This window comes from Novosphingobium kalidii (assembly GCF_040534015.1).
Classification (GTDB): Bacteria; Pseudomonadota; Alphaproteobacteria; order Sphingomonadales; family Sphingomonadaceae; genus Novosphingobium; species Novosphingobium kalidii.
In genome coordinates this window covers 57,080-285,095 of record NZ_JBEWLY010000019.1, presented here as the reverse complement: position 1 = coordinate 285,095, position 228,016 = coordinate 57,080, and the positions used below count along the sequence as shown (strand labels likewise).

The 228,016-nt window shown below is 62.4% G+C and carries 200 protein-coding genes and 4 tRNA genes (1 of these 204 only partly in view); 120 read left to right on the top strand and 84 right to left on the bottom strand.

All coding sequences use genetic code 11. The annotated features are described in order from the left end of the window. The 3 genes in view from ABVV53_RS12995 to ABVV53_RS12985 are tightly spaced (at most 13 nt apart) and all read right to left on the bottom strand, a layout consistent with a single transcriptional unit that may run on beyond the window. On the bottom strand, nucleotides 1-310 hold the 5' portion of the coding sequence (locus ABVV53_RS12995; protein ID WP_353984854.1) for a YfiR family protein. It extends 200 nt beyond the left edge of the window; 310 of the gene's 510 nt are visible here — the first part of the coding sequence; it begins with the start codon at nucleotides 308-310; the stop codon falls past the left edge of the window. 13 nt (nucleotides 311-323) lie between these two features. Then, a complete protein-coding gene (locus ABVV53_RS12990) occupies nucleotides 324-2,450 on the bottom strand; it encodes a TonB-dependent receptor plug domain-containing protein (RefSeq protein WP_353984853.1) in 2,127 nt (708 codons plus the stop codon). 9 nt (nucleotides 2,451-2,459) lie between these two features. Beyond that, nucleotides 2,460-3,860 carry a putative bifunctional diguanylate cyclase/phosphodiesterase gene (locus ABVV53_RS12985; protein WP_353984852.1) on the bottom strand — a complete coding sequence of 467 codons (1,401 nt, stop codon included), beginning with the start codon at nucleotides 3,858-3,860 and terminating at the stop codon, nucleotides 2,460-2,462. 566 nt (nucleotides 3,861-4,426) lie between these two features. On the opposite strand from ABVV53_RS12985, the gene kdpF reads away from it, so the two are divergent. Genes kdpF through ABVV53_RS12950 form a run of 7 tightly spaced genes read left to right on the top strand, consistent with a single transcriptional unit; the run spans nucleotide 4,427 to nucleotide 13,004 of the window. Further along, the gene (gene kdpF / locus ABVV53_RS12980) at nucleotides 4,427-4,516 is read left to right on the top strand and encodes a K(+)-transporting ATPase subunit F (RefSeq protein ID WP_353984851.1); all 90 of its coding nucleotides are present in this window, start codon (nucleotides 4,427-4,429) and stop codon (nucleotides 4,514-4,516) included. After that, nucleotides 4,516-6,525 (top strand): potassium-transporting ATPase subunit KdpB, encoded by a 2,010-nt coding sequence (kdpB, locus tag ABVV53_RS12975; RefSeq protein ID WP_353984850.1) that lies wholly within the window; start codon nucleotides 4,516-4,518, stop codon nucleotides 6,523-6,525. The genes kdpF and kdpB overlap by 1 nt, the downstream gene beginning before the upstream one ends. A 26-nt stretch (nucleotides 6,526-6,551) precedes the next feature. Beyond that, nucleotides 6,552-7,364 (top strand): transporter, encoded by an 813-nt coding sequence (locus tag ABVV53_RS12970; protein WP_353984849.1) that lies wholly within the window; start codon nucleotides 6,552-6,554, stop codon nucleotides 7,362-7,364. 11 nt (nucleotides 7,365-7,375) lie between these two features. Then, entirely contained in the window at nucleotides 7,376-9,034 is a 1,659-nt protein-coding gene (gene kdpA / locus ABVV53_RS12965; RefSeq protein ID WP_353984848.1) for a potassium-transporting ATPase subunit KdpA, read from the top strand. Between the two features lie 27 nt (nucleotides 9,035-9,061). Continuing rightward, nucleotides 9,062-9,616: a potassium-transporting ATPase subunit KdpC gene (gene kdpC / locus ABVV53_RS12960; protein ID WP_353984847.1), complete on the top strand. Its 555-nt coding sequence runs from the start codon at nucleotides 9,062-9,064 to the stop codon at nucleotides 9,614-9,616. 12 nt (nucleotides 9,617-9,628) lie between these two features. After that, nucleotides 9,629-12,277 carry a sensor histidine kinase KdpD gene (locus tag ABVV53_RS12955; RefSeq protein WP_353984846.1) on the top strand — a complete coding sequence of 883 codons (2,649 nt, stop codon included), beginning with the start codon at nucleotides 9,629-9,631 and terminating at the stop codon, nucleotides 12,275-12,277. After that, on the top strand, nucleotides 12,270-13,004 hold the full coding sequence (locus ABVV53_RS12950) for a response regulator transcription factor (RefSeq protein ID WP_353984845.1): 735 nt from the start codon (nucleotides 12,270-12,272) through the stop codon (nucleotides 13,002-13,004). The genes ABVV53_RS12955 and ABVV53_RS12950 overlap by 8 nt, the downstream gene beginning before the upstream one ends. Here the strand turns inward: ABVV53_RS12950 and ABVV53_RS12945 are convergent. Then, nucleotides 12,982-14,742, bottom strand: a complete 1,761-nt coding sequence (locus ABVV53_RS12945; RefSeq protein WP_353984844.1) for an SLC13 family permease — start codon at nucleotides 14,740-14,742, stop codon at nucleotides 12,982-12,984. The two genes, ABVV53_RS12950 and ABVV53_RS12945, sit on opposite strands and share 23 nt — an antisense overlap. A 26-nt stretch (nucleotides 14,743-14,768) precedes the next feature. Between ABVV53_RS12945 and ABVV53_RS12940 the strand changes: the two genes are divergently transcribed. Genes ABVV53_RS12940 through ABVV53_RS12930 form a run of 3 tightly spaced genes read left to right on the top strand, consistent with a single transcriptional unit; the run spans nucleotide 14,769 to nucleotide 17,815 of the window. Continuing rightward, nucleotides 14,769-16,868, top strand: coding sequence for an ATP-binding response regulator (locus ABVV53_RS12940; RefSeq protein ID WP_353984843.1), 2,100 nt, complete (start codon nucleotides 14,769-14,771; stop codon nucleotides 16,866-16,868). Further along, nucleotides 16,846-17,226, top strand: coding sequence for a response regulator (locus ABVV53_RS12935; RefSeq protein ID WP_353984842.1), 381 nt, complete (start codon nucleotides 16,846-16,848; stop codon nucleotides 17,224-17,226). The genes ABVV53_RS12940 and ABVV53_RS12935 overlap by 23 nt, the downstream gene beginning before the upstream one ends. After that, a complete protein-coding gene (locus ABVV53_RS12930) occupies nucleotides 17,219-17,815 on the top strand; it encodes a DUF533 domain-containing protein (RefSeq protein ID WP_353984841.1) in 597 nt (198 codons plus the stop codon). Before ABVV53_RS12935 ends, ABVV53_RS12930 begins: the two co-directional genes overlap by 8 nt. On the opposite strand, the gene ABVV53_RS12925 is transcribed toward ABVV53_RS12930, so the two are convergent. Continuing rightward, nucleotides 17,812-18,237 carry a CBS domain-containing protein gene (locus ABVV53_RS12925; RefSeq protein WP_353984840.1) on the bottom strand — a complete coding sequence of 142 codons (426 nt, stop codon included), beginning with the start codon at nucleotides 18,235-18,237 and terminating at the stop codon, nucleotides 17,812-17,814. The genes ABVV53_RS12930 and ABVV53_RS12925 overlap by 4 nt on opposite strands. A gap of 118 nt (nucleotides 18,238-18,355) precedes the next feature. On the opposite strand from ABVV53_RS12925, the gene ABVV53_RS12920 reads away from it, so the two are divergent. Continuing rightward, nucleotides 18,356-19,123: an SDR family NAD(P)-dependent oxidoreductase gene (locus ABVV53_RS12920; protein WP_353984839.1), complete on the top strand. Its 768-nt coding sequence runs from the start codon at nucleotides 18,356-18,358 to the stop codon at nucleotides 19,121-19,123. 242 nt (nucleotides 19,124-19,365) lie between these two features. After that, nucleotides 19,366-21,204, top strand: a complete 1,839-nt coding sequence (locus ABVV53_RS12915; RefSeq protein WP_353984838.1) for a DUF885 domain-containing protein — start codon at nucleotides 19,366-19,368, stop codon at nucleotides 21,202-21,204. Nucleotides 21,205-21,282: 78 nt separating this feature from the next. On the opposite strand, the gene ABVV53_RS12910 is transcribed toward ABVV53_RS12915, so the two are convergent. The 3 genes from ABVV53_RS12910 to ABVV53_RS12900 form a co-directional block, all read right to left on the bottom strand. Next, complete coding sequence (locus ABVV53_RS12910; protein ID WP_353984837.1) at nucleotides 21,283-21,960, bottom strand: twin-arginine translocation pathway signal protein; 678 nt, start codon at nucleotides 21,958-21,960, stop codon at nucleotides 21,283-21,285. A 179-nt stretch (nucleotides 21,961-22,139) separates the two neighbouring features. Continuing rightward, nucleotides 22,140-22,895, bottom strand: coding sequence for a hypothetical protein (locus tag ABVV53_RS12905; protein ID WP_353984836.1), 756 nt, complete (start codon nucleotides 22,893-22,895; stop codon nucleotides 22,140-22,142). 74 nt (nucleotides 22,896-22,969) lie between these two features. Then, a complete protein-coding gene (locus ABVV53_RS12900) occupies nucleotides 22,970-23,962 on the bottom strand; it encodes a sterol desaturase family protein (protein WP_353984835.1) in 993 nt (330 codons plus the stop codon). A gap of 435 nt (nucleotides 23,963-24,397) precedes the next feature. Between ABVV53_RS12900 and ABVV53_RS12895 the strand changes: the two genes are divergently transcribed. The 6 genes from ABVV53_RS12895 (at nucleotide 24,398) to ABVV53_RS12870 (ending at nucleotide 32,231) form a co-directional block, all read left to right on the top strand. Further along, nucleotides 24,398-24,604: a cold-shock protein gene (locus ABVV53_RS12895; RefSeq protein ID WP_353984834.1), complete on the top strand. Its 207-nt coding sequence runs from the start codon at nucleotides 24,398-24,400 to the stop codon at nucleotides 24,602-24,604. An 86-nt stretch (nucleotides 24,605-24,690) separates the two neighbouring features. After that, on the top strand, nucleotides 24,691-24,900 hold the full coding sequence (locus tag ABVV53_RS12890) for a hypothetical protein (RefSeq protein ID WP_353984833.1): 210 nt from the start codon (nucleotides 24,691-24,693) through the stop codon (nucleotides 24,898-24,900). 859 nt (nucleotides 24,901-25,759) lie between these two features. After that, nucleotides 25,760-28,522: a TonB-dependent receptor gene (locus ABVV53_RS12885; protein WP_353984832.1), complete on the top strand. Its 2,763-nt coding sequence runs from the start codon at nucleotides 25,760-25,762 to the stop codon at nucleotides 28,520-28,522. Nucleotides 28,523-28,642: 120 nt separating this feature from the next. Further along, the gene (gene phoA / locus ABVV53_RS12880) at nucleotides 28,643-30,049 is read left to right on the top strand and encodes an alkaline phosphatase (RefSeq protein WP_353984831.1); all 1,407 of its coding nucleotides are present in this window, start codon (nucleotides 28,643-28,645) and stop codon (nucleotides 30,047-30,049) included. A gap of 251 nt (nucleotides 30,050-30,300) precedes the next feature. Next, nucleotides 30,301-31,119 carry a sterol desaturase family protein gene (locus ABVV53_RS12875; RefSeq protein WP_353984830.1) on the top strand — a complete coding sequence of 273 codons (819 nt, stop codon included), beginning with the start codon at nucleotides 30,301-30,303 and terminating at the stop codon, nucleotides 31,117-31,119. 275 nt (nucleotides 31,120-31,394) lie between these two features. Then, on the top strand, nucleotides 31,395-32,231 hold the full coding sequence (locus ABVV53_RS12870) for a MipA/OmpV family protein (protein WP_353984829.1): 837 nt from the start codon (nucleotides 31,395-31,397) through the stop codon (nucleotides 32,229-32,231). Here ABVV53_RS12870 and ABVV53_RS12865 read toward each other — a convergent pair. After that, a complete protein-coding gene (locus tag ABVV53_RS12865; RefSeq protein ID WP_353984828.1) occupies nucleotides 32,221-33,012 on the bottom strand; it encodes a hypothetical protein in 792 nt (263 codons plus the stop codon). The two genes, ABVV53_RS12870 and ABVV53_RS12865, sit on opposite strands and share 11 nt — an antisense overlap. 238 nt (nucleotides 33,013-33,250) lie before the next feature. On the opposite strand from ABVV53_RS12865, the gene ABVV53_RS12860 reads away from it, so the two are divergent. Continuing rightward, nucleotides 33,251-34,093 carry an arylamine N-acetyltransferase family protein gene (locus tag ABVV53_RS12860; RefSeq protein ID WP_353984827.1) on the top strand — a complete coding sequence of 281 codons (843 nt, stop codon included), beginning with the start codon at nucleotides 33,251-33,253 and terminating at the stop codon, nucleotides 34,091-34,093. 234 nt (nucleotides 34,094-34,327) lie between these two features. Here the strand turns inward: ABVV53_RS12860 and ABVV53_RS12855 are convergent, their stop codons facing one another. Further along, nucleotides 34,328-35,386: a phytase gene (locus ABVV53_RS12855; protein ID WP_353984826.1), complete on the bottom strand. Its 1,059-nt coding sequence runs from the start codon at nucleotides 35,384-35,386 to the stop codon at nucleotides 34,328-34,330. A 133-nt stretch (nucleotides 35,387-35,519) separates the two neighbouring features. Between ABVV53_RS12855 and ABVV53_RS12850 the strand changes: the two genes are divergently transcribed. Further along, nucleotides 35,520-37,844 (top strand): TonB-dependent receptor plug domain-containing protein, encoded by a 2,325-nt coding sequence (locus tag ABVV53_RS12850; RefSeq protein ID WP_353984825.1) that lies wholly within the window; start codon nucleotides 35,520-35,522, stop codon nucleotides 37,842-37,844. A 398-nt stretch (nucleotides 37,845-38,242) separates the two neighbouring features. Continuing rightward, on the top strand, nucleotides 38,243-38,791 hold the full coding sequence (locus ABVV53_RS12845; RefSeq protein ID WP_353984824.1) for a MarR family transcriptional regulator: 549 nt from the start codon (nucleotides 38,243-38,245) through the stop codon (nucleotides 38,789-38,791). On the opposite strand, the gene ABVV53_RS12840 is transcribed toward ABVV53_RS12845, so the two are convergent. After that, complete coding sequence (locus ABVV53_RS12840) at nucleotides 38,784-39,383, bottom strand: response regulator transcription factor (protein ID WP_353984823.1); 600 nt, start codon at nucleotides 39,381-39,383, stop codon at nucleotides 38,784-38,786. The two genes, ABVV53_RS12845 and ABVV53_RS12840, sit on opposite strands and share 8 nt — an antisense overlap. A 196-nt stretch (nucleotides 39,384-39,579) precedes the next feature. Between ABVV53_RS12840 and ABVV53_RS12835 the strand changes: the two genes are divergently transcribed. Then, a complete protein-coding gene (locus ABVV53_RS12835) occupies nucleotides 39,580-39,915 on the top strand; it encodes a hypothetical protein (protein WP_353984822.1) in 336 nt (111 codons plus the stop codon). A 63-nt stretch (nucleotides 39,916-39,978) separates the two neighbouring features. Next, on the top strand, nucleotides 39,979-40,155 hold the full coding sequence (locus ABVV53_RS12830) for a hypothetical protein (RefSeq protein WP_353984821.1): 177 nt from the start codon (nucleotides 39,979-39,981) through the stop codon (nucleotides 40,153-40,155). A 54-nt stretch (nucleotides 40,156-40,209) separates the two neighbouring features. On the opposite strand, the gene ABVV53_RS12825 is transcribed toward ABVV53_RS12830, so the two are convergent. Beyond that, entirely contained in the window at nucleotides 40,210-41,019 is an 810-nt protein-coding gene (locus tag ABVV53_RS12825) for an enoyl-CoA hydratase/isomerase family protein (protein WP_353984820.1), read from the bottom strand. Between the two features lie 170 nt (nucleotides 41,020-41,189). On the opposite strand from ABVV53_RS12825, the gene ABVV53_RS12820 reads away from it, so the two are divergent. Continuing rightward, nucleotides 41,190-42,878 (top strand): FAD-binding protein, encoded by a 1,689-nt coding sequence (locus tag ABVV53_RS12820; protein ID WP_353984819.1) that lies wholly within the window; start codon nucleotides 41,190-41,192, stop codon nucleotides 42,876-42,878. Between the two features lie 458 nt (nucleotides 42,879-43,336). Here ABVV53_RS12820 and ABVV53_RS12815 read toward each other — a convergent pair. Both ABVV53_RS12815 and ABVV53_RS12810 read right to left on the bottom strand, forming a co-directional pair. Next, nucleotides 43,337-43,411: transfer RNA gene (locus ABVV53_RS12815), tRNA-Asn, on the bottom strand. Nucleotides 43,412-43,528: 117 nt separating this feature from the next. Continuing rightward, the gene (locus tag ABVV53_RS12810) at nucleotides 43,529-44,311 is read right to left on the bottom strand and encodes an NAD kinase (RefSeq protein ID WP_353984818.1); all 783 of its coding nucleotides are present in this window, start codon (nucleotides 44,309-44,311) and stop codon (nucleotides 43,529-43,531) included. 110 nt (nucleotides 44,312-44,421) lie between these two features. Here ABVV53_RS12810 and ABVV53_RS12805 point away from each other — a divergent pair, with 110 nt between their 5' ends. Then, nucleotides 44,422-45,768, top strand: coding sequence for a GGDEF domain-containing phosphodiesterase (locus tag ABVV53_RS12805; protein WP_353984817.1), 1,347 nt, complete (start codon nucleotides 44,422-44,424; stop codon nucleotides 45,766-45,768). On the opposite strand, the gene ABVV53_RS12800 is transcribed toward ABVV53_RS12805, so the two are convergent. From ABVV53_RS12800 to ABVV53_RS12785, 4 genes are all read right to left on the bottom strand, one after another. Further along, nucleotides 45,765-47,303, bottom strand: coding sequence for a glycosyltransferase family 39 protein (locus tag ABVV53_RS12800; protein ID WP_353984816.1), 1,539 nt, complete (start codon nucleotides 47,301-47,303; stop codon nucleotides 45,765-45,767). The two genes, ABVV53_RS12805 and ABVV53_RS12800, sit on opposite strands and share 4 nt — an antisense overlap. Before the next feature lie 81 nt (nucleotides 47,304-47,384). After that, nucleotides 47,385-50,882 carry a transcription-repair coupling factor gene (mfd, locus tag ABVV53_RS12795; protein WP_353984815.1) on the bottom strand — a complete coding sequence of 1,166 codons (3,498 nt, stop codon included), beginning with the start codon at nucleotides 50,880-50,882 and terminating at the stop codon, nucleotides 47,385-47,387. Nucleotides 50,883-51,009: 127 nt separating this feature from the next. Then, nucleotides 51,010-51,312 (bottom strand): FAD assembly factor SdhE, encoded by a 303-nt coding sequence (locus tag ABVV53_RS12790; RefSeq protein ID WP_353984814.1) that lies wholly within the window; start codon nucleotides 51,310-51,312, stop codon nucleotides 51,010-51,012. Between the two features lie 39 nt (nucleotides 51,313-51,351). Then, nucleotides 51,352-51,774 carry a baeRF12 domain-containing protein gene (locus tag ABVV53_RS12785; protein WP_353984813.1) on the bottom strand — a complete coding sequence of 141 codons (423 nt, stop codon included), beginning with the start codon at nucleotides 51,772-51,774 and terminating at the stop codon, nucleotides 51,352-51,354. A 108-nt stretch (nucleotides 51,775-51,882) separates the two neighbouring features. Here ABVV53_RS12785 and recG point away from each other — a divergent pair, with 108 nt between their 5' ends. Continuing rightward, the gene (gene recG / locus ABVV53_RS12780) at nucleotides 51,883-53,940 is read left to right on the top strand and encodes an ATP-dependent DNA helicase RecG (protein ID WP_353984812.1); all 2,058 of its coding nucleotides are present in this window, start codon (nucleotides 51,883-51,885) and stop codon (nucleotides 53,938-53,940) included. A gap of 6 nt (nucleotides 53,941-53,946) precedes the next feature. Here the strand turns inward: recG and ABVV53_RS12775 are convergent, their stop codons facing one another. Further along, nucleotides 53,947-54,183 carry a hypothetical protein gene (locus tag ABVV53_RS12775; RefSeq protein WP_353984811.1) on the bottom strand — a complete coding sequence of 79 codons (237 nt, stop codon included), beginning with the start codon at nucleotides 54,181-54,183 and terminating at the stop codon, nucleotides 53,947-53,949. A gap of 289 nt (nucleotides 54,184-54,472) precedes the next feature. On the opposite strand from ABVV53_RS12775, the gene ABVV53_RS12770 reads away from it, so the two are divergent. Further along, nucleotides 54,473-54,862 carry a hypothetical protein gene (locus tag ABVV53_RS12770; protein ID WP_353984810.1) on the top strand — a complete coding sequence of 130 codons (390 nt, stop codon included), beginning with the start codon at nucleotides 54,473-54,475 and terminating at the stop codon, nucleotides 54,860-54,862. A gap of 40 nt (nucleotides 54,863-54,902) precedes the next feature. Here the strand turns inward: ABVV53_RS12770 and ABVV53_RS12765 are convergent, their stop codons facing one another. From ABVV53_RS12765 to ABVV53_RS12755, 3 genes are all read right to left on the bottom strand, one after another. Beyond that, complete coding sequence (locus ABVV53_RS12765) at nucleotides 54,903-56,723, bottom strand: DUF885 domain-containing protein (protein WP_353984809.1); 1,821 nt, start codon at nucleotides 56,721-56,723, stop codon at nucleotides 54,903-54,905. Nucleotides 56,724-56,769: 46 nt separating this feature from the next. Further along, entirely contained in the window at nucleotides 56,770-60,132 is a 3,363-nt protein-coding gene (locus ABVV53_RS12760) for an amidohydrolase family protein (protein ID WP_353984808.1), read from the bottom strand. A 180-nt stretch (nucleotides 60,133-60,312) separates the two neighbouring features. Further along, nucleotides 60,313-61,566 carry an HD-GYP domain-containing protein gene (locus ABVV53_RS12755; protein ID WP_353984807.1) on the bottom strand — a complete coding sequence of 418 codons (1,254 nt, stop codon included), beginning with the start codon at nucleotides 61,564-61,566 and terminating at the stop codon, nucleotides 60,313-60,315. A 257-nt stretch (nucleotides 61,567-61,823) separates the two neighbouring features. Here ABVV53_RS12755 and ABVV53_RS12750 point away from each other — a divergent pair, with 257 nt between their 5' ends. From ABVV53_RS12750 to ABVV53_RS12720, 7 genes are all read left to right on the top strand, one after another. After that, the gene (locus ABVV53_RS12750) at nucleotides 61,824-63,512 is read left to right on the top strand and encodes an ATP-binding cassette domain-containing protein (protein WP_353984806.1); all 1,689 of its coding nucleotides are present in this window, start codon (nucleotides 61,824-61,826) and stop codon (nucleotides 63,510-63,512) included. Beyond that, the gene (locus ABVV53_RS12745; RefSeq protein WP_353984805.1) at nucleotides 63,496-64,581 is read left to right on the top strand and encodes an efflux RND transporter periplasmic adaptor subunit; all 1,086 of its coding nucleotides are present in this window, start codon (nucleotides 63,496-63,498) and stop codon (nucleotides 64,579-64,581) included. The genes ABVV53_RS12750 and ABVV53_RS12745 overlap by 17 nt, the downstream gene beginning before the upstream one ends. Then, complete coding sequence (locus tag ABVV53_RS12740; RefSeq protein ID WP_353984888.1) at nucleotides 64,581-66,008, top strand: TolC family protein; 1,428 nt, start codon at nucleotides 64,581-64,583, stop codon at nucleotides 66,006-66,008. Before ABVV53_RS12745 ends, ABVV53_RS12740 begins: the two co-directional genes overlap by 1 nt. 226 nt (nucleotides 66,009-66,234) lie before the next feature. Next, complete coding sequence (locus ABVV53_RS12735) at nucleotides 66,235-68,448, top strand: TonB-dependent siderophore receptor (protein WP_353984804.1); 2,214 nt, start codon at nucleotides 66,235-66,237, stop codon at nucleotides 68,446-68,448. Between the two features lie 14 nt (nucleotides 68,449-68,462). After that, nucleotides 68,463-68,792, top strand: coding sequence for a hypothetical protein (locus tag ABVV53_RS12730; RefSeq protein WP_353984803.1), 330 nt, complete (start codon nucleotides 68,463-68,465; stop codon nucleotides 68,790-68,792). Further along, nucleotides 68,789-70,381, top strand: coding sequence for a PepSY-associated TM helix domain-containing protein (locus ABVV53_RS12725; protein WP_353984802.1), 1,593 nt, complete (start codon nucleotides 68,789-68,791; stop codon nucleotides 70,379-70,381). The genes ABVV53_RS12730 and ABVV53_RS12725 overlap by 4 nt, the downstream gene beginning before the upstream one ends. Beyond that, nucleotides 70,378-70,695, top strand: coding sequence for a DUF3325 domain-containing protein (locus ABVV53_RS12720; protein ID WP_353984801.1), 318 nt, complete (start codon nucleotides 70,378-70,380; stop codon nucleotides 70,693-70,695). The genes ABVV53_RS12725 and ABVV53_RS12720 overlap by 4 nt, the downstream gene beginning before the upstream one ends. Before the next feature lie 68 nt (nucleotides 70,696-70,763). On the opposite strand, the gene ABVV53_RS12715 is transcribed toward ABVV53_RS12720, so the two are convergent. The 8 genes from ABVV53_RS12715 to ABVV53_RS12680 form a co-directional block, all read right to left on the bottom strand. Continuing rightward, nucleotides 70,764-71,879 carry a DUF2332 domain-containing protein gene (locus ABVV53_RS12715; RefSeq protein WP_353984800.1) on the bottom strand — a complete coding sequence of 372 codons (1,116 nt, stop codon included), beginning with the start codon at nucleotides 71,877-71,879 and terminating at the stop codon, nucleotides 70,764-70,766. Between the two features lie 13 nt (nucleotides 71,880-71,892). Beyond that, a complete protein-coding gene (locus ABVV53_RS12710; protein WP_353984799.1) occupies nucleotides 71,893-73,716 on the bottom strand; it encodes a methyl-accepting chemotaxis protein in 1,824 nt (607 codons plus the stop codon). Between the two features lie 96 nt (nucleotides 73,717-73,812). Further along, nucleotides 73,813-76,287, bottom strand: a complete 2,475-nt coding sequence (locus ABVV53_RS12705) for a TonB-dependent receptor domain-containing protein (protein WP_353984798.1) — start codon at nucleotides 76,285-76,287, stop codon at nucleotides 73,813-73,815. Between the two features lie 236 nt (nucleotides 76,288-76,523). Beyond that, on the bottom strand, nucleotides 76,524-77,771 hold the full coding sequence (locus tag ABVV53_RS12700; protein ID WP_353984797.1) for an N-succinylarginine dihydrolase: 1,248 nt from the start codon (nucleotides 77,769-77,771) through the stop codon (nucleotides 76,524-76,526). 84 nt (nucleotides 77,772-77,855) lie between these two features. Beyond that, nucleotides 77,856-78,872, bottom strand: a complete 1,017-nt coding sequence (locus ABVV53_RS12695) for an arginine N-succinyltransferase (RefSeq protein WP_353984796.1) — start codon at nucleotides 78,870-78,872, stop codon at nucleotides 77,856-77,858. Beyond that, complete coding sequence (locus ABVV53_RS12690) at nucleotides 78,869-80,068, bottom strand: hydrolase (RefSeq protein ID WP_353984795.1); 1,200 nt, start codon at nucleotides 80,066-80,068, stop codon at nucleotides 78,869-78,871. Before ABVV53_RS12690 ends, ABVV53_RS12695 begins: the two co-directional genes overlap by 4 nt. Further along, nucleotides 80,065-81,483: a succinylglutamate-semialdehyde dehydrogenase gene (astD, locus tag ABVV53_RS12685; protein WP_353984794.1), complete on the bottom strand. Its 1,419-nt coding sequence runs from the start codon at nucleotides 81,481-81,483 to the stop codon at nucleotides 80,065-80,067. Before astD ends, ABVV53_RS12690 begins: the two co-directional genes overlap by 4 nt. Further along, nucleotides 81,480-82,508, bottom strand: coding sequence for a 2-oxoadipate dioxygenase/decarboxylase family protein (locus ABVV53_RS12680; protein WP_353984793.1), 1,029 nt, complete (start codon nucleotides 82,506-82,508; stop codon nucleotides 81,480-81,482). The genes astD and ABVV53_RS12680 overlap by 4 nt, the downstream gene beginning before the upstream one ends. Before the next feature lie 169 nt (nucleotides 82,509-82,677). On the opposite strand from ABVV53_RS12680, the gene yaaA reads away from it, so the two are divergent. Together yaaA and ABVV53_RS12670 are read left to right on the top strand one after the other, a co-directional pair. Beyond that, nucleotides 82,678-83,430 (top strand): peroxide stress protein YaaA, encoded by a 753-nt coding sequence (gene yaaA / locus ABVV53_RS12675; protein WP_353984792.1) that lies wholly within the window; start codon nucleotides 82,678-82,680, stop codon nucleotides 83,428-83,430. Further along, entirely contained in the window at nucleotides 83,427-84,137 is a 711-nt protein-coding gene (locus ABVV53_RS12670) for an SDR family NAD(P)-dependent oxidoreductase (protein ID WP_353984791.1), read from the top strand. Before yaaA ends, ABVV53_RS12670 begins: the two co-directional genes overlap by 4 nt. A gap of 153 nt (nucleotides 84,138-84,290) precedes the next feature. Here ABVV53_RS12670 and ABVV53_RS12665 read toward each other — a convergent pair whose 3' ends face one another. From ABVV53_RS12665 to ABVV53_RS12635, 7 genes are all read right to left on the bottom strand, one after another. Beyond that, nucleotides 84,291-87,125 (bottom strand): TonB-dependent receptor, encoded by a 2,835-nt coding sequence (locus tag ABVV53_RS12665; protein ID WP_353984790.1) that lies wholly within the window; start codon nucleotides 87,123-87,125, stop codon nucleotides 84,291-84,293. A 134-nt stretch (nucleotides 87,126-87,259) separates the two neighbouring features. Continuing rightward, on the bottom strand, nucleotides 87,260-88,684 hold the full coding sequence (locus tag ABVV53_RS12660; protein WP_353984789.1) for a glycoside hydrolase family 43 protein: 1,425 nt from the start codon (nucleotides 88,682-88,684) through the stop codon (nucleotides 87,260-87,262). 65 nt (nucleotides 88,685-88,749) lie between these two features. Next, nucleotides 88,750-89,787 carry an arabinan endo-1,5-alpha-L-arabinosidase gene (locus tag ABVV53_RS12655; protein ID WP_353984788.1) on the bottom strand — a complete coding sequence of 346 codons (1,038 nt, stop codon included), beginning with the start codon at nucleotides 89,785-89,787 and terminating at the stop codon, nucleotides 88,750-88,752. Beyond that, nucleotides 89,784-91,361 carry an alpha-N-arabinofuranosidase gene (locus tag ABVV53_RS12650; RefSeq protein WP_353984787.1) on the bottom strand — a complete coding sequence of 526 codons (1,578 nt, stop codon included), beginning with the start codon at nucleotides 91,359-91,361 and terminating at the stop codon, nucleotides 89,784-89,786. The genes ABVV53_RS12655 and ABVV53_RS12650 overlap by 4 nt, the downstream gene beginning before the upstream one ends. Nucleotides 91,362-91,377: 16 nt before the next feature. Continuing rightward, complete coding sequence (locus tag ABVV53_RS12645) at nucleotides 91,378-92,304, bottom strand: Gfo/Idh/MocA family protein (protein WP_353984786.1); 927 nt, start codon at nucleotides 92,302-92,304, stop codon at nucleotides 91,378-91,380. A 3-nt stretch (nucleotides 92,305-92,307) separates the two neighbouring features. Further along, on the bottom strand, nucleotides 92,308-93,303 hold the full coding sequence (gene araD1, locus ABVV53_RS12640) for an AraD1 family protein (RefSeq protein WP_353984785.1): 996 nt from the start codon (nucleotides 93,301-93,303) through the stop codon (nucleotides 92,308-92,310). 62 nt (nucleotides 93,304-93,365) lie between these two features. Next, entirely contained in the window at nucleotides 93,366-94,895 is a 1,530-nt protein-coding gene (locus ABVV53_RS12635) for an aldehyde dehydrogenase (NADP(+)) (RefSeq protein ID WP_353984784.1), read from the bottom strand. Nucleotides 94,896-95,008: 113 nt separating this feature from the next. Between ABVV53_RS12635 and ABVV53_RS12630 the strand changes: the two genes are divergently transcribed. Beyond that, a complete protein-coding gene (locus ABVV53_RS12630) occupies nucleotides 95,009-95,761 on the top strand; it encodes a FadR/GntR family transcriptional regulator (RefSeq protein ID WP_353984783.1) in 753 nt (250 codons plus the stop codon). Between the two features lie 74 nt (nucleotides 95,762-95,835). Here the strand turns inward: ABVV53_RS12630 and ABVV53_RS12625 are convergent, their stop codons facing one another. Further along, nucleotides 95,836-97,176, bottom strand: coding sequence for a sugar MFS transporter (locus ABVV53_RS12625; protein WP_353984782.1), 1,341 nt, complete (start codon nucleotides 97,174-97,176; stop codon nucleotides 95,836-95,838). A 138-nt stretch (nucleotides 97,177-97,314) separates the two neighbouring features. Here ABVV53_RS12625 and ABVV53_RS12620 point away from each other — a divergent pair, with 138 nt between their 5' ends. Genes ABVV53_RS12620 through ABVV53_RS12605 form a run of 4 tightly spaced genes read left to right on the top strand, consistent with a single transcriptional unit; the run spans nucleotide 97,315 to nucleotide 101,402 of the window. After that, on the top strand, nucleotides 97,315-98,460 hold the full coding sequence (locus ABVV53_RS12620; RefSeq protein WP_353984781.1) for an aldose epimerase family protein: 1,146 nt from the start codon (nucleotides 97,315-97,317) through the stop codon (nucleotides 98,458-98,460). A 15-nt stretch (nucleotides 98,461-98,475) separates the two neighbouring features. Continuing rightward, nucleotides 98,476-100,272, top strand: a complete 1,797-nt coding sequence (locus ABVV53_RS12615; RefSeq protein ID WP_353984780.1) for an IlvD/Edd family dehydratase — start codon at nucleotides 98,476-98,478, stop codon at nucleotides 100,270-100,272. A 19-nt stretch (nucleotides 100,273-100,291) separates the two neighbouring features. Beyond that, nucleotides 100,292-101,182, top strand: a complete 891-nt coding sequence (locus ABVV53_RS12610; RefSeq protein ID WP_353984779.1) for an SMP-30/gluconolactonase/LRE family protein — start codon at nucleotides 100,292-100,294, stop codon at nucleotides 101,180-101,182. A gap of 40 nt (nucleotides 101,183-101,222) precedes the next feature. Beyond that, complete coding sequence (locus ABVV53_RS12605) at nucleotides 101,223-101,402, top strand: hypothetical protein (RefSeq protein ID WP_353984778.1); 180 nt, start codon at nucleotides 101,223-101,225, stop codon at nucleotides 101,400-101,402. 93 nt (nucleotides 101,403-101,495) lie between these two features. On the opposite strand, the gene ABVV53_RS12600 is transcribed toward ABVV53_RS12605, so the two are convergent. After that, the gene (locus tag ABVV53_RS12600) at nucleotides 101,496-101,822 is read right to left on the bottom strand and encodes a DUF6481 family protein (protein WP_353984777.1); all 327 of its coding nucleotides are present in this window, start codon (nucleotides 101,820-101,822) and stop codon (nucleotides 101,496-101,498) included. 520 nt (nucleotides 101,823-102,342) lie between these two features. On the opposite strand from ABVV53_RS12600, the gene ABVV53_RS12595 reads away from it, so the two are divergent. From ABVV53_RS12595 to ABVV53_RS12585, 3 genes are all read left to right on the top strand, one after another. Then, entirely contained in the window at nucleotides 102,343-102,747 is a 405-nt protein-coding gene (locus ABVV53_RS12595; RefSeq protein WP_353984776.1) for a hypothetical protein, read from the top strand. Between the two features lie 151 nt (nucleotides 102,748-102,898). Beyond that, nucleotides 102,899-103,141, top strand: coding sequence for a hypothetical protein (locus ABVV53_RS12590; RefSeq protein WP_353984775.1), 243 nt, complete (start codon nucleotides 102,899-102,901; stop codon nucleotides 103,139-103,141). Between the two features lie 191 nt (nucleotides 103,142-103,332). Continuing rightward, nucleotides 103,333-104,604 (top strand): cation:proton antiporter, encoded by a 1,272-nt coding sequence (locus ABVV53_RS12585; protein WP_353984774.1) that lies wholly within the window; start codon nucleotides 103,333-103,335, stop codon nucleotides 104,602-104,604. An 81-nt stretch (nucleotides 104,605-104,685) separates the two neighbouring features. On the opposite strand, the gene ABVV53_RS12580 is transcribed toward ABVV53_RS12585, so the two are convergent. The 3 genes from ABVV53_RS12580 to recJ all read right to left on the bottom strand — a co-directional run bounded on the left by ABVV53_RS12580 (nucleotide 104,686) and on the right by recJ (nucleotide 106,753). Further along, nucleotides 104,686-104,760: transfer RNA gene (locus tag ABVV53_RS12580), tRNA-Glu, on the bottom strand. Between the two features lie 34 nt (nucleotides 104,761-104,794). Then, a tRNA-Glu gene (locus tag ABVV53_RS12575) sits at nucleotides 104,795-104,869 on the bottom strand. Between the two features lie 93 nt (nucleotides 104,870-104,962). Further along, entirely contained in the window at nucleotides 104,963-106,753 is a 1,791-nt protein-coding gene (gene recJ / locus ABVV53_RS12570) for a single-stranded-DNA-specific exonuclease RecJ (protein ID WP_353984773.1), read from the bottom strand. A gap of 128 nt (nucleotides 106,754-106,881) precedes the next feature. Here recJ and ABVV53_RS12565 point away from each other — a divergent pair, with 128 nt between their 5' ends. Together ABVV53_RS12565 and ABVV53_RS12560 are read left to right on the top strand one after the other, a co-directional pair. Beyond that, nucleotides 106,882-107,355 (top strand): flavodoxin family protein, encoded by a 474-nt coding sequence (locus ABVV53_RS12565; protein ID WP_353984772.1) that lies wholly within the window; start codon nucleotides 106,882-106,884, stop codon nucleotides 107,353-107,355. Between the two features lie 47 nt (nucleotides 107,356-107,402). After that, nucleotides 107,403-108,161: a hypothetical protein gene (locus ABVV53_RS12560; protein ID WP_353984771.1), complete on the top strand. Its 759-nt coding sequence runs from the start codon at nucleotides 107,403-107,405 to the stop codon at nucleotides 108,159-108,161. A gap of 16 nt (nucleotides 108,162-108,177) precedes the next feature. On the opposite strand, the gene ABVV53_RS12555 is transcribed toward ABVV53_RS12560, so the two are convergent. Then, nucleotides 108,178-109,131 (bottom strand): NAD(P)H-dependent flavin oxidoreductase, encoded by a 954-nt coding sequence (locus ABVV53_RS12555; RefSeq protein ID WP_353984770.1) that lies wholly within the window; start codon nucleotides 109,129-109,131, stop codon nucleotides 108,178-108,180. 178 nt (nucleotides 109,132-109,309) lie between these two features. On the opposite strand from ABVV53_RS12555, the gene ABVV53_RS12550 reads away from it, so the two are divergent. Beyond that, complete coding sequence (locus ABVV53_RS12550) at nucleotides 109,310-110,482, top strand: FAS1-like dehydratase domain-containing protein (RefSeq protein WP_353984769.1); 1,173 nt, start codon at nucleotides 109,310-109,312, stop codon at nucleotides 110,480-110,482. A gap of 147 nt (nucleotides 110,483-110,629) precedes the next feature. Here ABVV53_RS12550 and leuA read toward each other — a convergent pair whose 3' ends face one another. The 7 genes from leuA to miaA form a co-directional block, all read right to left on the bottom strand. Continuing rightward, entirely contained in the window at nucleotides 110,630-112,297 is a 1,668-nt protein-coding gene (gene leuA, locus ABVV53_RS12545; RefSeq protein WP_353984768.1) for a 2-isopropylmalate synthase, read from the bottom strand. 207 nt (nucleotides 112,298-112,504) lie between these two features. Next, nucleotides 112,505-112,834, bottom strand: a complete 330-nt coding sequence (locus ABVV53_RS12540; protein WP_353984767.1) for an I78 family peptidase inhibitor — start codon at nucleotides 112,832-112,834, stop codon at nucleotides 112,505-112,507. A gap of 2 nt (nucleotides 112,835-112,836) precedes the next feature. Continuing rightward, nucleotides 112,837-113,487 (bottom strand): YceI family protein, encoded by a 651-nt coding sequence (locus tag ABVV53_RS12535; RefSeq protein WP_353984766.1) that lies wholly within the window; start codon nucleotides 113,485-113,487, stop codon nucleotides 112,837-112,839. A gap of 64 nt (nucleotides 113,488-113,551) precedes the next feature. Then, on the bottom strand, nucleotides 113,552-114,571 hold the full coding sequence (gene ilvC, locus ABVV53_RS12530; protein ID WP_353984765.1) for a ketol-acid reductoisomerase: 1,020 nt from the start codon (nucleotides 114,569-114,571) through the stop codon (nucleotides 113,552-113,554). A 120-nt stretch (nucleotides 114,572-114,691) separates the two neighbouring features. After that, a complete protein-coding gene (gene ilvN, locus ABVV53_RS12525) occupies nucleotides 114,692-115,207 on the bottom strand; it encodes an acetolactate synthase small subunit (RefSeq protein WP_353984764.1) in 516 nt (171 codons plus the stop codon). A gap of 13 nt (nucleotides 115,208-115,220) precedes the next feature. Beyond that, nucleotides 115,221-116,963, bottom strand: coding sequence for a biosynthetic-type acetolactate synthase large subunit (gene ilvB, locus ABVV53_RS12520; RefSeq protein ID WP_353984763.1), 1,743 nt, complete (start codon nucleotides 116,961-116,963; stop codon nucleotides 115,221-115,223). 159 nt (nucleotides 116,964-117,122) lie between these two features. Then, the gene (miaA, locus tag ABVV53_RS12515) at nucleotides 117,123-118,118 is read right to left on the bottom strand and encodes a tRNA (adenosine(37)-N6)-dimethylallyltransferase MiaA (protein ID WP_353984762.1); all 996 of its coding nucleotides are present in this window, start codon (nucleotides 118,116-118,118) and stop codon (nucleotides 117,123-117,125) included. Between miaA and serB the strand changes: the two genes are divergently transcribed. Beyond that, nucleotides 118,111-118,992: a phosphoserine phosphatase SerB gene (gene serB / locus ABVV53_RS12510; RefSeq protein ID WP_353984761.1), complete on the top strand. Its 882-nt coding sequence runs from the start codon at nucleotides 118,111-118,113 to the stop codon at nucleotides 118,990-118,992. The genes miaA and serB overlap by 8 nt on opposite strands. 65 nt (nucleotides 118,993-119,057) lie before the next feature. On the opposite strand, the gene purL is transcribed toward serB, so the two are convergent. Next, nucleotides 119,058-121,277 (bottom strand): phosphoribosylformylglycinamidine synthase subunit PurL, encoded by a 2,220-nt coding sequence (gene purL, locus ABVV53_RS12505; RefSeq protein ID WP_353984760.1) that lies wholly within the window; start codon nucleotides 121,275-121,277, stop codon nucleotides 119,058-119,060. Nucleotides 121,278-121,382: 105 nt separating this feature from the next. Here purL and ABVV53_RS12500 point away from each other — a divergent pair, with 105 nt between their 5' ends. The 11 genes from ABVV53_RS12500 to ABVV53_RS12450 all read left to right on the top strand — a co-directional run bounded on the left by ABVV53_RS12500 (nucleotide 121,383) and on the right by ABVV53_RS12450 (nucleotide 131,884). Next, nucleotides 121,383-121,637 (top strand): exodeoxyribonuclease VII small subunit, encoded by a 255-nt coding sequence (locus tag ABVV53_RS12500; RefSeq protein ID WP_353984887.1) that lies wholly within the window; start codon nucleotides 121,383-121,385, stop codon nucleotides 121,635-121,637. 30 nt (nucleotides 121,638-121,667) lie between these two features. Then, on the top strand, nucleotides 121,668-122,564 hold the full coding sequence (locus tag ABVV53_RS12495) for a polyprenyl synthetase family protein (protein WP_419956779.1): 897 nt from the start codon (nucleotides 121,668-121,670) through the stop codon (nucleotides 122,562-122,564). Continuing rightward, entirely contained in the window at nucleotides 122,564-123,082 is a 519-nt protein-coding gene (gene coaD / locus ABVV53_RS12490) for a pantetheine-phosphate adenylyltransferase (RefSeq protein WP_353984758.1), read from the top strand. Before ABVV53_RS12495 ends, coaD begins: the two co-directional genes overlap by 1 nt. A gap of 106 nt (nucleotides 123,083-123,188) precedes the next feature. Beyond that, a complete protein-coding gene (locus tag ABVV53_RS12485) occupies nucleotides 123,189-123,860 on the top strand; it encodes a peptidylprolyl isomerase (RefSeq protein WP_353984757.1) in 672 nt (223 codons plus the stop codon). Between the two features lie 32 nt (nucleotides 123,861-123,892). Then, complete coding sequence (queA, locus tag ABVV53_RS12480) at nucleotides 123,893-124,924, top strand: tRNA preQ1(34) S-adenosylmethionine ribosyltransferase-isomerase QueA (protein WP_353984756.1); 1,032 nt, start codon at nucleotides 123,893-123,895, stop codon at nucleotides 124,922-124,924. 131 nt (nucleotides 124,925-125,055) lie between these two features. Further along, on the top strand, nucleotides 125,056-125,802 hold the full coding sequence (locus tag ABVV53_RS12475) for an EAL domain-containing protein (RefSeq protein WP_353984755.1): 747 nt from the start codon (nucleotides 125,056-125,058) through the stop codon (nucleotides 125,800-125,802). 220 nt (nucleotides 125,803-126,022) lie between these two features. Beyond that, nucleotides 126,023-126,973, top strand: a complete 951-nt coding sequence (locus tag ABVV53_RS12470) for an ABC transporter ATP-binding protein (protein ID WP_353984754.1) — start codon at nucleotides 126,023-126,025, stop codon at nucleotides 126,971-126,973. Next, nucleotides 126,970-127,743 carry an ABC transporter permease gene (locus ABVV53_RS12465; protein ID WP_353984753.1) on the top strand — a complete coding sequence of 258 codons (774 nt, stop codon included), beginning with the start codon at nucleotides 126,970-126,972 and terminating at the stop codon, nucleotides 127,741-127,743. Before ABVV53_RS12470 ends, ABVV53_RS12465 begins: the two co-directional genes overlap by 4 nt. 19 nt (nucleotides 127,744-127,762) lie before the next feature. Beyond that, nucleotides 127,763-128,680, top strand: a complete 918-nt coding sequence (locus tag ABVV53_RS12460) for a DUF481 domain-containing protein (protein WP_353984752.1) — start codon at nucleotides 127,763-127,765, stop codon at nucleotides 128,678-128,680. Between the two features lie 4 nt (nucleotides 128,681-128,684). Continuing rightward, nucleotides 128,685-129,806 carry a tRNA guanosine(34) transglycosylase Tgt gene (tgt, locus tag ABVV53_RS12455; protein ID WP_353984751.1) on the top strand — a complete coding sequence of 374 codons (1,122 nt, stop codon included), beginning with the start codon at nucleotides 128,685-128,687 and terminating at the stop codon, nucleotides 129,804-129,806. Between the two features lie 98 nt (nucleotides 129,807-129,904). Then, nucleotides 129,905-131,884 carry an alpha/beta hydrolase family protein gene (locus tag ABVV53_RS12450; RefSeq protein WP_353984750.1) on the top strand — a complete coding sequence of 660 codons (1,980 nt, stop codon included), beginning with the start codon at nucleotides 129,905-129,907 and terminating at the stop codon, nucleotides 131,882-131,884. 38 nt (nucleotides 131,885-131,922) lie between these two features. On the opposite strand, the gene ABVV53_RS12445 is transcribed toward ABVV53_RS12450, so the two are convergent. Together ABVV53_RS12445 and rpsD are read right to left on the bottom strand one after the other, a co-directional pair. Then, nucleotides 131,923-132,093: a hypothetical protein gene (locus tag ABVV53_RS12445; protein WP_353984749.1), complete on the bottom strand. Its 171-nt coding sequence runs from the start codon at nucleotides 132,091-132,093 to the stop codon at nucleotides 131,923-131,925. A gap of 139 nt (nucleotides 132,094-132,232) precedes the next feature. Beyond that, the gene (rpsD, locus tag ABVV53_RS12440) at nucleotides 132,233-132,847 is read right to left on the bottom strand and encodes a 30S ribosomal protein S4 (protein ID WP_353984748.1); all 615 of its coding nucleotides are present in this window, start codon (nucleotides 132,845-132,847) and stop codon (nucleotides 132,233-132,235) included. Nucleotides 132,848-133,093: 246 nt separating this feature from the next. On the opposite strand from rpsD, the gene ABVV53_RS12435 reads away from it, so the two are divergent. Both ABVV53_RS12435 and ABVV53_RS12430 read left to right on the top strand, forming a co-directional pair. Continuing rightward, complete coding sequence (locus tag ABVV53_RS12435; protein ID WP_353984747.1) at nucleotides 133,094-133,408, top strand: chorismate mutase; 315 nt, start codon at nucleotides 133,094-133,096, stop codon at nucleotides 133,406-133,408. Between the two features lie 16 nt (nucleotides 133,409-133,424). Then, on the top strand, nucleotides 133,425-134,378 hold the full coding sequence (locus tag ABVV53_RS12430; protein WP_353984746.1) for an alpha/beta hydrolase: 954 nt from the start codon (nucleotides 133,425-133,427) through the stop codon (nucleotides 134,376-134,378). On the opposite strand, the gene ABVV53_RS12425 is transcribed toward ABVV53_RS12430, so the two are convergent. The 5 genes from ABVV53_RS12425 to rpiB are packed head-to-tail and all read right to left on the bottom strand — an operon-like array spanning nucleotide 134,344 to nucleotide 137,543. Beyond that, complete coding sequence (locus tag ABVV53_RS12425; protein ID WP_353984745.1) at nucleotides 134,344-135,066, bottom strand: RNA methyltransferase; 723 nt, start codon at nucleotides 135,064-135,066, stop codon at nucleotides 134,344-134,346. The genes ABVV53_RS12430 and ABVV53_RS12425 overlap by 35 nt on opposite strands. After that, complete coding sequence (gene nrdR / locus ABVV53_RS12420) at nucleotides 135,066-135,527, bottom strand: transcriptional regulator NrdR (RefSeq protein ID WP_353984744.1); 462 nt, start codon at nucleotides 135,525-135,527, stop codon at nucleotides 135,066-135,068. The genes ABVV53_RS12425 and nrdR overlap by 1 nt, the downstream gene beginning before the upstream one ends. Before the next feature lie 14 nt (nucleotides 135,528-135,541). Continuing rightward, nucleotides 135,542-135,769, bottom strand: coding sequence for a hypothetical protein (locus ABVV53_RS12415; protein WP_353984743.1), 228 nt, complete (start codon nucleotides 135,767-135,769; stop codon nucleotides 135,542-135,544). A 2-nt stretch (nucleotides 135,770-135,771) separates the two neighbouring features. Beyond that, entirely contained in the window at nucleotides 135,772-137,079 is a 1,308-nt protein-coding gene (gene glyA / locus ABVV53_RS12410; protein ID WP_353984742.1) for a serine hydroxymethyltransferase, read from the bottom strand. After that, the gene (gene rpiB, locus ABVV53_RS12405) at nucleotides 137,076-137,543 is read right to left on the bottom strand and encodes a ribose 5-phosphate isomerase B (protein ID WP_353984741.1); all 468 of its coding nucleotides are present in this window, start codon (nucleotides 137,541-137,543) and stop codon (nucleotides 137,076-137,078) included. The genes glyA and rpiB overlap by 4 nt, the downstream gene beginning before the upstream one ends. Nucleotides 137,544-137,765: 222 nt before the next feature. Between rpiB and ABVV53_RS12400 the strand changes: the two genes are divergently transcribed. Continuing rightward, nucleotides 137,766-138,149, top strand: a complete 384-nt coding sequence (locus ABVV53_RS12400) for a hypothetical protein (RefSeq protein ID WP_353984740.1) — start codon at nucleotides 137,766-137,768, stop codon at nucleotides 138,147-138,149. Nucleotides 138,150-138,377: 228 nt separating this feature from the next. Here ABVV53_RS12400 and rpoD read toward each other — a convergent pair whose 3' ends face one another. Genes rpoD through ABVV53_RS12385 form a run of 3 tightly spaced genes read right to left on the bottom strand, consistent with a single transcriptional unit; the run spans nucleotide 138,378 to nucleotide 142,814 of the window. Beyond that, complete coding sequence (gene rpoD / locus ABVV53_RS12395; RefSeq protein WP_353984739.1) at nucleotides 138,378-140,411, bottom strand: RNA polymerase sigma factor RpoD; 2,034 nt, start codon at nucleotides 140,409-140,411, stop codon at nucleotides 138,378-138,380. Between the two features lie 56 nt (nucleotides 140,412-140,467). Continuing rightward, nucleotides 140,468-142,321, bottom strand: a complete 1,854-nt coding sequence (dnaG, locus tag ABVV53_RS12390) for a DNA primase (protein ID WP_353984738.1) — start codon at nucleotides 142,319-142,321, stop codon at nucleotides 140,468-140,470. A gap of 40 nt (nucleotides 142,322-142,361) precedes the next feature. Then, nucleotides 142,362-142,814, bottom strand: a complete 453-nt coding sequence (locus ABVV53_RS12385) for a GatB/YqeY domain-containing protein (RefSeq protein ID WP_353984737.1) — start codon at nucleotides 142,812-142,814, stop codon at nucleotides 142,362-142,364. A gap of 159 nt (nucleotides 142,815-142,973) precedes the next feature. Between ABVV53_RS12385 and carA the strand changes: the two genes are divergently transcribed. The 4 genes from carA (at nucleotide 142,974) to greA (ending at nucleotide 148,473) form a co-directional block, all read left to right on the top strand. Next, on the top strand, nucleotides 142,974-144,152 hold the full coding sequence (carA, locus tag ABVV53_RS12380) for a glutamine-hydrolyzing carbamoyl-phosphate synthase small subunit (RefSeq protein ID WP_353984736.1): 1,179 nt from the start codon (nucleotides 142,974-142,976) through the stop codon (nucleotides 144,150-144,152). Continuing rightward, nucleotides 144,149-144,532, top strand: coding sequence for a hypothetical protein (locus ABVV53_RS12375; protein WP_353984735.1), 384 nt, complete (start codon nucleotides 144,149-144,151; stop codon nucleotides 144,530-144,532). Before carA ends, ABVV53_RS12375 begins: the two co-directional genes overlap by 4 nt. Before the next feature lie 37 nt (nucleotides 144,533-144,569). Then, nucleotides 144,570-147,893 carry a carbamoyl-phosphate synthase large subunit gene (gene carB / locus ABVV53_RS12370; RefSeq protein ID WP_353984734.1) on the top strand — a complete coding sequence of 1,108 codons (3,324 nt, stop codon included), beginning with the start codon at nucleotides 144,570-144,572 and terminating at the stop codon, nucleotides 147,891-147,893. Nucleotides 147,894-147,996: 103 nt separating this feature from the next. Further along, nucleotides 147,997-148,473 (top strand): transcription elongation factor GreA, encoded by a 477-nt coding sequence (gene greA, locus ABVV53_RS12365; RefSeq protein WP_353984733.1) that lies wholly within the window; start codon nucleotides 147,997-147,999, stop codon nucleotides 148,471-148,473. Here the strand turns inward: greA and ABVV53_RS12360 are convergent. The 6 genes from ABVV53_RS12360 to ABVV53_RS12335 form a co-directional block, all read right to left on the bottom strand. Beyond that, nucleotides 148,466-148,969, bottom strand: a complete 504-nt coding sequence (locus ABVV53_RS12360; RefSeq protein WP_353984732.1) for a GNAT family N-acetyltransferase — start codon at nucleotides 148,967-148,969, stop codon at nucleotides 148,466-148,468. The genes greA and ABVV53_RS12360 overlap by 8 nt on opposite strands. Then, nucleotides 148,966-149,187: a DUF4170 domain-containing protein gene (locus ABVV53_RS12355; protein ID WP_353984731.1), complete on the bottom strand. Its 222-nt coding sequence runs from the start codon at nucleotides 149,185-149,187 to the stop codon at nucleotides 148,966-148,968. Before ABVV53_RS12355 ends, ABVV53_RS12360 begins: the two co-directional genes overlap by 4 nt. A gap of 65 nt (nucleotides 149,188-149,252) precedes the next feature. Continuing rightward, nucleotides 149,253-149,885 (bottom strand): hypothetical protein, encoded by a 633-nt coding sequence (locus ABVV53_RS12350; RefSeq protein WP_353984730.1) that lies wholly within the window; start codon nucleotides 149,883-149,885, stop codon nucleotides 149,253-149,255. Nucleotides 149,886-149,900: 15 nt separating this feature from the next. Beyond that, nucleotides 149,901-150,197 (bottom strand): hypothetical protein, encoded by a 297-nt coding sequence (locus ABVV53_RS12345; RefSeq protein ID WP_353984729.1) that lies wholly within the window; start codon nucleotides 150,195-150,197, stop codon nucleotides 149,901-149,903. After that, nucleotides 150,194-150,577 carry a phage holin family protein gene (locus tag ABVV53_RS12340; protein ID WP_353984728.1) on the bottom strand — a complete coding sequence of 128 codons (384 nt, stop codon included), beginning with the start codon at nucleotides 150,575-150,577 and terminating at the stop codon, nucleotides 150,194-150,196. Before ABVV53_RS12340 ends, ABVV53_RS12345 begins: the two co-directional genes overlap by 4 nt. 25 nt (nucleotides 150,578-150,602) lie before the next feature. Then, nucleotides 150,603-151,106: a hypothetical protein gene (locus ABVV53_RS12335; protein WP_353984727.1), complete on the bottom strand. Its 504-nt coding sequence runs from the start codon at nucleotides 151,104-151,106 to the stop codon at nucleotides 150,603-150,605. A gap of 190 nt (nucleotides 151,107-151,296) precedes the next feature. Here ABVV53_RS12335 and eno point away from each other — a divergent pair, with 190 nt between their 5' ends. Beyond that, entirely contained in the window at nucleotides 151,297-152,583 is a 1,287-nt protein-coding gene (gene eno, locus ABVV53_RS12330; RefSeq protein ID WP_353984726.1) for a phosphopyruvate hydratase, read from the top strand. A gap of 97 nt (nucleotides 152,584-152,680) precedes the next feature. Here eno and ABVV53_RS12325 read toward each other — a convergent pair whose 3' ends face one another. Then, nucleotides 152,681-153,550, bottom strand: coding sequence for an HpcH/HpaI aldolase/citrate lyase family protein (locus ABVV53_RS12325; protein WP_353984725.1), 870 nt, complete (start codon nucleotides 153,548-153,550; stop codon nucleotides 152,681-152,683). Nucleotides 153,551-153,593: 43 nt separating this feature from the next. Continuing rightward, nucleotides 153,594-154,466 carry an SDR family NAD(P)-dependent oxidoreductase gene (locus ABVV53_RS12320; protein WP_353984724.1) on the bottom strand — a complete coding sequence of 291 codons (873 nt, stop codon included), beginning with the start codon at nucleotides 154,464-154,466 and terminating at the stop codon, nucleotides 153,594-153,596. Between the two features lie 217 nt (nucleotides 154,467-154,683). On the opposite strand from ABVV53_RS12320, the gene ABVV53_RS12315 reads away from it, so the two are divergent. The 8 genes from ABVV53_RS12315 (at nucleotide 154,684) to ABVV53_RS12280 (ending at nucleotide 162,531) form a co-directional block, all read left to right on the top strand. Then, entirely contained in the window at nucleotides 154,684-156,033 is a 1,350-nt protein-coding gene (locus ABVV53_RS12315) for a long-chain-fatty-acid--protein ligase (protein ID WP_353984723.1), read from the top strand. Beyond that, nucleotides 156,030-157,463 (top strand): acyl-CoA reductase, encoded by a 1,434-nt coding sequence (locus tag ABVV53_RS12310; RefSeq protein ID WP_353984722.1) that lies wholly within the window; start codon nucleotides 156,030-156,032, stop codon nucleotides 157,461-157,463. Before ABVV53_RS12315 ends, ABVV53_RS12310 begins: the two co-directional genes overlap by 4 nt. A 147-nt stretch (nucleotides 157,464-157,610) precedes the next feature. After that, nucleotides 157,611-157,841 carry a lipoyl domain-containing protein gene (locus ABVV53_RS12305; protein ID WP_353984721.1) on the top strand — a complete coding sequence of 77 codons (231 nt, stop codon included), beginning with the start codon at nucleotides 157,611-157,613 and terminating at the stop codon, nucleotides 157,839-157,841. A gap of 48 nt (nucleotides 157,842-157,889) precedes the next feature. Beyond that, nucleotides 157,890-158,438, top strand: a complete 549-nt coding sequence (locus tag ABVV53_RS12300; protein WP_353984720.1) for a peroxiredoxin — start codon at nucleotides 157,890-157,892, stop codon at nucleotides 158,436-158,438. Between the two features lie 95 nt (nucleotides 158,439-158,533). Next, nucleotides 158,534-159,661, top strand: a complete 1,128-nt coding sequence (gene prfB, locus ABVV53_RS12295; protein ID WP_353984886.1) for a peptide chain release factor 2 — start codon at nucleotides 158,534-158,536, stop codon at nucleotides 159,659-159,661. Nucleotides 159,662-159,738: 77 nt separating this feature from the next. Then, entirely contained in the window at nucleotides 159,739-160,488 is a 750-nt protein-coding gene (locus ABVV53_RS12290; protein WP_353984719.1) for a class I SAM-dependent methyltransferase, read from the top strand. A 33-nt stretch (nucleotides 160,489-160,521) separates the two neighbouring features. Then, nucleotides 160,522-161,928 carry an NAD(P)H-dependent flavin oxidoreductase gene (locus tag ABVV53_RS12285; RefSeq protein WP_353984718.1) on the top strand — a complete coding sequence of 469 codons (1,407 nt, stop codon included), beginning with the start codon at nucleotides 160,522-160,524 and terminating at the stop codon, nucleotides 161,926-161,928. Nucleotides 161,929-162,057: 129 nt separating this feature from the next. Continuing rightward, nucleotides 162,058-162,531: an SH3 domain-containing protein gene (locus ABVV53_RS12280; RefSeq protein WP_353984717.1), complete on the top strand. Its 474-nt coding sequence runs from the start codon at nucleotides 162,058-162,060 to the stop codon at nucleotides 162,529-162,531. A 68-nt stretch (nucleotides 162,532-162,599) separates the two neighbouring features. Here the strand turns inward: ABVV53_RS12280 and ABVV53_RS12275 are convergent, their stop codons facing one another. Continuing rightward, the gene (locus tag ABVV53_RS12275; RefSeq protein ID WP_353984716.1) at nucleotides 162,600-163,796 is read right to left on the bottom strand and encodes an acetyl-CoA C-acyltransferase; all 1,197 of its coding nucleotides are present in this window, start codon (nucleotides 163,794-163,796) and stop codon (nucleotides 162,600-162,602) included. A gap of 246 nt (nucleotides 163,797-164,042) precedes the next feature. On the opposite strand from ABVV53_RS12275, the gene ndhC reads away from it, so the two are divergent. The 19 genes from ndhC to ABVV53_RS12180 all read left to right on the top strand — a co-directional run bounded on the left by ndhC (nucleotide 164,043) and on the right by ABVV53_RS12180 (nucleotide 182,604). Continuing rightward, complete coding sequence (ndhC, locus tag ABVV53_RS12270) at nucleotides 164,043-164,417, top strand: NADH-quinone oxidoreductase subunit A (protein WP_353984715.1); 375 nt, start codon at nucleotides 164,043-164,045, stop codon at nucleotides 164,415-164,417. Further along, nucleotides 164,414-164,971: a NuoB/complex I 20 kDa subunit family protein gene (locus ABVV53_RS12265; protein ID WP_353984714.1), complete on the top strand. Its 558-nt coding sequence runs from the start codon at nucleotides 164,414-164,416 to the stop codon at nucleotides 164,969-164,971. Before ndhC ends, ABVV53_RS12265 begins: the two co-directional genes overlap by 4 nt. Before the next feature lie 7 nt (nucleotides 164,972-164,978). Then, complete coding sequence (locus ABVV53_RS12260) at nucleotides 164,979-165,869, top strand: NADH-quinone oxidoreductase subunit C (RefSeq protein ID WP_353984713.1); 891 nt, start codon at nucleotides 164,979-164,981, stop codon at nucleotides 165,867-165,869. Nucleotides 165,870-165,871: 2 nt separating this feature from the next. Then, complete coding sequence (locus ABVV53_RS12255; RefSeq protein ID WP_353984712.1) at nucleotides 165,872-167,086, top strand: NADH-quinone oxidoreductase subunit D; 1,215 nt, start codon at nucleotides 165,872-165,874, stop codon at nucleotides 167,084-167,086. A gap of 81 nt (nucleotides 167,087-167,167) precedes the next feature. Next, complete coding sequence (locus ABVV53_RS12250; RefSeq protein ID WP_353984711.1) at nucleotides 167,168-167,362, top strand: hypothetical protein; 195 nt, start codon at nucleotides 167,168-167,170, stop codon at nucleotides 167,360-167,362. A 158-nt stretch (nucleotides 167,363-167,520) separates the two neighbouring features. After that, nucleotides 167,521-168,192, top strand: coding sequence for a complex I 24 kDa subunit family protein (locus ABVV53_RS12245; protein WP_353984710.1), 672 nt, complete (start codon nucleotides 167,521-167,523; stop codon nucleotides 168,190-168,192). After that, entirely contained in the window at nucleotides 168,189-169,499 is a 1,311-nt protein-coding gene (nuoF, locus tag ABVV53_RS12240; protein WP_353984709.1) for an NADH-quinone oxidoreductase subunit NuoF, read from the top strand. Before ABVV53_RS12245 ends, nuoF begins: the two co-directional genes overlap by 4 nt. After that, entirely contained in the window at nucleotides 169,499-171,517 is a 2,019-nt protein-coding gene (nuoG, locus tag ABVV53_RS12235; protein ID WP_353984708.1) for an NADH-quinone oxidoreductase subunit NuoG, read from the top strand. The genes nuoF and nuoG overlap by 1 nt, the downstream gene beginning before the upstream one ends. After that, on the top strand, nucleotides 171,514-172,560 hold the full coding sequence (gene nuoH / locus ABVV53_RS12230; RefSeq protein ID WP_353984707.1) for an NADH-quinone oxidoreductase subunit NuoH: 1,047 nt from the start codon (nucleotides 171,514-171,516) through the stop codon (nucleotides 172,558-172,560). The genes nuoG and nuoH overlap by 4 nt, the downstream gene beginning before the upstream one ends. Further along, complete coding sequence (gene nuoI, locus ABVV53_RS12225) at nucleotides 172,557-173,042, top strand: NADH-quinone oxidoreductase subunit NuoI (protein WP_353984706.1); 486 nt, start codon at nucleotides 172,557-172,559, stop codon at nucleotides 173,040-173,042. The genes nuoH and nuoI overlap by 4 nt, the downstream gene beginning before the upstream one ends. 14 nt (nucleotides 173,043-173,056) lie before the next feature. Beyond that, nucleotides 173,057-173,674: an NADH-quinone oxidoreductase subunit J gene (locus ABVV53_RS12220; protein ID WP_353984705.1), complete on the top strand. Its 618-nt coding sequence runs from the start codon at nucleotides 173,057-173,059 to the stop codon at nucleotides 173,672-173,674. Beyond that, a complete protein-coding gene (nuoK, locus tag ABVV53_RS12215; RefSeq protein ID WP_353984704.1) occupies nucleotides 173,674-173,979 on the top strand; it encodes an NADH-quinone oxidoreductase subunit NuoK in 306 nt (101 codons plus the stop codon). The genes ABVV53_RS12220 and nuoK overlap by 1 nt, the downstream gene beginning before the upstream one ends. 4 nt (nucleotides 173,980-173,983) lie before the next feature. Further along, on the top strand, nucleotides 173,984-176,092 hold the full coding sequence (nuoL, locus tag ABVV53_RS12210) for an NADH-quinone oxidoreductase subunit L (protein ID WP_353984703.1): 2,109 nt from the start codon (nucleotides 173,984-173,986) through the stop codon (nucleotides 176,090-176,092). 49 nt (nucleotides 176,093-176,141) lie between these two features. Beyond that, a complete protein-coding gene (locus ABVV53_RS12205; protein WP_353984702.1) occupies nucleotides 176,142-177,680 on the top strand; it encodes an NADH-quinone oxidoreductase subunit M in 1,539 nt (512 codons plus the stop codon). After that, on the top strand, nucleotides 177,680-179,143 hold the full coding sequence (gene nuoN / locus ABVV53_RS12200) for an NADH-quinone oxidoreductase subunit NuoN (RefSeq protein WP_353984701.1): 1,464 nt from the start codon (nucleotides 177,680-177,682) through the stop codon (nucleotides 179,141-179,143). Before ABVV53_RS12205 ends, nuoN begins: the two co-directional genes overlap by 1 nt. Before the next feature lie 10 nt (nucleotides 179,144-179,153). After that, the gene (locus tag ABVV53_RS12195) at nucleotides 179,154-179,870 is read left to right on the top strand and encodes a biotin--[acetyl-CoA-carboxylase] ligase (RefSeq protein WP_353984700.1); all 717 of its coding nucleotides are present in this window, start codon (nucleotides 179,154-179,156) and stop codon (nucleotides 179,868-179,870) included. A 16-nt stretch (nucleotides 179,871-179,886) separates the two neighbouring features. Continuing rightward, nucleotides 179,887-180,663 (top strand): type III pantothenate kinase, encoded by a 777-nt coding sequence (locus ABVV53_RS12190; RefSeq protein WP_353984699.1) that lies wholly within the window; start codon nucleotides 179,887-179,889, stop codon nucleotides 180,661-180,663. Between the two features lie 65 nt (nucleotides 180,664-180,728). After that, entirely contained in the window at nucleotides 180,729-182,306 is a 1,578-nt protein-coding gene (locus ABVV53_RS12185) for a ribonuclease J (protein WP_353984698.1), read from the top strand. Between the two features lie 10 nt (nucleotides 182,307-182,316). Beyond that, nucleotides 182,317-182,604, top strand: coding sequence for a DUF1467 family protein (locus ABVV53_RS12180; RefSeq protein WP_353984697.1), 288 nt, complete (start codon nucleotides 182,317-182,319; stop codon nucleotides 182,602-182,604). A 37-nt stretch (nucleotides 182,605-182,641) separates the two neighbouring features. Here the strand turns inward: ABVV53_RS12180 and ABVV53_RS12175 are convergent, their stop codons facing one another. Further along, nucleotides 182,642-185,311 carry an ATPase gene (locus tag ABVV53_RS12175; protein ID WP_353984696.1) on the bottom strand — a complete coding sequence of 890 codons (2,670 nt, stop codon included), beginning with the start codon at nucleotides 185,309-185,311 and terminating at the stop codon, nucleotides 182,642-182,644. Between the two features lie 69 nt (nucleotides 185,312-185,380). On the opposite strand from ABVV53_RS12175, the gene ABVV53_RS12170 reads away from it, so the two are divergent. The 4 genes from ABVV53_RS12170 to ABVV53_RS12155 all read left to right on the top strand — a co-directional run bounded on the left by ABVV53_RS12170 (nucleotide 185,381) and on the right by ABVV53_RS12155 (nucleotide 189,329). After that, nucleotides 185,381-185,683, top strand: coding sequence for an Hpt domain-containing protein (locus ABVV53_RS12170; RefSeq protein WP_353984695.1), 303 nt, complete (start codon nucleotides 185,381-185,383; stop codon nucleotides 185,681-185,683). Between the two features lie 87 nt (nucleotides 185,684-185,770). Continuing rightward, entirely contained in the window at nucleotides 185,771-186,961 is a 1,191-nt protein-coding gene (locus ABVV53_RS12165; protein ID WP_353984694.1) for a hypothetical protein, read from the top strand. Nucleotides 186,962-186,997: 36 nt separating this feature from the next. Beyond that, entirely contained in the window at nucleotides 186,998-187,951 is a 954-nt protein-coding gene (locus ABVV53_RS12160; protein ID WP_353984693.1) for a hypothetical protein, read from the top strand. A 1-nt stretch (nucleotide 187,952) separates the two neighbouring features. After that, nucleotides 187,953-189,329 (top strand): sensor histidine kinase, encoded by a 1,377-nt coding sequence (locus ABVV53_RS12155; protein WP_353984692.1) that lies wholly within the window; start codon nucleotides 187,953-187,955, stop codon nucleotides 189,327-189,329. An 8-nt stretch (nucleotides 189,330-189,337) separates the two neighbouring features. Here ABVV53_RS12155 and ABVV53_RS12150 read toward each other — a convergent pair whose 3' ends face one another. Beyond that, the gene (locus ABVV53_RS12150; protein WP_353984691.1) at nucleotides 189,338-189,538 is read right to left on the bottom strand and encodes a hypothetical protein; all 201 of its coding nucleotides are present in this window, start codon (nucleotides 189,536-189,538) and stop codon (nucleotides 189,338-189,340) included. Between the two features lie 159 nt (nucleotides 189,539-189,697). Here ABVV53_RS12150 and ABVV53_RS12145 point away from each other — a divergent pair, with 159 nt between their 5' ends. Continuing rightward, nucleotides 189,698-191,218: a hypothetical protein gene (locus ABVV53_RS12145; protein WP_353984690.1), complete on the top strand. Its 1,521-nt coding sequence runs from the start codon at nucleotides 189,698-189,700 to the stop codon at nucleotides 191,216-191,218. 12 nt (nucleotides 191,219-191,230) lie between these two features. On the opposite strand, the gene hemA is transcribed toward ABVV53_RS12145, so the two are convergent. After that, on the bottom strand, nucleotides 191,231-192,445 hold the full coding sequence (gene hemA / locus ABVV53_RS12140) for a 5-aminolevulinate synthase (protein WP_353984689.1): 1,215 nt from the start codon (nucleotides 192,443-192,445) through the stop codon (nucleotides 191,231-191,233). 135 nt (nucleotides 192,446-192,580) lie between these two features. After that, on the bottom strand, nucleotides 192,581-193,387 hold the full coding sequence (murI, locus tag ABVV53_RS12135; protein WP_353984688.1) for a glutamate racemase: 807 nt from the start codon (nucleotides 193,385-193,387) through the stop codon (nucleotides 192,581-192,583). A 120-nt stretch (nucleotides 193,388-193,507) separates the two neighbouring features. Here murI and plsY point away from each other — a divergent pair, with 120 nt between their 5' ends. The 4 genes from plsY to ABVV53_RS12115 all read left to right on the top strand — a co-directional run bounded on the left by plsY (nucleotide 193,508) and on the right by ABVV53_RS12115 (nucleotide 198,050). Further along, complete coding sequence (plsY, locus tag ABVV53_RS12130; RefSeq protein ID WP_353984687.1) at nucleotides 193,508-194,092, top strand: glycerol-3-phosphate 1-O-acyltransferase PlsY; 585 nt, start codon at nucleotides 193,508-193,510, stop codon at nucleotides 194,090-194,092. Then, the gene (gene dprA / locus ABVV53_RS12125; RefSeq protein ID WP_353984686.1) at nucleotides 194,089-195,201 is read left to right on the top strand and encodes a DNA-processing protein DprA; all 1,113 of its coding nucleotides are present in this window, start codon (nucleotides 194,089-194,091) and stop codon (nucleotides 195,199-195,201) included. Before plsY ends, dprA begins: the two co-directional genes overlap by 4 nt. A gap of 75 nt (nucleotides 195,202-195,276) precedes the next feature. Further along, entirely contained in the window at nucleotides 195,277-197,874 is a 2,598-nt protein-coding gene (topA, locus tag ABVV53_RS12120) for a type I DNA topoisomerase (protein ID WP_353984685.1), read from the top strand. Next, complete coding sequence (locus ABVV53_RS12115) at nucleotides 197,871-198,050, top strand: hypothetical protein (RefSeq protein WP_353984684.1); 180 nt, start codon at nucleotides 197,871-197,873, stop codon at nucleotides 198,048-198,050. Before topA ends, ABVV53_RS12115 begins: the two co-directional genes overlap by 4 nt. A 43-nt stretch (nucleotides 198,051-198,093) precedes the next feature. Here the strand turns inward: ABVV53_RS12115 and era are convergent, their stop codons facing one another. The 3 genes from era to lepB are packed head-to-tail and all read right to left on the bottom strand — an operon-like array spanning nucleotide 198,094 to nucleotide 200,500. Further along, nucleotides 198,094-198,987, bottom strand: a complete 894-nt coding sequence (gene era / locus ABVV53_RS12110) for a GTPase Era (protein ID WP_353984683.1) — start codon at nucleotides 198,985-198,987, stop codon at nucleotides 198,094-198,096. Continuing rightward, on the bottom strand, nucleotides 198,984-199,652 hold the full coding sequence (gene rnc, locus ABVV53_RS12105) for a ribonuclease III (protein WP_353984682.1): 669 nt from the start codon (nucleotides 199,650-199,652) through the stop codon (nucleotides 198,984-198,986). The genes era and rnc overlap by 4 nt, the downstream gene beginning before the upstream one ends. Beyond that, nucleotides 199,652-200,500 (bottom strand): signal peptidase I, encoded by an 849-nt coding sequence (lepB, locus tag ABVV53_RS12100; RefSeq protein WP_353984681.1) that lies wholly within the window; start codon nucleotides 200,498-200,500, stop codon nucleotides 199,652-199,654. The genes rnc and lepB overlap by 1 nt, the downstream gene beginning before the upstream one ends. A 162-nt stretch (nucleotides 200,501-200,662) precedes the next feature. Here lepB and pgi point away from each other — a divergent pair, with 162 nt between their 5' ends. From pgi to ABVV53_RS12045, 11 genes are all read left to right on the top strand, one after another. After that, complete coding sequence (pgi, locus tag ABVV53_RS12095) at nucleotides 200,663-202,180, top strand: glucose-6-phosphate isomerase (RefSeq protein ID WP_353984680.1); 1,518 nt, start codon at nucleotides 200,663-200,665, stop codon at nucleotides 202,178-202,180. A 687-nt stretch (nucleotides 202,181-202,867) separates the two neighbouring features. Beyond that, on the top strand, nucleotides 202,868-204,919 hold the full coding sequence (locus ABVV53_RS12090) for a S8 family peptidase (RefSeq protein ID WP_353984679.1): 2,052 nt from the start codon (nucleotides 202,868-202,870) through the stop codon (nucleotides 204,917-204,919). 112 nt (nucleotides 204,920-205,031) lie between these two features. Then, nucleotides 205,032-206,378: a glutathione-disulfide reductase gene (gor, locus tag ABVV53_RS12085; RefSeq protein WP_353984678.1), complete on the top strand. Its 1,347-nt coding sequence runs from the start codon at nucleotides 205,032-205,034 to the stop codon at nucleotides 206,376-206,378. Nucleotides 206,379-206,537: 159 nt separating this feature from the next. Then, nucleotides 206,538-208,064, top strand: a complete 1,527-nt coding sequence (locus tag ABVV53_RS12080; protein WP_353984677.1) for an acyl-CoA carboxylase subunit beta — start codon at nucleotides 206,538-206,540, stop codon at nucleotides 208,062-208,064. A gap of 333 nt (nucleotides 208,065-208,397) precedes the next feature. Further along, nucleotides 208,398-209,603: a beta-ketothiolase BktB gene (gene bktB, locus ABVV53_RS12075; RefSeq protein WP_353984676.1), complete on the top strand. Its 1,206-nt coding sequence runs from the start codon at nucleotides 208,398-208,400 to the stop codon at nucleotides 209,601-209,603. Then, nucleotides 209,600-210,037, top strand: a complete 438-nt coding sequence (mce, locus tag ABVV53_RS12070) for a methylmalonyl-CoA epimerase (protein WP_353984675.1) — start codon at nucleotides 209,600-209,602, stop codon at nucleotides 210,035-210,037. The genes bktB and mce overlap by 4 nt, the downstream gene beginning before the upstream one ends. 46 nt (nucleotides 210,038-210,083) lie before the next feature. After that, nucleotides 210,084-212,318, top strand: a complete 2,235-nt coding sequence (scpA, locus tag ABVV53_RS12065) for a methylmalonyl-CoA mutase (RefSeq protein ID WP_353984674.1) — start codon at nucleotides 210,084-210,086, stop codon at nucleotides 212,316-212,318. Between the two features lie 2 nt (nucleotides 212,319-212,320). Next, the gene (gene bioB / locus ABVV53_RS12060; protein ID WP_353984673.1) at nucleotides 212,321-213,358 is read left to right on the top strand and encodes a biotin synthase BioB; all 1,038 of its coding nucleotides are present in this window, start codon (nucleotides 212,321-212,323) and stop codon (nucleotides 213,356-213,358) included. 90 nt (nucleotides 213,359-213,448) lie between these two features. After that, a complete protein-coding gene (locus ABVV53_RS12055) occupies nucleotides 213,449-215,470 on the top strand; it encodes an acetyl/propionyl/methylcrotonyl-CoA carboxylase subunit alpha (RefSeq protein ID WP_353984672.1) in 2,022 nt (673 codons plus the stop codon). A 1-nt stretch (nucleotide 215,471) separates the two neighbouring features. After that, nucleotides 215,472-215,843 (top strand): tRNA-binding protein, encoded by a 372-nt coding sequence (locus tag ABVV53_RS12050; RefSeq protein WP_353984671.1) that lies wholly within the window; start codon nucleotides 215,472-215,474, stop codon nucleotides 215,841-215,843. 14 nt (nucleotides 215,844-215,857) lie between these two features. Then, on the top strand, nucleotides 215,858-216,637 hold the full coding sequence (locus ABVV53_RS12045; protein WP_353984670.1) for an acyl-CoA thioesterase: 780 nt from the start codon (nucleotides 215,858-215,860) through the stop codon (nucleotides 216,635-216,637). Between the two features lie 45 nt (nucleotides 216,638-216,682). On the opposite strand, the gene ABVV53_RS12040 is transcribed toward ABVV53_RS12045, so the two are convergent. The 4 genes from ABVV53_RS12040 to ABVV53_RS12025 form a co-directional block, all read right to left on the bottom strand. Next, nucleotides 216,683-218,077 carry a peptide MFS transporter gene (locus tag ABVV53_RS12040; RefSeq protein WP_353984669.1) on the bottom strand — a complete coding sequence of 465 codons (1,395 nt, stop codon included), beginning with the start codon at nucleotides 218,075-218,077 and terminating at the stop codon, nucleotides 216,683-216,685. A 230-nt stretch (nucleotides 218,078-218,307) separates the two neighbouring features. Continuing rightward, nucleotides 218,308-218,676 (bottom strand): PRC-barrel domain-containing protein, encoded by a 369-nt coding sequence (locus tag ABVV53_RS12035; protein WP_353984668.1) that lies wholly within the window; start codon nucleotides 218,674-218,676, stop codon nucleotides 218,308-218,310. A gap of 103 nt (nucleotides 218,677-218,779) precedes the next feature. Next, entirely contained in the window at nucleotides 218,780-219,892 is a 1,113-nt protein-coding gene (gene aroB, locus ABVV53_RS12030; protein ID WP_353984667.1) for a 3-dehydroquinate synthase, read from the bottom strand. Continuing rightward, complete coding sequence (locus ABVV53_RS12025; protein WP_353984666.1) at nucleotides 219,883-220,455, bottom strand: shikimate kinase; 573 nt, start codon at nucleotides 220,453-220,455, stop codon at nucleotides 219,883-219,885. The genes aroB and ABVV53_RS12025 overlap by 10 nt, the downstream gene beginning before the upstream one ends. Nucleotides 220,456-220,512: 57 nt before the next feature. Between ABVV53_RS12025 and ABVV53_RS12020 the strand changes: the two genes are divergently transcribed. The 4 genes from ABVV53_RS12020 to ABVV53_RS12005 all read left to right on the top strand — a co-directional run bounded on the left by ABVV53_RS12020 (nucleotide 220,513) and on the right by ABVV53_RS12005 (nucleotide 225,077). Then, nucleotides 220,513-220,659 (top strand): hypothetical protein, encoded by a 147-nt coding sequence (locus ABVV53_RS12020; RefSeq protein WP_353984665.1) that lies wholly within the window; start codon nucleotides 220,513-220,515, stop codon nucleotides 220,657-220,659. Next, complete coding sequence (locus tag ABVV53_RS12015; RefSeq protein ID WP_353984664.1) at nucleotides 220,656-222,563, top strand: hypothetical protein; 1,908 nt, start codon at nucleotides 220,656-220,658, stop codon at nucleotides 222,561-222,563. Before ABVV53_RS12020 ends, ABVV53_RS12015 begins: the two co-directional genes overlap by 4 nt. Before the next feature lie 3 nt (nucleotides 222,564-222,566). Beyond that, on the top strand, nucleotides 222,567-223,499 hold the full coding sequence (locus ABVV53_RS12010) for a tyrosine recombinase (protein WP_353984663.1): 933 nt from the start codon (nucleotides 222,567-222,569) through the stop codon (nucleotides 223,497-223,499). A gap of 69 nt (nucleotides 223,500-223,568) precedes the next feature. After that, nucleotides 223,569-225,077, top strand: coding sequence for a M48 family metalloprotease (locus tag ABVV53_RS12005; protein WP_353984662.1), 1,509 nt, complete (start codon nucleotides 223,569-223,571; stop codon nucleotides 225,075-225,077). A gap of 86 nt (nucleotides 225,078-225,163) precedes the next feature. Here ABVV53_RS12005 and ABVV53_RS12000 read toward each other — a convergent pair whose 3' ends face one another. Beyond that, nucleotides 225,164-225,361 carry a Flp family type IVb pilin gene (locus ABVV53_RS12000; RefSeq protein WP_353984661.1) on the bottom strand — a complete coding sequence of 66 codons (198 nt, stop codon included), beginning with the start codon at nucleotides 225,359-225,361 and terminating at the stop codon, nucleotides 225,164-225,166. A 102-nt stretch (nucleotides 225,362-225,463) separates the two neighbouring features. After that, on the bottom strand, nucleotides 225,464-225,655 hold the full coding sequence (locus ABVV53_RS11995; protein ID WP_353984660.1) for a Flp family type IVb pilin: 192 nt from the start codon (nucleotides 225,653-225,655) through the stop codon (nucleotides 225,464-225,466). Between the two features lie 67 nt (nucleotides 225,656-225,722). Between ABVV53_RS11995 and ABVV53_RS11990 the strand changes: the two genes are divergently transcribed. Together ABVV53_RS11990 and ABVV53_RS11985 are read left to right on the top strand one after the other, a co-directional pair. Continuing rightward, nucleotides 225,723-226,163 (top strand): (deoxy)nucleoside triphosphate pyrophosphohydrolase, encoded by a 441-nt coding sequence (locus ABVV53_RS11990; protein WP_353984659.1) that lies wholly within the window; start codon nucleotides 225,723-225,725, stop codon nucleotides 226,161-226,163. A gap of 44 nt (nucleotides 226,164-226,207) precedes the next feature. Then, a tRNA-Arg gene (locus ABVV53_RS11985) sits at nucleotides 226,208-226,284 on the top strand. Between the two features lie 319 nt (nucleotides 226,285-226,603). Here the strand turns inward: ABVV53_RS11985 and ABVV53_RS11980 are convergent. Then, the gene (locus ABVV53_RS11980; RefSeq protein ID WP_353984658.1) at nucleotides 226,604-227,893 is read right to left on the bottom strand and encodes a FecR family protein; all 1,290 of its coding nucleotides are present in this window, start codon (nucleotides 227,891-227,893) and stop codon (nucleotides 226,604-226,606) included. Between the last annotated feature and the right edge of the window lie 123 nt (nucleotides 227,894-228,016).

The window sequence follows — 228,016 nt, the reverse complement described above, 5'->3', positions numbered from 1 at the left end:
CAGATGCATGGCCGAGGTAGAACACGTCGCATCCCCCGACTGACGCGGAGTCAACCATACGTACAGAGATGCTCCGGTTTCCGACCCGCTGGCCGCGCAAAGCGAGCATCTGTGAAGCACCGTCGGCATTCCGGGCGACGCACATCTCCAAACGATTGCCCGAGCCGGGGAAATCGACGAAGCGCACGATGTTGTAAACAATCGCAGCGCGAAGATCATTCGGGCTATTGTTGTTTGTGGCCGCTCTCGCAGCGGTAAACGAGGCACTTGCAGCCAAGAGCAAGGCTAAGAGGGTGGAACGGAGATGCATGGTGCCGCGCCCCCTAGAACTGAAGCCGTACTTCGGCCGCGACAGTGCGCGGCACGTAAGACGGAGGCGTGGGATAGAGGTTCTGAATGAATTCTAGCCGCTGATCGTCAAGCAGCCCTTCACCGATGAGCGACATCTCCAAGCCGACACGCGGGCGATAGGTCAAGCGAGCGTCTAGCGCCGTGTATGCAGGAACTTGCCCGTGATATAGTTCCGAGACATGCCGCAGTTGCGTGTCGAGCAAGACATTGTCGCTGAGGTCGGCATAACTGCGAAGCCCCAGTTGGTGGCGCGGCGAGCCCTGCAACGGAAACACCAGTTCATATGGCGCACCAGACAGCGGGTCTGGCCCAACCTCGTAGTTCAGATGCGAATAGCTCGCCTCCATGCGCCATCCGGACGCAATTTGCCCTTTCAGCAGTGCTTCAAAGCCCCATGTGCGTGCATCCGCAGCACCGCCCAGGTCAAAATCGGCATAAAGCCCAACCGGCTGAGCTATCGACGGCGACAGTATCGGCTGGAAGCCGGTTGGTGCAAGCGCCAGCAGCCGGCTGTAATCATTGTAATAGCCAGCGACATCGAGCGACCAGCCTTCAGCCAGATCTGCCCTAAATCCCGCCTCATAGGACAGCAAGATCTCGGATTTCTTGTCCGGAACGCCATTCAGCCTTGGATAGACTGGGAGCGGCAGCGGGTTCTCCGGTGCTCCCGGCAACAGCGCTGTGAGAGAAATCTGGGTCACACGTTCCAACAAGGAGGGGGTGCGCACAGCCCGGGATACCGCTCCCCAGAGGGCCAGGCCCTTGCCGACCTTGAGAAACACTCGAGCGCTGGGCTGAAATTCAAATCCGGTGAAGTCATTCTTCTCGAGTTTCGCGCCGATCGTAAGGCGCAATTTGTCCTCGATCAGGGAAATATCGTCTTGAACATATCCACTAAGCCACCGGTCCGTATTAGCGAGACGCGTCAGAGTTACGGAAGGGGTTGAAGTGGACTCATCGTCGAGCTGACGCGCGCCCAAGCCAACAGCTATGTCATGCGTGGCGTTTGGAACCCAATGAACGCCCAAGTCCGCATCTAGAACTTTGCTCCTGACCCCCGCGAAGCCAACTTCCCGTCGATTTAGATAGCTGTGATAAACCTGAAGAGACCAGTCTAGCTTTTCGTTTTGCTGGTGCGTCCATCGGCCGAGGACATTGTAGCTCTTGAATCCGCCTTCGGCGGCAATCGGGTCGTAACCTGGATTGAGAGGACTTCTGCGGAGTTCGAGAAACGGAGTGTCGAAGTCGCCTTTGCCATAATCGGCGGACAGGGTCACGGCATCGTCGATCGTTGGCTGCCAGTCCATCCTCGTGCCGACCGACAACCCTTGCCAACGACGCGAAAGTTCTCCGCCGTTCGCATCCAGCAATCCGTTGTCATGCCGATAGACGCCGTAAGTGCGAAAACTGAGCGTGTCGGAGAGACGGCTGCCGTAGGTGAAGCTTGCTTCCTGCGAACGTGATCCGGCACGGCCGGTAGCAGTCGCATCCAATGTGTCGCTGCTGTGCTTGGTGATGATATTGATGACACCATTCACTGCGTTGGCGCCCCATAGCGATGCTCCGGGGCCGCGCACCACTTCGATACGCTCGATGTCCGCAAACGGCAGGAGCAACTGGTCCCAGAATACACCTGAGGCAGCAGAGTTGTAGATCGAGCGGCCATCCACCATGACCAGAAGCGAATTGGCAATCTTGCTGTTGAACCCTCGGATGGTCACTGCGCTCGAGCCATTCGTGAGCTGCGCGACTTCGACCCCGGGCACCAGACGTAGGAGGTCCGGGATCGTCGACGCGGAAGAGCGGCTGATCGTCTCCTGAGTCACCACGTAGACCGCAGCGGCGGATTCTGCGACCTTCTGCCGCTTCTTGGCCACAGACGTGGATTCGAGTGTCAGGAGGTCTTCCAGAGGAACATCGAGCAGAGCTAAGGCACCTGCCTCGGCACCTTCCAGTTGGTCCGCTTCCTGCGCGGGTGAGTCAGAGGCCTCTGATTTGACTGACGTACCTGCGTCCCTTGCGAAGACTGGCGCTTCTGCAAAAACGAATGCTAGAGCCGCAGTCGCAGCGAAGTATCTGGTGGACCTCGGCTTTTCCATGAGCCGGCCCTAGCTAGCCTTTCTAAAACCCTTATTAACGCTGCGGTCAGATTGTTCATTGAGGGCTATGCGGAGTTGTGCCCAAGACAAAGGGCGAGACAGATAGAAGCCTTGGAGGAAGTCGCATCCCATCGCAGAGAGAAGCTGCAACTGCTCCTCTCGCTCCACGCCCTCTGCCACCGAATGGAAGCCCAGGCAGTTGGCCATGCTGATGATCGTCTGCACCAGAATTTGCGCCTCGCCGTTGCTTTCAAGCACGTCGAGGAGCGATCGATCAATCTTGAGCTTGCTGAAGGGCAATTTGATAAGGCTGGCGAGATTCGAATAGCCGGTCCCGAAATCGTCGATCGAAATCGATACGCCCATTGTACTGAGCTGGCTGAGGCGATCGGCAACCAATTCGGGATCGCGCATGGCCACATCTTCGGTCACCTCAATCTCAAGCAAGTGCGACGATGCGCCCGTTTGCTGCAGGGTCGATCGAACCAGCGACACGAACGACAGCTCTTCAAGGTGCGAGGGAGAGATATTCACGGCGATCTGTAGTGGCGTTCCGCGCCGTTCTAACTCGGCAATCTTTCGCGCGGCTTCGCCCAGAACCCACTCACCGACATCGGTGGTCATGCTGGCCCGCTCAGCAACGGGCATGAAAGTTCCAGGCAGCAACAGCCCTCGTTCTGGATGATTCCACCGGATCAGCGCTTCGACCGACCTCAGGCCCAGCGTTTCGACGTCATATTGCGGCTGAAAGTAGAGTTCTAACTCTCCACGCTGGAGAGCCTGGCGCAGCTCCTGCTCCTCCGCAGCCATGCGCCTCTCTGCGTCTTCGATCGATGGATTATAGAATTCACAACGCTGCCGACCCTCGCGCTTCGCGTGATACATCGCAGCGTCGGCTGCGCGCAGTAGACTGGAGTAGCTAGCTCCATCACGAGGGAAGAAGGCGACGCCCAAACTTGCACTGACACGGGCAGACTGCCCCAGCACTTCGACGGGCTCCGATAACACGCGAAGGATCCGGGACGCCATTTTCTGAGCAATGGATCCCGATGCTCCGTTGGCCAGAAAAACGACGAATTCGTCACCGCCGAAGCGCGCGGTATAAAGCTGTGGTTCCAGGCCTTTGCCCTGAGTTGCCAACGGCAGGTCTTCGGTCCTGGTTGCGATGCGCAGTCGCTCGGCGATCGTTTGCAAAAGGCGATCGCCGACATGATGACCCAAAGTGTCGTTTATAGTCTTAAAGCCATCAAGATCGATAAAGAACAAGCAGTGCGGATGCTCTGCATCTGGCGTTATCAAGTGATGCTCCACCAGCTGCTGGAAATGCATACGATTCAGAAGACCGGTGAGAGCATCCTGCTGAGCAAGGCCTTTTAGATCGTTCACCTTCTGCAGCATCTTGGCCGACATGGAGCGAATCGCCTGCCCCATTCGAGCATCAACAGAGCTGATGGTCTCCGCCGCAGCGTCGAACTCGCCAAGGCAAAGGCGCTCGAGCGTGCAAGAAAGCACTGCAGCCGCCGCTTGCTCGCGTCGAGAGCGGAGTATCGAGATTGCCGCCACGGCAACGGCAGCGCAGGCAGCGATAAGGATCAGGATATGCAGGCGTTCGGCAAGCAACAGCGCCAGGAATCCCCCACACAAAACGCCCAAGCCGATGCCAGCGAGCCGCTGCCTTCCCTCGTAACTCTGCATCATCCGAGTTCGCCCGTCTTCCCCCATATCCTGACCAGACTATGCAAAAGGTATTAACATACGCATCAATAAGATAGTCGACGTCAGTTCAGCACGATCCGCGAGGCCCATGACCGCGCCATTGGTGGCAGTCTGCGCGAGTGGCGCAGCGAGCCGCCGTCTCCATGATGAGTGATGGAGCGGAGCAGTTTCACGGAGATTTAACGCGAACGGCAGCCGGTCCGCATAGAGTTTTCACGCGAGCATCGCTCATCAAGAGCTCCGATCCGAAGGAGCCTTGCATGACGTTCGATCTCGTCCTCGCCGGCCTGGTAGCGCTTGGCCTGCTGGCCTACTTAACCGCCGTCCTTATCAAACCGGAGCGCTTCTGATGGAGGGCGCTTCCCTGTTCGAGCGCAAGCTGGTCATTCCCGCGATCGGCGACGCTTTCGTGAAGGTCGGTCCGCGACAGCTGGTCCGCAATCCCGTGATGTTCACCACCGCAGTCGTCGCTGCGGCGGCGTCGGCTATTCTGCTGCGCAATATCGCGGTTGGCGGCGAAGACCTCGCGTTTCAGGCGCAACTCGTATTCTGGCTATGGCTGACGGTGCTGTTCGGCAATTTCGCCGAAGCGCTGGCCGAAGGGCGCGGCAAGGCGCAGGCGCAAAGTTTGCGCGCGACGAAGGACCAACTCGTCGCCTTGCGGATCGGGAAGAACGGCGCGACAGAAGACATTGCTGCTAACGAATTGCGCTGCGGCGACATCGTCTTGGTCACGCAGGGCAGGCAGATTCCTGCCGACGGCGAGGTGGTGTCTGGCGTCGCCTCGGTAAATGAAGCCGCGATCACCGGCGAAAGCGCGCCCGTGATACGCGAGGCGGGTGGCGATCGGTCGGCGGTCACGGCAGGCACCACGGTCTTGTCCGACGAGATCCGCGTGAAGGTCACGGCAGAGCCGGGCAGCGGCTTCCTCGACCGCATGATTGCGCTGGTCGAAGGCGCGAGCCGGCAGAAGACGCCGAACGAAATCGCGCTGACCATCCTCTTGACGGGTCTGACGCTGATCTTCCTTGTCGCTGTTGGAACGCTCCCTGCCTTCGCGGCCTTCGCGGGCGGCACGATCGCGGTCCCTGTGTTGATCGCGCTGTTCGTGGCGCTGATCCCCACGACCATCTCCGGCCTGCTTTCGGCGATCGGCATCGCCGGCATGGACCGGTTGATCCGCTTTAACGTTCTCGCCAAATCCGGCCGCGCGGTGGAAGCAGCCGGCGACATCGGCACGTTGCTGCTCGACAAGACGGGCACGATCACCATCGGGGACCGGCAGGCGAGCGAGTTCGTAGCGCTTCCTGGGGTGGCCGAGCCCGATCTGGTGGCAGCTGCGCGGCTCTCCAGCCTGGCGGACCCGACGCCGGAAGGGCGCTCGATCGTGGTACTAGCGGGAGAAGGCGAGGCGCTTTCCGCCGAGGCGCAGACCGTTGCCTTCTCGGCGCAGACCCGCGTCAGCGGCGTTGACTTACCCGGACGAAGCATCCGCAAAGGCGCCGTCGACGCGGTGCTCAAGCTAGGCGAGTTCCCGCAGGATTCGATCAACTCGCTCAAGAGGATTACCGACCGCATCGCCCAGGCAGGCGGCACTCCCCTGGCGGTCGTGGAGAATGACCGCTTGCTCGGAGCGATCCACCTGAAGGATGTGATCAAGGCGGGCATTCGCGAACGCTTCGCCGAATTGCGCCGCATGGGCATCCGCACGGTGATGATCACCGGCGACAACCCGCTGACAGCTGCTGCAATCGCCGCAGAGGCCGGTGTCGACGATTTCCTGGCCGAAGCCACACCTGAGGACAAGCTCGCCTACATCCGCAAGGAACAGGGCGAGGGCAAGCTGGTCGCCATGTGCGGCGACGGAACGAACGATGCGCCCGCGCTCGCCCAGTCCGATGTCGGCGTTGCCATGAACACAGGCACGCAGGCCGCGCGCGAAGCCGGCAACATGGTGGATCTCGACAGCGACCCCACCAAGCTGATCGAGATCGTCGGCATCGGCAAGCAACTGCTGATGACCCGCGGCGCGCTGACCACGTTCTCCATCGCCAACGACATCGCCAAGTACTTCGCCATCCTGCCGGCTATTTTCGTTGTGCTCTATCCCTCGCTGGGCGTGCTCAACGTGATGGGTTTGTCGAGCCCATCCAGCGCCATTCTGTCGGCGATCATCTTCAATGCGGTGATTATTCCGCTGCTGGTGCCGTTGGCGCTCAAGGGCGTGGCGTATCGACCGATGCCCGCCGCCAGCCAGTTGCTACGCAACCTTGGCATCTATGGCGTTGGCGGCGTGATCGCCCCCTTCATCGGCATCAAGCTGATTGACCTTGCCGTCGCCGGTCTTGGCCTCGCTTGAATACTTAATCTTTGAAAGGTGCAGTCATGCTGCGTTCGTTACTCGCATTGGCCCTGGTGAGTGTCGCTACACCCGCCATTGCCCAGACCTCAACCCTGTCAACCGGTGAAGAAGAAAGCGCCATCTGCACCGATCGGCCTACCAATGGCAATTACGCCTGCACCGTCCCGAAAGGCAGGTTTCAGCTAGAGGTGGACACGTTCAATTGGCTTCGAGACGATGTCGGTGGTGAGCGTGTCGATGTGGTCGCCTTCACCAATCCAGTTATCAAGTATGGCCTGACCGACAGCAGCGACGTTCAGATAAACTGGTCGCCTTACATCCGGGCTCGCACCCGAGATGCCAACGGCGTACTCACCATCGATGATGGGAGCGGGGACGTGACGGCCCGCTACAAAAAGCGGCTGACAAGCGCGACTGCTGATCTTCAGATCGCACTGCTGCCTTTCGTTAAGCTGCCGACGGCTTCCGATGCAATCGGTATCGGTAAGGTGGAAGGGGGCATCGCCGTTCCCATCAACTATTCCGTGCCGGGGGGATGGACCATCACGCTTGGCCCGCAAGTGAACGTCCTGGCCGACGATGACGGGTCGGGCAGGCACCTGGGCCTGACCGGGCTGGTCAACATCGCCAAGTCTTTCGGCAAGTTCAGCGTTCTCAATGAGATATGGACGGATCAGGACATCGATCCATCCGGCACCGTTAGCCAGTACAGCTACAACGCTGCGCTGGTGTGGCTGGCCAGCCCCAAGCTGCAGTTCGATCTAGGCGCAAACTTCGGCCTCAACCGAAACACTCCCGATGTGGTCAGCTACGTCGGCGTATCGACCCGCTTTTGAAGGATACCACCATGGTCGAAGCCCTTCTCGCAATCGTATTGGTAGTTGGCACGGCGGCGTTGCTGTCGTGGCCGCTTGGTAACTACATGACCTCGCTCTTCTCCGGCCGCTACGCCGGCCTTGACGGCGTGTTCGTGCGCGCTGCGGGGCGTGCTCCCGATCAGGACTGGAAGCAGTATTCGCTTGCGCTGCTCGCGTTCAACGCGCTGATGTTCGTTTTCGTCTTCCTGCTGCTGATGCTGCAGCACCTGTTGCCGCTCAACCCGGACGGCCAGTCCGCCGCGTCGCTCGACCTGGTGTTCAACACGGCGGCCTCGTTCACCACGAACACCAACCTGCAGCACTATTCGGGCGAAAGCACCTGGAGCTACCTGGCGCAGCTGGGCGGGCTGATGTGGCTGCAGTTCGTCTCTGCCGCCACCGGGCTTGCGGCGCTCGTTGCACTGGCGCGTGGCATCGGCGGCCAGTCCAGCATGGGCAATTTCTTCCTCGACCTGCAGCGGGCCGCGTTTGGCGTACTCCTGCCGCTGGCCTTGGTCGTCGCCTGCTTCATTGCTTTTCGCGGCGTGCCGATGACGTTCGAGGGAGCGGCGACCGTCACCACCCTGGAGGGCGTTACTCAGACCATCGCGCGTGGGCCTGCCGCAGCTTTCGTGGCGATCAAGCAACTCGGCACCAACGGCGGCGGCTTCTTCGGGCCCAATTCGGCGCATCCGCTCGAAAATCCTGACTTTTGGGCGAACTGCATGCAGATGATCGCGATCATCGCCATTCCGATGGCTTGCGTGTGGATGTTCGGCCGGATCATCGGGCGCAGGAAGCATGCCGGCGTGATCTTCGGCGTCATGCTCGTGTTCCTGCTGCTGAAGATCAGTGGCTCGGTTGCTTTCGAGACTGCGCCTACGCCCGCCTTCGCCGGTCTTCCGGTTCTGGCCGACGTTGGCAACCTGGAGGGCAAGGAGCTGCGCCTGGGTGCAACGACGGGTCCTCTCTGGGCGGTGCTCACCACGTCCACCAGCAACGGCTCTGTCGCTGCCATGCATGACAGCCTCAACCCGCTGACCGGTCTGATGCCAATGGCCGGGCTGTGGCTCAACGCCACGTTCGGCGGAGTGGGCGTGGGCATGATCAACATGTTCCTCTACATCGTTGTCGCCGTGTTCATTGCCGGGATGATGGTCGGCCGGACTCCCGAGTACCTGGGCCACAAGGTGGAAGGGCGCGAGATGCGTCTGGCCATGCTCGCACTGCTAAGCCATGCGGTGCTGATCCTGGGTGGCACCGCTATCTTCGCCGCAACGACCTGGGGACAGGGCACCATCCACAACGCAGGCGCACACGGCTTTTCCGAGATCCTCTACGAGTTCAGCTCGGCCGGCGCCAACAATGGCTCGGGTTTCGAGGGGTTGGGCGACAACACCGTGCCGTGGAACATCGCCACCGGGCTCGTCATGCTGATCGGTCGCTACTTGCCCATCATCGTGCCGCTGGCGATTGTTGGCTCGCTGATGACGAAGAAGCGCAGCGCGGAGAGCGCCGGGACGCTGAGCGTCGAAGGCGGCACGTTCGGCACGATGCTGGCGATCACCATCCTGATCTTTGGCGCGCTGACCTTCTTCCCTGCAGCGGCTCTCGGCCCAATTGCAGAGCATGTGACGCTGATGCGCTGAGCTGCAACCAAGACAAGGAACGGACCCATGACCTACCTTCTTCCCTCTCTGCGGCTCTGGGCGTTGACCCTTCTGGTTTGCGTGGTGGCCTATACCGCACTGGTATTCGGCTTCGCGCAGGCGCTTGCTCCCTATCGCGCCAATGGTTCGATCGTCGAAGTCGACGGGCGCGCCGTCGGAAGCGAGCTTGTGGCTCAGGGTTTTACCGCGCCGCGCTACTTCTGGCCGCGTCCGTCCGCCGTGGACTATGACGGCATGGGGGCGGGCGGCAGCAACTTGTCCCCCACCAGCCCACACCTCACGGCGCGTGCTGTCGAGACCGTCTCCCGCTATAGGGCGACGGCTGACACTCCGGTGCCGGCAGACCTCGTCGCGGCAAGCGGTGGCGGCCTCGATCCGCACATCTCGCTTGCCGGCGCGCTCTACCAGGCTGACAGAGTCGCGGCGGCTCGAGGGTTGGACGTGCGCGTCGTACGCGGGATTGCACGGGATACTGCGGCTGCCCCTGGCGCTGTCTTCGCGCCCGAACCCGTCGTTAACGTCCTGCAACTCAATCTGGCTCTCGATCAGATCAAGCCATAGATTATGGTGAGCATGACCGACCCCCTGCCAGACCGTGACGCCGAACGCTTCCTGCGCATTGCCAGAATGGAAGCGCGCGGGCGGCTGACCGTCTACCTCGGCGCGGCGCCCGGCGTCGGCAAGACGTACCGCATGCTGCAAGACGCTGCGCGGCGGCAGGCGGAGGGCATCGACGTTGTGGTGGGGCTGGCGGAAACCCACGGCCGCAGCGAGACCGCGGCGCTCCTTGAGCCGCTCGAAGTTCTACCTCGGGGGGCGGTGGAACACGCCGGGCGACAGCTCGAAGAGTTCGATATCGACGGGGCCTTGGCTCGGCGGCCCAGCCTTATCCTGGTTGATGAACTTGCTCACACCAACGCGCCGGGTAGCCGCCACCCCAAGCGCTGGCAGGATGTGGCCGAACTCATCGTGGCCGGCATAGATGTCGCGACCACGATCAACATTCAGCACATCGAGAGTCTCAACGATGTCGTTGCCGGGTTCACGCATGTCCGTGTTCGCGAGACGGTGCCGGACAATATCTTCGAGCATGCCGAACTCATTCTCGTCGACCTCCCGCCCGATGCACTGATCGAGCGCCTACAGGCCGGCAAAGTCTATCTGCCTGACACCGCCGGGCGTGCTCTGGCCAACTTCTTTACGCCGCTCAAGCTTGCTGCCTTGCGGGAGATGGCGCTGCGCTTCGCCGCGCACAGCGTCGACCGCCGCCTTTCCGACGAGCTCGCCACCAACGTCGACAAGGCCGACTTCGTGGCTGGGGAGCGGCTGCTCGTGGCGGTCAGCGCCGGAAAGGGTGGTGCGCGCGTGGTACGTCAGGCCAAGCGGCTGGCGGACTTGCTGCATGCGCCATGGACTGCTGTCGTCATAGAGAGCGCCAGCGCCCGCGCCGTTCGCGGCAGTCAGCGCGAGCAACTCGCCGACACACTCGCGCTGGCGGCCTCGCTCGGCGCATCGCTGATGACGGTTGCTGCCGACGATATCGGCGCGGCGCTGGTCGACCAGGCCCGGCAATTGCGTGCCAGCCAAATCGTCATCGGCAAGAGCCGCCGCAGCCGCTGGTTCGAGTGGCGGCACGGGTCTGTGGCACAATCCGTGATCCGCAGGGCGAAAGGCGTGGCGGTCCACGTTGTCCCCCTCGATGAGCCCGACGAGAAGCCGGACAGCGGCGATGGGCCCTACATGGCGCGTGACAACCTTCTCGCGTTCCTGCTCGTGGCAGCCACCGTCGGGATGCTGCACCTGGGCCTGCCATGGATCGCGCTGAGTGCGATCGACCTCATCCTCTTGCTGCCGGTGATCGTCGCGGCGACCCGGCTTCGGCTGAGGGCTGGGCTATGGGCGGCTGTGGCTGCGGCCTTGTCGTATAACTTCTTCTTCACGCAGCCCTACCACACGTTCTTCATTCACAGCCCGGCGGAAATCATCACGTTCGGGGTGCTGGCGCTGGTTGCCGTTGTCATCGGCGGCTTGGCGGGAAAGGTACGGCGCCAGGCGCAAACCAGCGCGGGCGTTGCCCGGCACAATGCCTCGCTGGCACGATTTGCCGGCCTCATGGGCGGGCTTTCCGGAAAAGATGAGACCGCCAGGGTTGCTTGCCGCGAGATTGGGGGGCTACTCGACGTGGAAGCCATCATCGTCTCTCTGGAGGACAACGAGATCGTCGTGCGCGGCAACGATGCCTACAGTCGGATAGACGTGGTGGATGAGGCCGCCGTCCGCTGGGCAATCGAGAACGGTGTTGCGACCGGCCGTGACACGGGCACATTGAATGCGTCCGACTGGCAGTTCCATCCGCTGAAGACATCGCTCGGTACGATGGGGGCTTTGGGGCTGGCCCGCCCTTCGCAAGAGCGTGTGATCCGGCCTGACGACGCCGTCATGCTGGCATCTCTGGTCGATCAGACCGCGCTGGCGCATGAGCGGATCGTGCTTGAAGGGCAGGCGCGTCAGGTGGACGCCCTGCGCGAAAGGGACCGTTTGCGCGGCGCGCTGCTCGGCAGCATCGCCCATGATCTGCGCACGCCTCTCACGGCTGTCATCGCGGCGACCGAGGCGATCCCGGCTGAGGGGGACTATGCCGAAGAGGTGCGCATCGCACGCTCGGAATCCCGCCGCCTGCAGCGGTTCCTTCACGACTTGCTCGAAGCGTCGCGGATCGAGCATGGAACGATCGAACCCAAGTGGGAGAGCGTCGACATGACGGACGTCATCGCCTCCGTTACGCGGGATCTGCGGCAAGAGGGCCCGGAGGCACGGGTCGTCACGCACATCGAAAGCGACTGCCCATTCGTGTCGAGTGACCCGCTGCTGCTGCGACATGTGCTGATCAATCTTGTCGACAACGCACTGAAGTTCTCTCCCACCGCCTCACCGGTCGATGTTGAGCTCGGCTGTTCCGCAAACCGTGTCCTTTGCTGCGTGCTCGATCGCGGGCCTGGGTTGCCGCAAGAGACTGGCGCGCTGTTCGAGCGCTTTCAACGGCTCGAAGGCGGGGACCGTGTGGGAGGCTCGGGGCTTGGGCTGTGGATCGCCAAGAACTTTGTCGAGGCGGTTGGCGGGACCATTACCGCCAGCAATCGCGAGGGCGGCGGGGCAGCATTCACCATCTCCCTACCGGTGCCGGCGCCGCGTGGCGGCCAGGATGGCTCTGCCGATGCGTAAGGACGTCCTGATCGTCGACGATGAACCTGCGATCCGCCGACTTCTGGTTGGTGCCTTGGATCGGGTCGGCCTCGGTCACATCGAAGCGACGACCGCCGGAGAGGCATTGCGCCTGGCTGGCGGTTCGCAGCAACCAGCTGTGGCCCTGCTCGATCTGGGTCTACCCGATCGCGACGGGCTGGAGATAGTGCCCCAGCTGGCTGCGATGGGGCTCGCGATCATTGTGCTGACAGCGCGCGACGCCACCGAAGAGAAGGTCGCCGCTCTCGATCTGGGCGCGGATGACTTCGTGACCAAGCCCTTCGACAGCGCCGAGCTCCTCGCACGCGTTCGGTCTGCGCTGCGGCGCAAGGGCGGCACTTCAAGCGACCCCCAGAAGCGGAGTTTCGAAGGCGGAAGCATCGATCGGGGCACGCATACGGTGCTGATCGCGGGAGCACTGGCTCCGCTGACACCACGCGAATTCGACCTGCTCTGGGCGCTTGCGGAGCGGCCGGGGCGCGTGATGACGCATACGGCCTTGCTGGAGACAGTCTGGGGCCCGGCCCATCGCGATGATCTCGACTACTTGCGAGTGGCCATCCGCTCGCTGCGCAAGAAGATCGAGGCCGACCCATCGCGCCCGACGCTGGTGATGAACGAACCCGGGATAGGCTATCGTCTCGCCAGCCCGGGCGATGTGCAAGGCACGCGATCACACACCGTCAGAGCGGCCAAAAATACATGATGAGGGCCGTTCCCAATACCAGGATCATGAGCGACAGTGGAATGCCCAGCCGTGGGTAGTCGGCAAAGCGGTATCCGCCAGGTCCCATCACGAGAGTGTTACATTGGTGGCCGATCGGCGTCAGGAAGTCGCTGCCTGCCCCAACGGCGACGGCCATTAGAAAGGCATCGGGGCGCAAGCCCAGCTTAGTGGCCAAGGTGGCTCCGATCGGCGCCATCACGAGAACGGTTGCCGCGTTGTTCAAAAAGGGCGTCACCGCCATTGCCGCGGCCATCACCACCGCGACGACGGCAAAGGGCGGCAACCCGTCAACCGCGGCAGAAAGACCAGCGGCGATGATTTCTGTGCCTCCCGTGCTCTCAAGCGTTTCGCTCACCGGGATCAAGGCGCCGATCAGCACCAGGATAGGCCACTCGATCGCCTGGTACGCTTCGTCCGGCTTGAGTACTCCCGAGACGATCATTGCGGCCGCTGCCGCCAGGAAGGTGAGACCTACCGGAGCGAGTTGGAAAGCGAGGGAAGCAATCGCGGCCGCGAGAATGGCCACGGGCACCCACAACGGCCGTCTCTGCCCGATTTGCAGTCGCCGCTCGGCCAGCGGGAAAAGGCCGGCCGCGGAAAGCCGATCGCCGAGGTTTGTCGCCGGGCTTCGCAGGAGCAGCAGATCGCCCTCCTGCATCGCAACGCGGGAAAGCCTTCGGTTGAGTCGGTGCCCGCGCCGGCTCAGAGCGACCATCTCCAGTCCAGACGTTTCACCCAGGCGGTATCCCGCAGGAGTCTGGCCGATCAGAGGTGAGGCCTTTTGCACAACCGCCTCGGCAATTACCACTTCGCTGCCCTCAACCGCGCCTGCGGAAGCTGGCATGAGGCCTGCTGCAACTATAACTCTTTGAAGCGCTGGAGCATCGCCTTCGATGAGTAGGATATCGCCGCCGTGAACTTCCCAGTCAGGGTCAGGGATCAGCCGCCGGTACTCCTCGCGAACAATGCCGACGACGCGCACTTCACCTGAGGCGAGCTTCTCAACGTCTGCTATGCGGCGACCGACGAATTCCGAGGTCTCGGGAAGAACCAGTTCCGAGACATAGTCCTCGACGGCAAAGGCGTCTTCCGCCGAACGTGCCCCCTGTCGATCGGCGGGAAGCAGCCGCCATCCCACGGTGAGGAACAGCATGCCAGCCAAGGTGACCCCAAGGCCGACCGGTAGATAGTCAAACATCGAGAAAGGCTCGCCGACCATTCCCTCCCGGACGCGGCTCACCATCAGGTTTGGCGAAGTCCCCACCAATGTCATGAGACCGCCCATCAGCGACGCGAAGGCGAGCGGCATCAAGACGAAGTGCGTCTGTGTGCGGTGCCGTCGCGCGAGCTGCTGCGCAACTGGGAGAAAAATAGCCAGCGCGCCGATGTTCTTCATGAAGGCGGACAGGACCGCCACGGTTCCACCCAGTGCCGCCACCTGTTTTCCGGGTGTGTTGAGCTTTGGGGCTACCGGGCGGATCAGCATGTCCACCAAACCGGATCGAGCAATGCCGGCGCTGACCACCAGGGCAGAAGCGATAATCAGGACGATGTCGTCCGAAAAGCCTGAGAACGCCTCGTCTGGGTCCACCAGACCGGCGGCGACTGCCGCCAGCAGCCCAAGAACGGAAACGACATCGTAGCGGAGTTTATCCCAGATCAATAGCACCACGACTGCGCCGATGATGCCGAATGATAGTGCTTGATCCAGCGTCACAGAGTTCCCCTTTGCACTGAAACGAGATGGCTGCGATCGCGTTCCTTAACATACTAGCTGAACATGCCACCGAAGCGCACTACGCGCGTTTAGCGCTCATGATCCTCACCAAACGCAACATCAGGATCGGTGCGGGTCTTCTCAGCACCGCAGTCACGGCCGGGGTGGCTTGGCGCGGACGGATCTATGCCCGCGCTCGCGCCGAGATCCGCGCTGCCGAGCTACAAGCTCGTGCGAGCCAGGCGCGCTTTCGATCGCTGATGGAGGCCACCGCAGCGATTGTGTGGTGGACCAACACGGAAGGTGAGTTTGCGGAAGACCAGCCCAGCTGGGAGGCCTTCACCGGTCAGCCTCTCTCGACCATGTCGGGGCGAGGTTGGCTGGACATGATCCATGAGGAGGATCGGGAAGCGACGGCTCTTGCGTGGGAGGCCGCCAAGTCTTCGCTGCTGCCTTACGAAATTGAGCATCGCGTTCTGCGCCAGGACGGCGTCTACATAGACATGTTGGCCCGCTCGGTTCCGGTTCGCGACGAACGCGGCGATGTTGTCGAGTGGGTCGGCGTTCACACCGACATCAGCGCGCGCAAAGCCGGCGAACGAGCCCTTATTGCTGCCAAGGATGAAGCCGAGCAGGCGACGCTGGCGAAAAGCCAATTCATCGCCAACATGAGCCATGAGCTTCGCACGCCGCTTTCCGCCGTCATCGGCTATGCCGAGATGCTTCAGGAGGAGAGTGCCGAGATGGACCCACAGGAGGTCCAGGACGATCTCACCAAGATTACGGCCAACGCTCGCCATCTTCTCGACCTCATCAACGCGGTGCTTGATCTGTCGAAGCTGGAGGCCGGCCGAGACGAGCTGTATATTGAGCGAGTTGATGCCGATGCCCTGGTGCAGACCGTGGCCGACACGGCGACCGCACTCGTCCAGCGCAACGAAAACCGCCTCGTTGTCGACGTGCCGGAGCCACTGGGCGAGATCGGCTCGGATCTCATCAAGCTTCGCCAGTGCTTGTTCAATCTTGTGAGCAATGCGGCCAAATTCACCGAGAACGGCGTCATAACGCTGGCCGCGCGAAGAACGGCGGATGCGTTGGTCTTCTCGGTTGCGGACACCGGCATCGGCATGACGGAGGAGCAACTCGGCAAGCTGTTTGAACGGTTCGTGCAGGCTGACAGCTCCGTCACGCGGCGATATGGCGGCAGTGGTCTGGGGCTGGCACTTACGCGCTCGTTCGCGGAACTCCTGGGCGGGAGGATCTCGGTGGAAAGCACAAGTGGCGAGGGCTCCGTGTTCACGCTCGAGATTCCGCTCGAGAGCTATCCCAACACCGAGTGGTCTCCATCCGACGACGGGCCCAAGCAGGGGCAGTCAACCGTCCTCGTCATCGACGACGAAGCACCAATGCGCGAGCTGCTCGGCCGCTTTCTGCGCCGGGAGGGTTTTCACGTGGTCACAGCGGCTGACGGCAGCCAGGGTCTTGTGGCAGCACGGAGCCAGCGGCCTGCTGCGATCATCTTGGACGTACTGATGCCCTACGTTGATGGGTGGTCGGTGCTTGGCGCTCTCAAGGCTGACGCCGATTTAGCCAGCATTCCGGTCGTGATGGTCACATCCAGCCGGGAGAAGCGACTTTCTTTGTCGATGGGCGCCATGGATCACCTGCCAAAGCCGGTAGATTGGCAGCGCCTGAAATCGATACTCTCACAAGTGCGCGCCTCCGGTCACTACCGTGCGGTCCTTGCAGGAGCTGACGAGGCGCTGGCCACCATGCTCGTGGAGACGTTCAGGAGCGAAGGCTGGACTCTGGAATTCGTACCAACTGATGGCATCATGACGCTCAGCGATCATGCGGAGCCGGAGCTCGTGCTCATCGAGAACGGTCGTGGCATAGACATCGCAAGCACCTTGCCGCGAGTACGAAGCCACCTTGGCTCCGATGTACCGATCGTGGTGCTCGCCGATGCCCTCGCACCGGAAGACCAGGCTGCTGTCGATGCCGCGCATGCGGAAGCGATGGTCGCAGCCGATGTGCAGGCTCTGGTCGCTGGACTGAAAGATATGCTGGCGGCGCTGCCCTCGCCGGCAGAAGGAGACAAGAATGGCCCGGTTGCTGCTGGTTGAGGATCATGAGGAGATCTGGGATTTTCTTTCCCGACGGCTGAAACGCAAAGGACACGATGTTTCGCTCGCCTTTGATGGGAGATCCGGCCTCGACAAAGCTCGAGCCGAAAGCCCGGATCTGATCCTTATGGACGTCAATCTGCCGATCCTCGATGGCTATTCGGCAGTCCGCGAACTGCGTAGCGATCCCCAGAGAGCTGACGTGCCGGTGATTGCCCTGACGGCTCATGCCATGGCTGGCGATCGCGAAAAGGCGATGGCTGCCGGTTGCACGGACTATCACCCCAAGCCGATCGACTTCTCACGGTTGATCGAGCAAATCGACGCAGCTCTTGCGGATCGGGCGCCGAATGCCTGACGTTGAGGATCTGCGTCAGGCGCCTGACGGATGGGCGAACCCTGAGTGGGTGGCCGCAACAGCATCTCGAAACCTTCCCGGTCCCAATCTCCTGCCGCGCGGGCCTGCCGAGGCGAACGTCTTGCGCAGATGTGTGGTGGACATAGCCTTGGCAACGAAGCTGTTGAACGCGCATCTGCAGAACCGTCTGCAGCTGATGCAGTCCAATCCTACGGAGTTGCAGGACCTGCCGTTCGAGGAGGCGGCAATCCTGTTGAAGGCGATGATCGCTGCCGGGCACGCGGACGGGGGCCTCGATGAAGGCGAACGGGAGCGCCTGATCGCGATCGCCAGACGCGGCATCCCGGATGAAGCCCGGCGCCATTCACTGCTGCTTGCGATCGACGCGCCTCCTGCACTGGAGGATGTTCTGCGGGCCGTCGACACTCCCGAACTGGCGGAACGAGTCTACGCCGTATCCGCGGCGACGCTTGGACACGGCGCGGACGTGAACCGCGCTTACCTCGCCTATCTGGCCGCGCGGCTGCAACTTCCGAAGGATATAATTCTGCGCGTCAACGCGATGACGAGCGGCGGAGAGGTGCGTTAAGCTGCGATCCGGCTGAGATCGTCCAAGCCGCGTTGCACCAGTTCGCTGTCCACCAGGAGGCGGCGTGCAAGATCGCTGAGGGTAATCCATCCCACCACAGTGCCGCTGCCATCTTTCACGAATAGCCGACGCACGTGATAAGCCGCCATGAGATCCAGGGCAGCACCGACTTCATCGTCTTCATCGCAGGCGAGAATGGAGTGGCTCATCACCTCGCTCACCAGCGTTCGAGAAGAGTCCAGGCCCCTGGCGCAAACACGAAAGACCATGTCCTTGGTCGTGATCACTCCAAGCGGCCGCTCCGGGCTGCCAACGGGAAGGGCGCCCACGTCGATCTCACCCATCAGGGCTGCAGCGGCCTGAGCTGTTTCGCCGACATCGACATATTCGACATCCCGGCTCATCACTTCGCTAACTCGCATGCTCGCTCCTTGACCGTCAAAGGCTTGAAGGCACATTAGGTTCCATATGCCGGATTGACTTTCGCGGCTACATCGCTGTTCAGGTGTTCAGCATTCTTTGAACTAAGGAGACTACAGGATGACTAGATCGCTGAACGGCCGTGTGGCTGTCATCACCGGCGCGGGATCGGGCATGGGCCGCTCGATGGCGCTTCGCTTGGCCGAGGACGACGCGAAGATCGCCGTGTGGGACATTAACGGCGAAGGTGCAGAAGAGACTGCCGAGATGGTGCGCGAGGCAGGCGGAACGGCTATCGCCATCGCTGCGGATTGCTCGCAAAAGGCCGCGATCAAGGCGGCTGCCGATCAGACGCGCCGCGAACTCGGCAAGATCGCAATCTTGATCAACAACGCAGGCATCGCGCCGTTTACGCCGTTCCTCGAGATTGATGAAGCAATGCTCGAGCGGGTTCTGCGCGTCAACACGATCGGGCCGTTCCTGGTTACGCAGGAGTGCGTTCCCGACATGATCGAGGCCAAGTGGGGCAGGATCATCAACGTTACTTCCTCATCGGTGCAGAGCGGCTCCGCTCTCCAAACCCATTACACCAGTTCCAAGGGGGCACTGCTCGGCCTCACCAAGTGTCTGGCGATGGCTTTGGGCGAGCACGGGATCACCGCGAACATGATTCCTCCCGGTTCGATCGACACCCCCATGCTTCGCGCAGCCGACGTCATGCAGCGTGAGGGGGCAATCGAAGCGTACGGCAAGTCTCTTCCTGTCGGGCGGATCGGCACGGGCGAGGATATTGCTGCGGCGGCTGCTTTCCTCGTCTCGGAAGAAGCTGGCTACATGACAGGCCAGACGATCAGCGTGAACGGCGGGCGTTATATGGGCTCTGCCTAGTCGGCGGTGGCGTTCTCCCAAGAGGGGGAACGCCACGCAGGTACAGTCCGGCGGAATGCGTTCATCCCACAGGGTTGTGCGATGTTCCATGGCATCATCGAAGCCAATGCCGCCGCGGCTAACGGCGCGGACGGCATCGCGCCGTTCGGAAGCAGCTGAATCGTTGTTGAAACTCTGCTCCGTGCCGCGCATGAATGTGGCCGCTCCTGAGCCCCAGAAGCTCCGACCCAAAAGGATTGCCGATGTCTCTTCGTTTGTTGCCCCTGCTGCTTCTGGGTGGCTGCGCAGCAACGGCAGCGCCCGTTGCAGAAGCGCCGCACCTGCCTGTCGATCCCGCCAGTGGCACCGCTGCGGAAGACGGGCGGTTGCTTGGCTTCCTGGATGCGAAATTTGATGAAGAGGTTGCCCTCGATCCAGAGGAACTGACCAGCCTTGGCTCCAAGCAGGATTACGACCGGCTTAGCGACTATACGTTGGCGGCAAGCGAAAAGCGCATGGAGCTGGCTGAACGCCAGTTGACGGAGTTGAAGGCGCAATTCGATCCCGCGCGCCTCGGCCCTGCCGCGCAACTGAGCTACCGGCTCTTCCAGCGCGATGTGGAGCGGCAGCGCGAAAACTATCGTTTCCGCGCCTACGGCTTTCCCGTGTCGACCAACGGCACGCCGGCTGGCGACATACCTGTCTTCCTGATCAACCAGCACCGGGTCGACGACGTCGCCGATGCGGAGGCTTATATCTCGCGCTTGAAGGACAGCGAGCGCGTGATGAGTGAGGTTGCACAACAGATGCAACAACAGGCGGCCATGGGGATCTTGCCGCCGAAGATGGTGTTCGCTCCTGCTCGAGCCGATGCGCAAAGTATCTTGAAGGGCGCGCCGTTTGACGCCGGAGCCGACAATCCGGTTTGGGCCGATTTCCAGGAGAAGGTCCGCGCACTTTCCGTCCCGGCCGAGACCAAGGCTCGCCTGCTGGGCGAAGGGCGCGCCGCGCTGACAGGGCCATTCCGCCGCGGCGTCCAAACGCTAATCGGCCAGATCGATCGGTTGGAGCCTCGTGCCACCGGCAACAACGGCGCGTGGAGCCTACCCGATGGCGACGCTTACTACGCGAATCGGCTGCGCTCTTACACCACTACCGACCTGACCGCCGATCAGATTCATCAGATCGGGCTTCAACAGGTCGCGCGCATCCGCACCGAAATGGAGGCGGTGAAGCGCGAGATGGGCTTCTCTGGCACGCTTGAGCAGTTGTTCGAGGAACTGCGTACAAGCGCTGCCTACAAGTACCCGAACACGGACGCGGGCCGAGAGCAGTATCTCGCCGACGCGCGAACTCTGATCGACACCGTGCTGGCCCGCTCGCCGGACTATTTCCGACGTCTTCCGAAAGCGAAGTTGGAAGTGCGGGCGGTCGAACCGTTCAGGCAGGACACGGCGTCGGTGGCCTTCTACAACCGGCCAGCGCCTGACGGCTCACGACCGGGAATCTTCTACGTGAATCTGGCCGATATGACCCAGGTGAACAAGGTGCAGACCGAGGGTATCGCGGCGCATGAAGGCGCGCCTGGTCACCATTTCCAGATTGCGCGTGCTCAGGAACTTCCCAATCTTCCGAAGTTTCGCCGGTTCGGCAGCTATGGCGCCTACGTGGAAGGCTGGGGTCTCTATGCGGAGCGACTGGCCGACGAGATGGGGGTCTATGCCAGCCCCGAACAGCGCTTTGGCATGCTGTCCCTACAGATGTGGCGCGCAATCAGGTTGGTCCTTGATACCGGCCTGCATTCCAAGCGCTGGTCCCGCGATCAGGCGATTTCCTATTTCCGCGCCAACTCGCCCAATTCAGAGCGCGATATTGCCAAAGAGGTGGACCGCTACATCAACAATCCGGGCCAGGCAACGAGCTACATGGTGGGGCAACTCAAGATTGCCGAATTGCGTGTCCGTGCCGAGCAACAGCTAGGCGCGCGCTTCGACATCCGCGATTTCCATGAGGCCGTGCTGGGGCAGGGGCCCTTGCCCCTCGATGTCCTAGAAGAGGTGGTCGACCGTTATATTGAGAAGGCCAAGCGCGCTTCCTCGTAAGCGGGTGCGGCCTAACTCAGTGCATTCGGGCGTGATCCAGATCGACTGGAAAACGGTGTAACGGACAAGGCGAGGCGCTTAGTTAGCGCCGGCTCCTGCCGCAGCTTTGGCCTTGTCCGCTGCAACGAGGGAATCCCAAGCGCTCCATTCGATAGCGCGTCCGGGGTACGCAACTCTGGCGAACGGCCAGTCCTTCTGCATCCAGTCGGCCACCCACTCGAAAAGCTTGGCGTCGAAGCCGGCGTCGTATTCGTCCTGTGTTACCCACATCCTGACCACGGCATCATAGCCTGCAACGGTGCTCGGGGAGACATACACGGAACCGCGCTCGCGGCGGCCGTCCGGGGTGAGAACGGCGTAGGCAAAGGATTGACGGTTCCTGAAGCGGGCCTGCTCGGTTTCCATGTCTCGCATGGCATCGGAAGCGGAAATGTCTTTGGGGGGCCAAATGCTGCTGCGCGTGAACGTCTTCTGCAAGTGCTCAATCGACGACATGTAGGCGTCGAAGTCCACCGTCACCAACTCGGGACCTAGCGGCACAAGTCTGAAGCCTTTGGCTTCCACCAGGGGCGGCACGTGGAATTCAGGCGGGACGAATAACGCCGCTGGTTTGGAAGCGTGCTTTGCTGCGGGAGCAAGTGCCTCGGCCTGTGGCACTTTCCCCGGCGCTGCCCATGCTTCGGCAGACGTCGCACAGCCAACCCCTATCAGCATCGCCAAAGGCAGGGATGCGCGTTTCACATCGCCAATCATCATGTTTGCTCCTCAGGGGTGAGCGTGCAGTTGGATCGAACGATCTCGACAACGTCGGTCTGCAAGGTCTCACCTCGATATTAAGACTCTCTGGGATCAGCTAGACTGCCGAGTACACCGCGCTGGTTCAGCCCAAAGGCAAAGAAGCGACTTGCGGAATGGGCGCACCCGGCGACGCCTTCTCAAACAGACAGACGGTGCATTTCCGTCTCCGGAGTGAAGTTTCCAACCAGCTCTGGGCGCGGGTCGTGGTGAGAGGCTTCGGCGGAAAGGGGGTAGTCACTTCCCAGTTTCTTACGGAGACGAGAGTGGAAAAGCTTGTGTTCGAGTATCCGCCCAACGACCCACAAGGCGAAGAAGATGCTCATGAAGACATAGGCCGTAGTCATCGATGGCTTTCGATCTGACTTGTCTTCCTTATCCTTCTTCTTCTCCGGCTCGGGGGCGCCAAGAATCTTGTCGATCGAACTCATCGGCACGTCTTCGGGACTGACTTTCGACCGCTTCTTGGCGGCTTCAGCTTTGGCTTTGGCTAAATCGGGTGGGTTCCGCCATGTTTCCAAAGCGATACCGATGTGGCCAACAGCAAAAAAGAGCAGGGGGGCCAGAAAACAGGCCAGCAACGCACGGCTCATGAGATCGTAGCGCAGCACACCGTCGGTAATGTGCAGAGTGCCACTGTCGAAGACAGACATCTTGTCCTGGGGAAGCTGGTCCTTCTTGGTGAAGGTCAGGGTGTCACCAGTGATCCTATAGGTGGTGTTCTTCTCCTGAAACAAGCTATCCAGCTTGTCGAAGGCTTCCGCGGCGGACCGGTGCGGTTGGATCGGCAGGGTTCCCCTGACCCGCCAAATCCAGTCAATAGAACGCAGATTCACACGATTCTCCGAGTAGATTTCGCCAAGGCCGGCGAGCAGGGCAGACACTGTCACGATCACGGCTGACCCGCCCCGGCCACACGGGCTGGAAGATCAAGGTCAATCAAAGCTCAACTTGAGTGCGGCTGCCTCCTTCACTCGGCCGGCACGGCGGTGATCTGCCCGCGACGGGTGAACTTCTCCTTGAGCAGCTTGTAAGGCTCGGAGAAGGTGTAGTGCATGGTTTCCCAGATCGACATGCGGCGCCCGCCTTCCTGGCCCAGCAGCTCCGCCTCGCCGTCTCGGCAGGTGCCGTGGATGCGGTCGATAAAGATCCACGTGCCCGAATAATTGCTGCGGGTGCTCTCAAAGTCCTGTGCGTGATGCAGGCTGTGGTGCTCGGTGGTGTTGAAGATCTTGAACCACCACTTTGGCGTGTTGAAGCGGATGTTGCAGTGCTGATAGCTGCCGACCGCCAAACCGAATGCACCAGCGAGCAACACCGCACGCGGCAGGAAATCGAAAAGACCGGCAACGCCAAGGCCGATCAGGAAAATCTCGATTGGATTGCCAATGCTTCCCTTTTGAACATTCAGCTGAGTTACGAAGTGATGCGGGGCATGCGTGACCCACAGGGGATACCAGTTATGCATGCCGCGGTGCATCCAATACTGGAAGTAGTCACGAACGAACGAGAGAAAGAACGCCTGGAGCAGCAGTGGCAAGCCCATGAACCACGCGAACTTGGCGAGGTCGAAGGAGTCCTGGAACCAGCTAATGATGGCCTCGCTGTTGATCGAGCCGAATAAGACCCTAACCACCATCATGCCCATAGCGACGTAGAAGGTGTCACAGGCCAGTTCCTTCCACGTATGCTGCCAGCTTTTATAGCGCGGACTGATCCACTCCATCCCCAGCATCATGAACTTGACGCTAAGGCCGATCCACAATGTGACGGAGGGCTTCACCCACGCATCCGGCGCATAGTAATAGAAGGCGATGATCGCGATCAGAAAGGCCGGCTGGAAGTGTGTGAAGAAGGCCTGCTTGAATGGGCCGCCTTGCACCCTGCCCAGATTGTCGAGCCCTAGTGTCACGGGGGCGCTGACCATGTAGGATGGTTTAGGCGCGCTGACCGTTTCAGCCATTCGTGGTCCTCCATGAAGGCGTTTCAGCCGATGACATCGACTCTCATCCTTTGGATACTTGAGGCGGCTGGTTGTTGAGATACGTCCTTCGACGTAGACCGCACGTCACGGACTGAGACGCTCGGAACTCTCGATCATGCTAGGCATCATCCAGGCGCCTTGAAGGCTCTTGCCAGAACCGACACTTGGGCACCGGTGCGCGAAGGAGAGTTTTTCCAGCGCTGCGATCAGAGCAGGTATTCGACAAAGTCGAAGGGATCTCCTCCAGGCGTTGCGTCAGGTGCAACTTTGCCCTATAGCATCACGTGCTGACGTCGCCTGCGACGGACTTTTGGGCAGCTAAGCTCCCCCTCTTTGTCCCTTACTAGCCTCACCGAAGCCGGGATGCGCTGCTGTTGGCGCATGCCCGTCATGCATGGGACAAAGGATACCCATATGACCATCGGAACCGTTAAATTCTTCAATGCCGATAAGGGCTATGGTTTTATCGCGCCTGAGAGCGGCGGCGAGGATGCTTTCGTGCACATCTCGGCCGTTGAGCGTGCCGGCATGGCTACCCTCGACAAGGATCAGCGCGTTTCCTACGAACTGGAAACCGACCGCCGCGGTAAGATCTCGGCTGTGAATCTTCAGCCCGCCTGAAGTTTGACGATCGTGCGGGTGGCTTCGGCCGTCCGCACCATTGTTCTGCGCCTAACGAGGCGACTTTCTGGACGAGGATCCACACCATGACCGATGCGAGCAGCCGCCCTTTCCTTATTAACAAGGACGCGGACGGGAACTTCCGCCTTACGGTGCGAACTACGCGATATAACTCGCGGGGGTATCCTCTGGTCACTGCCGCTCTCCAGGAGGAGACTTTCAAGACGGCCAACGCCGCTCGCGCGTTTGCTCGTGAAAACTTCAGTGCTCAACCGGGCGAGTACACCACCAAGTAAGAAGGTGTGCATTGCGGTGCACAACTTGCATCAGGCGGTGAGAGAAAGTGCTCGCCTGTAGCTGCGCTTGGGCCGCTGTTCCACTTAGCCTGCTACTTTGCCCACCACTTCAAAGCTCTGTGACGCCTGTTATGGCGGTATGTGACTGATTTCAGAAGAGATCGTTGCCGGGCAGGTGGGCGACTTGCTTCCCCCCCTTCAAAGTCTTTGGAACAGCCGGTCAAAGTCCCTTGTTGAGATCAACTTCGTTTTCGGCAGTTGCCACTAGCCAGTTCATGCAGCCGAAGTGCCTCAAAGGTTGCCGTTCAGAGCATTCCTCGCCATTCTGAACCCTGCCGTTCGTTCGTGTGCGGAAACCAACCAGCCGAGCTAGGGCGCGCTGAGACTCTTCAGCTGTTTTCTCCGCCCGCCACCCCCGAGCCTCTCAGTTTCATTGCTCGCCGACGGTGGAGTCCCCCTCGGATCACTTTGCAGCCGATTTCAAACCACTGTCATGAAACTGAAGGCGATTCGTAACCGTAGCGCAACAAGGCTGCTCCAATGGGGCGTCGAGCCGGATCGTGCATCGGGATAAGCAATGGGTTGATGACAAGAGCTGGTCGCCTTCCATAGCGACGGCTGGATGTAGAGCGCAAAATCGATAGCCTGCACGCGGCATAGGGCGTCTGAACGACTGGCGCGCAGAAACCATCGAGCAGCCCCCGAGTGCGTTTCAGCGCGCAGCGGCACATTGTCGCACGGCACAAACCAAGACTGATCGGCGTTCATCTCGGCCCCCAGCAGGCTGGAGATCGCATCCGTTCGACCAAATTCGGGCCACTCCGGAGGCCTGCTCAACTGCTTCGAGGGGGAAACAATCGTGTATCGTAAGTCACGCCAGACTAGCCATTCCGCGCACCTGCTACTCGGCGTAGCCACGGCAGCGCTGTTTGCTGCGCCCGCCGCCGCGCAGACCGCAACTACAACCGCCGCATCCGAAGAAGAAGCATCGAGCGACGAGATCGTCGTCAGCGGATATGCCCGCGCGCTGGAAGAAGCGATCGACATCAAGCGCGCGACCATCGGCTTTTCCGACTCCATCGTGGCTACCGACATCGCCGATTTCCCCGAACAGAACCTGTCGGAAGCATTGCAGCGTATCCCCGGCGTGACGATTGAGCGTGACAAGGGTCTGGGCACGCGCGTGAACGTTCGTGGCTTGCCGTCGGAGTTCACTTTCGTTTCGATCAACAAGCTGGCGACGGCGTCAGGTTCGGGCGGTCGTGACGTCGAGTTCGACATCTTCGCGTCCGAACTCATCCAATCCGTAACAGTCCAGAAGTCCCCGACCGCGGCGGACGAAGAGGGCGGGATCGCCGGCTCGGTGTACATCCGCACCGCGCGGCCGTTCGACACTCCTGGTCTGCGCGTCGTCGGCTCGGTGGAGGGGGCGTACAACTCGATTTCTCAGAAGATCGACCCGCAGATCTCCGTGCTGGCGAGCGACACATTTGGCGATTTCGGCGTCCTGATCTCTGCCTCAAAACAGAAGCGCACCAACCGCACTGACTCCAACTCAGGCATCAACTTCCGCCCGATTTCTCGCTGGACCGACCGGAACAACGGCAATCGTACGCAGGCCATCGCGGTCCTTGCTCGCGATGCAGACATTGCGTTCACTAATGACGACAAGAACCGGATCGTCTTTATCGATAAGGTCGGTGATCGCGTCTACCTCAATGACCAGGACCGGCTGGGCCTGTCGGGATCGATCCAGTACAAGCCGAGCAACACGTTCAGCCTCAGCTTCGATGCCTTCCTGGGATCGTATGACCGCGTCGAGGACGAATACGACGCTGCCGGCTACTCCGCTTCCAGCAATTCGACGCTCGAACGCATTCACGAGTTCGACGCGACCACGCTGGCGGACGACGGGATCATCGTCCTGCGCGATGTGTCCTACACCAACACCCAGCACGAGTTCCTGAGCAAGGAGCGCATCAACAAGACCGACTACCGCCAGTTCGGCGGAGAGATGAACTGGGAGACCGGCAACTGGCGAATCAGTGCGTTGGGCGGCTACTCGGGCGCCAAGAAAACGCTCGATTACGCCAACCTGAAGCACGTCGCCTATGCGCCCTCACGCTCGCGCTACACCGAGACGGGCGGCGAGACGATCAGGAGCGACAATCCGCGCTCGATCGACATGTACAATGCCCCGGCATCCTACTTGTTCGAGGCCTACGAGACCACGCGCGAGAAGATCAAGGACGACAAGTACGCCGCCCAGCTCGACGTCAGCTATCTGTTCGATATGCCGGGTTTCGCCGCGCTCAAGCGCTTCAACTTCGGTGCGCGCTACACCAACAAGACCAACGAGCGTGAGTACGGCGAAGAGAAGATCCAAGGGCCGACGCGCGGCAGTGTGGCCTACGTGAATAAGCGCACGCTTGCTGACAGCCCGCTCCAACTGGTGACAGACATTGCGGGAGGTCAGTCGTATCAGGCCCGCGATCTCGATTGGCAGCAGATCTCGAATGACTATGCGCGCGATTTCTTCCGTCCCGCCGGCTTCGTCACGCCCTTCGACGATGGCCAGTACTACCGCGTCAAAGAGGACACGATCGCAGCCTGGGCCATGGTCGACTTTGAATTCGACGTTGCGTCGGCGCCGGTGTTCCTCAATCTCGGCGGGCGGTATCTGCGCACGACGGTGAATTCGGAGGGCTTCTTCCAAATCCAGAATCCCGATGGCTCCACAGGCCTCACCGATGCGCCGGTGTCGAGCGAGGGCCGGTACGAAAAGTTCTTGCCGGCGCTTAACGCACGCGCAGAGCTCACCGATACGCTGCTGCTACGCGCTGCCGCATCGCAGACGCTGATACGCCCGGCGCTTACCGATCTCGCCTACAAGCGGACAGCCAGCTTCAACAACTTCCGCTACAGCGACGGCAACCCGAACCTCAAGCCGACTTATGCCGATCAGTGGGAAGTGGGCGTCGAGAAATATCTGGGCCGCGGGGGAATCCTGTCAGCCTCCTATTTTTGGAAGAAGATCAAGGGCGTCGTCCAGAACGAGCTCACCGGGGTGGTGCGCGACGTCACCAAGTACAACGCCAACGGCACCATCGACGGTGTGTACGACTTCGATGTGTATCAGCCGGTGAACGCCGAAGGATCGTTCAAGGTCAGCGGTGTCGAGTTGAACGCCGTGCTGCCGTTCGGCATGTTCGTGCCCACACTAGACGGCTTCGGCATCAACGCAAACTACACGTTCCTGGACAGCTCGCTGACCGGGCAGTCGGACCTGGGCATCGACACCTCGCCCATCGGGCTGGCCGACAACACCTACAACGCGACCGTCTTCTACGACAAAGGCCGCTTTGCCGCTCGCTTGTCATACAATCATAAGGGCGCGTACGTGGAGCGGATCGAGCGCAACATGTATCCCGTTTATCGTGATGCTTACGGCCAGTTCGATTTCGCCGTGAGCTATCAGGTCCTGCCGAACGTGCGCGTCGAGTTGCAGGGCATCAACATCACCGACGAGGCGACGACCGGATACACCATGGACCCGTCTTTCCCGACCACTTACGAGTTCTCGGGAAGCCGGATCAGCCTGGGCGTTCGCGCGCAGCTTTGACTTGAAGACAATCCCCGGCGCGGCATCAGGCCGCGTCGGGGCTACACCTGCATTCCCCCTAGTTCGGTCATAGGGCCGGAAACCTGCCTCTTCTTGAATGCTTGCCCGGAGCACTGCCCAATGATCTCGCGCCTCGCTTTCGCCACTCTGCTCGCTCTGTCCGGCCCGTCTGCCTTCGCGCAGGACGCCGCGCCCGATCTGTCGCGCGCGGCTCGCGGTGATCTGAGCGAACCGGGTGGTGCGCGGCGGCTTAGGGGCGACATGGCCGACACTTATGCGCGCCTGACGGCGCCCGCGGAGGTTCGCAACGTGATCCTGCTGATCGGCGACGGCATGGGAGATTCCGAAATTACAGTCGCGCGCAACTATGCCGAAGGCGCGGGCGGCTTTTTCAAGGGCATCGATGCGCTGCCCTTCACCGGACAATACACCCACTATGCCCTCGATCGTGAGACCGGCAAGCCCGCGTACGTCACGGACTCCGCCGCGTCGGCAACTGCCTGGGCCTCAGGGGTGAAGACTTACAACGGGGCGATCGGGGTCGACATCCACGGCAAGCCACACAAGACGCTGATCGAGCTTGCCAAGGCGGCGGGGATCGCGACCGGTGACGTGTCCACATCGGAAATCCAGGATGCGACACCCGCAGCGCTCATCGCCCACGTCGCGCAACGCAAGTGCTACGGTCCGGTCGCAACCAGTGCCAAATGCCCGCAGAATGCGCTGGAGAACGGCGGCGCGGGGTCGATCACCGAACAGATGCTCGATACGCGCGCGGACCTCGTCCTCGGCGGTGGGGCGGCAACATTTGCGGAAACGGCCAAAGCCGGGCGCTGGAAGAACCGCACTCTTGCACAGCAGGCGAGCGATCGGGGATTCCACATCGTGCGCGACGCCGCCGAGCTCGACGCGGTGACGCAAGCCGATGATCGCCGTCCGTTGATCGGTGTGTTCTCGCCAGGCAACATGCCGGTGCGCTGGACGGGGCCGCGCGCCAGCCATCACGGCAACATCGATCAACCGGCGGTCACCTGTCAGCCTAATCCAGAGCGCAACGCCTCGCTTCCGACTTTGGCGGGAATGACGCGCAAGGCGATTGCCTTGCTGAAGGACAAGCCCAAGGGTTTCTTCCTCCAGGTCGAAGGTGCATCGATCGACAAGCAGGACCACGCCGCCAACCCTTGCGGTCAGATCGGTGAGACAGTCGACCTGGACGAAGCGGTTCAGGTCGCGCTCGAGTACGCCAAGGCGGATGGTCACACGCTCGTGATCGTCACCGCCGATCATGCGCATACCAGCCAGATCGTCGGGAACGGCACGCGCGCCCCGGGGCTCACCGCCGCGCTGAACACCCGCGAAGGCGGGCTGATGACGGTGAGCTACGGCACAGCCGAGGAAGGATCGCAGGGGCACACCGGCACGCAATTGCGCATCGCGGCCTACGGTCCTCACGCCGTGAACGTCAGCGGCCTGCTGGACCAGACCGACCTGCATTATATCATCCGGGACGCCCTGAAGCTCAACTGAGCGCTCTCTTCAATCGAGGTTGGCAGCAGGACTCGGGCGTCGCTTATAACGCTGCTGCATCACGCTTCTGCTGGTTCGCAACGCCCGATTGCTCAATCATGCTCGGAAGAGCGGGACACCGAGATTCAGCGTCCCTGCGCTACGCTCGTAATAAATTGTATTGGTAGCGCGGAGTTCGCAGGACCCAACTTGACCCATTGCCGTAACCCGATCACCAGACGGTCGGTGCAAGCAAGTCACTGGGAATCGTGATGTTCGATAAGCTTCTGGACGGGGAAAACCTGCTCAACCTCTGGCTGGTCCTTTTTGTCGCGGCAGGAATTGGTCTTGGCGTGGTCACCGGCTTTCTCAAGGCTCGGCGCATTCAGCCCGGCCGCTTCAAGTGGGCGACGTTTCGGAACGAGGCGATCTTTGCTGCAGTCAATGTAGGAATAGCCGGGTTTACGCTCGGGCCGCTCAATCACTATCTGAGAGAACAGGGGTTTATCGCCTTCCAGCAAGGCCCGACGGCTTGGTGGGTGATCGCAATCGAGTTCGCGGCGTATTTCTTCCTGTTCGACACATGGTTCTATTGGTTGCACCGCTGGATGCACAAGGAGCCAGTCTATAGCTGGGTGCACAAATTGCACCACAAGTCGACCGCGCCTAACCTGCTCACCACTTTCTCAGTCAATCCGCTCGAGTCTTTCATCAACGGTGGTTTTGTACCGCTGTTTCTGACTGTAGCCACGCTGGTGGTGGGTGGAGTGCACCTCGAGGCGCTGGCCTTGATCGTCCCAACCAACGTCATCATGGGCCTTTATGTCCACGCCGGGCACGAGTTTCTGCCACGATGGTGGCACAAGAGCTGGGCGACCAAGTGGTTCATCACCACCACGTTTCATGACCAGCACCACAAGTACTTCAACTATAACTTTGGCGGCTACACGCAGATTTGGGATCGACTGTGCGGAACAATGCGCAAGAAGTACGAGAGCGACTTCGAAAATCCTAAGGGTCGGCAGGTGAAGGCCACTAAGACACAGACGCTCGAACCCGCCTCCAGCCAGTCGTCGGAGCTCGCTGCTTGATGACGTCTTTCCAATCTTTCATCCAATCGGGCGAAGGGCTTTTCCAGCCCTGTAGAGCATCAGGCAAGAACCGGGAGGGGTGAGGCATTTGAAGAGCGCTCTGACCAGGCGATGTGACAGCAACACATCGACCAGTCCCCGCAGCGGTCGCGTTCTGACTTGAGGATGTCCGTGCGCTTTCTGTGCGAATGATGGTACTACATCGCCCAACATCACGGTACGTGATAGGCTTCTTAAGCGGGGCTCGATCGGTGGCAGCACTGAAAATGATAAAGATGCGCTTTCTTGTTACCATCGTCGCACTAGGGGCAGCGCAGCCCTGCCTCGCCCAGGTGGAAAACGTACAGTCAGTGCCGCCTGCTGGTCGCCTTTCGGACCGGGGCCAGGAGGGATGGAGCGTTACCATAGGCGTCGCTCCTGTGCTGAACCCGGCGTGGCAGGGCTCCAAGGACATGACTTTGTCCGTTTTTCCGGACCTGCGGGTCAACTACAAGGACGTGATCTTCGCCTCCATCCCTGAAGGCCTGGGCTGGAACGTCGTGAACGAGAACGGGTGGAAAGCTGGCCCTCTCGCAAAGGTCCGCTTCGGGCGGGATGAGGAGCGCGGTGGATCGCCGTTTCTGATCACTGGCGGAAGCGACGCGTTGCTCGGGCTCGGCGATGTGGATGCCGCTGCGGAACTAGGCGGCTTCGTCGAAAAACGCGTGGGTCCTTGGCGGGGGCGACTGGAAGTGCGCCGCGGCTTTGGCGGGCACGAAGGCGTGATAGCTGACGGCGCCGTCTCTTATCAGGCGCGTAGTGGACGCACGATCATCAACGCCGGCCCTCGTGCAACCGTGGCAACCAAGGCGTACATTGATACTTATTTCGGCATCGATGCAGTTCAAGCGCAGCGATCGGGGCTGCCGGCCTATTCTCCCTCTGGCGGGCTGCTGTCCTATGGCGTCGGCGGTTCCGTCATTCGTCCGCTTAACCGGCGAAGCGCTGTCACCTTGTTCACCGGCCTCGACCAGCTGGCCGGCGATGCCGGAGATTCCCCCCTCGTGCGGGAACGCGGACGGCTGTTACAGTTCACCCTCGGGCTTGGCTACGGCGTGCGCTTCAACCTTTAGCAGTACCGGATGAGTGGGGACGCCGCAGACCGGTTAAAAGCCCGCAAGCTACGAGAATTCCAGCGGCCGCTGTAGCTGCGGCAATAAGCTCTGCCACTTGGCCGCCGGCGGAAAAGATCGCAACGAACGCCCAGAGGAAGACGGCAGCAAAGGGCAAATTGCCGCGCCCCCGCGCGAGCGCGACTGCCGCAATGATACCGGAGAGCACCACGATTGCTGCGCCAATCGCAGGCGCCGCTGCACCGCCTTCCACTCCATGATGCCTGAGGCTGGCCGCGATGTTAACGGTTGTAGCGACCGTCAGCCACGCAGTCAGTGCACTGAGTGGAACAAACGCGAACCAACGCTCGCCAGTCGTGAACGTCGCAGTTGAAAACGTGCGGTAGATCACCAGTAGGCAAGCTAGTGTCCAGACGATGATTGCGACCGATACGACGCTCAGTCCGAAAGTCTGGGTGTAGGCAGCCCACACTGCGTTGCCCAAAAATGCACCGGCGGCGGGCCACCGAATCCGGTCTAGGAAGACGTTGTCGTGCTGGGCCGGCAAGGCTTGGTAGATCGCGAACAACACGGATCCGGCATAAAGAGCGCCCCAAATCGAGAACGCCCAGCCCGATGGGGTGATAAGTGTTCGAACCGCATCGGACCGGGATCCGATGGGCTCGCCAATCCCGAGTTGCGGCAGCAGCGGAGTCAGAACCTGAAGTGCCGCGGCAAGCAGCACCGCAATCTGCGGCCACTTCAGTGTGCTGGTCGAGTGGGTTTCAGTGCCGGTCACCATGCTTTCGCAACGTCTGATAAGAGCGCTCGTTGCAGCGATGCCGAGAAAGCCCTTGTGCTCAGTGAGACGTTTGCGTCAGCGCTGGCGGATCAATGAAAGGCAGTTTTCAGCTCGGTTCGGTCAAGCTCTAGGTCGTTCGGAGTCGCTCAGTAGCGTCCATGCGCACCGATCCAAGGAAGCGACGCCCGTCGCGATGCGAGAGCTGGCGATGTGATATCGCCGATAGTAGACTGGCAGCATGGATATGCTCAGTTACCTGGCCCGTATCGGCCTTGACGCACTGCCACCTGCCACTCGCGAAGGTCTGACGATCGCACAGGCCGCGCATCGCGCTGCTATTGGCTTCGAGAATCTCGACATCCAGCTCGGTCGCGGCATCGCAGTCGATGCGCGTAGCGTGTTCGACAAGCTCGTGACCCGAAAGCGAGGAGGGTACTGTTTCGAGCAAAACCGTCTGTTCTCAGATGCGCTCGCTCAGATCGGAATCGCAAATCGCCCGCTGCTCGCCCGGGTTCGTCTGGCGGTTCCGCCAGGCGTTGTGCCGCCGCGGACCCATGTTTGCCTTCTTGCTACGATCAACGGTGAGCACTGGTTGGCCGACGCGGGGTTCGGCGGCAGTAACATACCTCCGCTGCCACTCATTGACGGTGCGGAGGCCACCACCCCGGATGGCGCTCGTCATCGCCTGCTTTGTGTTGGCCCGCCCGGAGCCCTCGCAGGGGAATGGCGACTTGAACGTGCTGGGCCCGCGCTGGCAACTGACGGCCGCGCCGCATCGAGCTTAGACTGGCAGCCGCAGTATACCTTCGATTTGTGCGAGGTCGCGCCCGACGATCTCGACCAAGCCAATCACTGGACCGCAACCCGGCCCGGCACGCGTTTCACCACACTCCATGTCGTGAGTATCCCGATCACCGACGGCTTTGCGGCGATGAGTGACCGGCAGCTGACGATCTACCGAGCAGCTAACGTCGAAAAGCGGACGATCGACAACGCAAGGGATTATGCGAATACGGTTCGTGAGCTGTTTCGCATTTCGTTAAGCGATGATGAGGCTGCACAGTTATCCCTATTCTTATGATCCAGAGTTTATCTCTGCATCTCCTCGAACTGTTAACAGCAGTGACCTAAAACGAGTGAGTGTGCGCGAAATCGGCTTCAGGGATGACGCACTGACCTCCCGAGGATTTGTACTCGTCCGGCGAGCCGGAGGACTGGAGGGCCTTTTCGTCTGCGGAAAAGGAAGGGGCACGTCGGGTATCGCCTTGAAGCAGGCGCTGCCTCGCCCTCTTGTCACTGCTGTTCGAGCAACCCTTCAGTCGCGCAGGTTCAGTGCCGCCTTGATCTCGTCCCAGGCGACCAGCTTGAAGTTCTGCGCTTTACCTTCATTGTCGCCGTCCTGCACCACGAACAAGCCGCCGGGGTATCCGGGCCCGAAGTCTCCCAATGCGAGATCCACGCCATCAGTCTCCTCGGTGGCCCCGAATGGGCCTGCCACGATCCGGAAGCGTCCTACGTAGCTCTCATCGGCGAGGCGATAGACAGTATAGGCGTTGTCGCCTTGGCTTGAGACGAGGACATATCCGGCCTTCTCGCCAATGGGCGCGATCGCCACGCCTTCTGCATCCGCGACGATGGCCTTGCCGTCAGCGGCAGCGATCTTGACCGGCGTCGTGGAGCCGCCTGGAGCGGCGTCGAAGCGCCACAATCCCACATCTTCCTCCGCGACATAAAGGCGTCCGCTGCGATCATCAACCGCGCATCCCTCGGCCTGGGTGTTCAGCTTCATGGTGCGAACGGTGCGGCCCGTCGGTGTGGCGCCGGAGAGGTCGAGCGACACTTGGTTGATCGTCCCGTCCTTCAGCACGACGAAGGCATGAAGGCCGCCGCCGAACTTGGAGAGGCAGATGCCGTAGGCTTCGCCTGAACCGCCATCCACTTCCCCCAGCGGCGTCAACTTCGCAGTGATCGGGTCGAGGCGGAACAGGGCGATCTTCGCCCGAGCGCGGTCGTTACGATCACTTGCGGCGACTACGATCGCGGGCGCGCCGGCAATGGTGACCCCGTCCTTCAGATCGACGTTGTTGACGCGGCCAGCATCGCGGAAGTCGCGCACCTGGCCGTTGAGCCCATACACGTAGAGACCGGCCTTCTTATCCGTGCCGACGATCAGGCTGGCAGCCGGGTTCGCCGGATTGCGCCAGATCGCGGGATCGTCCGCCGCATCGGCATTGGTGGTGCCGACAGGCGCCGTCTCGCCTTGCGCCTGTACCGTGACTGCCGGGAGAGCTGCGGCGATCCGCTGTTCGATGGGAATCTCCCTCTCCTCAAGAGAGGCGCAGCCAGCAAGTGCAACCGCAAGTGCGAAAGTCACAGAAGTGTAATGATTTATTCTCGATATCGTCACATTCGGTTCCTAACTGGCGGCGGCAGGGGGCGGATTGCACGTCAGCCAAGCAAACGTCAATTCGCAATATAGTAATTCATAAACATCATCGGGGGCATATATGTTGGCCAAGCACTGGCTTCTTTTCGGCTGCGCTGCATTATCAACCGGATACTGTTCAAGTGCTTGGGCGGCAAAAGCCGGCCCGGACGACGAACGCAGCGATAGTGAAATAACAGCCGCGCGCGACATCGTGGTGATTGGCGGCATCGGCTATCGCAATCGTGTCGATACGCCCGAGCCAATCCTGCAATACGACACCGAGTACTTCCAGAGGTTCGAGCCGCTGACCGCGGGCGACGCGCTCAAGCGCGTGCCGTCCGTCACCTTCCTCTCAGATGTCATCGAAAGCGATGCGCCGCGTCTGCGCGGCCTGCCTCCCGGTTATACTCAGATCCTGATCAACGGCGAACGTGTGCCAGGGGCCAGCGCCGATCGTTCGTTCTTCCTGGATCGCATCCCAGCGGAACTGATCTCGCGCGTCGAGATCATCCGCTCTTCCTCCGCACGCCGGACTGCTGACGCTGTCGCCGGGTCGCTGAACATCGTGCTGCGCGACGGCTACGAGTTGGACGGCGGCTACGTGCGGGCTGGCGGACTTCGCTACGATGATGGCGAAGTGGAGCCCAGCCTGGGGTTCGTTTGGGGTGGTGCCGTAGGGGCAGGCCGTCTGCTTCTTGGTGGCAACCTGCAAGGCCGACACAATCCCAAGGTCAAGCAGAGCTTCCGCTATGGTGACTCGCCCGAGAATGATCCGGACTATGCGACGGAGGAGTTCGACAATCGCGAGGACCAGACGGATACCCGCGACGGAAAGGACTACAGCTTCAACGGCACTTACGAGATCGATGGAGATACGACCAACTTCAAGCTGAATGGCTTCTATGTCCGGACCGACAGGACGGAAACCGAGCGCAGCTTCGAGTACGATGATCCCACCGCGATTACCGGCCCGGTTCCGGCCGGAAACCTGCTGAGCGACAACGCCAACTTCACCGACATTAACCAGGAGAACTACACGATTGACGGCAAGCTCAGCCACGAGTGGGCTGCCGGCAAGACGTCTCTGCGCCTCGCTTACGCCCGGTTTGAAGAGGACCGGAACGAAAGCGAGTACGAGATCGGCTTCGACGTGGATGAGGGCGATGAGCCTGAGTTCGAGGGTGAATTCACGCGGTCTTCGATAAGGGACAAGGAGCTTTCCATCCGGCTCGAGCACGAGATCCCGCTCACGGAACAGGTCAAGTTCGTCTTCGGTGGCTACTATCAAGACAAGACGCGCCGGACAGACATCCGAGAAGCAGAGCAGGAGGGCGAAGCCACTTTTGTGTGGGATCAGTTCAGCCGTAATCCGACGGAGCTCAGCGGCCCCTTCGGCGACTTCGAAGCACCAGACGGCGGCTACAACCGCATCAAGGAAAAGCGGCGCGATGTGTTTGCGTTGATCGAGGGAGAAAGCGGCGGTCTCGTGTGGGAAGCGGGCGTGCGATATGAAAGCACCAAGGTCCGCATCCGCGATTTCACCGTGGACGACGACATCGCGAACCAGCGCTCCAAATACGACAAGTTCCTTCCCTCCGCGTCCTTCAAGCTCTCGCTGACGGAACGCGACCGCATCATCGGTTCGGTCGCCCGGACGGTCCGCCGTCCCGACTTCAACTACCTCACTCCAGCGCTGATCGAAGAGGAAGTCGGCGATAGTGATCTTCTCGGCAATCCGCAGCTGATGCCGGAAAGCGCCTGGGGCGCGGACATCGGTTACGAGCATCGAATGGGTAGCGGAATTCTGGGCATCAACTTCTTCTACCGCGACATCAGCGACCTCATCGAACTGACCAACACGGGTGTGGAAGGCTCCGAAGGTGAGGGCACCTTCGTGTTCCAGCCGCAGAACGTGGGCGAAGGCAAAGTCTGGGGTGTGGAGCTCGACCTCTCCACCGACCTTGCGGTGGTCGGTCTTCCCAACACCGGCCTGTTCGGCAACGTGTCGTGGCTAGACAGCGAAATCACCGACTTCGCCGGCAAGCGGCGCTTCAACGATCAGGCGAAGTACGTCTACAACTTCGGTGCGATCCAGGACATCCCGTCGTACGGCGTGGCTTTCGGCGCCACGTACCGCAAGCAAGGCCCTGCTTACGGGCGGGTCATTTCGGAAGAGGTCCGCACCACTTACGGTGCTGATCTTGAGGTGTTCGTCGAAAAGCGTGTCGGCAAGACCTTCACTATCCGCGCTGTCGGATCGAACTTGCTCAACGGGCGCAAGCGCGAGGTGTTCAATAAGTTCGACAACCTCGAAGACCAGCTTGACCGCGACTTTGACGAATACGAGCTCGAGAGCGAAAAAGCAGGACCCGTCTTCCAGATCATGGCTCGCTACGCCTTCTGAGTGTGCCACGGCCAGTCCGCCACCGATACCTTGTCGGAGATTGCTCTCCTGATGGGGTCTCGGTCGGGGCTATCCTTCGTAGTACGACGGCTACGCTGCTGCTGGTGACTACCTTCTCCTGAGGGAATATGCAGATCGCTCTAGGCGGTGGAGCCCGTGAATTCGGGCAAGCGCGCAAGCGCCCGTACCGGCCTGCAACCGACCTTCTGAAAAACTTTCGCGGCCGGCATCTCATCGCAGGGGCCATGTCGAGGTCCGCACATTGACAGCTTTTCTTCGATCCGCGGGAACAGCGGGGCGGAGGCGTGCGTCAAACAGTGTGGGGGCGAAGACAGTCCCGAACGAGGCGCGGCGGAGGTGGTCCGCTCGGCTCGTCACGAACAGCAGGCGCGATAAAGATGCCGAGCGAGAGGTTGGAAAGGTTTGCAGCCGAGCTGGTGGCTTTGGCCGAGCAGATGCGGCAGGAAAGCAACATCGCGTTTTCGGCTGATGACGAGCGCGAGCTTATGCGGGCGGACTGTCGTGTGCCCGGACTGCCTGCGACACGCGCGCAGACGCTGGCTCGCTGGTGCGAGCTGGCGACGCGGCTTTACCGATTCCGGCGTCAACGAGACCGCCTGTTCGGCTCGATCTTCGGCGAGCCGGGGTGGGACATCCTGCTCGACTTGTTCATCATGGAAGCCGCGGGCAAGCGCGTGCCGGTCAGCAGCGCCTGCCTTGCCTCCGGTGTGTCGCACTCGACAGCGCTGCGGCAGATCGACGAAATGGTGCGTTACGGGCTCGTGTTCCGCGAAAGGGACGAGGTGGACAAGCGGCGTACTTATGTCTGGCTGACCGATACCGGTCTTGCCAGGATGGGCGCGGCGCTAGAGCAGCTTTCGAGTAGGGGCGACGGGGATGGACAGGAGGCGTGGGACTCGCCGCTGCGCGAGAGGCTCACTAGGTGAGCTTGGCCTGCACGCTCATGCGGATGGCGGTTAGCGCTGACTTGGCCTCCATCTTACGCAGCAGGTTCGCGCGATGGATCTCGACAGTGCGTGGGCTGATCGCCATCAAACTGGCGATCTCCCGATTGGTTAAGCCGCCCTGCAGATGCTCGAGCACTTCGAACTCACGCCTTGTGAGCGTCCTGAGCTTCCGGCGCGCGTCCGCCGCACCGTAGCGGAAGTCAATGAGAGCGGTCAGCTGCCTGGCGCAATTGTTGAGCAGGTCTTCGATGTCATGGCGGCCGAATGGCGTGGGCAAATAGCCGATCAAGCCTTGCAGAATGACCTGCGAGCAGCGGCCGGGATCGAGCATCCTTCCGTATCCCAGAACCGGGGCCCAGTAGTCCCGCAGCTGCATGTCCTTGAGCAGTTCCGCGAGGCCCGACCCGTCGTCATGGACGAGGATCAGCGTGCCCGTGTTGCCTTGGTAGCGGAATTCCGTAACGCTTTCATAAGGCTCGATATGAAAACGTATTCCTTCCAAAGCCTTGAAGCATTCGGCGCGGCGGCGAAAGTCCGTGTCGATCAAGGAAATGGTGTTGTAGCGCTCCATTCCCGTGATCTACGGGGTTCCGCTTGGTTCGGGAAGCCTGAGGCTGGTGCAGAACACAGATTCGATTGACTGCTTCTCATACCGACATCTGCGCTTTTCGCCGGGCCTGCCGTGCTCCTCCGCAGCCACGAAGGGTTGCCAGCCCCGCTGCGATTGCCGATGGTGAGGGCCTTCAGAGAGAGGAGGCCTCGAAAACATGGTCAAATTGCGGATGATAGCGCTCACTACACCGAAACCGGGACGCGAGCAGGAGTTTCACGACTGGTACAATAACTGCCACTTGCCCGAACTGGTGAACACCTTCGGGTTTGAGCAGGCTAGCCGTTGGGAATTGGTCGCCAAGCTCATGGGCTCGGACACCAATCCGTACCTCGCGATCTACGAATTCGAGGCAGAGGACCCGATGGCCTTCCTCGGGCAGATGGGAGAAGCGGCCCAGAGCGGTAAGCTGACGCAGTCCGACGCGCAGGACTTTGGCACCTGCTATACCGCTGTGTTCCAGGCTATTGGCGAGCCGGTCCGGCCGGCTTGAGGACCTAACTGAGAATCTGGCCTGAGAACCATCTGGCGGTCGGCGCGTTGTGGGCGCATGTCCATGCTCACCGATCGCCAGACCGCCACCGCTGTCCTGCGCCTGGGTCGCCATGCCAGGCTGAGAGTCGACGTAGACGTCAGCGCAGGCGGACTGCTCAGCATCACCGTGCTGGTTTGTGGTATCCTGCTTTCCACTACCGTGCTGGTGGCCACCGCGGTACGCGAAAGCCGCCGCTGACGCAGTCGGTTGGGGCTCCGCGTATCGGCGAGGGCTCTTAGACGGGTGGAGCCTCTACCGCCCGATAAACTTGGGCGCGCGCTTTTCCTTGAGAGCCATAACGCCTTCCAGGTGATCCGCACTTCGCACACTCACCGACTCGTAGGCGATCCCGGCATCGATCAGCGCCGTCGTCAGCCGCTTGAGCTCCAGGTTCATCAGTACCTTGGTCGCGCGGATCGCGACCATAGCGCCGTTGAGCAGCTTGTCGCAGAAGGCATCGACCCTGGCATCGAGTTCTTCGGGCGGTACACAATGGTTGATGAGGCCGATCTCCGCTGCTTTGCTGGCGGTGAGGAGTTCACCGGTCAGCAGGTATTCCTTCGCGCGGGTAAGCCCGATGCGTTGGGCCCAGATGATCGCTCCGCCGTCTCCGGCGACTAGGCCAAGCCCTACATGCGGATCGCCGATCTTGGCGCCCTCTGCGGCGAAGATCACATCGCACAAAAGGGCGAGGGTGGCGCCAAGGCCAACCGCGTGACCATTAAGCCGGCAGACCACGGGCTTGTCGATGTCGAGCAGCGTCGTGACAAGGCGCTTGGCCATCCGCGCCTCGTGGTCGAACAGGTGCGGGTTGCGTGCGTTCTTCTCGATATGGTCAAGATCGCCGCCGGCGGAGAAAGCACGTCCTGCACCTGTCAGCACTATGACGTCGGAGCCGGTGTCGCCCTGCGCGAACCACAGTGCTTGCGGCAGCTCGTCGTGCAGCTCAAGGTTCACTGCGTTCATCGCGTCAGGCCGGTTCAGCGTGATGCGCAGGAGCCGACCCTCGCGGGCCATGGCGATCGAGCCGAAGCTGGGAAGCGCTGGTGCGGTGTCGGTCATCGTGTGGTCTCCCTCTGTGCTGGCGCCGTCATAGCCGTCGTTTAGCGCAGGGCTACAGCAATCTCGCTCGGGCGCATCGCCGGAGCGGTCGCGCACGGCATTGCGCAAGAGGCCGGGGCGTGCTGAACATACGCGCAGCAAGCACGTACCGACGGGCGGGAGAGAAAAAGATGGCGGAATTTGACGAGACGTTTGACTGGGTGGTTGTTGGCAGCGGCGCCGGTTCGATGAGCTCGGCCCTGCTGATGAAGCAGGCCGGCAAGTCCGTCGTCATCCTGGAGAAGGCAGAGTGGGTCGGCGGCACGACCTGCAAGTCAGGTGGCGTGATGTGGATACCCGCCAACCGCTTCATGGATCCGGGCGAGGATAGCGTCGAGAAGGGCGTCGAGTATCTGAACGCCGTTGTCGAGGATGCCCCAGACGCACCCGGTACCAGCCCGGAGCGGCGGCGGACCTATGTGGTCGAGGCGCGCAAGATGCTGGACTTCATTGTTGACCAGGGTGTCGCGCTGGAGCGCGGGTCCAACTTCTGGCCCGATTACTACGACGAGAAACCAGGCGGGGTGAAGACCAGCCGCACTGTCACCGCGCTGCCTTTCGATAAGAAGGAGCTCGGAAAAGAGTGGGCGCCCAAGCTGCGGAAGGGCTTTCTGGAAGTGCCCGTGAAGCTGGATGACGGCATGAAGCTGCCGTTCATGAAGCACAGCTGGGCGATCAAGAAGATCTTCCTCAAGACCGCCGTCGCTGTCGTTGCCGGCAAGCTCACCGGCAAGCACTGGGTCACTGCGGGCGCGGCCCTGCAGGGGCGGATGCTCAAGGCAGTGCTCGATAAGAAGGCAGCCAAGATTCGCGTGAACTCTCCGGTGAACGAGGTGATCATCGAAGACGGCAAGGCGGTCGGCGTCGTCACTGTCAAGAACGGTAAGCCTTGGCGGATCGCAGCAAACCTGGGCGTTCTCGTGAACGCGGGCGGCTTCGCGCAAAATCAGGCCATGCGCGACAAATACATGCCGGGTACACGGGCTGAGTGGTCGAACGGCATTGAGACCGACAACGGCGACATGCACGTCGAGCTGGAGCGCAAGGGAGCTGCGCTTGGCCAGATGGACCAGTTCGTAGGCTGCCAGACGACCACGGCGCCAGGCTGGGAGGACGACTACGTCAAGCCCGCCACGCAGAGCACCACTGGTAAGCCACACGCGATCCAGGTTGATCAGTCCGGCGTCCGCTACATGAACGAAGGCGGCTCCTACGAGGAGTTCTGCGAGAACATGGTGGTCCGCGACCGCACGGTGCCGGCGATTCCCAGCTGGGCAATTATGGACCAGCAGTACATGGACAACTACGCTGTCGCCGGCAAAGGCACGGCCAAAAAGAACATGGCGAAGTGGCTGGAATCCGGCTGGATGCGGCGTGGCGACAGCGTCGAGGCGTTGGCCGAGGCGATCAAGGTGCCACCTACCACGCTCAGAAACACGCTCGATCGTTGGAATGGCTTCGTGCGGAAGGGCAAGGATGAGGACTTCCATCGCGGCGAACGCGCATACGACAACTGGCTAGGCGATCCGTTCTTCAAGGACGGCCCGAACGCCTGCATGGGCACGATTGAGAAGGGGCCGTTCTATGCGATTCCGGTCGTGCCGGGCGATGTGGGCACGTATGGCGGCGTCGTTTGCGACAGCCAGTCGCGTGTGCTCAAGGCGGATGGTACGCCGATCCAGGGACTCTATGCCTGCGGCGTCAGCACCGCCTCACCAATGGGCAAAGTCTATCCTGGAGCCGGTGCCAGTGTCGGCCCATCGATGACGTTCGGCTGGATCGCCGCAAAGCATGCGGCCGGAATGGGTAACCAGTTCTGAGCGTGATAAGCACCGTGGATCTGAAGGCGGCCGCTTAGTCGCCTCCAGGGAGGCCGTGTTCTCCACGGTCCTCGGGACGATCTGGGTGCGTGGCGAGCCCGGCGTCCGCGAGGCATGCCTGATATGCGGCGCGGAACTAGCCCGTGACCGCCTCAGCATCGTTGCCTCGAACCGGTGGGCGCAATCGCGAACTCGGACGCTCCCCAGCACAACTGCAATACTATTTCACCACCGCCGCAGAGATAGGGAGCTTGCTGCTCAATAGGCCCGGAACTGGTGCGCCATACTCGCCGCCTGGTCTTCAATCGCGGCCGGTTTCGATGCCGCGAAGAGATCATCGGTTCGGTCCACGCGATCAACGCCGTGTTCGAGCGCAGAGGCTGACACGCACAAGTACGTGCGACCAGTGAAGCACTGTCGAAACGACGTAAGGCGCTGTGCGCGAGTTGTGAAGAAATTGGCTCCCCGAGTAGGATTCGAACCTACGGCCATTCGATTAACAGTCGAATGCTCTACCGCTGAGCTATCGGGGAGCGGCCCTAACGTCGCCGTCCTGGGCAGGGCTGCGCGTATAACAGGGTGGGTTTGTTTGGCAAGAGCGATTGGCAGAGAAATTGGGCCAGAAACGCGAGAGCGCGCAGTCCGGGAGGTCAGACCTGGAACTGCTCCGAAAATATGCGCTCTTCCAGGCTTGAGCCGGGATCGAAAAGCAGCGTCAGCTCCTTCTTTTGTGAAACGACGATTCGCACGTCGCGCACTTCGCGAACTTCCTTCTGGTCCGCGACAGCGGCAACCGGACGCTTGCCCGGTTCGAGGATTCGGAATTCGACTTCGGCGCTTTCCGGCAGGATCGCGCCCTTCCAGCGGCGCGGCCGGAAGGGGCTAAGCGGCGTGAGCGCCAGCATCCGCGATCCGAGTGGGAGGATGGGACCGCCGGCCGAGAGATTATAGGCGGTCGACCCGGCAGGTGTGGCGACAAGGATCCCGTCGCCGGCCAACTCTTCCATCCGCACCTTGCCGTTGATGCGTACTTCCAGCTTTGCGGTCTGCCGGGTCTCGCGCAGGAGCGACACCTCGTTGATGGCGTAGTAGCGAAACTCTTGCCCGCTCTGGTCGACGACGTGGACCTCCAGCGGTCGCACGGAGACGGGATGCGCATCCGCCACCCGCTGCGCGATGGAACGCCCATTGTGATGCGTGTCGTTCATCAGGAAGCCGACCGTGCCGAGATTAAGCCCGTAACAGGGTAGCATCCGATCCCATTTGAGCATTTCGTGAAGCACGTGCAGCAGGAAGCCGTCACCCCCCACGACGACGAGCACGTCGGCTTCCGTGGGCGGTGCCCAGTCATGCAGGCGGCGTAGTGCTTCCGCTCCCGCCTGCGCCTTGGGGCTGTCGGAGACGATCAGCGCCAGCTTGCGTTCCTCGCTCATCGATCACCCTTACTGCCGCAGCGCGGTGCGCCGGAAGCGTCCCACCTTGACGCGGGGGGCTGTCCAATTTGGAAGTGTTTGGCAAGCGGTTTTGCGGCTATGAGCAGGTGATGAACGGGGTACGCCAGAAAACAGACACATCCGAACAGCAGCGCGAAGGGATTGTCGAGGAGGTTCGTCCGTCGCTGCCCGGAGTCTCTGGGCTGGATCCCTTGCGTGATCGGATCACCGAATGGATGGGCCGCGAGGGGATCGAGCTCGACAGCGCACCGCTGCAGGCGATGCTGGTGGGATTGCGTCGGCTGGATGCCGTGAACCTTGCGTATGGCGAGGCGGCGGGTGACGGCGCGTTGGAGGAAGTGGCAGCCCGGATCGGCGGGTTCGCGGCGGGGGAACTGGAAGGACGCTGGCTGGTCGCGCGTGCGGGCGGCGGTTCTTTCCTCCTGCTCGCCAACGAACCGTGCAGCCGCGAACGGTGGCAGCTCGTCGCGGGCGAGTTGGGCGAAGTGGTCGCCCGGCCGTTGGCCGTACCCGAAGGCGTACTGAGACTCTCTCCGCGCATCGGGCTGGTGCGCATGCTTACGGGTGAAACGGTCGACTCGATGCTCGATCGTCTCGGCCAAGCGCTGAACGAGGCCACGCTGCAGCAAGGCGCGCGGCTGGTATGGGCCAATGGCGAAGCGACCCCGCACGGCCGTTCTTCGTCGCAGCTCGAGGTGGACTTGCTGAACGCCATCGACCGCGACGAGATCGAGGTGCTGTTCCAGCCACAATTCAGCCTGCCGGACGATCGCCTGGTGGGCGCCGAGGCGCTTGCCCGCTGGAACCATCCGGAGCTCGGCCGCATCGGCGCCAGCACGCTGTTCGCGATCGCGGAGAGGACCGACCATGTGGCGCCGCTATCGCGCCATATCGCCAGCCGTGCGCTCGACGTGGCCTGTAGTTGGCCTGCCGCCTTGCGCCTCTCGCTCAACATCACCCCAGCCGATCTCGCATTCGGCAGCTATGCCCGCCATTTGCTCGACCGTCTGCGTGAGACCGGCTTTCCGCCCAACCGGCTTACGCTGGAAGTGACCGAGCAGTCGCTGATCGGCGATGTGCACCATGCCGCGCAGATCATGGCTGAGTTCTCCGCCAATGGCATCCGGATGGCGCTCGATGACTTCGGCGCCGGCTTCTGCAATTTTCACTACCTCAAAGTGCTGCCGCTTCACTACCTCAAGCTCGACCGTTCGATGGTGGAGGGGATTGGCCGCGATCGCCGTGATCGAGCCGTGCTGCGCGCGATCGTGGCAATGGCACGGGCATTGGACTTGCAAGTAATCGCCGAAGGCGTGGAGACAGAAATTCAGCGCACCCGCGTCGCCGCCGAGGGCTGCGCGTACTATCAAGGTTTCCTGCGCGCGCAGCCAATGAGCGCAGAGCTGTTCGCGGAGCTCATGTCCGCAGGCAGCTAGCGGCGGCGGTAGACCAGCACGTCTCCGAACTGAGCGTCGTTGCGGTAATGGGCGGTGAGCCAGCGGTCGACGTCCTTGCCGTCTTCGCGCACCCAGGCAATGCCTTTCCCCCTCGCGTCGGTGATCACGAACTCGGGCCTGAGGCTCATCAGTCGAGCCACTTCGTCGTGACCGACATACCCATCCGCCGCCAGCGTATCGATGATCGCACGCCGTGCGAGGTTGTCCGGGTGGACGCTTGCGCGTGAGAGTTGCGGCGCATCGAGGTACCAGTGGATCAGATGCTTGTGCATGGCCCAGACGGTGGGCGCCGGGCCTGCTGTATGGCGGATGTGAGCCGCCGCCTGCGCGATCGGACGAGGGCTGGTGTAACTGGCGCTGGTTTGAGGCAGCGATGTAGCCAGCGCTGCGGCGAGCGGCAGGCTTGCCGCCGCTACGGCGAACCAGCGCGCGGTCTTTCCCGCTTGCACCAGCCCTGCCACACCCAGAGCGGCGAAGAGGCCGACGAACGGTACGAGCTGAAGCCAGTAATGGGGGTAAGCGGCTCCCCCGATCAGCAGCGAGCAGGCGACTGCGCCGATCACCACGAACAGGACAATGGCAAGCCACCGGTTCGCATCGCTGCTTGGCTGTATGAGTTGCCCTACCGCCAGCGCGCCGCCGCCGAATGCAAGCAGGACAGGGGGGGCATAGAGCAACGGCGCCGATTGCGCGGTATAGTAGAGCTGTGTGGCGTGCTGTTGCGCGACTTCGAGGGCGCTGAGTTGCCCCGAGTAGGCGAGAGGCACATCGATCATCGCCAGCCGTAGCGTTTCCAGCTGTCCGGCGCTTGCATAGACCAGCACCAGCAGCAGTGGCGGGACGAGGCCAGCAAGGCCGAAGGAGAGCCACGCTGTGCGCGTATTGTTGCTGCGCGGCATTCGTGCGGACGCGAGCAGCATGGTGCCGAGGGCAAGAGCCATCACCGCCAGGTTCGTCCGGGTGAGCACGGCCAGGGCGACCAGAATTCCGGAGAAAGCGGCATCCCGGTTGCCAAGCGGCCAACCCGATAACCGCCAGACTGCTGCGCTGAGCAGGGCGATAGCGGGGAGCTCCGAACTGGTGGCGAGGCCGAAGGGAGCGGATGCCAGGGCGGCGCAGAGCATCGCGCCGGCGAGCGCCGGCCAGTGTCCGGCTGACCGGCGTGCGGTCAGATATACACACGCAGCGCTGGCGAGAATGCAGAAGGCGCCAAGCAGGCGGATGGCGATCAGGCTTTTGCCAAACACTGCGATTGTGGCGCCGAACAGGAAGAAGACGAGCGGGGGCTTGAGGTCGAACTGGTGGACGAAAGGCAAGTGCCCCTGCGCCACGTCCGCGCCCATGAGGACGAAGCTCCACTCGTCCCAGTCGATCTGCTCGGTCCACAAGCTTCCAAGCCGGAACAGCAGAGTCGCCAAAGCCAATGCGGCAAGCGCAACAGGCGTTGCGAGAGCCCTGCCACGCCTGGCGGGGGCAGCCAGACTGCGATCCAGATGGGGGGCAAGCGTCGCCATATGCTGACGGATACCCGCCAATGCTTGCGATCCGGTAAGCTGCCCTGAGCCGGCGTCAGTCTCCCCTTAGATGCAGAGTACCTACACCGCTTTCTTCGCGATGCCGCTCAAGCCCTTGGTAAGCTGGAACAAGCCATTGAGGCGCGACTTGGGATCGCCCCAGACGCGGGTGAGGACGAGCTTGTTGTCGGGCCGCAGCTTGACGGTGCCTTGCAGCCGTTCAGCATAAGCGATGAGGCCTTCTGGATTAGGGAAAGCATCGTTGTGGAAGCTGACCAGCGCACCGCGCGCGCCGACGTCGATCTTGGCGATGTGGGCGTCGATCGCCTGGCGCTTAATCTCGATGAGCTTGACCAAGTTGACGGTTGCGTCAGGCAGCGGACCGAAGCGGTCGATCATCTCGGCCGACATCGCCTCTACCTCGGCTGCACTCTCGGCGTCGTTGAGACGACGGTAAAGCGCCATGCGCACGGCGAGATCGGGCACGTATTCTTCGGGGATCATGATCGGAGCATCGACCGTGATCTGCGGGCTGAGTCCGGAGGTCTGGCGCTCCAACCCCACACCGCCCGCCTTGGCGGCCAAGATCGCATCCTCCAGCATGGACTGGTAGAGTTCGAAGCCGACTTCGCGGATGTGCCCGGACTGCTCGTCCCCCAGCAAGTTGCCGGCGCCGCGAATGTCGAGATCGTGGCTCGCCAGCTGGAAGCCCGCTCCCAGGCTATCGAGATCGCCCAGCACTTTCAGGCGCTTTTCGGCCACTTCCGAAAGGCCGGTGCTGGCTGGTGTCGTCAGGTAGGCGTAAGCGCGCAGCTTGGAGCGGCCGACACGGCCACGCAGCTGGTAAAGCTGAGCCAGCCCGAATCGGTCCGCTCGGTGAATGATGATCGTGTTCGCGCGCGGAATGTCGAGCCCACTCTCGACGATCGTCGTGGAGAGCAGGACTTCGTATTTGCCTTCGTAGAAAGCGCTCATGCGCTCTTCCACTTCGGTAGGGCTCATCTGCCCGTGCGCGGCAATCGGCTTGATTTCGGGGACGTGCTTGGCCAGCCACTCCTCGACCTCGGCCATGTCCGAGATGCGGGGGACGACGATAAAGCTTTGTCCGCCGCGGTGATGCTCGCGCAGCAGCGCCTCGCGCATCACCATGTCGTCCCATTCCATCACATAGGTACGCACCGCCAGGCGGTCGACCGGTGGGGTCTGGATAGTCGAGAGTTCGCGCAGGCCCGACATCGCCATCTGCAGCGTGCGCGGGATCGGCGTCGCAGTCAGCGTCAGCATATGCACATCGCTGCGCAACTGCTTGAGCTTTTCCTTGTGAGTCACGCCAAAGCGCTGTTCCTCATCGACGATGACGAGGCCCAGGTTCTTGAACGCGACCGACTTCGACAGCAGCGCATGGGTGCCGACCACCACGTCGACAGTGCCGTTGGTGAGGCCTTCACGCGTGGCGCGCGCTTCCTTTTCGGTGACCAGCCGCGAAAGACGGCCGACGTTGAGCGGAAAGCCGGAAAAGCGGTCCGAGAAGCCGGTGTAGTGCTGGCGTGCCAGCAGCGTGGTCGGGGCCACGACGGCAACCTGATGCCCAGCCATTGCCGCCACGAACGCCGCGCGCAAGGCAACTTCGGTCTTGCCGAAGCCGACATCTCCGCAGACCAAACGGTCCATCGGCTTGCCCTCTGACAAATCGCCCAAGACGTCCTCGATCGCACGTTCCTGATCGTCAGTCTCTTGCCATGGGAAGCGATCGACGAACTGGTTGAACGAGGAGCTTTCGGTTTCGAATACCGGTGCGTGGCGCAAGGCGCGCTCGGCAGCGGTCTTCATCAGTTCGCCCGCGATCTCACGGATGCGCTCGGTGAGGCGAGCCTTGCGCCGCTGCCAGCCTTCGCCGCCCAGCTTATCGAGCGTAACGCCCTCGCTCTCCGAGCCGTACCGCGAGAGCACGTCGAGGTTCTCGACGGGGATGTAGAGCTTGTCGCCTCCGGCGTACTCCAGCATCACGCAGTCGTGCGGGCTGTCGCCCACGGGAATGGACTGCAGGCCATCGTACTTGCCGATGCCGTGGTCCATGTGCACCACGAGGTCGCCTGGAGTCAGTGCAGCAAGTTCGGCGAGGAAGGCGTCGGAATCCTTGCGCTTTTTTTTCCGGCGCACGAGCCGGTCGCCGAGAATGTCCTGCTCGGTGACGACCTCAAGTTCGGCGTTGGCGAAGCCGGTCTCAAGCGGCAGCACCAGCGCAGCGGGTCGGCTCTTGCTCGCCTTGCCGAGAGCGTCCTGCCAGCTCTCCGCCATCGTGGGCTCGGGCGCTTTCCCACCGAGAGCTTCGCCCAGGATCGAGGCGATCCGAGCCCGGCTGCCAGTGGTATAGGCGGCGAAGAGCGCCTTCCGGCCGGATTTGGCGATCGCCTGGAGGTGCTGGGCCGTGGCTTCGTAGGCATTGTCGCCACGGGCGCGCTCGGGCGTGAAATCGCGCGCATTGGTGAAGTCGAAGTCGATGACCTTCGCGCTTTCGGGCTGCGCGAAAGGGTCGGCGCGGTGCGCGGGCCACTCAGCGGCACAAGTGTCCAGCTCGGACTGCGTCAGGTAAAGCGCGTCCGGCGCAAGCGGGCGATAGCTGCCCGCCTTCTGTCCCGAGGTGTCCATGCGGGACTTGTGATAGTCCTCAATGTCGCGAAGCCGCTCTTCGGCAGCGTTCTGCGCCGCGCTGTCGAAGACGATGAGATCGTCCTTGGAAAGGTGATCGAACAGCGTGACCAGCCGGTCTTCGAACAACGGGAGCCAGTGCTCCATGCCGGCCATCCGGCGTTCGTCGGTGACCGCCTGGTATAGCGGGTCCGAAGTCGCGTTGGCGCCGAACTGCTCGCGGTAGCGGGCGCGGAACCGCTTGATCGTGTCTTCGTCCATCAGCGCTTCGCTGGCGGGGAGCAGCAAGTGTTCGGGGATGGAACCGGTCGAGCGCTGCGTGGTGGTATCGAACAGCCGCAGCGTCTCCAGCTCGTCGCCGAAGAAGTCGAGCCTCAGCCCTTGCTCCAGGCCAGAGGGTACGATGTCGAAGATCGATCCGCGCACCGCGAATTCGCCCGCGTCGATCGCGGTGTCGCTGCGGTGATAGCCTTGACGGCGGAGCAGGGCGATCAGGCTGTCGTGGCCGATCTCCATGCCCGGCTTGAGCAGCCGCACGGATTCGCGGATGCGAAACGGAGTGAGCACGCGCTGCAGAAGCGCATTGATGGTGGTGACAAGAAGCTGCGGCCCGTCGCGCTTGGTCTGCAGCCGGTGCAGAGCCGAAAGCCTGCGAGCGCTGACGGACAAAGCTGGGCTGGCCCGGTCATATGGCAAGCAGTCCCACGCGGGGAACTCCACCACGTCCAGTTCCGGCGCGAAGTAGGCGGCCGCGTCTGCCACCGCGCGCATTTCAGTCTCAGCGGTGGCGACGAAGACTGCCCGCCCGCCCTTGCCGCTGGTAGCTGCGGCGCGGGCAAGGTCCGCCATGACGAGCGGCTGCGCCCCGCGTACGACGGAGGCGAGAGTCAGCGGGGATGGGGCGGAGAGTATCCGTTTCAGATCGGGCATGTGCGGATGGAAGTCGCAAGAGGAGAGGAGAGTTCCTGCAGCCGATAGGTGCGGGGGCGATGTTCCACAAGCTGTGTCCGCCCGACGTTCGGCATCAGCGAAGACGTGCGGGACAGAGTTCGGTGCCTCAGCGCGGAATGTCGACGTAGTCGAGCTGCTGCATCCGCGTCATCAGCGAACCGGCGAACCGCTCGGGAACAGGGAAGGTCTTGAGAGCCCACGCCATGATGTCGACGTCGTCTTCCTCCAGAAGATTCTCGAACCACTGGATGTCGTTCTCGGACCATGCGGCATGGAATCGGTCGAAGAAGCAGCCGATCATATAATCGGCCTCCCGCGTGCCGCGGTGCCAGGCGCGAAACCGGATGCGGCCGAGACGAGGCGAGAGTTCGGGCTGGGACGAGAGTTCGGACTGGGGCTCGGAAGGCATGGCGGCGCCGGTAGGACACGGCGCCGCCCGAGGCAAGCTTCAGCCCTTGAGTGCACTTACGATGTCGGCAGTGGAATGGCCGGTCAGCGTCTTGGCCAGTTCCTTCATCAGCACGGCTTCAAGCTGCTTGTGATAGCGCTTGCGCATCTCGCCCAATGAGCGCGGATCGGCGATCACCACCAGCTTGTCGATCTTATGCTGGAGCACTTGGTGATTGAGCCAGTCCGCGGCGGCGATGGCATGGGCGCTCTCGTCGAAGCTGTCATTGCTGTCTGCGCCGCTCGGCGGAGTGTAGGTATTGCTCGCGTCGTGATGGCGCATGCCGGCGCTGTAGTTCGTCAATTCCAGCTCGGGGACCGGCATGGAGTCGAGCCGAGGCTCTGCCTCGGTGCCGGCATTGCGATAGAGCTCGAAGTTTCTCCCGTCGACCAGAGCGAAAACGGTTCCGTGGGGCAACAGCATGACTTCTCCTCGAAAAATTGCGGAAACGGATGATGTAAACGAGCGTGCTGCCCGGCACGTTCCGCAGCGGCTGGCGAAATAGTGCGCATACGGGCTAGAAGGCGCGCCATGCGGCCCGAAGCGCTCAACCCCCTATTCGTAGAGACCCCGGCCCTGGAAGGCGTTGGGCCCAAGCTTCAGCGCCCGCTTGAGAAGCTGGGGCTCAAGCGGGTGAGGGACCTTGCCTACCACTTGCCTGAGCGCTTCGTGGAGCGGCACGCCGTCGCGGACCTCGACGAAGCGCAAGTGGGCGAGAACGTGATCGTGGCACTCACCGTGCGCGAGCATCGCAGCGCGCCTGGAAGAGGTCCGTTCCGCGTGCTTGCGGAAGACGCGAAGGGCAATGTCTGCACCATCACATACTTCGGCCGCGCGGCCTACTCGGGCAAGAAGGCGCTGCCGGTGGGAGAGCAGCGGTGGGTGGCGGGGCGGCTCGATCAATACGGACAGATGCTGCAGATCGTTCATCCTGATCACGTGGCGGAGAGCGCATCCGCCTTGACCGGGCACGTACGCGAGCCGGTCTATGGCTTGTCGGAAGGGCTGACGCAGGGGCGCATCGCCAGCTTAGTCGCCCAAGCGCTGAAGGGGCTTCCCGGATTGCCGGAATGGTGCGAGCCAGGGCTGGTCGAGCGGATGGGCTGGCCGCTGTGGGCCGACGCGCTCGTCACCGCGCATCGGCGCGCCGACCCAGCGGGGCGGGACCGCCTCGCTTACGACGAACTGCTGGCCAATGCGCTGGCGCTGATGCTTGTGCGCGCCAGCAACCGCTCGCAGAAGGGGACGCCGCTGCTGGGAGATGGCCGCCTTCGGGCCAAGCTGAACCTGCCGTTCGCACTGACCGGGGCGCAGCGCCGCTCTATCACCGAGATCGAGGGCGATCTGGCGCAGCAGGCGCCGATGCTGCGCTTGTTGCAGGGCGATGTCGGGTCGGGCAAGACAGTGGTTGCGCTCTCCGCGATGCTGATCGCCGTGGAGGCGGGTACGCAGGCCGCCATGCTCGCTCCCACTGAAATCCTCGCGCGCCAGCACCATGAGACGCTGACGCGCATGGCCCAAGGGACCGGCGTGGAGATCGCGCTGCTCACCGGACGGGACAAGGGGCGCGCGCGTGAGTCGATTCTGATGGGGCTGCTCGACGGCTCCATCGACATTCTCGTCGGCACGCACGCCATCTTCCAGGATGCGGTCGCCTACAAGAACCTGGCGCTCGCCGTGATTGACGAGCAGCATCGCTTCGGAGTTGGCCAAAGGCTGCTGCTGGCCAAGAAGGGCCGCCGCACGCCGCACTTCCTAGCGATGACCGCCACACCCATCCCGCGCACCCTGACTCTGGCGCAGTACGGAGAGATGGACGTCTCGCGGCTGGATGAGCTGCCACCGGGACGACAGGCTATCGACACGCGCGTGGTCGCGACAGAGCGAATGGACGACGTAGTGGGAGCGCTGGCCCGGCACCTCGAAGGCGGCGGTCAGGCCTACTGGGTCTGCCCGATGGTGCACGAAAACGAGGGAGACGATCTTGCCGCCGCGGAGGCGCGCTACGCTGCTCTCAAGGAGCGGTTTGGTGAAGACGTGGTCCTGGTTCACGGCCAGCTTCGCCCCGAGATGAAGGACGCGGCGATGGAGCGCTTTTCCGCGGGCGAGGCGAAGCTGCTGGTCGCCACCACTGTGATCGAGGTTGGCGTCGATGTGCCCAACGCGACGCTGATGGTGATCGAGCAGGCCGAGCGTTTCGGCCTTGCCCAGCTGCACCAGCTACGCGGACGCGTCGGGCGCGGGCAGGCAAAGTCGGTATGTCTGTTGCTGCGCGGCGCGGAACTGTCGGAAACCGGGCGGCGGCGCTTGGCGCTCATGCGAGAGACGCAGGACGGTTTCCGGCTGGCGGAGGAAGACCTTGAACTGCGCGGCGGGGGCGAACTGCTGGGCACGCGCCAGTCCGGTGACACACCCTTCCGCATAGCCTCGCTCGAGCAAATCCAGCGCCTGCTGCCGGTTGCCCATGACGACGCCAGGTTGCTGATCGAGCGCGACGGCGGGCTTGCCGGAGAACGCGGGGAAGCGGCGCGGCTGTTGCTCTATCTGTTCGAGCGTGACTGGGGCGTGCAGCTGCTGCGCGGAGGCTGAAGCGATCTAGATGCGGAACTCTCGGACCGTGACTTGCGCCGCCGGGTCGATCCGATCGGCTTTTCGCAGGCGCGAGGGCGGCTCGCTAGGATTGCGTGCGCTATGCGGGATGTGCTCGAGCAACGATCCAATCGTGGCAACGTCGTCGCGGACAAGCCGAGCTTTCCAGACGCAGTAGGCGAACAGCATAGCTAGCAAAACCAGCAGTGCTGGCCCGGCGAGGGTTTCGGCAAGTGAGCTCACCAGCGTTGCCCCACGGCCGGCGTCGACCGCACGTTGATCCAGACATGCCTAGACATTTTACAAGCGACCCACATTTTTGCTCTTGTGCCAACCGAGTTACAGGCTTGCTCTTAAACCGGGGTTTAAATCCGTTCGGGATGTCCGATGCGGAAAGGTAAGGTTTGGTTAGCCGTCCTCGGTAACAGGTCGCGCACCAGCGAAGAACGAGACACCATCGTGCACGGATGGAAGCGTGTACGGCTTTGAATGGCAGCTTGATTTTTGCACGGTCCCGGTGCCAGGTGCCCCAATGTCTCCACACACTCGCGCGATGGTTGCTGCAGCGGCCTATGCATTCGTCACTGGGAAGAAGGTCGCCGGGATCTACGATCACGGGACAAAGCGGGATCTGCAGATCGCCGCGGAGAGCCGAGGTAATCTGCTGCAAGGCTTCGACGGCGATCGTTCCGTCAGCTTCGGCGGCACTCTGCCCGAGATCTACGATGCCGGCGACCGGGCTTTCGTGTCTTTCGAGATCGAGGGTGAAAAGGTCCAGGGCTATGACCGAGGCTCATCAACTCACTATACAGCGCAGGTCAGCAGCCCGATCGTGCAGCTATATGACCACGGTGAGAGCGCGTGGTTCAACTTAGAGATGCGGGACGTAGACTCTGGCTCCGCCGTCGGCGCGACATCATAGGCCTCCCCTTTCAGATACGAAAAGGGGCGAGCTATCGCGCTCAGCCCTCGATCATCCGCTCTTTCACCACTTGCTCCAGCACCGTCAACGGCATCGGCCCGTCGAGCAGCACGGAATGAAAGGCTCGCGGATCGAACTGCTTCCCCTGCTTCGCTTTGACGGCGTCACGCAGGCGGACCCAGACGGTGTGTCCGATCTTGTAGCTGCACGCCTGACCCGGCCAAGCGGTATAGCGGTCGATCTCGTTCTGGCTCCGACCGCGAGCGATGCCGGTGGTCGCGATGAAGTAGTCGGTAGCTTGTTCCCGGCTCCAGCGCTTGTGGTGCAGACCGGAGTCCACCACCAGCCGCGTGGCGCGGAAGAGCAGCGACTGGAGGTAGCCGATCTGTCCTAGCGGATCGTCCTCGTACATGCCCATTTCGTCGGCGAGCTGCTCGGCATAGAGCGCCCAGCCTTCGGTGTAGCCGCTGAACCCAGCGCGCCGGCGCAGCAGCGGGATGTCTTGCGATTCGAGCGCGGTCATGACCTGCAGGTGATGGCCCGGCACGGCTTCGTGATACGTCAGCGTGGGTAGCCCGAACTTGGGCCGGTCGAACGTGTCGCGCAAGTTGATGTAGTAGATCGCCGGCCGCGATCCATCGAGCGAGGCGTTCTGGTAATATCCGCCCGGCGCACCCGCCTGGATCGAAGGAGGCACGCGGCGCACTTCGACCGGAGCCTCCGGCAGCGTTGAGAACTGCTCAGGCAGGCGCTTGCTCATACGCTCGATCTGACGGTTCAGCTCTGCCAACAACGCTTCGCGGCCCGCATCGGTGTTGGCGAAAAGCTGGTCGGGGCGCTCATTCAAGGCCACCAGTCGGGCGCCCACGGTGCCTTGCGTGATCCCTTGCGTTTTCAGGATAGCATCCATGCGAGCGCTGATCTGCGCCACCTGTTCCAGCCCCAGCTGGTGTATCTCATCACCCGACAAGCTGGCGGTCGTCGCCGCTTCCGCCGCGGCCCGGTAGTATGCCTCGCCGTCCGGCAGGCGCCACACGCCGGCTACGTGGCTCGCGTTACTGCGCAAGTCCGTGATAAGCGCGCGTTGCCGGTCTAGCGCAGGAAATACCTGCTGTGCGACAATTCGCTCCGCTTGCTGCACATAGGTGTCCGGCAGATTGGCAGCCTTCAGCTTGGCGGCGAGAGAGGACACCATAACAGTGGCGGCAGGCTGCTGGTCGCGCAGCGCCGCCATCAGCTTCAGTGTGGTGTCGAGCAGATAATCGGGCGCGAACACACCCCGTGCGGCATCGGCTCGCTGCCGGTCGGTCTCGGCGTCGATGGCGGCGTCGAAGGCCTCCAGCCGCGCCAGATAGGCGTCCGCGTCCGCTGCGCTCTGGATCCGGTGCTGCGAATTGAGGAAGTCCGGTATATCGCGATAAGCTCCGGTCAGCTGGCTGATCACGTAAGGCGCGTATCGCCCCATGGTGTCACCGTAAGGAAAGCGTTCGCCGGCAATGTTCTGGCTCAGCTGGTATGCGACGACCTCATAGTCCAGCCTCGCAGCGGGGGAGAGAGACGCCGGGTTAATGACGCGCAGCTGCGCAAGCTCGCGCTTGGCGCGAGCAAGGTCCGCAGCCATACCCGCTGCGGACCGATCGCTGAGACGTGACTTCAGCTCGGCACGCGCGCCCGTGTCGAGCCCAAGGCGCGTCGCGCTCTCCGGAGACTCGGACAGCCGATCATAGAAAAAGCGATCGAGCAGCGTGCGCAAACGCGCGTCCGCCGCCGTGGCTGCTTTAGCCGAAGTTTGTGCCACCGCGGGAAGGGAAGCGGCCAGCGCGAACACGCCCGCGCTACCGAGAAAGGAACGACGGTCCACAACGTCTCCGATTACTTGAACGAGCAGATCACGTGAGGCAGCCGGATCACTGGCCTTTGGCATCCCACCAGAGCGGCCCTCGTTTGGCGTCACCGGTCGCTACCTCGTCCAGCGTCGCGGCGTCATACAGCCGCCCGCCGAGCATCACCTGGCGCACCTTGTCGCTGTTGCGGATGTCCGCGGTCGGATCGGCGTCCAGCACGACCATGTCGGCGAGCTTGCCTGCTTCCAGAGAGCCGATGTCCGCTGCCATCCCGAGGGACTGGGCGGGCACGATGGTTCCGGCACGGAGCGCCTCGATCGGTGTCATCCCACCGCGAACGAACGACCACAGCTCCCAGTGAGCGCCGATGCCGGCCTGCTGCCCATGCGCCCCGATCGAAACCAGCACGCCCCGCTTGGCGAGCTTGGCCGCTTCGCGCGCGTTGTCGTCGTCCACGAAGTTCGACTCAGGCGCCTTGATGCGGCGGGCGTTATCGGCAAGCAGCTGCGCCGGTGGAGTGTGAGCCTTCAGCAGGGGGTGCGCATACACGTCCGTCGCCTGCCGCCAGTACGGATCGCCAGCAAGACCGCCATAGGAGACCACAAGCGTTGGCGTGTAGTTCGTCGTCGTCGCCGGGAAGAACTGCAGCACATCCTCATAGAATGTCTCCAGCGGAACATTGTGCTCCAGCGTCGAATTGCCGTCAGCGACGAGGTTCATGTCCATGCCGAATAGCGATCCGCCCTCGGCAACCACTTGCATGTTTTCGCGCCGCGCTGCTTCCACCACTTGCTGGCGCTGGTCGCGACGTGGCTGGTTGTAGTTCTTGACGCTACGCGCACCTTGAGCCTTCAGGCGGCGGACATGCGCCAGCGCATCGTCCAGGCTATCGATCTGCGCATAGACGTCGGCCGACTTGGCACCGTACACGATCTCGCCTGTGGAGAAGATGCGGGGCGCCAGGATCATGCCAGCACGCTGCATCTCAGCTGCAGCGAAGATCTCGCTCGAGCGGTTTGATGGATCGTGAAGCGTCGTGGTGCCGAGCGCCAGGTTCTGGAGCATCGACCAGTTTCGCTGCGGGACCAGTTCGTCGGTGCCGGCAGGCCCGTGGGCATGAGCGTCAATCAAGCCCGGGATAATGCTCTTGCCGGCGACGTCGACCACTGTCGCGCCCGCCGGTATCGCAGTGGAGGCGCGCGGACCGACAGCGACGATCCGGTCGCCACGAACCACGATCACGCCGTCGTCGATGATGCCGCCGTCTTGCGCCGTCATCGTGACGATCCGCGCTCCCGTCAGTGCCACGGTGCCGGTCGGCTTGGCGGCCTGCACCTCCATCGCCAGTGACACACCGGTAGTCGGCGGCACGAAAGCGGGCGCATTCTCGCCGCGTGGCGCGGTGGGAAACAGGCGGGCCGTCTCGACCGTGTAAAGCGTCGGCCCAAGGCTCCAGTGCAGGCGTTGGCCATCGTTCGACCAGTGAATGTAGTCGGCACCCCCTGCGCTCACACGCGTGACCGGCAGCGCCTTGGCATCTGGCGCCAACGCGACCGACTGGTTGCCCGGCATCAGCGGCACGACATGAGCCGCGTAGTTCTGCCGGAACGCGACGTACTCGCCGCTGGGGGAAACGACAAAGTCCGTCGCCAGCTCTCCGGTTGCATGGACCCGCCGGGCCTGCCCGGAAAGGTCGGTGCTGATGAGCTGTCGCTCACTCGCCCCGTCCTTTTCCTCCTCGGCGAGCATGAACACGCGGGTGCCGTCGCTGCCGAACTGGGGCGACGCTGTGCCGCGCGCGATCCGCACGGCCTCGCCACCACTCGCCGGTATGCGATACACGCCAGGATCTAGTGCCCCCGCGGGGTTGGTCAGCCCGCCATGCTCGGTGCGCTCGAACACGATAGTGCTGCCGTCGGGCGAAAAGCGGGGGCGGGCATAGTGGCTCGGCCGGCTGGTCACGTCGCGCGGGCGGCCGCCGGATGCAGCGACCGTGCGAATCTGACCCAGCTTGTCGTCCGACCATCCCACGAACACGATTTGCCGTCCATCGCGCGACCAGCTTGGGAACAGCTCAAATCCGTCGTCGGCGTTCGTCAGCCGCCGTGCAGCGCCACCGGCAGTCGGCTTCGTCCACAATTTTCCGAGGCTTTCGAACACCACGCGTCGTCCATCGGGCGACACGCTGGCAAACCGCGGCATGGCAGTGTTAAAGTGATCGGGCGCCACGGCGATCTGGGGATGCGGCGCGTCGATGACGCTGCGCGTGTCGGCGATCGTAAATGGTATGTCGCGCGCATCGCCTCCATCGGCATCGACGCGGCGGATTTTGCCCTTGGACCAGAATACCAGCGACTGGCTGTCTGGCAGCCAGCTCATGTTCGGGTAAACTCCCGTCACAGCCCAGGTTTCCTGCACGTCCTGGTCCAGGTCGTCGTAGATCTTGCGAGCCTCGGCAGAGGCAAGATCCATCACGTAGAGCTTTGAGCGTGTAGCTTCCCGCCGCACGAAGGCGATCTTCTTGCCATCGGGCGAAGGTGTCGGACGCACAGCGCCGCCTGCGCCAGCCACCACGGTCGTAACCTCGCCAGTATCCAGGTCATAGCGCTCGATGTTGAACAAGTCGGTGTTGGAATCCTGCGCATATTCGAAGATCGGGCCGGGCGTCACGTTGCGGGTGTAGAAAACCGACTTTCCATCTGCAGCGTAGATTGGTTCGCCCATTTCCTTCTGGTGCTTCTCGTTCGGGCGCTTGACCAGCAGGACCCCGGCGCCGCCCGAAACGTGGTACATCCATATTTCACCGGTGCCGAGCGAGCGGCCGGTGGTGAAGTGCTTCTTGGCAACGATGAAGCGGCCATCCCTGCTCCAGCTCGGCTGGTTGAGGAGGCGGAAGTCCTCCTTCGTGACCTGTCGCTTGTCGGAGCCATCGCGGTTCATCACCCAGATGTTGTCGCCGCCGCCCCGGTCAGAGGTGAAGGCGATGCGGGTACCGTCGGGCGAGAAGCGCGGATGCACTTCCCATGCAAGACCCTCAGCGATCCTCGTTGGCGTTCCACCGGCGATCGGCATCGTATAGATGTCGCCCAGCAGGGTGAACGCGATAGTCCCGCCATCGGGACTGACGTCCACATCCATCCAGCTCCCTTCATTGACCCGGATCGGCACCTGGCGGATGTTTGCACCCGGCGGCGCGTTGACGTCCCACTTGGCACGTTCGGCCACTGGGGTGCTTGCAGCCACCGCTGGCGTGGCAGCAGGTTGAAGCGGCTGCCTTTGCAGCGGGTCGGCTGACGCCCCTTGAGACACCTCGTTCTCGGGCCCTCGCGCCTCGATTTGGGACGTCGGAGTGGGTGCGACGCTCTGGGCTTGAGCCTGGTGAGAGGTGAGTGCGATCAGAGAAACAACGGCGGCGAGGTGCTTCATTTTCAATCCCGGACAATGTGCCACCCACTATGCCGTCCAAGACGTTGCGGAGAAAGGCCTTTGTTGGGCGGGAGAGGTTCAGCAGGTCGTTGGTGCGACGGCCGTAGCAACCCCGGCAGACCTCAAGCGCATCGCCACCCCGTGCAACAGCTGCTGGAAACCCCGGCAGAAGACGGTCTCTCAGACCCAGCGCGCTCCAAGGCGCACAAGGTGATCGATGCGCGCGAGCGAAATGCCCCACTCGGCCGGATCAGCCTCACAAACGATGGCGTCACTTGAGCGCTTGCCCCCCGCAATCACGAGTTCGGAGCGGGTAAACTTTCGCTTGCGGGTGGAATAGAAGGTCAGCACCTTCGGCTTTGTCGCGTGACGCCCGCCTTCAATAATGACACCAATCCGCTCGTTCTGCAGTTGCACAAGGGTGCCAACCGGAAACACGCCAATGCTTACCATGAACGCGAACAGGATCTTCGGATCGAAATGGCCGTTCCACTGGCGCATTCGCGTGATCGCTTCCAGCGGTGCCCAGGCGTCTTTGTAAGGGCGATCGGATGTGACGGCGTCATAGACATCGCAGATCGCGCCCATGCGGGCAGCCAGTGTGATCTGTTCGGCGCAAAGTCCATGAGGATAGCCGGACCCGTCGATCTTCTCGTGATGATGCTGGCACACGTCCAGCGCGGCTTCCGGGATGTTGTCGAGGTCGCTCAGCAGCCGATAACCCTCCAGCGAGTGGGTTTTTACCAGCGCGAATTCTTCGTCGGTCAGTCGGCCGGGCTTGTTGAGCACATCCACGGGCAGCACTACCTTTCCGATGTCGTGCAGCAAGCCTGCCGTTCCCAGGTCTTTGGTCGTGCGTCTATCAAGGCCCAGCTGCCGGGCCAGGCTGATCATTAGCGCGCACACAGCTACAGAGTGCAGATAAGTATACTCGTCCTTCGACTTGAGCCGCAGGATCTTGAGAAGGGCAGGCTGGTTGTGCTCGATGCAACTCGCGACATCCTCGACGACCGATGTCACCGCGGTGGATTCGATTGCCTGCCCCAGCCGGGCAGTGTCCAACACTTGGCGCATCACCTCCTTGGAGCGGTTCACGACCTCCACGGCGGCTGCAGTTCTCTCGTCCTGCGTCCAAGCCTCGTCGAATGCCTCGGGTGCGGCTGATCCCAGGGTCGCTTTTGCCTTGGCTTTCGCCAGGTCGGCGCCCTTCGAGATGTCGATCAAGAGCGTTTCTATTTGACTGCTGAGCACGGCCGCCAGATCAGTTTCACGCTCGAGCAGAAAACCCCGTTTCCAGAACGGGTGTTTGAACCACGAACCTTCTAAGGTGTGGATATACATGCCTAACCGGAGCTGATTGCGTCGGATGCGCCTAAGCGTCACACCGCATCTCCGCCAGCTCGTCTGTGTGCACGTCCGAAATTTTAAGTCCATGAGATAGCTGATAGAACATTATAGAGGCGCTATGACGAACGCGGGCGAGTCTGGCAAATTCGCGGGGCCTCAGGTCAAGAGGGTGCCAACGCACACGCAAGAGAGGGGGCAAGCGAACCGGCCTCGACGCTTGGACCCGAGTTGCTTCGATTAAAAATGCGCGGCTCTGGACCGGTTAGCCCCTGACGGTATAGGAATCCGCTTGCCTGTGATCGTGCAGTCGGTAGGTGACGGGCAAGGTCGGGAAGCGGGCAACAGTGGCAGCGAAGATTGGATTCAGACAGGCTACGACTTGGCTGGCGGAGATCGTGGGGCCGGACTCTGCGTATGTCCGCCTTGGCCTTGTCTATACCGTCGCAATCAGCCTGCTCACGCTTGCGACACCGATTTCGGTGCAGTTACTCATTAACAGCGTGGTGCAAACGGCGTTGCCGGCGCCTCTGTGGACGCTCTCGCTGGTGCTGCTTTTGCTGCTCTTGCTGGTTGCCGGAATCAGTGCGCTTCGCACTTACCTAATGGCATTGTTCGAGCGGCGCCTGTTCGCGCGGGTAGTTGCCGAAACGACCATCCGTGCCGTGCACGCGCAAAACCCTTTCTTTGCGGACGCCAACCGCAGCGATCTTTTCAATCGCTTCTTTGACATGGTCGTCGTCCAGAAGTCAGTTCCCAGCTTGGTCATCGGCGCGTTCACGATCCTGCTGCAAGGCGTCGTCGCCATCGTCATCACGAGTTTCTACCACCCGTTTTTCCTCGCTTTCAATGCCATATTGGTTAGCATCCTGCTGGCATTATGGCTGATCTGGCGCGGCGGCGCGCTTACCGGGACGGTGGCACTGTCTCACGCCAAGCACGAGGCGGCTCGCTGGCTGGAGAGCGTCGGAGGCTCCAATGGCTTCTACAAGTCTGACCGCCACTTTCAGTTCGCGATGGAGCGATCCGAGCAAGTGACGGCGGCATACATCGGAGCCCACAAACGCTACTTCCGCTACAGCTTCGCACAGACGCTCGGCTGCCTGGCGCTTTATGCGGTAGCGAGCGCGGCGTTGCTGGCGCTGGGTGGCCACTTGATCCTGCAAGGAGAGCTGTCGATCGGCCAACTCGTGGCTGCCGAGCTCATTCTGAGCAGCGTGTTTTACGGCATCTCGCAGCTGGGCTGGTACCTCGATACGTTCTACGATCTCGTCGCCTCATCCGAAGAGCTTTCGCTGCTTTTTTCCATCCCGCAGGAGCCTGCAAACGCGAGCGGTCAAGCGCCTGCGAACGGCGCCATCAGCATGCGGAACGTCTGCCTTGGCGCATCGCGCTTCGACCTAGAAGTCGCGTCGGGTGAGCGTTTGGTCATCGTCGCTGAACAGGAAGTGGAACATTCGCTGGCGCTGCTGCTCAAGCGGCATGCTGTCCCCGCTCACGGGATACTTTCGATCGGCGCCGCCGATCTTGGCTCACTGAACCTGTTCGCGCTCCGCTCGGCGGTCACGGTGCTGGATCGCCCCACCATCGTCGAGGTCACCATCCGGCAGTACCTCACTTTGGCCGCGCCGAACGCGCCCTCGGGCGCTCTGCTGGAGGCAGTGGACGTGGTGGGGCTGACCGAGCGGATCGCAAAGCTGGACGGCGGTCTCGACACACTGCTCGGTTCGTCAGGATGGCCGCTGTCGATCGGCGAAGTCATGGCACTGAAGCTGGCGGCTTCCTTGTTGACACGCCCCCGCGTGCTGATGCTTTCGTCCTTGTTTGATTTGTTGCCGGTTGAGCGGCTGGAAAGGGCGCTCGCCTCGCTTGGCGAGTCCGGGACGACCATTCTGCTGCTTACCCGCCGTCCGGAAGCCATCCGGCTCGACGGCTTCCTGTGGCTGGGTAGGGCTGAGCAGCGGCGCTTCGAGGAGTGCAGTGAGCTGAGCGCGCACCTGACGCAGCGGGAGGCATCGCATGTCCAGCCCGCCTGACTCCCTTGCGCTTTTTCCTACACTTGCGTCAATGCGCCCGCCACGGCCGGCCGTCGCGTTCGCATGGATGATCGCGGCCGGCATCGCGGTTGTCGCTGCGATCCTGCTGTTCGTTCCCTGGGTGCAAACGGTGTACGGCCGCGGCCAGGTGGTTGCCCTGGACCCCGCCGACCGGCCGCAGGAAGTCTCCGCACTCGTGCCTGGCCGGATCGAGCGCTGGTATGTTCAAGACGGACAACACGTCGAAGAGGGCGATCCGATCGCGCGCATCGTCGATGTGGACCCCAACTACCTGGCACGACTGGCGGCCGAGCGCGACCAGGTGCTTGCCGAGATCGCAGCGACCCAGCAAGCCCGAGAAGTCGCTGCGATTGACGTTGGCCGAACCGGGCAGTTGCTGGCAGAGGGTCTCGCGTCACGCCGAGATTACGAGCAGGCGCAGATCAAGGTTGCGGAAAGCACTGCCAAGCTTGCGGAGTCGCGCGCCAAACTCAATCGGATCGACATTCAGCTTAACCGCCAGTCCGCGCAGTTGGTTCGAGCTCCACGCGATGGGCGCATCCAGCAGATCAACGCGGCTGCTGGCGGAGCGCTTGTCTCGGCCGGTACGGTTTTGGCCACGGTCGCCCCTGAGCAGGTGGAACGCGCGGTCGAGATGTTCGTCGATGGCCGCGATCTGCCGCTGGTCGTTCCGGGGCGTCCGGTCAGGTTGGAGTTTGAGGGCTGGCCGGCAGTCCAGTTCAGCGGCTGGCCTGCTGTCGCGCGTGGACTGTTTGAGGGGCGCGTGCGCTCTATCGACCCTGCAGCGACGCCCGCTGGGTTGTTCCGTGTTCTCGTGGAGCCGGTACCCGGCGTATCCAATTGGCCGGATCGCAGATTCGCGCGCATCGGCACCAAAGTCAGCGGCTGGATACAGGGGGGGACTGTCCTGGCGGGCTACGAGCTCTGGCGTCAGCTCAATGACTTCCCGCTCGATTTCGGCGCCCCTCCAGCGTCCAAGAATGAAGCTGGCGGCGCGCCCAAGGATGACCGCGACACCGCCGCCAAGGCTGGAAAGCCGGGTAAGTGATGCGAGCGGTCCTGACTGCGGCCTTGATGACGGTATCTATGCTGAACCCGAGGCTTTGCGCCGCTCAAGAACAGCCGCAGTCTGACCCGGTGTTGACGTTGGACGAAGTGCTGCGCTCATCAGCGCAGTACGGCCCCCAGATCGTCGAGGCGCTCGCGCGTATCCGCCAGGCGCAGGGACGCGCGCTTTCGGCTGAAGGTGCGTTCGACACTGTCTTCGATGTAGACGCTCGGTCGCGTGCGCTTGGCTATTATGACGGCACTCTGGTCGAGGGGCGCGCCACGCAGCCGCTGACTGACAACGGGGGGTATGTTTACGGCGGGTATAGGGTCTCGCGCGGCACCTTTCCGATCTATGAAGATCAGTCATACACGAACCGCCTGGGTGAAGTGAAAGTAGGCGGATTGTACGCTTTGATGCGCGGCCGGCTGATAGATGAGCGGCGTGCGCGGCGGACCCTTGCGGCGGGAGACCTGGACATCGCGCGTTTCGAAGCCCGCGCCACTGCCATTGGCGTCCAGCGACAGGCCATGGACGCGTACCAGAATTGGCTCGCTGCAGGGCTTCGCCTGCGGGCTTACCGCGATTTGCTCGATCTGGCGCAGCGCCGGCGCGGCGGCCTGAACCGTCAGGTGCAACTGGGGGCAAGGGCTGAAATTCTCGTCACGGAGAATGAACAGAATCTGGTGCGTCGCCGCGCGCTGGTGGTGCGTGCCGAGCAAGACGTGCAGACGGCCGCCAACCGCCTATCGTTTTTTCTGCGAAATGAAAATGGCGAGCCGATTGTTCCTCGCCTTGAGCAGCTGCCAGCCGACTCGAGCGCGCTCTTGCGCGTCACTTCCCGCTTGCAGGATGCCGCGTTGCTCATTCGCCCTGATATTCGGACGGCGGGCGCCAAGATCGAACAGGCTTTGACCAAGCTAGCGCTTGCGGAGAACGATCTTCGTCCGAGGCTTGATCTGCGCGTGGAAGCCAGCAAGGACTTGGGCGACGACGGGTATGGCGGCACCAGTCGCACTCCGCTCGAAGGCATCGTGGGGGTGCGGTTGACAGTTCCGCTTCAGAACCGCGCGGCGAAGGGGAAGGTCGTAGAGGCGCAAGCCGAACTTGACGCCGTGGAGGCAAGGCGGAGAACCATTCGAGACCAGATTCAGATCGAAATCAACGGCATCCTCATAGCACTGGACGGAGGAGCGCGGCTCGTCGAGACGGCCAGGGAGGAACTCGCCTTGGCTGAACGTCTGGCGGCAGCCGAGCGCAGGCGTTTCGAACTCGGCTCGAGCGACTTCTTCCTCGTCAACCAGCGAGAGGATACCGCCACCGACGCGCGGGTCCGGCTCATAGAGGCAGAAGCCCGTCAGGCCGGCGCCCGTGCGGAATTGATTGCCGCCACTGCCGACACGGACGCCTTGCAACTGGACTTCTGACCGCGCGCCAAAACGCCGGTCTACACAGCGAGCGGCGCAATTGCGCAGCAATCATGAGGCTTTTGCCTCGTCAGGATTCGGGAAAATTGCTTCCGGACTACCAGGGTTGCGCCTGCCGCACAGCCGCATGCAAACGGCGGATGTGCAAACGGTTCGCAATAGGGTTGCTTCCGCTGTAAGAGTCGCTATTGCGAGCCGATATCAAGTAGTGGGGGAATTATCGGTGTTGGCTGGTTCAAGCCTATTGTCTATCGCGTGTGTCATTACGCCGCTTTCGATCGTCGCTCCCGTCGCGGTGCCAGCTGCGGTGTCGCTAAGCGACGCGCCGCGCGATACGGACATTCTCGTCACGGGAGTGAACGACCAGCGACCCACGACGTCCACCAAGCTGCCGCTGACGCTGAAGGAAACGCCTCAGTCCGTCACGGTGGTGGATCGCCAGCGCATAGAAGACTTCAATCTCAACAGCGTCACCGATGTCCTCGCCCAGACTCCAGGCGTGACCGTGACATCGACAGACAGCAACCGGACCAACTTCAACGTCCGCGGCTTTCCCGTCCGTAACTTTCAGCTCGATGGCGTTCCGACGATCTATCAAGTCAGCGGCTACGAAAACAGCGCGATTGGTGATGTCGCGATCTATGACCGCGTGGAGGTGATCCGCGGCGCAGCCGGCCTGGTGACAGGCGTCGGCGACCCATCGGCAACGGTCAACCTTATTCGCAAGCGCGCGCCTCTGGAGTTCGGTGGATACTTCTCGGTCCAGGCTGGCAGCTTTTCCACCTACCGGATGGAAGCTGACGTGGGTGGGCCGCTGACGAAGGATGGCACCGTCCGCGCCCGTCTCGTTGGTGCCTACACCGATCGCGAGTCCTACATTGACTTGCAGCATGATCGGATACCAGTCGTTTACGGCACCTTGGAGTGGGACGTAACGCCGAGCACTCGGCTGCGGGCAGGCGCCGATTATCTACGCACGGACTCGCAAGGCGCGGGCTGGGGGAGCGTGCCGCTATTCTACAGCGACGGCACGCAGACGGACTTCCCGCGCTCTTTCACAGGCACGGCCGGCTGGACGCAGTGGCTGCGCGAGACAACGACCATGTTTGCCGCTGTCGAGCAGGATATCGGTCGCGACTGGTTGGTGCGCGTCAGTTACAATCGCAAGCGCGGGCAGAACGATAGCAAGCTGTTCAACATCTCGAGTGGCTTCCCCAATCGCGACGGAACCGGGCTTGGCGCGCCCTGGAGCTTCTATGGTGAAGTCGAGCAGAACGAAGACGCGGTCGATGCTTACGTGGCGGGCAAATTCAGGCTGTTCGGGCGCGAGCACGAAGTCGTGGCCGGCCTGAACCATTTCGAGCGCGACTTTCTCGTCAATCGATCGGCCTTCGCCGCCACTCCGGAAGACTCTCCGTTCAACACCAGTCCCGACATCCTCCCCTGGAACCCCGACTTCGCGCCTCCGCTCATCATCTATTCCGACGTTCCAAACTTCACGCAGGATCTGCGGCAGACTGGCGGCTACGGCGTGGTGCGGCTGAATCCGGCGGATTGGCTTAAGGTGATCGCCGGCGTTCGCTACACCGACTATCGCACCGACCGCGACGACTACGATGCCGCAGGCGTGCTGTTGGCGGATGGTCCCAACAGCGTGCAGCACGAGAAGAAATGGGCTCCCTACGGCGGCATCGTCGCTGACCTGACACCCGCGATCTCGCTATACGCCAGCTACGCCAGCGTGTTCTCTCCTGTGTCCGCTCGTAATGCGGACAACGAGATCCTACCGCCGACAACCGGCGTGAACTACGAAGCGGGCGTAAAGACGACGCCCTTCGGCGAAGGCTTCAACATCTCGGTCGCCGGCTTCCACATCAAGCAGGACAACCTGACGCAGACTGACCCGAATGGGCGCCCGAACTCGCTTCCGGGCAATCTCACTCCTTCGATCTCGATCTCGGGCGTCAAGACCTGGGGCGGAGAGCTGGAACTGGCGGGCGAACCGCTGCCTGGCTGGACACTGAACGGCAGCTACACTTATGCGCGTAGTGAAGGCCGGACCGGCGAGCGGGTAAATCCGTTCTTCCCGCTGCATCTCGGCCGCATCTACACGACTTACCGCATGCTGGGCGACAGGCTCACGCTAGGCGGTGGCGTTACGGCACAATCGCGCATTTTCGACCGCGGCAACGTGCCGTCGGGTCGCTTCAATGCCAGTGGAGCACCGGTGCTGGTGCCGGGCGAGGTTGAGCAAGGTGCCTATGCCACCGTCGACTTGCTGGCTCGCTACAAGCTCACGGATCGTGCGGTTCTGAGTGTCAATGCCACCAACATCCTGGACAAGACCTACTACCGCAACGTTCGGTTCGCCTTTGGCGGACCCGGCGGCTTCTATGGTGAGCCGCGCCGCGTGGTGGGTAGCATTCGCGTCAACTTCTGACCGAAAGGCGCGCGGTGGCATCGGCTCACGAGACTATGCAGGGGCACTCAGGCGCAAGGGTGTGGCGGCGGCGAGGGGATGCGGCCTTGCGCCTCCTCGCCGCTTTGCCGCTCAGCTATGCGGTGGCCAGTGTATGGGCCATGGCTCTCGCGCGCGTGCTGCCTGGCGCACTGGCGGAGGCTACCGTGGCGGCGACTCTGATCGCCTTTGTGATCTGCGCGGTTGCAGCGATGTATGCCTACGCTGCGCGTAGCGGCTGGCGCGCGGTCTGGGTGCTGAGCACGGCAGGCATGGCGGCTGCGCTGATCGCGTGGCTGTCCATCGCAGCGGGCAGCCGACTGTGAGCCGGAGCTTTCGCCAGTCGCAAGCCGGGCTGCACACATGGTCGGGCCTGTTGCTGGGATGGGTGCTCTTCCTGGTGTTCGTCACCGGCACCGTCGCCTTCTGGCGCGAGGGCATGAACCGCTGGATGCGTCCGGAGCTCGCGCGTGTGGAGCAGCCGATGCAGGTGCTCGCGGGTGCGCAGCGTTTCCTGCAAGGTAAGGCACCCGACGCCAAGAGTTGGTTTATCCCGATCGCCACCGAGAGCTCTCCCGGCGCGCAAGTGTTCTGGCAACCGCAGCCCAAGGAGGGCGAGGCTCCTCGCCGGCGCGGTCGCCGCGACACCCAGGCACTGATCGGCGCAGACGGCCTGCCAGCACTCGTGCGCGAAACACGAGGGGGAGAGTTCTTCTACCGCTTTCACTTCGATCTACACTACATGCCGGTGATCTGGGCCCGCTGGCTGGTGGGCTTCGCGGCGATGATGATGCTCGTCGCGATATTGAGCGGCATCGTCACTCACAAGAAGATCTTCCGCGATTTCTTCACGTTCAGGCGCAAGAAGGGGCAGCGGTCGTGGCTCGACGGTCATAACGCGACGGCGGTTCTCGCGCTGCCGTTCCACCTGATGATCACCTACACCGGGCTGGTCACGCTAATGGCGCTGCTGATGCCCTGGGCGGTCGTTGCCAACTACACCGACGAGACCAAGCTGTTCGAAACTCTGTTCCCGCAAGCGGAGGCGGTGGAGCGCAGTGGCAAGCCTGCTCCGCTGGTTGATCTGCGGACGCTGGTGCGTGATGCCGAGACGCGGCTTGGCGGCACGGTTGGGTCCATCAGCGTGAGCGAGCCCGGGGACGCCTCCGCCCGCGTCACCATGTACCGGGCCCCCTCATCCATGCTCAGCTCCCGCCCGCCCAGCCTCGCCTATGATGGCGTGTCTGGCCGCTTGTTGTGGCAATCGCCCGTACATGGCGCGGCATCGCTTACGGCCGGTACCATGATCGGGCTGCACGCGGGGCGCTACGCCGACACCCTGTTGCGCTGGATATACTTTCTGTGCGGTACCGCAGGATCGTTGATGGTGGCGAGCGGGATGGTGATGTGGACGGTCAAGCGGCGCGAGAAGCTGCCTGATCCTGAGGATCCGCACTTCGGCTTTCGCGTGGTTGAGCGGCTGAACGTCGCCACCATCGCTGGCTTTCCGCTGGGTATGGGCTGCATGCTGTGGGCCAATCGGCTGCTGCCGGTCGGCATGGCGGACCGCGCCGAATGGGAGATCCATACCTTGTTCCTGGCGTGGCTCGCGGCCTTCGCGGTATCCCTGCTGCGCCGTCCCGCCGCGAGCTGGGTCGCCCTGCTCGGCGCGACCGGACTGCTGCTGGGATTGCTGCCGCTCTACAATATGATCGCGACGGACAAGGGCCTCGTTGCCGCGCTGGCGCTGGGCGATCTGCTGTTCGTTGGCGTAGATCTCACCCTGCTTGTGTTCGGGGCGGCGTTTCTGCTCGTTGCTCGGCGCGTCGCACGGTTCCGGACCGAGCCCCGTAGAGAAGGGCGTGCGCGGGGCAAACGCATAGCTGCGCCGGCCGTGCTCGAGCCGGCGGAATGACCGTGCTTGCCCTCGCAGCCACGCTGCTCGCGTTCGCTCTGCTGGGCCTGTCCACCGACGCGCATCACGGCCGTCGCTTTGGTCGCCGGCAAACGCCGGAGCGCAAGCGGCGCATGCGCCTCGCGGGCTGGATATCGCTGGCGATCGCCCTGGTGCCTGCCGTCGCCTCGCGCGGGTGGGTGTTCGGGCCGGTGCTGTGGCTGGGCTTGTTGATGCTGAGCGCTGGCGTGGTATTCCTTTTCCTCAACTTCGCGCCGGCCGCCCGTGAACCTGCCGGGTCCGGCCGTCATCGTCGGGAGAGGCTGTCGCGATAACGCGCCGCTAAGCGGCGGCGCCCCCAATGCGCAGCCGGGATGCCGCATCCGACGCGACATCCCTGGGGTCATGCAGCTACGTAGTAGTCCGCCTTCAGTCGCGAATATCGGAGACGTTCGAGCAGAGACTCCGGCGTGAGGACGCGCCCCACGGGCTCTATCCAGTTGCCGTAGGCATGACACCTCGCAATCAGATGCGTTTCATGGTCGGGCCAGCAGGTCAGCAGCACTTGCACTTCGTCCCGCATCGGCGTCCATTCAAAGCTGATCCAAGCGAGAGGGCGCTCACGCGTTGCGCGGGCGCCCGCATCGTTAATCGTGTCCAGAACGAGCTGCCGCTCCTGCATGGTGAGATATTGCAGCACCATCGAGTGGAAGACGACGCGACAGATGCCTTGCTCCTGCGGCTCGAGTAAGCGCTCGGACAGCCAGGTCGCGGCGCTTCCCTTTTCGACGCGCGGCGTATGGATGCGGGCCATGGCAAGGGCCTGTTCAAGCCGGCGGGCGCGGTTTGGCTGGTCGGCCCAAACGAAGGACAAGAGCCGCTCACGTGTCGCCTCGTCACATGCATTGAGCGGGTTCAGATCAACGCCGCGGGAGTTCACCACCTCTATCGGAGCATGGATGGGCGGGTCACCGCGCCACTCTGGCTCGATCATGATCGGCGAACTCGGATCCCCTGCCGACATCCCGCCCAGGTTATAGGCGTAGCGTGCCAGATTGAGGTTGAGCCCGCAGCTGGAGCCGAGTTCCAGAAGCTCGAACGGAAGGCCGATCTTGCGGCGCGCTGTCATCAACGCAGTTGCTATCGCCGCTGCACGGCCAACCTCATTGGTCTGCGGTGTGTGCCGCATCCACTCGGCGACGAAGCGGTCTTCAGCCGCGAGCGTCGCTCCGATCGCACCGTCAAAATCCGCATGCTCGCCCCGATAAAGCGCTGCCAGCTCGGGCTGAAACCCCCGTCGGGCGATCGCGTGGAGAGCGGCATTAAACCGCATCGCCAGTGCGGCCGCCGACGGATCATCCGCCCAGCTGGAAATAAAGTCGGCCGTCAGCGGGGCATTGCCCAGCTGACGGTGACTGGCTTCAAGAACGGCCCCCACAAAGGGGGAGCCGAGTTCCCGTGCTACCTGGGCCTGGCGCCAAAGCTCCCCGCCCGCAGCAATCCGAACGTTCATGTTCATGACAATGGGGCGTTCAATGCCACATCTGCTCAGTGGTGGCTTCCTCGCGTCTGACCAGGGCAGGCGCTCCAAGCCCGTTGAACTCGCCTGCAGAGCGTGTCTGCCCGCGGTGAGGGCTGCCGTGGCCGTTACCCACGTTGAACTGACTGGCTTGATCAGACAGTGAGGTAACCTCACTCGCCAGCTGGCGAGCGGCGGCTGAAGTCTGCTCGACCATCGCTGCGTTGCGTTGGGTGGACTGATCCATAGACCCGATAGCGATGTTGACCTCCGTAATCGCGGTGGACTGCGCCACGTTGTCGGTGGCCATCTGGCTCAGCAGCTGGTGCACGTCACCGACGCCGGCGGAAATATCGGCGAGGGCGCTGTCGACCTTCTGCACCGCCTCAACAGCGGAGGCGATGTCGGTCTGCGTTTCCGTCAGCTGGTCACGCGCCTGCTTTGCCTCTTCTTCGGAGCGCATCGCGAGCGCAGACACGAGATCCGCGACCACTGCGAAGCCGCGGCCGGCCTCGCCCGCGCGGCCCGCCTCTACCGCCGCATTCATGGCGAGAACCCTGGTCTGAAACGCGATCTTGTCGAGGCCTTCGATGACGCCGTCGATGCCCTTGGCACTATCTGCGACGCGGGTCATGGCCTGCACTGCTTCTTCGGCTGTCGAGCGGCCGCCATTCACGCTCACCATTGTGCCGTCGGCGCGCTTCACTGTGAGCGTAGCTGCCTCCGCCGTCGCCTTTAGGCGGCCATCCATCTGGGTGATGGTGGCAGAGGTCTCTTCCAGACTTGCGGCATTTGCCTGGGTGCGGCGAGCAAGATCCTCGGCAGCCTGGGCGATCTCGGTCGATCCGGTCCGGATCGAATTCGCCGACTCCATCACTGAGGCGATGAGTTCGCGAAGCGCCGCGACGGCGGCATTGAAGTTGGTTTTGACAGTCGAATAGTCGCCTGGGAATTCGCGGGTGATCTCGGCCGTCAGGTTGCCACCTGCAAGCTCCGACAAATGGTTTGAGATGGTCTGCACCACCATCTTCTGGTCGGCTTCCGCTTTGGCGTTGGCTGCGTCGGCGGCCTGCTTGGCAATCGCCGCATCACGGAACACAAGAACTGCGCGGGCCATGTCGCCAAGTTCGTCGCCGCGATCCGCCTCGGGAACAGATACGTCGTTCTTGCCAGAGGCAAGTTCGCCCATCGTCTTGGTGAGATCGGCAACGGGACGCGCGATCATGCGGCTCAGGACGGCAGCGAGCGTCACGGCAATGCCGATAAGAGCAATACCGCCAATGATGAGCACGCTCATTGCGCTGGCGATAGCGCCTTCCTGGCGCTCGGAATTTTCTGCAATCTGCGCGACTTGTGCGTCGCGGATTTCACGCAACGGTAGCACCGCGTCGGACACCATGACGGCCTTTCCGGCATTGCGCACCGCCTGGGCAGCACCATCCCGATCGCCTGCCTCCACGCGTGCGATCAGGCGATCGCCCCAGTTCTTGCGCCACTTGAGAGTTTCCTCGCGCGACTTGAGCAACGCGGCTTTCAGGGCGGGATCTATTAGTTGCTGTTCCAGTTCCTGGGAAATCCGGTCGTAGTCATCCCGGCCCTCGTAATACGACTTCAGGTACGACGGGTCGCCCGTGACCAGGAATCCGCGAAACTGGCTGTTCTGGCGCAGCAATGCGGTGTCGAGCGCAAGCGCTTTGGCGTGACGCTCCTGGCTCTGGTTGTTGAGATCGGTGGAATTGCTGATCATGCTGATGTTCATGAAGAAAACGATCATCATGATCGCGGCGGACGCACAGATCATGAGGAAGGACAGGCCCAGTTTCCTCGGGATCTTCATGGATTTAAACATCTTGCTGGCTTTCCATTTGGTGTTCGAACTCATCACGAGGAGCCGGACGCGCCCTCTGCGCATCCGGCTCCCGGTGCGTGCGACTTAGAAGTCGAAGCGCAGCGACGTCGTGATGGTGCGGCCATTGAGGACGCGCGCCTGAGTGATCCCGTTGGCGGGTATCGAACCTGCGGCAACTTCGGTGAAGGCCGTCTTGTCGAACAGGTTGCTGGCAGTCAGCGACAGCTGAACCCGCTCGACCGGACGGACCTGCACGAAGGCGTTCACGATGGTGTAACCCGGCATCTTGAGCAGGTTGCTGTCCTGCGCAAAGCTACCAGTGGTGCCGACCACGTTCGTCCCAAGGGTGAACATCTCGGTTTCGTACTGCGGCGTCGCCTGGAAGATGAACTTCGGCTGGTGACGCGGCACGTTGGCCTCGATAGCAGCGTTCAGGCTGTCTTCCGCGATTTCCGCGTCCGTGTAGGTCGCGCCGGCTGTGATGCTGAACGGCCCATGCTGGAACGAACCTTCGAACTCAGCGCCTATGGCTTCGTAGGTGCGGGCGATGACACCCAGCGAAAGCGTGCCATCCGGGCGCGCCACTGTCTGCGTGTTCAACTCGCGAGTATTTGCCCAGAACCCAGTCAGGTTAAGTGCAAAGTTGTCCTGGCGATACTTCACCCCGACTTCCGCCTGCTTGACGACATCGTGGCCCGCCTCGTCGCTCACCAGATCTCCAGTGACGTGGTTGACGATCGGAGTGAAGAGGACGCGATCAGCAGCACCGCGGCCACCGCGGCTGTATCGCGCAAACACGGCAAGGGGTTCGGCTAAGCGGTAGTTCACGCCAGCGGAGTAGCTCACGTACTTGTAGTCAAAGTCTACCAGACCTGGACGGGACAGCGGAAGAACTGCTGTGGTCTGCTCAGGCGCCGAGATCACGCCATCCTGGTTCAGATCGAATGGGATCGAGCCAACACGGCCGCCCCCCAACTCAGACCCGAAGACACTGCCTTCTGCTTTGGCGAAATCATAGCGAATGCTGCCGCCGATCGCGATCTTGCCGATCATGTAGTTAAGCGACCCATAAGGGGCGTTGATGTCGAACTGCACGTCGTACCTACGGCGAAAACCGGGATTGTAGGTGCGGATGCCGTCTTCGGTGAGCGCTTCACCGGCACCGGTGGTAACGTTCACCAACGCCGATTGGGCGTTTCCACGGACGTCGGAGAGCCCCTGCGTGAAGAGCCAGCTAGTATCCACCGATTGCGTCGACCGATAGAAGCCCGCTGTCGTCGTCAGAACGCCAGCTCCGATGTCCCACTGGCGGCTGGCACGCAGATCGTTTGTCATGTTGTCGAACGAGTTGATCTGTTGGTCGCGCATGGTTGCAAGCGCGAGCAGTGCGTTGCCGTTGATCGTGAGAGGATCAACCCTTTGGCCTGCATTAGGCCCAGTGGCATACGTCAGGGTTCCGGACGGCAGCACTTCCGGGATTAGATTGGCCGCGAAGCCGACACGCCCATGTTGAAACTGGGTGAGCTGACCCGAAATGTCCGAATAGCGAAACCTATCAGTGATCGTCCAACCGGCGACGTCGAACTGCGTCTCGAAACCGAACGACTTGACGACAGCGTGCATTCCTTCCCGAATATCGTCACGAAGGATGTTGTTGTTGCCATCCAGCGTCAGGACATTCGTGACGAAGGGCGAAAGCGTCGTGTCCTTCGTGATATCGAAGTTGGCGACGTTCGAGTACTTGGGATCACTGTTGGTGCCGGTTACGCGCACGGGAACTGGCATATACGCGGGCGTGCGGTCGTCGAGGTACTTGCCCAGGAACCGAATGTAGCCGCCGTTGAATTCCTTCGTGACGTTCAGCTTGAGCTGACCGCCCTTATAGGCATTAAACCCAACTTCGCGTGGGCCTTCACCGGTACGGTAGAAGCCGCCCACGTGGAAGCGAACGGTGTCGCTGATCCTGCTGCCATAGTCGAAGTCGAGACGCTTCTCGTCGAAATCGAGGCCGGTGCTGACCTGGACTGCTCCGCCTTCAACGTCGCCCGTCTTCGAGATGAAGTTGATGATGCCGCCCGGCGAGTTCGACGCGAATGTCGAAGCCGAACCGCCGCGGATCGCTTCGACGGCGTTCAGGTTGAGGTCCGGGCGCAGGAGCATGTCCGCGCCGACGAACATGTCACCATATTCCAGAACCGGCAGGCCATCTTCCTGCAGCTGCAAGTACTTGGAGCCATTCGAAGCCAGCGGGAGGCCACGGATCGTGAAGCTGTTGTTCACGTCACCGGAACCAGCCTCGACGCGGATGCCAGGAATGTTCCGCAGAACTTCCGCGACATTGCGTGCGCCGATCTTCTGAATTTCCTCGCCGCGCAGCGCGCTTGTCGAGGTCGCGCTGTCGAGACGATCGCGCCCCTTGGCCACGCCGGTGGTGAAGACTTCCATCTTCGCGGCGCCGGCGGGCTCATTCTGAGCCGCCGCGTCAGCGGCTGCATCCGCAAATGCGGGCGTTGCAAACGCCAGCGGTGCCAAGCCAAGGAGCAACTTATACTTACGCATTCTAAAAAACCCCACCTCATAAACGAAAGGTTAAAAGCCCTTTCGTTGATGCCACTGCCGAATTCGGCTCTTCATCATAGATAGAGACAAGCCATCGCGGTCATTTACGGAGGAATTTATTGCTACAGCGCCAGGGCGCCTCATCTGCAGAGCACCGGGCATCCGGCATGCTGCCCAGACGAAAACGGCCGCTAAGCAGCCTGAATTAGGTGCAGGTAATGAACCTGAGGGCAGCCCTACAGTTCGGCGAGGCCGAGCGCGTCGAGCAGCCGCATTCGGGCGCTGGCGACCGCATTCCACAATCCAGGTCGTGCGAGGTCATCAGGTGCGATCTCTTCGGGCCAGTGCTTGCGCACGACCTCCTCAACCCGAGTGATCCTGTCTGCGGAGGCGAGGAAGCGCGGGTCCACGGTTGCGGGGTCAGCCACGACACGCAGGCGCAAACAGGCCGGACCGCCTCCGTTTGCCATGGACTCGCGCAGATCGGCGACGTGGAGCTCACGGATCGGACCGTTACCGGAGAGGAGCGTTTGCAGCCAATTCCACACCGATGGCGTGGCTTTCGCTTCACCAGGCAGGATCAGTGCCATGCCACCGCCGGGACGCGTCACCAGTTGCGCATTGAACAGGTAGGATGCGATGGCGTCAGCGAGACTGACCGCGCTCGTCGGCACTTCGAGGATGACGACTTGAGGGAGCTTCTCGCGCAGCTCAGCATAAAGCCCCTCGCGATCGGCAAAGGCCTGCTCGTGAGTGAAGAGCACATTTTCGTTAGCCACGGCAACCACGTCGTTGTGGAACGCGCCAGCGGCTATCGCTTCCTCGGACTGCTGCGTCAGGATGGTGCGCTCGGCAGGCAGGCGATGAAGCCGCGCCACTGCGGCGCTCGCTTGCCGGTGCTGGCGCGCCGGGAAGGAGCCACCCTGCAGGCCGTATACAAAGACCTCCAGGCCGGGCTGACCATGCGCGGAACATAAGCGCATGTGGTTCGCCGCACCCTCATCGCCAAAAGGAGCCGGTACCGGTTCATGAACCGCAAAGCTGGCGGAGTTCGCGAAAGCAAGGCGCAATTGCGCAAGCGTTCCGGTCCATTCGTGGCTGCGGTGCGGCATCGTGACGAGATTGGCAGGGGTGAGGTGGCAAAGCCCATCGGCAGTGTCGGCGCCGGGACTGACGGTGGCTGCATTGGCCGCCCACATAGAGGATGCGGACATCGCGGCGTAGCGCAGTTCGGCAGTCGCTAGCGACATATCGGTGCCCATTCGTCCGAGCCATGCCTGATTGGGCCGATCCTGCGGCATGAACCAGCCCTGCGCCAGCCCCAGATCGAGACATAGGCGCATCTTTGCCAACCCCTGCAGCGCCGCATCGCGCGGACGCGAAGTGCGGCCGAAGTTGCGGGTGGAGGCGAGGTTTCCCACGCTCAGGCCGGCATAGTTGTGGCTGGGGCCAACGATGCCGTCGAAGTTGATTTCAGTGAGCATGCGGCCCTTTCATGGCTGCTCTGGCCGTCGTCATTCCTGCCGGGGGCGGAAGTTTGGAGAAACGGTGATCATCTGTTCAGATGCTTAGAGGGGCGCATAAGTCACCGTATCACTCGACGACACGTTGAGCAGCGCCGCGGCTCGCGGGTCGAGCGTGGCGCCGCTTTCATTGTGGCTAAGACATCCCAGGCAGGCGCGGAAGTCTGCGAGATGGCCGCAAGCCACGATGTGACTTGGCTCGCCATCCCGTTCGGACACTGCCTCGATCTGGGTCGTGCCTGCCTCGCGCACGGTACGGATCTGATCCGTGCGGGCGATCATCGTCGGACCGCCGTCGAAAATATCGATGTAGTTCGCGAAGGCGAAACCCTCCTGTTCCAACATGCGCATCGCCGGTCGCCCTGTGACGTGCGGCTGGCCCATCACCGCGCGTGCGGAGGCGGGAAGCAGCGCAGTGTAGATGGGGTGCTTGGGCATAAGGTCGGTGATGAACTGGTTGCCGTGACGGCCGTTGAACTCATCCGCTTCCACGAAGCTCATGTCGAAGAACCGGCCGGCAAGACCGTCCCAGAACGGAGAGTTGCCGGCATCGTCGTGCGCTCCGCGAAGCTCCGCAAGCGTCTGATCGGCAAACCGCGCGCGATGCATGGCGATGAACAGGTAGCGGCTGCGAGCCAGCAGCTTGCCAACGCCGGCTGATCGCTCGGCCGCTTCCAGGAACAGGCCGCCGATTTCACTGGCGCCGTCCAGATCGGTGCACAGGGTCAGCAGCTCGGCGCGGAAGGTGCGGTCGAGCTCTTGTGAGTGCTGCGTCATCGTGCCGATGCGGTAAGAATAGAACGGCATCCGCGTGCCGATCTGCGCGAACACCTGGCAAGTCCCTGCAGCACGATTTTCCGCGGTGTCCTCCAAGATGAAGACGAACAGGTCGTCGGCTGGCGTATCCTCTTTGCGGCCGAAGCACTCGGCGCTGCGTGCCAGCTTCCCTTCCAGGGCAGCGCGGTTAGGCGGCAGGTTTGTGAAGCCTCCGCCGGTGCTCTTCGCCATGCGGTAGAGGGCAGCAAGATCGCTTTCGCGGGCAGCGCGAACAAGGAAGGTCATAGGCCGGCACCATGGCGTTCGAGCCGGTGCATGACCAGAGCGGTCAGTCGCGCTCGGCCGACCAGAGAGGAAGCCATCATGAACTCGTCCGGCGAATGAATGGCCCCGCCGCAAGCTCCCATAGTGTCGATCACCGGTACTCCATGGGCTGCAATGTTGTTGCCATCACAGACGCCGCCGGTGTCCTCCCAGCCAATCGTCTCGCCAAGGTCCGCTCCTGCTTGCGATACGAGGCTGAAGAGGCGATCTGTTGCGCTCGCGATCGGCTTCGGCGGGCGCGCGAAGCTGCCGCTGAGGTGAATGGCGACGTCGTGTTCTGACGTGACATTGGCAACGGCACTGTCGATCAGGGCCTGCCCCGCGGCGAGGTCCTCAGGGGTGCGGGGGCGCATGTTGAAGTGCAAGATCGCAAGATCGGGCACGGTGTTGTTCGCGGCGCCGCCCTCGATGCGGGCCGGGTTGACGCTCAACCCGTCACGCCGCGCTGCGTAGAGTTGCTGCGCCAGATCAGCGGCTGCCACGATGGCGTTGCGGCCTTCCTGTGGGTTGCGGCCGGCGTGGGCGGAGCGGCCACGAATGACGGCGGCAAAGTTCCCCGAACCCGGACGGGCGCGTGCCATGTTACCGCTGGGGAGGGCGGGTTCGTAGGTGAAGGCTGCGATCTTGTGCTGCGCCAGCTGCGTGATCAGCGCAGATGATGAGAGCGAACCGGTTTCCTCGTCCGAGTTGATCATGACGTCGTAACCCAGCGCCGGGTCGCTGCGTTCGTATGCTTGCAAGCCGGAAAGCATCAGGGAAAGGCCACCTTTCATATCGGCTGTGCCGGGGCCGTGGAGCGTCTCGGCGTCGATCCAGTCGCAGGTCTGGAAGGGGTGATCGGCGGAATAAACGGTGTCCATATGTCCAGTGAGCAGGACGCGGCGACTGGCGTTCGGGCGCACGCGCAGGACGAGGTGGCGGCCAGCCTCGATCTGTCGAGCCTTGCCGTCGCTGCCAACCTTCTCGACGGGCGCCGGATCGACCAAGCTTATCTCGCCAGGTAGCGCTGCGAAGGCATCGGCAAGGCTATCGGCTATAGCTTCGAGGCCGGCGATATTGGCGGTGCCGCTGTTGATCGCGGCCCAGGCCAGCGTGCGGTCCAGGATCGGCTCACGCTCGATCACTTCAAGCAAAGTGCTTTCCTGCGGGTCGATCATGAGCGCAGCATCGGTGTCAGAGTCGCAAGGTTGCCGTCGGCGTTGGGGGCCTCGAAGCTGGCCATGGGATACGCGCAGTAGTCCGCAGCGTAATAGGCGCTTGGGCGGTGATTCCCGCTTTCGCCAAGGCCGCCAAACGGCATGCTTCCCGCAGCGCCAGTCGTCGGTCGGTTGCGGTTCAGAACTCCGGCACGACTTTGAAGCACGAAGCGTTCCCATAGCGCATCGTCAGCGGTTACCAGCCCCGCGGAAAGCCCGAAGCGCGTGGCGTTGGCGGCCACAACGGCTTCGTCGAAGTCGGAAACGCGGGTGACCTGGATAACGGGCGCGAAGATCTCTTCATCCGGTACAGTGATTCCTGTGACGTCCAGGATTGCAGGTCTCACGAAAGCCGGACTGAGGCAGTCCAGCACCTTGAAGGACCGGACCTCCGCAGCCCCTCGCGCGACGAGCTCGTCCGTGCGCGCCTTCGCGCCGGCTGCCGCTTCGCGTGAGATCAGCGGACCCATGTAGGGCTGCGGGTCGTCGTTCCACCTGCCGATTACAAGCCGACGGGAAAGTGCGTCGACTGCGTCCACGAGATCGCGGCCGAAGGCGCTGTCGGGCACGATCAGCCGGCGCGCGCAGGAGCATCGCTGTCCTGTGGTGACAAAGCTGGATTGCACCACGAGCGAGGCTGCTTCCTCAACGTCGCCGTCCCACGCAATCAGCGGATTGTTCCCGCCCAGCTCGAGCGCAAGGATTACGTGCGGACGATCCGCGAAAAGCTTTCGGAAGTGTGCGCCTGCACCTGCGGAGCCAGTGAACAACAGGCCGTCGATGTCGCCAGCGATCAATGCTTCGCCGGTCTCCCGGCTTCCCTGGACGACCTGGAACACCCCATCCGGCAGGCCGGCTTCGGCCCAGCATTCCGCCATCGCTTGGCCGGTCGCCGGCGTCATTTCAGAGGGTTTGAACACAGCCGTGTTGCCCGCCAGCAGGGCCGGGACGATGTGACCATTGGGCAGGTGGCCCGGAAAGTTGAAGGGACCCAGCACCGCCATGACCCCATGGGGCCGGTGACGCAGGACAGCTTGCCCGAATGGCATGTCTGACCGCCTCTCACCCGCGCGTTCCGACTGCGCCGTGATCGAGATGTCGACCTTACCGGCCATGGAGCCAAGCTCGGCGCGGGTCTCCCACAAGGCTTTCCCGGTTTCGCGCGAGATAACTTCTGCAAAGCTCTCCTTCCGCTTGATCAGAGCAGCCTTGAATGCCTGCACGTGCGCGATGCGCCGTTCGAGTGGCAGAGCGCCCCAGCTCGGGAAGGCTTGTCTTGCCCGGGCGAGGGCGGTTTGAACCGCTGTGCCGTCCGCAGTCTGCCCCTCCCAGACGACCTCGCCGGTGGCCGGGTCAGATGATTGCAGCAAAGTCATGCGCTCCTCGTGACAGCGAAGATGCCCGTCGCGTTGCCGCTATCGAACGAGAGGTCCAATGTACCGGTTTCGGGATCAACGTCTCTGGTGATGAACTCATAAAACGAGCCTGGCACCTCACGCTCGACGGTTCCACCCTCGCGCAGGCGAAACGTGCGATGCACTCGATCAGCGAGGATCGCAGTCTGTCGCACGCGCCCGTTTGCGGAGATCTCCACCGCCTCCTTCATCGGGTAGCCCTGTTCCTTAAGGCGTTCGGCGAGTGCCTCCACGTCGGGCACACGGGTGGTTGCATGATTGAAGGCATTTCCTTCCGTCGCGATCCAGGCGGCTTCTTTTGAACAGGCGAGCAAGGCTTCGTAGTCGTCGAGTCTGGGGACCGGATGTCTGCGATCGAATGCTGCCACCAGCGTCGACAGCAAGGCAGCGGCCTCTTCGGTTGGCAGCACGCCGTCTGCTGCCAGGTGCTTCAGGCGATCCTCGTCTTCGAGATCTACTGGATCGCAGGACTCACGGAAGACCCGTGTTGCGGCGTTCTGCCCCTCTTCAGGCAGTTGGTCGACATGCAGCTCGCTGACGAAGAACTGCGGGATTCCCTCCGGGAGGTCTTTGTGGACGTAGGCGCGCCCCGTCATCCCTAGGCGCGGCAATGGATAGTGTCCGCCGACATGATAGCCAAGCGGCTCCAGCAGACGCGCGAAAGCAGAGTGGCCGCGCGGCAAAGCTCCGGTTGGACCATCGATCGTGCGCAATGCTCCATGATCGAAGACGATCCTGTCGCCTTGGGCGCGCACCTCGGCAACCTGCCGCGCTGCGGTGGGCACCCTTTCGAGGAGGTCGGCGAACAGCAGTGCGTTGAGCGCCATCGCCAGCTCCGCGCGGGTGATCAACTCGCTTGCAGGGGCAAGCAGACGTGCGTCGATTGCCAGAGCCTGCAGCATCGCCGATGCTCCTGTATTCTTGCCCTGCATCGCCAAGAGGCGCGCTATGCCCGATTGCAAGGCGTCTTCGTCCGGAGGTGTCATAGCCGTCCCGTTGTTCGTCCGCGATGAGACTAGGTGATGTGTTCAGGCTGTGCAAACGCGCTCTCGCGTAGCGGCAAACGGGCAGCAAAAGTGAGCAGATGTCTCCACCTGCGCCTGTTCTGCGACCGCCGTTTTGACGCGGGGTATGACCCCCGCTACGGAGCGCAGCATGATCGCCTTGCTCTCCCCCGCGAAGACGCTCGACTTCGAGAGTGTGGTGCCCCCTGTCACCGTCACCACACCCCATTTTGCAAAGGAAGCGGGTAGCCTTGCCGCATCGGCGGCGAACCTTTCGCAAAAGCGGCTGGTGGACCTGATGCACATCTCGCCGCGGCTCGCCAAGCTCAATGCAGATCGCTTTCGCGGCTTTGCGGATCTGCCGGAAAGGCCTGCCTTGTTCGCGTTCGCTGGCGACGTGTATACCGGCTTCGAAGCACGTACGTTGGATGATGCGGCCGTCCAGTTCGCGCAGGACCACGTGCGAATGCTGTCGGGCCTTTACGGCCTGCTCCGGCCACTCGACGCGATCCGGCCCTACCGTCTGGAAATGGGCACGCGCTGGGCGCCTCGCCGCAAGAGCCTGACCGACTGGTGGGCGGATCGGATCGCCGAATTGCTCCACACGCATATCGCAGAGGAGGGCTCTGGCGTGGTGCTCAACCTCGCCAGCCAGGAGTATTTCGCGGCTGTAAAGGGCAAACTGGAAGGCGTGCGCGTGATCGAGGTAGAATTTCGAGAGCCCGGCCCCGACGGTCCGCGCTTCGTCAGCTTCAACGCCAAGCGGGCACGCGGAATGATGGCGCGCTGGCTGTGTGAGCATCACGTGACGGATGCAGAGGCAATGCGCGGCTTCGATAGCGACGGATACCGCTTCGACGCCGATGAGAGCGACACGGATCGTTGGCGGTTCACCCGCTCATGAGCAAGTTGAGCGAAATGTCCGCCGTCGTGATCGGCGCTTCCGGCGGGGTTGGTGCTGCGCTTGAGGCGGCGCTGATCGACGAGGGCAGCTTCGCCGTGGTTCATGGCTTCGCCCGCTCCCGTTCCGGAGCGCAGCATCTGGACCTGCTTAGCGAAGGGAGCATCGCGGCTGCGGCGGCACACACCGCGAACGGTCCGCCGCCGGCCCTGGTGATCGTCGCGACCGGCCTGCTCCACACCGCCGAGAAGGGACCCGAGAAGGCCTTTCGCGATCTCGATTTGGAATGGCTGGCGAAGGTCTATGCAGTGAATGCCATTGGCCCCGCGCTTGTAGCGAAGCACTTCCTGCCGCTGACGCCCCGCCATGGGAGGGTAGTGTTCGCTGCGCTATCCGCGCGGGTCGGATCGATCAGCGATAACGGTTTGGGAGGCTGGCACGGCTATCGCGCTTCGAAGGCGGCGCTCAATATGCTGATGCGCAATTGCGCCATTGAAGAGCAGCGCCGCAACAAACGTGCGATCGTAGTGACACTGCATCCCGGTACCGTGGACACGGCGCTGTCGCGGCCTTTTCAGGGCAATGTACAGCCTGGACGCTTGTTCGATACCGAACGTGCAGCATTGCAATTGCTCGACGTGATCGAGGAGTTGAAGGTTTCCGATAGCGGAAAGATGTTCGACTTCGAGGGCAAGGAAGTCGCGTTCTGAGACCTCGTCAACACTGGTGAGGACACAGAGCCCTATCCCGAATTTCCGATACGCTTAGCTCTGGCGGCCCGCTCCGAGGGAGAGGAGAGGGCGGAGCGGGCCACCAGGCAGGCCGTGGTCGCGCTGGTAAGCGCAACCCGCGGCCGGGGGATGCTACCGGAAGGTAAAGCGTGCGCCGATCGCGAAAGTACGGTCGAGCAACAGCGTGCTGGAGTTGAACTGCTCCGGGTTACCGACATCGCCGAACTTATAGTAGCTCTGCTGCTTCGCCTTGGTGAGGTTCACCGCGTCGAAGGTCAGGCCGATATCCTCGGTAACATTCCACGTAAGCTGAAGGTCAAGGCTCTTCTCCGGTGTGCGCCAGAAGCCGATCGGATTGGCAAACGACCGGCCTTCGTTGCTTTGCAGAAAGCCTTTCCGCCAGATGTACGAGAGACGAGCGCCGATCGGACCGTTGTCGTAAGCGAGTGTCGCGTTGTACGAAAGCTTCGACACGCCGAAGAAGGCCGACTGCGTTGTGCCGGTGATGTTACCCGCATTGTCCACGACCGGAATAGTCTGCTCGGAGTCCAGGATCGTGGCGCTGCCGACGAAGCCCAGACCATCGAGCAGCCCCGGCAAGTACGTCGGGAAGTAGGTCAGCCCCAGTTCCAGGCCCTTCAGTATTCCGTCCGACGCATTGACCGGACGAGTCACGTTGAAGAACTCGGTGTAGGTATCATTGCGCGGCAGATAGTTGTCCGGGATGAACTCGCGCGAGGTCAGCGGCACGACCAGGCCTTGGATTTCGCGCCGGAACGCTGTCACGTAGATGGCGCTGCTGCGTTCGAAGTACCATTCCAGCGCCAGATCGATGTTCTTCGAGTGCGTCGGGCCAAGATCACCGTTGCCTGCGGTTGCGGTACCAAGGCCCAGCCGCGACAGGTCACCCGTCAGCACCGGATTTGGGTTAAGATCGCCAAACACCGGACGGCGCAGCGTTTCGCCATAATTGAAGCGAAGGCGCAGGTTGTCGGTGATGCCATACCGTGCGGTGAACGAGGGCAGGAACTTTGAGGAGTTCGTAGAGACCTGCGTCAATGCAAAGCCGAGCTGACGACTGAAAAAGTCATAGTCGGTATCGATGGCCACGAAGCGCACGCCGCCCTGCACCTGAAGGGGGCGGCCGAAGAGGGATATTTCACCATCGGCCATCACGTAGGCGGCCATGTTGATTTCGTTGATGCCGAAGACCTGGTCGAAGGTCAGCTCATCCGAAAGCCGAAGTCCCGGTTCGACCGAGCGGTATCGGACTCGGACATCATCCTTATCAAGCCCGCGTGGGTCTGCGATCACCCAGCTCGTCGGAACGTTCGCTCGGCCGTCAAAGAAATTGCTGTTGGTGAATATCCCGCTGTCGCCCAGTGCGGTCAGCGGCACGCCGAGAGAGCCGGCACCCTGATCGCGCACATAGCTATCGGCTTTGCGATCATCGTAGCGGAAGCCCGCCTTGATGCGGCGCAGGAAGCCTTCGTCCCAGGAATACTCGCCATCAAGCATGAAGGTGAGTGCGCTGCCGGAAGTCTTGGTGCCGCTGTCGAACAGGTTGCCGACGGTCCATGCAGAGGGATCGGTGAGGACGCCTTGGTTGGCGAAGCTGTAGGCCGGCAGGCCTCCACCCGCGTTGAAGTCGACATCGATATCCAAGGGGCCGCGATCCGTCCGGATCGCGAAGAACGAAGTCGTGTTCTTACTGTCCTGGTAGGCTATGTCGGCCGAAATCTTGCCGGCGTCGGCAACGTCCCACTTGGCGTTGAATGCGTAGACGAAGCTGTCCGTCTTGCTCGTTGCGGTGTCGCCGCTGTTGAAGCCGGCCACATCGCCGACGCGGCGTGACTTGATGATATTCGTGCCGTCATACAATTCGAAGGTCGAACCCGGATTAGGGCCGATGCTGCCCCACCAGTCCACGAAGCTGAAGTGCAGGCTGTTGGTCGTCTTGCCGCGGAAGCCGGCGTAAAAGACTTCAGCCGTGTAGACCGAACGATCATCCGGCGCCCACTGGAGAGCTGCGTTTACGGACGGGCGCTTGCGCTGGCCGTAAAGGTCGGAACTGATGACGGCGTCGCGCGCCAGATAGTACGGAGTGCTAACGCCGTTGATGTTCAGCGTTGAGTCGGGCGCCGTCGGCAAACCGGCGTCGAGACCTGGAGTCCAGTTCTGGTTCCGATCGCCTGGGAAGATGCGCTGCAGCGGGGTCAGGCCTGAACCAGCGGGCGGGTTCTCCGTGGCGAATGGGACCATGGCGCCTGCCTGAAGGTTCTGGTTGCGATAGTCATAGCGGCTGTAGCTGCCATTGATCAGGAGGCCGATGTCGCCGATACCGGTCTCCCAGCGGTTGCTCACGAGCAACGCGACGTTCGGATTGATCTTGTCTCTCTGCTCGCTGTAGATTCCACGAGCTAGGCCTGAGATCGCAAAACCGTCGAAGTCCAGCGGCCGGCGGGTCTGGACGTCGATCTGGCCGGCGAGACCGGTCTCGATCTGGTCGGCCGAGCGCGTCTTATAAACGTCGACTTGCTTGATCAGGTTTGCCGAAATGTCCTGAAGAGCGAATGATGTGCCAGCCGCCGTAAAGATGTTGCGGCCGTTGAGCGTGGTGAGCGGATCGGTCAGACCGCGGATCGTGATTGTGGCGGCTTCGCCACCTGCACGGTCGGTCACCTGAATGCCGGTGACACGCTGAAGCGCTTCGACCACGTTATTGTCAGGCAACTTCCCAACGTCCTCAGCCACGATCGAGTCAACGATCTGCACCGAGTCCCGACGGACGTCGAGTGCTCCAACTACGGAGGCGCGGACACCCGTCACCACGATGGCATCCGCGGGGGATTGCTCGCTCGTCTCTGAAGGAGCGGTAGTTGCAGCCATTTCCTGAGCGTGCGCAGCATTTGCCAGGCAGATCGCCAAGAGGGAAACAGTGCCGAAAGCGAATGGCCGGAGTGCCATGATCATCATCCTCCCTGAAGGGTGGCCTATACCATCCCTGCGTAATCAGAGCTGTTTATTTGTCGGAGTTAATGACCGCAAGAGAAAAGTTGCAGTATCATGAACAAGACCTGTCGTTTGGCGCAGGGATGTAGCTATCGCGTGATCCAGCGGGTCTCCCGGCCGCTTCCGGGTGCGAGGACGAGGCGGCCGTTCGAGACTGCGATCGAGCGGCCAGGCACTGCAAGCGAGACGAGTCGCACGCTTCCGTCCCGCTCCACGACGCGCTCAAAACGGTCGCCAGAGCGTGTTACCTGATCGACAGGAGTGATGCGCAGCGTGCCATCGGCAGACGCCGTGAGCGCCTGATCCCGCATGAGGATGGGGGACAGATGAAGACCGCCCCCCGCTGCGGGCAGCGCGCGGAACTGCGTATGGGGGAGCGACGCGTCCCCCGCGAAAGCCCTAGTTCCCTCGTGCGTGAGCCACGTACCGGGCGCCGCGAGCGACTCATAACGGTCGGGCAAGGGACCATTGCCGACGGGCACGCCAAACTCTGGCCTTCCTTGCGCATCGTAGTAGATCCGCTGAACGCGGGTGTCGCGATCGGGGTTGAAGAGCGGATCGCCCTCGATCGCCTCGTAATCGCGACCGTGATAGACTAGGATGTCATGGCCCTGCTCATCGACGGTGAAACTGTTGTGACCCGGACCGTAGACGGAGGTGGCGTGAGAGCTCGTGAAGACGGGCTCAGGCGATTTGGTCCAGGCGCGGGGGTCCAAGATATCCGCGTCATCCGAGGCGGTGAGCATGCCCAGGCAATAGCGCGCGTCGGTGGCGCTGGCCGAGTACGTCATGAACAAGCGGCCATTGCGGTGCAACACTGCTTGCGCTTCGTTGACTTTGAACCCTCGCACTTCCCAATCAAGCGTCGGCATGCTCAGCCGGGTCGGTGCGGCTGCGAGCGTGAGCGGCGTAGCTTGCGGAGCGATGTAGATGTTCGAGTTCGTCTCGATGCCCGGCTCCCGTTGCGCCCAAGCGAAGTAGCGCTTGCCGCGATGGACGAAGCTGGTCGAGTCGAGATTGAAACTATCCCAAGGTGCCTGGAACTGGCCGAGCACAGACCATGAGCCGGTCATCGGGTCAGAGCCATCGCAGACGATGGCGTAGGTACGGATGCGGAACACGTCCTCGCCGCCGCCGCTCGGCCCTGCGGCGAAGTACATGATCCAGCGCCCGTCGATCAGGTGAAGCTCGGGTGCCCAGATGAAGCCCGACAGTGGCCCGCTCGACATGTGACGCCAAAGCACGGCTTCGCGAGCCGTCGTGAGGCCGGCCAGCGTTCGGGAGCGGCGAAGCACCAGCCGATCATACTCCGGCACGGACGCCGTCATGTAGTAATAGCCGTCCTCGTGAAGGAAGATCTGCGCATCGGCACGTTGGCGTACGAGCGGGTTGATCGGAACTGGAGTGCTTGGAGCCAGTGCGGCGGACGTGAGTGCGTCTCCTGCTCTGGTGCAGGCAAGCGGCAACAGGGCCGTGCCAGCGGCGAAAGCACGTCGCGAAAGGGAAATCTTCATAGCGTCCTCTCCGGTCTTTTGATCATCTTGACGAGGCATGGCACCCCGCGGTCCGCGTCAGCGGTTCAGAGCTGAGCCTCCGGCCATCCGTCTGCAGTCCAGCGCAGAGGCGCGATGCGCAGCGTTGGGGCGCCGTCCTTCTCGCGGTCGTAGGCGTGGTAAACGATATATGTGGTGCCATCCTCATCGGTGAAGGCACCCGCATGACCCGGCCCCCGGAAGCGCTGCTTCTCCTCAAGGTCCGCTCTCAGTAGGATCGTTCCGCCACCGCGCATCAACTCGCTGCCGTCTTTGCCCAGGTAAGGGCCGGTAACGCTGCGCGAGCGGCCTACGACAGTGTAATACGTGCTGTTTACGCCTTTGCAGCAGTAGTCGTACGAGGCGATGAGGTAGTACCAACCGTCCCGGTGAAGAATGAACGGTGCTTCGACCGGAGCCGGACCGCCGGCCGGCGCAGGACGCCGGGCAATCGAATAAGGTTTCGTGCCGGGGATGACTTTACCCGTCGCGGGGTTCAGCGGGAATAACTTGAGGCCAGTCCAGAAGCTGCCGAGCGAAAGCCAATGGCGGCCGTTCTCATCCTTGATGAAGTTGGGATCGATGGCGTTGAAGTCGTCGCTCTGGCGAGACATGACGACCATGCCCTTGTCGGTCCAGCCATAGTTCGGCGCACTTGGGTCTAGGGTCGGGCTCGTCGCCAGCCCGATCGCCGATCGATTCGAGCCGAACGTGGAGATCGAGTAGTAAAGCCGGTACTCGCCATTCACATAGGAGATGTCCGGTGCCCAGATCCCTTCGGTGCCCGGCACGGCAGCCTTTGCCCAGGCCGGCATCGCCTCAAAGACCGGTTTCTGATCGGTCCAGTGTTTGAGGTCCTTGGATGTCTTGACACCGATATATCGGCCGATGGTGTTGAAGACGTAGTAAGTGTCGCCTTCGCGGATGATCACAGGATCGTGAACGGGTGCGATGTCACCGGTCAGCTGAGCGTTCAGCGATTCGCTCCGCTCGGCACCCACCGCTGCGCCCGAGACGAGCGCAGCGGACGCAACGAGCGCAAAGCCGAGAGCTTTGAGGCCGGGCTTGATAGGCGCGGAGCTCATTGAAGCTCCAAAACCACGACGGACTTTGCCGGAAGCGTAACCACCAGCTGATCGCCTTGCAGCCTCGCGCCCGAGAAGGCGGCCGGCTTCACCACTTCCGGCTTGTCGAAGGTGTTGTGGGAATTGATCGCAGGTGCTGTCAGCACACGACCGCTCACGCCCTTGGCGTTGACGCCGTCGAGCTTGATTGTGACGGTGTTCGACTGGTTGGGGTCCAGGTTCGACAGTCCGACATGCACTCGCCCGTCCCGGCTGCGTACGGCCGAACCGCTTACCGCCGGCATGGTGAACTCATCCTTGGTGTACTGGGGCGTCTCGATGTCGATCGGCAGCACCGTTGCGTCCTGCCACGGCTTGTACATCTCAAAGACGTGATACGTCGGGGTGAGTACCATCTTTGGCCCGTCGGTCAGGATCATCGCCTGCAGCACGTTCACCATCTGAGCGATCGCGCTCATGCGGACGCGGTCGGCGTGACGTGCGAACGTGTCGAGGTGAATTGAAGCGATGAGCGCGTCGCGCAGCGTGTTCTGTTGGCGCAGAAAGCCCGGCTTAGTGCCCGGGTCCTGTGCATACCACGCACCCCATTCGTCGACGGCAAGGAAGATCCGCTTTTCGGGATCGTACTTGTCCATGACCGCGCTGTGCTTGGTGATCAGGTCGTCCATGCGGCGCGCACCGGCCAGGGCGTCTGCCCAGCCGTGTTCGTCAAAGTCCACGGCAGGCGCGCGAGGCGGCCAGCCGCCGGCGGGGTGCACGTAATAGTGTAGCGAAACCCCATCCAGCATCGGGCCGGCGACCCGCATCATTGCGTCGGTCCAGTTCGTGTCATCGACGTTGGCGCCAGCCGCGATCTTCATGATCCGGGTGCCTGCCGGGGCCTTGATGAAGGTTGCGTAGCGGCGGGTCTCATCAGCTGCGAACTCTGGGCGCATGTTACCGCCGCAGCCCCACAGCTCGTTCCCCACTCCGAAATAGGGGACCGACCACGGCTCCTTCCGGCCGTTCTTCGCGCGCAATTCGGCAAGGCTGCCCGCAGGCGCCGTCATGTACTCTACCCACTCTGCCATTTCTTGCGGAGTGCCGCTGCCGACATTGCCGGCAATGTAAGCCTCGGCACCGACCTGGCGTAGCAGTTCGAAGAACTCGTGAGTGCCTACGGTGTTGGGTTCGGTCACGCCGCCCCAGTGGGTGTTCACCTTAACGGGGCGCTGAGCCTTGGGGCCGATGCCTTCACGCCAATGGTACTCATCGGCGAAGCAGCCGCCCGGCCAGCGGATGACGGGGACCGACAGCTTGCGGAGCGCCGAGACAACGTCGTTGCGGAAGCCATTCGTATTCGGGATCGACTTGTCGTTGCCGACCCAAAGCCCACCGTAGATGCCGTTGCCGAGATGCTCGGCGAATTGGGTGAATATGAGCTTGTCATAGACCGGTCCGGGCTTGTCGGCGCTGATCGTGGCGGTGGTTGGTTGCCCCGCTGTATCGGCAAACGCGGGCGCTGTCAGCACCGTCGCTCCCAGCAGGAAAGCGGTGGCGGCGCGGTGCAGGCTCTTGAGCTTTGTGCCCTTCATTATCCTCTCCTTCGGCTTAATCGTGAAACGCTGAGACGGTCTCGCGCCGGCCTCGCAGGAATGCGTCGGCAACCAGGCGGAGCGGGTCGATATCGACATCGCTGCGACCGCCGCGGATGAGGTTGGCAAACCGTGCGTAGAGCCCCGGATACTCCAGATCCTCGTTGTGTTCGGTGCGGGAAGGCAGCGACAGGACGGCTCCGCCGTTCGACAGCTTTAGCGTGCCGGCGTCGGTCTCGACGATGATGTCCCAGCTTTGCGGACCGGTCTGGCGCCAGTCTAGGTCCATGTGGATGTTCGCGCCGGCAGTGTCGCACAAGCTCAGGTCTGCAGCGATGGGCGCTGCCCGGTTTTCCGGTATCGAGAGCACTGCGGTCTTGAGGTACACCGCGCGAGGCATGATGTGGGTGAGGATGGAAAGGGCATTAATCCCCGGATCGAAGACGCCAAGACCGCCCGGCTCCCAGATCCACGCCTGGCCCGGATGCCAAACGCGCACGTCCTCGCGCCAAACGATGGAGACTTTCTCGATCTTGCGTTCTGCAAGCCACGCACGCGCGGGTGCCACACCCGCTGCGAAGCGCGAGTGCCACGCGGCGAACAGGGTCGCGCCCACTTTGCCTGCACGGTCACGCAATGCGACAACTTCGGAAAGAGTGGCTCCCGGCGGCTTTTCCAGAAATACATGGATGCCGCGCTTGAGCGCCACGGCGGCAAGGCCGTAGCGCACTTGTGGCGGCGTGCAGAGCGCCACTGCGTCTACCGCCGGGCCTTTCTCCAGTAGCTCGTCCAGGCTCGTGAGGTGAGGCACACCCCGCGTGCCAGGATCATGCGGGCTGACCGTAGCGGCAAGGCTGAACGCCGGGTTTCCGGCGATAGCTGGCAGATGCTGGTCGCGCGCGATCTTGCCGACGCCGACCACGGCGATGCGGATCGGGTCCATGCCTCAGAGCGCCTTGACCGCAACCGCTCGCTGCGGCGCGCGCGAAAGCGGGTTGGCGAGCGCCAGCGCAAACGGAGGGGCCGCGATCTCGAACACGTCGCCTTCCTGCGTCGTTATGCCGTCGCTGAAGGAGAGGGTGGCGGTGCCGTAGAAATGCACGTGGACGTCGCCGGGCCTGCAGAACAGGTCATACTTGAAGTGATGCTGCTCTAGATTGGCTATCGAGTGGGACATGTTCGCCTCTCCCGAGAGGAAGGGCTTCTCCCAGAGGACCTCGCCATTGCGGAGGATGCGGCTGGTACCTTCGACCCGATCAGGCAACTCCCCGATCAGCAGTTCCGGGCCGAGAGCCGCCTGGCGCAACTTGGAGTGCGCGAGCCACAGGTAGTTGTGACGCTCGGTGACGTGGTCGGAAAACTCGTTGGCCAGCGCAAAGCCAAGGCGGTACGCAGTGCCATCCTCACCGATGATGTAGATGCCGGCGAGTTCCGGCTCTTCGCCGCCGTCCTTGGCGAAGAAGGGCATCTGCAGGGCGTCGCGTGGTCCGACGATCTGCGTGCCGTCGCCTTTGTAGAACCACTCGGGCTGTTGCCCTTCGCTGCCGGGGGCAGGCTTGCCGCCTTCCAGGCCTTCAAGGAACATTCGCATCGAGTCAGTGACGTGCTCACCCGATGCGGCAGCCTTGTGCATCTTGTCGCGGCCTGCGGCGGAGCCAAGATGGGTAAGGCCCGTGCCGGTCAGGAGCAAATGCGCTGGGTCATCGTGATCGATCGGAGCAATGAGGCGCCCCGCCTCGAGCTCCGCAGTGATATCGACGGTCTCGCCCGTGCCGCAGGCTTGCGCTTCGTCAGCAAGCGAGTGCCCGGCGGCGACAGCGCGCAGCGCCAATTCGCGAATGCTGGACACACCCTGCAGCAAGTGAGCGGCGTCGCCATCGGCCAGAATGACAGAGCGTGCGCCGTCGGCGCCGCGACGCTGCAGCAAACGAAGGTGGTTCATGATTGTCTCTCCCTACCGCGGCGCGCTGGGCAAATAGCGGCGCCGCGGGGTTGTGCTTGTTCTCAGTTGAGCTTCAGAGTGCCGTCGATCAGCTTGGGCACGCCGTCGTTCAGGGCCTCCTGACGCAGTTCAGGAGGAAGTATCGACGGCGCGAGGCTCTGGTACGAGACGGGGCGCAGGAAGCGATCGATCGCCAGCGTGCCAACCGAGGTCATGCCCGGATCGGAGGTGGCGGGGAAGGGTCCCCCGTGCACCATGGCGTGGCTCACCTCGACGCCGGTGGGCCAGCCGTTGGCGAGAATCCGACCGACTTTACGCTCCAGCACCGGCAGCAGGCGTGCAGCGATGCCTTCGTCAGCCTCGTCCATGTGCAGCGTCGCGGTAAGCTGGCCTTCCAGCGCTTCCAGCACGCTCTTCAGTTCACCTTCGTCCTTGCAACGCACGACAATCGAAGATGCGCCAAAGACTTCTTCCGCCGCCGCCTTGTTGGCGAGGAATGCAGAAGCGGTCGTCTGGAAAAGGGCCGTCGCGCCGCGTGTGTCGTCGCTGACGGTTCCGACCGCCAGCTTCTCGACCCCTGGCAGGCTCGAGAGGGCTTCGACGCCTTTCGCATAGGATGCGCAAATGGCCTTCGTCAGCATGACTTGCGGTTGCGACTGTGACACGGAACGTGTCGCGGCCTCGACGAACGCGTCCAGTCCTTCGCCCTCGATCGCGAGAACCAGACCAGGGTTGGTGCAGAACTGACCAGCGCCCATCGTCAACGAGCCGACAAAGGCGGTGCCGAGATCAGCCCCGCGCGACTTCAACGCTGAGGGCAGAAGCAGCACCGGATTGATGCTCGACATTTCCGCGTAGACCGGAATCGGCACCTCACGGGCCTGCGCCAGCTTGGCAAGAGCGAGGCCGCCCGCGCGCGACCCGGTGAAGCCCACCGCCATGATGCGGGAATCCTGAACCAGGGCGGCACCAAGTTCGTTGGATGGGCCAACGAGGTGCTGGAACACGCCAGCCGGCAAGCCGCAAGCGTTGACTGCCTTGGTTATTGCTTGCGCGACGAGCGAACCCGTCAGCGGGTGTGCAGGGTGGCCCTTTATGACGACCGGGCATCCGGCCGCCAACGCAGAAGCGGTGTCGCCGCCAGCGGTCGAGAAGGCGAGCGGAAAGTTCGAGGCGCCGAACACAGCGACCGGACCGACCGGGATCATACGCAGGCGCAAGTCCGGTCGCGGAAGGGGCTGGCGCTCAGGCATGGCGGGATCGATCCGCAGCTGTTGCCATAAGCCTGTGCGAACCACCTCCGCAAAGAGACGCAGCTGGGTCACGGTGCGACCGCGTTCATTCTCGATGCGAGCGCGCGGCAGTCCGCTTTCCAGAGATGCTGCTTCGACCAGCGAATCGCCAAGAGCCATAATTTCTTCCCCGATACATTCGAGGAAGGCGGCACGGTCTTCGCGGCTGGTTGCGCGGTAAGTGTCGAAGGCCGCATCGGCAGCGGCGCACGCTGCGGCGACATCTTCGAGGTTGTTAATAGGGTGGGGGTCGCCGTGCGGCTCGCCGGTGGCGGCGTTGATGGAGGTGAATTCCGTCATTTCTATCTCCCGATTTACTCCGACATATTCCGTTGCTGAACGAAACGCAACGTTTTGTCGTTCCGTCGGGCTTCGCGGGCTGTTAGGCTGGTCGGGAGACGTGAAAAACTAAGGTGGGCCGCGAATTGGCGAACGAAGAGGAACAACCCAGACCGGATGACAAGGTGCGCGGCCCCGGCCGGCGGCTGCACGGAGCGATAGCCCACAAACTGGGCACTGACATTTTGTCGGGGAAGTATGTCCCAGGCGACATCCTTGGCGGCGAAATTGCTGTTGCGGAGGAATTGAAAGTCTCGCGCAGCGCGTACCGCGAGGCGATCCAGGTGCTCACCGCGAAGGGGCTGGTGGCAAGTCGCCCGAAGGCCGGAACACGAGTGTTGCCGCGCGATCGCTGGAACTTGCTTGATCCCGATGTTCTGGGATGGGCGTTCGCCGGGGAGCCGGATGTCGAATTCGTGCGCAGCTTGTTCGAACTGCGTGCCATCGTGGAACCTGCTGCCGCACGGCTCGCGGCCGCGCGGCGCGATAAAGCAGACCTTAAGGCCATGAAGGACGCGCTGGCGGCCATGCGGCGGCACACGCTCACGACCGAGGCCGGTCGTGCCGCCGATCGCGACTTTCATAACGTGATCCTGCAAGCCACGCAGAATGACGCGCTGAAGGTGCTGAGCGCGAGCATCGGCGCCGCGGTTAACTGGACGACCCAGTTCAAGCAGCGCTCCCGTGCGCTTCCGCGTAATCCCATTCCCGACCACGTACGTGTCTATGACGCCATTGCCGCGGGTGACTCCAATGCGGCTGCCGAAGCGATGAACGTTCTGGTCGACCTTGCGCTTGAAGACACCCGCAGCTCGATGGAGAGCTGAGGCCAGCAGGTAACAGGCGAAAAAAAGCCCCGGTGGCTACACCGGGGCTCTTCCGTGCGACCCGTCGCGGGATGTCAGTGGGAAACCGCTTCTCCCGTCGCCGCTTCGGGCAACGGAGCGGCTTGCCGGTCCGGAACGGCGTTGGTGGGTCTGCTTCCCCACAGCGCGTAGAACAGCACGTAAAGTTCGCAGGCCGCCGTCAGCAGGAAGGAGTTCTGCAGGCCATAGTGGTCCGCGATCCACCCCTGCACGATCACCAGAGCGCCGCCGGCGATCGCCATCACGAGGAGGCCGGACCCTTCCTCTGTGAGCGGACCCAGTCCCTTGATGCCAAGCGTGAAGATCGTGGGGAACATGATCGAGTGGAACAGACCCACCAGTATCAGAGACCACATTGCGATCGGCCCACTGGCGACCACGGTTATCATCATCACTACAAAAGCGCCGACGGAAAACACAGCTAGCACTTTGGCGGCATCGAAGCGCTGCATGATCGCAGAGCCCGCGAAGCGCCCAACCATCATGCCACCCCACAGAATCGTCAGGTAGCGCCCGGCTTGTTCGTACGTGAGGTTGGCGATCTCCGGCTGGCTCACGAAGTTCACGAACAGGTTTGCGACGCCGATTTCTGCGATCAGGTAAATGAAGATCGCCGGGATGCCGAACACCAGGTTGCGGTGCTTCCACAAGGACAGCTGTTTGCGCTCTTCCTTCGCGACCCGTGAATTGCTGGAGCCCATTGCCGGCAAAGGAAAGCGAGCGATGATCACCGCCAGCACGATGAGTGCTGCAGCCACGAGGCCGTAAGGCAGTATCACGGATTGCGCATCTGCCAGGCGCTCGGCTTCGGTAAGCACGGTGCCAGTGGCCGAGGTGCCGCCTTTGCTTCGGCCCAGGATCAGGTAGGCTCCGAAGAGAGGGGCCAGCATGGTTCCGGCGGAGTTCATGGCCTGAACGAGGTTAAGTCGCGATGACGCCGTTTCAGGGCTGCCGACGACGACGACATAAGGATTGGCAGCGACTTGCAGCAGAGTGATGCCGCTGGCGATCACGAACAGCATGACAAGGGTCACGCCATACGAGGGGATGCTCGCTGCCAACATCATCCCCAATGCACCCACGGCCATGATCAGCAAGCCGGTGACCAGAGACTTCTGATAGCCGATGCGTTCAATAAGCTTGGCCGACGGGATGGAGGCGAAGAAGTACGCGATGAACCACACAGATTCGATCAGTGTGGTCTGCGTATAGCTCAGATCGAACACGCTGCGCAGATGCGGCAGCAGCGTGTTGTTGATGACCGTGATGAAGCCCCACATGAAGAACAGGCTGGCCAGCAGCGTAAGCGCAGGGCCGTAGCGGACGCCGGAAGCATGCGTGTGACCTGCGTTGGCGGAAGAGACCACTGGGGGCATGTCTATCCTCTCGAATATGAAGCCGGAACAGCTTCGGCAAACCGGCTTGCGCTCTTTTCATTTGTCGGACTATATATGCGGCAGAGCCTCGTCAATGGGGCACTCTCGGCTATACAATTTCAAAAGGGAACACCGGGAATGAGGATACTGGGGAAAGCGCTTGTCGCATCCACTTTCGCAATCGCCTGCGCTTGTACTGCGCCGGCCTTTGCCGCCGATGCCACGCAAGCGTCGGTTGGCACACTCCCTGATGGAACGGCGGTGAGCGCGGTTACGCTTCGAGCGGAAAACGGCGTTTCGGCGATCATCCTCAACTATGGTGCGACGCTGCAGAAATTGCTGGCGCCGGGACGGGACGGCGAAGTGGCCGATGTCGTCCTCGGTTACGACGAACTGAAGGATTACGTCGAGCATCCCAACTATTTTGGCGTCACTGTGGGCCGGTATGCCAACCGCATTGCGGGTGGCAAGTTCGTGCTTGATGGCAAAACGTATCAGCTCCCGCTTAATGACGAAACCAACAGCCTGCACGGTGGCGGCAAAGGCTTCGACAAAGCTCTCTGGAAACTTAAGTCCGTTGAGTCTGGTCCAGTGGCCCGTGTGGTGCTGACGCACACTAGTCCTGATGGCGATTCGGGCTATCCTGGAAAGGTCGACGCGACCGTTACATATTCGCTCGACGAGACGGGTAATCTTGGCATCGTTTTCGAGGCCAAGACGGACAAGCCGACCATCGTCAACATGACGAACCACGCCATTTTCAACATGGCTGGTGAAGGGTCGAGTGACGGGGCGCTGGGGCAGATGCTCACAATTCCCGCCAGCCGCTTCACACCGGTAAACAAGGCGCTCATTCCTACGGGCGAGCTGCGTCCGGTCGAAGGCAGCGTGTTCGATTTTCGCAAGCCGCGCCGCGTTGCCGATGGGGTGCGAAACGGCAAAAACCAGCAGATCGTCTATGGGCGGGGCTACGATCACAACTTCGCGCTCGACAAGGGCGTGACGAAGACGCCGCAACTGGCCGCCCGGCTGGAGGATCCCAAGTCCGGTCGCGTGCTCGACGTGCTCACCACAGAACCGGGCGTGCAGTTCTATTCGGGCAACTTCCTCGATGGCACCTTGGTGGGCAAGGGTGGCACCCTCTACCGCATGGGTGACGGGATTGCGCTCGAACCTCAGAAGTTTCCCGATGCACCGAACCAACCTGGGTTCGTCTCCGCCCGCGTCGATCCTGGCAAGCCTTATCGGCATGCGATGATCTACCGCCTTTCCGTCTCGCGCTGATCGAAAACGAGTATCATGACCAACACCTCCGCACCCAAGTTGCGCTCACGCGCCTGGTTCGACAATCCCGAGAACGTCGACATGACATCGCTCTACCTGGAGCGGTACCTGAACTTCGGCTTGAGTCTGGAGGAGTTGCGTTCGGGCAAGCCGATCATCGGCATCGCCCAGACCGGCAGCGATCTGTCTCCCTGCAACCGCCACCACCTTGTTCTAGCGGAACGGATCCGCGAGGGCATTCGCGAGGCGGGGGGCATCGCGCTGGAGTTTCCGGTCCATCCCATCCAGGAGACCGGCAAACGGCCTACCGCCGGGCTGGATCGTAACCTTGCGTACTTGGGGTTGGTAGAGGCGCTCTACGGCTATCCCCTGGACGGGGTCGTGCTCACCACTGGATGCGACAAGACCACGCCTGCTTGCCTGATGGCGGCGGCCACAGTGAATCTTCCTGCCATCGCACTTTCGGTCGGCCCTATGCTCAACGGCTGGCACAAGGGCGAGCGCACCGGCTCTGGTACGATCGTGTGGAAAGGGCGGCAACTGCTAGCTGCTGGCGAGATCGACGATGAAGGCTTCATCAAGCTCGTCGCCTCATCCGCGCCATCGACGGGTTATTGCAACACGATGGGGACTGCCAGCACGATGAACTCGCTGGCAGAAGCGTTGGGCATGATGCTCCCCGGGTCTGCCGCCATTCCCGCGCCTTACCGCGATCGGCAGGAAAGCGCGTATCACACCGGCAAACGCATCGTCGAGATGGTACACGAAGACCTCAAACCTTCCGACGTTATGACACTTGACGCGTTTCGCAACGCCATCGTGGTCAACTCGGCCATCGGTGGTTCCACCAACGCACCGATCCACCTGGCCGCCCTTGCGCGTCATATCGGAGTCGATCTGCCGCTGAAGGAGTGGGAGAGGCTCGGGCACCAGGTGCCGCTCCTCGTCAATCTGCAGCCAGCCGGTGAGTACTTGGGCGAGGACTACTACCGCGCGGGCGGCGTCCCTGCCGTCGTCGGGCAATTGATCGCACAAGGTCTCATCCGCGAAGACGCGATGACGGTCAACGGCAGGACAATCGGCGATAACTGCCGCGATGCTACGATCGAGGACGAACGGGTGATCAAGCCGTTCGATCAACCGATCGTGGAAGAGGCCGGGTTCCTCGTACTCTCAGGCAACCTCTTCGACGCGGCCATCATGAAAACCAGCGTGATCTCCGAAGAGTTCCGCCAACGCTATCTGTCCAACCCCGCCGATCCGGATGCTTTCGAAGGGCCTGCGATCGTGTTCGACGGGCCGGAGGACTATCACCACCGGATCGATGATCCATCGTTAGGGATTACGTCCCGGACTTTGCTGTTCATGCGCGGGGCTGGACCCATCGGCTATCCGGGCGCTGCGGAAGTCGTGAACATGCGCCCGCCCGCGTATCTCATTACCGAAGGCGTCAGTGCGCTGCCTTGTGTCGGAGACGGTAGGCAGTCGGGGACGTCGGGCAGCCCGTCCATTCTCAACGCCAGCCCGGAAGCGGCCGCCATGGGCGGGCTCGCGCTTCTTGAGACGGGTGATCGCGTCCGCATCGACTTGCGCAAGCGCACCGTCGATGTCCTGATCTCAGGCGAAGAGCTCGCGTCTCGGCGTGCGGCACTTGAGGCCAAGGGCGGATATCCTTACCCGGCTTCCCAGACGCCGTGGCAGGAAATCCAGCGGGCCCTCGTCGGTCAAATGGACACCGGCGCCATTCTCGAGGGTTCAGAGAAGTATCAGCGCATTGCCCAGACGAAAGGGCTGCCGCGCGACAATCACTAGGCGGAAGGGAACGGGCGCGGTGAATGAATGGCGCAAGATCGAGCGCGATGTACGCGACGAACTAGGGGAGGGGATCACCTGGAACGCGCGTGAGAACGCGATCTACTGGGTCGATATCAAGGCCGCGGCGCTGAATCGCATGGCGCTGGATGATGGGTCGATTCAAAGGTGGTCCATGCCCGAGCCTGTTGGCTGGGTGGTGCAAGACGCGTGTGGCGATCTGATCGGTGGCTTTCAAAGCGGGTTTGGCCGCATACAGCTCGACCCGCTGGCCGTGACACCGCTCTTCGATCCTGAGCCGCATTTTCCGGGCAACCGCATGAATGATGGTAAGGCTGATCGCCACGGCGCGATCTGGTGCGGTACGATGGACATGGCTGAGGATCATGCCCGTGGCTCCCTCTACAGGCTTGATCGGGATGGCGCCTGTAAGGTGATCGACAGCGGGTACATGGTTCCGAACGGTCCGGCGTTCTCCCCTTGTGGACGCTGGCTCTATCACTCGGACACGGCGCTGCGCACAATCTACCGTCTTGAGCTTGGCGAAGCCGGGATCGTGAACAAGCAGCCCTTCATCGTGTTCTCCGAGGATCAGGGGCATCCGGACGGCATGACGGCTGACGCCGAAGGTCATCTCTGGGTTGCGCACTGGGATGGTGGCCGGATCAGTCGCTTCACGCCGGATGGGACCTTGAATCGTTCGCTGCCCTTGCCAGCCAAGCGTGTGACCAACATTTGCTTCGCTGGTGCCCAACTCGACCGTATGTTCGTGACCACCGCGGCCACGGGGCTGGCGCACAGCGAATTCGACGGTGCGCTTTACGAAATCAGGCCAGGTGTGACGGGGCTGCCAACGCATTCCTACGGCGGTCAGCTGGCGTCGTCTTTGAAGGTCGACTTTGCCGACTAAGGGCGGGTAAGGGCTATGCTTATCGTTTGAGAGAGAGCTTTTGACCGCCGAACAACTTGCGCAAATCATCGTCGCTAGCATCGACCGGCACGGCCTGCGCGGGCTGATCTACGAAGCCGATGGTGTCGCAGATGTGGTGATGCATGGAAAGGTCAACATGGTCGCCGTTGCGAGCGACGTCCTCGCGGCGTTGGAAGTTCTGAAGTCGACACCCGCCTGACCTGAACAACTGAAAGGTTCAAGCGGGTCCGAGCGACTTCCAGCAGCTTCCTGCTTATACGTGACGTTCCGGCCCATCTAGGGCCGGACTACTCTACTTCTTACGAGCCTTCCGCGCAGCATAGCGCGCATCACGAGCGGCCTTGCGCTCCGCTTCCGTAGGCTCTGCTTTAGCAGCCTTGGCGAGCGCTTCCTCTGCAAGCTTTGCTTCACGTGCGGCTATTTCAGCCTGGCGCGCCGCAATCTTGGCCTCACGCTTCTCCGCAGCCGCCTTCTCTCGCTCGGCAGCCTTGGCCGCCCGCTCTGCCAGCACTTCCGGGGGAAGCGGTGGTTTTTCCTTCAACCGTGCAACCGCTTTTGCGCGAGCCTCGTTGGCCGCCTTCACGCGCGCCTCAAAGCCGGGCTCTTTATATCCTGCCATCGTTTCTTTCGTCTCAATCTATGGTGGTATGACCGCACCTGCGGGGATTGCGGTAAAGGGTACGTTCTACGGCTCTACTGTGAGTGAGAAATCAAATCCCGTGTTTCTGACCTGATAAGCCGCATCTGTGGCGCCTCTAGCACACTCTGGCGAAAGGCAGAAGGCACCGTGTCAAAGCGCCGGATCTGCCGCCACACCACCTATGCTGCCGGGGGCAGCGGCGATCGCATCCGGACACAAGGGGTTCAGGGGAAGTTCAAAGGCTTCGCGCCATGTCTTGCGGCAGGAACAAGGATAAAAGCAATGGCTTCGCTGAAAAACGGTCTGATCGCAGTAGCGACCCTGGGCATGAGCATGGCTTTGGGTGGATGCATGGCTGACTATGGATACGGAAACGTCGGATACGCTTCCGGCTACTACGATGGCTATGGCCCGGGTTACTCATACGCTGAGCCCTACGGCTATCCGCGAGGCGGCTGGTATAACGACTTCTATTATCCCGGGACCGGCATCTACGTCTTTGATCGCAGCGGCCGTCGGTCGCAGTGGAATGATGGGCAGCGTCGCTACTGGCAAAACTATAGCCGGCAGGCGCGGCCCCATATCCGGCGGTCCGATCACCGCGGGTATGGCCGGCGCGATCGCCAAGTATGGCAAGGCCGGGGCGATCGACGCCCCGCCGTCTCGCGGCACCGTGAGAAAGAAGACTTTCGCGGACGCCCTGGAGTTCGCCTTCAGGAGGGTCAGCCCTCTGCTGCCGGTGAAGGGCGGAGACGCGGTTCGGGAGCCGTCTCGCCGCGACGTGGCCCTGAACAAGAGCGACCCGGTTGGGGCGGGGCGGGTCGAGGATCAGGGCGTGAGCACCATAGGCGTCAGCAGCAGCGTTAATCAGGTAATGGGCGTCGTCCCTCACGATTCGTGGTAATTGCTTGGTGGGGGCAGATGCGGCTGACCTACGATGCTCTACTGGGTTGAGGGGCGAAGCCTCTTCCTCACCGCTGTTCCTGTCTGTAAGCATTGATGCCGGCTGCCCCGGTTGGCGGCAGAAACTGAATCCATTCCGCAAGGAGGCGCTAATGCGTCGAACCGTCGCTTTTGCTCTTCCGCTGTTCGCCATCGCGCTTTCGGGGCAGGCTCCGGTTTCCACCGAAACCCAAGACCAGTCCCGCGTCGCTGCGGCTACTACGCCCAACACGCCTACTACGCCCCCGCCGGTGTCGGCCAAACCCTGGGCCGACTGGGCTTTGCGCTTGGCACCGGTCGGAGCCGCGTTGCTTATCGGCGCGGTGGTCATAGGCTCGCGTCGAAAGCGGCCATAGCGTCTGGCCACAAGAGCCGCGCGAGCGTCTTAGGCTTGGCGGTGCCTCGCATGCGGGGCGCTTGTGCAAATGGCGTTCTTGATTGTTGCAGGTGGCCGATGTCCGGCTATGCGCCATCTTATTGGATGCGATCGCGAACAAATCCGCATTGACCGGCTTTCTTCTGAGCGCCTGCTAGGAAGCCCCTGATCATGTACGGTTTTGACAGTTATCACGTCCTTCTCGCTGCGATCGGCGCGGCCATTATCGGGGCCTACTGGATGCCCCGCTTCCTTTCAGGGCGAGAACCTGCCGCGTCCGCGCTGCTGATCTTGGCAGGCTTTGCCGTGTTTTCGTTTATTCCGGGCATGCCCGCTGCGCTTGACCCAACCCAATCCCCGCGCGCCTGGGAACTGGTTAGCGAAATGTGCGTCATCGTTGGCCTGTTCGGCACTGGTCTGCGGATAGACAGGCTGGCTCCGCGCGAGCAATGGATGCCCACGCTGCGCTTGCTGCTCATCGCCATGCCCTTGTGCATCGGTGCGGTTGCGCTGCTGGGCTCCTTGATGGCCGGGATGACGATAGCTGGCGCCTTGCTCTTGGGGGCGATCCTCGCTCCCACAGACCCCGTGCTGGCGGGCGACGTACAAGTCGGTCCGCCCTCTGAAGGCGGCGAGCACCCGGTGCGCTACATCCTGACTGCTGAGGCCGGGCTAAACGACGGGCTCGCCTTTCCCTTCGTGCACTTGGGAGTAGCTATTGCTGGCGCCGGAGCTGTGAGCCTGGGCCTGATTGGCGAGTGGCTCGCCCGGGACGTCATATACAGGGTCGCGATGGGCGCGGCTGCCGGCGTCGGCGTTGGTTGGCTTCTGGGGCGAACACTGTTCGACTGGCCCCGGGACAACGCTTTAAGCAAGACCCAATCCGGAGTGATTGCGCTGGCGGGCGTCCTGCTCGCCTACGGCATTACCGAAATACTGGAGGGTTACGGCTTCATTGCGGCTTTCGTCTCCGGCTTCACGCTTCGCCGGTCGGAGGTGCACAACGAGTTTCACAATCGACTCCATGACTTCTCCGAGTCTCTGGAGCACGCGCTCACTGCAATTTTGCTTGTGGGGCTTGGCGCAGCGTTCCCGATCCTATGGCCTCATCTCGACCTCAGGCACGCTCTCGTCTCGCTTGGTCTAGTGTTTGTAATCCGGCCGTTGGTGGCGTGGACTTCGCTGGCTTCCACTTCGCTGCCCACTCGCCAGCGCCTGGTGGTAGCGTTCTATGGCGTGCGCGGCATCGGTTCGGTTTATTACCTCGCCTACGCGGGTCACCACATCGAGTTGATCGATGAGCCCGAGCTATGGGCAACAATTGCCTTTACCATTCTGTTGTCGACAATTGTTCACGGCCTGACCGCAGGCATTGCGGTGGAGCGGGTAACAGGAGAGCCGCAGTCACCGTCACCAAGGGACGTATCGCCTGCGGAGAGCTGACCGGCTGCACGGCAACCATTCAGTATCAGACTTGAAGAGAGACTTTGATCGGGCGCCGCATATCGGCTTCGCGATGAACCATGGTGACCCCTACGAGAATCGAACTCGTGTTTCAGCCGTGAGAGGGCCGCGTCCTAACCGCTAGACGAAGGGGCCGTTATAGCCATGCTTTGTGCCTAGTAGCACTATATGGTGACCCCTACGGGAATCGAACCCGTGTTTCAGCCGTGAAAGGGCCGCGTCCTAACCGCTAGACGAAGGGGCCATCTGTCGTGATGCGACGAAGGCAGGCCCGCGCCTTTAGGCAAGGTGGGCAGGGGGGTCAAGCATCTTTCTGCCGCTCATCTCATGAAGTTCCTCAGTCGGCCCACGCTGCATCGTCAAGCAGCAGTTCGGCTTGCGGCCGAGCGCCCCAGTCGTCGATCTTTGCGCGGCCTGCCAGCCAGAGCCGGCGGCCTTGAGATGCATGAAGCAGCGCCTGCCCCATCTCGCTCTCGGCGGCGCGGAAGGCGATGGCTTTGAAACGCCCCCCATCGTTGCCGCTGACGATGAGGCGCACGTGGTCATTACCTACCAGGTCAGCCTTCACCAGGCGGACGGGACCAACAGCGACTCTTGGACCCGGCCACCCCATGCCGAAGGGGCCGGCGCTATCGAGCGTCGCCACCAGATCAGGGGTCATCCCTCCCGGAGCGAGCGCCACGTCGAGAAGCATCGACCGAGTACTTGTTGCGGCGGTTACGTCACGCCCCAGCTTGGCGTCCAGCCAGTCTCCAAGCATCTCAACGCGATTGGGGGCGATCGTAAGACCTGCGGCCATGGCATGGCCTCCGCCAGCGATGAGCAGACCTTCCTCCCGTGCCGCGATAATCGCGGCGCCAAGGTCGACTCCCGCAATCGAGCGACCTGAACCTTTGCCGTGGCCGTTATCGTCTGCGTCCAGCGCGATCACCAACGCCGGCTTACCCGTCTTCTCCTTGATTCGGCCCGCGACAATGCCGATCACGCCAGGGTGCCAGCCGCGTCCGGCGAGGATCAGCACCGAGCGATTGTGCTGGCGCTGCATCTGTTCTTCCGCTGCCTCTTGCACGGCCTGTTCGATGGCGCGGCGCTCGTCGTTCAAGCGGGAGAGCTGGGCGGCGATCTCACGCGCCTCATCGGGATCCAGCGTGGTCAGCAGACGGACGCCCAGTGTCGATTCGCCAACGCGCCCGCCGGCGTTGATGCGGGGGCCAAGCGCAAAGCCGAGATCACTGCAGGTCGGAGCGCGCGAAAGCCGGCTTGCATCGATAAGGGCCGACATGCCGATGTTCTCACGTCGGGCCATGACCTTCAGGCCCTGCGCCACCATTGCACGGTTGAGACCATGAAGGGCCGCCACGTCGGCCACGGTCCCAAGTGCGACAAGGTCGAGAAGAGCGAACAGGTCCGGTTCACGCCGGGCTTCGAACCAGCCCCGCCGCCGCAGCGCGCGTACGGTCGCGACCGCGAGCAGAAACGCCACGCCTACCGCGGCGAGATGGCCGTGGGCGGCAGCGATCATGCCTTCGTCCAAGCGGTTCGGATTGACGAGCGCAGCCGCGCGAGGCAGCTCGGCGGCACACTTGTGGTGATCCACGACGATCACGTCCACGCCGGCTTCGTGCGCCATCGCCAGTGCTTCGTGAGCCATTGCGCCACAGTCGACCGTGACGATCAAGCTCGAGCCTTCCTCGGCGAGCCGGACCAGCGCTTCCCCCGAGGGACCATAGCCTTCGAGCAGGCGGTCCGGGATGTAGTAGCGCGCATCGTGACCGAGCGCCCTCAGCACCCGGATGAGCAATGCGGCGCTGGTCGCGCCATCGACGTCGTAGTCCCCGTAAATGGTGACGGTCTCATTCGTCATGACCGCTTGCGCAAGCCGCTCGGCCGCGGCGTCCATGTCGCTAAACTCCGATGGATCAGGCAGGAATGCGCGAAGCGAGGGCTTGCGGTTGCGCTCCAGATCTTCTCGCGCCACCCCGCGCGAAAGGAGCAGTTGAGTCACGATGTCATCCTCAAGCCCATGAGGGCCGGTGCTGAGATCCATGTTGCCGCCGCGCCAGCGCCAGGCCTTGCCGGACAGCGAGCGTTCGATTCCGAAGACGGGAAGAGACAGCGATGATGTCATGAGGGGCATCTAACCCACAGAGCCCAAGGCGCAAAGTCCGCTGCACATCCGCGCTCGACGGACTGATGCGTCGCCGGCAAACTGGTGTAGGGTGAGGGCGCATGCATGAAGAAAGGCGCACATCACCAATGCTCGCTGTCATCTGGCATAGCCGGACCTGCGCTGCGGCTGCGATGGCTGCGGCCGTGTTCGACGGGGCAGACGGAGACTGCCGGCTGCTGCCCGCCCAGGACACCGCACCGGAGGACTTGCTTGCGGCGAGGGGCTACATCTTTGTCTGTCCCGAAAACCTCGGTTCGACCTCAGGCATGATGAAAGAGATGTTCGACCGCTGCTATTACCCGTTGCTCAGCCGCGTCGAAGGTCGTCCCTACGCAACCGCCATCGCCGCTGGATCAGATGGGCGCGGTGCACAGGCGCAGATCGACCGGATCGTCACCGGCTGGCGCTTGAGGCGAGTCGCAGAGCCGCTGATCGCCAACTTTGAGGCGCAGACCCCCGAAGCCATCCTGGCGCCGAAGCGCCTGAGGGAGGCAGACGCAGCCGCCTGCCGCGAACTGGGAGCCGCGATGGGCGAAGGTCTGCGTATGGGAATATTTTGAAGGGTGACGCCAGCATACCGGCAGTGCATGGTGCTGAAGAGGCAATCATGGCTGGAGCACGGATGAACATCACCAGTGTGGAGCGCTCGCGCGCTGGTCTGTCGTTGCTCTTCGCTCCAGGTGAGCGGCCCGACGTTTCAGCGATGACTGCCATGTTGGATGCCTGCCAGACTTACGCGACAATCACGCGCACCGATCCGGCAGCTGGCGCTGTCGAGATCGTCGCAGGCGGGTTGGCGTTCGACATGGATGGTCTGGCGCCTACGCGCGGAGAGGCCGTTGACTCACCGCTTGACCACCATGGCTTCGCTGATCTGCCGGACTTCCGCTTGCTTGAAGGTGTCCGCCTCTACCCGGGCCATCACCTTTCGGGGGGCATGGCGTTATCTCCCGTTGTGCGAGCGCTTCTCGCACTGGCAGCCGAAATTGCAGTGGGCTTGCCGGTGCGAGCGGTGCTGTGGCATCCCGCCCATGCCGCAACCGAGCCGCGTGCCTTTTCGCACTCGGTGCTCGCCTGGCTTGCAGGGGGTGCTTTCCCAACTCAAAGCCTCACTGCGCTCTCGTGCCACGCTGACGGGACTGTTATCAGCCGCGGCCTGGGGCACTTTTCAGGGCAGGAGGCGATTGTGTCCGGAATGGAGCAAAGTACGCCAGAGGCCACGCTGAGGATTGTGGCGCAAGTCGTGGGGCACCTCGCGCAAGCCGCCCCGCTCGAAGCGCTCACGGAATTGCGTATCCAGAACGTGCCATTCTGCGCGGAGCCGGCCCAGCTTGGAACGCGCGTTCTGGTCTGGCCCGCCGGCTAACGTTCGCGGGCTTAGCTTACTGCCTCGCGCCCGTTCGAGCGGCGAGAGCGGCAACTGCGGCCTCGTACTGCTTCTCCATCGTATCGACCCGCGCGCTGACCGGCTCGACCGCGCGGATGGCTCCGATGCCCTGACCTGCGCCCCAGATGTCGCGCCAGGCTTTCGCATCCATGTTTCCGCCGGAGCCGAAGTTCATGATGCTGGGATCGCCCTGGGGAAGATTGTCGGGGTCCATGCCCGCGGCTGCGATGGAGGAGCGCAGGTAATTGCCGTGGACACCGGTGAAGAGGTTGGAGTTGACGATGTCAGAGGCGTGGCCTTCCACGATCGCTTGCTTGTACCCTTCCGCGGCGTTGGCCTCGGGCGTGGCGATCCAAGGTGTTCCTACATAAGCGAAGTCTGCACCCAGCGCCTGCGCGGCGAGGATCGATCGACCGCAGGCGATAGCGCCTGAAAGCGCAACCAAGCCATCGAACCAGCTGCGGATTTCCTGCATCAGCGCGAAGGGCGATTGGGCCCCCGCATGGCCACCGGCACCAGCCGCTACCGCGATCAGTCCGTCGGCGCCTTTCTCGACTGCCTTGCGGGCGAAGGCGTCGTCAATCACGTCGTGGAGAACCACACCGCCCCATTCATGCACCGCATCGTTAACGTCCGACCGTGCGCCCAGAGAGGTGATGATGAGCGGGACGCGCCACTTGCGACAAGTCTCAAGATCCTGCTCGAGCCGCGTGTTCGTCTTGTGCACGATCAGGTTGACGGCAAAGGGCGCGTCATAGCCAGCAGTACCCTCGCTGATCTCATGCAGCCACTCATCCAGCTGGCTGGCCGGTCGTGCGTTAAGCGCCGGAAAGCTGCCTACGATGCCCGCTTGCACTTGCGCGATCACCAGCGCCGGATTCGACACGATGAACATGGGAGCGGCGATCACCGGCAGTCGCAGAGCTTCGAAAGGAGCGGGCAGGGGCATCGGAAGGTCCGTTTAAGCGAGCGGTTAACCAGCGGCATAGTGCGGGGAGCCAGCGCTGTCGAGCCGCAGTTCTCCGCTCCCGCGTTGCCGTACGTCGCTCTTCCAAATGGGGGTGACCTGCTGCACGCGATGTAATAAACACCGCTGTCTATTAGTGAGTTATGGAAAGGGAGAATGCATGGCAACTGCGCCCACGAAGCTCGATACGTCGGACATCGATCAGTACCTCGGAAAGACGATGGACTTTTCGCCTCTGCGGGAGCCGATCGGTAACAACGACATTCGCCGGTGGGTGCACGCGATGCACTACCCCAACCTCCTGCACTTCGATCCGAAGTTCTCCTCTGAGAGCCGTTGGGGCAAGCTGGTCGCCCCGCAGAGCTTCGCGATCGCGACCGACGACGGACACGGTGCTGCGCCGGCGTGCGTAGGCTGCATTCCCAACTCGCACCTGCTGTTCGGCGGCGACGAGTGGTGGTTCTACGACACTAAGGTTTTTGGCGGAGACACCATCACCAACACCCGCGTGCCGTTCGACTATGCCGTGAAGGATACCGGCTTCGGGCCGACCGTGTTCCAGCGCGGTGACAACAACTACGCGAACCAGAACGGCGAACCCGTCGCCAAGCAGCGCTCTACCTCGATCCGTTATTCTGCCGCTGCCGGTGGCGAGAAGGTGAACGAGGCCGATTTCGAAGAGCCCACCTGGACGGACGAGGAGCTCGCTTCGCTTGAGGACCGCAAGTTCTCCTGGGTGCAAATGCTTCATGACCTCGGCCACAAGGAGCGTTGGTGGGACGACGTACAGGTCGGTGACGAACTACCTGAGCGCGTGTTCGGTCCGCACTCCATCGCGAGCTTTACGACCGAATGGCGTGCCTTCTTGATGAACACATGGGGTGCACTGAGCTTCCGTAAGAACGACCTGGAAGCTCTCGGCTTCACCAAGGAAATGGCCGGATACGAGAATGATCCGGACATGATGCTGATCAACCCGGAACTGACGGACGGCGCCTATTACGGTCCTTCGCGTGGGCACCTGTTCCCCAAGTACGCGCGTCGCATCGGTATGCCGCGTGGATACGGCTACGGAGCATCGATGGGCAGCTGGGTGACGGATTTCCTGTCGGGCTGGGCCGGCGAGCACGGAATGGTCGTCCATTCGGTCGCGAACTATCGCGGTCCCGCACTGACGGGCGACGTCACCATCCAGACCGCTGAAGTCGTCGACAAGACAGTGGACGAGGAAGGCCGCCACTTGGTGCATGTGAAGCACAAGATGGTCAACCAGCGCGGCGTCACGATGTGCACGGGCACTGCCGAGATCAAGCTGCCCAAAAAGGCGGGGTAACCCACAGCACTCCCTTGGGAGGGCTTGAGCGGGGCGAGGCTGACAAGCCTCGCCCGTCTTGTTTGGAGCAATCAACGTTTCGTCAAGAACCGTCGCGCGGGGCGCACGTCCAAGGCGATGCAAGGAGGCACGCTGTTCTTTCGCGAGTTAGGCGGCGTTCGCGGCGCTCAACACTGCCCGCACGCTGGCTGTCGCGACGTCCTCGTCGATGCCAACGCCCCAGATGGTACGGCCATCCGGCAGCACGCACTCGACATAAGCTGCCGCGCGTGCGTCCGAGCTGTGGCCCATCGAGTGCTCGGCGTAGTCACGCACTTCGAGTTCGACACCGAAGCTGTCCTTGAGCGTGGCCACCACCGATGAGATTAGGCCATTGCCTCGCCCGGATACGGTCCGCTCCCGCCCGTCGACACCGATCTTGCCCGAGAACATGCGAGTGCCGTCCGCGGCCTTCGCCTCGTCCCAGTCGATCAGGTGGTAGTGCTGCGGGTCGTCCAGCCGATACGTCGAGCGAAACACGTCCCAGATATCCGCTGCCTGCAGTTCGCGGCCAAGCTTATCGGCCAGTTCCTGCACATGACGCGAGAAATGTGCCTGCATCCGCTTGGGCAGTTTCAGGCCCTGGTCCTGCTCAATCACCCAGGCGAAGCCGCCCTTGCCGGACTGTGAGTTGACACGGATGACCGCCTCGTAGCTGCGGCCCAGGTCGGCAGGGTCGATTGGCAGATACGGTACGGCCCAGAGCTGATCGTTGCGCTGTTCCTGCGCAGCGAACCCCTTCTTGATCGCGTCCTGATGGCTGCCCGAGAAGGCCGTGAACACCAGCTCGCCGCCGTAGGGGTGCCGCTCCGGCACCTTGAGCTGATTGCAATATTCGACAGTCTGGATCACCTCGTCAATGTCCGAGAAGTCCAGTTCCGGATCGACGCCCTGCGTGTACAGGTTCAGCGCGACAGTCACCAGGCAGCAATTGCCGGTGCGTTCGCCATTGCCGAAGAGGCAGCCCTCCACGCGGTCGGCACCTGCCATCAGGCCAAGTTCGGCCGCTGCGACTCCGGTGCCCCTGTCGTTGTGCGTGTGCAGGCTGATGACCGCGCTTTCGCGATTGGGCAGGTTGCGGCAGAAGTACTCGATCTGGTCGGCGTAGATATTGGGGGTCGCCGCCTCGACTGTCGCCGGCAAGTTGAGGATGATCGGGTTTTCCGGCGTGGGCTGGAGAATGCCCATGACCGCTTCACAGCATTCGATCGAGAAATCGAGTTCGGCAGTGGAGAAGGTCTCCGGACTATACTCGAAATGCCACTTGGTCTGCGGGTACTTCGCCGCCTGGTCGCGCAGGACTTTGGCGCCCTCCTCTGCGATGGCTCGAATCTGCGGCTTTTCCATCCCAAACACGACCTGGCGCCACAGCGGCGACACCGCGTTGTACAGGTGAACGATGGCCGCCTGCGCGCCCGCCAGGCTCTCGAACGATCGCTCGATCAGGTCTTGCCGCGATTGAGTCAGCACCTGAACGAGCACGTCTTCAGGGATACGGTTGTCATCAACGAGGCCGCGGATGAAGTCGAATTCAGTCGCCCCGGCGCTGGGAAAGCCGACTTCGATCTCTTTGAGGCCAACCTTGACCAGAAGATCGAAAAAGCGCGTCTTCTTCTCCGCGCCCATCGGGTCAATCAATGCCTGGTTGCCATCGCGCAAGTCGGTGGAGAGCCAGCGCGGCGCCTTGTCGATCACGCGGCCGGGCCATTGCCGGTCGGGCAGGGTGATCTGCGGGAAGGATCGGTACTTGACCGAGGGGTCTTTCAGCATGGTCATGAAGTTGTCTCGCTCGGGTATTCTGCGTCGTGCCTTGGGTGACTAGGTCTGGATCCCCTGGGCGCCGAGCGCGCCGCCAAGGCGACGCGTCATCTCACGCCCAAGGGCGGGTAAGTCGCAGAATAAGGCCAAGACGAAGAGACATGGTGGCGCGTATGCCCATCGCGGGCGAAAAAGTAAAGCCCCGCAAATTCTAACGGCCGAACGTCAGATGCAGCGAAACCGGATGATGCGGCCATCATCCCCGGTGTGGATCGTGAGGCGGTCAGGCCTGAAGTCCATGGTCATCATGTCGTCCGGGCCGACGACCCGAGTCATCGCGGCGCCCGAGGCAGCCTTGATCTTTGCCAAGACGTCTGGCGAGGGGATCGCCCCTAGGTAGCCGTCAAGCTTGTCGGCGCCGCAGGAAGCCTGTTCGTTCGCTGGCGCGGCTTCCGGTGGAGGCGCCGGCTCCGGGCGAGCGCCACTTGGCGGAGTGCAGCCGGCGAGCATGGCGATTGCTGCCATGTTCGCGACTGCGCTTCTTGGAGAACGCACGATCATTTCTTGGTGAAGGCCGCGGCGATCTTCAGCTTCACCTCGTCCGACAGCATCGGCACCATCGTGCCCATGCCGAAGTCGCTGCGCTTGATCGTGGTCTCCGCTTCGAAGCCGACGTTTTCGGCTCCACCCATCTGGGCAGGCATCTTGCCAGCCCCGTAGAAGTCAACATCCAGCGTGACGGGCTTGGTCACGCCATTCAGCGTCAAGTTGCCGGTGACATCGGCCTCACCTTCGCCCTTGGGCTTGACCGAAGTGGAGACGAAAGTCGCGGGCGCAGGAGAAGCGCCGAAGAAATCGGGCTTGCCGCCTTCTTCTTTGGGTGCGCGCAGAAGGTGCTCGGTCAGGCCAGAGCTGGCGGTGGTGACATTGGCTACGGGGATCGTGACCGCCACTTTGGCGTTCTGCGGTGCCGTGGGATCAAGCTGCAGTGTTCCGCTGACGTCCCCGAACAGCCCGTAGTACGGCGAAAATCCGAGGTGGTCGATTTCCCACGCTACCAGCGTGTGGTCCGGATCCGCCTCATAGGTGCCGCCGGTTATCAGCGACGCGTTACGCTGGCCCGGAGGCCCGGACGGTCCGCCCTGCGCCCACAGCGGAGCAGTGCCGACGATTGCGAGTGCGGTGACCGAAGCGAGAATGCGACGCATGGAGAACCTCCCGGGGAGCCAAGTTGCTGCGCAACGTGGTGCCCGGGAGGCTTCTTGTCAAAGTTTAGTTCTTTGCCTTGTCCACCAAGGCGTTCTTCGCGATCCAGGGCATCATTCCACGCAGCTTAGCGCCGGTTTCCTCGATCTGGTGTCGCTGGGCAGCCTTGCGTGCGGCTTTGAGTTCAGGCTGGCCTGCGCGATTGTCGGAGACGAACGCCTTCACGAAGCGGCCCGACTGGATATCTTCCAGCACGCGCTTCATTTCCTTCTTGGTTTCATCCGTGATGATGCGCGGCCCGATGGTGATATCGCCGTACTCGGCGGTGTTCGAGATCGAGTAGCGCATGTTGGCAATGCCGCCCTCATACATGAGGTCGACGATCAGCTTCAGCTCGTGAAGGCACTCGAAATAGGCCATTTCAGGCGCGTAGCCCGCCTCGACCAGCGTCTCGAAGCCGGCCTGGACCAGCGCCGTGGCGCCGCCGCAAAGCACGGCCTGCTCACCGAACAAGTCGGTCTCGCACTCTTCGCGAAAGTTGGTCTCGATAATGCCGGAGCGGCCGCCACCGACAGCCGATGCATAGGCGAGGGCGACATCGTGCGCATTGCCGGTCGCATCCTGCGCCACTGCGATGAGGCAAGGCACGCCGCCGCCGCGCTGGTATTCGGACCGCACCGTGTGGCCCGGACCTTTGGGCGCGATCATGATCACGTCGATGTCGGCGCGCGGCTCGATCAGGCCGAAGTGGATGTTGAGGCCGTGAGCGAAGGCGAGGGCGGCGCCCGGCTTCATGTTGGCGTGCAGGTCATCCGCATAGATCGCTGCCTGATGCTCGTCAGGAGCAAGGATCATGAGGATATCGGCCCACTTGGCGGCTTCGGCGTTGGAGAGCACCTTGAAGCCGGCGGCTTCCGCCTTCTTGGCCGTGGCGGAACCTTCGCGAAGGGCAATGGCCACGTCCTTGACGCCGGAATCGCGCAGGTTCTGAGCGTGAGCGTGACCCTGGCTGCCGTAGCCGAGGACAGCGATCTTCTTGCCGGTAATCAGATTGAGATCGGCATCGGCGTCGTAATAGACTTTCATCGAGTAACCCCTTGGTTCGTCATCCCCGCAAGTGCGGGAATCCATCTCCTGACATTGATCTTGAACCGCCCGCCGGAGATGGGTTCCCGCTCGCGCTGGGATGCCGGTGGTTGTTGAAACTTAAGCTTCGGTCGCTCCCCGGATCATGCCTACGATCCCGGTACGTCCAACTTCGACCAGGCCGAGTTCGCGCATCAGCGCCACAAAGCTGTCGATCTTCTCCGGCGCCCCCGTCAGTTCGAACACGAAGCTTTCCGTGGTCGTGTCGACCGGGCGGGCACGAAAGATCTCCGCAACGCGCAATGCCTCGACTCGCTTTTCACCGGTGCCGGCAACTTTGATCAGCGCCAGCTCACGTTCCACGTAAGGCCCGACTTCCGTCAGGTCGACCACCTTGTGGACGGGCACAAGCCGCTCGAGTTGGAAGCGGATCTGGTCGATCACATTGGGCGGACCATGCGTGACAATCGTGATGCGGCTGACCGAGTGGTTCTCGGTGATATCCGCCACAGTAAGGCTGTCGATGTTGTAACCGCGAGCGGTGAACATGCCGGCAATGCGCGCCAGAATTCCGGCTTCGTTGTCGACAGTGACGGTCAGGACATGCCGCTCGGATGCAGCTTTCTGAATTTTCATGATTCGATCGTCCTCAGACCAGCGCCTTGGCGTGATCGTCCATGATGCCCGTCACGATATCGCCGTGCAGAATCATCTCCGTATGCGATGCGCCGCTCGGGATCATCGGGAAGCAGTTCGCCGCCTTGGAGACCTGGCAGTCAACAATGACCGGACCATCATGTGCGATCATCGCGCGGATACCATCGTCGAGCTGGCTTTCATTCTCGATCCGGATACCCTTCCACCCATAAGCTTCGGCCAGCTTCACGAAGTCTGGCAGGCTGTCGGAGTAGGAGTTGGAATAACGGCTCTCGTACGTCAGTTCCTGCCATTGCCTGACCATGCCCATCCACTCATTGTTGAGGATGAAGACCTTCACCGGTAGGCGATACTGAGTGGCGGTGCCCAATTCTTGGATGTTCATCTGGATCGAGGCATCGCCCGCGATATCGATCACGAGCTGGTCCGGATTGCCGCACTGCGCTCCGATGGCAGCGGGCAAGCCATAGCCCATCGTACCCAGCCCCCCGGAGGTGAGCCAACGGTTCGGCGAGAAGAAGTGGAAGTGCTGGGCCGCCCACATCTGGTGTTGGCCAACCTCGGTCGAGATGATCGGGTCCAGATCCTTGGTCAACTCGAACAGGCGCTGCACGGCTAGCTGCGGAACTATCGCCAGCTCGGAGCGGGGGAACGAGAGGCTCTTGCGCAGACGCCACTCTTCGACTTTCGCCTTCCACTCGGTGAGGTCCCGGCCATTGCGCCCGCCCCACTCGGTCAGCAGCTGGTCGAGGATCTGCGCGCAGTCGCCCACCAGCGGCAGGTCGACGTGAACCGTCTTGTTGATCGACGACCGGTCGATGTCGATGTGGATCTTCTGCGAATGGGGCGCGAAGGCGTCGAGTCGACCGGTGACGCGATCGTCGAAGCGGGCTCCGATGCAGACGATAAGGTCCGCTTGGTTCATGGCCATGTTCGCTTCGTAGGTGCCGTGCATGCCCAACATTCCAAGCCAGTCCTCGCTGTCGGCCGGAAATGCGCCCAGACCCATCAATGTCGAGGTGACTGGCGCGCCGATTTTGGCCTGCAACTCACGCAGCAGCGCCGAGGCGCGAGGGCCCGAGTTGATCACACCCCCCCCGGTATAGAACACCGGCTTTGTCGCAGCCGCGATCATCTCGACCGCTCGAGTGATCTCGGCTGCAGGAGCCTCGACGAACGGGGTGTAGCGGTTCCGGCGCTGAGGAGCGCCTTCGTGCCACAGAGCGGAAGCGATCTGGACGTCCTTGGGAATGTCGATCAGCACCGGACCCGGTCGGCCGCTCATGGCGATCTGAAAGGCCTCATCGATCGTCGCCGCCAGTTCTGCTGGATCGCGCACCAGGTAGTTGTGCTTGGTGCAGTGGCGCGACATGCCAATGGTGTCGGCCTCCTGAAAAGCGTCCGAGCCAATCAGCGCCGTCGGAACTTGTCCCGTGATGACCACGAGCGGGATCGAATCGAGAAATGCGTCGGCAATGCCGGTCATGGCGTTTGTAGCGCCGGGGCCGGAGGTTACGAGGACGACGCCGGGCTTGCCGGTCGAGCGCGCGTAGCCTTCAGCGGCATGTGCCGCGCCTGCTTCGTGGCGGACGAGGATGTGGCGAATGCGCTCGTCGTCGAACAGGGCATCGTAAATCGGCAGAACCGCACCGCCGGGATAGCCGAATACGAATTCGACACCCTGACGAACGAGACTCTCGACCAGGATGTTCGCGCCGCTGCGCTCTTCAGTCACAACACGTTCCTTACGATTGAGACACGCACAGGTGCACGCATCTGGTCTCCTGCTGACTTGCAGGGGCTCTCTAAAGAAATGGACCCGGCACCACAATGGCGGCCGGGTCGCATGCTTCGCACCATCGGAGTTGCCCCCGACGATGTGAAGCGCCCTATGTTATCGTTTATGTCCGGTCAAGCCGAAATGCTGTAATAAAGTTTCCGAGGGTAATGTGGCGGAGAAATCTTCGAATTGGATCCGCGCCCAGTCCGAAGGAGGCTGATGACGTAGCCACGTGTACTGGCGCTTCGCGTAATTGCGCGTTGCCTGAGCGGCCAAGGCGTTGGCTTGCTCAAGATCGATCTCGCCGCGAAGGTAGGCTGCGATCTCGGGCACGCCGATGGCGCGCATGACGGGCAGATTGGGGTCCAGTTTACGCGCCAGAAGCCTTGTGACTTCATCGGCCGCGCCGCGCTCGATCATACGGGAAAGGCGCATGTTGCAGCGGGCGTAGAGCGCCTCGCGGGCAGGCAGAAGAATGGCTGCGCGGACGGCTACGCGACCGCCGATCCCGCCTTCACTTCGACCTTGCCACTTGATCAGGGTAACCCCGGTTGACCGCACGACCTCCAAGGCGCGGGCGATGCGAGCCGCGTCGGCTGGGGCGAGCCGCGACGCCCGCTCCGGGTCCTCGCGGCGCAACGCGAGGTAGGCAGCTTCGACCGGAAGGGCGCGCACGGCTTCTCTTATGGCGGGATCAATCGGTGGTACCGGCGCGATCCCCTCGATCAGTGTGCGAATGTAGAGACCGGTACCCCCGACCAGCACGGGAACCGCATTCGCAGCGTGTGCTGCGTCGATTTCGGCACGTGCCGCCGCAGCCCAGTCCGCGGCCGAGCAACTCTGCGCGCCGTCCCAAGTGCCGAACAGGCGGTGCTCGATGCCGCCCATCTCATTGGCTGAGGGGCGGGCGCTCAGCACCGCGAGATCCGCGTAGACTTGCGCGCTATCGGCATTGATGACGACGGCGCGTTTGCCTTGCGCCTCAATCGCCTGCGCCAGAGCAACGGCACAATCGCTCTTGCCGCTCGCGGTCGGCCCTGCGATGAGCGCCAGTGGCGGGCGGTCTGCGTCCGTTTCCAGGAACCAATCAGAGGAATTTCTCGTGCTCATCGCCCGGCTGATAGCAGACCCGGACGGCCTGTCCGCAAGGATCGACGCGGCTCGCGCGGCGCTGGAAGAGCGCGGAGTGCGCATCGCGGCTGCGGCAATGCTCGACTTCTGCGGCGAGACCCTGGAGATCACGTCGCCGGACGACGACGTGCAAGCCATGCTGGAAGTGCTGGACGCCTGTTTCAAGCCAGCGGACATTCTGGTCGCTCGGGATGAGCCGGCGGTCCCCCGCGTTTTCATCTCGGACATGGACTCCACTATGATCTGGCAGGAGTGCATTGACGAACTGGCCGATTTCGCAGGGCTCAAGGAGCGGGTTGCCGCGATCACCGAGCGTGCGATGCAGGGCGAACTCGACTTCGAGGCAGCGCTGCGTGAGCGCGTACGGTTGCTGGCGGGCTTGCCGGAGAGCGCCATCGCCGAGTGCCTCGAGGGGCGGATCAGGGCCATGCCGGGTGCTCGCACGCTGGTAGCGACGCTAAAGGCGCAAGGGTGCCACACCGTTCTGGTCACCGGCGGCTTCCATCACTTCGCCGATCCCGTGGGTGAGATGCTTGGCTTCGATCGCGTGGTCGGCAACCGTCTGGAAGTCGCCTCGGGCAAGCTCACTGGTGGCCTGGACGGTCCCATCGTGGATAGCTCGGTCAAGAAGGCGACGCTGCTCGAGGAAGTCGAAGCGGTGGGTGAGGGGGCGGTGACGCTCGCCACAGGTGACGGTGCCAACGATATCCCGATGATCGCAGCGGCGACTTACGGCTTTGCCTACCATGCAAAGCCGAAAGCACGCGCCGCCGCCAATGGCCGCGTCGACCGCGGAGACTTGACCAGTGTGCTCAAGCTGCTGGGGATCAATCGTCACGACTGGGTCCGCTAAGCGGACCTTTGTCGCTTCCTAAGTCGCTGCGATAGCCGGCCGCGCAACGACGGCCGGCTCAATCCTCAAGCATCCATCCAGTCGCGGAAGAAGGCTTCGTTCGTTTCGCGCAAGATGGCGAGCTCGGTTGAGCTCTCGCCGCCAACGCCGCGGAACGTCAGCGTCTTCCCGCCCGTCTCCCCCAGTGCCACGGCGACGAGGCCGGCGCTTTCGGCGGCATCGATGATCGCTGCGGGATCGCTTGTGGTCACCACATAACGAGCCTGATCCTCGCCGAACCAGAACGCCGGCTGGCTGACTGTGTCTTCCGGGCCGGCGACAGCGAAGCCGATATCTCCGGCCAGCGCCATCTCGGCTAGAGCCACGGCCAGGCCGCCGTCAGCGCAATCGTGCACTGCGGTCACGAGTCCGCGGGCGATGAGTTCGCGAACGGTCTCACCCGCCAGCCGCTCAAGCGAAAGGCCTACCGGCGGCGGCGGTCCGGCCTCAAGGCTCATGATCTCGCGCAGCCAGAGCGACTGGCCAAGGTGTCCGCTCTCGCCGCCGATCAGGATGATCGTCTCGCCAGCCTTCTTGAAGGCTATCGTCGCCATCGCTTCGTAGTCGTCGAGCAAGCCCACGCCGCCGATCGCGGGTGTCGGCAGGATCGCAGACCCGCCGCCAGTCGCCTTGCTTTCGTTGTAGAGAGAGACGTTTCCACTCACGATTGGGTAATCGAGTGCACGACAGGCATCGCCCATGCCGTGCAGGGCATGGACGATCTGTGCCATGATCTCGGGTCGCTGCGGGTTTGCGAAGTTGAGGCAGTTGGTAATCGCCAGCGGCTTCGCGCCAACCGCGGAGATGTTGCGCCATGTCTCCGCGACAGCCTGCATGCCGCCTTCGTAGGGATCGGCGTAGACGTAGCGCGGCGCGCAATCCGTGCTCATCGCCAGCGCTTTGCGGGTGCCATGCACGCGCACTACGGCCGCATCGCCGCCGGGTCTTTGCAGCGTGTCGGCGCCGACCTGGCTGTCGTACTGCTCCCAGATCCACTTGCGCGAGGCGAGGTCGGGCGTGCCCACCAGCTTGACGAGGTCAGCGGCGACGTCAGTGGCGTCGGGCACATCGCCGATGTTCGGCACGGCCGCCCAGTCGGCGTATTCCTCACGGCTGATGTAAGGACGCTCATACTCCGGCGCGTCGTCAGCCAGTGGTCCGAGCGGAATGTCGCAAACGACTTCGCCGTCGAACTCGAGCACCATGTGCCCGGTGTCGGTGACTTCCCCGATCACCGCGAAGTCTAGCTCCCACTTGCGGAAGATTGCTTCGGCCATCGGCTCCTTGCCGGGCTTGAGGACCATGAGCATGCGCTCCTGGCTCTCGCTCAGCATCATCTCGTAAGGCGTCATGCCTTCTTCGCGGCATGGCACGGCATTCATGTTCAGCCGGATGCCCGCGCCGCCTTTGCTCGCCATTTCGACAGAGGACGAGGTGAGACCTGCCGCGCCCATGTCCTGAATGGCCACGATGGCGTCCGTCGCCATCAGTTCGAGGCAGGCTTCGATCAGCAGCTTTTCGGTGAAGGGATCTCCCACCTGGACAGTCGGGCGCTTCTCGTCGCTATGCTCGTCGAAGTCGGCGCTGGCCATGGTGGCGCCGTGAATACCGTCGCGACCTGTCTTCGAGCCGACGTAGACGATCGGATTGCCGAGGCCCGTCGCTGCCGAGTAGAATATCTTGTCCGCATCGGCGACGCCCACCGTCATCGCGTTGACGAGGATGTTGCCGTCGTAAGCCTTGTGGAAGTTAGTCTCGCCCCCGACAGTCGGCACGCCCACGCAGTTGCCGTAGCCGCCGATGCCGGAGACAACGCCTTGGACGAGATGCTTCATCTTCGGGTGATCGGGCCGCCCGAAGCGCAGCGCGTTCATGTTCGCGACCGGCCGAGCGCCCATCGTGAACACGTCACGCAAGATGCCGCCCACGCCCGTGGCCGCCCCCTGATAAGGCTCGATGTAGCTGGGATGGTTGTGGCTCTCCATCTTGAAGATGGCGGCCTGACCGTCGCCGATATCGATGACACCCGCGTTCTCGCCGGGGCCGCAGATCACCCAAGGCGCGCTCGTCGGCAGCTTCTTGAGGTGCACCCGGCTCGACTTGTACGAGCAGTGCTCCGACCACATGACGGAGAAGATTCCCAACTCCACCATGTTCGGCTCGCGGCCGAGCGCGTCGAGCACGCGCTGGTATTCCTCGGGATTGAGGCCGTGTGCCTCGACGACTTCAGGGGTGATTCCGGACATAGACGCGCCTTAGCGAGCCAATGGCGCGCGCGCTAGGGTCGGCGCGGATCAGCCGCCTTGAGGCCGCGCTTGACCGAGGCTCTGCGCGGCGTCATTGCTGCGGCGATGACCGATACAAGCGTCGATATCGCCGCCATGAGCTTCGAGGATGCGCTGCGCGCGCTTGAGGATGTTGTTCGTGCTCTGGAGAGCGGCGACGTGCCGCTCGACGATTCCATCACGCTGTATGAGCGTGGCGAAGCACTGCGACGGCACTGCCAGTCGCGGCTCGACGCTGCGCAAGCGCGCATCGAGAAGATCGTCGTCGGCCCTGATGGTCTCCCGTCCGCGACGCAGGCCTTTGATGCTGCGGACCGCTGAGGCGTGGCCTCTGCGCACGAGGTTCCCGGCGTGACGGCGGGCTCTCTGCTCAGCGAAGCGAAGGCCGCGATTGCACGGGACGTGGATGCCGTCTTCGATGTGCTGCTTCCCGTCCCGGCCGACGCCCGCGCCCGTCTCGTAGAGGCGATGCGATATGCGGCAATCGGAGGCGGCAAGCGGCTGCGGCCACTGCTGCTGTGCGCCACCTCGGCCATGTACGGAGTGGATCGCGGGGCTGCACTGCGCGCCGGTGCAGCCGTGGAGGCGATTCACGTCTACTCGTTGATCCACGATGACTTGCCCTGCATGGATAACGACGCTCTGCGCCATGGGAAGCCGACCGTGCACCTGGCTTTCGACGAGGCGACTGCTGTCCTTGCGGGGGATGCGTTGCACGACTTTGCGTTCGAAGTGCTCTCCGATCCCGCCACTGTCACCGATCCCTTCGTGCGCGTTGAGCTGATTCGCACGCTGGCGCAGGCCAGTGGCTCTTCCGGGATGGCGGGCGGACAGATGATGGACTTGGTGGCCGAGCAGAGCGAATTCGATCTGCAAACGGTGACTCGCCTTCAGCAGTTGAAGACCGGCGCGCTGCTGGGTGCGGCGGTAGAAATGGGCGCGATCCTAGGGCGCGTACCGCAGGAGGGCCGGATCCACTTGCGCGGCTATGCCCGCGACATTGGCTTGGCCTTCCAGATCGTTGACGATCTCATCGATCATGAAGGCGATGCGGCGGTGGCCGGAAAAGCCGTCGGCAAGGACGCAAAGGCCGGAAAGGAAACCTTCGTGTCGCTCCTCGGCCCTGACCGAGCTCGCGAGCAGGCGCGCATGCTGGTGGATCAGGCGATCGCGCATCTGTCGAATCACGGCGACGAAGCTGACCTGCTGCGTGCAGTTGCTCGCTATATCATCGAAAGGGATCATTGATGGCAGTCGGTGAGCGCATCGGGGTCTATCCCGGCACTTTCGATCCGATCACGCTTGGTCATGCCGATATCATTCGGCGAGGAGCGAAGCTCGTGGACCGCTTGATCCTGGGCGTGACCACCAATCCGTCCAAGGATCCGATGTTCACACCGGACGAGCGGATCGCCATGGTAGAGCGTGAAGTTGCTACCATGGGCCTGGGCAACGTGGACGTCGTCGGGTTCAACGCTCTGCTGATGAAGTTCGCCGAAAAGCAGGGCGCGAGCATGATCATCCGAGGTCTGCGCGCGGTCGCTGACTTTGAGTACGAATACCAGATGGCGGGCATGAACCAGCAGCTCAATTCCAAGATCGAGACGGTATTCCTCATGGCAGACGTCAGCCTGCAGCCGATCGCTTCAAAGCTGGTAAAGGAGATCGCCTTGTTCGGCGGTGAAATCGCCAACTTCGTAAGCCCCGCCGTGCGAGAGGACGTGATCGCCCGGATCGCGAAGATCGGGGTGCGGGGCGAATACTGAGCGTAACCGTTCATTGCCAGGACAGCGGACTGCCATTATCGCGCCTACACCCTGCTTTTCCCCTGCGGCGGCCGCTCCGCGCGTCCCGTCCTACCGAGAGTTGCCGATGAAATTTCGCCTGCTTGTCCCTGCGATGATGGGGCTGGCGCTTGCCGCTTCGCCAGCATTTGCTCAGAGCGAAGGGCCGGCTGCAGCCGATTCGGCTCCGGTGTCCACCGTCGTCAATACCGATCTGGCGCATGAGCCTGAGAACGTATTGATCCTCGACCTGTCGAATGGGGGAAGGGTTGCCATTCGACTGAAGCCGGAGTGGGCGCCGCAGCACGTTGCGCGCATCAAGGAACTTGCCCAGCAAGGCTTCTATAACGGCGTCATCTTTCACCGCGTGATCGATGGCTTCATGGCACAAACCGGCGACCCCACGGGAACCGGACAAGGTGGCTCGCAGCTGCCGGACCTCACCGCCGAGTTCAACGACATTCCGCACTTGCGCGGCATGGTCTCGATGGCGCGAACAAACGATCCGAACAGCGCGAACAGCCAATTTTTCATCGTTTTCTATCCCCGTTTTGCGCTCGACCATAAATACACGGTTTTCGGACGCGTGATTTCCGGGATGCAGTACGTGGATGCGATTGAACGTGGCGAGCCGCCGGCAAATCCTACTCGCTTAGTTCAGGCCTCGTTGGCGAGCGAAAACAAGCCAGCGCCTGTCGCACCTGTGAGCCCAGCCGCTCCGATCGGTGCGGCCCAACTCAACACTTCGCAGTCGGACTGAGCGCAAAGCCCGCGCCGGAGCTCAGGCCAGCCATGGACGTCGACCTGTTCGACTTCGACTTGCCCTCGGAGCGGATCGCATTGCGCCCGGTCCGCCCCCGCGATGCCGCGCGCCTGCTAGTTGCGGATGGGGCAGATACTCCTTTTGTGGACCGGCATGTTCGCGACCTTCCGGACCTGCTCCGTAAGGGCGACGTGCTTGTGTTCAATGACACGCGGGTGATCCCGGCGCAGCTGGAGGGGCGGCGCGGAGACGCGCGTATCGGAGCGACGTTGCACAAGCGGCTCGACCTGAGGCGCTGGCAAGCCTTCGTGCGCAATGCAAAGCGTCTGCGAGAAGGCGATCGGATCGCCTTTCCCGCCGACGTCGTCGCCATCGCTGAGCAGCGACATGACGATGGTAGCTGGACTCTGGCGTTTGAAGGTGACGAACCCGTCGAAGTCCTGCTTGAGCGTGCCGGACAGATGCCGCTTCCTCCTTACATCGCTGGAAAGCGGGCGACCGACGAGAACGATCGGAGCGACTACCAGACGATGTTTGCGCGCGAGGATGGCGCCGTCGCCGCACCCACTGCATCGCTGCACTTCACGCACGAACTCGTTTCCGCCCTCGACGCCGCGGGAGTTGCCAGGGAGACGCTGACCCTTCACGTGGGCGCCGGGACGTTCCTCCCTGTAAAGGCACAAAACACGAACGAGCACCGTATGCACGCCGAGTGGGGTCGGATCGACGCGGCGACGGCTGACCGGCTCAACGCGGCGCGCGCTGCGGGCGGTCGACTGATCGCGGTGGGTACCACCAGCCTACGCCTCCTCGAAAGCGCCGTTGCCGCCGATGGCACGATCTGTCCCTTCGAGGGCGACACCTCCATCTTCATCACACCCGGCTACCGCCTCCGGGCCGTGGACGGGCTGATGACCAATTTTCATCTGCCGCGCTCGACGCTGTTCATGCTGGTCTCGGCGCTGATGGGGCTGGACCGTATGAAAGCGGTGTATGCCCACGCGATTGAGAGCGAGTACCGATTCTACTCTTACGGTGACTCTTCGCTGCTGATCCCCTGAACCGTGTGCCAGTCAGCCGAAGCACACAGCAGAACGGCTGAAGTGTTAAAAATTTAACTTATTTCTGCGGCGCTTAGCAGCGGGTTAGTCTTTTTGCCGTTTAACGGGTGGCGCGAAGCAGGGGACGTATCATGAGTGCGGGATGCCAAGGCTGTAAGGCTGACATCGAACAATTCGACATCGCCATGGCGTTTCAGCCTATCGTTGATGTGGAGACTGGTGCTGTGTTCGCCTTCGAGGCGCTCGTACGCAGTAGTCGGGGAGAGAGCGCGGGCGAAGTATTGGCCCGGGTGACGCCGGAAAACCGCTATGCGTTCGATCAGCAGTGTCGGGTAGCTGCCATAGAAGGTGCGGTTGCGGCAGGCATATTGGACACTGGCGCTCGCCTCTCGATCAACTTCCTCCCGAACGCTGTTTACTCGCCGCTTGCCTGCATCCAGCTGACGTTAAAGACAGCGCGGGCAACGGGCTTCCCCGAGGATCGCCTGATTTTCGAGTTCACCGAAAATGAGCACATGTCCGACACCGAGCACGTTCGCAACATTGTCGAGAGCTATCAGGCGATGGGGTTCGCGACTGCGCTTGATGACTTCGGGGCGGGGCACGCAGGCCTCGGCCTGCTGGCCAAGTTCCAGACCGACATCATCAAGCTCGATATGGAGCTGATCCGAGGGATCGATACCAGCATGCCTCGGCGCCTCATCGTCGAAGGGGTGGCGCGGCTGGCAGAGTCTCTCGGCATTGCGGTAATCGCAGAGGGAATTGAAACTCTTGCCGAGTTTGATGCGCTGAGAGCAATCGGAGTGCGATACATCCAAGGCTATCTGCTCGCGCGCCCCAGCTTTCAGAGCTTGCCTGAACTCAGCATCCCCATTTAGAAATATGCAGCAGTTGGCTGATCGAAGGTAGGCGTTCGCTTGTAAAGCCTGGCGGATGCCCTTGCTTGGCAACGCGTAACCTGAGGGCTTAGTGCTGATTGGGACGTCGCATCACTTCGAACAGGAGGTGCGGTAGCGGCCTGCTGGTGTCGGCTCGTTCTTGGGGGTGCGCAGCGGCTCGGGCTTGGCAGGAGAGCTGCCGGCATACATCTATGCTCCCATGGAACCCATTCTCGAGATTCGCGGCCTGGTGAAGACATACAAGGGCGGCTTCACTGCGCTGAAAGGCGTCGATCTCTCCATACGCAAGGGAGAGATTTTCGCGCTGCTGGGCCCTAACGGTGCAGGCAAGACGACGCTGATCGGCGCCGTGTGCGGACTGGTGCGGCCGAGTGACGGGACGATCCGGGCCTTCGGCCAGGATATGCATACCCACTGGCGCTCCCTGCGAGCGCGCATCGGTCTCGTGCCGCAGGAACTCGCCACGGATATGTTTGAGCCGGTGTTGAGGTCCGTCGGTCATTCGCGAGGCCTGTTCGGTCTGGCGCCGGACCCCGCTCGCATCGAGGCGATCCTGAAGTCGCTCACTTTGTGGGACAAGCGCAACGAACAGATCCGGGCGCTATCTGGCGGAATGAAGCGGCGCGTTCTGATCGCCAAGGCTATGGCACATGAACCCGAACTGTTGTTCCTCGACGAGCCGACCGCCGGCGTCGACGTTGAGCTACGGCGCGATATGTGGAAGCAGATCGCACTCATGCGTGAGCGCGGAACGACCGTCATTCTCACCACTCACTACATCGAGGAAGCCGAGGAGATGGCCGATCGCGTTGGCATCATCCGGCAAGGCGAGATCGTGATGGTGGACGAAAAGGATGCGATGATGAAGCGCCTGGGCCGGACTGAGGCGCACATCACGCTCAAGCAGCCGCTGGCGGCAATCCCGGACGCGCTGACCGGACTTCCCGTGACGCTTGGCGCCCAAGGAACTATGCTGACCTACCGCGGCGGCGACGGATCGGGCCAAGGCAAAGCCGACGTAGCGCAGATCACCAAGGCGCTGACGCTCGCGGGCATAGACTACACCGCGATCGACCAGCGGGAATCGAGTTTGGAGGACATCTTCGTCGATCTCGTCGAAGGACGTGCAGTGACAGGAGCGAGCGCATGAGCCTCTTCAACGCCCGCAGCGCATGGACCATCTACAAGCAGGAATTGCTGCGCGCCTTCCGGACCGCGATGCAGTCCATTCTGGCGCCCGTGCTGACCACGTCGCTCTACTTCGTCGTCTTCGGCGCGGCCATTGGCGGGCGCATGGAAGGCGGCATGAACGGAGTGAACTACGGCGCATTCATCGTGCCGGGTCTGCTGCTGCTCACTTTGCTGAGCGAGAGCACCAGCAATGCCAGCTTTGGCATATATATGCCGCGATTCACCGGCGCGATATACGAACTGCTTTCGGCCCCCGTTGGTGTCGCCGAGACGCTCGTGGGCTTCGTCGGAGCGGCTGCCACCAAGTCGCTCCTGCTCGCGGCCATCATCCTGGGGACCGCGACCCTTTTCGTCGACTACACGATCGCGCATCCGGTTTACGCGCTGGGTTATATCATCCTCGTGTCCGCCAGCTTCTCATTGTTCGGCTTCATATTGGGTATTTGGGCCGACAGCTTCGAAAAGCTCTCGATCGTGCCAATGCTGATCCTCATGCCGCTCACGTTCCTTGGCGGTACGTTCTACTCGATCGACATGCTGCCGGAGCCTTGGCGCACGGTCGCGCTCGCCAATCCCGTGGTCTACCTCGTCAACGGCCTAAGATGGACGTTCTATGGCGATTCAGATGTCTCCATCTGGGTCTCGCTGGGGCTGACGTTGGCGTTCCTCGCAGCTTGTGTGGCAGTGATCGCGTTCGTATTCCGCACTGGCTGGCGCCTCAGGAACTAAGCCGCTAAGAGCGCCGCGCATGTTTGCCCGCGCCGCTGTCCTCACCTGCGTCCTTGCTGCCGCCGCCGCTCCTGCTCATGCCGAGCTGCCCGGCCCGGTTCGGGCGATGCTTGAGTCCGCGATGCAGTCTGGCGATCCCAAGGCGGTGGAGGCCGTGGTTAAGGCGGCGAAGGAAACGCAGCCACAGGACAGTGCCGAAATTGATGCGATGAAGCAGAAGTACGACGACACTCACAAACTCGTCGTGGCCGAAAAAGCCCAGAATGAGCGCGAGCGCCTGCTGGCAGCCGGCCCGCTGGAGCTCTGGAAGGGTGAGGGAGAGATCGGCGCTTTCCGTACTACCGGCAACACGCGCAACGTCGGCATCTCCGCAGGTCTCAAGCTTGAGCGCCAGAGCGTGTACTGGCGGCACAAGCTTCAACTGCAAGCGGACTATCAGGAATCCGACGGCTCGGTGACGCGCGAGCAGTACTCAGGCGCATACAGCCCGCGGTACACGCTGAACGACAGCTTCTATGTCTATGGCCTTGCCCAGTATGAGCAGGACAGGTTCCAGGGATACAGCAGCCGATATTCACTCTCGCCCGGCTTTGGGTACCGCATCTTCGAAGGTGACGAGTTGAGCCTGTCGGTGGAGGGCGGACCTGCATTGCGCTATACGAACTTCGTCGACCAGCCGTCGCGCCAGACGGTGTCTGGCCTTGGCTTGCTGGACTTCTCCTGGCGGCCTCTGTCCATGATCCGTGTGACCCAGCAGGCCAGCGCTTATGTCGAGACCATCAACACTTCCTTTTCCTCTACCACCTCTATCGAAGCCGGCATGATGGAAGGGCTCAAGGCTCGTTTCTCATACCGCTATGAGCATGAGACAGCCCCGCCTGACGCTTCGCGCCAGACGGACACCCTTTCGCGTTTCACGCTTGTTTACGGCTTCTGATCTCATGACCCGCTTTGAATTCGACATTCATGCGACCGATGGCCGCGCGCGCACCGGCGTTATCCGGATGCAACGCGGGGAGATCCGCACGCCTGCCTTCATGCCGGTCGGCACTGCCGCCACAGTGAAGGGCATGAAGCCGGAGTCAGTGCGCGCGGCAGGGGCGGACATCATCCTTGGCAACACTTATCACCTTATGTTGCGCCCAGGTGCCGAGCGGATGGCGCGCCTGGGTGGTTTGCATCGCTTCATGAACTGGGAGCGGCCCATCCTGACGGACAGCGGCGGCTATCAGGTCATGAGCTTGTCGGACCTGCGGAAGATCACGGAGGAGGGCGTTACCTTTGCAAGCCACCTCGATGGCTCGCGACACCTGCTCACGCCCGAGCGCTCGATGGAGATCCAGCGACTGCTGGGCTCGGACATCGTCATGGCGTTCGACGAGTGCCCGAAGGTGGACCAGGGGCGCGATGCCATTGCGCGCTCTATGGAAATGTCGATGCGCTGGGCTCGTCGCAGCCGTAACGGCTTCGACGCCGGGGGCGAGCACGCGGAGCGTTCGGCGCTGTTCGGCATCCAGCAAGGCGGACTGGATGAGGAGCTGCGAGGCGCCTCCGCAGACGCTTTGGCCGAGATTGGCTTCGACGGGTACGCGATCGGAGGGCTGGCGGTAGGCGAAGGGCAGGAGGCGATGTTTGCGACGCTGAACTTCGCGCCAAGCCAGCTTCCCGCCGATCGTCCAAGATACCTGATGGGCGTGGGCAAACCGGACGATCTTGTCGGCGCGGTAGAGCGCGGGGTCGACATGTTCGACTGCGTGTTGCCCACCCGGTCCGGCCGCAACGGGCAGGCTTTCACCTGGCACGGGCCCCTTAACTTGCGCAACGCCCGCCATGCCGAGGACACCGGCCCGCTCGACGAGCGCTGCCACTGTCCGACCTGTGGCACTTACAGTCGCGCCTACCTCCATCACCTCATCAAGTCGGGTGAGATGCTGGGAGCCATGCTTCTCACCGAGCATAACATCGGCTTTTACCAGCAACTCATGCAGGCGATGAGGGACGCGATCTCAGCGCAGGGATTTGAGAGGTTCGCGGCGAAGTTCAGGTCCGACTATCTGCGTTGAAAGGCCGACGATATTCCTTGGTGCGGTGCCGCTAACTTCCTACTGCTGCAGGGTACGGGTATGCTGCAGGGGGCAATCTCATGAAGTTAGGAAGGCACTTGAGCCTGGCTGTCGCGATGGTTGCGGTGGCAACAAGCAGTGCGCATGCCGAGAACGTCGATGCTGTTGCAGCCGCGTTCGGTGCACGCGAGGATATCAGCCACATCAGCATGGCTCCAAGCGGGGTCAAGGTCGCAATGGTCATGCCATTGCATGGTACGGGCGATGCGGTGGGAATTGCTGATCTTGTGAAGGGTGGCGACGTGCGGCAGGTGCTTGCGGTTACCGGACCGGGGCAGCGCATTTCTCGGTGCTCATGGGCAAGTGACGAGCAACTGCTCTGCATCGTGACAGTCAGGCAAAAGAAGGCTGGTGAGGTCCTCGGCTATTCCCGGGTTGTTGGCGTGACTCTGGATGGCAAGCCGGCGCGCATCCTCACGCACGATGGGAACATGTACTCGCAGGGCTTTACCTGGTTTGGTGGCAGCGTGATAGATTTTGCCGGCTCTAAGCCCGGTGAAGTCCTGATGTTGCGACAATTCGTGCCCGACACTTTTACCGGTTCGCACATAGGTTCTTCTGATAAGGGACTTGGTGTAGAGAGCATCGATCCGAAAACCGGCAAGCGGAGCATCGTCGAGCGTGGGGTCGGCAACGCTGTAGAGTACATCAGCGATGGACATGGCAACGTTCGCATCATGGGCATCAACCCGGATATGAACACAGGTTACGCCAAGAACTTCATTGATTATTCTTATCGAAAGGCAGGCGAGCGCGAGTGGGCCTCGTTAGGTCGCGTGACATACAACTCGTCTGGAACGGTCAGCGGCTTCCAGCCAGTTGCGGTCGATCCAGCGCTCGATGTGGCCTACGGCTTCAAGAATGTCGATGGGTTCAGTGCGCTGTACCGGGTGAAGCTGGATGGTTCAGGCAAGGAGGAGCGTGTCTTGGCGCGGGCGGGCACCGATGTGGACGGCTTGGTTCAAATCGGCCGGTCCCGGCGTGTGGTCGGCGCATCCTATTCCACCGAATACCGCACTGTCGACTTTTTCGACCCGGAACTCGCCAAGCTTAGGACTGCGCTGTCCAAGGCGTTGCCTGGCGATCCCGCAGTCAGCTTCCTTGATGCCAGCGCAGATGAGGGCAGGCTGCTCATGTTCATCGGCAGCGACATCGACCCGGGCCGGTATTACTCGTTGAACAAGGCGACCCGCAAGCTCGCGGAGGTGCTGCCCGTGCGCTCGGCCCTGCTTGACCGCGAATTGGCCGAGATGAAGCCTGTTCAAATTTCAGCGACCGATGGCACCAAGATTCCCGGCTACCTCACCCTGCCGCCGGGCAGCAGCGGGAAGGGGTTACCTGCCATTGTCATGCCGCATGGCGGACCGTCGTCTCGCGACGATTGGGGCTTCGACTGGTTGGCGCAGTTCTTTGCAGCGCGCGGCTTTGCGGTGCTGCAGCCGAACTTCCGCGGATCTGCCGGCTACGGAAATGCGTGGTTCGGCAAGAATGGCTTTCAATCGTGGCGCACAGCGATTGGCGACGTCAACGATGCCGGGCGGTGGCTCGTGTCGAGCGGTATTGCGGCTGGCGACAAGCTGGCGATCGTCGGTTGGTCCTACGGCGGCTACGCGGCCCTGCAGTCGGGTGTGCTCGAACCCGGCTTGTTCAAGGCAATCATCGCCATTGCTCCAGTTACGGACCTGGCCCTCCTGCGCTCTGAGCGAAGGAACTATTCCGACTATGTGATCGTCGACAAGATGATCGGCAACGGACCACACGTGTCGCAAGGGTCGCCCGCGCAGAACGCGCCCATGATCCAGGCTCCGGTGCTGATGTTCCATGGCGACTGGGACACAAATGTCGACATCGAGCAGTCTCGTCGCATGGAGAGCCGCTTACGCGCCGCCGGCAAGGAGGTTGAACTTGTCACCTTCGCCGGTCTCCAGCATTCACTGGTTGAGAGCAGCGCCCGCGCGCAAATGCTTAAGAAAAGCGACGACTTCTTGCGGCGGAATCTTGGCCTACCGGCCAGTTGATCGTCACGCGTCGGGCACACGCGCCCGGCGCGTCTACCTCAGCCGGCGAGTTTCGCTACTTCCAGCCTCGTGCCAGGGTAGGCGACAAATTCGCCGCTGCGCCTGTCGAGAAAACCGGCACCGATCACGTGGGCAAATTTCTGGGCAAGCGTAAGATCGGAGTACCACTTGCCGGCGCGGTGAGGGGTGATGAAACGATACTTTGACATGGCATCGAAACAACTTTGAAGGTGCCCGTTTGGTTCCCCATCCGACCCTTCCGCGTCAATTTATTTGCTGTGGTTCGCAGATACGAAAAGGGCGGCCGCAAAGGGCCGCCCTTCGATTGTTATGCGCCCAGCAAGTGGATTAGCGCGAGTAGAACTCGACGACCAGATTGGGCTCCATCTTAACCGGATAGGGCACCTCGTCGAGGGTCGGAACGCGCACGAAGGTGATCTTGTCGGTGCCGTCCTGAGCGACGTAGTCAGGCACTTCGCGCTCCGCGAGGCCCTGCGCTTCGATCACCAGTGCCATTTCCTTGGCCTTGTCGCCCAGGCTGATGACGTCGCCGACCACGACGCGGCGGCTGGCTATGTTGCACTTCACGCCATTGACGCGGATGTGGCCATGCGAAACGATCTGGCGAGCCGACCAGATAGTCGGCGCGAACTTGGCGCGATAAACCACCATGTCCAGGCGCTGCTCGAGCAGGCCGACGAGGTTCTGGCCGGTGTCGCCCTTCATGCGCGAGGCTTCGAAGTAGGTGCGCTTGAACTGCTTCTCGGTCACATCGCCGTAGTAGCCCTTGAGCTTCTGCTTTGCGCGCAGCTGGATGCCGTAGTCCGACAGCTTGCCCTTGCGGCGCTGACCGTGCTGTCCGGGACCGTAGCTGCGGCGGTTCACCGAGCTCTTGGGACGGCCCCAGATGTTTTCGCCCATGCGGCGATCGAGTTTGTGCTTGGCGCTATGGCGCTTCGACATGCGTAGTCTCCGTTTCTGCAGGCGCCGCCACCGTGGCGTCGCCGATGTCCCGGGGTGCACCACCACGCCGTCCCTTGTGAAAAGGAGCATGATGCGGCCGTCGCTTCACCGGGGTGCGGGGCCGAACGGACAAGCCCACCTGTGAAGGCGGGGTCCAAGTGAACGCGCGCAATTAGCGGCGCATGCAAGAAAGTCAAGCTTCTCCGTACTCTCGACGCAGGGCGGAGGCGCGGCTAGGGCAGGGGCATGCCAGACACTTCGCTACCTCCTGAAGCGTGCCAGACGATGGCCGATGTCCGCGCCGGGGTCGATGAACTCGACGCCCGTCTGGTGGACATGCTTGCAACCCGCTTCGCGTATATGCGTGCGGCCGCACGGATCAAGCCGGAGCGCACGCAAGTGCGCGATGAGGGCCGCAAGGCGCAAGTGATCGCCAACGCCCGGTCTCGGGCGGAGGCTTTCGGGCTGCCGGGCGAGGCTGTCGCGGCAATGTGGGATGACTTGGTCGAGGCGTCGATCGCCTACGAGCTGTCGCACTGGGATGGGCAGCGGCAAGGCTGATCGAGCAAGGGAAGCCATGAGCGCGCGCGTGACCTCGGAGATGATCAATCCGGAATTGCGCGACGCTCTGGCGAAGGTTCCTCGCGTGCCGCTGAAGTCGGCGCTGTTTCGCCGGATCGCACCTTACTTGATGAAGCTTCGGCCGGCACCCGAACTGCCGGAGGTGAGCGTCTCAGTTCGAAGATCGAACCGTCTCTATCGTCCTAACCGGGTACGCACACGAGGTGCCTTGCTCTGGATACACGGCGGCGGTTACATCATCGGAAGTGCTGCGATCGACGATGCCCTATGCGGGCAGATCGCGCGTGAGCTTGGCATCCAAGTCGTATCCGCTGAGTATCGGCTGGCGCCTCGTCATCGCTATCCCGCAGCGCTGGACGACTGTCACGAGGTCTGGCGGTGGATGCTCCGAGAGGCGGACGCGCTGGGCATCGACAGACACCATATCGCGCTCGGTGGTATGAGCGCGGGAGGAGGGCTGGCAGCCGCTCTGGTGCACCGCCTCCGGGACGAGGGCGGCCTGCAACGTGTCGCACAACTTCTCATGGCGCCCATGCTCCACGACCTTACCGCGGCACGCCGGGAGTTAGATGAAATCGCTCATCCGATGTGGGGCAATGATCTGAACAGGTTCGGCTGGCGCAGCTACCTGGGTTACGAGCCGGGCGCGTCGACGCTGCCCGATTATGCGTCGCCCGCTCGGTGCGGAGACCTCAGCAACCTTCCGCCGACGTGGATAGGCGTAACCTCAATCGAGCTATTCCGCGAGGAGGAGTCACTTACGCAGAACGGCTGGAAGCGGCGGGGGTTCCGGTCACTCTGGAAGTGGTGCCAGGCGCCCCGCACGGCTTCGAGGCATGGGGACGGGACACCATGCTCGGCCGTGCACACCTGGCCAAAGCTATTCGATGGCTCGGAGACCAGTTGGACGAGGTCTAGCGCTCGCGCCGGTCACGTTCGAGCGAGCTGAGGATGCCGCGAAATGTTCGCACCTCCAGGTGGTTCCACGCTGGCTTCGTTAGCAGGTTGCGCAGCGTTAACCGGTTCGTCTCGGCACGCGGTTCGGGCCAGAAGTAGTTCTTGGCTTCGAGCAGCCGCTCGAGATGACCGATGAGACCCTCAAGGTCTTCCTGCGGCGCAGGCGGCAGGAGGTCCTCAATAGTGGGCTGGCTCAACTCGGTTTGCTTTGACCATTCGTAGGCGCAGAGGATCACCGCCTGTGCAAGGTTGAGGGAGCCGAACTCGGGATTGATCGGCACTGTAAGAATGGCGCGGGCGAGCGCGACATCTTCAGTCTCAAGGCCTGAGCGCTCCGGCCCAAACACGTAGGCGGAGCGGCCAGACGCAGTGTGCACTTCGCTCGCGGCTTCCTCGGGCGTGACCACGGGCTTCGTGACGCCGCGCTTGCGCACGGTGGTCGCATAGACATTCCCGCAGTCGCTGACTGCGTCCGCCAGGGAGCTGAATACTTCGGCACCGTTGAGTACCACGTCAGCGCCAGCTGCTGCCGGACCTGCTGAGGGGTTTGGCCAACCGTCCCGGGGCGTCACGAGGCGCATTTCAGTGAGCCCGAAATTGAGCATCGCCCGCGCCGCCTTGCCGATGTTCTCGCCAAGCTGCGGGCGAACGAGAACGATAACAGGTTTTTGCTGAGGCATTAGCTTTGGCTAATATCGCGAACTGTGCTGGCAAAAGCCTCGAAGTCCCGCGCTTCGCTAAAGTCGCGATAAACCGATGCAAAGCGGATGTAGGCGACAGAATCGAGCTGGCGCAGGCCGTCCATCACCATCTCGCCGATGGCGACTGAGGAGACTTCCGACTCGCCAAGCGTTTCCACCTGTCGCTGTACGCCGGAGACAAGACGGTCGATTCGGTCGCGATCGACGTTCCGCTTCCGGCAGGCAAGCGCGACGGATTGCTCGATCTTGGAGCGATCGAACAATTCGCGCGAGCCGTCGCTCTTCACGACCGTGACATCGCGCAGCTGGACGCGCTCAAAGGTGGTGAAGCGTGCGCCGCAGCTGCCGCACTGCCGGCGGCGGCGGATAGCGGTGTTATCTTCGGTCGGTCGGCTGTCTTTGACCTGCGAATCCTCGTGGGCGCAAAAGGGACAGCGCATTCAGAAGGGCTTGCTCAATCTGGGCGTACCCTTTTGTAGAACTTGTAACCGGCGCCTGCCGCCAAACCGAGGGGAATGGTGACGAAGGGCAGAACGATTGCTGCTGCCGCGCCGGCTGCGCCCCAGAGCAGAACCGGCTTGGTAGACGGGTGGCTCATGCCGTCCTGCAACATGCCCGCCAGCTCCTGCCGCGCATCCCTCATGAAGTCGCCGTTACCCTTGGGCGCGTTCGAATTGTCCATGCTCATAGATCCTCATAGATGGGGAAACGCTCACACAGAGCTTCTACGCGTGCACGGACTGCTTGTTCCACCTGGCCGTCGCCTTCATCACCATTGCGCGAGAGGCCATCCACGACTTGGGCAATGAGCTGGCCGATTTCCCGGAACTCGTCTGTCCCGAAGCCGCGGGTGGTGCCCGCAGGGGTGCCGAGGCGAATGCCTGAGGTAACGAACGGCGAACGTTTGTCGAAGGGAATGCCATTCTTGTTGCAAGTCAGCCAGGCGCGATCGAGACCCTTCTCGGCTGCCTTGCCGGTGACGTCCTTGGCAGTCAGGTCAACCAGCATCAGGTGGTTGTCCGTGCCGCCAGAGACGATAGACAGGCCTTGTTCTTCCACGCTGGCGGCCAGAGCGCGCGCGTTGTCGACGATCTGGCGCGCGTAGTTCTTGAACTCGGGCCGCAGCGCGTCCGCGAAGGCGACTGCCTTGGCTGCGATCACATGGACGAGTGGACCGCCCTGCATGCCGGGGAACACCGCGCTGTTGAACTTCCTGGCGAGCCCCTCGTCATTGGTCAGGATCACGCCCGACCGCGGCCCCCGCAACGACTTGTGCGTCGTCGTGGTGGCGACATGGGCATGCGGGAACGGCGACGGGTGCGCGCCGCCAGCCACGAGGCCTGAGAAGTGGCTCATGTCCACCAGCAGCCAGGCGCCCACTTCATCGGCGATTTCACGGAAGCGCTGGAAGTCCCAGACGCGTGAATAGGCCGTTCCGCCCGCGATGATGAGCTTTGGCTTGTTCTCGCGCGCGATGCGGGCAACCTCGTCCATGTCGATCAAGTGATCATCGGGCCGAACGCCGTAAGGCACCGGCTTGAACCACTTGCCGCTCATGTTGACGGGCGAGCCATGGGTAAGGTGACCGCCTGAGTTGAGGTCCAGCCCCATAAAGGTGTCGCCAGGTTCCAGAAGCGCAAGGAACACCGCTTGGTTCATCTGGCTGCCCGAGTTGGGCTGAACGTTCGCGAATTGACAGTCGAACAGCTTCTTCGCGCGCTCGATGGCGAGCGTCTCGACGACATCAGCGTATTCGCAGCCGCCGTAGTAGCGCTTGCCGGGGTACCCTTCGGCATACTTGTTGGTGAAGACCGACCCAGTTGCTTCGAGCACTGCCTTGCTGGTGATGTTCTCGCTGGCGATCAGTTCAATCTTGGTCTGTTGACGCTTGAGCTCGCCTTGGGCGGCAGCGAAGACCTCGGGATCAGCCTCGGCCAGCGAAGCGCTGAAGAAACCCGCCGAGCGGATCGGGGCATCGGTGACGGTGCTCATGCGACGGACTCCTTGGTATTCTGGGAGGTGATTTGAGGGTTCGACAATTTTTCGACGCGGGGGCCATGGCGCCCGCCACCGAATTCAGTCGAAAGGAAGGCATCGAGACAAGCCTTCGCCATGTCGATTCCGGTCAGCCGCGCGCCCAAAGCAACCGCATTGGCATCGTTGTGCTCGCGAGCGAGCGCAGCGGAGAGCGGCTCTGACACGAGCGCGCAGCGCAGTTCGGGATGGCGATTTACCGCGATAGAGATGCCGATGCCAGAACCGCATAGAGCCACGCCTCGTTCGGCAGAGCCGCTGGCAACGATTTCTGCAAGCTTGTAACCGAAGTCGGGATAGTCGACCCGGTCGGCAGTTTCAGGACCAAGATCCAGGACCTCATGTCCGAGTCCGCGCAAGTACTCGCGCAACTCAGCCTTGAGGTCGATTGCGGCATGGTCCGAGGCGATTGCGATGCGCATGGCGGGCGGCCTGTCCTTTTTCCGAAGGAGTCGTTTGCGGTCCCCTTAGTCGCGAGATCGTCTTGTGGCCAGCCTCGGCCTTGCGGGCGGTCATCGGATGCCCCTTGGTGCCGTAGCGTGCTGCAGCAGCGGTAGACCTTCATCCCTCGCAGCAGGCGTTGAGACGAGGAGGGAACCGTGCCCGCCGTCGATCTGTTCATTAGGCGAGAAGGAGATTTCCCGATGACTGATCGCCCTAAAGAATTCGATGGCGAGGGTCGCCAGACCAACGACGTAGCTCCGGAACTTCACAACTCCGAGCAGGAAGATGAAGAGTTCCAGGCGCAGACGCTCGCCAGTGAAAGGCTAGAGGAAGGCGCCGACGACTACGGGTTGGAGGACAGCGAGAAGGTGCCCACCGGTGAAGAGGGAGGCGATGTTCAGGACATCGTCGATCACATGCGCCAAATGGTGAGCAGCGGCCGTATCGATAACTCGGCCTACGCCGGTGAGCCAAATCACGATAACGAGGACGATACCTTCCTCCCGGCGATACAGCCGCAAGATCGGGCAACAACCGAAAGTGACGGCGCTCCGAGGCTCAAAAGGAATCGGGACGACTCATGAGCGAAGTGCCGATGAACCCCGGGGACGAGGCTCCTCCGGGCACCCTTGGAACTGGCGAAGACGTGTGTCCTAAGTGCGGCGGCAGCGGACGCTTGCAAGCAGGTGAGTGCGAGAACTGTGGCGGTACCGGAAAAGTGATACGCGGCATCGGCGGCGCCTGACTGGCGCCCTTGGTAACAGCCCGTTTTGTGCCGCAAAGAAAACCCCGCGTAAGCGGGGTTTTCGTTGTTACTGATCCAGGAACGAGCGCATCTTGCGCGAACGGCTGGGGTGTTTGAGCTTCCTAAGCGCCTTGGCTTCGATCTGACGAATGCGTTCACGGGTGACGGAGAACTGCTGCCCCACTTCCTCAAGCGTGTGGTCGGTGTTCATGCCAATGCCGAAGCGCATGCGCAGCACGCGCTCTTCACGAGGCGTGAGCGACGCGAGGACGCGAGTGACGGTCTCCTTGAGGTTCGCCTGGATCGCCGCATCTACTGGAATGATCGCGTTCTTGTCCTCGATGAAGTCACCCAGGTGGCTGTCTTCCTCGTCGCCGATCGGCGTCTCGAGCGAGATCGGCTCCTTGGCGATCTTCATCACCTTGCGCACCTTCTCGAGCGGCATCGAGAGACGCTCGGCCATTTCCTCAGGCGTGGGCTCGCGGCCCTGCTCGTGAAGGAACTGGCGGGATGTGCGCACCAGCTTGTTGATCGTCTCGATCATGTGAACCGGAATGCGGATGGTCCGGGCTTGGTCGGCGATCGAGCGGGTGATGGCCTGACGAATCCACCACGTTGCGTAAGTGCTGAACTTATAGCCGCGGCGGTACTCGAACTTGTCGACCGCCTTCATCAAGCCGATGTTTCCCTCCTGAATAAGGTCCAGGAATTGCAGGCCGCGGTTCGTGTACTTCTTGGCGATCGAGATCACCAGCCGCAGGTTCGCCTCAACCATTTCCTTCTTGGCGATGCGTGCTTCGCGCTCACCCTTCTGGACCATGTTGACGATGCGGCGGAACTCAGGGAGCGCCATGCCGGTCGCGGCGGCGATATCGGCCACTTCGGAGCGGATGCGCTCAACGGCGTCAGCCTCGCTCTGGGCGAACTGCAGCCACTTCTTGTCCTTCTTGGACATCTCTGCGAGCCAGGTATCGTCCAGTTCGTTGCCGACATAAGCGGCCAGGAAGTCCGTGCGCTTGACCTTGTGGCGCTCGGCAAGGCGTAGCATCTGGCCGCCAAGAGCCGTGAGGCGCCGATTGAACGCGTACAGATTGTCGACCAGGAACTCGATCTTGGTCGCGTGGAACTTCACCGACTCCACTTGGGCGGTCAGTTCCTCGCGCAGCTGATGATACTGCGCTTCCTTAGCGGCGGGGAAATCGATGCCGAGGCCCAAAGCATCAAGCCGCTCCGACTGCAGCTTCTCGAAGGTCTGGAACATCTCAGTGATCTGAGCGAACTTATCGAGCGCCTCCGGCTTGAGTGCCGCTTCCATCTGGGCGAGGCTGAGAGTGTTGTCCTCTTCCTCTTCCTCGGCGGGGCGCTTGGCACGGCGTTCAACACCGTCCTCATCGTCGTCAGAGGATTCTGGTTCCTCCTCCACTTCCTCTTCTTCCTTGTAAGACGGCCCGGCGGTCGCCTCGCTGATCTCGCCGTCGCCTTCGGCATCGTCGGTCAGTGTCTCAGGGGCGGGCTCCTTGGACAGCATGGCGTCGAGATCGAGGATCTCGCGCAGCTGCATTTCACCGTTGTTGAGCGCTTCGGACCAAAGGATGATCGCGTGAAAGGTGATTGGGCTTTCGCACAGCCCGAGGATCATCATGTCGCGACCGGATTCGATGCGCTTGGCGATGGCGATCTCGCCCTCGCGGCTGAGCAGTTCGACGGCGCCCATCTCGCGCAAGTACATGCGCACCGGATCGTCGGTGCGCTCGATGGTTTCCTTTTTCTTGGCCGGATCGACGTTCTGGCGCGGCGCGGCGCCATCTTCTTCGCCGTCGCTTTCCTGGTCGTCCGCCTCGCGGTCGTCTTCCGCGGCGCCATCCTCGTCGCTTTCGACGATGTTGACCCCCATTTCGGAGATCGCGGCCATGATGTCCTCGATCTGGTCGGTGGACATCTGATCCTGCGGAAGGGCTTCGTTGAGCTCGTCGTACGTGATCACGCCGCGGCGCTTGGCGCGGGCGATCAACTTTTTGATGGCCCCCTCGTTGAGGTCAATCAACGGAGCATCGTTGCCCTCATTGCCAATGTCGCCGCCGTTGGTGTCGTTCTTGCTCATTCTACCGCCGTTAACTCGTGCCGCGCTGTTCTAGTGTAGTCGCTTAATGGTAAACATCAGGACGACGCTGCGTGCCGGGTCGCCATTTGCCTTAGACGATTGTCAAATTCCAGCTTTCTCTTGAGTAGCCTCTGCTGCTCGCCAAATGCCTCTTCCGACAACTCGCTTTCGAACCGGGCGGTCGCCCTGGAAAGCGCCGCTTCCAACGCGGGTCGCTCCACCAGAAGCTCTATAGCCTGGGCCAGTTCCGCTTTGGCCTGGCTCTCTGCCGTGTCCTGCTGCAGGAACCCGAAGCGAAGGTCCGACCAAGCACCGGGGCCTGGCAGTTCCACGCCTCGTCGCGACAATATGGTTGCGACATCGTCGCTTTCAAGCACGTGAGCTGAGTCGCAGCAGTCCACCAGCGCAGCGAATCGGCTGTCGAGTGCGTGCGTGGCGTCGAGGGCCTCGGCGTGTCGCGCGATTTCGCTTGGCCAGCGGACCAGCCCCACCAATACCGCTGCGGAGAGCGCATCGGTACCGCCGTCCATGGCGCGGTTCAGGCGCGCGATCGATTCGGGGGCCGATGCAGCTGGTGCTGTCCCGTAATCTCGACCGTTCCGGGGGGAGAACTTGCGGAAGGGGGCGCGGCGCTGTTCCTCGCGCTTGGGAAAAGCGAGGCTCGAATAGCGGTCCAGTAGATCGCGTCGGTAGAGGCTAGCGACATCGGGATGCCCGATTACCTCGACATGCGCCAGCAGACGCGCTTTCAGACCTGCTTTGGCTTCGGGCGTGGCAAGCGGGGCTGCATCGCGTTCAGTCTCCCAGAGAACGTCGACCAGCGACTTCGCGCTGCCGAGTAGCGAATCCAGCGCCGCACGCCCCTTCGCCTTGAGGAGATCGTCTGGATCAAGCCCCTCGGGAAGTCGCACGATGCCCAGCGAGTGGGCAGGGCGGAGAAGAGGGAGCGCACGCGTGACGGCCCGCATCGCAGCGCGCTGTCCCGCTGCATCCCCGTCAAAGCACAGGATCGGCACTTCCACGTGGCGCCAAAGCATCTCGATTTGCTGTTCGGTGAGGGCAGTACCAAGCGGCGCAACGCATTCGCCGATGCCTGCCGCCGCCAGTGCGATCACGTCCATATACCCTTCGACAACGATCATGCGACCTGATTGGCGCGCGGCAGGCGCGGCGCGGTGCAAGTTGTAGAGGGTGCGCCCCTTGTCGAAGAGCGGAGTGTCAGGGGAGTTCAGATATTTGGGCGCATCTGTCTTCTCTTTGGCGAGAATGCGCCCGCCAAACGCTATTACTCGGCCGCGCGTATCCTCGATCGGCAGCATAAGGCGCCCGCGGAAGCGGTCGTAGGGCTCTTTGTCATCCACGGTGATCCGCAAGCCCGCTTCGATCAGCATGGCTTCCGGAAAACGGGAGAGTGCCTGCTTCAAGGCCTGCCGGCCCTCGGGCGCATAGCCGAAGCCAAAGCGCTGGACCGTATGCGAATCGAATCCTCGCGTGGCAAGGTAGGCGCGAGCATCCGCGCCCGCGGGGGCGGCGAGGGCAGAGACAAACCACTCCTGCGCCGCTGCCATGACGTCGTGCAGCGAGTCGCGCTTCTCGGCGGCGCGCGCTGCCCGTGGATCGGGTGCAGGGATATCCATCCCGGCTTCGGCTGCGAGCTCCTTGACTGCGTCCATGAAAGCCAGGCCTTGATGGTCTGTCATCCACCGGATCGCATCGCCGTGAGCGCCACAGCCGAAGCAGTGATAGAAGCCCTTCTCATCGTTGACCGTGAAGCTTGGGCTTTTCTCGTCGTGAAACGGGCAGCAGGCCTTGAACTCGCGACCTGCCTTCTGCAGCCGCGTGCTGCGGCCAATCAGTGCCGACAGCGTGACATGCGAGCGGAGCTGATCGAGCCATTGCGGACTCAGCATGCCGTGCCCCTTGCTGTTGCAGGAAGGGGCAGGGGCTGGATCAACTCAAGGATTCCTTCACCCAGCCGCTCGCCTTGCCCATGTCGAGCTGTGCGCCGTGACGTGCCTTCAACTCGGCCATGACCTTGCCCATGTCCTTCATGCCCGAAGCATCAGTCTCGGCCTTGATCGCCTCTATCGCAGCCTTCGTGTCGGCCTCGCTGAGTTGCTGCGGCAGGAATTCCTCAATGACCAACAGCTCAGCCTTTTCGCCTTCGGCCCGCTCAGGGCGCCCCCCCTGTTCAAAAAGCTGAATCGATTCGCGGCGCTGCTTTACCATCTTCTGGAGCACTTCGATGACCATGGCGTCGTCGTCGGGCTGGCTGGTGGCGGTGCGTAGCTCAATGTCGCGGTCCTTGATCTTTGCAAGGATGAGCCGCACCGCGGCAACGCGCTGCTTGTCGCCGGATTTCATCGCTGCAACTTGAGCGGCCTTGATCGAGTCGCGAATCATGGGTTGATGCGTTCCTTGGAAAAATAGGTGATGGTGCGCGCTTGAAAGTAGGCGCTGGCGCACGCATTTTCCACCGTGCGCCTTGACGTGATGCACAACGGTGATTAGCCGCAGCGCCTTAGCACCCATTGTCCGAACCGCCTACCGGAGCGACCCTTTATGGCCGACGCCGCACCTTCGCACGCGCCCAAACCAGATGGCACCACTGGCGTTCTCGTCCTTGCCGACGGACACGTGGTATGGGGCCGCGGTTTCGGCACCATCGGTGAAGCCGTAGGCGAATTGTGCTTCAACACATCCATGACCGGATACCAGGAGGTCATGACCGATCCCTCCTACGCCGGTCAGATCGTCACCTTTACCTTTCCGCACATCGGTAATGTGGGCATCAACGAAGAGGACCTTGAGTCCAAGGTCGACAGCGCGGTTGCTTGCGTCGTGCGCGAGGATGTCACCAGTGCATCCAACTTCCGGGCGCGAGGCGAACTCGGTGAGTGGCTGGCGCACAAGGGGAAGATTGGCCTTGCGGGTGTCGACACTCGCGCGCTGACCCGCCGCATTCGTCTTGCAGGCGCGCCAAGTGCAGTTGTCGCGCATCATCCCGACGGGAACTTCGATATCCCGGCGCTGGTGCAACGCGCACGCGATTGGCCGGGTCTGGAGGGGATGGACCTCGCCAAGATCGTCAGCCGCGAGATCCAGGAAGGCTGGGAAGGCTCCACCTGGACGCTCGGCGAGGGCTATGGTCACTTGCCAAGTGGCGGACGCCCCCATGCTGTGGCGATCGATTATGGTGCCAAGGATAACATCTTCCGCAACCTGGTGAAGGCTGGCGCGCGTGTGACAGTGGTGCCGGCAGAAGCTTCTCTCGAGACGATCATGGAACTCAAGCCCGACGGCGTGTTCCTGTCGAATGGCCCCGGCGATCCAGCGGCGACAGGCGCTTACGCAGTACCCGTTATCAAGGAGTTGATGGAGCGGGACTTGCCTATTTTCGGTATTTGCCTGGGCCATCAGATGTTGGCCCTGGCGGCCGGTGCGCGCACCCTGAAAATGCATCAGGGGCATCGCGGCGCAAACCACCCGGTCAAGCGCCTGAATGACAGCGTGGTTGAGATCACGTCGATGAACCACGGCTTTGCGGTCGATAACAGCGACTTGCCTGAAGATGTCGTGGAGACACACGTCTCTCTGTTCGACGGCAGCAACTGCGGCATCGCCATCCGCGGCAAGCGGGCGTTCGGAGTGCAGTATCACCCCGAAGCCAGTCCTGGCCCGCAGGACAGCTTCTACCTGTTCGAGAAGTTCGTCCAGATGATGAAGGAAGGTGCGGCATGATCGAGAGTAGCCTGACCGAACACATCATCGCTTACTACATCGCCGGGCCCGCGAACGACCTCAACATCGCTACCCGCTGGTATCCCTACGGCGAGCTTGTGCTGATTATTGAGGACAAGTTTTCAGTCGCCACCCGCAAGTTCGGTTCGAACGTGCGCGGCAAATCCAAGGTGGCAGGAACCGTATTCCTCGAAAGAATGATCGCCAAGGGCGCTTGGGAGACCAAGGCGAACGACTTCGGAGGTCAGATGCACCAGTTTCAGGCGCCCGCTTACAAAGCTGCGCTTCAAGATTGGCAGCAAAGCGAACCTATTGTTGCGAAGGCCCGAGCCGAAGGCCCCGAGTTCTGGGACAAGACGTTCGCCGAACTCGTCGCCTGATCGCCCGCACTCCTGATTACCAAGGTCAACAGATCCCATGCCCAAACGCACCGACATCTCGACCATCCTCGTCATCGGCGCTGGCCCGATCATCATCGGCCAGGCTTGCGAGTTCGATTACTCGGGCACGCAAGCGATCAAGGCGCTGCGCGAGGAGGGCTATCGCGTGGTCCTCGTGAACTCGAATCCGGCGACGATCATGACCGATCCGGACATGGCGGACGCGACATATATCGAGCCGATCACGCCTGAGGTGGTTACTCGGATCATCGAGAAGGAGCGACCAGACGCGCTGCTGCCGACGATGGGCGGGCAGACTGCGCTCAACTGCGCGCTGGCGCTGTTCAATGACGGCACTCTAGACCGGCTGGGCGTACAGATGATCGGTGCTAACGCCGATGCGATCGATAAGGCCGAGGATCGCCAGCGCTTCCGCGAGGCGATGGACAAGATCGGCCTGGAATCGGCACGCTCTGGCGTAGCGCACACTCTGGAAGAGGCGTTCGCAGTGCTGGAGAGGACTGGATTGCCTTCCATCATCCGTCCCAGTTTTACGTTGGGCGGGACCGGCGGCGGTATCGCTTATAACAAGGCAGAGTTCGAGACGATCGTCCGCTCCGGCCTGGATGCTTCGCCCACGACCGAGGTCCTCATCGAGGAATCGCTGCTCGGCTGGAAAGAGTACGAAATGGAAGTCGTGCGTGATCGGCACGACAACTGCATCATCATCTGCTCGATCGAGAACGTCGATCCGATGGGCGTCCACACGGGCGACTCCATCACTGTTGCGCCGGCGCTGACGCTGACCGACAAGGAATATCAGATCATGCGCAACGCCAGCATCGCGGTGCTGCGCGAGATCGGCGTGGAAACGGGCGGCTCCAACGTCCAGTTCGCGGTCAACCCAGAGGACGGCCGCCTGATCGTCATCGAGATGAATCCGCGCGTGTCGCGCTCCTCGGCTTTGGCGTCCAAGGCAACAGGCTTCCCGATTGCACGTGTCGCCGCCAAGCTGGCCGTTGGCTACACGCTCGACGAGATCATGAACGAGATCACCGGGGCCACTCCGGCGAGTTTCGAGCCGACGATCGACTACGTTGTCACAAAGATTCCGCGCTTTGCGTTCGAGAAGTTCAAGGGAGCCGACCCGCAACTGACAACGGCCATGAAATCGGTCGGCGAAGTCATGGCGATCGGCCGCAACTTCAAGGAGTCGATGCAGAAGGCGCTCCGCGGCCTTGAGACCGGCCTCGACGGTTTCAACCGCGTGCAGGCACTGGAAGGCGCCGGCAAGGACGTGATCACCGCAGCGCTCGCCAAAGCCACGCCTGACCGGTTGCTCGTAGCAGCGCAGGCGATGCGCGAAGGTCTGAGCGTCGAGGAGATCCATGCGATCACGCACTACGATCGCTGGTTCCTGCGCCACATAGAAGAGATCGTGAGCGAGGAAGCGAAGATCATGGCCGACGGCCTGCCGATCGACGCTGCCGGCTTGCGACGCCTCAAGGCGATGGGCTTCTCGGACAAGCGCCTGGCCACGCTGGCGGTGCGTTCTGTCCACGTTGCTGGCGGTCTGGCCGAAACGCAGGCCAAGCGCTCGGGGCTGTTGCACGACGCCTTGCGCGCCATGGCGGGCGCCACCAGTGAGGAGGAGGTGCGAGCCCTTCGCCGCAAGCTAGGCGTTCTGCCCGTGTTCAAGCGCATCGACAGCTGCGCCGCCGAGTTCGAGGCGATCACGCCTTACATGTACTCGACCTACGAGGCTCCTTTCTACGGCGAGCCCGAAGACGAGGCGATGCCGTCCGATCGGCGCAAGATCGTCATCCTTGGTGGAGGCCCTAACCGGATCGGCCAGGGCATCGAGTTCGACTACTGCTGCGTCCACGCCTGCTTCGCGCTTTCCGAAGCTGGGTTTGAAACCATCATGGTCAACTGCAACCCTGAAACTGTCTCCACGGATTACGACACCTCGGACCGCCTTTATTTCGAGCCGCTTACCGCGGAAGACGTGCTGGAGATCCTGCGCGTGGAGCAGCAGTCCGGCGAACTGGTGGGTGTGATCGTGCAGTTCGGCGGACAGACTCCGCTGAAGCTGGCGTCGGCGCTGGAACGCGAAGGAATCCCCATTCTGGGCACTTCGCCCGACGCAATCGATCTGGCTGAAGATCGCGAGCGCTTCGCGGCCCTCATCACCAAGCTCAAGCTCATGCAGCCCGCAAACGGTATCGCCCGCAGCCGCGATGAGGCCGTCGCGGTCGCGAACCGCATCGGCTACCCGGTCCTGATGCGTCCAAGCTACGTGCTGGGGGGACGGGCAATGGAGATCGTCGATTCCGAGCAGCAGCTCGACAACTACATCGCCACTGCCGTGCAGGTTTCCGGCGAGAGTCCAGTGCTGATCGACCAGTATCTGCGCGACGCGATCGAGTGCGACGTCGACGCGCTGTGTGATGGGGAGCAGGTCGTCGTTGCCGGCGTCATGCAGCACATCGAGGAGGCGGGCATTCACTCCGGCGACAGCGCTTGCACCTTGCCTCCCTACAGTTTGCCTGCGGAGATCATCGCTGAGATGGAGCGGCAGGCGGAGCTTCTGGCGATGAGCCTGGGCGTGCGTGGTCTGATGAACGTGCAGTTCGCCGTGAAGGACGGCCAGGTCTATCTCATCGAGGTGAACCCGCGCGCCAGCCGCACCGTGCCGTTCGTCGCAAAGGCGATAGGGCAGCCAGTCGCGAAGGTGGCAGCACGGGTCATGGCTGGCGAAAAGCTGTCCACTTTCCCGCCGTTCAAGCGCGATCTGCCTTACATGGCGGTGAAAGAGGCGGTCTTCCCGTTCGCTCGCTTCCCCGGCGTTGATCCGGTTCTTAGCCCCGAGATGAAGTCGACTGGCGAAGTCATGGGCATCGACACCAATTTTGCCACTGCATTCCTTAAGGCGCAGCTTGGTGCGGGCATGCGGTTGCCTGAAGGCGGCACTGTGTTCGTGTCGGTCAAGAGTAGCGACAAGGCCGTGATCCTGCCCGCCGTGAGAGTGCTGGTGGAGCAAGGTTTCCGCATCATCGCCACTTCCGGTACGCAGAAGTACCTTGCCGACGCCGGCATTCCTGTCGAGCTCGTAAACAAGGTGGCCGAAGGTCGTCCGCACATCGTCGACAAGATCGTCGACGGGGAGATCGCGCTGATCTTCAATACGACGGAGGGCTGGCAAAGCCTGCAGGACTCTCAATCCATTCGCAGATCGGCGCTTACCGCTAAGGTGCCCTACTTCACGACGGCGGCGGCCAGCCTTGCTGCGAGCGAGGCGATTGCCGCATTGCGCGGGAGCCAGCTTGAAGTGCGCTCACTACAAGATTATTATAGCTGAACCAATTTCGCCTCCCCACAATAATAGCGACCGGCTCGCTCCGTTCGGGGTGGGACAGGGAACTAGTCGCAGTGGGCGGCAGCAGAAGGACGAAAGCGAAGCGATGGCCAGTATCGAAAAGTTGCCTATGCTCGCGGAGGGCTATGAAAGGCTGACCGCTGATCTCAAGGCACTGCGTGAAGAGCGGCCTCGCATCGTGGATGCGATCGAGGAAGCTCGCGCGCATGGCGACTTGTCTGAGAATGCGGAGTATCATGCCGCCAAGGAGCGCCAGGGGCAGGTTGAGGCCACGATTGCCGATCTCGAGGACAAGATCAGCCGCGCGCAGATCATCGATCCCGCGACTCTTTCTGGCGACAAGGTTATCTTCGGCGCGACCGTAACTTTGCTCGACGACGACGATAAGCCGGTGAAATACCAGATCGTCGGCCCCTATGAGGCTGACGCCAAGGTAGGCCGGATCAGCTATAACTCGCCGCTGGGCAAGGCGCTGATCGGCCGCAAGGTTGAGGACGAAGTCGAAGTGACTGTGCCGTCCGGTGACAAGTTCTTCGTGGTTGAGAAAATCGAGTTTATCTGACCAGCGTCGTCAGCTCTGGTGCCGGGGCAAGCGACAGAACTTTGCACATCGCATAGTTATGGATAGGAACACCGTCGAGGGCGAAGTCCTGGCGGTGTTCTACCTCGTAGCCGCCTGCCTCGAACACCGGGCGGGCCAGTTCGCTGGCCTCCGTGTAGAGCATCGAGAGGCCTTGAGCGCGCCCGTAGGCACTCGCCTCCTTTACGAGACGTAAGGCGTGCCCCTGCCTGATATGGCCTGGATGGCAGTATAGCATGTCGAGGTGCCCGTCCGCTTCAAGAAGCGCGAACGCCACTGGCATGCCATCGTCGCCGAGTGCGATCGTGATGCGGTCACCGAAGCTGTGCCACTCCAGCCATTCCCACGCTTCGCGGGTCCGCCCAGCCCAAGCCGCGACTTGCGCCGGGCTATAGGCGAGCGGACCAACCCTCGTGATAGACGCGAGGTGGATTTCCCGAAGCGCGTGTTCGTCGCCCGGCTCGAATGTGCGGATCACTCGCTGGGCAGATCGGGCTCGAGCAGCCGATGCAGATGCACGATGACGTACTTCATCTCGGCATCGTCTACCGTGCGCTGCGCGTTGGCGCGCCATGCATCTTCGGCCGAGTTGTAGTCGGGGAAGACACCGACGAGGTCGAGTGCACTAAGGTCGGCAAACTCGAGTGTTCGCGGATCCTTGACCCGACCGCCTAAAACGAGGTGGAGCTTCTGCATGGCAGGACCGAATTCCTATCTTGATGAATTTGATCCCCTAGCCATTCGCAGTGGTGATGCAAGACCTAGGCGCGAACTCTGGCTTTAAGGCCGTGCGCCTTCGCCATGATGCGGTCAGCAACGCTCGCCGGTGGCTTGGGATAGCCGATCAGCTTGCTCGACTGCACCAGGGCCTTGTCACCAAGCTCGCTGAGCCGGTGAGATGCCCGGCCGCCCAGGTTCTCTGCCCGCTCTGCCGCGGCATGACCCAGTTGCTCAGCGCGTTCTGCCGCCGTGTGCCCCCAGACGCTTGCGGTGCCAATCGCCGCGACACTCAGCTTCTCCGCCTTTTGCGCTGCCTTCTCGCCGAGTCTTTCTGCTCGGTCGGCTAGGACGCTGGCTTTCTTCCGGGCCAGAGCGCCGCCGTCTTCCACCTTGTCGATTGCTTCCTCGCCCAGTGAAAGGGCGGCTGCCGCGCCTGCTTCGGCCATGTGATAGGCGCGCTTCGCAAGCTTGCGGCTGAAGCTGCGAGGGATGATCGCGCTGATGGCAAAGCCGAGGGCCACACCGCCAGCGACGGTCATGACGGGGTGTCGCTTGACGAAGCTTAGCGCCTTCTCCGACGGTGTTGCGGGCTCAGGTCGCGTGGGCAGTGCGACAACGTTGGTCGATGTCGGTTCGCCGCTTGCGGCAGGAAGAGCTGTATTTTCGGTCGCCATAGGGACACCTTTGATTTAGCGGTTACGGGGCCCGAGCAGTTCGTCGAGCCAGCCAACAATTGGATTTCGCAGAATCCAAAGCATCAGTGCCGCGATGGTTCCGCCGATGACGCCGGGGTGTTCGTGCGCCACGTCAGCTGCTTCATCGAAGACCACTCTCGCTTTTTCGACGGCTTCATCCGCGACGCGTCCAGCTACGCCTCGAGCCTCAAGGTCGAGTTTCACTTGTTTGAGGCGCGTATCGAACGCCAGCTTCGTCTCGTCTCGCACGGCTTGATCCGCGAGGAACTTGCGTTCGGCAGTGGCCGTCATTGTGCCTTCTCCCCGCCCATGACAGTCATCATGCGATCGAAGCGCTTTTTCGCCTTTATCAACAGAAAGACCGCCGCACCAAGCAGTGCCAGCGTGACCACCGCGGTAGACCCCCAGGCGGTGATTAAGGGCGCAAGCGCAATCACGAGGCCTACTACCAGTGCCATGGTTGCGAAGAACACCAGGACCAGCGCCGCAATGGCGAAGACTGCGATGCTCTTCGTCGCACTCGCGGTGTAAGCAGCGCGAGACTTCTGGAATTGGAATTCTGCCTCCGCATAAGCTCGCGCATCTTGCGCGAGCTGTTGAAGGTCCTCGTTAAGCGAGCGCTCCCGGGCCTCGCTCAGCAAGGGGGCGATCGCCTGTTCGTTCTCCTGCATGTCCCGGCTAGCTTAGCTGCTCAGCTTACTTAAACGCGCGACCGAGCAGGTAACCTGCCGCCGCCGCCATGCCGACGGCAAGAGCCGGCCTTGTGCGCACGAACTCAACCGCGTCTTCGCTCAGCTCATCCAGGCTCTTCTCATCCAGGCGAGTGGCCATATCCTGCACGGACTGGGCGGCAGTGCGGGCATAGTCGCCGTACTTGACCCCGACCTTTTCATCGAGAGCGCCAGCATTCTCGTTGATCGCCTGGCCAAGGCCGGACAAGGCGGTGCATGCCTTGGTTTTGCCATCCGCGGCGAAGCCAAACGCTTTATCCTTGTACTCGTCCGAACGCACTTTTGCTTCGCCGGAGAGACCGTCCTTCTTCTGGTATAGCTTCTCGCGATACCCGCCTGCACGGTTCTGCGCCTCTTCGCCGAGTGCGCGGGCGCCGGCCAGAGCCTCTTCCATGGCCTTGGCGAAGTGGTTCTTGGCGGCATCAGTTCCGCCGACGGCTCCGCCGGGATTCGCTGTAGTCTCGACCATGGTTCATCCTCCTATTTTCACGCCGCCCACATAGAAACGCGGGCAGTCTGTGTGCAATGAGTAACACAACTGTGCTTCCCTGCTGCAACGCAACTTGTCAGCGAAAGTTCCCCTGCTAAGACCGCCGCAGTTCCACCGCGCGACCCTCGCGCGAAGCCAGGCCGGGTGCCTAACAAGGAGTGTGAGCCGCATGACCGCCATCATCGACATCCATGGTCGCGAGATCCTCGACAGCCGCGGCAATCCCACCGTCGAGGTCGACGTGCTGCTCGATGACGGCAGCTTTGGGCGGGCAGCGGTTCCGTCAGGTGCATCGACCGGGGCTCACGAAGCCGTCGAATTGCGCGACGGGGACAAGAGCCGCTATCTCGGCAAGGGCGTCACGAAGGCTGTGGACGCGATAAACGACGAGATTGCAGAGGCGCTCGTGGGATTGGATGCCGAGGACCAGCGAGACCTCGACATGGTGATGATCGAGCTGGACGGAACGGAGAACAAGGGGCGCTTGGGCGCAAATGCGATCCTGGGTACCAGCCTCGCTGTCGCCAAAGCAGCTGCTAATGCACGCGGGCTACCACTTTACGCCTATGTTGGCGGCGTTTCCGCTCATGTGCTGCCGGTTCCGATGATGAACATCATCAACGGCGGCGAGCATGCCGATAACCCGATCGACTTCCAGGAATTCATGATCATGCCCGTAGGCGCGGACTCGATTGCCGAGGCCGTGCGCTGGGGTGCTGAAATCTTCCACACGCTGAAGAAGGGTCTTCATGAGAAGGGTCTCGCTACTGCAGTCGGTGACGAAGGCGGGTTTGCGCCTAACCTTGCCAGCACGCGGGACGCGCTCGACTTCGTGATGGCTTCGATCGAGAAGGCCGGTTTCAAACCCGGCAGCGAGATCCAACTTGCGCTCGACTGCGCATCGACCGAGTTCTTCAAGAACGGCAAGTACGAGATCAGTGGCGAAGGGCTCAGCCTTGAGCCGACTGCCTTTGCCGACTACCTCGCCGATTTGTGTGATGCCTACCCGATCATCTCCATCGAGGATGGCATGAGCGAGGACGATTTCGCGGGCTGGAAGGCGCTCACTGAGAAAATCGGGCACAAAGTGCAGCTGGTCGGCGACGATCTTTTCGTCACCAATCCCAAGCGCCTGACGATGGGCATCGAGAAGGGCCTGGCCAACTCGCTGCTGGTCAAGGTCAATCAGATCGGCTCGCTGACCGAAACGCTTGAGGCGGTCTCCATCGCGCAGCGCAGCGGCTACACTGCGGTTATGTCGCATCGGTCAGGCGAGACTGAAGACGCCACGATCGCTGACCTCGCCGTTGCGACCAACTGCGGTCAGATCAAGACGGGATCGCTTGCGCGTTCGGACCGGCTTGCAAAGTATAACCAGCTCATCCGTATCGAGGAAGAGCTGGGCAAGGCCGCACATTATGCGGGCGCCAAGGCGTTCGGCAAGCTGAGCGCCTAGAGCCTATGCCCCCTCAGTGGCGAGCGCCACTGAGGGGGATTGCACTGGAGGGGTGGCGGTGCGCCAGAACGCAGCGCCTCCGGCTCAGCGGCTAAGATCAGCTTGCCGCGATACGTTCCGCAACGGCGACCAACCGCTGTGCTTGTTCCAGGTGAAGCAGCTCGGCCATCTTGCCTTCCACCTTGATCGCGCCCTTGCCGGCGTTCTCCGGTAGCGCGAAGGCTTCGATGACAGCTCTTGCCCAAGCCAGCTCTGTCTCGCTGGGCGAGAACACCGTGTTGCAAGGTTCGATCTGCGCGGGGTGGATGAGACTCTTGCCGTCGAAGCCGAACATAAGTCCTTGCCGCGCTTCCGCTTCGAACGTCGGGAGATCGCGGAATTCATTGCACACGCCGTCGAGGATCGCGATGCCGTTCGCACGGGCCGCAGCCACCGACATTGACAGGAACGGCAGGAATGGCGTCCGACACGGGGTGAGTTGCGCGCGCATTTCCTTGGCCAGGTCGTTCGTGCCCATGATCCACAGCGACAGCCGCGTGGGTCCGGCCATTGCAGCGATTGCCGGAAGGTTAGCGACTGAGGCGCAGGTCTCGATCATCGTCCAGAGCTGCACCTTCGGTGGAGCGGCGCATAGAGCGCCTTCGTAAGCGGTGACGTCGTCAGGGCCGTTGACCTTTGGCACCAGCACCGCATCGACGTTCGCAGTAGCGATGGCCGCGAGGTCTGCTGCCCCCCAATCTGTATCGAGACCATTGGTGCGGATCGCAACTTCTCGATGGCCGAAGCCGCCTTCATTGACGGCGGCAACAGCCGCCTCCCGCGCCGCCTCCTTCATCTCAGGCGCGACGGCATCCTCAAGGTCGAGAATGACGACGTCGCACGGGAGCGTCCGCGCCTTGGCAATGGCCTTGGCGTTGGAGGCGGGCAGGTACAGCGCGCTACGGCGCGGGCGCAAGTTCGAGTCCATGGCGATGTGCTAGCGCGATCGGACGCGAACTAGAACCCGGTGCTTACACGCCAAGCGTGCTCAGCAGTGTTTCGCTTTCTGTCCAGAGGCGCGCTGCAGCGTCGTCATCGCGGCCTTGCGGGGCAAGAGGAGCTTCCGCGAGATCGTGAAAGTAACGTCCGCCTTCCTTCCCGCCTTCCTGAGAGGTCGCGAGCCATAAGATCGTCCGCGCTGCATCGGCGGGCTGAAGACCTTTGTTGGCGGCGAAGTGATCTTGCATGGCCTTGTCACCATGGCTGGCAAAGTTGGAGTGGACCATTCCTGGATGCATGGCCTGCGCTACGATGCCCTGGTCGGCGAAGCGGCGGTTCAACTCTCGCGTAAATAGGACGTTTGCGAGCTTCGCCTGACAGTATGCAGCGCCAGCGGGACCGTTGCGGAACATGAGGTCGTCCCAGTTCATGCCCGGGCAGTACTCATGCGCCAACGAGGAAACGGCGATTATGCGGACCGCGCCCGGTTCGCTGTCGCGCGCGGCGCGCTCCAGCAGAGGCAGCAGTTCCCTTGTCAGCAGAAACGGCGCGAGGTGATTGGCTGCAAAGGTGGCTTCCAGCCCCTCGCCAGTCGTATAGATGGCGTCCCGTACGCCGCCCGCATTGTTGACCAGCGCGTCGACCCGGTCCGTCAGGGCTGCGATCTCTCCAGCCATCCGCTTAACCTCTGCCATTTCGCAAAAGTCGCCGCGCAGGAAATGGATCTGCGCCTCGGGCGGAGCGGCTGCACGGATTGCCGCCTCAGCTTCGGCGCTGCGGATCGGATCCCGCCCGGTGCCGATCACTCGCCAACCATCGCGAGCGAAAGCCTGAGCGCTGGCAAGGCCGATCCCGGAGCTTGCGCCGGTGATGACGACCACTCGGCCGGAAGTGGCTTCGCTCATCGTGAAGATCTCCTCAAACAGGTTCTGGGGTATGGATGCGGCAGGGGGCGCTGCCAAGAGCAACGGGGGTGACGCGGCATGCGGACGCGGTCGAGCACAGACCGCTTCCATCGAAAGTCCTTGTGCCTCGCTGCGAATCATGAATAACGAAACTCATGAGGTGTCATTAACGAGTCGAGGCGAGTTCGCAAGTCGGACCTGCCAAAGGAAGGATGCCATGGAGAAGAACGTGGAACGGCTGCTCGCCATGCTCAATTCGGAGGATTGCTATGATCATTCCGCTGAGAGCCTGCAGGAGGCACAAATCGCAGCTCTGAACGAACGGCTGCAGGGTCGGTTGGAGCGCATCCGATTGGTCGAATTTCGCGCTCGCGACGCTGAGGTTTCCACGATCACGCGTCTTGAGGACGTGGTTCCCCTGTTGCTTCCGCACACCGCCTACAAATCCTATCCCGAGAGCTTCCTCTCCGGGGGCAAATGGGACAAGCTGACGAAGTGGCTGGCTACGGTGTCGAGCTATCCGACGGACGGCGTTGACCTGACTGACCTCGAGACCATCGATCAGTGGGTGGAGGCCTGTGGCAAGGCGGGTCTGTTCGTCTCCTGCTCCAGCGGTACGACCGGCAAGTCGGCCATGTTGGTTGCGTCGAGAGCTGATCTGGACTTCTTGACCCGCGACAGCATTCATGCGGTCCAGTGGGGATCGAACATGCGAGCGGGTGACATGCGCACTCCGGCCGGTCCCGCGAGCGCTGTGGCTTATACCCCCCGCAACGCCGCTACTGGCCAGGCCATGTTACGCGCCTTCGTCGATCCGTCTGCCTTAAGGTTCGAATCCGGCCTTCCGCCAGTGACGGTGGGCGCGCTGACCGGGATGGTCGTGCTGCGCAAAGCCATCGCAGATGGAACTGCGAAGCCTGACGAGGTGGCTGCTTTCGAGGCTGAATCTGCCGCAAGGCAGGCTGCGCTTGATGCCGCTCAAGCCGGTGCGGTTGAGGATATCATCTCCAAACGCGGGCAGCGCCTTTACATCACGGGCATGTGGGGCTCGCTCTATGCCCTCGCAAAGGCCGTTCGCGAGCGAGGCTTTAGTGGCAGCGACTTTCATCCCGAAAATGGCCTCTACGTCGGCGGCGGGCTGAAGCGGGCGCAACTGCCTGACAACTATCGCGAGTTCATCTACGAAACCTTCAACCTGCACCCTGGCTACACTTACCATATGTACGGGATGCAGGAATTGAACTCTGCGATGCCGCGGTGCGAGGCCGGTCAACGCTACCACGTGCCGCCGTGGGTGGTGGTGCTGCCGCTCAACAAGGAGGGCGATACACTGATCGAGCGCAGAGGCGAAGTTGAATGTCGCGCGGCCTTCTTCGACCTTTCGCTCGACGGACGCTGGGGCGGTGTGATCTCCGGCGACCGGATACATGTCGACTTCAGCCCTTGCGCTTGCGGAGCCAAGTCGCCTTCGATCCGCGACGACATCGCTCGCTACTCGGACCTGGAGGGCGACGATAAGATTGGCTGCGCCGGTACCGTGGACGCATACGTGAGAGGCTTGTCGTGAATCAGATCGGTGAAGTCGAGCCGGCCGAGGCGATCGTTTCGGCTCCTTTCTTCCTGCGAGGCGAAGTGCTGTTCGGTAGCGAGATCATCCAGAAGTCGCGCGACCTGGGTGTCACCTTCGCGACGCCGAAGATCCCGCTAGACAAGGCGGTGGCTCCGCGCACCGAAGTGCCGCCGCTGCTCAACGTGCCGCTTGCCGAGATCATCGACTTTCTGGTCGAGACAGGGCAGCGCCTTTCAGCGTCCGACAACACGTACATGCAGGAATGTGTCGAACGCATGTGCACGACACACGTCCTGCCCCGCGCTGTCGTAGAGAACTCAGTGCGCCACGCGGCTGGTTACCTCGACAATCGCGTGCTGACGGCGGAAGTCGAGCAGAGCTTCCCCGACCCGCGCGCGCTCGATACCTGGGTGCCGAAGCAGGACTTCATGGGGCGCAAAAGCTTCGTGCGTGCCTTCGCTCCGCGTCTCATCCACGTCATGCCCGGCAACTCGCCAGGAGTTGCAGTGAAGTCGATCGCCCAAGGGGCAATGGTGAAGGCGGTGAACCTGTTCAAGATGCCATCGGCCGATCCGTTCACCATGGTGGCGATCTTGCGCACCATGGCGGACATCGACCCAAACCATCCCATCGTGCGCTCGATGTCGGCGGTTTACTGGCGGGGAGGCGACGACGCGGTGGAGCGCGTGCTTTACCGCCCGCAGTACTTCGACAAGATTGTTGCCTGGGGTGGTGGAGACGCAATCAACAACGTTATCAAATACCTGGGGCCGGGATTTCAGCTCGTTTCCTTCGATCCGAAAACGTCAGTCTCAATGGTTGGCGAGGAGGCACTTGCTGACTACGACACGATGGACCGGGTCGCGGACCTGTGCTCGGCCGACGTGATGACGCTGAACCAGGAGGCGTGCGTCGCCAGTCGCTACCAGTTCGTCGAAGGCCCACAGGAGCAGGTTGATCGCTTCTGCGAACGGCTGCACTTCCATATTGCGCGCCGAGCGGAAGCCAGTGGCGATGTTCGGCCGCTCGAGATGGACATGCGCGAGCAGGTCGAATCGATGCTCTTGATGGACGACGAGTATGGCGTCTGGGGGCGCGCGGACGGGAAGGGGCTGGTCATCCGCTCCGAGGAGCCAGTCGACTTTCATCCGATCAACAAAACCGCGAATGTGGTGCGGGTCGATTCATTGGACGACGCCGTGAGGTGGATCAACGTGGCGACCCAGACGGTGGGCTTCTACCCCTTCGATCGCATGGCGGACTATCGTGACCGGCTTGCAGCGGGCGGCGCCCAGCGCATCGTTCATCTTGGAGAAGCCGGTCCTTCGACAATCGGCAATCCGCATGATGCAATGTATCCGCTACACCGGTTCGTACACTGGATGGCACATGAGGACGGGACGGTCTCAACCTTGGGCCTTCCGTAACATCGCCGCACCGTAATTTCGCTTGCCTTCTTCGCCTTGCATCATCCGGGGCTTGCCAGCTTGGCGCTATGCGCTAGGCAACGATCAAACATCTGTCGGCGGGCATCAATCGCCGGCGCTACTCGTCACAAGAGGATCGTACAGACCATGGCCGTTGAAATCCTGCTCCCCAAGATCGGCTTCTCGATGCAGGAGGGCCAGATCGCCGAATGGCTCGCCAAGGATGGCGATCAGGTGACCGAAGGGCAGCCACTGTTCTCGTTGGAGGCCGACAAGTCGACCAATGAGGTCGAGGCACCGGCTACGGGCACCTTGAAGATCACCGCAGCCACGGGCGAGACTTACGAAGTCGGCACGGTTCTCGGCTACATCGAGTAAGACTCTCCAGGGCTGGACTCGGCTGCCGACCGGGTCCAGACTGCGGAAATGCGGAATGTTCTGACGGTATCAGCTGTTCTCGTCGCGCTGGCTCTGCCTGGTGCGGCGCTTGCCAATCTACCGGTTGGTGCCAAGGCTCCGCCGTTCAGCACGAAGGCTGCCTTGGCCGGAAGGGACTTTGCGTTCGATTTGCGTAGGGCCCTGCGCAAAGGGCCCGTCGTCCTGTACTTCTACCCCAAGGCGTTTACTCAGGGCTGCACGCTCGAAGCTCATGCCTTCGCTGAGGCGGCGCCTGAGTTCGCCAAATATGGCGCTTCTGTGGTGGGCATGTCAGCCGACGACCTGCCGACCCTACGGAAATTCTCGACCGAGGCATGCCGCGACAAGTTTGCTGTCGGAATAGCCACCCCGTCGGTCGTCGAGGCCTACGACGTGGCACTCAAGCGCCCCGGCATGGCTGCGGCAATGACCGACCGCACTAGCTATGTCATCGCGCCGGACGGGCGGATCGCCTTTGTTCACTCCGACCTGGACTACCGTGATCACGTGAAACTCACGCTTAACGCGGTCAAAGCGCTTAAGTCGAAGAGCCGTTAGCTCGCATAGGCGCAACCACGCGCTGCACCGTCGCTTTACAATCGCAGCCGCTTCGCTAAGCGAGGCGACCCCCTTTGTTCCGGAGTTATGCCGTCATGCGTGCCGAAGGGCAGGCCCATATTGAGCGTATCCAGAAGGCGATGGCGCTCGTCCGTAAGTTTCTAGACTGGGATCGCGCTGTGCGTCGCCTCGACGAGCTCAACGCGCGCGTCGAAGACCCGACGCTGTGGGACAAGCCCAAGGAGGCCGAAGCGGTGATGAAAGAGCGTCGCCGGCTGGAAGCTTCGATCGGTGCGGTCAAAGAGATTGAGGGCGAGATGAACGACGCAATCGAGTTCATCGAGCTGGGCGAGATGGAGGACGACACTCCCACCATCGACGAAGGCCACGCGACACTGGCCGCACTTGCCGAGCGGGCAGACCGCGACAAAGTGCAGGCTTTGCTCGCAGGCGAAGCGGACAGCAACGACACCTATCTTGAAGTTCACGCCGGCGCGGGCGGCACAGAGAGCCAGGATTGGGCCGAGATGCTCCAGCGCATGTACACGCGCTGGGCCGAGCGTAAGGGCTACAAGGTGGAACTGGTCGACTATCATGCGGGCGAAGCGGCCGGTATCAAGAGCGCGACACTGCTGATCAAAGGTGAGAACGCCTACGGCTACGCGAAGACCGAAAGCGGCGTGCACCGCTTGGTCCGCATCAGTCCGTACGACAGCTCCGCGCGCCGCCATACCAGCTTCTCCAGCGTGTGGGTTTACCCGGTGATCGACGATACTTTTGAGATCGACATCAACCCGGCTGACCTGAAAATCGATACTTATCGCGCTTCGGGCGCCGGCGGTCAGCACGTGAACACGACCGATTCGGCCGTGCGTATTACACACCAGCCGTCCGGCATCGTGGTGGCCAGCCAGATCGACCGCTCGCAGCACAAGAACCGCGAGATTGCCATGGGCATGCTCAAGGCGCGGCTGTTTGAGGAAGAGATGCGCAAGCGCGAGGAAGCAGCCAGCGCTGAGCATGCCAGCAAGAGCGATATCGGCTGGGGACACCAGATCCGCTCCTACGTGCTGCAGCCCTACCAGCAGGTGAAGGACTTGCGTACCGGACTCGTCTCAACAGCTCCGGGTGATGTGCTCGACGGCGAATTGGACGCGTTCATGGCGGCAGCACTCTCGCAGCGAGTCTCGGGTGAGAAGGTTGAGGTCGAGGACGCCGACTGAGGCCGGACGTAGCCGCGACGAAACTTTCGTGTGTGAGGCTTTTTTGCCAACCAGCAGACGAATCGCTAAGGGGCCGCATGTCCGCGCCTAGACGCTTCGCTTTTTTTGTCGCGCTTGCACTCGCTGGCGTCTCTGCCGGCTGTCACAAGCAGCAGGACGATGGTCGTCCGGAGAGTGCGCGTGGGTTCCCCCGTGCGGACCGCCCCGTCTCCAATCTGAGCGGAAACGGCTTCTCCTCGGAAACGGAGCGGGACAGCGTCAATGAAGCGCAAACCGTCATGGACCTTGCCGACATCGGTGAGGGCATGTCCGTTGCGGACATCGGTGCGGGCGAGGGGTATTATACAGTGCGTCTCGCGCAGCGGGTCGGGTCAGAGGGGCGAGTACTGGCGCAGGACATCGATCCCGACGCCGTGCGTGATCTCGGCCTCCGCATTGAGCGCGAGCGGCTTGATAATGTTTCAATCAAGCTGGGCGCCGAAGATGATCCTCGGCTGCCGGCGAACAGCTTCGACCGGGTATTCCTGGTCCACATGTATCATGAGGTGGAAGAGCCCTACGCGTTCCTGTGGCGGCTGCGTCCCGCGCTGCGCAAGGGCGGCAGCGTGATCGTTGTTGATGTGGATCGACCTACGGATAGCCATGGTATTCCCCCGGCATTGCTTTTCTGCGAATTCGAAGCCGCGGGCTTTCGTTTGGCCGAATTTGTGCGTAAGCCTCAAATGCAAGGTTATTATGCGCGCTTCGAGGCTGCCGGGCCGATACCCGCGCCCGACGCCATACGGCCGTGCCGTTTGGCTGGCAGCGCTCCGGCCGCAGCAAGCTGAGCAGGCGCGCTCCAGAGGAAAGACGATAAAAAGATGAGTTTCAAGGGTCTCAAGCCGATCGTTTATGGCGGCCGGGAAGTCTGGCCATTGGTCGAAGGCGGCAAGGGAGTTTCCGCGACGAACCATGCCAGCTCTGGCGCCTGGGCGGCTGCAGGCGGGATCGGGACTGTCAGTGCGGTAAATGCCGACAGCTACGACGCGGAGGGCAAGATTGTCCCTCAGGTATACGATGCGCTGACCCGCAAGGAGCGTCACGAGCAACTCATCCGCTATGCTATCGATGGCGCCGTTGAGCAGGTGCGCCGCGCCCATGAGATCTCTGGCGGGCAGGGTGCGATCAACATCAACGTGCTCTGGGAGATGGGCGGCGCCCAGACCATTCTTGAAGGCGTGCTGGAGAAGACTCGCGGAATGGTCGCCGGCGTGACGTGTGGCGCGGGCATGCCGTACAAGCTGTCGGAGATCGCAGCTCGCTTCAACGTTAACTATCTGCCGATTGTAAGCTCCGGGCGAGCATTTCGTGCTCTGTGGAAGCGTGCCTACCACAAGGTGCCGGACCTGCTGGCTGCGGTCGTTTATGAAGACCCGTGGCTGGCTGGAGGCCATAACGGCCTTTCCAACGCCGAGGATCCGACCAAGCCAGAGGATCCTTATCCGCGCGTCAAGGCGCTGCGCGACACCATGCGCGCGGAGGGCATTGCGGACGACGTGCCCATCGTGATGGCTGGCGGGGTCTGGTTCTTGCGCGACTGGGAGAACTGGATCGACAATCCTGAACTCGGGACGATCGCTTTCCAGTACGGCACGCGACCCTTGCTCACGCACGAGAGTCCGATCCCGCAGCAGTGGAAGGACGCGCTGCGCGAATTGGAGCCGGGCGACGTGCTCTTGCATCGCTTCTCGCCCACCGGCTTTTACTCATCCGCTGTCCGCAACCCATTCTTGCGCAACCTGGAAGCTCGTTCCGAGCGACAAATTCCCTATTCCAAGGTCGAGGCGGGCGAGCACACCGAGCGGCTCGACGTTGGTGTGAAAGGCAAGAGCTTCTGGGTTGCGCCGAAGGGCCTTGATCGCGCCAGAGGATGGGCGGCGGAGGGTTACACCGAAGGTCTGCGCACCCCAGACGATACTATCGTCTTTGTCGATCCGATCGAGCGCGATGTGATCCGCAAAGATCAGGCGGACTGCATGGGCTGCCTTTCGCATTGCGGCTTTTCGTCCTGGAAAGACCACGACGACTACACCACGGGGCGTCTGGCAGACCCGCGCAGCTTCTGCATCCAGAAGACTTTGCAGGACATCGCGCACGACGGCCCTATTGACGAGAACCTCATGTTCGCAGGCCATGCTGCTTATAAATTCAAGCAGGATCCGTTTTACTCAAACGGCTTCACGCCGACCGTCAAAGAACTTGTCGACCGCATTCTGGCCGGCGATTGAGGCCTCGCATCGAGCCCGATCGTATCGACGCGTTCTGCGTAGCACGCGTGTGCTCGTCGGTGTTGTTCTGGTCGGTTTAGGTATGAGAAACCTTGAAGGCAGGTTCGCAGCAGCGCTATGCACCTGGGTATGACTGCCCTGCGCGCCTGCTCTCTCTTCGCTGCGATGTTGTTTGCCCTGGTCACGCCTGCGAGGGCAGATGACGAAGGCGTACCGTATTGGGCATCCATTGACGCCGAAATCGCCAACATGCGGGTCGGCCCTGGCGATAGCTACCGTATATCGTGGGTCTATCGACGCCCCCATCTGCCGGTGAAGGTCGTCCGGCGCGAGGGCCCTTGGCGCTTGATTGAGGATCCAGCAGGTGATCGTGGCTGGATGCGCGACTTGCTACTTTCCCGCCAGCGAGCCGCGATCGTGAAGGGCGAGGGGCTCGCGGAGATCCGCGCCGCTCCGACATCCGGCTCTCACCTCCAGTGGCGAGTGGAGCCCGGTGTCGTCGGACTATTGGGAGAGTGCGAGGCCGGGTGGTGCCAGTTCGATGCCGGCGGTCACAAGGGCTTCGCGCAAGCTGATCGCTTGTGGGGGGCGGGCGCGCCTTAGACAATCAAAAGAAAACCCCCCGCCTTTAAGAGGCGAGGGGTTCGGGTATCGTACATGGGTGGACTTGTTTAGTTAAGCTCGACCGCCACAGCAGTTGCTTCACCGCCGCCAATGCAGAGGCAGGCGATGCCGCGCTTCAGGCCCTTTTCCTTCAAAGCGCCGAGCAGTGTGACGATAATCCGCGTACCGGATGCACCGATCGGATGGCCAAGCGCAGTGGCGCCACCGTGGACGTTTATCTTCTCGTGAGGAATGCCGAGATCGTGCATCGCGAACATCGCGACACAAGCAAACGCCTCGTTGATCTCGAACAGATCGACGTCGGAGATTTCCCAGTCGATCTTCTTCAGCAGCTTGGTGATCGCTCCGGCCGGAGCGGTTGTGAACTTGGCTGGCTCCTGCGCATGGGCGGCAACACCGACGATAGTTGCGACAGGTTGCACATTTTTCTGCTCTGCCACGCTCTGGCGCGTTAGGACGACCGCGGCCGCACCATCGGAGATCGAACTGGAGCTTGCTGCAGTGATGGTGCCTTCCTTGGCGAAGGCTGCCTTGAGCTGCGGGATCTTGTCGGGTTGACCCTTGCCAGGTGCCTCGTCGGTATCGACGATGACTTCACCCTTGCGCGTCTTGACTGTCACGGGAACTACTTCGCTGGCGAAGCCGCCAGTGGCAATCGCCGCCTGAGCGCGGCGCAGCGACTCGATGGCATAGGCGTCCTGCGCTTCGCGAGTGAGCTGGTACTCGTCTGCAGTGCATTGAGCGAAGGCGCCCATGGCACGGCCTTCCTCATAGGCGTCTTCCAGGCCGTCGAGGAACATGTGGTCATAAAGCGTGTCATGGCCGGCGCGTGCGCCGCCACGGTGCTTCTTCGTCAAGTAGGGCGCGTTGGTCATGCTCTCCATGCCGCCGGCGACGACAACGTCGATAGAGCCAGCTGCAAGGGCCTCGGCGCCCATGATCACCGTCTGCATGCCCGAGCCGCAAACCTTGTTGACCGTGGTGGCCTGCACCGACTTCGGCAGACCCGCCTTGATCGCAGCCTGTCGGGCCGGAGCCTGTCCCAGGCCAGCCGGAAGCACGCACCCCATGTAGATGCGTTCGATGTCTTCGCCTGCGACGCCGGCCCGCTCAACTGCGGCCTTGACCGCGGTAGCGCCGAGATCGGTCGCGCTCACATCGGCGAGGGCGCCTTGTAAGCCCCCCATCGGGGTGCGTGCGTACGAGAGAATGACGATCGGATCGCCGGCTGAGATCTGGGCCATGGGGATGCCTTTCGGTGATTGCTGTCGATAGGAGTTGTCGATCCGCATAATGCTGCGATGCGGCAATGGCAATGCGGTGTGGCGCGGTTGTAAGGTTTGGTTGCCAGCTAAGGGCTTACGGGCCAGAAAACTCCGTAATTGTTCGCCGCGGTCGCGCTACCCGTTCGGGAAGAGGCCGGCCGGGCTTGCGCCGCGATGGTTGCAGGCCTAGGGCGCTCCAACCGGATTACGCAACGAGTCAGAGCCTTGGTCGACCTCTCGCAATACCTTCCGATCCTCATATTCCTGTTCATCGCGCTTGCGCTGTCCAGCGCGTTCGTCTTCCTGCCGATGGGGGTGGCGCGGCTGACTGGCACGCACAATCCCTCGGCCGACAAGCTGAGCGAGTACGAATGCGGCTTTCCCGCCTTCGAGGACCCGCGCAGCCAATTTGACGTCCGCTTCTACCTAATTGCTATCCTCTTCATTATATTCGATCTTGAGGCCGCCTTCCTCTTCCCGTGGGCGGTGTCGCTGGACGTGACGGGCTGGCCCGGCTGGATTACCATGATGGTGTTTCTCGGCGAGTTGGCAATCGGCCTGGCGTATGCGTGGAAGAAGGGAGCTCTTGACTGGGCATGAGCGACGTTATGCAATTTCGCAAGGACGGTCATCTGCCAGAGAGCGCGGTGACGCTTCCCGATCAGAACTTTTTCAACGGTCTTAATCAGGAGGTCTCCGACAAGGGCTTCCTGATTACCAGCACCGAGGAGCTATTCCAGTGGGCCCGAACCGGCTCGCTGTGGTGGATGACCTTTGGCCTCGCATGCTGCGCGGTCGAGATGATCCACGTCAATATGCCCCGCTACGACATGGAGCGGTTCGGCGTTGCTCCGCGCGCGTCGCCGCGTCAGTCGGACGTGATGATCGTTGCCGGTACGCTGTGTAACAAGATGGCTCCGGCACTGCGTCGGGTCTACGATCAGATGTCGGACCCGAAGTACGTGATCTCGATGGGTTCGTGCGCCAATGGCGGCGGGTACTATCACTACAGCTATAGCGTGGTGCGCGGGTGTGACCGCATCGTGCCGGTCGACATCTATGTGCCGGGCTGTCCGCCGACTGCCGAAGCGCTGCTCTATGGTGTGATGCAGTTGCAGCGGAAGATTCGCCGCGTCGGCACGCTCGAGAGGTAAGGCGAAAATGGCCGTCCTGCATTCCGCTCCGAAGTACGCGCCCAACGATGGTGTGCGCGAAACCCTGGCTGCAGCGCTGGGGGCGATGGTGCTCGACACTAAGGAGGAGTTCGAAGAGATCATCATCACCGTGCAGCGTGAACGCATCGAGGATGCGCTGCGCCTGCTGCGTGATGAGCATCACTATCAGATGCTCATGGAAATCGCCGGCGCCGACTATCCTTCGCGCGCCGAGCGGTTCGAAGTGATCTACATGCTGCTCTCGATCACGAAGAACCACCGAGTGATGGTGAAGGTCAGTGCTGCGGAAGACACGCCGGTGCCTACAGTCACGACGCTTTGGCCGGTGGCTGGGTGGCTCGAGCGGGAGATCTTCGATCTTTTCGGCGTGATCTTCGCTGGTAACCGGGACTTGCGCCGCATCCTCACTGACTACGGTTTTGAAGGGCATCCATTCCGCAAGGACTTCCCCCTGACCGGCTATGTAGAAGTCCGCTATTCTGAAGAGGACAAGCGGGTGGTTTACGAGCCAGTGCGCCTCGACCAGGATTTGCGTACCTTTGACTTCCTGAGCCCTTGGGAAGGTGCAGACTACGAGCTTCCCGGCGATGAAAAAGCGAAACCCGCGCCTTCGCCGGTCGCGGAAGTAAAGGTCACGGAATCACCGGAAGAAACCGGAGCTGGCGAGAAGACGGACGCGAAGGCGGCGGAGAAGGTCGCTCCCAGCGTTGCCGCCACTGGCACCGTTGCCGGGCAGGGGCAGAGCGAACCTACACCCATCACGAGCGATATTCCCGACCCGGGCGCGCCCAAACCCACCGCCGATCGCCCTGACCGGCCACCCAGTGGCGGTGCGAGCGCGGACGAGGGAACGGGCTCCACTCCCGAAGGTAGCTGATTATGAGCGGACTTTCCCTTGAGAGCTCGCCCACCACCCAGGGCGAGTCGATCGACAACTACACCATCAACTTCGGGCCGCAGCACCCTGCGGCACATGGCGTGCTGCGCATGGTCATGGAGCTCGAAGGCGAGGTGATCGAGCGCGTCGACCCGCACGTCGGACTGCTGCACCGCGGCACCGAGAAGCTGATCGAGCACAAGACTTACTTGCAGGCACTGCCGTATTTCGATCGTCTCGACTACTGCTCACCGATGTGCATGGAGCACACGTACGTGCTCGCAGTTGAGAAACTCCTCAATCTGGAGGTGCCGCTGCGGGCGCAATACCTGCGGGTCATGTTCGCGGAGCTTACTCGCATCAAGAACCACCTGCTCAACATCGGCAGCCATGTCATGGACGTGGGTGCGATGACGCCGAACTTGTGGCTGTTCGAACTGCGTGAAGACTGCATGAACTTCTACGAGCGGGCTTCGGGCGCGCGCATGCACGCTGCGTGGTTCCGACCGGGCGGCGTGCACCAGGACGTGCCGCTCAAGCTGCTGACGGACATCGGCGACTGGCTCGATACGCGCATGCCCGAGCTGTTCGAGGACGCAATGAGCCTTGTGACTGGCAACCGGATCTTCAAGCAGCGCAATGTTGATATCGCCAAGGTCAGCCGTGACGACGCAATGGCTTGGGGGTTCTCCGGCCCTATGATCCGGGCTGCCGGCATCCCTTGGGACCTTCGCAAGAGCCAGCCCTACGACGTCTATGATCGCATGGATTTTGAGATTCCGGTCGGCACGAACTCCGATTGCTATGATCGGTTCATGGTGCGGGTGGAGGAAGTTCGCCAGTCCGCCAAGATCATCAAGCAGTGCATCGCGGAAATGCCGGAGGGCCCCGTCGCATCGATGGACCGGAAGGTGGTGCCGCCCAAGCGTGCCGAGATGAAAAGTTCAATGGAATCGCTGATCCATCACTTCAAGCTCTATACTGAGGGTTTCCACGTTCCCGCAGGCGAAGTCTACGTCGCGACCGAGAGTCCGAAGGGCGAGTTCGGCGTCTATCTGGTCTCGGACGGCTCGAACAAGCCATACCGTTGCAAGATCAGGCCGACAGCGTTCTCACACCTCCAGGCGATGGATATGATGTGCAAGGGACACATGTTGCCTGACGCGACAGCCATCCTGGGCGCCATCGATGTCGTCTTCGGTGAGTGCGACAGGTAGACACAGAAGGAGTGCCGGCGTGTACGGGGTGGGACCTTTCGCGACGGAAAGAGGCGTAGCGGGAACGCGGGAGTACTTGAGATGAGTGCGCAGATGATCGACATGACGCGGATATGGGCGATGCTGACCGGCCTAGTTCTGGCCGCATGGTACTTCGCCGCCACGTACCTGGGCTTCAAGGCGTCCGAACTGCTGCCGATGATGGTGACGGCAATCGGCGGCTTCGAAATGTTCCTGTTTGCCCAGGATGTCTGGCAGCAGCGCAAGCATGGCTGAAAAGCCGTCACTCTGGACTTTCGTTGCGGTCGCTCTTGCGATCGCTCTGGGCGCCTTCGGGCTTGGCCAGATCATCGAAGGTGCAGGCATATTATTTGTGATAGGTGCGACCACTGCATGCGTGGCAGTCGCGCGGAAATTGTGGGGAAATAAAGTCAGTGGCTGATCGCTACCTCGAACCCGACTCGCCCGAGCTGCGGGCGCGGTGGGGCAACTTTGCCTGGAGCCAGAAGTGGGCCGACAAGGCGAAGGCGGCGGTTGCGCGCTACCCGGAAGGGCGGCAGCGCTCTGCGGTGATGGCGCTGCTCGACTATGCGCAGCGCCAAGTCGGCGAAGAAACGAACACGCAAGGCTGGCTTCCCATTCCGGTGATCGAGTTCGTCGCGCGCGCATTGGACATGCCGGTCGTGCGCGTGCTCGAAGTTGCTACGTTCTATACGATGTATAACCTTGTACCCGTCGGTCGTTTCCATGTGCAGGTCTGCGGCACGACGCCCTGCATGTTGCGCGGCTCGGACGACATCATCGCTGCTTGCGAGAAGCGCGGGATGCATCACGGTCACACCACCGGCGATGGTCTGTGGACCTTCACGGAGGTGGAGTGCATGGGCAACTGCGCCTCGGCGCCCATGGTGCAGATCAACGACGACAACTATGAAGATCTGACCGCTGAGCGGTTCGACGCCGTGCTCGACGCGCTAGCTCGCGGTGAGACGCCGAAGGCTGGCACGCAGGAGCCGGGCCGTCACACAGTGGAGCCTGCGGGTGCGCTGAGCACGCTGACCGCAATGGTCAACGAAAACCACGATTACCGGGGTGAGTGGCAATGAGCCTCGCCGACAAGGACCGCATCTTCACCAATGTCTACGGCTACCAGCCGTGGCAGCTTTCCGCCGCACAGGCGCGGGGCGACTGGGACAACACCAAGGATCTGATCGCTCGCGGACGCGACGCGATCATCCAGGAGATGAAGGACTCGGGCCTGCGCGGACGCGGCGGTGCGGGCTTCCCGACAGGGATGAAGTGGTCCTTCATGCCCAAGCAGCCGCCGCTTGATGCCGCGGGTAATCCGAGGCCGAGTTTCCTCGTCATCAACGCCGACGAGTCCGAACCCGGCTCGTGCAAGGACCGCGAGATCATCCGCCACGATCCGCACAAGCTGATCGAAGGTGCGTTGGTCGCTGGCTTCGCCATGGGCGCACGCGCTGCCTACATTTACATTCGTGGTGAGTATATCCGCGAGGCCGAGGTGCTGTTCGCCGCCGTGCAGGAAGCGTATGACGCTGGCCTGCTCGGCAAGAACGCTGCGGGTTCGGGGTACGACTACGACGTCTTCGTGCATCGTGGCGCCGGCGCTTACATCTGCGGCGAAGAAACCGCGATGATCGAAAGTCTTGAGGGCAAAAAGGGCCAGCCCCGCCTCAAGCCGCCGTTCCCTGCCGGTGCGGGCCTCTATGGTTGTCCGACGACCGTCAACAACGTCGAATCAATCGCCGTCGCGCCCACAATCTTACGGCGCGGCGCGGCGTGGTTCTCCAGCTTTGGCAACGAGAACAATCGTGGCACCAAGCTCTTCCAGATCAGCGGGCACGTGAACAAGCCCTGCGTGGTAGAAGAGGAAATGAGCATCCCGTTCCGCGAGCTGATCGAACGCCACTGTGGCGGTATTCGAGGCGGTTGGGACAATCTGCTGGCGGTAATTCCGGGCGGTTCCTCGGTACCACTGGTGCCGGCTGCGCAGATCATGGACTGCCCAATGGACTTCGACGGGCTGAAGGCTCTTGGTTCGGGCCTTGGCACTGCCGCCGTGATCGTCATGGACAAGTCCACCGACATCGTGCGGGCCATCAGCCGCTTGTCCTATTTCTATAAGCATGAATCCTGTGGCCAGTGCACGCCATGCCGCGAAGGTACCGGTTGGATGTGGCGGGTGATGGAGCGCTTGCGCACTGGTGAGGCGCATGTTGACGAGATCGACATGCTCCAGCAAGTCACGAAGCAGGTTGAGGGCCACACCATCTGCGCCCTAGGCGATGCGGCCGCCTGGCCAATCCAGGGCCTCATCCGACACTTCCGCCCCGAACTCGAGCGCCGTATCGAAGAACGGCTCGGTTCGCTGCAACAGGCTGCCGAATAATGCCCAAGCTCAAAGTCGATGGCGTCGAACTCGACGTTCCCAACGGCGTGACCGTGCTTCAGGCCTGCGAACTCGCGGGCAAGGAGATCCCGCGCTTTTGCTATCACGAGCGGCTGTCGATCGCTGGCAATTGCCGCATGTGCCTGGTCGAGGTTAAGCCTGGACCGCCCAAGCCGCAGGCATCTTGCGCACTCCCGGCGACCGATGGCCAAGAGATTCGTACTGATTCGGAGATGGTGCGCAAGGCACGCGAGGGGGTGATGGAGTTCCTGCTCATCAATCACCCGCTGGATTGCCCGATCTGCGACCAGGGCGGTGAGTGCGACTTGCAGGATCAGGCCATGGCCTATGGCCGTGGCGGCTCGCGGTATCACGAGAATAAGCGCGCGGTTACCGAGAAGTACATGGGGCCGCTGATCAAGACAGCGATGACCCGCTGCATCCACTGCACACGCTGCGTGCGCTTCTCCGAGGAAGTGGCAGGCGTTGACGAGATCGGCGCGCTTTATCGCGGCGAAAACATGCAGATCACGACCTACCTTGAGCATGCTGCCAAGCATGAGCTCTCGGCCAACGTGATCGATCTATGTCCGGTGGGCGCGCTTACCAGTCGGCCTCATGCCTTCGAGTTACGCCCTTGGGAGCTGAAGAAGACGCTTGGGATCGACGTGTCGGATGCAACCGGTGCCAACATTCGCATCGACAGCCGCGGTCGTGAAGTCATGCGCGTGCTGCCCCGCAATAATGACGACGTGAACGAGGAATGGCTTAGCGACAAAGGGCGCTATCAGGTCGATGGCCTCATGCGCCGGCGTCTCGACCGCCCCTGGATTCGCCGCGACGGGAAGCTGCAGCCGGCCAGCTGGCAGGAGGCGTTCTCCACCATCGCTTCTCTCAACCCCGGAGCGAGCATTGCTGCCATCGCGGGTGACCTCGTCGACTGTGAGACGATGTTTGCCGCCAAGAGGCTGGTTGGTGCCCTTGGCTCCAGGCTGGTTGAGGGACGCCAGACCGGCATGGACTATGCCACCGACAGCTTGGCGGCGGTGAACTTCAACTCCACGCTGGCCGGCATTGAGACGGCAGACGCCATTCTCATCGTGGGCTCGATGGTCCGCTGGGAAGCGCCGCTGGTGAATGTCCGCATCCGCAAGGCTGCAAAGCGCGGCGCGAGGGTGTTCCTGATCGGTCCGGAATGGGAGACCACTTTCGGTGGCGATTTCATCGGCAACGACTTGTCCTTGCTCGGAAACCTTCCAGAGGCCGTCACGCGTGCTTTCGGTGATGCCAAGCGTCCGGCAGTCATCGTCGGGGGAGCAGGGCTTGGCAGGGGGGGACTGGAGGCAGCCCTTTCGCTGAGCAACAGCCTCAATCTTGTGCGTGAGCTGGAAGACGGCACCCGCTGGAACGGCTTTAACGTGCTCCATATGGCAGCGAGCCGCATGGGCGGTCTCATGCTTGGCTTCGCGCAACAGGGCGGGATCGCCGATCTGGTCTCCGCCAAGCCGAAGGTCGTGCTCTCGCTAGGCGCAGATGAGGTGGACTACACCCGCTTTGCCGGTTCGATGATCGTTTACATCGGGCATCACGGCGACAAGGGCGCGCATGCGGCGGACGTCATTCTTCCCGGCTCCGCCTACGTCGAGAAGGCGGGAACGTACGTTAACACAGAAGGCCGGGTGCAGTTCGCCGACAAGGCAGTATTCGGACCCGGCGACGCTCGCGAGGATTGGACGATCCTGCGCGCCCTGGCGGACGCTTTCGACGTCACCGTGGGCTTCGACAGCTTCGAGGAATTGCGCGCAGCGATGATTGCGGAGGTTCCGGCACTTGGCATCGAGGGGCTGGCCGACTACGGGAGCGACCTACCGTCCGGCGGCGGCTCCGCTTCAGGCGCCATCGCCTATCCGATCCAGGACTTCTACATGACGAACCCCATCGCCCGCGCCAGCGAGGTCATGCAGCGCTGTTCGGCGGAATTGCTGCATGGTGAGGATTTCGCGGAGGCAGCGGAATGACCGCGTTCTTCGTAGAACTCGGCATGTCCTATGAGTGGGCATGGGCGCTTGCCACGATTTGTGGCATCCTGCTCATCGCTCTGCCTCTGATGTTGGCCGTGGCCATGGTCATTTACGCAGACCGTAAGATCTGGGCAGCGATGGCATTGCGTCGCGGGCCTAATGTGGTGGGTCCGTTCGGATTGCTGCAGTCCTTCGCTGACGGTCTGAAAGTGTTTCTGCAGGAGACGATCGTTCCCTCGGCGGCGAACAAAGGCATCTTCCTGATCGCGCCGATTGTCACGTTTACTGTCGCGTTACTTGCTTGGGCGGTGATCCCGTTCAACTCGGGCGCAGTGCTGGCCGACATCAACGTAGGCTTGCTCTATGTGCTGGCGATCAGTTCGCTTGGTGTCTACGGCACGATCATGGCGGGGTGGGCATCAAACTCGAAGTACCCGTTTTTCTCTGCCATGCGCGCCTCGGCGCAAATGATCAGCTACGAAGTCTCCATCGGGTTCATTCTGATCTGCATCGTTCTTTGGGCGGGCAGCTTCAACATGAACACGATCGTCGAGATGCAGCGCGGACATGGCCTCGGCTTCGTCAACGGGTTCTGGTTCAACATACTCCTGTTTCCGATGTGGGTGATGTTCCTGATTTCTGGAATGGCGGAGACGCAGCGCGCACCGTTCGATCTGACGGAAGCTGAATCGGAACTCGTGGCGGGGTATCAGACCGAATACTCGTCGATGGCCTTCGCGCTTTACTGGTTGGGCGAATACGCAAACGTGTTGCTGATGTGCGCGCTGAACGCGACGCTGTTCTTCGGCGGCTGGTTGCCCCCGTTCGAGATCCCATTCCTGTATTGGGTCCCGGGCTTTGTCTGGCTGCTGCTGAAGATCGCATTCTTCTTCTTTGTCTTCTCTTGGGTGAAGGCGACCGTGCCGCGTTATCGCTACGACCAGCTCATGCGGCTGGGCTGGAAAGTGTTTCTGCCCGTCTCGCTTGGCTTCGTCGTGCTCGTTTCCGGATGGCTTATGCTTACGAGGTATGGCGCATGAGTGTCGCCCAACTGGTCAAGTCCTTCACACTTTACGAGTTCGTGAAGGCGCATGCGCTGACGCTGAAGTACTTCTTCAAGCCTAAAGCCACCATCAACTACCCGTTCGAGCGTAACCCGCTATCGCCACGTTTCCGCGGTGAGCACGCGCTGCGGCGTTATCCGAATGGCGAGGAGCGCTGCATCGCGTGCAAGTTGTGCGAGGCCGTCTGCCCAGCACAGGCAATCACGATCGAGGCTGAACCGCGCACTGATGGTTCGCGCCGGACGACGCGCTACGACATCGACATGACGAAGTGCATCTACTGCGGCTTCTGCCAGGAAGCTTGTCCGGTCGATGCCATCGTCGAGGGTCCGAACCTAGAGTTCACGACCGAAACGCGTGAAGAACTGCTTTACGACAAGGCCAAGCTGCTGGCGAACGGGGACAAGTGGGAGCGGGCATTGGCCGCGAACCTTGAAGCCGATGCGCCCTACCGCTAGGGGGCCGCGGGCTCATGATTCAGACTTTTGCATTCTACCTTTTCGCGGTGCTGACGATCGCCTCGGGCGCCGTCACCATCATGGCGCGCAACCCGGTGCACTCTGTGCTCTGGCTGATCCTGGCGTTCTTCAACGCCGCGGGTCTCATGGTGCTCGTCGGAGCCGAGTTCATCGCGATGCTGCTCGTTATCGTATACGTGGGTGCAGTCGCCGTGCTGTTCCTGTTTGTGGTCATGATGCTCGACATCGATTTCGCAGAGCTTCGCTCCGGCTTCGTGCGCCACTTCCCCTTGGGGATGTTGATCGCGCTCGTCCTCTTGGCCGAGATCGTTCTGGGCATCGGTGCTTACCGGGCGGGGGCACTGCAACTGGGCACACCGGACGGACTAGCGGCTTCCCCTCTGGGAGTGAGCAACATCGCGGCCATCGGCGCGCTGCTCTATGGTCGGTACCTGTTCTTGTTTGAAGCGTCTGGCTTGATTCTTCTCGTCGCGATGATCGGCGCCATTGTGCTGACATACGACAAGCGAACGGACACCCGTAACCAGAACATCGCTCGGCAGAACGCCCGTCGGCCTGAGGAAGCCACCTACAATGTCAGGCCGGAAGTAGGCAAAGGGGTAAGCCTCTGATGATCGGCATCGAACACTACGTCGTCGTCAGCTCGATCCTGTTCGTGCTCGGCGTTCTCGGCATCTTCCTCAATCGCAAGAACATCATTGTCATTTTGATGGCAATCGAACTGATACTGCTCGCCGTGAACATCAACCTGGTCGCTTTCAGCGCTTTCCTTCAGGACCTCACCGGTCAGGTGTTCGCGATGTTCGTGCTCACCGTCGCTGCAGGCGAGGCTGCGATCGGCCTGGCGATCCTCGTTATCTACTTCCGCGGTCGCGGCACCATTGCCGTCGACGATGTGAACCGGATGAAGGGATAAGACCGTGCATCCGATTATCATCATCGTCTTCCTGCCGCTGCTGGCAGCGATCGTCGCCGGCCTGGGCAACAAATCACTTGGCCACTTCGGAGCAAAAGTGGTTACCACCGGCGCGCTGTTTGTCGCCTGTGCGCTGTCTTGGCCGATCTTCCTGGGGTTCCTTGCCGGTACCGCCACGGCTGACGTGATCCCGCTGCTCAGATGGGTGCAGTCGGGCACGATGACGTTCGACTGGGCACTGCGGGTGGACACTCTCACTGCAGTCATGCTGGTCGTCGTTACGAGCGTCTCGGCTTTGGTGCATTTGTACTCGTGGGGCTACATGGCGGAAGAACCGGATCAGCCGCGCTTCTTCGCCTACCTGTCGCTGTTCACGTTCGCCATGCTGATGCTGGTGACTGCCGACAACCTCGTGCAGATGTTCTTCGGTTGGGAAGGCGTGGGTCTCGCCTCTTACCTGCTGATCGGCTTCTGGTTTCGCAAGCCTTCAGCCTCTGCCGCCGCCATCAAGGCCTTCGTGGTCAACCGCGTGGGCGACCTTGGCTTCATGCTTGGCATCTTCGGCACTTTCCTGGTTTTCGGCACCGTTTCAATACCGGAGATACTCGCGGCTGCTCCCGGTATGGCTGGCTCTACGGTGGGTTTCCTCGGGTACCGTCTGGACACGATGACAGTGCTATGTCTGCTGCTGTTCGTGGGCGCGATGGGCAAGTCCGCACAACTGGGTCTGCACACCTGGCTTCCCGACGCCATGGAGGGGCCAACTCCGGTGTCGGCGCTGATCCACGCTGCAACGATGGTCACGGCTGGCGTGTTCATGGTCTGCCGATTGTCGCCGATGTTCGAGGCTGCTCCGGTTGCGCTTGGCTTCGTGACGTTCATCGGCGCGTCCACTTGCTTCTTCGCGGCCACGATTGGCTGCACGCAGTGGGACATAAAGCGGGTCATTGCCTACTCAACGTGCTCGCAGCTGGGCTACATGTTCTTCGCGGCGGGTGTCGGCGCTTATGGCGCCTCGATGTTCCACCTGTTCACGCATGCCTTCTTCAAGGCCTTGCTGTTCTTGGGTGCAGGCTCTGTAATCCATGCCATGCACCATGAGCAGGACATGCGGTATTACGGTGCGCTGCGGAAGGAGATCCCGGTCACCTTCTGGGCGATGACGGCTGGCACGCTCGCGATCACCGGAGTCGGCATCGTGGACGTCTTTGGCTTTGCCGGTTTCTATTCAAAGGATGCTATCCTTGAGGCCGCCTACGCCTCGAACTCGCAAGTGGGCAGCTATGCTTTCTGGCTGGGCATTGCGGCTGCACTGATGACGAGCTTCTACTCGTGGCGACTCGTGTTCTTGACTTTCTTCGGAAAGCCGCGGTGGGCTGCGTCGGAGCATATCCAGCATGCCGTGCACGATGCACATGGCCACGACCATACACATGGCACTCATGGCCATGGTAGCGAGGCCGAGAATGCGCCTGCGCAGGAGCATTCTGGCCACGAGGACCATGGGGCTACAGCCGAGCACCATGTTCCCGATGCGCATGTGAGTGAGGGCACCGGCGGCTATCGCCCGCACGAAAGCCCGATTGTCATGCTGATTCCATTGATCATCCTGTCGATTGGCGCAGTGTTGGCGGGCTTCGTGTTCCATCACGACTTCGTCAGTGAAGGCACGGGCAAGTTCTGGATGGACAGCCTGGTCTTTGCCGAGCACCTCATCCACGAGATGCACGCGGTACCGACCTGGGTGAAGTGGACTCCCTTCACGGTCATGGCTCTCGGGCTGCTGACGGCCTGGTACGGCTACATCCGTAACACGCGCTTTCCGGCCGCGTTCGCAGAGCAGCTGGGGCCGGTCTATACGTTTGTGTACCGCAAGTGGATGTTCGACGAGCTTTACCACTATGCTTTCGTGGTGCCGTCGCTCTGGCTTGGCCGGATGTTCTGGATTGTCGGCGACGTGGGAATAATCGATCGCTTCGGGCCGAACGGAGCGGCGTGGGTGGTGAGCAAAGGCTCGCACTACGCTCAGAAGGTTCAGTCCGGTTATCTCTATAGCTACGCACTGGTTATGCTGATCGGGCTTGTCGCTGCGGTCAGTTGGGTGATCGCATGATTACCGGGGTTCAGGGGGTTCAAGTGGTGGATTTGAGAGGGCACGAGTGATGGGAGACTTTCCGATCCTCTCCCTGATGCTGCTGGTGCCGCTCGTCGCGGCAATAGCTTGCCTCTTCCTGCAAGCTCAGACGGCGCGCAAGGTTGCACTCGCGGCAACGCTGATCGACTTTGCTTTGGGCGTATTGCTCTGGGCCAACTTCGACATTGGCGGCGCGCAGTGGCAGTTTCAGGAGCGCCAGGCGATCTTCTCGAGCTTTTCGTACGCGCTCGGTATCGACGGTATCGCGCTGCTGCTGATCATGCTCTCCGTCTTCCTAATGCCCGTGTGCATTGGGGCGAGCTGGACCTCTGTTAACAAGCGGGTCGGTGAGTACATGGCCGCGTTCCTGCTGATGGAAACGCTGATGATCGGCGTCTTCGCAGCGCAGGACTTGTTCCTGTTCTACATCTTCTTCGAGGCCGGCCTGATCCCGATGTACCTGATCATCGGCATTTGGGGCGGCGACAACCGGATCTACGCCAGCTACAAGTTCTTCCTCTACACTCTCCTCGGCTCGGTGGTGATGCTCATCGCTATGCTTTGGATGGCGAACGAGGCCGGAACCACCGACATCCCGACGCTGATGGCGTATGATTTCGCACCCGGCGTGCAGACTTGGCTGTGGCTTGCGTTCTTCGCCAGCTTCGCGGTGAAGATGCCGATGTGGCCCGTGCACACCTGGCTACCTGACGCGCACGTGCAGGCGCCCACCGCTGGGTCGGTAATCCTGGCCGGCGTGCTCCTCAAGATGGGCGGCTATGGGTTCATCCGGTTCTCGTTGCCGATGTTCCCGGAAGCGAGTGCGCAGTTCGCGCCGCTTGTCTTCACGCTTTCCATGCTGGCTGTCGTGATTACCTCCCTGATTGCCCTTGTTCAAAACGATATGAAGAAGCTGATCGCCTATTCATCCGTTGCCCACATGGCGATCGTGACGCTGGGACTCTTCGCGTTTAACGTGCAGGGGCTCGAAGGCTCAGTGATCGTCATGCTGAGCCATGGTCTTGTGTCAGGCGCGCTGTTCCTTTGCGTTGGCGTGATTTACGATCGGTTGCACACGCGTGAGATTGCTCGTTATGGCGGTTTGTCCATCAACATGCCGCGCTATGCGCTCTTCTTCCTCCTGTTCACGATGGCCTCGATCGGCCTGCCGGGCACGTCTGGTTTCGTGGGAGAGTTTTTGAGCCTTGCAGGCATCTATCAGGTGTCCAGTTGGGTCGCGCTGGTCGGTACGACCGGTATCATTCTCGGCGCTGCCTACATGCTCTACCTCTACCGCCGCGTTGCTTTTGGTGAGCAGAGGAATGCTGATGCTGCGGCGATGCCTGACCTGACCTTGCGCGAATACCTGATGATGATCCCGCTCGGCTTGGCAGTGCTTTGGATGGGCGTTTATCCGGAGAGCTTCCTTGCGCCGATGCGCGCGGACATCGCAGCGCTCGACGCCCGCTTGGCACGAGCGAGGCCGACATGGGAGCCGAAGCTGGTGATGGGGAAAGCGCAGCCTGCTGCACATGAAAAAGCGTCCCACGCGGAGGGGGCACACTAATGGATTTCTCCCATTCCCTGGGCCTGATCGCGCCTGAAGTGACGCTGAGCGTCGCGGGTCTGATCCTGTTGCTGGTTGCCGCGTGGGGCGGTGACAAGTCTTCGCGCCTGATCTCCATCCTTGCCGTTACCGTGCTCGTAGGCTGCATGTTCCTGGCCGGTCCGGCGCTGTTCAATGGTGCGATCGGCCCGGACGTGACTGCGTTCGGCGGTCAGTTCCGCGCTGATGCGTTTGCCTCGTTCGCCAAGCTGCTGATCTACGGCAGTGCAGCGGCCTCCCTGGTGGTGACACCCGCCTTCTTTGATCGCTTCGGCGCGATGCGCGCCGAATACCCCGTGCTGGTGCTTTTCGGTGCCTTGGGCATGGGGATGATGGCCTCAGCCGGCGATCTGCTGACGCTGTACATCGGCCTCGAACTGAACTCACTCGCATCGTACGTGCTGGCGGCATTCCTGCGTACAGACGGTCGTTCGGCAGAATCAGGACTGAAGTACTTCGTGCTGGGCGCGCTCGCTTCTGGCATCCTCCTGTTCGGCGTTAGTCTTACCTATGGCTTTACGGGTACGACCTCGTTTGCGGGTATTAACCTGGCGCTGACGGGCGGGCTCTCGGCCGGGGCTCTGTTTGGCATTGTTTTCATGTTGGCCGGCCTTGCCTTCAAGATTAGCGCCGTACCATTCCACATGTGGACGCCGGACGTTTACGAAGGCGCACCCACGCCAGTGACGACGTTCTTCGCCACAGCGTCGAAGGCTTCGGCGCTCGCGCTGACCATGCGCGTTGCGCTCGAGGCGTTCGGGTCGCAGGCAGGCGCGTGGCAACAGATCGTGATCTTCGCCGCTCTGGCCTCGATCGTGGTCGGTGCACTCGGCGCTATTGCTCAGTCGAACATCAAGCGACTGATGGCCTATTCTTCGATCAACAACGTCGGTTTCGTTCTGATCGGGCTTGCCGTTGCGACGCCGCAGGGCGCTGCGGCCATGCTGGTGTACTTAGTCATTTACGTGATCATGTCGCTGGGTGGCTTCGTTGCGGTACTGATGCTTAAGGATGGGGAAGGCAAACCTGTCGAATCGATCGCAGATTTAGCCGGATTGTCGCGCACGCGACCGGGCTTGGCCCTGGCGCTCGCGATCACCATGTTCAGTCTGGCGGGTATTCCCCCGCTGTTTGGCTTCTGGGGCAAGTTCGTGGTGTTCCAGGCGGCGGTTCAGGCAGGCTTCGTTGCTCTTGCCGCCATCGGTATCGCCGCTTCGGTGATCGGCGCGTTCTACTACATCAAGATCGTCAAGATCATGTACTTCGACGAACCTGCAGGTGTGGTGACGGGGCGTAGCGATGCGGCTCACACAACGCTGCTGGTGTTGACAGCGCTGTTCATGTCTCCCTTGGGCTACTTCCTGACCCGCTGGCTTGATGGCTTGGCGACAGTGGCCGCATCCGCGCTGTTCCTACCGTTCTGATGCATTTGCATTGATCGAGGTTGTCGCCGAGACGGGCTCGACCAGCGCCGACCTCACCGGTCGGCTATCGGCCGGCGAAGCGGTGGATGACGGGCATTGGCTCGTAGCCGACCGCCAGACCGCCGGGCGTGGGCGGCAAGGCCGGACGTGGAGCGACGGTGCGGGGAACTTCATGGGGTCCACGCTGGTTCGGCTTCGAGCCGGAGACCCACCTGCGCATACGCTTTCGCTGGTTGCGGGCGTGGCCGTTCTAAAAGCTCTTGAATGCAGCGCTCCTGCTGTTGCCGGGTTGCTGCTGAAGTGGCCGAACGACGTCTTGGTGAACGGGGCGAAGCTAGCAGGCATCCTGCTTGAGCGCACTGGTGACGCGGTGATCGTGGGCATAGGCGTAAATCTGGCGCAGGCGCCGGAAGTGTCGGGAAGGGCGGTAGCCAGCCTTGCAGCACTGGAATGCGTTGTGGAACGGGACGCGTTCGCGGCCATGCTAGACACGTGTTGGGGCGAGTCACTGGGGCTGTGGCGCTGCGGCGGATGGGCCGAAGTGCGTCGCGGGTGGCTCGCACGGGCGCACCCCATTGGGACGCCCTTGGCGGTTCACGGTGCGAACGGTGAAATGGTTCACGGCACCTTTGCGGGCATCGATAACGAAGGGGCCTTGCAACTGCAGCTCGCCGGCGGCACGAGGCGCACTATCCACGCTGGCGAAGTCCTTCTCGACCGCCGCTGACCGGGACAAACACACCATGCTGCTGGCCATTGATGCAGGCAACACCAATGTCGTTTTCGCCCTCTTCGACGAAGGCATTGTCAAAGGGCGCTGGCGCATTGCGACCGATGCGCGGCGAACCGGAGATGAATACGCAGTCTGGCTGATGCAGTTGCTGGATATTCGCGGGGTAGAGCGCAAGGCGATCGACCGGATCATCATTTCGACCGTGGTTCCGCGCGCCCTGCATAATCTGGACGTGCTTGCCCGCCATTATTTCGGAATCGAGCCGCTTATAGCGGGGCAGGGCGCAGCCAGCTATGCCATCGATATCGACGTGGATGAGCCGCGATCGCTCGGCGCAGACCGTGCCGTGAACGCTGTCGCCGCGCATACTAAGTTCGCGGGTGATCTCATCGTCATCGATTTCGGAACGGCGACGACATTCGATGTGATCGACTTCAACGGAGCCTACAAGGGCGGCATCATCGCGCCAGGCATCAATCTCTCGCTGGACGCTCTTGTCGGCAACACAGCGATGCTCCCGCGCATTGCTATCGAAGTGCCGGAAAGCCCCAGCGTGATTGGGCGGAATACGGAAGACCAGATGCTCATCGGTGTTTTCTGGGGCTACGTTGCCATGATGGAGGGGCTGATCGCTCGAATGCGATCGCAAATCGGCCGCCCTGCCAAAGTTATTGCCACAGGCGGCCTTGCGGTGCTGTTCGACGAGGCGACGGACATTTTTGATGCCGTCGACCCCGATCTTACGCTCGAAGGCCTAGCCATTCTTGCGGAGCGTGCCTCTAAGTGACGAATACACACACACCCGGTGAAGAACTTCTGTTTTGCGCTCTTGGTGGTTCTGGGGAGATCGGCATGAACGTCAATCTCTACGGCTGCCGCGGCAAGTGGATCATGGTCGACCTCGGTATGACCTTCAGCGGCAACGAATACCCCGGTGTCGACCTGGTTTTCGCGGACATCGATTTCATCGAGCAGCGGCGCAAGGACCTGCTGGGTATCGTGCTGACACATGCGCACGAGGACCACATCGGAGCCGTGCCATACTTCGCCAAGAAGCTGGGCGTGCCGCTCTACGCAACCCCGTTCACCGCCCGGCTTGTCGCGGCCAAGCTTGAAGAAGAGGGCATTCTCGGCGACGTGGAGTTGAATGTCGTCAACGATCTTGACGAGTTTGAGATCGGCCCTTTCGGAATCAGCTATGTGCCGCTTGCTCACTCGATCGCGGAGGGCAACGCGCTGCTCATCGATACGCCGTTCGGCCGCGTGTTTCACACGGGGGACTGGAAAATCGACGAGGAGCCGCAGATCGGCACCCCCGCCACGGCTGCTGAGCTCACCGAGATCGGCGACGAAGGCGTGCTGGCGCTCGTCTGTGATTCCACCAACGTCTTCAATCCGGAACCGTCCGGCTCTGAGGGCGAGGTCTATCGAGGGCTGCAACTGGAAGTCGCCAAGCACAAGAGCCGCCGGGTGCTGGTCACAACTTTCGCCTCGAACGTGGCGCGCCTCCAGACGCTGGGAGCGGTAGCAAAAGCGACGGGCCGTAAGCTCTGTGTAGCGGGTCGCTCGCTCGACCGCATTATTGAGGCTGGGCAGGCAAGCGGGTACCTTCAGGATTTGCCCACTCCGGTAGATTTCGACACCGCCATGAGCTTGCCACGCGGCGAAGTGCTGATCGTCGCCACGGGCGGCCAGGGTGAGCCGCGCGCCGCCCTGGCCCGGATCACCGACGGCAATCATCCTCTTTCCCTGGAGGCGGGCGACGTAGTGCTCTTCTCGAGCAGGCAGATTCCAGGCAACGAGATCGCGATCGGCCGGATACAGAACCGACTTGCCGAGCGCGATATCGTTCTTGTCACGGACCGCCAGAGCATGATCCATGTTTCCGGCCATCCCGGTCGGCCAGAGCTGGAAGCGCTGTATCGCTGGGTTCGACCCGAAATCCTCGTTCCGGTTCACGGCGAGATTAGACACATGCGCGAACAGGCCAGGCTGGGTCTTGCCAGCGGTATCCCCAACGCGGTCTTCCAGACCAACGGCGATCTTGTACGGCTCGCTCCTGGGAGGCCGGGCAAGATCGACGAAGTCCGCGCTGGCCGACTTGTTCTTGACGGAGACATGATCGTGCCGGCCGACGGAGACGCTGTGGTCATGCGTCGCCGACTGTCCCAGACGGGCGTCGTCACCGTTGCCGTTGACAAGCGCGGCGGGGTGCAGGTCGATGCTCTGGGCCTTCCGCTCGACATGGAGCGGGGCAGCTTTTTGGATGAGATGAGCCGCGACGTGGAAAGTGCGCTCACGAGTGCCAAGAAGGCACGGGCGGACGAGGGCAGGCGCCGCGAAGCGGTGCGGCTCGCCGCACGTCGTGCAGCCGCGCGGTGGACTGGGAAGAAGCCGCAGGTCATTGTCATGATGGCTGAGGAAGGCTGAGGCCGCGCAGATGCAGTGGACTTCGATACTGGCAATCTACGGCTTACTGTGGGTGCTGAGCGCCTTTCTTGTCCTGCCATTTGGCCTGCGCACGGCGGATGAAGAAGGGCAAGAGGTGGAGAGAGGGCATGCAGACAGTGCCCCGGTAAACTTCCGCCCCGGCAAGGTTGCCATGCGCGCCGCGATCCTCGCCGCCGTATTCCTCGGTCTGTTCTATCTGAACTACGTCTACGGGTGGATCGCGGTCGAGGATCTCAACTTCTTTGGAACGCCGCCTATGAAGGAGATGGGGTACTGAGCCCCACACCTTCGTTACGGTTGCGTGAAGCGCCGACCTAGCTGCGCAGGCGCTCTATTCCTTGCGCCAATACTACATAGAGCTTGCCCATGTCGGAGGACAGCAGCGTCACGCCCAGCGCGTTGCCGTCCCGCGTGGAGAGCACCTGCCGCAGCAGTGCTTCGAAGTCGTGGATGTAGCGATTAACATGTTCGCGGAAGCTGTCATCTCGCTCGAACAGCTGCTGGATCAGGCGCGCTTCGCCTGTTTCGATGAGAGAGACGGCACGACGGGTGAAGATGCCGCGGTCGCCGCGCAGATAGGCAGACCAGGCCGTGTCGGCGACGTCGGATGAAAGCGCGCTGGCGATGTCGATGGCGCTGGATTTCAGAGAATCCGTGATGAGGGCGGCGCGCCGGCTGAAGTCGTTGTCGACTTGCTCCTGCGCGCGCTCCCGGGCCTGAGACACCCTGCCTTCGAGATTGGCCACCGCTTCATCCAGGCTGCCAAGCTGTTCGCGCATCTGCGCCGCAGCCTCGCGGCCCGCTCCCGAAGCATGGGCTATCGCTTGCTCCAAAGCGCCGGCTGCTTCGGCAGCGCGTGGGCGCATGGCCTTGTCGATAGCAAGAGCGCTCTCCTCACCGAGACGATTTGCCAAGGCCAAGATGCGGGCCGAACCCTCATCATCGAGTGTAGCCAGAACGTCGCGTACAGCCGTACCGAGCTGCTCGATCGCCGCGCTAAGCTCGTCATGCGCCGTTATCGCGACGCGCTGGCCAGTTGTTTCGACCTCGTCGAGCTTGACCCGAAGCGCTTCGATCTCCGCGTGGTGCTTTTCGTTTCGACCGGAGACCGCGGTCTCACCGGCTTCGAGTTCCGCTTGAAACTGGGCCAAGGCCTCGCGAGCGGCGTCGATGGTCTCGTGAAGCTCGCTTCCGCGGCGCGAGCCCCCGTCGATCTCCTGAACAAGGTGCATGACTTTGTCGCCGAGCCGCGACAGGCGATCGTCGGCAATGGATAGCGCCTCTGGAAGCGCGCCAGAGCTGTGTTTTGCGCTCGCCTGGATCAGTTCAAGCAAGCGAACGCTGGCGTCGGTCAGCCGTTCAACTTCGCTCTCGGTCGCCGCAAGAGTCGTCCGCGATGCGGTCAGCCGCTCACTCAGGACGGCCAGGCTTCGGGTGAGGGCTGCTTCGACCTCGCTGCCGCTTTGAGCCACAGCAGCCATGCGCTGACCGTGATCGCCCAGCGTCGCGACGAGAGTCTCAGAGCGCCGCGTCAGCGCATCCGTGTGCCGTTCGTGATCGGCCAACCGCTCCGCTACCGCGCCATCCAGTGCAGCCAGTTGTGCGGTGATCCGCGATAGCGCCGTCTGCTCGTCCGCAGTGAGGCGCGACTGCAGCTCGCCGGCGCGGTCTGCGAGATGGCCGGCGCGCTCCTCCAGTGCCGCGAGTGCTGCTTGTTCTGCTGCGGAGAGACGGGCGTGCAGATCATCGCTGCGGGTCGCCAATCTCTCCGCCCGGTCGTGCAGGGTCTCCAACGCTATCTTTTCGACCTCGCCCACACGCGCTTCAAGCTCGGAGCGTTGCTGGTCAACCGCTGTGAGGCGGGTGGCCCAAGCTTCGGCAGCACGGCTCTCAGCGTCCTGGACGGCACGGCCGACGACGCCGCTCTCGTCTCGAAGTGCTCTCAGCCGCGCGCGAAGCGACGTTAGGCTCTCTGCCTCGTGGGTATCCAGAGCGACCCGAGCCGCCTCGACTTCATCGGCCAGTGCCGCAGCGCGGGTGCGGGTCGCCGCGAGGGCTTCGACCTCGTGGCTCTCCAGCTGCGACCGGAACTCGTCTCCACGCTCTGCGAGAGCGTCGAAGCGGGCAGCGGCAAGCTTCTCGAGGTCCTCGCAGATCCGCGCGAATCCCGCCGCTGCGGCGTCCATGGACTGACGGACTGCGCCCACTTGCTGATTGCAGGCGGCGCCAAACTCGTTGAGGCGGTTGAAGCCGTTTACGAGATCTTCGAGCTGTCCGTGTGCAGTGCGGCCGGCATTGCCGATGTTGTTGGTCACGTCCTTTGCCGAAGTGGCGATCACCGGGAGTTGTGCGCGCAGCCGATCCATATTGTCGAGCGCCGACTTGCTGACCGTCTGGATCGTGTCGAGCCGGTCGCCGTTCTCGTGGATGAGCTCCTCGAGGCGCCCAGCGTTCTGCGTCAGCCGCTCGACGGCTACTCGGCCAAGAGCTTCCAGATCGCGAGACTGGGCCGCAATGAACTCGCGTGCGAGGCTCAGCTCGCCGTTGACAGCGCTCAGCCGTTTTTCAAGATTGGCGCTTTCGCGGGAGAGGGAAGCTGCGGCATTGCCAAAGCGAGCCGCTTCACGGCTGCTGTTGCGCATCACCAGAAGCCAGACCACCGCGATGAGCAGCACGGGAACGGCCCACTGCGTCAAAAGTGCCGGGATGTTCTCGGGCATGGCGGCGCCGGGCACATTGCGCTGCGACCACGCGAAGAAGGCAGTCCATGCAACGGTGAGCAGCACGGCTGCAGCAGGTGCGATGAGGCCTCGCCAGGGCGCCGGCGTGGCAACCGGGTCATCCGCATCCCACGGAACGCTCTCGGCCACGCCCGATTCGCTTGCGCTCGTCGTTTCGGCCTCGTTACCCAGCGACGTGTTGCCGCCATTCCCAGCCTCGGTCCCACTTGTTCCGAAGGCGATTACGCGTGTGTCCCCTACCATCAGTGAAATCTACCACGAGCGGCCCGGCAATAAACCCTCGTTTAACTCTCCATCCACTACTGTGCTGAAATGGCCTATGAAGCAGGTGCCCTAGAAGCCACACTCCATGCTGCCGCTGGCGGCGATGCTGTGCTTTTTGCCGAGTTGCGAGCGACTTACGCGGAGAGCATCGCCCGGCAGGTCGATCTACTGGAACGCTCTCGTTGTGATGGAAATTGGATGGTCGCTGCAATGCGTCTGAGAGGACTGGCCGCGAGTTTCCATTCGGAGTCTCTTCTCCTCCTTGCGGAAGAAGCACTCGAATCTGCACCTGGAGAACCGACGGTGGTTCGCAGGCTCAAGTCTCACGTCGCGGATTTATCCATCGACTGATACGCCAGTGCGGCTTGGCACCTGCGCGACCAACGCCTAGACAAGCGCCTTGCCACGGAGGGACACCTGCGAATTGCCTTGCTAGCTATGTTGGAGCCAGCGGGAACGGGCCAGCCGTTTCCTCGCGCGTTCCTGCGCATCGGCGGCGCAAGCCTTGCGCAACATCAGCTTGGGCTCGTTCTTGGCCTTGAGTGCCAGAGGTTGATTTGCCTGGCGCGCGGGCCATCCCCGGAGCTCATCGCTCTGCAACATGCGGCCGAAGGCGCGGGGCTGCGCTTCCACATCGTCCCCGGCCCGCAACAGCTCTCCGCCCTGGTGACCGCGACTGATGAGCTTATCGTCGTAACCGAAGGCCTGTTTGCAGATTGGTCCAGAGCGGCGACGCTCTTGAATAGCGGCGGCCCCTCGGTCGTTGCTCTACCGGACGACGGGGCAGTCGCAGAGGGCTTCGAAAGGCTCGACATCAACCATGCGGCAGCGGGGGTCATGAAGATCTCGGGCGCGCTTGTCGACCGGCTGCACGATTTGCCCTCCGATTGCGACGTCGTCTCCGCTTTGACCCGCATAGCCCTTCAGTCCGGTACGCCGATGCGGCAGGTGCCGCCGGACACCCGGAGGGGCGTGAACTGGCGGATGGTGCGCAGCGAAGGCGAGGCGCTCGCGATAGAGGTCGAGTGGCTGCGAGCGCGCCTCGTCATCGGCAGTTCTGCAGCGCCCTCTGACAGACTTGCCCGCGCGGGCGTGCTGTCCTTCGGTTCGTCCCTGCTTCATGCCGGCAATGCCAGCGGAGCTGTGGGAGCGGGCGCGTTGCTTGTGCTGGCTTTGGCATTCGGCACCGCTTGGCTGGGCTCGCCTGTTCTGGCCTTTGTCTTCATCGCACTTGCTTGGGTGCTAGCGCGCGCGACTGAGTTGTTGCGCAGCGCGGAGCGGGAAGCCCACAACGTCTCAACCCCTGCGATCCCGCGTGCCCACGCGCTGGGTTGGCTTGTGGATATAAGCATCGTCGCCGTGTGTGCTCTCGGGCTGGCAGCGCCGCCCGGATGGCCTGCCGTGGACATCGAATACCGGATATTCGCGCCGCTCATGCTGGTGTTAATGTTGCACCTTGCACCTCGCCTTCTGGCGGACGGTTTCGCGGCATGGACCGGCGACCGAGCCCTGCTGGGGCTACTGCTGGCAGTTGCCGCTGCACTGGATCATCTGGGCATTGCGGTCCGCTTACTTGCGGTCGTACTAGCGGTCGCTGCCATTGTCCTGCCACCACGGCGGCTCAACTAACGCGGCCTTAATCATGGCCGTCGTATGCAGGAAGGCATGATCGAAGCACCTGTGCGTACCACTAGCCCGGCATCCGTCGAGGAGACCCTGCGCGCAGAAATCGCGCGGGGCGACGCCGTGGCCAACGCAGTGCAGCCGATCCTCCCATTTTTGCTCGCTCAGCCGGACAACTCGATGGTGGGGGATGATATCCTCGCCAGAGTCCGGGGTATGATGTCGCACCTGGCCGACCAGTTGCTCGATGTGCTGGCAGGCGGATCACCTGCGGCGGGTGGGCAGATTCGCCACCACGCTCAAATTGAGACGGTTACACAAGCCTTGCGGCAAGCGCCTGAACTGCTGGGGCACCTCCATGCGCTCGCGCTTGAGTGGCAGTTGACGGAGCGGCTACAACGAGGTCTCGCTGTTGATCCCGTCGTGCCGCCGCTGATGCAGAGCGCGCTAGCCTCGCCTGAGAGAGCGATGCGGGAGCTGGCGATGGAACTGGTGAATGCGCAGACGCGCTGGCACCAGTCGCAGCGGCGGATGCAGCTTTCCCTCTTGGAACTGCCACCTGAGCAGCTCGACGCGGCTTGGGGGGCGCTCCGCTCGTCCGTGACGGGGGAGGGGCGCTTTGCTGCGGCGGAAGCGAAGATCCATAGTTGCTACGATGAAGAGGCAGGCCGTCTCGCTTTGGCAAAGCGCTTGCTGGCCAGCATGGGGCGTTCCGTTGGCGTCGCGCTGGATGTCATCCAGGCGGGCGCCTCGCTGTTCGTTACCGCCCTTGCGCTCGGGTCTGGACAGACGCGCGATGCCGTTTGCCTCTCCACGCATCGGACCCAGCTAACGCGGCTGGCGCTCACGTTACGTGCAACGGGGCTTGGTGTGGACGTGATTGAGCGTCAGGTCCTCATGCTTCACCCCGAAGCCATGCTGCCACGAGGCTTGGATCGCTTGAGTCCTGACCGAGCCACCGCAATCCTCACCAATACGCGCGTGGAGGCTCTCTGAGGTGGACGGGCCCGAGACCATCCTTGCTCGCGCGGTGAGCGATCCCGATGATCGCCTCGTCACTGCGGATGAGCTGCTGACGGGTTTACAGCGACGCTGCGGGGGAGAGCTGCCAGGCACTATAGCCGTGCCCGAGTTGCTGGAGCTGGTGAGCAAGGCAAGGCGCTATCGGAACCGCCTGGCGCGGACGATCTGCGCGCACGACGGAGCGGACGTGATCAACGCCTGGGTCGAAGTGACGCCGAAAAACGATGGGAGCGGTTGTGAGATCGTGTTGCGCAGTTGGCGTGCCACACCGCTTCCGCCGGAGGATAATGACGGCAGTATCGAGCGCCGGGCTGTGGTCGATCGGCAAGTCGCCGAACTCGTCGCATGGCTGGATGCGGAGCAGCGCATCCTCGCAGTTGCAAGCGACAGCGCCGAGCTGCGCGATCTTGCGACGGCGATGCAGGAAGGAATTGGAAGGCCCTTTACCGACGTTGTCAACTTTGAGAGCGGCGCCGCGCACCCGCTGCATTGGCGACTTCTGGACGGTGCGCCGATACGCATCCCCGGCTCGTCGCGCGAGTGGCGCATCGTGCTTCTGCCGCAGGCGCAGCCCGGAGCGGAGCCGGCCGGATTCGAGCTGCTGCTTGTATCGGATGAGCCGTACTCCGAGCCGGAGGCTCCTGCTCTGGCCGGGATGGGGCTCGGACGCGGTCTGGTAGGACAGGATCTCGCGCCTGTGCTGCGTCAGCCGATCTCGCGTATCATCGCCAATGCCGAGACCATCCGCACTCGTCTCGCCGGGCCGCTGCCGGACGCTTATGCCGACTATGCGGGTGAGATTGCCAATGCAGGGCGACTATTGCTGGGCCTTCTTGAGGATCTAAGCGATTTGGAGATCGTCGAGTCTAGCACATTCGTGGCTGCCCCGGACCACATCGATCTGGCGGAGGTCGCCCGCCAGGCAGCGGGCATTCTAGGCGTCCGCGCACGCGAGAAGTGCATTGTCATCGAGGGGCTTAGCCCTGCCGAAAGCCTGCCGGCGGTGGCCGAATTCCGGCGGGTGCTGCAAATTTTCATCAACCTCATCGGCAACGCGATTCGCTACTCGCCCGAAGGCTCTCACGTTTCCATTCGCCTGGAGCATCGCGACGAGCGGGCGCGGGTGATCGTCGCGGATGAGGGGCCGGGGCTTTCGGAAGAGGAACAGGCTATCGTTTTCGAGAAGTTCGAGCGGTTGGGCCGCAGCGGTGATGGCGGGTCCGGACTGGGGCTCTACATCTCGCGCCGGCTGGCACGCGCCATGAACGGCGAACTCTCTGTCGAAAGTCAAAAAGGGCAGGGCGCCCGCTTCATCCTGGACATGCCTGTCGATCCAGAAGCTGTGGGATGAGACAACACTCAGCGAAGCCGCGATCCGAGCCAGCACACGATCGCGCCGACAGCGGCTAGCAGCAAGCCATTGCGAGCCCAAGTGCGGTCGGTGAGCATGAAGCTGTTTTCCGGCCAAAGGATGAGCCCAGTGCCCTGCCCGAGCCATAGGAGCCCGACTATGATGGCGAGGGCGCCAAGGATGAGAGTACCTATCCGAACGAACTTCATGAACAGTCCTCTAGCTAGCGCAGCCCGCTTTCCCGCGAGTGGCGAGTGGATGAGGCTCTGTAACTGCCATGCGCAAAGCTTCATGGGAAGCGCGGTTCCTGGACCGGTCGAAATGGTCGCCCAGCTCAGACGGCGACTGAGCGTGAGGGGAGCAAGCTGATGGCGTCGCGCGTGCTTGCGTCTCGAACGCGCGGTCAGCAGCGCATGTGGATGCTGAGTGGCATCGCCGCGCTACTGTCGCTGATCCCGGTCCTGTTCGTACCCATTTCCGGTTTCGTCGACGCGCCAGCACATATGGCACGTCACCACATCATGGCCATGGCGGCCAGCGGTGGGCCGCTGTCGCGCTATTTCGAGGTGCAATGGCACTGGATAGGCAATCTCGGGGAAGATATCCCGGCGGCCCTGATCGGGCGCTGGCTGGGTGGCGAGATGGCCACTCGGCTGATAACCGCCGTGATAGCGCCGCTGACGATCGCAGGAATAATAGCGGTGAGTCGCGCCGCCCATGGCCGAGTGGCAGCCAGTGCCATGCTTGCGCTTCCCTTCGCTTTCCACCAAGCGTGGATGTACGGCTTCCTGAACTACTGCTTCGGCACTGCCCTCGCTTTTCTGGTCGGCGCCTGGATCCTTGCTCGCAAGAACGAGACCTTGGCGGGACAGCTTGGGCTAGCTGCTGCCGGGATCGTCGTCTGGACAGCGCACCTGGCGAGTTGGGGAATCCTCGTCCTGCTTGCTGCTGCCAATGAGCTTGGCGCCCTTCGCAAGCCGCATGACCTGATGGGGGCTGCTTGGCGGAACGCTCCGCTGCTACTGCCCTTGCTGCCGCTCGTGTTCTGGCGATTGCAAGCCGCCGGCTCCGACTTCTCAATTGTTTATGATGCCTTCGTGCTCACAAAATTTACCGCCTTCGCTGGCGCGCTCCGCGGGACGTGGGCTGAGGTCGACCTGCCGCTCCTGGCGGTGATTGCTGTATCGGCACTGACGGCGCTGCTCTGGGCTAGGCCGCGTATTGTGGAGCCGCGGCTGTTTTTGGCCGGTCTGCTGCTGTCGGCTGCTGCGTTGGCGGCGCCCGTCTACTTGCTGAACTCGTGGGGCACGGACCTTCGCACGGCGCCCGTAGCCCTCATCATTCTCATCCTGTCCATCAAACCGGCTGCAGACCCCAGGCGCGAGGAGCTCATTTGCCTGCTGGGAGTCACTTTCTTCGCGGTTCGACTGACCAGTGTCACCTGGAGTTGGCTTGAGCGCAGCCCCGAACTGGAGCGTCGGTTGGAAATGTTGGAGGCAGTGCCTCACGGCGGGCGGCTGGGTTACCTCTATGTGCCGCCGTCATGTGACAGGTGGAAGCTACTGCCGGACGAGAAGCTGGGGAGCTATGCCGTCACCCGGCGCGAAGCTTTCGTGAACACGCTCTTCATGGTCGACAATGCTCGGTTGGTGACGATTCGCGACCCGCGCTTTCAGGCGCGCTGGACCAGCGACTCGCAGACCATTGCGCGCGAGTGTCCGGAGAATAAGCCAGACTTGTTGGCGCTACGCCAATCCCTAGGGGAAATGCGCCGCGACGGCTTTGATGCAATCTGGATATCGGGCGTTGCCCAACAGGACTTGCCAACTGTGCCGGGCTACGCCATCGCCAGGCGCCGTCCGCACGAAGCGATGCTCGTGCGGCGGTGACGCCCGATACTGTCAGGCGGCGATACGCATCTCTAGGCGATCCCAGATTTCAACCAAGGCGTCGGTAAGGTCACGCATCATTGCCTCGGTGTGAGCCGGGCCGGGCGTGAAGCGAAGGCGCTCTGTGCCCCGGGGTACAGTCGGGAAGTTGATTGGCTGCACATAGGCGCCGTACTCGGCCAGCAGAATGTCACTGATCTTCTTGGCCTTGACCGGATCGCCCACCATGAGCGGTACGATGTGCGTGACCGAATCCATCACCGGCAGCCCGGCGTCGCGGAACATCGCCTTAAGCTCCGCTGCGGCGCGCTGCTGGCCGTCGCGCTCCTCCGAAGACGCCTTGAGGTGCCGGACCGAAGCGAGCACGCCCGCGACCAGCACTGGCGAAAGGCTCGTGGTAAAGATGAAGCCCGGCGCGTACGAGCGAATGCAGTCGATGATGCGCGTGTCGGTTGCGATGTACCCGCCCATCACGCCGAACGCCTTGCCCAGCGTGCCTTCGATGATGGTGATGCGATCCGCGGCCTCATCCCGCTCCGAGATGCCGCCGCCGCGCTTGCCGTACATGCCCACCGCATGCACCTCGTCCAGGTAGGTTATCGCGTTGTACTTGTCCGCCAGAGCACAAATCGCATGGATCGGGGCAACGTCGCCGTCCATCGAGTAAACGCTTTCGAAGGCGATCAGCTTGGGCACGTTTGGGTCCGTTGCCGCAAGCAGCTCTTCAAGGTGCTCGACGTCATTGTGACGCCACACCTTCTTCTCACAACCGGAATTGCGGATGCCGGCAATCATGCTCGCATGGTTGAGCGCGTCCGAAAAGACGACGCAGCCCGGCAGCAGTTTGGCCAACGTGGACAAGGTCGCATCGTTCGAGACGTAGCCGCTGGTGAACAGCAGCGCGCCTTCCTTGCCGTGAAGGTCCGCCAGCTCTCGCTCAAGCTCGATGTGGTAGTGTGTGTTGCCACCGATGTTGCGCGTGCCGCCTGAGCCGGCGCCCACGTCATGCAGCGCCTCTTCCATGGCCGACACCACTTTCGGGTGCTGCCCCATGGTGAGATAATCGTTCGAGCACCACACGGTGATCGGCTTCGGCCCGTTGTGCCCCGCAAAACAACGCGCGTTCGGGAAGGCACCCTTGTTGCGCAGGATATCGATGAAGACGCGATAGCGGCCTTCAGAGTGCAGGCGATCGATGGCCTGATCGAAAATTTGGTCGTAGTTCACGAAATCGGTCCGCTCCGCGGCTGCCGGAATGCCGGCACATTCGAGGGGCGGCTTACGTCATTCGTCCCTGCAATGCCAGCCACTTATCCCTGTTAGAAAAAGCGACCGAGGCGATGGTGAGTCGCCGATGGCTCATTAGACGAGTCGAATATCCTCGAGATGGTAGCGCCGCATGGCGGCTGCATACCCTTGGGAGAAGGGTTCAGGCCCGGTGGTCAGCGCATAGTCAGGAGCCTCGCGGCGGAACTCCTGCCCTTGAAGCAGTCGCGCAACTTGCCGGGCGATACCGCTGGCGCCATCCACGAAAGCAACGCTGCTGCCGAAGGCTGCCGCGAGCTCTTCCTTAAGCAGAGGAAAATGAGTGCAGGCGAGCACGACCGTGTCGATCTCGTCGCCGCCCGGCATGGCGCGCAGCCCCTGGACGGCTGCAGCTATGGCGGCTGGCTGCGTCTGGCTGCCACGAAGCTTGGCTTCGGCGGCTTCCACCAGCCCTGGCGCAGCGTGGCGTAGCAGGCGCTTGCCGCTCGCAAACTCGGCTTCGAGTCGGTCTACGTAGGCTTGGCGGATCGTTGCTTCGGTACCGAGCAGGCCGATCACGCCGCTGCGTGTCATCGCGGCCGCCGGCTTGATCGCCGGCACCGTGCCGACGATCGGTACCTCCAGCACTTCGCGTACCATGCCCAGAGCGATCGTCGAGGCGGTGTTGCAGGCGATGCAGACAAGGCGCGGGTTCAACCGTTCGGTCAGCCGCCCGAGCAGGCCCGCTACCCGCGCTGCGATCTGGGCCTCGGTCTTGGTGCCGTAGGGGAGGCCAGCAGTGTCCGCTGCATAGACCACAGGCGCCTGGGGCAGCACGGCGCGCAGTTCGTGAAGCACCGTGAGCCCGCCCACGCCCGAGTCGAACAGCAAGATCGGGTCTGTAGCGGCGAGGGGGCGGTGCAAGTCTAAAGGTCCTTTCGGGCGCAAGTCGCATCCGTCTGTTAGCGAGTGGGCAGGGCGCAGGGCAACATGCGTTCGCGCTACTGCTCGACGAGTCCCCAGGAGTGGTTCTAAGAACGGGCTATGACGTGGATTCTTGCTCTCGCGCTCGGCTATCTCCTCGGCTCGCTGCCGTTCGGCCTGCTACTGACCAGGCTGACAGGCGCCGGAGATTTGCGCGCAATCGGTTCGGGTAACATCGGAGCCACCAACGTCCTTCGGACCGGGCGCAAGGGGCTCGCCGCCGCCACCTTGTTTTTGGATCTGGCGAAAGGACTTGTTGCGGTGCTGCTCGCCCGAGCTTTGTGGCCCGGCAGTGAAGTAATCGCGGCGGCTGGGGCGGTGGTAGGCCATTGCTTTCCGGTATGGCTGGGGTTTCGCGGCGGCAAGGGCGTGGCGACGTTTGCGGGCGTATGCTTCGGCCTCGCACTGCCGGTCGGCCTCGTCTATGCAGCGGTCTGGCTTGCGGTGCTGGCACTCGCGCGCGTCTCGTCGCTTGGCGGCATGAGTGCTGCCGTCGCTGCGCCGATCGCCGCGCTCGTAATCGGGTACTCCGACTTTGTGCCTGTTCTGGTGGTGCTCGCCGCTTTGGTGCTCTGGATGCACCGCGCCAATATCGCGCGCTTGCGTGACGGGACGGAGCCTCGGATCGGCGGTTCCAAGGCGTGAGCACGCGCGCCGCGCTTTCGCAGGACGAAGCTTTCGCTCGCATACGCTTGTTGCGCTCGCCCAACGTCGGTCCGGTCAGCTTCGCGCAGCTCATGGCGCGGTTCGGCACGGCCCGGGCTGCAATAGAAGTTTTACCTGAACTGGCGGGGAAGGGCCGCCGGACCTACCGCGTTGCTGCCGAGGAGCGGGTGACAAGCGAGATCGCCGCGGTCCGTAAAGCAGGCGCTCGCTACCTCTTCCTGGACTCCCCCGATTATCCCGCCCTGCTTGCTGCCAGCGAAGGCGCCCCGCCGATACTGACGGTGCGAGGCGACGTCTCCCGTGCACACGCGCCTTGCATCGCCGTAGTTGGTGCACGCAATGCTTCTGTGGCTGCGCTGAAGTTGGCCCGGGATTTTTCGCTCGCTCTGGCCGAGGCCGGCTGCACTGTGGTCTCGGGGCTCGCGCGCGGGATCGACGGTTCAGCGCACGTTGGCGCGCTGTCGGCAGGCGGCGGGGCGACGGTAGGCGTCATCGCCAGCGGCATCGATATCGCCTATCCGCCGGAACACGCCGATCTGCAGGAGCGGATCGCGCAGGAGGCGCTGCTGATTGCCGAGCAACCGCCTGGTACCGAACCGCTGGCGCGGCATTTCCCTTCACGCAACCGCATCATCGCGGGCTTGGCTGCGGCAACTCTGGTCGTCGAGGCAGCGCCGCGATCGGGCTCGCTGATCACAGCGCGACTGGCCGGAGAGTTCGGCCGTGAAGTCATGGCTATTCCCGGCTCGCCGCTCGATGCCCGCTCGCACGGCTGTAATCAGCTCATCCGCGACGGTGCGGTGCTGGTGCAGTCGCCTGAGGATGTGATGGAACTGATCTCCGGTTTCGACGGCAAGCCGCGTGCGGTCTTACAGGAGGCGGTAACGGTTGGCGAGTGGCCCGAACACCCAGACGTTGGGAACTCACCCGACCTTGCAGGTATGCTGACGCTCGCGCCTGTCGGAGTGGACGAGTTGGTTCGGCAATCCGGGGAAAGCCCGTCAGCGGTTCAGCTCGCGCTGCTCGAGCTGGAGTTGATGGGCCGTTTGATCCGCCATGCGGGAGCGCGGGTTTCGCTCGCTCCTTGACAGGCCTCTTCGGACGTTACCAACTCGTAGGTGTAGGCGTGCGCGCACGCGTAGGGGCTCTTTTTCGGAACCACAATGCAACTTGTTATCGTAGAATCGCCGGCAAAGGCGAAGACCATCGAGAAGTACCTCGGCAAGGACTACCGTGTCCTCGCCTCCTATGGCCACGTCCGCGACTTGCCGCCGAAGGACGGTTCAGTTCGGCCGGACGAGGATTTCGCCATGGATTGGGAGCTATACGGCGACAAGCAGAAGCAGGTGAAGGCGATCACCGATCTTGCGAAGCAAGCTGACCGCCTGATCCTTGCCACTGACCCTGATCGCGAAGGCGAGGCGATCTCGTGGCACGTCCGCGAGTTGCTGGCCAAGCGCAAGGCGCTTCCCAAAGACGTGCAGCGCGTCACCTTCAACGCCATCACCAAGGATACGGTGACGAAGGCGATGGAGGCCCCACGTGAGCTCGATCAGGATCTGATCGACGCGTATCTAGCCCGGCGAGCGCTGGATTATCTGTTCGGCTTCACGCTGTCGCCAGTTCTCTGGCGCAAGCTTCCCGGCGCGAAGTCGGCTGGCCGTGTGCAGTCCGTGGCATTGCGCCTGATCGTCGATCGCGAGCGCGAGATCGAGCTGTTCAAGCCGCAGGAATACTGGTCGGTCGTGGCGCAGATGGCGCACGATGGCGCTGACTTCACTGCCAGGCTGGTGACCTTCGAGGGCCAGAAGCTCGACCGCCTGAGCCTTGGCGACGAAGGCATCGCGATGCGCGCGAAAGCTGCGGTCGAATCCGGCGCCTTCAAGGTGGAGCACGTTGAGACCCGTCCACATCGCCGCAATCCGCAGCCGCCGTTCACCACCTCTACCCTGCAGCAGGAGGCGGCGCGCAAGCTCGGTTTCTCCGCCAGCCACACCATGCGCGTGGCGCAGACACTCTACGAAGCCGGTGCCATCACGTACATGCGAACCGACGGCGTGCAGATGGACCCTTCGGCGATTGCCGAAGCGCGCGCCGCGATCTCCGACAAGTTTTCCGGTCACTATCTTCCCGAGAAGCCCCGGCACTACGAGACGAAAGCGAAGAACGCCCAGGAAGCGCACGAGGCGATCCGGCCGACCGAGTTTACCCGCGATCATTTCGGTTCCGGGGACGAAGCCAGGCTCTATGATCTCGTCTACAAGCGCGCGATGGCCAGCCAGATGGCATCGGCTGCGCTGGAGCGCACGACCGTCACTTTGCGCGACGGAACCGGGCGCAATGAACTGCGCGCCACTGGACAGGTCGTGAAGTTCCCCGGCTTCCTCGCCGTCTACGAGGAAGGTCGTGACCAGAAGGGCGACGAGGACGAGGAAAGCGGTCTGCTCCCCGCGATGAAGTCTGGCGACATGCCCGCCAAGAAAGACGTTTCGGCCGAGCAGCACTTCACCCAGCCTCCTCCGCGCTACTCAGAGGCAAGCCTCGTCAAGCGCCTGGAGGAGCTCGGTATCGGTCGACCCTCGACCTATGCCGCGACGCTTCAGGTCCTGAAGGATCGTAACTACGTCCGCACTGAAAAGAATCGTTTCTTTGCAGAGGAATCCGGGCGCCTCCTCACCTCATTCCTCGAGCGCTTTTTTGACCGCTACGTCGCTTACGAGTTCACAGCGGGCATGGAAGAGGAGCTCGATGACGTCTCGGGCGGTCGGGCCGAATGGAAGGACGTGCTTGCCGAGTTTTGGCGCGACTTCAAGCCGAAGTCCGACGAAGTCATGGGGCGCAAACCCTCCGAAGTGACCGAGGCGCTGGACGAGTTTCTTTCTGACTACCTGTTTCCCCCCCAGGACGATGGATCGGACCCCCGGCTTTGCCCTAAGTGCGAGCAAGGGCGCCTGTCACTGCGTGGCGGCCGCTACGGTGCTTTCGTGGCCTGCTCGAACTATCCGGAATGCAAGTTCACCCGCAAGTTCGCGCAGCCCGGCGGCAGCGCGGATCAGGCGGACGACGAGGTGCTCGGCAAGGATCCCGAGACCGGGCTGGATATCACTCGCAGGTCGGGGCGCTTCGGACCTTACATCCAGCTCGGTGAGGGCAAGGAGGCCAAGCGCGGCTCGGTCCCCAAGGACATCGACGAGCTCACGCTGGAATGGGCGCTCAAGCTGCTGAGCCTCCCGCGTACGGTCGGCAATCACCCCGAAACAGGACAAGAAATCGCTGCGAACATCGGTCGTTATGGGCCGTACCTCGTTCACGAAGGCAAGTACGCGCGCTTGCGCTCCACAGTCGACGTGTTCGAGACCGGCATGAATGCAGCCGTCTCGTTGCTTGCAGAGGCGGCGGCGAACCGAGGCGGGCGGGGTAGCCGCACGCCTGCGGAGCCGATCAAGGTCCTGGGTCCTCATCCCACCTCGGGCGGCGAGATGAAGGTGCTGGCGGGCCGCTATGGCCCCTACGTGACGGACGGCACGACCAACGCAACTCTGCCGCGCGATGCCAAGCCCGAAGAGCTTACCCCGGAAGCAGCGATCGTGCTGATCGACGAGAAGGCTGCAAAGGGCCCGTCGACCAAGGGCCGCAAGAAAGCTGCGCCCAAGAAAGCTGCGGCGAAAAAGGCGCCTTCCAAGAAAGCGCCTGCCAAGAAGGCGGCAGCTGCAAAGGCCAAGAGGCCGAAGCCGAAGAAGGCTGAGGAAGCTGCGGAATGAGCGACAAGACTGCAAAGCACAAGCAGCCTTGGAAGCCTGAGGAGTTGCAGCGCCTGCGCTCCCTCGCCGGCAAGGGGAAAGGCCTGAAAGAGATCGCCAAGGCGCTTAACCGCACCGAGGAGTCCACCAAGGAAGCGGCAAAGCAGCACGGCATGGAGATCAAGAAGCTACGCTGAAACTCCGGCGATCCGCTTGGCGGCGGATCGCCTCACGGGTGTTCTATTTCACCCAGTCGAGCCCGAGTTCCTCGTAGAGGTCGCGCGCCTCTGCCCAGTTCTCCTCCACCTTCACGTGGAGGAACAGGTGGACCTTCTGCCCCAGGATGTCCGCGAGTTCCTTTCGCGCTGCCTCGCCGATGGCGCGGATCATGGTGCCACGCTTTCCGAGCACGATGGCCTTCTGGCTATCGCGCGCCACCACGATCTGCTGTCGGATCTCGACGGAGCCATCCTTGCGATGCGTGTAGGCTTCCGGCCGCACTGCGCTGTCGTAAGGGAGTTCCTCGTGGAGCAGCCTGTAGATCTGCTCGCGAGTGACTTCGCACGCGAGCAGGCGCTCACTGGCGTCGGAAACCTGGTCTTCGGGGTAGTGCCAGGGCTCCTCGGGCATGAGAGTTGCCAGCCGGTCCTTCAACTCGGGCACGCCATCGCCGGTCAGCGCGGAGATGAAGAACACTTCCTCGAACTCGACTTTTCCGGTGAGTTCCTGCGCCAGCGCCAACAGCGGCTCCTTGGCGCTGGCATCGACTTTGTTGAGCACCAGAATCTTGCGCTCAGGGCGGTCCTTCAGCGCTTCCAGCAGCGGTTCCAGCTCGTGCCGGCGCTGCTTGCTGGGATCGACCATCAACAGGATCGCGTCAGCCTCCTGAGCACCTTCCCAGGCCGCAGCCACCATCGCGCGATCGAGGCGGCGGCGAGGCTCGAAGATGCCGGGCGTGTCCGCCAGGATAATCTGCACCTCATCCTGCAGGGCAATGCCGAGCAGCCGCGCGCGCGTGGTCTGGGCTTTTGCCGAGGTGATCGCCACCTTCTGACCAACCAGCGCATTCACGAGCGTGGACTTGCCCGCATTCGGTGCGCCTATCACGGCCACCAGACCGCACTTCTGAGTCATCCGTACTTCCTCATGAATTCTTCTGCCGCGAGCGTTTCGGCGTCTTGCTTGCTGTTGGCGACGGCTTGTGCCTCACCCACTCCGTGGATCGAGACCGATACGGTAAAGCGCGCGGCATGATCCGGCCCCGAGCGGTCGATCAGCTTGTACTCCGGTACACGCTTGCGGTTCCCTGCCGCCCATTCCTGGAGTGCCGACTTTGGGTGCTTGCGGTTGCCGGTCTTGCCCATGACGGGCTCCTCCCACAACCGGCGCACCATATCTCGCGCCGCTTCAAAGCCGCCTTCGCGAAAACAGGCGCCGATCAGGGCTTCCATGACGTCTCCCAGGATATTGTCGCTGTCTTGGCCGCCGTCATCCCGCGCCTGCTTGCCCATGTGAATATGTGGGGCAAGGCCGATGCTGCGGGCGACCTGCGCGCAAGTCGCACGGCTGACCAGTGCGTTGAGGCGCTGCGAGAGACGGCCTTCCGGTTCATCCCCCCGCTCGAACAGCCACTCGGCGATGGAAAGCCCCAGCACGCGATCACCCAGGAACTCGAGTCGCTCGTAGTTCCGCTGTGCCGCCGTGCTGGCGTGAGTCAGCGCTTCCAGCCAGAGCGCTTGATCCTGCAGCTCTCGCCCTGTGATCTCGCCAAGGAACCGCAGGGTGGCATCATTCAGCACTAGAACAATCCGCCGATCCGGTTCCAGCGTGCAGCGGTGAACCACGTCCAGGGCTTGAGCCACTCCGCGCCGCCATCGGTAGAGAACATCATGACGGCCGCTTTGCCGACGAGGTTCTCCTGCGGGACGATCCCGATGCCTTGGCCCTCGATCGGCGGGAAACGGCTGTCGAGCGAGTTGTCGCGATTGTCGCCCATCAGGAAGAGGTGCCCTGCCGGAACGGTGTAGACCGGGGTGTTATCCTGAACTTGCTCAGTGAGATCGAGCACGTTGTAGCTCTTGCCGTTGGGTAGCGTCTCGCGGAACTGCGGATAGGAGCAGGCGAGCTCACCGCCCGGCAATTCCGTTGTGAACTCAAGTGCATAGCAACGCGTGTTGGGCGTGAGTGGCAGAACGAAGTTTTCAACCCTTTGCTTGGGAACAGGCTCGCCGTTCAGAAACACCTGACCATCGCGCATCTGTACGGTGTCACCGGGCAAGCCGATTACGCGCTTGATGTAGTCGACGTCGTTGCCGGGCGGGGCCTTGAAGATCACCACATCGCCGCGCTCGGGCTGGCTGGCAAAAATTCGGCCGGGGATCAGCGGCAGGCTGAACGGCAGCGAATACTTCGAGTACCCATAGGACCATTTGGAGGCGAGCAGATAGTCGCCGTTGAGCAGGCGCGGCAGCATCGATTCGCTGGGAATGTTGAACGGTGAGAAGATGAAGCTGCGGAACACTACCACCAGAACCACCAGCTTTAGCAGGAAAACCAGGAAGTTCTCCTGCTTGTCCTCTTCGCGGGGCGCAGGCTTGGGAGTGGCGGCCGAGTGGGTATCCGGAGCGGCCTTATCGGTTTCGGTCATCGTGGAGTCCATGTTGCTCCCCATAGCGTCCGTCAAGGCTATGCACACGGCGATTCGGCTGCGGATCGCGCCATTCGGGCCAAGATCGGCCTTGGCGCTCGCAGGTGCAACAGGCATAAGGCGGCGCGAGTGCGGGGCAAGCTCGCGTAGATAGGATGTAGCATGACCGAGAAGGCGCAGACCGTCTGGAACAAGCTAGCAAAGCTTCCAAAGCCCACGCTTGCCGAACTGTTCGCAGACGATCCGGACCGTCTCGCAAGGCTCGCAACTCGTCTCAACATTGGTGAGGAGGGGATCCGCTTCGATTGGTCCAAGACGCACCTTGATGAGGCGCACTTGGCCGCGTTCCTCGAATTGGCGGAGGCAACGGGTTTCACCGCCCGGCGTGAGGCGCTGTTCGCTGGCGAAATCGTCAACCCCACGGAAGGCCGCGCCGCCGAGCACACGGCGCAGCGCGGCGTCGGCAAGGACGAGAGCGTCGAACTGGCGCGTAGCTATCACGCGCGCATGGCTGCCATTGTTGAGGCAATCCACCGCGGCGCGATGGGAGAGGTCAAGCACCTGATCCACGTCGGCATCGGCGGCTCGGCTCTCGGACCTGCACTCGCCGTAGACGCACTGGCTCGAGAGGGGGCGATGGTCGATGTCCACGTTGTTTCCAACATCGACGGCACTGCGCTCGAGGCGGCCTTCAAGGTTTGCGATCCCGCGACGACAATGCTGGCGGTCGCATCCAAGACGTTCACCACAATCGAGACGATGACCAATGCCGAAAGCGTGATCGGCTGGCTTCGCGAAAACGGGGTGACGGATCCCTACGGCCGTGTCGTGGCTCTGACCGCGTCACCGGAAAAGGCGGTCGACTGGGGCGTTGACGAGACACGCATACTGCCTTTTTCCGAGAGCGTAGGCGGCAGGTACTCCCTATGGTCATCCATCGGCTTTCCTGTAGCGATGGCGCTTGGCTGGCCGGATTTTGCGGAAATGCTCGAAGGGGCGGCGGTTGTAGACCGGCACTTCCGCGATGCCGATCCGGCGGACAACATTCCGCTGCGGGCAGCTTTCGCCGACCAGTTCTATACGCGCCTGCGCGGATGCCAGACGCGTGCGGTCTTCGCGTATGATGAGCGCCTGGCGCTGCTGCCAGACTATCTTCAGCAGTTGGAGATGGAGTCGAACGGCAAGTCGGTCACCTTCGATGGTGACGCGGTTGATGGTCCGACTGCTCCGATCACATGGGGTGGTGTCGGCACCGACGCGCAACATGCGGTGTTTCAGCTACTACACCAGGGCACCAACATCGTGCCGGTCGATTTCGTCGCCTCCATCGCGCCCGGCCACGACCTCGACCTTGCTCATCATCGCATCCTCTTGTCCAACTGCTTCGCGCAGGGGGCGGCGCTGATGGCCGGAAAAGCGAGCAGCGACCCGGCCCGCGCGTACCCCGGCGATCGGCCTTCGGCAACGATCCTGCTCGACGAAGTGTCGCCAGCCAGCTTCGGCGCGCTGGTTGCTTTCCACGAGCACCGTACTTTCGCCAACGCCGTGCTGTTGGAGATCAACCCCTTCGACCAGTTCGGTGTCGAACTCGGCAAGGTAATCGCCAAGCAGATAGAGAAGGGGGGAACGACATTCGATCCCTCAACGGAAGCTTTGCTGGAACTGGCAGGTATCGCCTGATCCGTCTCCTTGTGGGTTGCGCCAAGTGAAGGGCCGTGAAGGCCTTGTCTGTCATCTCGGGGGCGATACGGGTATCGCGCTAAGCTGCTGTAAAGCATGAGCAAGTAAGACCGGCTGCGTTGTACCACCCGCGTCGGGATTCTTTTGGCCATGCACCTTCGTCTGAACGCCGTTCGCAGCTTCGCTTTGTGCAGTGTTGCCGGGCTGGCTCTATCCGCCTGTGGAGGCGGAGGAGGCGGCTCCGTAGCGTCAACGCCGGGGCCGGTCTCTTCGCCGTTGCCGGTCTCTTCGCCGTTGCCGGTGCCAGCGCCAGCGCCCGCTCCGGCACCAGCCCCCGCTCCGGCACCAGCCCCCGCTCCGGCACCAGCCCCCGCTCCGACGCCATCGCCCGCTCCGACGCCATCGCCCGCTCCGACGCCATCGCCCGCTCCGACGCCATCGCCCGCTCCGACGCCTACACCCACTCCGACGCCATCGCCCGCTCCGACGCCAGCGCCCGCTCCGGCGCCATCGCCCGCTCCGACGCCAGCGCCCGCTCCGACGCCAGCGCCCGCTCCGACGCCTACACCCGCTCCGACGCCAGCGCCCGCTCCACCGCCTACACCCGCTCCGACGCCTACACCCACTCCGGCGCCAGCACCCGCTCCCCTTGTGATTTCGGCGGTTTCTTCCAAGTCATCTGTTTCCGTGCGATCTCCCGCCGACGACGAAGAGTACCGTCGCAACTATGTCGCGTTCGAGCACGTGCGCGCCCTCTATGCGCTGGACAACGGCTGGACCGGGCAGAACGTTCTCGTCGGCGTGGTCGACGATGGCGTGTTTGAGAATGCGGAACTGTCGGGGCAGATCTCCTCGCTAAGCCGTGACTTTGGAAGGACGACGACCGGAGGGAGCACCACTGCACGCGACGTGATTGGCGATGAGTATTCTGATCATGGAACTCTGGTCGCTGGTGTCATCGCAGGACGGAACAACGGCGCCGGCATTCAGGGGATTGCCCCCGACGCCAAGATCGTTGCGCTGCGAGTCAGCGATGTCGACACCACGAGCGGTGAGGAAACGTTGGGACGCACTCTTCCCGCGGCGCTCGATTATGCAGCGGCAAACGGCGTGAAGGTAGTCAACGCCTCCCTGGCCAAGATCGACGCGAGCAAACCCAGTTCCGGCTGGTCGAACATGGTCTCCCGCTACACCGCCGCAGGTGGGCTCTTCGTCAACTCGGCCGGAAACGATGGAGAAGCGAACCCGAAGGGCTACCTCGATTTCAAGTCCTCCAACGCCGCTGGCTGGCTGTTCGTCGTAGCGGCCCAGGAAAGCGGAGGAGTGCTCTCCATCGCCGATTATTCAAACCGGTGCGGCGCCATCACCATGTCGCGCTGTGTGACGGCGATCGGCACGAATGCAACGATGGACGTGGATGGCCGAGCCGTCTTTTTCAGCGGTACGAGCTCAGCCGCGCCGCAAGTGAGCGGGCTGGCCGCTTTGATTCTCAGCAAATGGCCGCAGCTTTCGGGGATTGAGGCGGGCGAGGTTATCGTAAGCACTGCTCGCGATCTTGGCGCTGTCGGAACCGACGCAGTCTACGGCCGCGGCTTGATCGACGTCGAGGCGGCCCTCTCACCGGTGGCGCCGACCCTGTCGAACGGCACCGCGCAGACAGCACTGACCGGCTCTGTCATGGTCATACCCGAAGCCATTGGCGGTGCTGCGGCTGGCGCGAAGATCCGCGCGATGCTGAATGATGTGACGGTGCTCGACGCCTATGGCAGAGACTTCAGCGGTAGCCTCGCGGGGCTGGTGAATCATCCCGAGCGACGCCGGGGCGGCTTTGCCCGCCGCGTCGCGACAGGTGCGGGGGCGGGATCGACGCAGGTGGCGGCGCCCGGCCTGTCAGCAAGTCTCGGTTACACGCACTTTCGCTGGGGGCCGGGCGCCGCCGATCAGCGTTCGGAACTGACCTGGGGTGATTTTGCAGCCAGCCTAGGGAGCACACGATTGCGGGCGGCTTACTCCGGCCAGGATGGCGTTCAGGACGAGGCGATGGGCCTTGCTCCAGCCTCAGACGTCACGCTTGCCTACGTCCCGGCGGCAAACCTCTCGTTCGGTGTGGAGCGAGGCCTTGGTGCCGGACGTCTCTCGGTATCGGCCATGGCCGGGGATGGCCAGGCAGGTTCGGCCCGTGGCGTTGTCGTGAGCTGGAACGGTTCTATAGGCCGAGTCAAAGCGGGTCTGCTCGAGGAGCAGGGGACCTTGTTTGGTACACCCGTCGGCGCCGGCGCCATGCGCTTTGGTGATGGTGCGCGCACCGTGTTCGTCGAGTTGTCGCGCAATTGGGAAGCGGGCGATTGGTCGCTCGACGGCTATGCTTCGCTGGGCGCCACGAGGCTGCAGATCGGAGCCGACACGCTGCTCACGTCCGCAAGTTCGATCGTGACGCAGCGTGCCGGTGTGTCGGCCAGCCGCATCGCCATGGGCGGTCGTGTGCGGTTCGGCCTTGCCCTGCCGCTTGTCGCCGTTGCTGGCTCGGGCACGCTGACTTACGCGTCGGGGTACGATCTTGCCAGCCGGTCGTTGACCTTCAACCAGCAGCGCGTGGGCCTGACCGGCCGTTACGATCCGGTGGTGAGCCTGGGCTACGAACGTGTACGAGCCCACTCTGCGCTGCGCTTTGCCGCCGCTGCGAATACGGCAGCAGACGACGTGCGCGCGCTGGCAACCTGGCGCCTGACCTTGCGCTGAGCCGCTCCGGGGTGGGCTGCGGCGAGTTGGTTCTCCTGCTCGCCGTAGGTCTCTCTCTGGCAATCGGAGTCATCTGCACGCATATGCAGCGCACACCAGCAGGAGCGCGCACATGCCTGAATTCGATTACGACCTTTTCACCATCGGCGCCGGGTCGGGCGGGGTTCGCGCGTCTCGGGTCTCGGCGGCGCATGGCGCGCGCGTGGCAGTGGCTGAGGAGCACAGAGTCGGTGGGACTTGCGTTATCCGCGGCTGCGTCCCCAAGAAGATGCTGGTCTACGGCGCGCACTTCGCGGAGGATCTGGAGGACGCCAGGCATTTTGGCTGGGAGATTGAGAACTGCACGTTCGACTGGGTCAAGCTACGGGACAACGTGCTGTCGGATGTCGATCGACTGAACGGTATCTACACGCAGACCCTCCAGAATGCCGGCGTGGAGATTTTCCACGAGCGCGCCACGATAACGGGCCCTCATGAAGTCACACTGTCCAGTGGGGAGAAGAAGACGGCGGCGCGCATTCTGGTCGCCACCGGCGCACGGCCGCATATCCCTTCATTTCCTGGCTGCGAGCTTGGCATTACGTCGAACGAGGCTTTCCACCTGGATGCGATTCCGCGGCGCGTCCTGATTGCCGGCACCGGGTATATCGCCAATGAGTTTGCCGGCATCTTCCACCAGTTCGGCTCGAAGGTGACCCTGATCAACCGTTCCGATCAGCTGCTGCGTGGATATGACGAGTCCCTGCGCGACCGCTTGCTGCAAATCTCGATCATGAAGGGCATAGATTTTCGCTTCCACGCTGAGTTCCAGAGCATCGAGAAGACATCGGAAGGATGCCTGCGTGTCTCGATGACAGGGCATGAGCCGATCGAGGTCGATTGCGTGCTGTTCGCCACCGGACGCGTGCCGAACGTAGAGGGTGTCGGACTGGAGGAAATCGGCGTCGAACTGGACGAGAAGAACGCCATCAGGGTGGACGAGAATTCCCGCAGCTCTGTCGAGCATATCTATGCGATCGGCGACGTCACGAACCGGGTGCAGCTGACGCCAGTCGCCATTCGCGAGGGGCAGGCCTTTGCGGACACTGTGTTTGGCAACAATCCGCATACTGTGGATTACACTTGCATTCCGAGCGCGGTGTTCAGTCATCCGCCACTGGCGAGCGTCGGCCTGACCGAGGCGCAGGCGCGCAACACGCTTGGAAGCGTTGCCGTTTACGAAAGCGATTTCCGGCCGATGAAGAATGTCGTCGCGCACCGCAATGAACGCTCGCTCTACAAGATGATCTGTGACGAGCAGACGGGCAAAGTGGTGGGCATGCACATGATCGGACCCGATGCGCCCGAGATCATGCAAGCCGCTGCGGTGGCGGTGAAGGCAGGGCTTACGAAGGCCGATTTCGATGCGACGGTTGCCATTCACCCGACTATGGCCGAGGAACTGGTGCTCTTGAAGTAAGCGCACCTTGGCGCGGCTGGCGGCATCATATCGCTCCGGCGAGGTGCAATGCAGCGCATGGTCGTTAATCGCGCGGTTAAACCCTATTGACCTGCTGCCTCCTTCCTGCCTTTAGGCAAGGCACGAGTTCATCAGTTCATGCGGGGCAAGGGAAGCGCAATGTCAGCCAACATCGCCGAGATGGAGAACCGCCGGACAGCTGCAAAGATGGGCGGCGGTCAACGCCGCATCGATGCACAGCACGCCAAGGGCAAGCTAACCGCGCGCGAGCGGCTCGACGTCCTTCTTGATGAAGACAGCTTCGAAGAGGTCGATGCTTATGTCGAGCACAGTTGCGTCGACTTCGGCATGCAGGAGAACACCATCCCTGGTGACGGTGTCGTAACCGGCTCGGGGACGATCAACGGTCGCCTCGTCTTCGTGTTCAGCCAGGACTTCACCGTTTTCGGCGGCGCTGTGTCTGAGCGGCACGCGATGAAGATCTGCAAGATCATGGACATGGCCATGAAGGTCGGTGCGCCCGTCATCGGTCTTAACGACTCCGGTGGTGCGCGCATTCAGGAAGGCGTCGCTTCGCTCGGCGGCTATGCCGAGATCTTCCAGCGCAACGTGCTCGCTTCGGGCGTTGTCCCGCAGCTCTCGCTGATCATGGGACCTTGCGCGGGTGGCGCGGTCTATTCGCCGGCAATGACCGACTTCATCTTCATGGTGAAGGATAGCTCGTACATGTTCGTCACCGGTCCTGACGTGGTGAAGACCGTGACCAACGAGGTCGTAACTCAGGAGGAACTGGGTGGCGCGGTCACGCACTCCAGCAAGACCTCTGTTTCAGACCTCGCTCTCGAGAACGATATCGAGGCGCTGTTGGCCGCGCGCGACTTCTTCGACTTCCTGCCTGCTTCCAACCGCGACGAAGTGCCCGAGCGCCCGAGTGCCGACGCCTGGGATCGTCTGGAGGAAAGCCTCGACACGATCATTCCGCCCAACGCGAATCAGCCTTACGACATGCACGAGGTGATCCGTAAGACGCTGGACGAGGGCGAGTTCTTCGAGCTTCAGCCGACGTATGCGGGCAATATCCTGATCGGCTTCGGCCGCGTCGAGGGTAAGACTGTTGGTGTTGTTGCCAACCAGCCGATGGTGCTCGCGGGCGTGCTCGACATCGATTCCTCACGCAAGGCTGCGCGGTTCGTGCGCTTCTGCGATGCGTTCAACATTCCCATCATCACTTTCGTCGACGTGCCGGGCTTCCTTCCTGGCACCGCGCAAGAACACAACGGCATCATCAAACACGGTGCCAAGCTGCTGTTCGCCTATGCAGAGGCGACCGTGCCCAAGATCACCGTCATCACTCGCAAGGCTTATGGCGGCGCTTACGACGTCATGAGTTCGAAGCACTTGCGCGGCGATCTCAACTACGCGTGGCCGACTGCCGAGATTGCGGTGATGGGTGCGAAGGGCGCAGTGGAAATTATCTTCCGCGGCCAGGACGCAGAAGGCATCGCCGCTCGCACGAAGGAATACGAGGACCGCTTCGCCAATCCGTTCGTGGCCGCAAGCCGCGGCTACATCGACGAAGTGATCTATCCGCATTCCACTCGCCGCCGCATTGCCCTCGGCCTTCGCAAGCTGCGCAACAAGCAGCTCGAGAATCCCTGGAAAAAGCACGACAACATCCCCTTGTAGGAGAGAAGTCTCGAGGCGGTGCCCAAGATGAACGCTTCGAGCGACGAGACGATTGTGGCGTTACGCCGAACTCAGGAGGACATGGACAAGCTTGTGGACCGAGAGAAACTCGCTTGAGCACGCGCAACGATGTCGCCTCTGCATTGAAGTGCTCGCGCAAGAGCGTTTCGACGTGGTTGGGTGGGGCTATCAGAGGTTTCCTCTCACCTCGGAAGATTGAACGAGAAGGTGGGCAGCATGGAACTGCGCACCGTGCGGATTGGGAATTTTATCGGATTGCAAGCAGCCGATCAGGCTCACAGCCGCGCATAGAAGGCAACTGAAGGAGCGGACATGGAAGACATCTACATCGTCAGCGGAGTACGTACTCCGGTCGGCGACTTCGGCGGTTCGCTCAAGTCGTTCATGCCCTCTGAGCTGGGCACGATGGTCGTGACCGAGGCTCTTAATCGCGCGGGCGTGGCGCCGCAGGATGTGCAGCACGTCGTCATCGGACAGGTCATGCCGACCAGCGCGCGTGACGAGATGCTCAGCCGTGTGATGGCACTTAATTCCGGCATCCCCGCACAGGTCCCGGCGCTGACGCTGAACCGCCTGTGCGGTTCGGGTGTGGAGTCGATTGTCTCGGCGGCGCGCATCATGATGCTGGGCGAAGCGACGCTCACGGTTGCCGGCGGCGCGGAGTCGATGTCGAACGTGCCTTATCACGACCACGGCGTCCGCTGGGGGAAGAAGATGGGCGCGAACACCCAGGAGGACGCGCTGACGCTCGGCCTCTCGGATGCGATCGGCGGCTTTCACATGGGAATCACTGCTGAGAACGTGGCTGAGCGCCATCAGGTTACTCGCGAAGACATGGACTCACTCGCAGCGACCAGCCATCAACGCGCTGCGCGTGCGATCGAGGAAGGGCGCTTCAAGGAGCAAATCCTCCCCGTCGAGGTAAAGACACGCAAGGGCGTCACCGTTTTCGACACGGACGAGCATGTCCGTGGCGAGACCAGCGTTGAGACGCTCGGCTCAATGAAGCCGGCTTTCAAGAAGGATGGCACGGTCACCGCCGGCAATGCCTCGGGCATCAACGACGGGGCGGCCGCTGTCGTGCTTGCGACTGCCGCCGAGGTTGAGAAGCGCGGTCTCCAGCCGCTCGCGCGCATCATCGCATGGGGGCATGCTGGCGTGGAGCCGGAGTACATGGGCGAGGGGCCGATCAAGGCGGTGCCGATCGCGCTCGAGCGTGCGGGCCTCGGTCTCGATCAGATCGACGTGATCGAGAGCAACGAGGCGTTTGCCGCTCAGGCCGCTGCCTGTGCGAAGGTTCTCGGCTTCGATCCTGAGAAGACGAACCCCAATGGCTCGGGCGTATCGATCGGCCACCCCGTGGGCGCCACCGGCACGATGCTGACGATCAAGTGCATGTATGAGCTCAAGCGCATCTGCGGGCGGTATGGCCTGATCACCATGTGCATTGGTGGCGGCCAGGGCATTGCCATGATCATCGAGAATGTTGCCGCTCAGCAGATGGAGAAGGCGGCGTGAAGCTTGGCAGAATGAACCACATCGGCGTTGCGACCCCGGATCTGGATGCATCGGTTGCGTTCTACCGCGACGTCATGGGTGCGGCGGATATCACCGAGCCTTTCGTGCTGGAGAGCCAGCAGGTCCGTGTCTGCTTCGTCAACACGCCGGGCGAAAATGGCACTGCGGGGACCCAGGTGGAGCTGCTGCAGCCGACCACGCCGGACTCCGCCGTCGGCAAGTGGCTGGAGAAGAACCCGCTCGGGGGGCAGCACCACATCTGCTATGAAGTGCCGGACATTCAGGAAGCCAAGGCCTGGTTCGAGAGCCAAGGAAAGCGTGTTCTGGGTGAGCCGCGCGTAGGCGCACACGGTACGCTCATTTTCTTCGTTCACCCGAAGGATATGGGCGGTCAGCTCACCGAGATCATGGAAACGCCGAAAGAGGCGCACTGAATTCAAGCGGAGAGGGCGGCTGCGCTCTCCATTGCGAGGTAGGACGATGAGCGAGAAGCCCACGATCGAGACGAACACCGGGGAAGACAGCGGTGCCGCGCCTGATGCGCGCAAGCTGCCGGAGCCTTCGTCGCATGCCGATCTCGAGAAGTGGCGCGCCGCCGCTGACAAGGAGGTCAAGGGTCGCGACCTGACCTGGCAGACCCCTGAGGGGATCGCCGTGAAGCCGCTCTACACGGCTGAGGATGTGACGGTGGAGCCCGGCCTTCCCGGCTTCGCGCCGTTCACGCGCGGCGTGCGTGCCTCGATGTATGCGGGCCGTCCCTGGACCATCCGCCAGTACGCGGGCTTCTCGACTGCCGAGGAATCGAACGCCTTCTACCGTCGCAATCTGGCCGCGGGTCAGAAGGGCCTTTCGGTCGCTTTCGACCTCGCCACGCACCGTGGCTACGATTCCGACCATCCGCGCGTCACGGGTGATGTCGGCAAGGCCGGCGTCGCAATCGATACGCTTGAGGACATGAAGATCCTCTTCGACGGAATTCCGCTCGACAAGATGTCTGTGTCGATGACGATGAACGGCGCAGTGATCCCGATCCTCGCCTTCTTCATCGTCGCGGGCGAAGAGCAGGGCGTGGATCGCAAGCTGCTCGACGGGACCATCCAGAACGACATTCTCAAGGAGTTCATGGTCCGCAACACCTACATCTACCCCCCTGAGCCGAGCATGCGGATCATCTCGGACATCTTCGGCTACACCAGCCGAGAAATGCCCAAGTTCAACTCAATCTCGATCTCCGGCTACCACATGCAGGAAGCCGGCGCGACGCAGGTCCAGGAGCTGGCCTTCACCATAGCCGACGGCATGGAGTACGTGAAGTACGGCGTCGCCTCCGGTCTCGACATCGACAAGTTCGCCGGGCGGCTCTCGTTCTTCTTCGCGATAGGCATGAACTTCTTCATGGAAGTGGCCAAGCTTCGCGCCGCGCGCGTGCTGTGGCACCGCGCGATGACGCAGCTCGGCGCGCAGGACGAGCGTAGCAAGATGCTCCGCACGCACTGCCAGACCTCCGGCGTGTCGCTGACCGAGCAGGACCCCTACAACAACGTCATCCGCACCACGATCGAGGCGATGGCTGCGATGCTGGGCGGCACCCAGTCGCTCCACACCAACGCGCTCGACGAGGCGATCGCGCTGCCGACCGACTTCTCGGCCCGCATCGCGCGGAATACCCAGATCATCATCCAGGAAGAGACCGGGATGACCAAGGTCGTCGATCCCCTTGGAGGCTCGTACTACATCGAGTCGCTGACCCAGGAACTTGTCGACAAGGCTTGGGAGATCATCGAGCGCGTCCAGAACGAAGGCGGCATGGCCAAGGCTGTGGCCGCCGGATGGCCCAAGGCAATGATCGAGGAAGCGGCTGCCGGTCGCCAGGCGCGCGTGGATCGTGGCGATGATGTGATCGTCGGCGTGAACAAGTACCGCCTTGCCAATGAGGATCACCTCGAGACGCTGGAGGTTAATAACACCAAGGTCCGTGAAGCGCAGATCGCCCGCATCCAGAAGGTGAAGGCGGCGCGCGACGAGGCCAAGTGTCAGGCTGCACTGGAAGCGCTGCGCAAGGGCGCTGCGGCTCCTGCGAGCCTTGAAAACAACCTGCTGGCTCTTGCGGTGGAGTGCGCCCGCGCCCGCGCAACTCTGGGCGAGATCTCGTCGGCGATGGAAGAGAGTTTCGATCGCTACGGCACGCAGCCCACTCCCGTGAAGGGCGTTTATGCTGCGCCTTACGCAGGTGACAGTCGGTGGCAGCAAGTCATCGACGGTGTTGCCGCTGTCGAGCGTCGCCTCGGCCGCAAGCCCAAGCTGCTCGTCGCGAAGATGGGCCAGGATGGGCATGATCGCGGTGCGAATGTGATCGCTTCGGCGTTCGGTGACATGGGCTTTGACGTCGTCTCCGGTCCGCTGTTTCAGACGCCGGAAGAGACGGTGGTGCTGGCACTGGACAACGGCGTCGACGTCGTGGGTGCATCATCGCTCGCGGCCGGTCACAAGACGTTGATCCCCGAGTTGATTCAGCGGCTGCGTGAAGAAGGCCGAAGCGATATCAAGGTTATCGCTGGCGGTGTCATCCCGCCGCAGGACTATGAGTTCCTGCGCAATTCCGGTGTTCAGGGCATTTACGGTCCTGGCTCCAACGTGGTGGAATGCGCGGCAGACGTGTTGCGCCTGCTCGGCCACAACATGCCGCCAGCCGGCGAACTCGAAGCCGCGGAGTAATAATGACCCGAGCTCGCACAGACTGGACACGCGACGAGATCGCGGAGCTTTTCGACCTGCCGTTCACTGAGCTGGTTTTCCGCGCTGCCGAGGTGCATCGTGCTCACCATCCGGCGAACGAGGTTCAGCTGTCCACTCTGCTTTCAATCAAGACCGGCGGATGCCAAGAGGATTGCGGCTACTGCTCGCAGTCCGTGAAAGCCGAGAGCGGTGTGAAGGCGACGAAGTTGCTGGAAGTCCAGCAGGTCCTCCAGCGGGCGGCGCAGGCGCGCGATGCCGGCTCGACACGCTTCTGCATGGGGGCTGCGTGGCGCAATCCCAAGGACCGTGACATGCCCGCCATCATCGAGATGGTGAAGGGCGTGCGGGCCATGGGGCTGGAGACCTGCATGACCTTGGGCATGCTGACGCCGGTCCAAGCCGACATGCTGTCTGATGCCGGGCTTGATTACTACAACCATAACATCGACACCTCGCCTGAGCGCTACGATCAGGTGATAACCACCCGCACGATGGACGACCGTCTCGACACGCTTTCGAACGTGCGGATGGCTGGCATCAATGTCTGCTCGGGCGGCATCGTCGGCATGGGCGAGACGCGAGAGGATCGCGTCGGCTTTATTCATACGCTCGCGACCTTGCCCAGCCATCCTCAATCGGTGCCGGTCAACGCGCTGGTGCCGGTGAAGGGCACTGTGCTGGGCGACATGCTCGCTGACACCCCGCTCGCCAAGATCGACGACGTCGAATTTGTGCGCACCGTCGCCGTGGCGCGCATAACGATGCCGCAATCGATGGTGCGCTTGTCAGCCGGGCGGGAGTCTATGTCCGAGATGACGCAGGCGATGTGCTTCATGGCAGGCGCGAACTCGATCTTTACCGGCGACAAGTTGCTGACCGCGCCCAACGCGGGGGACGATAACGACATGGCGATGTTCGCGCGCCTCGGCCTCAAGCCAATGGCGATCTCACGCACGGAAGCGGAGTTTGAGGCCGAGCGCATGCCGAAGGGCTGCGCGCGGCTGGAGGCAGCTGAGTGAGCGCACGCGCGCGCCAAGGCATTCAGAATCGTTTTTTGACATTCATCGCCGACGCTTCGGGCGCGGCGACCGAGTTTGGAGGGTAAGGGGTTGTTCAAGAAAATCCTCATCGCGAACCGCGGCGAGATCGCCTGCCGCGTGATCAAGACCGCGCGTCGGATGGGCATCCAGACCGTTGCCGTCTATTCGGATGCGGACGCACGGGCACCCTTCGTGCAGATGGCCGACGAAGCCGTCCACATCGGCCCGGCTCCCGCTGCGCAATCGTACCTGATCGCCGACAAGATCATCGAGGCTTGCAGGCAGACTGGCGCCGACGCCGTACACCCCGGCTATGGCTTTCTTTCGGAGCGCACCTCGTTCGCTGAGGCCTTGGCCGCAGAGGGCATCGAGTTCATCGGGCCTCCCGTTGGCGCGATCGCCGCAATGGGTGACAAGATTGAGTCGAAGAAGCTCGCCAAGGAAGCCGGCGTCAACGTCGTTCCCGGCTTCGTGGGCGAGATCGAGGATACCGAGCACGCGGTGCGGATCTCAGGCGAGATCGGCTATCCGGTTATGATGAAGGCGTCGGCCGGCGGCGGCGGCAAGGGTATGCGCCTTGCCTACACCGAGCAGGACGTGCGCGAGGGCTTCGAGGCCGTGAAGCGCGAAGGCCTGAACTCGTTCGGCGATGACCGCGTCTTCATCGAGAAGTTCATCCTCAATCCGCGCCATATCGAAATCCAGATCCTGGGCGATAAGCACGGCAACATCCTTTACCTGAATGAGCGCGAGTGCTCGATCCAGCGCCGCCACCAGAAGGTGGTCGAGGAAGCGCCGTCCCCCTTCGTCACGCCCAAGATGCGCAAGGCCATGGGCGAGCAGTGCGTCGCTCTGTCGCGCGCGGTGGGGTACTACTCGGCGGGCACGGTCGAATTGATCGTCTCGGGCGCGGATCCCACGGGCGAGAGCTTCTACTTCCTCGAGATGAACACCCGCCTGCAGGTGGAGCATCCCGTTACCGAGGCGATCACCGGCGTCGACCTTGTCGAGCAGATGATCCGGGTCGCCGCGGGCGAGAAGCTGGAGATGTCGCAGGACGATATCGGCATCGACGGCTGGGCGATCGAGAACCGCGTCTATGCCGAAGACCCCTATCGCGGCTTCCTGCCCTCCACGGGCCGCCTCGTGCGCTATCAGCCGCCGGTGGAAGGCTGGACCGGCGATGGTCAGGCGAACGGCCGTCGCGGCGTTGATGGCGTGCGCGTCGATGACGGTGTCTATGAGGGCGGCGAAGTCTCGATGTTCTACGATCCCATGATCGCCAAGCTGGTGACCTGGGGCGAGACGCGCGATGAAGCGGCGGACAAGCAGATCGCCGCGCTCGACACCTTCGAAATCGAGGGGCTTGGCCACAACATCGATTTCGTCTCCGCGATCATGCAGCACCCGCGTTTCCGCTCGGGTGAGCTGACCACCGGCTTCATCGCCGAAGAGTACCCGGAAGGCTTCCACGGTGCCCCTCCCTCCGACGAGCTGAAGGCGAAGATCGCAGCCGTGGCGGGCTTCGTTGCGACTGCTCGCGCCGACCGCGCGCGCCGCGTCGACGGCCAGCTTGCCGACACGCTGTCGCCACCTTTCGAGTGGACTGTCACCATCGCGAAGACCGCGTTCGAGGTGATAGTGGATGAAGACGAAGTGCTGGTGGACGGGAAGGCGGTCGATCTTGCCATGGAGTACACGCCTGGCGACCGTCTGATCGAGGCGGAAGTGGGCGGCGAGTTGCTGGGCCTCAGGATCGAGCCGACACGCAACGGCCTAAAGGTCACGACCCGTGGTGCCATCCACAAAGTGGCGATCCTGCCTACGCGTGTGGCATCGCTGTCGTCGCACATGATCGAGAAGGTCGCGCCGGATCTCTCGCGCTTCCTCATCTGTCCGATGCCGGGGCTGCTGGTGTCGCTGAATGTTGCCGAGGGTGACAAGGTCGAGGCCGGTCAGCCGCTGGCGGTGATCGAAGCGATGAAGATGGAGAACATCCTGCGCGCCGAGAAGTCCGGTACGGTGAAGGCGGTGAATGCCAAGGCGGGTGAAAGTCTCGCCGTCGATGCAGTGATCCTCGAGCTGGAGTGACATGCACGTCGACCACGATCCGATGGCACCGGCCGGGGAGGAGATCGCCTTCGACGATTTCCTCCGGGTCGACATTCGCATCGGCACGGTCGTGGCGGCCGAAGTCTATGAGGGTGCGCGCAAGCCGAGCTTCCAGCTGCGGATCGACTTCGGACCCGGTGTAGGGGAACGCAAGAGCGTGGGCCAAGTGGCGGGGCTCTACACGCCCGAGGAACTGGTCGGGCGGCAAGTGGCTGGCGTCGTCAACTTTCCGCCGCGTCAGATCGGTAACGCGCTTTCCGAAGCGCTGACGGTGGGCTTCGCTGACGAGGATGGCAGGGTCGTTCTGTTCTCTCCCGATAAGCCCGTGCCTAACGGCTCGCGCCTGTTCTAATGGACGAGGATAGCGTGACCTTCGCAGACGTGCTCGCGCGTGCAGAAACCACGGAAGAGGGGCGAACGATCCGCGTGCCAGAGACCTGGCACCAGGGCCGTACCGCGTACGGCGGCTTCTCGTCGGCACTTGCGCTGGCTGAAGCAATGCGGATCGGCGGCGACTTACCTCCGCCGCGCTCAGCGCAAATGGCGATGATGGCGCCGCTCCACGGTGAGGTAGAGGTGCGCGCTCGCGTTCTTCGCAGCGGCCGTAACGCGATCTGGGTGGCGAGCGAGATCTTCGGCGACAAGGGGCTGGGTTTCACCGCCAGCTTCGTCTTCATGCGTTCGGTAGAGAGCACCGTGGCGTTTGATGATTGCGCCAGCCCCCGGGGCGTGCTGGCGCCGCAGGATGCTTCCGTCCTTTCGCGGGAACGCGGTGCGACGTTTCTGCGCCACAACTTCGACGTGCGCTTTGCGCTTCCTCCGAGCGACGAACGCCGTCCGGAGATGTTCTGGTGGGTCCGCCCGCGCGACGTGGAGAAGCTGGACCCCTCAGTGGCACTGTTGCTCACGGCTGATGCGCTGCCGCCCGGCGTCATGCGCCTGCTTTCACCGAGCGTGCCGGTGAGCACGATGCACTGGCAGGTCAATCTGCTCACGCCCGCTCCGGCGACGCGCGAGGGTTGGTGGTTGTTACGCACTGCTGCTGATTACGCGAAAGAGGGCTGCTCCAGCCAGCGGATGGCTTTGTGGAACGTCGATGGCGCGCCGATGCTCACGGGTATGCAGTCGATCGCGCTTTTCGGCTGAGGGAGCCAGCTTCGGCTCGCTGTAGTTGCTTTCGCCACAGAACGCTCAGCCTGACTGCGGAGCGTTCAGCACCTTGCCGAGAGTGAGTTTCAGCAGCACGAAAGCGACAAGGCCGACCGTCGCGGCGCCGACGTGCAGAAGCCAGAACTGCACGGTGTCCATCGTCGAGTACCACCCGCCGACTGTGCCGACGACCAGGTTGGCGCCCACGAAGGCCAGGTAGTAGATGCCCACCACCGTGCCGGTCAGCGCGCGAGGCGCCACCTTGGTGAACAACGCCAGGCTGACCGGGAGAGTGTGGCCAAAGCCAATGCTATTGAGGATGTGGAACATGATTGGCCAGAACAGGCCGATCTTGCCTTCGCCCTGCGTCGCTGCCGCCATGACCAGACACAGCGCGCCAGCGATCGTGAAGACGCTGCCGATGATCATTTTGTCGAGTTCGTCCGGCTCGGTGCCGTACTTGCCGGCATACCACTTCCAGAAGGCCGTCACCGCGACGAGTAAGCTGAAGCTGGCGGTTGCGTCGACCGTGATCATCCAGCTGGTCGGCACCGTTGTTCCGAAGAAGGTGAGGTGAAACTGTTCATCGGCCCAGACGAGATAGGCGTTGAAGATCTCCTGGTTCACCAGCAGCGCCAGGGCGAGGATGGGGAGCAGCAGAACCAGCACGAGCAATCGCGGGACATCCGCTCGCTGCAGCCGCGCCGCCGCATCGGCTTTGGCGCCTGGCGCCGGCCGGTTGTCTGCAGGCAGCCAGGGCTTGGCGTAGATATACAGCAGCAGCCCGGCAACCATCACCAGCCCTGCGCAGCCAAAACCGTAGTGCCAGCCCACTTTCTCGCCCAGCGTGCCTGAGACGAGCGGGGCAGCGATCACGCTGACCTGGATTGCGATGTAGAAGATCTGGAAGGCCGTCGCGCGGCGCAGGTCCTTGGTGTCGTAGAGTTCGCCGACTTGGCTGGCGATATTGCCCTTGAACAGCCCGACGCCGACTACCAGCGCCAGCAGCGCGAAGAGGAAGGCGCTTTCGAATGCCATCAGCAAGTGCCCGATCGCCATGACCGCGCCGCCCAGCACCAAAGTCACGCGCCGCCCCAGCCAGCGATCGGCGATAATGCCCCCCAGGATCGGCGTGAGATAGACAAGTCCGGTATAGTCGCCGAACAGCCGCGAGGCGAATGGTTGTCCTTCCAGGCCGCCGTACCACCCGTGCTGCAGCGCTTGCAGGCCGATCACATTGCCGATGTTCTCGGGCAAAAGGAGGTACCTGGTCATGTAGAGGACCAGCAGCGTCTGCATCGAGTAATAGGAGAAGCGTTCGCACCCTTCGACGAACGCGAGGAAGCCAAGTCCCTTGGGATGACCGAGAAAGGCGCGGTCGTCCGCGCCCGAGACGGTGTCGGGATCTAAATCGGGCGTGGCTTCGGCTGCGGTCATGGGCGGTCCGTCGTGCTGGCGAAACGACGACGCTTAAGCCCTGCAACGCAGCACGTCTGTCCCGTGCTTGCGGGACGTAGAAGCGAGGGACGCACATTGGGACGGCAGCACGAAAATCAAAAAGGCGGCAGGTCCCGATGAACCTGCCGCCCCGAGCGCCTCCGGTTCGAAGGCGCTACGGCCGCCCCCCGGTGGCAACTGGTGCCTGCCTGTCTTAAAAAGATCCGGCTCTAGAAGACAGGAAAAGGCATTCCGTAATATCCATAAACCTGACGGGCGTAGACCTCATCCCAGACTGGGTCGCGATCACGGTATCGTGGCGCTCCCTCCAGCTTGTCCTTATCGATGTCCACGACGTATCCGCCTTGTGCTTCTTCGTAGTCGAGCATGTCCCAAGGCAGCGGGTAGTACTCGTTACCGATGCCGAGAATGCCGCCGAATTCCATTACAGCGTACTCGACACGACCACTACGTTTGTGAACCATGAAGTTGCGGATGGACCCCAGGCGTTCACCGTCGAGATTATAGACGCGGGTGCCTTCCACCTTGTCAGAGGCGATCAGGCGATCGGTTTCGCTGATGGCTACAGGTTCAGTCATGGCGGATCTCCGTTGCGCGGCATACATTAGGGAAACCGCTCGCGCCGAAGAGAGTTGCGGGCAACGCGCACCCTATCGCTTCAGTGCCACCGATCGCCGCTTCTCAGCCGGCGCGTGAGAGTTCCTCGTCCAGGAATGCGGCGATGTCGGCCATGTCGACCTGGCGATCGAGGAAGGCCTGTCCGATCCCGCGCATCAGCACGAAGGGCAGCGTCCCGGCGTCCATCTTCTTGTCGTGCAGCATGTGCGTAGCCAGAGCTTTACCGTCGCAGCCAAGGTGCAGGCCCACGAGGCTGGCAGGCAATCCCATGGCGCTGACATGCTCTGCCACACGCTCCGCCGAGGCGGGGGGCATCAGCTCCTTACGAGCGGAGTAGCGCGCCGCGAGCACCATGCCCAGCGCCACCGCCTCTCCGTGCAGCAAAGTGTTGGAGAAGCCGGTCTCGGCTTCCAGCGCATGGCCGAAGGTGTGGCCCAGGTTCAGCAATGCCCGTGCGCCCGTGCGTTCGAACTCGTCCTCAGCGACGACTCTGGCTTTCGCGGCGACGCTATGGGCAACGGCATATTCGCGAAGCGCAGCGTCACCGGCCAGCATTGCCGCGCCGTTCGCCGCGCACCAGTCGAAGAAATCGGCATCACCCAAGAGGCCGTACTTCACGACTTCGGCATAGCCGGAAAGCAGTTCGCGCTGGGGAAGGGTTTCGAGTACCGCCAGGTCCGCGAGGACCAGCGAAGGCTGATGAAACGCTCCGACGAGGTTCTTGCCTGCGGGCGTATTGATCGCCGTTTTCCCACCGACGCTGGAATCGACTTGTGCAAGCAGTGTTGTGGGGATCTGGATGAAGTGGCAGCCGCGCTTCAGGATCGCCGCGCAAAAGCCGGTGAGGTCGCCGATCACGCCGCCGCCCAAGGCGATCACATGATCGCCCCGCTCAACTTCCAGCGCCAGCAGCCAATTGACCGTCGCGGCCAGCTCGTCCCAGCTTTTTGTCTGCTCACCGGGCGGCAGGATGCGCCAGTGGGGCTCGTGTCCATCGGCGCGCAGGGCAGTCTCCACCACCTCGCCCCAGGCGGTATGCACATTGGCATCGGTGACGATCGGCACGGCTCGCTTCCGCAGCCGTCCGCGGCAATGCTCGACCAGCTGAGGCAGGAGACCGGCTCCTACATGCACTTCGTAAGGGCGGCCGGCGATATCGACGGGGATCACAGCCATTGCGCAATTCCCTCCAGAACTCGGTTCACGGTCTGCGTATGCGGACCGTTGGCGCTGACAACATGGATCGGCGCCTGGGAATAAGCAGGAGCGCGCTCATTACGCAGCTTCGCGAGAATCTCGCGAGGATCGCCATCGCGTAGTAGCGGGCGGTTGTCCTTGCGTGCGGTACGCTCGACCAGCGTGTCGACGTCACTGTCCAGCCAGACGGCGACTGCGCGTTCGAGGATGAGCTGGCGCGTGGCGGGATTGCAGAAAGCGCCGCCTCCCGTCGCGATGACGGTGGGGCTGCCGTCTTCCAGAAGCCTCGCAATGACCCGGCGCTCGCCATCGCGAAAGTAGCCTTCTCCGTAAGTGTCGAAGATTTCGGGAATGGCCATACGCGCCGAACGCTCGATCTCGTCGTCCGCGTCGATGAAGTTCCAGTGCAGCAGTCCTGCCAAGCGCTTGCCAACGCTCGACTTCCCCACGCCCATCATACCGACGAGCACGACGGGGCGCCCGATCCGCTCCGCTATCCGGGCGATTTCCTGATCGGAGAAGCGGGGCTGTGGAACGTCCATTGCAGCGGCCCCTATAGTTAGGCTAGGTCGGCGCGCAAGCATCCTTGAGGAAGTCGAGTGAACGGTCGCATTGGCAGGCGAGTGATAATGATGGCGCTGTTCCTGCCTCTTGTCGTGCTGCTCGGTTATGCCTGGGTTGACGGTGGTCGCCAGCCTCTTCGCGACATCGTAGAGCCATTACCGGTGCCGAGGACACAGAAGTGAGAACTCCCTTCCTGCTCGCGGGCGCAGCTTTTGCGCTTACCTCCGCGCTGGCCTTGGCGCAGGGCGCGCCGCAATCGCTGCTGCCGCCCGGCTTCAACGAGCCCACGCCTGCGCCCAGCCCAAGGGCTACGCCGGTGGTCAAAGCTCCAGCCGTGAGGCCTGCACCTGCGCCTTCGGCAAGCGGCGGCTCTGCACCTTCGGCGGTGTCGACTCCGGTGGTGCAAGCGGTGCCGTCGCAGCGCAGTTCCGAAGCCGAGGGCGACACTTCTTCTGCAAGTAGGCCTGAGAGCGCACAGGCCGATGGCACGCTCAAACGGTTGCCCTCTGTAGATGAACTCGCGCGGATGACGCCCGAGGACTTTCAGGAGTTGCTCGGTCTCGACCCCAACTTCGACATGCCCCCGAGCGCCCGCCGCGCGATGTCGCAGGTTGGCCTGATCGATGAAGGTGAGGGCGGTCTGGCCGGCGAGGCGCTGTCCCGGCAAAACGGGCGTCTCGTCCGGCTCGCGCTGGCAGCAAACCAAGGTCAGCTCGTTTCGCGCTGGGGTCACATCCTGCTGCGCCGCGCACTCGCTTCGCGGCTCGATGCTCCGCGCGGGCTCAGCCCCCAGGAGTTCCTGGCCTTGCGCGTGTCGCTGTTGCTGCGGATGGGTGAAGCCGATGCCGCGCGAGCGCTTCTGCAGGACGTCGATGCTGGGAACTACACGCCCGAACTCAACGCCCTGGCGCTCGATGTCTATGCCGACAATAGCGACTTCACCGGCATCTGTCCGATCATGGCGTTACACGGCGCAGAGCGGGACGAGCCGAAGTGGAACGTCGCGAAGAGCATCTGCAGCGCTTATCGCGGCAACGGCGCCGCCGCAGCAGCACAGCTCGAACGGTACCGGGTCCGCGGGACCATGCCCCGCATCGATCTTCTGCTTGCCCAGAAATACGCTGGTGCAGCTGGCCGCTCCCGACGCGCCGTCACCATCGAGTGGGATGAAGTGACGGAGATGACGCCGTGGCGGTTCGGGCTCGCCAATGCCGTTGGCCTTGAGCCGCCCGGGCGCTTGATGAAAAATGCAGGTGCGCGCTATGATTACGTTACGGCACTGGCGCCTGCCGTGAGCCTTGCTCGCCGAGCCGCCGCGGCGGACCGCGCCGCTGCTGCGGGCGTTCTCTCCAGCGCAGCGATGGTGGATCTGTTTGGGCAGCTATATGCCGATCCGGACATCACCGGAGACTGGTCCGACCGGGCTGAGCTGCTGCGTGAGGCTTACGTAGCGGAGGCTCCGGCCGCGCGTTTGACTGCAATCCGGTCGCTCTGGGATAGCGGGCAGGGGGCAGTGCAGGATTATGCGCGCAAGGTGCTGACGGCCTACGCAGCGGCGCGCTTGCCGGTGAGAGAGGAAATGTCGGACAGCGCAGCGCCGCTTATCGCGGCCATGCTTTCCGCCGGTCTGGACGCGAATGCCTTGCGCTGGGCCGATGTGGTCGACGACGGCACCGAAGGCTGGGCCCTGCTGGCGCTCGTGGCTCCGAACCGCTCGTCGGAGGTAAGCAGCGGCGACATCGATACGTTCGTGGACGCCGATCAGAGCGAGAACACGCGCAAGTCTGCTTTTCTGATCGCTGGCCTTGCTGGCCTTGGCCGGATCGGATCGAGCAGTATTGACGACTATTCTTCCAGTCGGAACCTGAAGCTTGCAAGCGAGACTCGCTGGACTCGTGCAATCCAGGGTGCGGCGCGCAATGGTGACGCGGCGACGGTTGCATATCTCGCTGGTCTGGGCATGCAGGGCACAAGCTGGTCGCAGATGACCCCGCGCTACCTCTATAACATCGTCTCGGCCTTGCGGAGCGTTGGCCTTGAGGCAGAGGCGCGCATGATCGCGGCCGAAGCGGTCGCGCGAGCCTAAGCCATGCATAGTTCGGACCCGTCTGATCCCAAGCCTGGGTCGGACCGGGAGCGTTCAGGTGGAGAAGTAGAGAGCTTCCTGACGATGCTGGCCGTCGAACGCGGCGCATCACGCAACACTCTCGACGCTTATCGTCGCGACCTTGAAGCCGCAGAGGCTGCTATGGGCGATCCGGCCACTGCCAATGCGGACGCTCTCGACACGCTCGGCTCGGCCTGGTCCGGCCTCGCTGCCTCCAGTCTCGCACGGCGCTGTTCGGCGTTGCGGCAGTTCTACGGCTTTCTCGTAGAGGAGGGCTTGCGCGACGATGATCCCTCACCAGCGCTGCCACGCCCGCGGGCTCAGCGGCCTTTGCCGCGCCTGCTCAGCCGCGAGGAGGTCGCGCGTTTTCTCGCGCGAGCCGAGGAAGAGGCCTTGGCAGAGCGTTCGGAAGCCGTTCGTCTGCTGTGCCTGCTCGAACTTCTCTACGGCTCGGGCCTCCGCGCAAGTGAACTCGTTTCGCTTCCGGTGACCGCCGTCCCGCGCGATGCACCCTTCTTGCACGTGACCGGGAAGGGAGGGCAGCAGCGTCTCCTTCCGGTAAGCGGCCGCGCCCGGCAAGCGCTCTCTCGGTGGCTGAAGCTACGGCCAGGGGACTCCCGCTTCCTCTTCCCCTCTCGCGCAGCCTCCGGGCACCTCACCCGCGTCCGTTTGTTCCAGCTTTTGCGCGAACTTGCCCTGCGCGCCGATCTCGATCCGGCGCGCGTCTCGCCTCACGTGCTGCGCCACGCCTTTGCAACCCATCTTCTGGAAGGTGGGGCTGACTTGCGGGTGTTGCAGATGCTGTTGGGCCATGCGGACATCGCGACCACCCAGATCTACACGCATGTCGAGAGCGCCCGACTGGTTGCGCTCGTGAATGCGCGCCACCCGCTAGCCAGGCGTCAGGAAGCTTGATCTGGGAACAAGGGATGAGGGGTCTCGTTCTTCTGGGGATCCAGCACGGGAACAGAAAGAAGGACGTTAATGGGCATTAACCGTCGTAAGCTCGCTCTTCGGGTGACCGCAGCAATGGCCATGACCAGCCTTGTGGCCTGTGGTGCCACAGGCGGCAGCGGGCCTGTACAGGCAGCTCCGCGTGCGGGAGCAACTACGGACGCCATCGCGATCAGCCAGGCCGACAAGGCGCAAGGGGCCAAGGCACATCCTGACTTGTTGGCGGAATTCGGCGGCGCGGTGACAGGCCCGCAGGCCAACTATGTCGAGACCGTCGGCAAGAACATCGCGGTCCAATCGGGTCTTAGCAATGCGCGCGGTGACTTCACGGTCACCTTGCTCAACTCTCCGATCAACAATGCGTTCGCGGTACCGGGGGGCTACGTCTATGTGACGCGTCAGCTCGCCGCGCTGATGAACAACGAGGCCGAGCTTGCTGGTGTCCTGGGGCACGAAGTTGGTCACGTGGCGGCGCGCCATTCGGCCAAGCGGCAGAAGGCAGCAACCCGCAACTCGATCTTGGGCGCGCTCGGATCGGTGCTTTCCGGGGTACTCCTGGGGGACAGCAGTTTCGGCCAGTTGGGCCAGCAGGTGTTCTCGCAAGGCTCTCAGTTGCTGACACTTCAGTTCTCCCGGTCACAGGAGCTGGAAGCGGACCAGCTTGGCATCGCGTACCTGCGGCGCGCGGGCTACGATCCTCGCGCGATGTCGTCCGTGCTGGAAAGCCTTGCCCGTCAGAACGCCCTGGAAGCGCAACTGCGTGGAAGCACCAATCAGGTTCCGGAGTGGGCCTCCACTCACCCCGATCCGGCATCTCGTGTTCGTGACGCGTTGCGGACTGCCGGCGCGAATGCCACCGGTTTGACGAAGCGCGATGCCTTCCTCAGCGGGATCAACGGCCTCGTGTATGGTGACGATCCGCGGCAGGGCATCGTCGACGGCAACATGTTCAAGCATCCGGAACTGCGGTTCGCCTTCGAAGCGCCGCAGGGCTTTTATCTCGTCAACGGGACCCGCTCCGTTTCGATCAACGGCCAGTCCGGCAAGGCGGAGTTCGCCGGAGGACGGATCGAAGGCAATCTCGACAGTTATGTGGGGAAAGTATTCGCCAGCCTGACCAATGCAAGCCAGTCGAACCTCACGCCGCAGACGCTGCAAAGCACAACCGTCAATGGTCTTCCTGTCCGCTACGCTACGGCGCGAGCACAGGGCTCCAGCGGGCCAGTCGATGTCACCGTCTTCGCCTCCGACTTCGGCGGTGGTCAGGCGTACCATTTCGTGGCGATCACACAGGCGGGGAATGCCGGTGTGTTCAATCCGATGTTCCGGTCAGTACGGCGGATATCCGCTAGCGAAGCCGGAGAGATCAGGCCGCGCCGCGTTAGCGTTGTGACGGTGGGTGCCGGCGATACTCTGCGGTCGCTCGCCAGCCGCATGGCGTACCGCGATGCGCAGCTGGAACGGTTCCTGGTGCTGAATGGCCTGCAGTCGGACGCGCGGCTCACACCGGGGCAGAAGGTGAAGATCGTCACGTACTGAGGCGCAGGACGGCGTGCATACAAGAAGGGCGGCAGGTCTCTCTGCCGCCCAACACTATCCGTGGAAGGACGAAGGATTTATAGAGCTTACTCCGTTGCAGGCGCTGCAGGAGTGCCGTTAGCGGTTGAAGCCATCGTCTCCGAGGTCTTTTCAAATGTCGCGCTGAGCTGCGAACCTAGACCGGACATTGCAGTGATCGCTGCAACGGCAATGAGAGCGGCGATCAGGCCGTATTCAATGGCGGTCGCGCCCTTTTCGTCGCGGCGGAGCTTCTTGAACTGCATCTATAGTCTCCTGGGAATGTAAAACGTCTCAAAAATACCCGGTCCGTTAAGCGCCAGCCCGGCGGACACTTCGTTGACTACGCCGGAAAACTTGAGATTCGCTTAATCCTCGCCGTTATGAGCCTTAACTGACTCGGATTGGACGAAGGCCCACATCTTGAGTGTTTCACCGGCTACTCCTGACAGGACGCCGACTAGCCCGATCACGATCAAGCTCAGGATCAGGCCATACTCCACTGCGGTCGCGCCGCGCTGATCGCGCAGCCATCGCATCAGGATTCGTTCGCCCCGCATCAGTGCCTCAACATGCCTTCATTCTGGTGCTAGGTCGCACGCTTGCATGAAGGATCCCTTAAGTCAGATGCAGCACTTGGACCGAGCCGAGCCGCTATGGGTTTCCGCCGTAGCGTTGATTGACGCAGCCGGGCGGGTGCTCATGCAGCGTCGCCCTTTGGGTGCGGTGCACGGCGGGCTATGGGAGTTCCCCGGGGGAAAACTGGAGCCTTGCGAAGCCCCCGAGGTCGCCGCAGCGCGAGAACTGCAGGAAGAGCTTGGTCTGGTGACAGCGCCGACGGATCTCGTGCCTGCCGCCTTCGCCTCTGGCCGAACGGATGGCCGGGGCGATAGGCCGCTCATCATCATGCTTTTCGTCTGCACCCGATGGGCGGGCACGCCCGAGCCGCAAGCGGGCGCAAGTGTCGGCTGGTATGGGCCAACACAGCTTGCCGCACTAGCGATGCCGCCGCTTGACTACCCCCTGGCAGAGGGATTGCTTAAAATTTTGCAGGCGAGTGCGTTTTAGCGCTTGCCAGACTCCGAAAGCCTTTCTATTGGCGCCTCTCCAACGCGCCCGTAGCTCAGCTGGATAGAGCATCAGACTACGAATCTGAGGGTCGGACGTTCGAATCGTTCCGGGCGCACCAAAAGCCCCGCAGAGTTTTAGCTACTCTGCGGGGCTTTTTGTTGCTTGCTGTGGCGCCATGTCAGCCGCACCCCCGCAAACCCCTCAGCGGCGTAATCTCCGTCGAGGGACATCCTCAGCGAGGATCCTCGAAGGAAGCTCGGGCATGGCGGTCAAATAACCTGCATCGAATGATCCTTCGCCGTGGGAGGAGGCGTAAAGCCAGCCTGCCCGACTTAGCCGGACCAGCGCGCCGCTCGCCGATGCGAGGTCTACGAGGCTACAACCTGGGGGCACCCGGCGTCGCGGCAATTGCTTAGGCGGCGAACCGCGGCAGCGAGTCAGTCTTCGTCGTGGCCCTTGCCATGGCCGTTGCCGTTGCCGTTGCCATGACCGTTGCCGTTGCCGTTGCCGTTGCCATGACCGTTGCCGTTGCCGTTGCCGTTGCCATGGCCGTTGCCGTTGCCGTTGCCATGGCCGTTGCCATGGCCGTTGCCTCGACCGCCGTCCCCTTCATCGACCGGCGCGGGCTCTGGTCGTGGTTCAGGCCGGGGCTGTGGTTCAGGCCGAGGCTGTGGTTCAGGCCGAGGCTGTGGTTCAGGCCGAGGCTGTGGTTCAGGCCGAGGCTGTGGCTGGGGCTGGGGCTGCGGCTCGGGTCGAGGCTGTGGCTCGGGTTGGGGCTGTGGCTCGGGTTGGGGCTGTGGCTCGGGTTGGGGCTGTGGCTCGGGTTGATGCTGCGGCTCGGGTTGGGGCTGGGATTCGGGTGCTGGTGCTGGTGCTGGTGTGGTCAGGTCGGTGCGGCCGGCGGCCACATCGGCAACCAGAACTGCCGCCAAGCCTCCGGTGCTGCCGGAGATCAGGCCGTCGGACATGTCGCTGAGATCGTTGGCCGGCGCTTCGAAGCTGGTCTCAAGCTGCGCCACGACGGACGTGTCGGTCGCAATAGGTGCGAGCACCGCGGGCAGCGATGTGTCATTAAGAGTGGGCGCCGAGGGTGCGGCAGGCGCGGATGGAGCGGGAGCAGAAGCCGTCGGCTCGGCCGGGCGCGCGGGCGAGTCAATCACGCGCGTTTCGCTGCCCTGAATGGTTAGGCGATAGCGGTCCTCCGCGCCCACCATTGCTACGGCGCCAGGCCGAACCAGTTCGCGTGCGCCGCCGTCGCTGGTCTCCACTTCCACCGCGCCCTCGAGCACCTGCATGGCCGCGCCCTTTTCGGCCACGGAAATGGAGAAGGTGGTGCCCTTCACCACGGCAGCCAAATACGGGGTCTCTACGGCGAAGTGCGGGTTTGGCTGCTTGCCGATCCGGAAGACTGCGCTGCCCCAGTCCTGCACGATCTGAACAAGCGAGCGGTCTTTGCTGGGGTCGGCAATGCGCAGGCGGCTATTAGCACTGATCGTCACGAACTCGTGCCCCCGCACCATCACCGCGCGACCGCCCGATCCGGTCGCAACCGTCGCGCCCACTGCCACTTGATCGCCGCGATGCACTTCGCGCTGGCCGGCGGTATCGGTAATCCGCACCGGGCCAGCGGCTTCGCTGACAATCCAAGGTCCCGTTTGGGCGAGGGCACTGGTGGTGCTTGCCAGAGTTACAAGAACAACAAGCATCTTCCGGCGAAATGTACGCATAAGGCCCCTCTTATTTTGTGGTCAACCCTAGGACCTGCGCGTTGATAAGCTCCTCGCAGTCATAGTTAAGTCTCAGTTATCTTGGATATTTGGTAACTTTTTCAGGTCAAACCACGAGCTCAG

What these genes read in the sequence shown, in the direction of transcription:
- ABVV53_RS12460 (WP_353984752.1), top strand. Translation starts at nt 127,763, where the DNA reads ATGTTTGCCCGCGCCGCTGTCCTCACCTGCGTCCTTGCTGCCGCCGCC.
- ABVV53_RS12950 (WP_353984845.1), top strand. Translation starts at nt 12,270, where the DNA reads ATGCGTAAGGACGTCCTGATCGTCGACGATGAACCTGCGATCCGCCGA.
- ABVV53_RS12325 (WP_353984725.1), bottom strand. Translation starts at nt 153,550, where the DNA reads ATGGACTCGAACTTGCGCCCGCGCCGTAGCGCGCTGTACCTGCCCGCC.
- ABVV53_RS12375 (WP_353984735.1), top strand. Translation starts at nt 144,149, where the DNA reads ATGATCGAGAGTAGCCTGACCGAACACATCATCGCTTACTACATCGCC.
- ABVV53_RS12435 (WP_353984747.1), top strand. Translation starts at nt 133,094, where the DNA reads ATGCCAGACACTTCGCTACCTCCTGAAGCGTGCCAGACGATGGCCGAT.
- astD (WP_353984794.1), bottom strand. Translation starts at nt 81,483, where the DNA reads ATGACTTTGCTGCAATCATCTGACCCGGCCACCGGCGAGGTCGTCTGG.
- ABVV53_RS12080 (WP_353984677.1), top strand. Translation starts at nt 206,538, where the DNA reads ATGTCAGCCAACATCGCCGAGATGGAGAACCGCCGGACAGCTGCAAAG.
- ABVV53_RS12340 (WP_353984728.1), bottom strand. Translation starts at nt 150,577, where the DNA reads ATGCAGGAGAACGAACAGGCGATCGCCCCCTTGCTGAGCGAGGCCCGG.
- ABVV53_RS11995 (WP_353984660.1), bottom strand. Translation starts at nt 225,655, where the DNA reads ATGCGGGGCGAACGAATCCTGATGCGATGGCTGCGCGATCAGCGCGGC.
- araD1 (WP_353984785.1), bottom strand. Translation starts at nt 93,303, where the DNA reads ATGAACCACCTTCGTTTGCTGCAGCGTCGCGGCGCCGACGGCGCACGC.
- ABVV53_RS12185 (WP_353984698.1), top strand. Translation starts at nt 180,729, where the DNA reads ATGAACGTCAATCTCTACGGCTGCCGCGGCAAGTGGATCATGGTCGAC.
- glyA (WP_353984742.1), bottom strand. Translation starts at nt 137,079, where the DNA reads ATGAGCACCGTCACCGATGCCCCGATCCGCTCGGCGGGTTTCTTCAGC.
- ABVV53_RS12220 (WP_353984705.1), top strand. Translation starts at nt 173,057, where the DNA reads ATGATTCAGACTTTTGCATTCTACCTTTTCGCGGTGCTGACGATCGCC.
- ilvN (WP_353984764.1), bottom strand. Translation starts at nt 115,207, where the DNA reads ATGAAAATTCAGAAAGCTGCATCCGAGCGGCATGTCCTGACCGTCACT.
- ABVV53_RS12250 (WP_353984711.1), top strand. Translation starts at nt 167,168, where the DNA reads ATGAGTGCGCAGATGATCGACATGACGCGGATATGGGCGATGCTGACC.
- greA (WP_353984733.1), top strand. Translation starts at nt 147,997, where the DNA reads ATGGCCAGTATCGAAAAGTTGCCTATGCTCGCGGAGGGCTATGAAAGG.
- ABVV53_RS12840 (WP_353984823.1), bottom strand. Translation starts at nt 39,383, where the DNA reads ATGGAGCGCTACAACACCATTTCCTTGATCGACACGGACTTTCGCCGC.
- ABVV53_RS12550 (WP_353984769.1), top strand. Translation starts at nt 109,310, where the DNA reads ATGGCAACTGCGCCCACGAAGCTCGATACGTCGGACATCGATCAGTAC.
- ABVV53_RS12805 (WP_353984817.1), top strand. Translation starts at nt 44,422, where the DNA reads ATGAACGGGGTACGCCAGAAAACAGACACATCCGAACAGCAGCGCGAA.
- ABVV53_RS12425 (WP_353984745.1), bottom strand. Translation starts at nt 135,066, where the DNA reads ATGCCTCAGCAAAAACCTGTTATCGTTCTCGTTCGCCCGCAGCTTGGC.
- ABVV53_RS12715 (WP_353984800.1), bottom strand. Translation starts at nt 71,879, where the DNA reads ATGAACATGAACGTTCGGATTGCTGCGGGCGGGGAGCTTTGGCGCCAG.
- ABVV53_RS12535 (WP_353984766.1), bottom strand. Translation starts at nt 113,487, where the DNA reads ATGCGTCGCATTCTCGCTTCGGTCACCGCACTCGCAATCGTCGGCACT.
- ABVV53_RS12350 (WP_353984730.1), bottom strand. Translation starts at nt 149,885, where the DNA reads ATGGCGACCGAAAATACAGCTCTTCCTGCCGCAAGCGGCGAACCGACA.
- era (WP_353984683.1), bottom strand. Translation starts at nt 198,987, where the DNA reads ATGACTCAGAAGTGCGGTCTGGTGGCCGTGATAGGCGCACCGAATGCG.
- ABVV53_RS12170 (WP_353984695.1), top strand. Translation starts at nt 185,381, where the DNA reads ATGGCCTATGAAGCAGGTGCCCTAGAAGCCACACTCCATGCTGCCGCT.
- ABVV53_RS11990 (WP_353984659.1), top strand. Translation starts at nt 225,723, where the DNA reads ATGCAGCACTTGGACCGAGCCGAGCCGCTATGGGTTTCCGCCGTAGCG.
- purL (WP_353984760.1), bottom strand. Translation starts at nt 121,277, where the DNA reads ATGTCCGGAATCACCCCTGAAGTCGTCGAGGCACACGGCCTCAATCCC.
- carB (WP_353984734.1), top strand. Translation starts at nt 144,570, where the DNA reads ATGCCCAAACGCACCGACATCTCGACCATCCTCGTCATCGGCGCTGGC.
- ABVV53_RS12305 (WP_353984721.1), top strand. Translation starts at nt 157,611, where the DNA reads ATGGCCGTTGAAATCCTGCTCCCCAAGATCGGCTTCTCGATGCAGGAG.
- nrdR (WP_353984744.1), bottom strand. Translation starts at nt 135,527, where the DNA reads ATGCGCTGTCCCTTTTGCGCCCACGAGGATTCGCAGGTCAAAGACAGC.
- rpoD (WP_353984739.1), bottom strand. Translation starts at nt 140,411, where the DNA reads ATGAGCAAGAACGACACCAACGGCGGCGACATTGGCAATGAGGGCAAC.
- ABVV53_RS12835 (WP_353984822.1), top strand. Translation starts at nt 39,580, where the DNA reads ATGGTCAAATTGCGGATGATAGCGCTCACTACACCGAAACCGGGACGC.
- ABVV53_RS12900 (WP_353984835.1), bottom strand. Translation starts at nt 23,962, where the DNA reads ATGGCTGAAACGGTCAGCGCGCCTAAACCATCCTACATGGTCAGCGCC.
- ABVV53_RS12820 (WP_353984819.1), top strand. Translation starts at nt 41,190, where the DNA reads ATGGCGGAATTTGACGAGACGTTTGACTGGGTGGTTGTTGGCAGCGGC.
- prfB (WP_353984886.1), top strand. Translation starts at nt 158,534, where the DNA reads ATGCGTGCCGAAGGGCAGGCCCATATTGAGCGTATCCAGAAGGCGATG.
- ABVV53_RS12695 (WP_353984796.1), bottom strand. Translation starts at nt 78,872, where the DNA reads ATGACCTTCCTTGTTCGCGCTGCCCGCGAAAGCGATCTTGCTGCCCTC.
- kdpF (WP_353984851.1), top strand. Translation starts at nt 4,427, where the DNA reads ATGACGTTCGATCTCGTCCTCGCCGGCCTGGTAGCGCTTGGCCTGCTG.
- ABVV53_RS12300 (WP_353984720.1), top strand. Translation starts at nt 157,890, where the DNA reads ATGCGGAATGTTCTGACGGTATCAGCTGTTCTCGTCGCGCTGGCTCTG.
- bioB (WP_353984673.1), top strand. Translation starts at nt 212,321, where the DNA reads ATGACCCGAGCTCGCACAGACTGGACACGCGACGAGATCGCGGAGCTT.
- ABVV53_RS12025 (WP_353984666.1), bottom strand. Translation starts at nt 220,455, where the DNA reads ATGGACGTTCCACAGCCCCGCTTCTCCGATCAGGAAATCGCCCGGATA.
- ABVV53_RS12935 (WP_353984842.1), top strand. Translation starts at nt 16,846, where the DNA reads ATGGCCCGGTTGCTGCTGGTTGAGGATCATGAGGAGATCTGGGATTTT.
- ABVV53_RS12830 (WP_353984821.1), top strand. Translation starts at nt 39,979, where the DNA reads ATGCTCACCGATCGCCAGACCGCCACCGCTGTCCTGCGCCTGGGTCGC.
- ABVV53_RS12800 (WP_353984816.1), bottom strand. Translation starts at nt 47,303, where the DNA reads ATGGCGACGCTTGCCCCCCATCTGGATCGCAGTCTGGCTGCCCCCGCC.
- ABVV53_RS12180 (WP_353984697.1), top strand. Translation starts at nt 182,317, where the DNA reads ATGCAGTGGACTTCGATACTGGCAATCTACGGCTTACTGTGGGTGCTG.
- ABVV53_RS12860 (WP_353984827.1), top strand. Translation starts at nt 33,251, where the DNA reads ATGGATATGCTCAGTTACCTGGCCCGTATCGGCCTTGACGCACTGCCA.
- ABVV53_RS12005 (WP_353984662.1), top strand. Translation starts at nt 223,569, where the DNA reads ATGGGCATTAACCGTCGTAAGCTCGCTCTTCGGGTGACCGCAGCAATG.
- ABVV53_RS12010 (WP_353984663.1), top strand. Translation starts at nt 222,567, where the DNA reads ATGCATAGTTCGGACCCGTCTGATCCCAAGCCTGGGTCGGACCGGGAG.
- ABVV53_RS12285 (WP_353984718.1), top strand. Translation starts at nt 160,522, where the DNA reads ATGAGTTTCAAGGGTCTCAAGCCGATCGTTTATGGCGGCCGGGAAGTC.
- ABVV53_RS12190 (WP_353984699.1), top strand. Translation starts at nt 179,887, where the DNA reads ATGCTGCTGGCCATTGATGCAGGCAACACCAATGTCGTTTTCGCCCTC.
- ABVV53_RS12825 (WP_353984820.1), bottom strand. Translation starts at nt 41,019, where the DNA reads ATGACCGACACCGCACCAGCGCTTCCCAGCTTCGGCTCGATCGCCATG.
- ABVV53_RS12280 (WP_353984717.1), top strand. Translation starts at nt 162,058, where the DNA reads ATGACTGCCCTGCGCGCCTGCTCTCTCTTCGCTGCGATGTTGTTTGCC.
- ABVV53_RS12600 (WP_353984777.1), bottom strand. Translation starts at nt 101,822, where the DNA reads ATGGCAGGATATAAAGAGCCCGGCTTTGAGGCGCGCGTGAAGGCGGCC.
- ABVV53_RS12335 (WP_353984727.1), bottom strand. Translation starts at nt 151,106, where the DNA reads ATGGTCGAGACTACAGCGAATCCCGGCGGAGCCGTCGGCGGAACTGAT.
- ABVV53_RS12165 (WP_353984694.1), top strand. Translation starts at nt 185,771, where the DNA reads ATGTTGGAGCCAGCGGGAACGGGCCAGCCGTTTCCTCGCGCGTTCCTG.
- ABVV53_RS12500 (WP_353984887.1), top strand. Translation starts at nt 121,383, where the DNA reads ATGACCGATACAAGCGTCGATATCGCCGCCATGAGCTTCGAGGATGCG.
- ABVV53_RS12590 (WP_353984775.1), top strand. Translation starts at nt 102,899, where the DNA reads ATGCGTCGAACCGTCGCTTTTGCTCTTCCGCTGTTCGCCATCGCGCTT.
- ABVV53_RS12040 (WP_353984669.1), bottom strand. Translation starts at nt 218,077, where the DNA reads ATGACCGCAGCCGAAGCCACGCCCGATTTAGATCCCGACACCGTCTCG.
- ABVV53_RS12400 (WP_353984740.1), top strand. Translation starts at nt 137,766, where the DNA reads ATGACTGATCGCCCTAAAGAATTCGATGGCGAGGGTCGCCAGACCAAC.
- ABVV53_RS12345 (WP_353984729.1), bottom strand. Translation starts at nt 150,197, where the DNA reads ATGACGGCCACTGCCGAACGCAAGTTCCTCGCGGATCAAGCCGTGCGA.
- nuoG (WP_353984708.1), top strand. Translation starts at nt 169,499, where the DNA reads ATGCCCAAGCTCAAAGTCGATGGCGTCGAACTCGACGTTCCCAACGGC.
- ABVV53_RS12990 (WP_353984853.1), bottom strand. Translation starts at nt 2,450, where the DNA reads ATGGAAAAGCCGAGGTCCACCAGATACTTCGCTGCGACTGCGGCTCTA.
- bktB (WP_353984676.1), top strand. Translation starts at nt 208,398, where the DNA reads ATGGAAGACATCTACATCGTCAGCGGAGTACGTACTCCGGTCGGCGAC.
- ABVV53_RS12625 (WP_353984782.1), bottom strand. Translation starts at nt 97,176, where the DNA reads ATGCCCCCAGTGGTCTCTTCCGCCAACGCAGGTCACACGCATGCTTCC.
- kdpA (WP_353984848.1), top strand. Translation starts at nt 7,376, where the DNA reads ATGGTCGAAGCCCTTCTCGCAATCGTATTGGTAGTTGGCACGGCGGCG.
- plsY (WP_353984687.1), top strand. Translation starts at nt 193,508, where the DNA reads ATGACGTGGATTCTTGCTCTCGCGCTCGGCTATCTCCTCGGCTCGCTG.
- gor (WP_353984678.1), top strand. Translation starts at nt 205,032, where the DNA reads ATGCCTGAATTCGATTACGACCTTTTCACCATCGGCGCCGGGTCGGGC.
- dnaG (WP_353984738.1), bottom strand. Translation starts at nt 142,321, where the DNA reads ATGCTGAGTCCGCAATGGCTCGATCAGCTCCGCTCGCATGTCACGCTG.
- ABVV53_RS12955 (WP_353984846.1), top strand. Translation starts at nt 9,629, where the DNA reads ATGACCGACCCCCTGCCAGACCGTGACGCCGAACGCTTCCTGCGCATT.
- phoA (WP_353984831.1), top strand. Translation starts at nt 28,643, where the DNA reads ATGATCTCGCGCCTCGCTTTCGCCACTCTGCTCGCTCTGTCCGGCCCG.
- ABVV53_RS12740 (WP_353984888.1), top strand. Translation starts at nt 64,581, where the DNA reads ATGCGAGCGGTCCTGACTGCGGCCTTGATGACGGTATCTATGCTGAAC.
- nuoF (WP_353984709.1), top strand. Translation starts at nt 168,189, where the DNA reads ATGAGCCTCGCCGACAAGGACCGCATCTTCACCAATGTCTACGGCTAC.
- ABVV53_RS12560 (WP_353984771.1), top strand. Translation starts at nt 107,403, where the DNA reads ATGGCTGGAGCACGGATGAACATCACCAGTGTGGAGCGCTCGCGCGCT.
- ABVV53_RS12265 (WP_353984714.1), top strand. Translation starts at nt 164,414, where the DNA reads ATGAGCGACGTTATGCAATTTCGCAAGGACGGTCATCTGCCAGAGAGC.
- ABVV53_RS12255 (WP_353984712.1), top strand. Translation starts at nt 165,872, where the DNA reads ATGAGCGGACTTTCCCTTGAGAGCTCGCCCACCACCCAGGGCGAGTCG.
- ABVV53_RS12415 (WP_353984743.1), bottom strand. Translation starts at nt 135,769, where the DNA reads ATGGACAATTCGAACGCGCCCAAGGGTAACGGCGACTTCATGAGGGAT.
- ABVV53_RS12670 (WP_353984791.1), top strand. Translation starts at nt 83,427, where the DNA reads ATGAGCAAGTTGAGCGAAATGTCCGCCGTCGTGATCGGCGCTTCCGGC.
- ABVV53_RS12475 (WP_353984755.1), top strand. Translation starts at nt 125,056, where the DNA reads ATGAGTGCGGGATGCCAAGGCTGTAAGGCTGACATCGAACAATTCGAC.
- ABVV53_RS12810 (WP_353984818.1), bottom strand. Translation starts at nt 44,311, where the DNA reads ATGAGCGAGGAACGCAAGCTGGCGCTGATCGTCTCCGACAGCCCCAAG.
- ABVV53_RS12260 (WP_353984713.1), top strand. Translation starts at nt 164,979, where the DNA reads ATGGCCGTCCTGCATTCCGCTCCGAAGTACGCGCCCAACGATGGTGTG.
- ABVV53_RS12770 (WP_353984810.1), top strand. Translation starts at nt 54,473, where the DNA reads ATGTCTCCACACACTCGCGCGATGGTTGCTGCAGCGGCCTATGCATTC.
- lepB (WP_353984681.1), bottom strand. Translation starts at nt 200,500, where the DNA reads ATGACCGAAACCGATAAGGCCGCTCCGGATACCCACTCGGCCGCCACT.
- recJ (WP_353984773.1), bottom strand. Translation starts at nt 106,753, where the DNA reads ATGACATCATCGCTGTCTCTTCCCGTCTTCGGAATCGAACGCTCGCTG.
- ABVV53_RS12160 (WP_353984693.1), top strand. Translation starts at nt 186,998, where the DNA reads ATGATCGAAGCACCTGTGCGTACCACTAGCCCGGCATCCGTCGAGGAG.
- nuoI (WP_353984706.1), top strand. Translation starts at nt 172,557, where the DNA reads ATGAGTGTCGCCCAACTGGTCAAGTCCTTCACACTTTACGAGTTCGTG.
- ABVV53_RS12660 (WP_353984789.1), bottom strand. Translation starts at nt 88,684, where the DNA reads ATGAAGATTTCCCTTTCGCGACGTGCTTTCGCCGCTGGCACGGCCCTG.
- ABVV53_RS12485 (WP_353984757.1), top strand. Translation starts at nt 123,189, where the DNA reads ATGAAATTTCGCCTGCTTGTCCCTGCGATGATGGGGCTGGCGCTTGCC.
- ABVV53_RS12175 (WP_353984696.1), bottom strand. Translation starts at nt 185,311, where the DNA reads ATGGTAGGGGACACACGCGTAATCGCCTTCGGAACAAGTGGGACCGAG.
- ABVV53_RS12385 (WP_353984737.1), bottom strand. Translation starts at nt 142,814, where the DNA reads ATGATTCGCGACTCGATCAAGGCCGCTCAAGTTGCAGCGATGAAATCC.
- coaD (WP_353984758.1), top strand. Translation starts at nt 122,564, where the DNA reads ATGGCAGTCGGTGAGCGCATCGGGGTCTATCCCGGCACTTTCGATCCG.
- ABVV53_RS12635 (WP_353984784.1), bottom strand. Translation starts at nt 94,895, where the DNA reads ATGACGGAATTCACCTCCATCAACGCCGCCACCGGCGAGCCGCACGGC.
- ABVV53_RS12115 (WP_353984684.1), top strand. Translation starts at nt 197,871, where the DNA reads ATGAGCGACAAGACTGCAAAGCACAAGCAGCCTTGGAAGCCTGAGGAG.
- ABVV53_RS12470 (WP_353984754.1), top strand. Translation starts at nt 126,023, where the DNA reads ATGGAACCCATTCTCGAGATTCGCGGCCTGGTGAAGACATACAAGGGC.
- ABVV53_RS12650 (WP_353984787.1), bottom strand. Translation starts at nt 91,361, where the DNA reads ATGAAGGGCACAAAGCTCAAGAGCCTGCACCGCGCCGCCACCGCTTTC.
- ABVV53_RS12785 (WP_353984813.1), bottom strand. Translation starts at nt 51,774, where the DNA reads ATGCTGTTGCCCCACGGAACCGTTTTCGCTCTGGTCGACGGGAGAAAC.
- ABVV53_RS12665 (WP_353984790.1), bottom strand. Translation starts at nt 87,125, where the DNA reads ATGGCACTCCGGCCATTCGCTTTCGGCACTGTTTCCCTCTTGGCGATC.
- ABVV53_RS12645 (WP_353984786.1), bottom strand. Translation starts at nt 92,304, where the DNA reads ATGGACCCGATCCGCATCGCCGTGGTCGGCGTCGGCAAGATCGCGCGC.
- tgt (WP_353984751.1), top strand. Translation starts at nt 128,685, where the DNA reads ATGACCCGCTTTGAATTCGACATTCATGCGACCGATGGCCGCGCGCGC.
- ABVV53_RS12745 (WP_353984805.1), top strand. Translation starts at nt 63,496, where the DNA reads ATGTCCAGCCCGCCTGACTCCCTTGCGCTTTTTCCTACACTTGCGTCA.
- ABVV53_RS12620 (WP_353984781.1), top strand. Translation starts at nt 97,315, where the DNA reads ATGAGGATACTGGGGAAAGCGCTTGTCGCATCCACTTTCGCAATCGCC.
- ABVV53_RS12790 (WP_353984814.1), bottom strand. Translation starts at nt 51,312, where the DNA reads ATGCCTTCCGAGCCCCAGTCCGAACTCTCGTCCCAGCCCGAACTCTCG.
- ABVV53_RS12710 (WP_353984799.1), bottom strand. Translation starts at nt 73,716, where the DNA reads ATGAAGATCCCGAGGAAACTGGGCCTGTCCTTCCTCATGATCTGTGCG.
- ABVV53_RS12870 (WP_353984829.1), top strand. Translation starts at nt 31,395, where the DNA reads ATGCGCTTTCTTGTTACCATCGTCGCACTAGGGGCAGCGCAGCCCTGC.
- ABVV53_RS12720 (WP_353984801.1), top strand. Translation starts at nt 70,378, where the DNA reads ATGACCGTGCTTGCCCTCGCAGCCACGCTGCTCGCGTTCGCTCTGCTG.
- ABVV53_RS12700 (WP_353984797.1), bottom strand. Translation starts at nt 77,771, where the DNA reads ATGCTCACTGAAATCAACTTCGACGGCATCGTTGGCCCCAGCCACAAC.
- ABVV53_RS12940 (WP_353984843.1), top strand. Translation starts at nt 14,769, where the DNA reads ATGGCTGCGATCGCGTTCCTTAACATACTAGCTGAACATGCCACCGAA.
- ABVV53_RS12915 (WP_353984838.1), top strand. Translation starts at nt 19,366, where the DNA reads ATGTCTCTTCGTTTGTTGCCCCTGCTGCTTCTGGGTGGCTGCGCAGCA.
- ABVV53_RS12275 (WP_353984716.1), bottom strand. Translation starts at nt 163,796, where the DNA reads ATGGCCCAGATCTCAGCCGGCGATCCGATCGTCATTCTCTCGTACGCA.
- ABVV53_RS12150 (WP_353984691.1), bottom strand. Translation starts at nt 189,538, where the DNA reads ATGAAGTTCGTTCGGATAGGTACTCTCATCCTTGGCGCCCTCGCCATC.
- ABVV53_RS12565 (WP_353984772.1), top strand. Translation starts at nt 106,882, where the DNA reads ATGCTCGCTGTCATCTGGCATAGCCGGACCTGCGCTGCGGCTGCGATG.
- ABVV53_RS12205 (WP_353984702.1), top strand. Translation starts at nt 176,142, where the DNA reads ATGGGAGACTTTCCGATCCTCTCCCTGATGCTGCTGGTGCCGCTCGTC.
- ABVV53_RS12465 (WP_353984753.1), top strand. Translation starts at nt 126,970, where the DNA reads ATGAGCCTCTTCAACGCCCGCAGCGCATGGACCATCTACAAGCAGGAA.
- miaA (WP_353984762.1), bottom strand. Translation starts at nt 118,118, where the DNA reads ATGAGCACGAGAAATTCCTCTGATTGGTTCCTGGAAACGGACGCAGAC.
- yaaA (WP_353984792.1), top strand. Translation starts at nt 82,678, where the DNA reads ATGATCGCCTTGCTCTCCCCCGCGAAGACGCTCGACTTCGAGAGTGTG.
- ABVV53_RS12430 (WP_353984746.1), top strand. Translation starts at nt 133,425, where the DNA reads ATGAGCGCGCGCGTGACCTCGGAGATGATCAATCCGGAATTGCGCGAC.
- ABVV53_RS12555 (WP_353984770.1), bottom strand. Translation starts at nt 109,131, where the DNA reads ATGCCCCTGCCCGCTCCTTTCGAAGCTCTGCGACTGCCGGTGATCGCC.
- aroB (WP_353984667.1), bottom strand. Translation starts at nt 219,892, where the DNA reads ATGGCTGTGATCCCCGTCGATATCGCCGGCCGCCCTTACGAAGTGCAT.
- ABVV53_RS12890 (WP_353984833.1), top strand. Translation starts at nt 24,691, where the DNA reads ATGACCGATGCGAGCAGCCGCCCTTTCCTTATTAACAAGGACGCGGAC.
- rpiB (WP_353984741.1), bottom strand. Translation starts at nt 137,543, where the DNA reads ATGCGCATCGCAATCGCCTCGGACCATGCCGCAATCGACCTCAAGGCT.
- ABVV53_RS12985 (WP_353984852.1), bottom strand. Translation starts at nt 3,860, where the DNA reads ATGTCGGCCAAGATGCTGCAGAAGGTGAACGATCTAAAAGGCCTTGCT.
- carA (WP_353984736.1), top strand. Translation starts at nt 142,974, where the DNA reads ATGGCCGACGCCGCACCTTCGCACGCGCCCAAACCAGATGGCACCACT.
- scpA (WP_353984674.1), top strand. Translation starts at nt 210,084, where the DNA reads ATGAGCGAGAAGCCCACGATCGAGACGAACACCGGGGAAGACAGCGGT.
- ABVV53_RS12320 (WP_353984724.1), bottom strand. Translation starts at nt 154,466, where the DNA reads ATGAGCGAAGCCACTTCCGGCCGAGTGGTCGTCATCACCGGCGCAAGC.
- kdpC (WP_353984847.1), top strand. Translation starts at nt 9,062, where the DNA reads ATGACCTACCTTCTTCCCTCTCTGCGGCTCTGGGCGTTGACCCTTCTG.
- rpsD (WP_353984748.1), bottom strand. Translation starts at nt 132,847, where the DNA reads ATGTCGAAGCGCCATAGCGCCAAGCACAAACTCGATCGCCGCATGGGC.
- ABVV53_RS12875 (WP_353984830.1), top strand. Translation starts at nt 30,301, where the DNA reads ATGTTCGATAAGCTTCTGGACGGGGAAAACCTGCTCAACCTCTGGCTG.
- ABVV53_RS12355 (WP_353984731.1), bottom strand. Translation starts at nt 149,187, where the DNA reads ATGCAGAAGCTCCACCTCGTTTTAGGCGGTCGGGTCAAGGATCCGCGA.
- ABVV53_RS12050 (WP_353984671.1), top strand. Translation starts at nt 215,472, where the DNA reads ATGCACGTCGACCACGATCCGATGGCACCGGCCGGGGAGGAGATCGCC.
- recG (WP_353984812.1), top strand. Translation starts at nt 51,883, where the DNA reads ATGCGGCCCGAAGCGCTCAACCCCCTATTCGTAGAGACCCCGGCCCTG.
- ABVV53_RS12680 (WP_353984793.1), bottom strand. Translation starts at nt 82,508, where the DNA reads ATGACACCTCCGGACGAAGACGCCTTGCAATCGGGCATAGCGCGCCTC.
- ABVV53_RS12895 (WP_353984834.1), top strand. Translation starts at nt 24,398, where the DNA reads ATGACCATCGGAACCGTTAAATTCTTCAATGCCGATAAGGGCTATGGT.
- leuA (WP_353984768.1), bottom strand. Translation starts at nt 112,297, where the DNA reads ATGACCATGCTGAAAGACCCCTCGGTCAAGTACCGATCCTTCCCGCAG.
- ABVV53_RS12760 (WP_353984808.1), bottom strand. Translation starts at nt 60,132, where the DNA reads ATGAAGCACCTCGCCGCCGTTGTTTCTCTGATCGCACTCACCTCTCAC.
- mfd (WP_353984815.1), bottom strand. Translation starts at nt 50,882, where the DNA reads ATGCCCGATCTGAAACGGATACTCTCCGCCCCATCCCCGCTGACTCTC.
- queA (WP_353984756.1), top strand. Translation starts at nt 123,893, where the DNA reads ATGGACGTCGACCTGTTCGACTTCGACTTGCCCTCGGAGCGGATCGCA.
- pgi (WP_353984680.1), top strand. Translation starts at nt 200,663, where the DNA reads ATGACCGAGAAGGCGCAGACCGTCTGGAACAAGCTAGCAAAGCTTCCA.
- ABVV53_RS12705 (WP_353984798.1), bottom strand. Translation starts at nt 76,287, where the DNA reads ATGCGTAAGTATAAGTTGCTCCTTGGCTTGGCACCGCTGGCGTTTGCA.
- ABVV53_RS12035 (WP_353984668.1), bottom strand. Translation starts at nt 218,676, where the DNA reads ATGACTGAACCTGTAGCCATCAGCGAAACCGATCGCCTGATCGCCTCT.
- ABVV53_RS12000 (WP_353984661.1), bottom strand. Translation starts at nt 225,361, where the DNA reads ATGCAGTTCAAGAAGCTCCGCCGCGACGAAAAGGGCGCGACCGCCATT.
- ABVV53_RS11980 (WP_353984658.1), bottom strand. Translation starts at nt 227,893, where the DNA reads ATGCGTACATTTCGCCGGAAGATGCTTGTTGTTCTTGTAACTCTGGCA.
- eno (WP_353984726.1), top strand. Translation starts at nt 151,297, where the DNA reads ATGACCGCCATCATCGACATCCATGGTCGCGAGATCCTCGACAGCCGC.
- nuoH (WP_353984707.1), top strand. Translation starts at nt 171,514, where the DNA reads ATGACCGCGTTCTTCGTAGAACTCGGCATGTCCTATGAGTGGGCATGG.
- ABVV53_RS12910 (WP_353984837.1), bottom strand. Translation starts at nt 21,960, where the DNA reads ATGATGATTGGCGATGTGAAACGCGCATCCCTGCCTTTGGCGATGCTG.
- topA (WP_353984685.1), top strand. Translation starts at nt 195,277, where the DNA reads ATGCAACTTGTTATCGTAGAATCGCCGGCAAAGGCGAAGACCATCGAG.
- ABVV53_RS12925 (WP_353984840.1), bottom strand. Translation starts at nt 18,237, where the DNA reads ATGCGAGTTAGCGAAGTGATGAGCCGGGATGTCGAATATGTCGATGTC.
- ABVV53_RS12930 (WP_353984841.1), top strand. Translation starts at nt 17,219, where the DNA reads ATGCCTGACGTTGAGGATCTGCGTCAGGCGCCTGACGGATGGGCGAAC.
- ABVV53_RS12755 (WP_353984807.1), bottom strand. Translation starts at nt 61,566, where the DNA reads ATGGACTTAAAATTTCGGACGTGCACACAGACGAGCTGGCGGAGATGC.
- ABVV53_RS12690 (WP_353984795.1), bottom strand. Translation starts at nt 80,068, where the DNA reads ATGATCGACCCGCAGGAAAGCACTTTGCTTGAAGTGATCGAGCGTGAG.
- ABVV53_RS12290 (WP_353984719.1), top strand. Translation starts at nt 159,739, where the DNA reads ATGTCCGCGCCTAGACGCTTCGCTTTTTTTGTCGCGCTTGCACTCGCT.
- ABVV53_RS12615 (WP_353984780.1), top strand. Translation starts at nt 98,476, where the DNA reads ATGACCAACACCTCCGCACCCAAGTTGCGCTCACGCGCCTGGTTCGAC.
- ABVV53_RS12850 (WP_353984825.1), top strand. Translation starts at nt 35,520, where the DNA reads ATGTTGGCCAAGCACTGGCTTCTTTTCGGCTGCGCTGCATTATCAACC.
- nuoK (WP_353984704.1), top strand. Translation starts at nt 173,674, where the DNA reads ATGATCGGCATCGAACACTACGTCGTCGTCAGCTCGATCCTGTTCGTG.
- ilvC (WP_353984765.1), bottom strand. Translation starts at nt 114,571, where the DNA reads ATGAAAGTCTATTACGACGCCGATGCCGATCTCAATCTGATTACCGGC.
- ABVV53_RS12655 (WP_353984788.1), bottom strand. Translation starts at nt 89,787, where the DNA reads ATGAGCTCCGCGCCTATCAAGCCCGGCCTCAAAGCTCTCGGCTTTGCG.
- ABVV53_RS12845 (WP_353984824.1), top strand. Translation starts at nt 38,243, where the DNA reads ATGCCGAGCGAGAGGTTGGAAAGGTTTGCAGCCGAGCTGGTGGCTTTG.
- ABVV53_RS12920 (WP_353984839.1), top strand. Translation starts at nt 18,356, where the DNA reads ATGACTAGATCGCTGAACGGCCGTGTGGCTGTCATCACCGGCGCGGGA.
- kdpB (WP_353984850.1), top strand. Translation starts at nt 4,516, where the DNA reads ATGGAGGGCGCTTCCCTGTTCGAGCGCAAGCTGGTCATTCCCGCGATC.
- ABVV53_RS12445 (WP_353984749.1), bottom strand. Translation starts at nt 132,093, where the DNA reads ATGTCAAAGTATCGTTTCATCACCCCTCACCGCGCCGGCAAGTGGTAC.
- ABVV53_RS12585 (WP_353984774.1), top strand. Translation starts at nt 103,333, where the DNA reads ATGTACGGTTTTGACAGTTATCACGTCCTTCTCGCTGCGATCGGCGCG.
- ABVV53_RS12865 (WP_353984828.1), bottom strand. Translation starts at nt 33,012, where the DNA reads ATGGTGACCGGCACTGAAACCCACTCGACCAGCACACTGAAGTGGCCG.
- nuoN (WP_353984701.1), top strand. Translation starts at nt 177,680, where the DNA reads ATGGATTTCTCCCATTCCCTGGGCCTGATCGCGCCTGAAGTGACGCTG.
- ABVV53_RS12970 (WP_353984849.1), top strand. Translation starts at nt 6,552, where the DNA reads ATGCTGCGTTCGTTACTCGCATTGGCCCTGGTGAGTGTCGCTACACCC.
- ABVV53_RS12145 (WP_353984690.1), top strand. Translation starts at nt 189,698, where the DNA reads ATGGCGTCGCGCGTGCTTGCGTCTCGAACGCGCGGTCAGCAGCGCATG.
- ABVV53_RS12315 (WP_353984723.1), top strand. Translation starts at nt 154,684, where the DNA reads ATGGAGAAGAACGTGGAACGGCTGCTCGCCATGCTCAATTCGGAGGAT.